This window comes from Vibrio sp. STUT-A11 (assembly GCF_026000435.1).
Classification (GTDB): domain Bacteria; phylum Pseudomonadota; class Gammaproteobacteria; order Enterobacterales; family Vibrionaceae; genus Vibrio.
The window spans coordinates 1,556,040-1,786,725 of record NZ_AP026764.1 but is presented as its reverse complement, the minus strand read 5'-3'; the positions used below and the strand labels follow the sequence as shown (position 1 = coordinate 1,786,725).

The 230,686-nt window shown below is 44.7% G+C and carries 189 protein-coding genes, 1 tRNA gene and 1 pseudogene (2 of these 191 only partly in view); 112 read left to right on the top strand and 79 right to left on the bottom strand.

Annotation, left to right across the window (positions count from 1 at the left end):
• The 3 genes from OO774_RS23585 to gabT form a co-directional block, all read left to right on the top strand.
• A protein-coding gene (locus tag OO774_RS23585; RefSeq protein ID WP_264907209.1) for a TRAP transporter large permease subunit crosses the window boundary here: on the top strand, positions 1–754 show its 3' portion. It extends 569 nt beyond the left edge of the window; only the last 754 of its 1,323 coding nucleotides appear in the window; its start codon lies beyond the left edge, outside the window; its stop codon occupies positions 752–754.
• Between the two features lies 1 nt (position 755).
• The gene (locus OO774_RS23580) at positions 756–1,193 is read left to right on the top strand and encodes a universal stress protein (RefSeq protein ID WP_264907208.1); all 438 of its coding nucleotides are present in this window, start codon (positions 756–758) and stop codon (positions 1,191–1,193) included.
• A gap of 105 nt (positions 1,194–1,298) precedes the next feature.
• Positions 1,299–2,570 carry a 4-aminobutyrate--2-oxoglutarate transaminase gene (gene gabT, locus OO774_RS23575; RefSeq protein ID WP_264907206.1) on the top strand — a complete coding sequence of 424 codons (1,272 nt, stop codon included), beginning with the start codon at positions 1,299–1,301 and terminating at the stop codon, positions 2,568–2,570.
• 276 nt (positions 2,571–2,846) lie between these two features.
• Here gabT and OO774_RS23570 read toward each other — a convergent pair whose 3' ends face one another.
• Entirely contained in the window at positions 2,847–4,106 is a 1,260-nt protein-coding gene (locus tag OO774_RS23570) for an aromatic ring-hydroxylating dioxygenase subunit alpha (RefSeq protein ID WP_269469175.1), read from the bottom strand.
• A gap of 314 nt (positions 4,107–4,420) precedes the next feature.
• On the opposite strand from OO774_RS23570, the gene OO774_RS23565 reads away from it, so the two are divergent.
• The 8 genes from OO774_RS23565 to OO774_RS23530 all read left to right on the top strand — a co-directional run bounded on the left by OO774_RS23565 (position 4,421) and on the right by OO774_RS23530 (position 14,854).
• Positions 4,421–5,548 (top strand): hybrid-cluster NAD(P)-dependent oxidoreductase, encoded by a 1,128-nt coding sequence (locus OO774_RS23565; RefSeq protein WP_269469174.1) that lies wholly within the window; start codon positions 4,421–4,423, stop codon positions 5,546–5,548.
• Positions 5,549–5,979: 431 nt separating this feature from the next.
• Positions 5,980–7,242 carry a serine hydroxymethyltransferase gene (gene glyA / locus OO774_RS23560; protein ID WP_014234563.1) on the top strand — a complete coding sequence of 421 codons (1,263 nt, stop codon included), beginning with the start codon at positions 5,980–5,982 and terminating at the stop codon, positions 7,240–7,242.
• Positions 7,243–7,283: 41 nt separating this feature from the next.
• Positions 7,284–8,537 (top strand): sarcosine oxidase subunit beta family protein, encoded by a 1,254-nt coding sequence (locus OO774_RS23555; RefSeq protein WP_264907204.1) that lies wholly within the window; start codon positions 7,284–7,286, stop codon positions 8,535–8,537.
• Positions 8,538–8,550: 13 nt separating this feature from the next.
• Positions 8,551–8,835, top strand: a complete 285-nt coding sequence (locus OO774_RS23550) for a sarcosine oxidase subunit delta (protein ID WP_014234561.1) — start codon at positions 8,551–8,553, stop codon at positions 8,833–8,835.
• A gap of 12 nt (positions 8,836–8,847) precedes the next feature.
• Complete coding sequence (locus OO774_RS23545; RefSeq protein ID WP_264907200.1) at positions 8,848–11,865, top strand: sarcosine oxidase subunit alpha; 3,018 nt, start codon at positions 8,848–8,850, stop codon at positions 11,863–11,865.
• Complete coding sequence (locus tag OO774_RS23540) at positions 11,858–12,526, top strand: sarcosine oxidase subunit gamma family protein (RefSeq protein ID WP_264907198.1); 669 nt, start codon at positions 11,858–11,860, stop codon at positions 12,524–12,526. Before OO774_RS23545 ends, OO774_RS23540 begins: the two co-directional genes overlap by 8 nt.
• 66 nt (positions 12,527–12,592) lie before the next feature.
• On the top strand, positions 12,593–13,459 hold the full coding sequence (purU, locus tag OO774_RS23535; protein ID WP_014234558.1) for a formyltetrahydrofolate deformylase: 867 nt from the start codon (positions 12,593–12,595) through the stop codon (positions 13,457–13,459).
• A 15-nt stretch (positions 13,460–13,474) separates the two neighbouring features.
• Positions 13,475–14,854: an L-serine ammonia-lyase gene (locus tag OO774_RS23530; protein WP_264907195.1), complete on the top strand. Its 1,380-nt coding sequence runs from the start codon at positions 13,475–13,477 to the stop codon at positions 14,852–14,854.
• A gap of 114 nt (positions 14,855–14,968) precedes the next feature.
• Here OO774_RS23530 and OO774_RS23525 read toward each other — a convergent pair whose 3' ends face one another.
• Entirely contained in the window at positions 14,969–16,015 is a 1,047-nt protein-coding gene (locus OO774_RS23525; protein ID WP_264907194.1) for a helix-turn-helix domain-containing protein, read from the bottom strand.
• A 408-nt stretch (positions 16,016–16,423) separates the two neighbouring features.
• Here OO774_RS23525 and OO774_RS23520 point away from each other — a divergent pair, with 408 nt between their 5' ends.
• Positions 16,424–17,467, top strand: a complete 1,044-nt coding sequence (locus OO774_RS23520; protein ID WP_264907192.1) for an NAD(P)-dependent alcohol dehydrogenase — start codon at positions 16,424–16,426, stop codon at positions 17,465–17,467.
• A gap of 83 nt (positions 17,468–17,550) precedes the next feature.
• Here the strand turns inward: OO774_RS23520 and OO774_RS23515 are convergent, their stop codons facing one another.
• Positions 17,551–18,720, bottom strand: coding sequence for an iron-containing alcohol dehydrogenase (locus OO774_RS23515; RefSeq protein WP_264907190.1), 1,170 nt, complete (start codon positions 18,718–18,720; stop codon positions 17,551–17,553).
• A gap of 816 nt (positions 18,721–19,536) precedes the next feature.
• Between OO774_RS23515 and galE the strand changes: the two genes are divergently transcribed.
• The 3 genes from galE to galK all read left to right on the top strand — a co-directional run bounded on the left by galE (position 19,537) and on the right by galK (position 23,179).
• Positions 19,537–20,547, top strand: a complete 1,011-nt coding sequence (gene galE / locus OO774_RS23510) for a UDP-glucose 4-epimerase GalE (protein WP_264907188.1) — start codon at positions 19,537–19,539, stop codon at positions 20,545–20,547.
• A 54-nt stretch (positions 20,548–20,601) separates the two neighbouring features.
• Entirely contained in the window at positions 20,602–21,660 is a 1,059-nt protein-coding gene (locus OO774_RS23505) for a UDP-glucose--hexose-1-phosphate uridylyltransferase (RefSeq protein WP_264907186.1), read from the top strand.
• 358 nt (positions 21,661–22,018) lie between these two features.
• Complete coding sequence (galK, locus tag OO774_RS23500) at positions 22,019–23,179, top strand: galactokinase (RefSeq protein WP_264907185.1); 1,161 nt, start codon at positions 22,019–22,021, stop codon at positions 23,177–23,179.
• A gap of 298 nt (positions 23,180–23,477) precedes the next feature.
• Here galK and OO774_RS23495 read toward each other — a convergent pair whose 3' ends face one another.
• Positions 23,478–24,377 (bottom strand): helix-turn-helix domain-containing protein, encoded by a 900-nt coding sequence (locus OO774_RS23495; RefSeq protein ID WP_264907183.1) that lies wholly within the window; start codon positions 24,375–24,377, stop codon positions 23,478–23,480.
• Positions 24,378–24,670: 293 nt separating this feature from the next.
• On the opposite strand from OO774_RS23495, the gene OO774_RS23490 reads away from it, so the two are divergent.
• The 8 genes from OO774_RS23490 (at position 24,671) to OO774_RS23455 (ending at position 37,889) form a co-directional block, all read left to right on the top strand.
• Complete coding sequence (locus tag OO774_RS23490; protein WP_264907182.1) at positions 24,671–26,788, top strand: alpha-galactosidase; 2,118 nt, start codon at positions 24,671–24,673, stop codon at positions 26,786–26,788.
• A gap of 90 nt (positions 26,789–26,878) precedes the next feature.
• On the top strand, positions 26,879–28,258 hold the full coding sequence (gene melB, locus OO774_RS23485; RefSeq protein WP_264907181.1) for a melibiose:sodium transporter MelB: 1,380 nt from the start codon (positions 26,879–26,881) through the stop codon (positions 28,256–28,258).
• A gap of 300 nt (positions 28,259–28,558) precedes the next feature.
• A complete protein-coding gene (locus OO774_RS23480; RefSeq protein WP_264907180.1) occupies positions 28,559–29,677 on the top strand; it encodes a carbohydrate porin in 1,119 nt (372 codons plus the stop codon).
• A 705-nt stretch (positions 29,678–30,382) separates the two neighbouring features.
• A complete protein-coding gene (locus OO774_RS23475) occupies positions 30,383–32,443 on the top strand; it encodes an ABC transporter substrate-binding protein (RefSeq protein WP_264907178.1) in 2,061 nt (686 codons plus the stop codon).
• Positions 32,444–32,492: 49 nt separating this feature from the next.
• Entirely contained in the window at positions 32,493–33,491 is a 999-nt protein-coding gene (locus OO774_RS23470; RefSeq protein ID WP_264907176.1) for an ABC transporter permease, read from the top strand.
• Positions 33,492–33,500: 9 nt separating this feature from the next.
• Positions 33,501–34,580 (top strand): ABC transporter permease, encoded by a 1,080-nt coding sequence (locus OO774_RS23465; RefSeq protein WP_264907175.1) that lies wholly within the window; start codon positions 33,501–33,503, stop codon positions 34,578–34,580.
• Between the two features lie 22 nt (positions 34,581–34,602).
• The gene (locus tag OO774_RS23460; RefSeq protein ID WP_264908700.1) at positions 34,603–36,258 is read left to right on the top strand and encodes an ABC transporter ATP-binding protein; all 1,656 of its coding nucleotides are present in this window, start codon (positions 34,603–34,605) and stop codon (positions 36,256–36,258) included.
• Between the two features lie 179 nt (positions 36,259–36,437).
• Entirely contained in the window at positions 36,438–37,889 is a 1,452-nt protein-coding gene (locus tag OO774_RS23455) for a glycoside hydrolase family 32 protein (RefSeq protein WP_264907173.1), read from the top strand.
• Between the two features lie 174 nt (positions 37,890–38,063).
• On the opposite strand, the gene OO774_RS23450 is transcribed toward OO774_RS23455, so the two are convergent.
• A complete protein-coding gene (locus tag OO774_RS23450; protein ID WP_264907172.1) occupies positions 38,064–38,975 on the bottom strand; it encodes an AraC family transcriptional regulator in 912 nt (303 codons plus the stop codon).
• Positions 38,976–39,397: 422 nt separating this feature from the next.
• On the opposite strand from OO774_RS23450, the gene OO774_RS23445 reads away from it, so the two are divergent.
• The 7 genes from OO774_RS23445 to OO774_RS23415 all read left to right on the top strand — a co-directional run bounded on the left by OO774_RS23445 (position 39,398) and on the right by OO774_RS23415 (position 45,580).
• Positions 39,398–40,027, top strand: coding sequence for a carboxymuconolactone decarboxylase family protein (locus OO774_RS23445; RefSeq protein ID WP_264907171.1), 630 nt, complete (start codon positions 39,398–39,400; stop codon positions 40,025–40,027).
• Positions 40,028–40,676: 649 nt separating this feature from the next.
• Positions 40,677–41,570, top strand: coding sequence for a DUF3737 family protein (locus OO774_RS23440; protein WP_264907169.1), 894 nt, complete (start codon positions 40,677–40,679; stop codon positions 41,568–41,570).
• A complete protein-coding gene (locus OO774_RS23435) occupies positions 41,570–42,736 on the top strand; it encodes a MalY/PatB family protein (protein ID WP_264907168.1) in 1,167 nt (388 codons plus the stop codon). The genes OO774_RS23440 and OO774_RS23435 overlap by 1 nt, the downstream gene beginning before the upstream one ends.
• Positions 42,737–42,897: 161 nt before the next feature.
• Entirely contained in the window at positions 42,898–43,248 is a 351-nt protein-coding gene (locus OO774_RS23430; protein ID WP_264907166.1) for a cyclophilin-like fold protein, read from the top strand.
• A gap of 391 nt (positions 43,249–43,639) precedes the next feature.
• Positions 43,640–44,356 (top strand): carboxymuconolactone decarboxylase family protein, encoded by a 717-nt coding sequence (locus OO774_RS23425; RefSeq protein WP_264907165.1) that lies wholly within the window; start codon positions 43,640–43,642, stop codon positions 44,354–44,356.
• 14 nt (positions 44,357–44,370) lie between these two features.
• Positions 44,371–44,868, top strand: a complete 498-nt coding sequence (locus tag OO774_RS23420; RefSeq protein WP_264908699.1) for a cupin domain-containing protein — start codon at positions 44,371–44,373, stop codon at positions 44,866–44,868.
• A 100-nt stretch (positions 44,869–44,968) separates the two neighbouring features.
• On the top strand, positions 44,969–45,580 hold the full coding sequence (locus OO774_RS23415) for an NAD(P)H-dependent oxidoreductase (RefSeq protein WP_264907163.1): 612 nt from the start codon (positions 44,969–44,971) through the stop codon (positions 45,578–45,580).
• 192 nt (positions 45,581–45,772) lie between these two features.
• Here OO774_RS23415 and OO774_RS23410 read toward each other — a convergent pair whose 3' ends face one another.
• A complete protein-coding gene (locus tag OO774_RS23410; RefSeq protein ID WP_264907161.1) occupies positions 45,773–46,714 on the bottom strand; it encodes a sugar-binding transcriptional regulator in 942 nt (313 codons plus the stop codon).
• 234 nt (positions 46,715–46,948) lie between these two features.
• Between OO774_RS23410 and dalD the strand changes: the two genes are divergently transcribed.
• The 4 genes from dalD to hxpB all read left to right on the top strand — a co-directional run bounded on the left by dalD (position 46,949) and on the right by hxpB (position 51,917).
• Positions 46,949–48,316, top strand: coding sequence for a D-arabinitol 4-dehydrogenase (dalD, locus tag OO774_RS23405; protein ID WP_264907159.1), 1,368 nt, complete (start codon positions 46,949–46,951; stop codon positions 48,314–48,316).
• A 9-nt stretch (positions 48,317–48,325) separates the two neighbouring features.
• Positions 48,326–49,786: a xylulokinase gene (gene xylB / locus OO774_RS23400; RefSeq protein WP_264907158.1), complete on the top strand. Its 1,461-nt coding sequence runs from the start codon at positions 48,326–48,328 to the stop codon at positions 49,784–49,786.
• A 116-nt stretch (positions 49,787–49,902) separates the two neighbouring features.
• The gene (locus tag OO774_RS23395; protein WP_264907157.1) at positions 49,903–51,177 is read left to right on the top strand and encodes an MFS transporter; all 1,275 of its coding nucleotides are present in this window, start codon (positions 49,903–49,905) and stop codon (positions 51,175–51,177) included.
• Positions 51,178–51,236: 59 nt separating this feature from the next.
• Entirely contained in the window at positions 51,237–51,917 is a 681-nt protein-coding gene (hxpB, locus tag OO774_RS23390; protein WP_264907155.1) for a hexitol phosphatase HxpB, read from the top strand.
• A 184-nt stretch (positions 51,918–52,101) separates the two neighbouring features.
• Here hxpB and OO774_RS23385 read toward each other — a convergent pair whose 3' ends face one another.
• Positions 52,102–53,223, bottom strand: a complete 1,122-nt coding sequence (locus OO774_RS23385) for a Gfo/Idh/MocA family oxidoreductase (RefSeq protein ID WP_264907153.1) — start codon at positions 53,221–53,223, stop codon at positions 52,102–52,104.
• 116 nt (positions 53,224–53,339) lie between these two features.
• On the opposite strand from OO774_RS23385, the gene OO774_RS23380 reads away from it, so the two are divergent.
• Complete coding sequence (locus OO774_RS23380) at positions 53,340–54,152, top strand: AraC family transcriptional regulator (RefSeq protein ID WP_264907151.1); 813 nt, start codon at positions 53,340–53,342, stop codon at positions 54,150–54,152.
• Between the two features lie 27 nt (positions 54,153–54,179).
• Here the strand turns inward: OO774_RS23380 and OO774_RS23375 are convergent, their stop codons facing one another.
• Positions 54,180–55,010: an AraC family transcriptional regulator gene (locus OO774_RS23375; RefSeq protein ID WP_264907150.1), complete on the bottom strand. Its 831-nt coding sequence runs from the start codon at positions 55,008–55,010 to the stop codon at positions 54,180–54,182.
• 569 nt (positions 55,011–55,579) lie between these two features.
• Between OO774_RS23375 and iolE the strand changes: the two genes are divergently transcribed.
• From iolE to OO774_RS23345, 6 genes are all read left to right on the top strand, one after another.
• The gene (gene iolE, locus OO774_RS23370) at positions 55,580–56,476 is read left to right on the top strand and encodes a myo-inosose-2 dehydratase (RefSeq protein WP_264907148.1); all 897 of its coding nucleotides are present in this window, start codon (positions 55,580–55,582) and stop codon (positions 56,474–56,476) included.
• Positions 56,477–56,760: 284 nt separating this feature from the next.
• Positions 56,761–57,747, top strand: coding sequence for an inositol 2-dehydrogenase (iolG, locus tag OO774_RS23365; RefSeq protein ID WP_264907147.1), 987 nt, complete (start codon positions 56,761–56,763; stop codon positions 57,745–57,747).
• 92 nt (positions 57,748–57,839) lie between these two features.
• Complete coding sequence (locus OO774_RS23360) at positions 57,840–59,540, top strand: solute:sodium symporter family transporter (RefSeq protein WP_264907146.1); 1,701 nt, start codon at positions 57,840–57,842, stop codon at positions 59,538–59,540.
• Between the two features lie 204 nt (positions 59,541–59,744).
• Positions 59,745–61,607 carry a DUF294 nucleotidyltransferase-like domain-containing protein gene (locus OO774_RS23355; protein ID WP_264907144.1) on the top strand — a complete coding sequence of 621 codons (1,863 nt, stop codon included), beginning with the start codon at positions 59,745–59,747 and terminating at the stop codon, positions 61,605–61,607.
• Positions 61,604–62,329, top strand: coding sequence for an exonuclease domain-containing protein (locus OO774_RS23350; RefSeq protein ID WP_264907143.1), 726 nt, complete (start codon positions 61,604–61,606; stop codon positions 62,327–62,329). Before OO774_RS23355 ends, OO774_RS23350 begins: the two co-directional genes overlap by 4 nt.
• Before the next feature lie 147 nt (positions 62,330–62,476).
• Positions 62,477–63,178 (top strand): recombinase family protein, encoded by a 702-nt coding sequence (locus tag OO774_RS23345; RefSeq protein WP_346015264.1) that lies wholly within the window; start codon positions 62,477–62,479, stop codon positions 63,176–63,178.
• 708 nt (positions 63,179–63,886) lie between these two features.
• On the opposite strand, the gene OO774_RS23340 is transcribed toward OO774_RS23345, so the two are convergent.
• Positions 63,887–63,977 (bottom strand) — tRNA-Ser (locus OO774_RS23340).
• Positions 63,978–64,303: 326 nt separating this feature from the next.
• Between OO774_RS23340 and OO774_RS23335 the strand changes: the two genes are divergently transcribed.
• A complete protein-coding gene (locus tag OO774_RS23335; protein ID WP_264907142.1) occupies positions 64,304–64,984 on the top strand; it encodes a MaoC family dehydratase in 681 nt (226 codons plus the stop codon).
• Between the two features lie 50 nt (positions 64,985–65,034).
• On the opposite strand, the gene OO774_RS23330 is transcribed toward OO774_RS23335, so the two are convergent.
• The gene (locus tag OO774_RS23330; RefSeq protein ID WP_264907140.1) at positions 65,035–65,862 is read right to left on the bottom strand and encodes a phosphate ABC transporter substrate-binding protein; all 828 of its coding nucleotides are present in this window, start codon (positions 65,860–65,862) and stop codon (positions 65,035–65,037) included.
• A gap of 227 nt (positions 65,863–66,089) precedes the next feature.
• Here OO774_RS23330 and OO774_RS23325 point away from each other — a divergent pair, with 227 nt between their 5' ends.
• The gene (locus OO774_RS23325; RefSeq protein ID WP_264907138.1) at positions 66,090–66,443 is read left to right on the top strand and encodes a DUF3024 domain-containing protein; all 354 of its coding nucleotides are present in this window, start codon (positions 66,090–66,092) and stop codon (positions 66,441–66,443) included.
• Positions 66,444–66,514: 71 nt separating this feature from the next.
• On the opposite strand, the gene rnb is transcribed toward OO774_RS23325, so the two are convergent.
• Positions 66,515–68,518 (bottom strand): exoribonuclease II, encoded by a 2,004-nt coding sequence (gene rnb / locus OO774_RS23320; protein ID WP_264907136.1) that lies wholly within the window; start codon positions 68,516–68,518, stop codon positions 66,515–66,517.
• A gap of 357 nt (positions 68,519–68,875) precedes the next feature.
• On the opposite strand from rnb, the gene OO774_RS23315 reads away from it, so the two are divergent.
• The 8 genes from OO774_RS23315 (at position 68,876) to mnhG (ending at position 75,899) form a co-directional block, all read left to right on the top strand.
• Complete coding sequence (locus OO774_RS23315; RefSeq protein ID WP_264907134.1) at positions 68,876–69,811, top strand: universal stress protein; 936 nt, start codon at positions 68,876–68,878, stop codon at positions 69,809–69,811.
• A 100-nt stretch (positions 69,812–69,911) separates the two neighbouring features.
• The gene (locus OO774_RS24050; RefSeq protein ID WP_321274375.1) at positions 69,912–70,103 is read left to right on the top strand and encodes a hypothetical protein; all 192 of its coding nucleotides are present in this window, start codon (positions 69,912–69,914) and stop codon (positions 70,101–70,103) included.
• A gap of 285 nt (positions 70,104–70,388) precedes the next feature.
• Positions 70,389–72,995, top strand: a complete 2,607-nt coding sequence (mbhE, locus tag OO774_RS23310) for a hydrogen gas-evolving membrane-bound hydrogenase subunit E (protein WP_264908696.1) — start codon at positions 70,389–70,391, stop codon at positions 72,993–72,995.
• Positions 72,995–73,357, top strand: coding sequence for a Na+/H+ antiporter subunit C (locus tag OO774_RS23305; protein WP_264907132.1), 363 nt, complete (start codon positions 72,995–72,997; stop codon positions 73,355–73,357). The genes mbhE and OO774_RS23305 overlap by 1 nt, the downstream gene beginning before the upstream one ends.
• Positions 73,354–74,850 carry a proton-conducting transporter membrane subunit gene (locus tag OO774_RS23300; RefSeq protein ID WP_264907130.1) on the top strand — a complete coding sequence of 499 codons (1,497 nt, stop codon included), beginning with the start codon at positions 73,354–73,356 and terminating at the stop codon, positions 74,848–74,850. The genes OO774_RS23305 and OO774_RS23300 overlap by 4 nt, the downstream gene beginning before the upstream one ends.
• Positions 74,847–75,323, top strand: coding sequence for a Na+/H+ antiporter subunit E (locus tag OO774_RS23295; protein ID WP_264907128.1), 477 nt, complete (start codon positions 74,847–74,849; stop codon positions 75,321–75,323). Before OO774_RS23300 ends, OO774_RS23295 begins: the two co-directional genes overlap by 4 nt.
• Positions 75,316–75,594: a cation:proton antiporter gene (locus tag OO774_RS23290; RefSeq protein ID WP_264907126.1), complete on the top strand. Its 279-nt coding sequence runs from the start codon at positions 75,316–75,318 to the stop codon at positions 75,592–75,594. Before OO774_RS23295 ends, OO774_RS23290 begins: the two co-directional genes overlap by 8 nt.
• Positions 75,594–75,899, top strand: a complete 306-nt coding sequence (mnhG, locus tag OO774_RS23285; protein WP_264907124.1) for a monovalent cation/H(+) antiporter subunit G — start codon at positions 75,594–75,596, stop codon at positions 75,897–75,899. The genes OO774_RS23290 and mnhG overlap by 1 nt, the downstream gene beginning before the upstream one ends.
• A gap of 71 nt (positions 75,900–75,970) precedes the next feature.
• Here the strand turns inward: mnhG and OO774_RS23280 are convergent, their stop codons facing one another.
• A complete protein-coding gene (locus OO774_RS23280) occupies positions 75,971–76,840 on the bottom strand; it encodes an AraC family transcriptional regulator (RefSeq protein WP_264907122.1) in 870 nt (289 codons plus the stop codon).
• A 167-nt stretch (positions 76,841–77,007) separates the two neighbouring features.
• On the opposite strand from OO774_RS23280, the gene OO774_RS23275 reads away from it, so the two are divergent.
• The 3 genes from OO774_RS23275 (at position 77,008) to OO774_RS23265 (ending at position 82,100) form a co-directional block, all read left to right on the top strand.
• Positions 77,008–77,973, top strand: coding sequence for a phytanoyl-CoA dioxygenase family protein (locus tag OO774_RS23275; protein WP_264907120.1), 966 nt, complete (start codon positions 77,008–77,010; stop codon positions 77,971–77,973).
• 490 nt (positions 77,974–78,463) lie between these two features.
• Positions 78,464–80,371, top strand: coding sequence for a DEAD/DEAH box helicase (locus OO774_RS23270; protein ID WP_264907119.1), 1,908 nt, complete (start codon positions 78,464–78,466; stop codon positions 80,369–80,371).
• A gap of 535 nt (positions 80,372–80,906) precedes the next feature.
• A complete protein-coding gene (locus tag OO774_RS23265) occupies positions 80,907–82,100 on the top strand; it encodes an acetate/propionate family kinase (RefSeq protein WP_264908694.1) in 1,194 nt (397 codons plus the stop codon).
• Positions 82,101–82,500: 400 nt separating this feature from the next.
• Here the strand turns inward: OO774_RS23265 and OO774_RS23260 are convergent, their stop codons facing one another.
• From OO774_RS23260 to OO774_RS23235, 6 genes are all read right to left on the bottom strand, one after another.
• Positions 82,501–82,974 carry a low molecular weight phosphatase family protein gene (locus OO774_RS23260; RefSeq protein ID WP_264907118.1) on the bottom strand — a complete coding sequence of 158 codons (474 nt, stop codon included), beginning with the start codon at positions 82,972–82,974 and terminating at the stop codon, positions 82,501–82,503.
• Between the two features lie 40 nt (positions 82,975–83,014).
• The gene (pstB, locus tag OO774_RS23255; RefSeq protein ID WP_264907116.1) at positions 83,015–83,878 is read right to left on the bottom strand and encodes a phosphate ABC transporter ATP-binding protein PstB; all 864 of its coding nucleotides are present in this window, start codon (positions 83,876–83,878) and stop codon (positions 83,015–83,017) included.
• Positions 83,878–85,128 carry a phosphate ABC transporter permease PstA gene (gene pstA, locus OO774_RS23250; RefSeq protein ID WP_264907114.1) on the bottom strand — a complete coding sequence of 417 codons (1,251 nt, stop codon included), beginning with the start codon at positions 85,126–85,128 and terminating at the stop codon, positions 83,878–83,880. The genes pstB and pstA overlap by 1 nt, the downstream gene beginning before the upstream one ends.
• Entirely contained in the window at positions 85,121–86,506 is a 1,386-nt protein-coding gene (gene pstC / locus OO774_RS23245) for a phosphate ABC transporter permease subunit PstC (protein WP_264907112.1), read from the bottom strand. Before pstC ends, pstA begins: the two co-directional genes overlap by 8 nt.
• Before the next feature lie 4 nt (positions 86,507–86,510).
• The gene (locus OO774_RS23240) at positions 86,511–87,542 is read right to left on the bottom strand and encodes a PstS family phosphate ABC transporter substrate-binding protein (protein WP_264907111.1); all 1,032 of its coding nucleotides are present in this window, start codon (positions 87,540–87,542) and stop codon (positions 86,511–86,513) included.
• Positions 87,543–87,775: 233 nt separating this feature from the next.
• Positions 87,776–88,246, bottom strand: a complete 471-nt coding sequence (locus OO774_RS23235; RefSeq protein ID WP_264907109.1) for an arsenate reductase ArsC — start codon at positions 88,244–88,246, stop codon at positions 87,776–87,778.
• A gap of 940 nt (positions 88,247–89,186) precedes the next feature.
• On the opposite strand from OO774_RS23235, the gene OO774_RS23230 reads away from it, so the two are divergent.
• Together OO774_RS23230 and OO774_RS23225 are read left to right on the top strand one after the other, a co-directional pair.
• Positions 89,187–90,500, top strand: a complete 1,314-nt coding sequence (locus tag OO774_RS23230) for a PAS domain-containing methyl-accepting chemotaxis protein (protein WP_264907107.1) — start codon at positions 89,187–89,189, stop codon at positions 90,498–90,500.
• A gap of 246 nt (positions 90,501–90,746) precedes the next feature.
• Positions 90,747–91,625, top strand: a complete 879-nt coding sequence (locus OO774_RS23225; RefSeq protein ID WP_264907106.1) for a DMT family transporter — start codon at positions 90,747–90,749, stop codon at positions 91,623–91,625.
• Positions 91,626–91,746: 121 nt separating this feature from the next.
• Here the strand turns inward: OO774_RS23225 and OO774_RS23220 are convergent, their stop codons facing one another.
• Genes OO774_RS23220 through OO774_RS23200 form a run of 5 tightly spaced genes read right to left on the bottom strand, consistent with a single transcriptional unit; the run spans position 91,747 to position 96,764 of the window.
• Positions 91,747–92,649, bottom strand: coding sequence for a hydroxymethylglutaryl-CoA lyase (locus tag OO774_RS23220; RefSeq protein WP_264907104.1), 903 nt, complete (start codon positions 92,647–92,649; stop codon positions 91,747–91,749).
• A complete protein-coding gene (locus OO774_RS23215; RefSeq protein WP_264907102.1) occupies positions 92,646–93,491 on the bottom strand; it encodes an enoyl-CoA hydratase-related protein in 846 nt (281 codons plus the stop codon). The genes OO774_RS23220 and OO774_RS23215 overlap by 4 nt, the downstream gene beginning before the upstream one ends.
• Positions 93,492–93,547: 56 nt before the next feature.
• Entirely contained in the window at positions 93,548–95,152 is a 1,605-nt protein-coding gene (locus OO774_RS23210; protein WP_264907101.1) for a carboxyl transferase domain-containing protein, read from the bottom strand.
• A gap of 25 nt (positions 95,153–95,177) precedes the next feature.
• Complete coding sequence (locus tag OO774_RS23205; protein WP_264907100.1) at positions 95,178–96,347, bottom strand: isovaleryl-CoA dehydrogenase; 1,170 nt, start codon at positions 96,345–96,347, stop codon at positions 95,178–95,180.
• Positions 96,348–96,374: 27 nt separating this feature from the next.
• Positions 96,375–96,764, bottom strand: coding sequence for a MerR family DNA-binding transcriptional regulator (locus OO774_RS23200; protein WP_014234385.1), 390 nt, complete (start codon positions 96,762–96,764; stop codon positions 96,375–96,377).
• 270 nt (positions 96,765–97,034) lie between these two features.
• Between OO774_RS23200 and OO774_RS23195 the strand changes: the two genes are divergently transcribed.
• The 12 genes from OO774_RS23195 to cyoE all read left to right on the top strand — a co-directional run bounded on the left by OO774_RS23195 (position 97,035) and on the right by cyoE (position 110,073).
• Positions 97,035–98,246: a thiolase family protein gene (locus tag OO774_RS23195; RefSeq protein ID WP_264907098.1), complete on the top strand. Its 1,212-nt coding sequence runs from the start codon at positions 97,035–97,037 to the stop codon at positions 98,244–98,246.
• Positions 98,247–98,278: 32 nt separating this feature from the next.
• The gene (locus tag OO774_RS23190) at positions 98,279–99,772 is read left to right on the top strand and encodes a CoA-acylating methylmalonate-semialdehyde dehydrogenase (protein ID WP_264908692.1); all 1,494 of its coding nucleotides are present in this window, start codon (positions 98,279–98,281) and stop codon (positions 99,770–99,772) included.
• 20 nt (positions 99,773–99,792) lie between these two features.
• Positions 99,793–100,947, top strand: a complete 1,155-nt coding sequence (locus OO774_RS23185) for an acyl-CoA dehydrogenase family protein (RefSeq protein ID WP_264907097.1) — start codon at positions 99,793–99,795, stop codon at positions 100,945–100,947.
• A 40-nt stretch (positions 100,948–100,987) separates the two neighbouring features.
• A complete protein-coding gene (locus OO774_RS23180) occupies positions 100,988–101,773 on the top strand; it encodes an enoyl-CoA hydratase (RefSeq protein ID WP_264907095.1) in 786 nt (261 codons plus the stop codon).
• Positions 101,774–101,781: 8 nt separating this feature from the next.
• The gene (locus OO774_RS23175; RefSeq protein WP_264907093.1) at positions 101,782–102,921 is read left to right on the top strand and encodes an enoyl-CoA hydratase/isomerase family protein; all 1,140 of its coding nucleotides are present in this window, start codon (positions 101,782–101,784) and stop codon (positions 102,919–102,921) included.
• The gene (gene mmsB / locus OO774_RS23170; protein WP_264907091.1) at positions 102,918–103,820 is read left to right on the top strand and encodes a 3-hydroxyisobutyrate dehydrogenase; all 903 of its coding nucleotides are present in this window, start codon (positions 102,918–102,920) and stop codon (positions 103,818–103,820) included. The genes OO774_RS23175 and mmsB overlap by 4 nt, the downstream gene beginning before the upstream one ends.
• 198 nt (positions 103,821–104,018) lie before the next feature.
• Positions 104,019–104,777, top strand: a complete 759-nt coding sequence (locus tag OO774_RS23165; protein WP_264907089.1) for an SDR family oxidoreductase — start codon at positions 104,019–104,021, stop codon at positions 104,775–104,777.
• Between the two features lie 585 nt (positions 104,778–105,362).
• Positions 105,363–106,244: a ubiquinol oxidase subunit II gene (gene cyoA, locus OO774_RS23160; protein ID WP_264907088.1), complete on the top strand. Its 882-nt coding sequence runs from the start codon at positions 105,363–105,365 to the stop codon at positions 106,242–106,244.
• 5 nt (positions 106,245–106,249) lie between these two features.
• Positions 106,250–108,286: a cytochrome o ubiquinol oxidase subunit I gene (cyoB, locus tag OO774_RS23155; protein ID WP_264907087.1), complete on the top strand. Its 2,037-nt coding sequence runs from the start codon at positions 106,250–106,252 to the stop codon at positions 108,284–108,286.
• On the top strand, positions 108,276–108,890 hold the full coding sequence (cyoC, locus tag OO774_RS23150; RefSeq protein ID WP_264907085.1) for a cytochrome o ubiquinol oxidase subunit III: 615 nt from the start codon (positions 108,276–108,278) through the stop codon (positions 108,888–108,890). The genes cyoB and cyoC overlap by 11 nt, the downstream gene beginning before the upstream one ends.
• Entirely contained in the window at positions 108,890–109,201 is a 312-nt protein-coding gene (gene cyoD / locus OO774_RS23145; RefSeq protein WP_264907083.1) for a cytochrome o ubiquinol oxidase subunit IV, read from the top strand. Before cyoC ends, cyoD begins: the two co-directional genes overlap by 1 nt.
• Positions 109,162–110,073, top strand: coding sequence for a heme o synthase (gene cyoE / locus OO774_RS23140; protein WP_264908691.1), 912 nt, complete (start codon positions 109,162–109,164; stop codon positions 110,071–110,073). Before cyoD ends, cyoE begins: the two co-directional genes overlap by 40 nt.
• 266 nt (positions 110,074–110,339) lie before the next feature.
• Here the strand turns inward: cyoE and OO774_RS23135 are convergent, their stop codons facing one another.
• The gene (locus OO774_RS23135; RefSeq protein WP_264907081.1) at positions 110,340–111,383 is read right to left on the bottom strand and encodes an alkene reductase; all 1,044 of its coding nucleotides are present in this window, start codon (positions 111,381–111,383) and stop codon (positions 110,340–110,342) included.
• A gap of 164 nt (positions 111,384–111,547) precedes the next feature.
• Here OO774_RS23135 and OO774_RS23130 point away from each other — a divergent pair, with 164 nt between their 5' ends.
• Complete coding sequence (locus OO774_RS23130) at positions 111,548–112,153, top strand: TetR/AcrR family transcriptional regulator (RefSeq protein WP_264907079.1); 606 nt, start codon at positions 111,548–111,550, stop codon at positions 112,151–112,153.
• Positions 112,154–112,215: 62 nt separating this feature from the next.
• Here the strand turns inward: OO774_RS23130 and OO774_RS23125 are convergent, their stop codons facing one another.
• Positions 112,216–113,547 carry a basic amino acid/polyamine antiporter gene (locus OO774_RS23125; protein ID WP_264907077.1) on the bottom strand — a complete coding sequence of 444 codons (1,332 nt, stop codon included), beginning with the start codon at positions 113,545–113,547 and terminating at the stop codon, positions 112,216–112,218.
• A gap of 7 nt (positions 113,548–113,554) precedes the next feature.
• Positions 113,555–114,463: a homocysteine S-methyltransferase family protein gene (locus OO774_RS23120; RefSeq protein ID WP_264907075.1), complete on the bottom strand. Its 909-nt coding sequence runs from the start codon at positions 114,461–114,463 to the stop codon at positions 113,555–113,557.
• Between the two features lie 322 nt (positions 114,464–114,785).
• On the opposite strand from OO774_RS23120, the gene OO774_RS23115 reads away from it, so the two are divergent.
• The 4 genes from OO774_RS23115 to OO774_RS23100 all read left to right on the top strand — a co-directional run bounded on the left by OO774_RS23115 (position 114,786) and on the right by OO774_RS23100 (position 118,556).
• On the top strand, positions 114,786–115,610 hold the full coding sequence (locus OO774_RS23115; RefSeq protein ID WP_264907073.1) for a hypothetical protein: 825 nt from the start codon (positions 114,786–114,788) through the stop codon (positions 115,608–115,610).
• Positions 115,610–116,728, top strand: coding sequence for a hypothetical protein (locus OO774_RS23110; RefSeq protein WP_264907072.1), 1,119 nt, complete (start codon positions 115,610–115,612; stop codon positions 116,726–116,728). The genes OO774_RS23115 and OO774_RS23110 overlap by 1 nt, the downstream gene beginning before the upstream one ends.
• 167 nt (positions 116,729–116,895) lie before the next feature.
• Positions 116,896–117,900 (top strand): 5'/3'-nucleotidase SurE, encoded by a 1,005-nt coding sequence (locus tag OO774_RS23105; protein WP_264907070.1) that lies wholly within the window; start codon positions 116,896–116,898, stop codon positions 117,898–117,900.
• 11 nt (positions 117,901–117,911) lie between these two features.
• Positions 117,912–118,556 (top strand): hypothetical protein, encoded by a 645-nt coding sequence (locus tag OO774_RS23100; protein WP_264907069.1) that lies wholly within the window; start codon positions 117,912–117,914, stop codon positions 118,554–118,556.
• Between the two features lie 88 nt (positions 118,557–118,644).
• On the opposite strand, the gene katG is transcribed toward OO774_RS23100, so the two are convergent.
• Entirely contained in the window at positions 118,645–120,819 is a 2,175-nt protein-coding gene (gene katG / locus OO774_RS23095) for a catalase/peroxidase HPI (RefSeq protein ID WP_264907067.1), read from the bottom strand.
• A gap of 385 nt (positions 120,820–121,204) precedes the next feature.
• Here katG and artP point away from each other — a divergent pair, with 385 nt between their 5' ends.
• From artP to OO774_RS23070, 5 genes are all read left to right on the top strand, one after another.
• A complete protein-coding gene (gene artP, locus OO774_RS23090) occupies positions 121,205–121,933 on the top strand; it encodes an arginine ABC transporter ATP-binding protein ArtP (RefSeq protein ID WP_319552663.1) in 729 nt (242 codons plus the stop codon).
• A gap of 102 nt (positions 121,934–122,035) precedes the next feature.
• A complete protein-coding gene (locus tag OO774_RS23085; RefSeq protein ID WP_264907063.1) occupies positions 122,036–122,767 on the top strand; it encodes a lysine/arginine/ornithine ABC transporter substrate-binding protein in 732 nt (243 codons plus the stop codon).
• 1 nt (position 122,768) lies between these two features.
• On the top strand, positions 122,769–123,458 hold the full coding sequence (artQ, locus tag OO774_RS23080) for an arginine ABC transporter permease ArtQ (protein WP_264907061.1): 690 nt from the start codon (positions 122,769–122,771) through the stop codon (positions 123,456–123,458).
• Complete coding sequence (gene artM / locus OO774_RS23075) at positions 123,455–124,123, top strand: arginine ABC transporter permease ArtM (RefSeq protein ID WP_264907059.1); 669 nt, start codon at positions 123,455–123,457, stop codon at positions 124,121–124,123. Before artQ ends, artM begins: the two co-directional genes overlap by 4 nt.
• 309 nt (positions 124,124–124,432) lie before the next feature.
• Positions 124,433–125,863 carry an alanine/glycine:cation symporter family protein gene (locus OO774_RS23070; RefSeq protein ID WP_264907057.1) on the top strand — a complete coding sequence of 477 codons (1,431 nt, stop codon included), beginning with the start codon at positions 124,433–124,435 and terminating at the stop codon, positions 125,861–125,863.
• Between the two features lie 24 nt (positions 125,864–125,887).
• Here the strand turns inward: OO774_RS23070 and thpR are convergent, their stop codons facing one another.
• A complete protein-coding gene (gene thpR / locus OO774_RS23065) occupies positions 125,888–126,427 on the bottom strand; it encodes an RNA 2',3'-cyclic phosphodiesterase (protein ID WP_264907055.1) in 540 nt (179 codons plus the stop codon).
• Between the two features lie 279 nt (positions 126,428–126,706).
• Between thpR and OO774_RS23060 the strand changes: the two genes are divergently transcribed.
• Positions 126,707–127,300: a cysteine dioxygenase gene (locus OO774_RS23060; protein WP_264907053.1), complete on the top strand. Its 594-nt coding sequence runs from the start codon at positions 126,707–126,709 to the stop codon at positions 127,298–127,300.
• Positions 127,301–127,451: 151 nt separating this feature from the next.
• Here OO774_RS23060 and OO774_RS23055 read toward each other — a convergent pair whose 3' ends face one another.
• Both OO774_RS23055 and OO774_RS23050 read right to left on the bottom strand, forming a co-directional pair.
• Positions 127,452–127,769, bottom strand: coding sequence for a chaperone modulator CbpM (locus tag OO774_RS23055; RefSeq protein WP_264907051.1), 318 nt, complete (start codon positions 127,767–127,769; stop codon positions 127,452–127,454).
• A 2-nt stretch (positions 127,770–127,771) separates the two neighbouring features.
• A complete protein-coding gene (locus OO774_RS23050; protein ID WP_264907049.1) occupies positions 127,772–128,719 on the bottom strand; it encodes a DnaJ C-terminal domain-containing protein in 948 nt (315 codons plus the stop codon).
• 325 nt (positions 128,720–129,044) lie between these two features.
• On the opposite strand from OO774_RS23050, the gene OO774_RS23045 reads away from it, so the two are divergent.
• Positions 129,045–131,489 (top strand): ATP-binding protein, encoded by a 2,445-nt coding sequence (locus tag OO774_RS23045; RefSeq protein ID WP_264907047.1) that lies wholly within the window; start codon positions 129,045–129,047, stop codon positions 131,487–131,489.
• A gap of 435 nt (positions 131,490–131,924) precedes the next feature.
• Here the strand turns inward: OO774_RS23045 and OO774_RS23040 are convergent, their stop codons facing one another.
• From OO774_RS23040 to OO774_RS23030, 3 genes are all read right to left on the bottom strand, one after another.
• The gene (locus tag OO774_RS23040) at positions 131,925–133,724 is read right to left on the bottom strand and encodes an amidohydrolase (protein ID WP_264907045.1); all 1,800 of its coding nucleotides are present in this window, start codon (positions 133,722–133,724) and stop codon (positions 131,925–131,927) included.
• 692 nt (positions 133,725–134,416) lie between these two features.
• Positions 134,417–134,878, bottom strand: coding sequence for a hypothetical protein (locus OO774_RS23035; protein WP_264907043.1), 462 nt, complete (start codon positions 134,876–134,878; stop codon positions 134,417–134,419).
• A 9-nt stretch (positions 134,879–134,887) separates the two neighbouring features.
• Positions 134,888–136,843, bottom strand: a complete 1,956-nt coding sequence (locus OO774_RS23030; RefSeq protein ID WP_264907041.1) for an alkyl sulfatase dimerization domain-containing protein — start codon at positions 136,841–136,843, stop codon at positions 134,888–134,890.
• Between the two features lie 198 nt (positions 136,844–137,041).
• On the opposite strand from OO774_RS23030, the pseudogene OO774_RS23025 reads away from it, so the two are divergent.
• A pseudogene (locus OO774_RS23025) lies at positions 137,042–137,167 on the top strand (LysR family transcriptional regulator); the annotation flags it as partial.
• A 166-nt stretch (positions 137,168–137,333) separates the two neighbouring features.
• On the opposite strand, the gene OO774_RS23020 reads toward OO774_RS23025, so the two are convergent.
• Complete coding sequence (locus tag OO774_RS23020) at positions 137,334–138,323, bottom strand: zinc-dependent alcohol dehydrogenase family protein (RefSeq protein WP_264907039.1); 990 nt, start codon at positions 138,321–138,323, stop codon at positions 137,334–137,336.
• Between the two features lie 261 nt (positions 138,324–138,584).
• Here OO774_RS23020 and OO774_RS23015 point away from each other — a divergent pair, with 261 nt between their 5' ends.
• The 4 genes from OO774_RS23015 to OO774_RS23000 all read left to right on the top strand — a co-directional run bounded on the left by OO774_RS23015 (position 138,585) and on the right by OO774_RS23000 (position 141,560).
• A complete protein-coding gene (locus OO774_RS23015; protein WP_264907037.1) occupies positions 138,585–139,424 on the top strand; it encodes an AraC family transcriptional regulator in 840 nt (279 codons plus the stop codon).
• Positions 139,425–139,473: 49 nt separating this feature from the next.
• Positions 139,474–140,106: a LysE family transporter gene (locus tag OO774_RS23010; RefSeq protein ID WP_264907035.1), complete on the top strand. Its 633-nt coding sequence runs from the start codon at positions 139,474–139,476 to the stop codon at positions 140,104–140,106.
• A 94-nt stretch (positions 140,107–140,200) separates the two neighbouring features.
• Entirely contained in the window at positions 140,201–140,752 is a 552-nt protein-coding gene (cyaB, locus tag OO774_RS23005) for a class IV adenylate cyclase (RefSeq protein WP_264907033.1), read from the top strand.
• Between the two features lie 235 nt (positions 140,753–140,987).
• Complete coding sequence (locus tag OO774_RS23000; RefSeq protein WP_264907031.1) at positions 140,988–141,560, top strand: protocatechuate 3,4-dioxygenase; 573 nt, start codon at positions 140,988–140,990, stop codon at positions 141,558–141,560.
• A gap of 14 nt (positions 141,561–141,574) precedes the next feature.
• On the opposite strand, the gene OO774_RS22995 is transcribed toward OO774_RS23000, so the two are convergent.
• Positions 141,575–144,295 carry a cation-transporting P-type ATPase gene (locus OO774_RS22995; protein WP_264907029.1) on the bottom strand — a complete coding sequence of 907 codons (2,721 nt, stop codon included), beginning with the start codon at positions 144,293–144,295 and terminating at the stop codon, positions 141,575–141,577.
• 103 nt (positions 144,296–144,398) lie between these two features.
• Here OO774_RS22995 and OO774_RS22990 point away from each other — a divergent pair, with 103 nt between their 5' ends.
• From OO774_RS22990 to OO774_RS22975, 4 genes are all read left to right on the top strand, one after another.
• Positions 144,399–145,217: a formate/nitrite transporter family protein gene (locus OO774_RS22990; RefSeq protein WP_264907028.1), complete on the top strand. Its 819-nt coding sequence runs from the start codon at positions 144,399–144,401 to the stop codon at positions 145,215–145,217.
• Between the two features lie 84 nt (positions 145,218–145,301).
• A complete protein-coding gene (gene fdhF / locus OO774_RS22985; protein WP_264907026.1) occupies positions 145,302–147,494 on the top strand; it encodes a formate dehydrogenase subunit alpha in 2,193 nt (730 codons plus the stop codon).
• A complete protein-coding gene (locus tag OO774_RS22980) occupies positions 147,491–148,579 on the top strand; it encodes a 4Fe-4S dicluster domain-containing protein (protein ID WP_264907024.1) in 1,089 nt (362 codons plus the stop codon). Before fdhF ends, OO774_RS22980 begins: the two co-directional genes overlap by 4 nt.
• Positions 148,569–149,393, top strand: a complete 825-nt coding sequence (locus tag OO774_RS22975) for an FAD-binding oxidoreductase (RefSeq protein WP_264907022.1) — start codon at positions 148,569–148,571, stop codon at positions 149,391–149,393. The genes OO774_RS22980 and OO774_RS22975 overlap by 11 nt, the downstream gene beginning before the upstream one ends.
• A gap of 17 nt (positions 149,394–149,410) precedes the next feature.
• Here the strand turns inward: OO774_RS22975 and ppsA are convergent, their stop codons facing one another.
• The 7 genes from ppsA to OO774_RS22940 form a co-directional block, all read right to left on the bottom strand.
• Positions 149,411–151,825, bottom strand: a complete 2,415-nt coding sequence (gene ppsA, locus OO774_RS22970; protein WP_264907020.1) for a phosphoenolpyruvate synthase — start codon at positions 151,823–151,825, stop codon at positions 149,411–149,413.
• 58 nt (positions 151,826–151,883) lie between these two features.
• Positions 151,884–152,129: an acyl carrier protein gene (locus OO774_RS22965; RefSeq protein WP_264907019.1), complete on the bottom strand. Its 246-nt coding sequence runs from the start codon at positions 152,127–152,129 to the stop codon at positions 151,884–151,886.
• Entirely contained in the window at positions 152,126–153,436 is a 1,311-nt protein-coding gene (locus OO774_RS22960; protein WP_264907017.1) for a dihydrolipoamide acetyltransferase family protein, read from the bottom strand. The genes OO774_RS22965 and OO774_RS22960 overlap by 4 nt, the downstream gene beginning before the upstream one ends.
• A 13-nt stretch (positions 153,437–153,449) precedes the next feature.
• Positions 153,450–155,456 carry a pyruvate dehydrogenase (acetyl-transferring) E1 component subunit alpha gene (pdhA, locus tag OO774_RS22955; protein ID WP_264907015.1) on the bottom strand — a complete coding sequence of 669 codons (2,007 nt, stop codon included), beginning with the start codon at positions 155,454–155,456 and terminating at the stop codon, positions 153,450–153,452.
• Positions 155,453–157,189 (bottom strand): acetate--CoA ligase, encoded by a 1,737-nt coding sequence (gene acsA, locus OO774_RS22950; protein ID WP_264907013.1) that lies wholly within the window; start codon positions 157,187–157,189, stop codon positions 155,453–155,455. The genes pdhA (OO774_RS22955) and acsA overlap by 4 nt, the downstream gene beginning before the upstream one ends.
• 249 nt (positions 157,190–157,438) lie before the next feature.
• The gene (locus OO774_RS22945) at positions 157,439–157,912 is read right to left on the bottom strand and encodes a heme-degrading domain-containing protein (RefSeq protein ID WP_264907012.1); all 474 of its coding nucleotides are present in this window, start codon (positions 157,910–157,912) and stop codon (positions 157,439–157,441) included.
• Positions 157,913–157,922: 10 nt separating this feature from the next.
• Positions 157,923–158,966 carry an oxidoreductase gene (locus tag OO774_RS22940; protein ID WP_264907010.1) on the bottom strand — a complete coding sequence of 348 codons (1,044 nt, stop codon included), beginning with the start codon at positions 158,964–158,966 and terminating at the stop codon, positions 157,923–157,925.
• Between the two features lie 326 nt (positions 158,967–159,292).
• On the opposite strand from OO774_RS22940, the gene OO774_RS22935 reads away from it, so the two are divergent.
• Positions 159,293–160,042, top strand: a complete 750-nt coding sequence (locus OO774_RS22935) for a DeoR/GlpR family DNA-binding transcription regulator (RefSeq protein WP_264907008.1) — start codon at positions 159,293–159,295, stop codon at positions 160,040–160,042.
• Between the two features lie 138 nt (positions 160,043–160,180).
• Here OO774_RS22935 and OO774_RS22930 read toward each other — a convergent pair whose 3' ends face one another.
• Complete coding sequence (locus OO774_RS22930) at positions 160,181–160,855, bottom strand: fructose-6-phosphate aldolase (protein ID WP_264907007.1); 675 nt, start codon at positions 160,853–160,855, stop codon at positions 160,181–160,183.
• A 192-nt stretch (positions 160,856–161,047) separates the two neighbouring features.
• Between OO774_RS22930 and OO774_RS22925 the strand changes: the two genes are divergently transcribed.
• Complete coding sequence (locus tag OO774_RS22925) at positions 161,048–161,962, top strand: glycyl-radical enzyme activating protein (RefSeq protein ID WP_264908689.1); 915 nt, start codon at positions 161,048–161,050, stop codon at positions 161,960–161,962.
• Positions 161,963–161,964: 2 nt separating this feature from the next.
• Positions 161,965–164,388, top strand: coding sequence for a formate C-acetyltransferase/glycerol dehydratase family glycyl radical enzyme (locus OO774_RS22920; protein WP_264907005.1), 2,424 nt, complete (start codon positions 161,965–161,967; stop codon positions 164,386–164,388).
• Between the two features lie 112 nt (positions 164,389–164,500).
• On the opposite strand, the gene OO774_RS22915 is transcribed toward OO774_RS22920, so the two are convergent.
• Positions 164,501–165,094, bottom strand: coding sequence for an NAD(P)H-dependent oxidoreductase (locus OO774_RS22915; protein ID WP_264907003.1), 594 nt, complete (start codon positions 165,092–165,094; stop codon positions 164,501–164,503).
• Positions 165,091–165,996 carry an EamA family transporter gene (locus tag OO774_RS22910; protein WP_264908687.1) on the bottom strand — a complete coding sequence of 302 codons (906 nt, stop codon included), beginning with the start codon at positions 165,994–165,996 and terminating at the stop codon, positions 165,091–165,093. Before OO774_RS22910 ends, OO774_RS22915 begins: the two co-directional genes overlap by 4 nt.
• 130 nt (positions 165,997–166,126) lie before the next feature.
• Between OO774_RS22910 and OO774_RS22905 the strand changes: the two genes are divergently transcribed.
• Both OO774_RS22905 and OO774_RS22900 read left to right on the top strand, forming a co-directional pair.
• Positions 166,127–166,606: a MarR family transcriptional regulator gene (locus OO774_RS22905; protein ID WP_264907002.1), complete on the top strand. Its 480-nt coding sequence runs from the start codon at positions 166,127–166,129 to the stop codon at positions 166,604–166,606.
• 133 nt (positions 166,607–166,739) lie between these two features.
• Positions 166,740–167,480 (top strand): DNA-binding transcriptional regulator YciT, encoded by a 741-nt coding sequence (locus OO774_RS22900; protein WP_264907001.1) that lies wholly within the window; start codon positions 166,740–166,742, stop codon positions 167,478–167,480.
• Here the strand turns inward: OO774_RS22900 and OO774_RS22895 are convergent.
• From OO774_RS22895 to pdhA (OO774_RS22860), 8 genes are all read right to left on the bottom strand, one after another.
• On the bottom strand, positions 167,477–170,305 hold the full coding sequence (locus OO774_RS22895; RefSeq protein WP_264906999.1) for an AMP-binding protein: 2,829 nt from the start codon (positions 170,303–170,305) through the stop codon (positions 167,477–167,479). The two genes, OO774_RS22900 and OO774_RS22895, sit on opposite strands and share 4 nt — an antisense overlap.
• 90 nt (positions 170,306–170,395) lie before the next feature.
• Positions 170,396–172,057, bottom strand: a complete 1,662-nt coding sequence (locus OO774_RS22890; protein WP_264906998.1) for an electron transfer flavoprotein-ubiquinone oxidoreductase — start codon at positions 172,055–172,057, stop codon at positions 170,396–170,398.
• A gap of 303 nt (positions 172,058–172,360) precedes the next feature.
• Positions 172,361–173,833 carry a group II intron reverse transcriptase/maturase gene (gene ltrA, locus OO774_RS22885; protein ID WP_264906997.1) on the bottom strand — a complete coding sequence of 491 codons (1,473 nt, stop codon included), beginning with the start codon at positions 173,831–173,833 and terminating at the stop codon, positions 172,361–172,363.
• A gap of 630 nt (positions 173,834–174,463) precedes the next feature.
• Positions 174,464–175,258 (bottom strand): hypothetical protein, encoded by a 795-nt coding sequence (locus OO774_RS22880; protein ID WP_264906995.1) that lies wholly within the window; start codon positions 175,256–175,258, stop codon positions 174,464–174,466.
• 385 nt (positions 175,259–175,643) lie between these two features.
• Entirely contained in the window at positions 175,644–177,467 is a 1,824-nt protein-coding gene (locus OO774_RS22875) for a hypothetical protein (protein ID WP_264906993.1), read from the bottom strand.
• 547 nt (positions 177,468–178,014) lie between these two features.
• A complete protein-coding gene (locus tag OO774_RS22870; protein WP_264906992.1) occupies positions 178,015–179,163 on the bottom strand; it encodes a dihydrolipoamide acetyltransferase family protein in 1,149 nt (382 codons plus the stop codon).
• On the bottom strand, positions 179,160–180,143 hold the full coding sequence (locus OO774_RS22865) for an alpha-ketoacid dehydrogenase subunit beta (RefSeq protein ID WP_264906990.1): 984 nt from the start codon (positions 180,141–180,143) through the stop codon (positions 179,160–179,162). The genes OO774_RS22870 and OO774_RS22865 overlap by 4 nt, the downstream gene beginning before the upstream one ends.
• Positions 180,136–181,230 (bottom strand): pyruvate dehydrogenase (acetyl-transferring) E1 component subunit alpha, encoded by a 1,095-nt coding sequence (gene pdhA / locus OO774_RS22860; protein WP_264908686.1) that lies wholly within the window; start codon positions 181,228–181,230, stop codon positions 180,136–180,138. Before pdhA (OO774_RS22860) ends, OO774_RS22865 begins: the two co-directional genes overlap by 8 nt.
• A gap of 638 nt (positions 181,231–181,868) precedes the next feature.
• Here pdhA (OO774_RS22860) and OO774_RS22855 point away from each other — a divergent pair.
• The 3 genes from OO774_RS22855 to yegD all read left to right on the top strand — a co-directional run bounded on the left by OO774_RS22855 (position 181,869) and on the right by yegD (position 184,352).
• The gene (locus tag OO774_RS22855) at positions 181,869–182,186 is read left to right on the top strand and encodes a DOPA 4,5-dioxygenase family protein (RefSeq protein WP_264906989.1); all 318 of its coding nucleotides are present in this window, start codon (positions 181,869–181,871) and stop codon (positions 182,184–182,186) included.
• Positions 182,187–182,301: 115 nt separating this feature from the next.
• Positions 182,302–182,928, top strand: coding sequence for a hypothetical protein (locus OO774_RS22850; protein ID WP_264906988.1), 627 nt, complete (start codon positions 182,302–182,304; stop codon positions 182,926–182,928).
• A 71-nt stretch (positions 182,929–182,999) separates the two neighbouring features.
• Positions 183,000–184,352: a molecular chaperone gene (gene yegD / locus OO774_RS22845; RefSeq protein WP_264906986.1), complete on the top strand. Its 1,353-nt coding sequence runs from the start codon at positions 183,000–183,002 to the stop codon at positions 184,350–184,352.
• A gap of 283 nt (positions 184,353–184,635) precedes the next feature.
• On the opposite strand, the gene OO774_RS22840 is transcribed toward yegD, so the two are convergent.
• Positions 184,636–185,109, bottom strand: coding sequence for a copper chaperone PCu(A)C (locus tag OO774_RS22840; protein ID WP_264906984.1), 474 nt, complete (start codon positions 185,107–185,109; stop codon positions 184,636–184,638).
• A gap of 87 nt (positions 185,110–185,196) precedes the next feature.
• A complete protein-coding gene (locus OO774_RS22835; RefSeq protein ID WP_264906982.1) occupies positions 185,197–185,658 on the bottom strand; it encodes a hypothetical protein in 462 nt (153 codons plus the stop codon).
• A 379-nt stretch (positions 185,659–186,037) separates the two neighbouring features.
• On the opposite strand from OO774_RS22835, the gene OO774_RS22830 reads away from it, so the two are divergent.
• Positions 186,038–187,093 carry a Preprotein translocase subunit SecY gene (locus tag OO774_RS22830; RefSeq protein WP_264906981.1) on the top strand — a complete coding sequence of 352 codons (1,056 nt, stop codon included), beginning with the start codon at positions 186,038–186,040 and terminating at the stop codon, positions 187,091–187,093.
• 304 nt (positions 187,094–187,397) lie between these two features.
• Complete coding sequence (locus tag OO774_RS22825; RefSeq protein WP_264906980.1) at positions 187,398–188,327, top strand: SRPBCC family protein; 930 nt, start codon at positions 187,398–187,400, stop codon at positions 188,325–188,327.
• 474 nt (positions 188,328–188,801) lie between these two features.
• On the opposite strand, the gene OO774_RS22820 is transcribed toward OO774_RS22825, so the two are convergent.
• Positions 188,802–190,046: an aromatic amino acid transport family protein gene (locus OO774_RS22820; protein ID WP_264906978.1), complete on the bottom strand. Its 1,245-nt coding sequence runs from the start codon at positions 190,044–190,046 to the stop codon at positions 188,802–188,804.
• A gap of 819 nt (positions 190,047–190,865) precedes the next feature.
• Here OO774_RS22820 and OO774_RS22815 point away from each other — a divergent pair.
• A complete protein-coding gene (locus OO774_RS22815) occupies positions 190,866–191,819 on the top strand; it encodes a glycosyl transferase family protein (protein ID WP_264906976.1) in 954 nt (317 codons plus the stop codon).
• A 99-nt stretch (positions 191,820–191,918) separates the two neighbouring features.
• Here OO774_RS22815 and OO774_RS22810 read toward each other — a convergent pair whose 3' ends face one another.
• Positions 191,919–192,917, bottom strand: a complete 999-nt coding sequence (locus OO774_RS22810; protein ID WP_264906974.1) for a branched-chain amino acid aminotransferase — start codon at positions 192,915–192,917, stop codon at positions 191,919–191,921.
• A 457-nt stretch (positions 192,918–193,374) separates the two neighbouring features.
• On the opposite strand from OO774_RS22810, the gene OO774_RS22805 reads away from it, so the two are divergent.
• Complete coding sequence (locus OO774_RS22805) at positions 193,375–194,946, top strand: DUF2235 domain-containing protein (RefSeq protein WP_264906972.1); 1,572 nt, start codon at positions 193,375–193,377, stop codon at positions 194,944–194,946.
• 118 nt (positions 194,947–195,064) lie between these two features.
• On the opposite strand, the gene OO774_RS22800 is transcribed toward OO774_RS22805, so the two are convergent.
• Entirely contained in the window at positions 195,065–195,460 is a 396-nt protein-coding gene (locus tag OO774_RS22800; RefSeq protein ID WP_264906971.1) for a PPC domain-containing DNA-binding protein, read from the bottom strand.
• A gap of 1 nt (position 195,461) precedes the next feature.
• Complete coding sequence (locus tag OO774_RS22795) at positions 195,462–196,037, bottom strand: TetR/AcrR family transcriptional regulator (protein WP_264906970.1); 576 nt, start codon at positions 196,035–196,037, stop codon at positions 195,462–195,464.
• 142 nt (positions 196,038–196,179) lie between these two features.
• Between OO774_RS22795 and OO774_RS22790 the strand changes: the two genes are divergently transcribed.
• Both OO774_RS22790 and OO774_RS22785 read left to right on the top strand, forming a co-directional pair.
• Positions 196,180–196,794: a glutathione S-transferase gene (locus OO774_RS22790; protein WP_264906968.1), complete on the top strand. Its 615-nt coding sequence runs from the start codon at positions 196,180–196,182 to the stop codon at positions 196,792–196,794.
• A 251-nt stretch (positions 196,795–197,045) separates the two neighbouring features.
• Positions 197,046–197,309 carry a hypothetical protein gene (locus OO774_RS22785; RefSeq protein WP_264906966.1) on the top strand — a complete coding sequence of 88 codons (264 nt, stop codon included), beginning with the start codon at positions 197,046–197,048 and terminating at the stop codon, positions 197,307–197,309.
• Between the two features lie 163 nt (positions 197,310–197,472).
• Here OO774_RS22785 and OO774_RS22780 read toward each other — a convergent pair whose 3' ends face one another.
• The 4 genes from OO774_RS22780 to OO774_RS22765 all read right to left on the bottom strand — a co-directional run bounded on the left by OO774_RS22780 (position 197,473) and on the right by OO774_RS22765 (position 199,413).
• Entirely contained in the window at positions 197,473–197,664 is a 192-nt protein-coding gene (locus OO774_RS22780) for a hypothetical protein (RefSeq protein ID WP_264908685.1), read from the bottom strand.
• 25 nt (positions 197,665–197,689) lie between these two features.
• A complete protein-coding gene (locus tag OO774_RS22775; protein WP_264906964.1) occupies positions 197,690–198,037 on the bottom strand; it encodes an Hpt domain-containing protein in 348 nt (115 codons plus the stop codon).
• Positions 198,038–198,442 (bottom strand): hypothetical protein, encoded by a 405-nt coding sequence (locus tag OO774_RS22770; protein ID WP_264906962.1) that lies wholly within the window; start codon positions 198,440–198,442, stop codon positions 198,038–198,040.
• 173 nt (positions 198,443–198,615) lie between these two features.
• The gene (locus tag OO774_RS22765; RefSeq protein ID WP_264906960.1) at positions 198,616–199,413 is read right to left on the bottom strand and encodes a helix-turn-helix transcriptional regulator; all 798 of its coding nucleotides are present in this window, start codon (positions 199,411–199,413) and stop codon (positions 198,616–198,618) included.
• Positions 199,414–199,519: 106 nt separating this feature from the next.
• Here OO774_RS22765 and OO774_RS22760 point away from each other — a divergent pair, with 106 nt between their 5' ends.
• Positions 199,520–200,917, top strand: coding sequence for an SLC13 family permease (locus OO774_RS22760; protein WP_264906958.1), 1,398 nt, complete (start codon positions 199,520–199,522; stop codon positions 200,915–200,917).
• Between the two features lie 129 nt (positions 200,918–201,046).
• Here the strand turns inward: OO774_RS22760 and gcvP are convergent, their stop codons facing one another.
• From gcvP to OO774_RS22745, 3 genes are all read right to left on the bottom strand, one after another.
• Positions 201,047–203,926 (bottom strand): aminomethyl-transferring glycine dehydrogenase, encoded by a 2,880-nt coding sequence (gcvP, locus tag OO774_RS22755; protein ID WP_264906956.1) that lies wholly within the window; start codon positions 203,924–203,926, stop codon positions 201,047–201,049.
• Positions 203,927–204,039: 113 nt separating this feature from the next.
• Positions 204,040–204,420: a glycine cleavage system protein GcvH gene (gene gcvH, locus OO774_RS22750; protein WP_264906955.1), complete on the bottom strand. Its 381-nt coding sequence runs from the start codon at positions 204,418–204,420 to the stop codon at positions 204,040–204,042.
• 36 nt (positions 204,421–204,456) lie between these two features.
• Positions 204,457–205,752, bottom strand: coding sequence for a serine hydroxymethyltransferase (locus OO774_RS22745; protein ID WP_020334946.1), 1,296 nt, complete (start codon positions 205,750–205,752; stop codon positions 204,457–204,459).
• 390 nt (positions 205,753–206,142) lie between these two features.
• Between OO774_RS22745 and OO774_RS22740 the strand changes: the two genes are divergently transcribed.
• Together OO774_RS22740 and gcvT are read left to right on the top strand one after the other, a co-directional pair.
• Positions 206,143–206,766, top strand: coding sequence for an XRE family transcriptional regulator (locus OO774_RS22740; RefSeq protein WP_014234301.1), 624 nt, complete (start codon positions 206,143–206,145; stop codon positions 206,764–206,766).
• A 263-nt stretch (positions 206,767–207,029) separates the two neighbouring features.
• A complete protein-coding gene (gene gcvT / locus OO774_RS22735) occupies positions 207,030–208,148 on the top strand; it encodes a glycine cleavage system aminomethyltransferase GcvT (protein ID WP_264906950.1) in 1,119 nt (372 codons plus the stop codon).
• A gap of 60 nt (positions 208,149–208,208) precedes the next feature.
• On the opposite strand, the gene OO774_RS22730 is transcribed toward gcvT, so the two are convergent.
• Positions 208,209–208,943 carry a TetR/AcrR family transcriptional regulator gene (locus OO774_RS22730; protein ID WP_264906949.1) on the bottom strand — a complete coding sequence of 245 codons (735 nt, stop codon included), beginning with the start codon at positions 208,941–208,943 and terminating at the stop codon, positions 208,209–208,211.
• Positions 208,944–209,102: 159 nt separating this feature from the next.
• On the opposite strand from OO774_RS22730, the gene OO774_RS22725 reads away from it, so the two are divergent.
• The 3 genes from OO774_RS22725 to OO774_RS22715 are packed head-to-tail and all read left to right on the top strand — an operon-like array spanning position 209,103 to position 214,299.
• Complete coding sequence (locus OO774_RS22725; RefSeq protein ID WP_269469173.1) at positions 209,103–210,176, top strand: efflux RND transporter periplasmic adaptor subunit; 1,074 nt, start codon at positions 209,103–209,105, stop codon at positions 210,174–210,176.
• The gene (locus OO774_RS22720; protein ID WP_264906948.1) at positions 210,176–211,237 is read left to right on the top strand and encodes an efflux RND transporter periplasmic adaptor subunit; all 1,062 of its coding nucleotides are present in this window, start codon (positions 210,176–210,178) and stop codon (positions 211,235–211,237) included. Before OO774_RS22725 ends, OO774_RS22720 begins: the two co-directional genes overlap by 1 nt.
• The gene (locus OO774_RS22715; protein WP_264906947.1) at positions 211,237–214,299 is read left to right on the top strand and encodes an efflux RND transporter permease subunit; all 3,063 of its coding nucleotides are present in this window, start codon (positions 211,237–211,239) and stop codon (positions 214,297–214,299) included. Before OO774_RS22720 ends, OO774_RS22715 begins: the two co-directional genes overlap by 1 nt.
• Positions 214,300–214,620: 321 nt before the next feature.
• Here OO774_RS22715 and fruA read toward each other — a convergent pair whose 3' ends face one another.
• From fruA to fruB, 3 genes are read right to left on the bottom strand one after another with little or no spacing between them, the layout of a single operon-like run.
• Entirely contained in the window at positions 214,621–216,360 is a 1,740-nt protein-coding gene (gene fruA / locus OO774_RS22710) for a PTS fructose transporter subunit IIBC (RefSeq protein ID WP_264906946.1), read from the bottom strand.
• A gap of 19 nt (positions 216,361–216,379) precedes the next feature.
• Complete coding sequence (pfkB, locus tag OO774_RS22705; RefSeq protein WP_264906945.1) at positions 216,380–217,354, bottom strand: 1-phosphofructokinase; 975 nt, start codon at positions 217,352–217,354, stop codon at positions 216,380–216,382.
• A gap of 9 nt (positions 217,355–217,363) precedes the next feature.
• Positions 217,364–218,497 carry a fused PTS fructose transporter subunit IIA/HPr protein gene (gene fruB, locus OO774_RS22700; RefSeq protein WP_264906944.1) on the bottom strand — a complete coding sequence of 378 codons (1,134 nt, stop codon included), beginning with the start codon at positions 218,495–218,497 and terminating at the stop codon, positions 217,364–217,366.
• A gap of 377 nt (positions 218,498–218,874) precedes the next feature.
• Here fruB and cra point away from each other — a divergent pair, with 377 nt between their 5' ends.
• Positions 218,875–219,855, top strand: coding sequence for a catabolite repressor/activator (gene cra, locus OO774_RS22695; RefSeq protein WP_264906943.1), 981 nt, complete (start codon positions 218,875–218,877; stop codon positions 219,853–219,855).
• 17 nt (positions 219,856–219,872) lie between these two features.
• Here cra and OO774_RS22690 read toward each other — a convergent pair whose 3' ends face one another.
• Positions 219,873–220,826: an endonuclease/exonuclease/phosphatase family protein gene (locus OO774_RS22690; protein WP_264906942.1), complete on the bottom strand. Its 954-nt coding sequence runs from the start codon at positions 220,824–220,826 to the stop codon at positions 219,873–219,875.
• A gap of 192 nt (positions 220,827–221,018) precedes the next feature.
• On the opposite strand from OO774_RS22690, the gene OO774_RS22685 reads away from it, so the two are divergent.
• Entirely contained in the window at positions 221,019–221,525 is a 507-nt protein-coding gene (locus OO774_RS22685) for an RNA-binding S4 domain-containing protein (protein ID WP_264906941.1), read from the top strand.
• A 315-nt stretch (positions 221,526–221,840) separates the two neighbouring features.
• Here the strand turns inward: OO774_RS22685 and OO774_RS22680 are convergent, their stop codons facing one another.
• The 6 genes from OO774_RS22680 to OO774_RS22655 form a co-directional block, all read right to left on the bottom strand.
• Positions 221,841–222,761 (bottom strand): amino acid ABC transporter permease, encoded by a 921-nt coding sequence (locus OO774_RS22680; protein WP_264906940.1) that lies wholly within the window; start codon positions 222,759–222,761, stop codon positions 221,841–221,843.
• Positions 222,762–222,841: 80 nt separating this feature from the next.
• Complete coding sequence (locus OO774_RS22675; protein WP_264906939.1) at positions 222,842–223,660, bottom strand: transporter substrate-binding domain-containing protein; 819 nt, start codon at positions 223,658–223,660, stop codon at positions 222,842–222,844.
• A gap of 9 nt (positions 223,661–223,669) precedes the next feature.
• On the bottom strand, positions 223,670–224,467 hold the full coding sequence (locus OO774_RS22670; RefSeq protein ID WP_264906938.1) for an amino acid ABC transporter permease: 798 nt from the start codon (positions 224,465–224,467) through the stop codon (positions 223,670–223,672).
• Positions 224,467–225,201: an amino acid ABC transporter ATP-binding protein gene (locus OO774_RS22665; protein ID WP_264906937.1), complete on the bottom strand. Its 735-nt coding sequence runs from the start codon at positions 225,199–225,201 to the stop codon at positions 224,467–224,469. Before OO774_RS22665 ends, OO774_RS22670 begins: the two co-directional genes overlap by 1 nt.
• Before the next feature lie 146 nt (positions 225,202–225,347).
• The gene (locus tag OO774_RS22660) at positions 225,348–226,007 is read right to left on the bottom strand and encodes a lysoplasmalogenase (RefSeq protein WP_264906936.1); all 660 of its coding nucleotides are present in this window, start codon (positions 226,005–226,007) and stop codon (positions 225,348–225,350) included.
• 294 nt (positions 226,008–226,301) lie between these two features.
• Positions 226,302–227,450 (bottom strand): iron-containing alcohol dehydrogenase, encoded by a 1,149-nt coding sequence (locus tag OO774_RS22655; protein WP_264906935.1) that lies wholly within the window; start codon positions 227,448–227,450, stop codon positions 226,302–226,304.
• Between the two features lie 205 nt (positions 227,451–227,655).
• On the opposite strand from OO774_RS22655, the gene OO774_RS22650 reads away from it, so the two are divergent.
• Complete coding sequence (locus OO774_RS22650; protein ID WP_264906934.1) at positions 227,656–228,537, top strand: AraC family transcriptional regulator; 882 nt, start codon at positions 227,656–227,658, stop codon at positions 228,535–228,537.
• Between the two features lie 134 nt (positions 228,538–228,671).
• Here the strand turns inward: OO774_RS22650 and glgC are convergent, their stop codons facing one another.
• Positions 228,672–229,886 (bottom strand): glucose-1-phosphate adenylyltransferase, encoded by a 1,215-nt coding sequence (glgC, locus tag OO774_RS22645; RefSeq protein WP_264906933.1) that lies wholly within the window; start codon positions 229,884–229,886, stop codon positions 228,672–228,674.
• A 361-nt stretch (positions 229,887–230,247) separates the two neighbouring features.
• On the bottom strand, positions 230,248–230,686 hold the 3' portion of the coding sequence (locus OO774_RS22640) for a formate--tetrahydrofolate ligase (RefSeq protein ID WP_264906932.1). It continues 1,310 nt past the right edge of the window; 439 of the gene's 1,749 nt are visible here — the last part of the coding sequence; its start codon lies beyond the right edge, outside the window; it ends in the stop codon at positions 230,248–230,250.

The window sequence follows — 230,686 nt, the reverse complement described above, 5'->3', positions numbered from 1 at the left end:
GATGGCTTACGTGATCATTAGCTGTAAGCTTAATCCGAAAAAAGCCCCGCTAGGCACGGGTAGTGAAAGCAAAATGACGGGTAAAGAGAAGTTCACCACAGCACGTGATGGCCTGTTTTCTCTATTACTGATTGTGGCTGTGTTGGGCAGCATCATTACTGGTATTGCTACGCCAACCGAGTCGGGTGCTATCGGGGTCGTTGGCGCGATAATACTTGCGATTGTCTTTAAGCGATTCCGTTTCGAAATGTTCAAATCATCGGGGTTTGAAACGGCGATGCTGGTCAGCGTGTCGATGTGGATCATCTTAGGCGCGTCGCTATTTAGTAACTTTCACATGTTAAGTGGCGTGCAAAATATGGTGGCGCAGATCACTGAGGATCTCGGCTTACCGCCTTGGGGTGTGATCCTCTTGATGCAAGCGATCATGCTACTGCTTGGTTTCATTATTGATGAATTAATCATCGTTTTGATGTGCGCTCCGTTGTTTACACCTATTGTCGTGTCTTTGGGTTATGACCCAATCTGGTTCGGTATCTTAATGATCCTAAACATCGAAATCGCCGTGCAAACGCCACCTTATGGTTTCGCGCTGTTTTATCTGAAAGGAATTTCACCTCCTGGCGTCAGTATGATGGACATCTATCGCTCGATTCTTCCGTTTATCGCTCTAAAGCTGTGCGTATTGATTCTGTGCATGATGTTCCCTGAAGTGGTGATGTGGTTACCAAACACAGTGATGGGAGTAAATTAATATGAGCCTCAAGCGAATTCTAATGCCCGTTGACCTTTCACATACCGATGTCGTGAAAAAAGAGGTCGACATGGCGCTTAAGCTGATAGACGAACAAGGTGTCATAGACATGTTGTATGTCGATGAGGCACGGGTGCATCACAGTATGGTACCGACAGCATCAGGCAGTGCTTTTTCAGCTCAACATCAAAGTGCCTTTGATTGTGTACAGACGATGTTAGAAACCTATGTGCCAAAACAACATCGTGGCAAAGCGATGGTTCGTAATGGAGTTGTGTTTGATGAAGTGTTGCAGCAAGCCAAATACTCTCAAGTGGACGCCATTGTTATGGCATCCGCAAATCCGAATTTTCGCTCATATTGCTTAGGTTCTAATGCCGCAAAGATAGTTCGCCATTCTCACTGCTCGGTGTTTGTGGTGAAAGGCGAGCCAACTTAACGATTCTTCGCGTTTAGCTAACGCATACAACAATAAATAGAAACTAAAGTCGCCAAAGGGAATCATTCCTGGCGGAGGTATATGTACAACTCAAGGAATACAAAAATGACTAACCAACAACTACACGAGAGAAGAAATCAGGTATTTTCTAACGGTATGGGTGCACTTTACCCACTGTATGTTGCCAAAGCAGAAAACGCCCTAATCTGGGATGTGGAAGGCAATAGATATATCGATTTTGCGGCGGGTATTGCGGTAAACAATACGGGTCACGCCAACAAGCGTATTACTCAGGCAGTAAAAGCACAGTTAGATAACTTTTCTCATACCTGCGCTTTGGTGACACCTTATGAATCGTTTGTTGAGTTGGCAGAGAAGTTAACTCAAATCGCACCGGGCGACTCAGAAAAGAAAGCGATTTTCCTGACTACAGGCGCAGAAGCCGTGGAAAACGCGGTAAAAGTGGCTCGTGCACACACTGGTCGTAGCGGCGTGATTGCATTTAAAGGTGCTTTCCATGGTCGTACTAACCTGACGATGGCTCTGACGGGGAAAGTTGCGCCGTACAAAGCGAGTTTTGGTCCGTTCCCTGGCGAAGTCTTCCATGCGCCGTACCCAAACGAGTTCCACGGTGTATCTGTAGAACAGAGCTTGCAAGCACTTGAGGACCTATTCGCTTGTGATATCGAAGCAGCACGTGTTGCGGCGATCATTTTCGAACCAGTGCAAGGTGAAGGCGGATTCTACCAAGCGCCAGTTTCCTTCGCACAAGGCTTACGTGATATTTGTGATAAATATGGAATTATGTTGATTGCTGATGAAATCCAGGCGGGCTTTGCTCGTACGGGGAAAATGTTTGCAACTGAGTACTTAGGTATCGAACCAGACATGGTGACCATGGCAAAAGGCATTGCTGGCGGCTTCCCAATTTCTGCCGTGGTTGGCAAAGCTGACGTTATGGACTCAGCACCAGCAGGTGGCCTTGGTGGTACCTATGCGGGTTCTCCGATGGGCTGTGTTGCTGGTCTGGAAGTGTTAAAGATCATTGAAGAAGAGCAACTGTGTGCAAAAGCGATTGGTATTGGTGAAGTTGTTAATGCTCGTATGACCAAGCTACAAGAAACAGTTCCACAAATCGGTCAGGTACGTACGATTGGCGCGATGATGGCAATCGAGTTCACTGATCCGGAATCTGGTCAGCCACTACAAGATCTTACTAAAGCGATTATTAGCAAGGCGCAAGAAAATGGTGTGATATTACTTTCTTGTGGCGTAAAAGCGAACGTAATTCGTCTACTTCCAGCACTGACCATTGAATCTGAAATACTAAGCGAAGGTTTGGATAAACTAGAGAAAATTATCAAAGAACTGGTTTAAGTCGCTCGAACTCCTGAGCGCTTTTTATACCATTAATCTGGAAAATTAACTGTTCAGGGAACAGGGTTCGATAAACAAACTCTATTTGCCATGGATGGCAAATCGAAGCCCCATGGATGGGTTGATGCGTGTTTGTGTTCGATGCCTGTTTTCTGGTTCTCTATCATTAAGTATGACCACTTTCTTGCTTAGGTTAGTACTATACCGTTAAGGGCAGATAATAGTATTAAAAAAGCCCCATCGAGTGATGGGGCTTGGGTTATGGAGCAAAGCTAATTACAACTTTTCCTGGATTCGTTCTGCGTACCAGTTGATGAAATCAATCACACCGAACTCAAAGGTTTCAGAGTAAGGTCCTGGTTCGTAGCTTAGCGAGTTGATACCACGTTGGTTCTCTTCCCCAAGTCGACGGTCTTGCTCATTTGTAGCATCCCAAACACGACGTAGGTTTTCTGGATCGTAGTCCACACCTTCAATCGCGTCTTTGTGCACAAACCATTTAGTGGTTACCATCGATTCTTGCGCTGAGATAGGCAATACGCGGAATACGATGAAGTGATCACTTTGCATGTGGTTCCACGAGTTAGGTAGATGCAAAATACGCAAAGAACCTAACTTGTCATTCTTAATGCGACCTAGCATTTTTTTCGAACCAGCTGAACCATCGATGGTCATTACAGACGTACCTTCTTTCAAAGGCATACGCACTAGACGGTTTCTGCTACCATATTTTTTATGCTCGTGCGGGATCGATTCTGCATCCCACTCCGCAGCCATACGCTCGTAATACTTTAAGAATTCTTCAGTCGCACGTGGATCGTTTGTGTCATCCCACTCCAGAAGCGTGTTTAGTAGCTCTGGGTGGCTACCGCTGCAGTGATAACATTCGCGGTTGTTTTCCAGTACAAGTTTCCAGTTCGCTTTTTCATACATGTTCGACTCAACAGCGAGTTTGGTGTTCTCGACATCGTACGGTTCCATGTATTCTTCTAGCGTGGCTAGGAACTCATCAAAATCTGACTCTGGTGGCTGTTCGCCAAGGCAGATAAAAATAAAGCCACCGGCAGTTTTACAATGAACTGGTTTGAGTTTGTGTTTTTGCATATCAAACTCATCGCCCATTTCAGTACCGGCGAATAACAAATTCCCTTTCGTGTCGTATGTCCACTGGTGGTAAGGACAAACCAAATTGGCCACTTTTCCTCTGTGCTCTAGACAGATTCGAGAACCGCGGTGGCGACATGTATTGTGGAACGCGTTAACTTGTCCGTCTGCGTCACGCACGATAAGCACAGGGCTTTGTGCGATTTCTACTGTAAAGTAGTCACCTTTTGACGGTATTTCACTCGTCATGCCAGCAAATAACCACTCCTTCTGAAAGATCTCTTCTACATCAATTTTGAATAGAAGTGGATCGTTATACAACGGACGCGGTAGTGAATAATTAATACGACGCTCTTCGAGCGTTTTTTTCATTTCTGCTCGAGCTACTTCTAGGCTCGAGTAGCTGATGTTGAGAATATCGTTTTGTGTCATTGTCTATCTTCTTCTAGAAAATGTGGACGATACGCCCTACTAGGGGGCTTCCATGCGTTTTCGGCCAACAGCCTTACTAATAGTGGGTAAATGTTTGGCTCGGAGATATCCTGCCATTATTGGCATGTTAAGAAGTGGTCTAAATGCGACATTGAGTGAGCCTATTTAAGACACGTAATAAACTATTTTTCCTTACGTGACCGTTTTGGATAACTCCGTGTCGCTAATGGATAACTCGAATAGTCAATAATACCCAAAATAAGCACAACCCATGGAGGGAATCCACTAAATACACCGTTGCGGAGAAGCCGGATATGAATACCCCAATGAACTCTCTAGCCACCAGTGGCTCTTTTATACCTGTTGAAACTCAAATTTGGGATAACGGTCGTCACGCAGTTCGTTGCGTAAAAACCATTCAAGAAACTTGGGACACCAAAACTTTTTGTTTTATGGCTGAACAGCCGACCATGTTTTTCTTTAAGCCAGGCCAATTTGTCACGCTTGAGCTTGAAATCGAAGGTGAGCAAGTTTTCCGCTCATATACGATTTCGAGTTCGCCTTCAGTCCCTTATAGCTTTTCGATCACGGTTAAGCGTGTTCCGGGTGGATTTGTATCTAACTGGATCCACGACAATCTGGAAGAAGGTTCAGAACTGGCGGTCCATGGACCGGTTGGGGCATTCAATAGCATTGACTTCCCGGCAGAGAAAGTTCTTCTGTTGTCTGGCGGGGTAGGTGTAACGCCGCTGATGTCTATGGCTCGCTGGATTTATGATACTAATAGCGATGTTGATGTTACTTTCGTTCACAGCGCTCGAACGCCACGCGACATCATCTTCCACCGTGAGCTTGAATTTATGTCATCTCGCATTTCCAACTTCCACTTGCATCTGATTTGTGAACGTTTGGAGTCGGGGCAAAACTGGTCTGGATATCGTGGTTACTTAGACGACATCAAACTGCTGATGATTACGCCAGATTTACATGAGCGTGAGATTTTCTGTTGTGGTCCGACACCATATATGCGAGCAGTAAAATCTATCCTTGTCCGACTGGGCTTCAACATGGAGCGCTATCATGAAGAAGCATTCGGTGAGGCTCCAGCAGGTGTAGAAGAACAAGCAGTTCAAGATGCTGAAATTGCAGCGGAAGAAGCAGAACAACTGACTGAAAGCGATCTAATTGAAGTCATGTTCATGGAAAGCGATAAACAAGTCCAGGTGGCGCCGGGTGAAACGGTTCATGCTGCGGCGGCTAAAGCAGGACTGACCATTCCAAAAGCTTGTGGTATGGGTATTTGCGGTACATGTAAGGTCAAGAAAGTCAGTGGTGATGTAGAAATGAGCCACAACGGCGGTATTACTGATGAAGATGTCGCAGATGGTTACATTCTTTCGTGCTGTAGTGTGCCAAATGGCAACGTGGTTATCGACTGCTAAACAAATAGTAAAAACTCACAACCTTAACTTCAGTACTTAATTCAAACAATAAGTGTCAATAAATTTAATTTGGTGAATTTATAGCACTCATATATTTGAATTAAGAACTGAAAAATCTTGCGCTAAAATCACTATTAGTAAATATATTAATAATGATTTTTGGGATTGTAGACAAGGAGGTGTACATAACAAGACTTATTGATTTTTATCGGGATTTTGGCAGAGCGTAAGCTCTGCTTTTTTTATTTAAAAATAAATTAAATGATGTCGCAAATCCGCAGATTTTGTCGTATTTACGCAAGCGCAATATTACGAATTAATTACTATTGAGTTGTCGATTAGGTTTTCATTGTAACGATTTTGAATTCAATGTCGTGCGGCAAACCTGATGCCTAAACAGGGAAGCGAGATTCCAGTATCAAGGAGAAGATATGTTTAACACTACTCAAAACATCGAAGCGTACGACAGTGAACTATGGTCGGCGATTGTAAAAGAAGAACAGAGACAAGAAGACCACATTGAGCTGATTGCTTCTGAAAACTACACCAGTCCACGAGTGATGCAAGCTCAAGGTAGTAAACTAACCAATAAATACGCTGAGGGTTACCCGGCAAAAAGATACTACGGTGGCTGTAAATTCGTTGATGAAGTAGAAGTATTGGCGATTGAACGTGCAAAACAACTGTTCGGTGCGGAATACGCGAACGTACAACCACACTCAGGGTCACAAGCAAACGCTGCCGTGTACATGGCTCTTTGTGAACCAGGTGACACAGTACTAGGCATGAGCCTTGCTCACGGTGGTCACTTGACTCACGGTTCGCACGTTAACTTTTCAGGCAAAATTTACAACGCTGTTCAATACGGTCTAAACGCTGAAACGGGCGAAATCGACTACGAACAAGTTGAACAACTTGCTCTTGAGCACAAGCCTAAAATGATCGTTGCTGGTTTCTCAGCATACTCACGTGTCGTTGACTGGCAACGTTTCCGCGATATCGCGGACAAAGTTGGCGCTTACCTATTCGTTGATATGGCGCACGTGGCGGGTCTGGTTGCAGCTGGTGTTTATCCAAACCCAGTACCTTTCGCGGATGTTGTAGCGACGACAACACACAAAACGCTACGCGGTCCACGCGGTGGTTTGATTGTTTCTCGCGACGCTGAACTAGAGAAAAAGATCAACTCTGCTGTTTTCCCTGGTGGTCAGGGTGGCCCTCTAATGCACGTGATTGCGGCAAAAGCAGTAGCGTTTAAAGAGGCGTTAGAGCCAGAATTCGCTGAATACCAGAAACAAGTTGTGGCTAATGCTCAGGTAATGGCGAAAGTATTTATCGAGCGCGGTTTCGACGTTGTATCAGGTGGTACAGACAACCACTTATTCCTATTGAGCTTAATCCGTCAAAAACTGACAGGTAAAGCGGCAGACGCAGCACTTGGCATGGCGGGTATCACCGTAAACAAAAATGCTGTACCGGACGATCCACAATCTCCATTCGTTACTTCAGGCCTGCGTATTGGTACACCAGTGATCACAACACGTGGTTTCGGTGAAGCAGAATGTGAAATGTTGGCAGGTTGGATCTCAGACATTCTTGATGTCCTTGATGACCCGCAAGCGCTGGCAAGCACGATTGAAGTCGTAGGAAGCAAAGTGCAGTCACTATGCCGTGATTTCCCTGCATACCAATAGAAAACGGTATTTGACTTTAGCTGAAATGAAGGAATAGACAAATGCAGCATTATTCAGGTTTTGGTCTACTTAAACACTCTCTTTCCCATCACGAAAATTGGCAAAGTGTCTGGCGCAATCCTACGCCAAAGAAAAAGTATGACGTCATTATTATTGGTGGCGGTGGTCATGGTCTAGCGACCGCTTACTACTTGGCAAAGCAACATGGTATTACCAACGTTGCTGTCATTGAAAAAGGTTATCTAGGTGGTGGTAATACCGCACGTAATACAACCATCGTTCGTTCTAACTACTTGTGGGATGAAGCTGCATTTCTATATGAACACTCGCTGAAATTATGGGATGGCTTATCACAAGACCTGAACTACAACGTGATGTTCTCTCGTCGTGGCTGTCTCAACCTCGGACACACGCTGCAAGACATGCGCGACATTGAACGCCGTGTTGCAGCTAACCGTCTGAACGGTATCCAGGGTGAAGTACTGGATACACAACAGGTTAAAGAGCTTGTGCCGCATATGGATTGTTCTGCGAACACTCGTTACCCAATCCTTGGTGCGTCATGGCAGGCAAACGCTGGTGTAGCACGTCACGATGCCGTTGCATGGGGCTTTGCTCGCGGTGCAGATAGCATGGGTGTCGATCTGATTCAGCAGACTGAAGTCGTTGATATGATCATTGAAGATGGTGCTATCACTGGTGTGAAAACCAACCGTTATGGCGACATCATGGCTGATAAAGTGGGTTGTGTAGTAGCTGGTAACTCAGGCGTGCTAGCGAAAATGGCTGGCTTCGAAATGCCTTTAGAGTCTCACCCACTGCAAGCGTTGGTATCTGAACCGATCAAACCAATTCTAGATACGGTTGTAATGTCTAACCACGTACACGGTTACGTCAGCCAATCAGATAAAGGCGACTTGGTTATCGGCGCAGGTATCGATGGCTACAACGGTTACGGTCAGCGCGGTTCTTACTCAACTATCGAACACACTGTTCAGGCGATTGTTGAAATGTTCCCAATCTTCTCCCGAGTGCGCATGAATCGTCAGTGGGGCGGTATTGTTGATACCACAGCGGACGCGTGTCCAATCATCACCAAAACACCGGTTGAAAACCTATTCTTCAACTGTGGTTGGGGTACGGGTGGATTTAAAGCAACACCTGGATCAGGCAATGTATTTGCAGCCAGCTTGGCGAAAGGCGAAATGCATGAACTGGCTGAACCTTTCTCAATGTTCCGCTTCAACAATGGTGCATTGATCGACGAACACGGTGCTGCGGGCGTAGCGCACTAACAGGAGAAGAATTATGTTTCTGATTTATTGCCCTCACTGCTGTGAGTATCGCGAAGAAGAAGAGTTCCACCCAAAAGGTCAGGCTCACATTACACGACCAGTTGATGCTGATAGCTGCACAGATGAAGAATGGGGCCAATACCTGTTCTTCCGTAAGAACCCAAGAGGCCTTCACCACGAAATGTGGGTGCATTCAGCGGGCTGTCGCAAGTTTTTCAACATGACACGCGACACGCAGACTTATGAAATTAAAGAAGTCTACAAGATTGGTGAGCAACCTTCACTGGCTGCAGAGTAAGGAGTGTTAAGGATGACACAAGTAAATCGTATTTCATCACAAAGTCGAGTTGACCAGTCTAAGTCAGTGACTTTTGAATTCAATGGTAAGTCATACCCAGGTTATGCTGGTGACACATTGGCTTCAGCGCTATTAGCAAATGGTGTTGATGTTGTAGGTCGTAGTTTTAAATACAGTCGTCCTCGCGGCATCATTGCAGCAGGTGCAGAAGAGCCAAATGCAATCTTCCAACTTGGTGCGACAGAAGCAACGCAGGTTCCTAATATTCGTGCGACTCAGCAAGAGCTTTACGATGGCCTCGTTTGTCAGTCGACCAATGGCTGGCCTAATGTAGACAAAGATGTAATGGGAGTTTTAGGTAAAGTTGGTGGTGGCATGATGCCTCCAGGCTTTTACTACAAAACGTTCATGTACCCAAAATCCATGTGGGAAACCTACGAAAAATACATTCGTAGTGCTGCGGGACTAGGTCGCTCACCACTAGAGAACGACCCTGACCGTTACGAAAACATCAATCAACATTGTGACGTTTTAGTTGTTGGTGCTGGCCCGGCAGGTTTAATGGCTGCATTAACGGCAGCACGCAGCGGTGCTCGCGTAATTCTGGCTGATGAGCAAAGTGAGATGGGCGGCAACCTACTTAACACTAAAGAACAAGTAGATAACCGTCCAGCGACTCAGTGGGTTCAAGAGGTTCTGGCTGAGCTGGAAGCATGTCCGGAAGTGAAGTTGCTACCACGCTCAACCGTGAATGGCTACCATGACCATAACTTCTTAACTATCCACGAGCGCTGTACTGATCACCTAACGGATCTTGCGCCTAAGCATACTGCTCGTCAGCGTTTGCATCGTGTTCGCGCGAAATGGGTAGTGTTGGCATCAGGTTCGCACGAGCGCCCACTTGTTTTTGGTAACAACGACTTACCAGGCAGCATGCTTTGTAGTGCCGTATCAACATACATTAACCGCTACTCAGTGGTACCGGGTCAAAGCCTTGTGGTTATGACGACGAACGACAGTGGTTATCAGACAGCATTGGATTGGCATAGCGCAGGTCGTAAAGTTGCAGCAGTTGTTGATACCCGTACGCATGCGGACAGCGCAGTTATTCAGAGCGTGATTAAAGCAGGTATCCGTGTCATCAAAGGCTCTGCGGTTGTTGAAGCACTAGGAAGCAAGCGCGTAACTGGAGTTCGTATTAACAAACTCGACGCGAGCGGTAAGAAAGTTGACGCTTCGAGCGAGACGCTACAAGTTGATACAGTTGCGACATCTGGCGGTTACAGCCCAGCAGTACACCTTTCTTGTCACACAGGCAGCCGTCCTGTGTGGAACGAAGAGGTTATCGGTTTTGTTCCTGGTGAAACTAAGCAGAAGCAGCTTATTGCAGGTGCGATCAACGGTAACTTTACTACTAAAGGTGCAATGCAAGAAGGTATTGACGCTGGTAATAAAGCAATCCAAGAGTTAGGCCTGAGTGCAGTGGATGTTGCGCTACCAAAAACCAATGAGTTACCAGTCGCGAAACCAATGGCATTGTTCCATATCCCGCACCCTAAAAAGACATCGAAAGCGCCTAAACAGTTTGTCGACTTCCAAAATGACGTAACAGCGGCTGGTATTGAACTGGCATGTCGCGAAGGTTTTGAGTCTATCGAACACGTTAAACGTTACACAGCAATGGGCTTCGGTACAGACCAAGGTAAGCTGGGTAACATTAATGGTATGGCGATCGCCGCCAACGCGCTGAACAAGTCAATTCCGGAAACAGGTACCACGATTTTCCGTCCAAACTACACGCCGGTTACCTTTGGCGCGATTGCGGGACGTAACTGTAAAGAGCTGTTTGATCCTAAGCGTTACACCGCAATGCATCAGTGGCACTTAGACAATGGCGCATTGTTTGAAGATGTTGGTCAATGGAAACGTCCATGGTACTTCCCTAAAGCGGCAGAGACCATGCAACAAGCGCTTGACCGTGAGTGTCTGGCAGTACGTAACTCAGTTGGTATTCTGGACGCATCAACACTGGGTAAGATCGACATTCAAGGTAAAGACGCGCGTGAATTCTTAGGCCGTATTTACAGTAACGCTTGGGCAAAACTGCCAGTTGGTAAGTGTCGTTACGGCTTGATGTGTGGCGAAGACGGTATGGTGTTTGACGATGGTGTTACGTCATGTCTTGGTGAAAACCACTTCTTGATGACAACGACAACTGGTGGTGCGGCGCACGTACTCGAGTGGCTAGAGCTATACCATCAAACAGAATGGCCAGAACTTGAAGTGTACTTTACTTCGGTTACTGACCACTGGGCGACAGCGACGATTTCTGGACCAAACAGCCGCAAACTGCTTCAAGAACTGACAGATTGCGACCTGAGCAAAGAAAACTTTGCCTTTATGGACTGGAAACAAGCGACGGTTGCTGGTGTACCAGCTCGTATCTTCCGTATCTCTTTCACTGGCGAACTGTCATTCGAAATCAACGTACAGGCGAACTACGGCCTTCACGTTTGGAAGAAGCTGATGGAACACGGTGCTAAATACGACATCACGCCTTACGGTACTGAAACGATGCACATCCTACGTGCAGAGAAAGGTTTCATTATCGCGGGTCAGGATACAGACGGAAGTGTTCACCCTTACGATTTAGGTATGGGATGGTGTGTCGCGAACAGCAAACCATTCAGCTTTATCGGTAAACGAGGCATGGCACGTGAAGACTGTGTGCGAGAAAACCGTAAGCAACTGGTTGGCTTGAAAACCATCGACCCTAACGTGGTTATTCCTGAAGGTTCACAAGGTGTTCTCGATCCAAATGCGCCGATTCCTGTTCCAATGGTTGGACATATTACGTCTAGCTACTGGAGTGCAAATCTGAATCGCAGTATCGCGATGGGCTTTGTAAAAGGTGGTCTGGACCGCATGGGCGAAAAGGTTTACTACCCACAAGTAGACGGTAGCGTGATTGAAGCTGAAATCTGCAGCACTGTATTTTTGGATCCAAAGGGAGAGCGCCAAAATGTCTGATACAACATTGATTGAACAAGAAAACAAACAACCATTGGTTGATCTAATGAACCAGGTTCCTGGTGGGGAAATTTTCGGTGAATCTCCTTTGCATCACGCTGAGTTCGACAAATTGGCAAGCATGCCTCCAGATCGTCAAGGTGTGGTTCTTAAAGAAGTGAAGTTAATGGGGCATCTAACGTTACGATGCAACCCAGAAAACGAAGAGATGCTCAAAACAGTGTCTTCAATTCTTGGTTTCTCACTGCCACTTGAACCGTTGACATCAACGTCGAAAGGCGATTTTGCCGCTCGTTGGTTAGCACCGGATGAATGGTTGATTACGGTTCCTGGACTGGCAGCATTTGATGTGGAATCAGCGTTTCGTGAGCAAATGAAGGGTCATTACTCTCTGGTTAACGGTAGCGGCGGTTCAACGATTCTAGAGCTCTCTGGTACTCATGCTATTGATGTTCTGAAAAAGTCGACGCCAATTGATGTTCACTTGAAGGAATTCCCAGTTGGCAAAGTTGTGTCAACCGTATTTGCGAAAAGTGGCGCGATCATTCGTCGCCTTGAAGAAGATAAGTTCGAGTTGGTTGTTCGCCGTAGCTTCTCTGACTACCTATGGTTGTGGATTCAAGATGCAAGCCTAGAGTTTGGTCTATCGATCGCTAAGTAAAGAGCTAGCTAAGTTGTAATCGAGCCGGTACGGGATGTACCGGCTATACCATGAGTAGAGGGAACTATGGAAAATTCAACACAAACTTGGATTCTTACCGCACATTGTCCGAGTGTAAGCGGCACTGTTGACGTCGTTACGCGTTATTTGGCGAGCGTTGGTCATTACATCAATGAAATCCAGTCTTTTGATGACAGAGCAACAGGGCAGTTTTTTATTCGTATTGAGTTTATTCCTGCTGAACCAGATTTTGATCCGCAGCAATTTGACTCAGAGTTTGGTGTAAGAGCGAAAGATTTCTCAATGGAGTGGAATCTGACCGCCTCTGGTCAACGCATGCGTATGGCAATCCTGGTTTCAAAATATGATCACTGTCTGAACGATTTGCTTTATCGCTATCGTACTGGTCAGCTAAATGTTGAAGTGCCGGTTATCATCTCAAACCATCCAGATTTGGAAGACTTGGCGAAGTGGCACGGTATTCCTTACCACCATCTGCCGATTACTCCTGAGACCAAGCCAGAACAGGAAGCGGAAATTGTTCGCTTGTTAGATGAATACGACATCGAATTGGTCGTACTGGCGCGCTACATGCAGATTCTTTCTCCTTGGCTTTGCGAACGCTTAAGTGGACGCGCAATCAATATCCATCACTCTCTCTTACCAGGCTTTAAAGGTGCACGTCCGTACCACCAAGCATGGGAAAAAGGCGTGAAGATGGTGGGTGCAACGGCTCACTACGTAAACAACGATTTGGACGAAGGTCCGATCATCTCTCAAGGCCTCCAGGAAGTCGGGCATGCTCACTATCCAGAAGACTTGATTGCTAAAGGCCAGGATGTAGAACGAATCACGTTGTTTAATGCCGTAAAACATCATGTTGAGAGACGGGTATTTTTATCCGGTACTCGCACAATTATTCTAAGCCATTGATAGGAGTAGCAAGGGATGTCTATCAGTGTTTTCGATTTGTTTAAAATTGGCGTTGGGCCATCAAGTTCCCATACTGTTGGACCAATGGTCGCCGCCAATCGATTTGCCAATGAGTTAGATGAGTTAAAGTTCTTAGAATCGACTCAGCGAATCGTGGTTAAGTTAATGGGCTCCTTGAGTGCGACTGGCGTTGGCCATGGCACGGATGCTGCCATCGTCGTTGGCCTAATGGGAGAGCTACCGGACACCGTTGACACGGCAACGATCCCTGTTATCACACAGGAATTAAAGCAAGGTGGTGACTTATGGCTAAAGCGTAAAAAATTAGTCGCGTTTGACTGGCCAAACGACATGAAGTTCTTGCGTGAAGTGCATCCTTATCATCCTAACGCAATGGAAATTATCGCCATTGATGAATCCGGTCATACGTTATACCGAAACGTATACTTTTCTGTGGGTGGTGGTTTCATCCTAGATAAGAAGGAAGCTCAGTCTGAGTCGTCTGCAACCGATACTGTTACTCTGCCATATGACTTTCATAGCGGTGAAGAACTTCTCCAGCTATGCCAGAAAAACCAAATGAGTATCAGTGAACTGATGCTGGAAAATGAAAAGGTTTGGCGTTCAGAACAAGAGATCCGAGACGGTTTACTGAATATCTGGTACGCGATGAAGTCTAGTATTTCTAATGGCCTCAATGCTGAGGGCGTATTACCAGGTGGACTAAATGTTAAACGCCGTGCAAAGAAACTATTCGACTCGCTCGTTTATTGTGCCAACCCGAATGTCATTAGCTCCACACTTAGCGGCATGGATTGGGTCAATTTATACGCGCTAGCCGTTAACGAAGAAAACGCGGCTGGTGGTCGAATGGTAACGGCACCGACAAACGGTGCTGCGGGTATCATTCCAGCGGTATTGATGTATTTCAAAGAGTTCACGCCGAATTGTTCTGACGAGCAGGTGGTTGACTTTCTTCTAACGGCCGCTGCGATAGGTATTCTCTGTAAGAAGAATGCGTCTATCTCTGGCGCGGAAGTGGGCTGTCAGGGTGAAGTGGGCTCCGCTTGTGCCATGGCTGCTGCGGGTGTTTGTGCCGTTCTAGGGGGAACGCCACTACAAATTGAAAACGCCGCAGAAATCGGCTTGGAGCATAACTTGGGATTGACCTGTGATCCGGTTGGCGGGCTTGTTCAGGTTCCTTGCATCGAACGTAATGCGATTGCTGCAATGAAGGCTATCAACGCCGCTCAAATGGCACTACGTGGTGATGGAGAGCACTTTGTGTCTCTGGATAAAGTCATCAAAACAATGCGCGATACTGGCCTGGATATGCAGGATAAATACAAAGAAACATCAACAGGTGGCTTAGCTGTTAATGTGATTGAGTGTTGATATTTTCTATCTCTCGTCCTTGGTGTTGACACTCACTTACTAAGCCAAAGAAGACACAGCGGGCTCTGTGTCTTCTTTTTTTATTAGCCCCTATTTTTATTGGGACTTGGCTTTTTAACGTGTTGAATGAGTCGAGTTTTTCATCTTCATATTTTGACGCAGCTGAGTTGGCGTGTAGCCAAAAAAGTCTTTGAAACAGTTACTAAAGTGACTACTGCTAACAAATCCACAGCTTAAGCCAATTTGAATAATAGGTTCTTTATTCTTTTCCAGCTCTTTATGAGCAGCTAACAAACGTAGCTTCAGATAATACCTCGATGGCGAGATATCGAGATGGGTTTGAAATAGCCGCTCTAGCTGTCTGCGAGACATCGATAAAAATCGCGCGAGTTCGTCGGGCGTCAACGGTTCCTCGATGTTTGATTCCATCAGGCTAATTGCATCTTGCAAGGCCTCGGGGCGGGCCAGGGTATCTACTGACGGCTTGTTCGGTTGGCTGTGTAAAATTGTCTGTCTTCCTTCTGACGCTTGATCACAGCTTAAGATCTCGCGTACTGCCCGCACTAGCTTTTGATTAAACTTCGCCTCAATAATACTCAGCATCATCTCCATTGTACTATTCGGCCCCGCGCAGCTAGCACGATTGGCCGACACTTCATACGTGTGGGAGGACAATTCCAGAGCAGGGAAAGAGGTATGAATAAACTGATGACTGTTAGGGTGCACAGCGGAAGCGGTATTTTCTTCAATGGCGTTCGCATGGGCTAATGCAACGGTCCCATTCCAAATGCTGCCTAGATTGATCTTTTGATTGTTGGCAGATGTCAGGCATTCCGTAAGCGGCTGGGATGCTTGCGTGCTGCAACGATAACCACCACAAACAAACAGCCAATCCAGTGAGCCTCTTTTGTGTAGATTTAGCGACTCAACCGTTGCATCTGTTGCGATATCGATGCCTATATCACTCAATACTTTACGCGAATCGATACCAAAGGTTTGAATCTGAAATAAGCTGGTTTCATGGACTAGGTTTGCCGTAATAAGCGCATCCATGGCAGCAGTAAATGCCATAAGAGAAAAATGTGGTTGGAGAATAAAACCGATTCTGATTGGCTCAGGACAAGGGTTACGCTCAATAGATTGCGACTTTTTTTCCTGCATTTACTTCTCACTTTCTCTTAGGTTGGAGCATATGTTTAGATACGGATATGATTCCTATATTTAGGCATAAATATCTCCCGACGGCTAATCACTTTGACTGAGATTGTGAAGGTGTGTGAATGGGAGAGGGACGGGTGGTTTCTTTTCTGATTTACCTAGTGACTTTAGGTGTTATACCACGGCTAAGTGAATAGCTACCAATCCTAAGTATTTGCCTGGCAGACTACACTATATCAATGATTATCGTTAAGCCTCGCTTAATCTGAAGCCCCGTGACTACTATCGAGCAAAGATAAGAGATTATCGGGCAAGAACTGTGATCACTAAGGGTATAAGGTGACAGTGATGACATCTATTTGATAGTCATCCTATTTTATTAAGCAATAGAGAATAAAAGGATATTGTGACATGAAAACAGTTGGGTACGCGGCACAATCAGAAAATACGGATCTTGTACCATATCATTTCGAACGCAGAGAGTTACGTCCAAATGATGTCGCGATTGAAATAACCTATTGTGGTGTATGCCACTCAGATTTACACACAGTGAACGGTGATTGGGGTCCTCAGCCTTACCCGCTTGTTCCTGGCCACGAAATTGTTGGTATCGTTACTTCGGTAGGCGCTGAAGCGTCAAAATATAAAGTGGGTGACCGAGTTGCCGTTGGTTGTATGGTCGACAGTTGTCAGGAATGTGACCACTGCCACGACAGCGAAGAGCAGTACTGCCGCAATGGCATGACGCCGACTTACGGTGCACCGGATCGTCATACTGGTGAAATCACACAAGGCGGCTACTCTAAACACATCGTGGTTCGTGAAGAGTTTGTATTAAGCGTACCAGACTCTTTGGATATGTCTCGTACTGCGCCTATTCTGTGCGCTGGTATCACAACATACTCTCCACTACGTACCTGGAATGTCACTGAGGGTTCGCGAGTAGGGGTCATTGGTTTGGGCGGTCTAGGCCATATGGCAGTTAAACTTGCTGTGGCGATGGGCGCTGAAGTAACGGTAATCAGCCGCACAACCAGTAAGGAAGAGCAAGCAAAAGCATTAGGTGCCAAGGCTATTCTGGCGTCAACTGACGAGCAGTCTATGCAAGATGCTGCTTCTTCGTTCGACCTTATCATCGATACAGTTCCAACCAAACATGACGTTAACCTTTACACTCCACTGCTGGATCTAGACGGTTCACTTGTGATTGTTGGCCAGGTAGGTCCTTTAGACGAGCTAATGAGCGTACCGCTAGTGTTCGGTCGCCGTCGTGTTGCTGGTTCTCTGATCGGCGGTATTGCTGAAACGCAAGAGCTATTGGAGTTCTGTGCAGAGCATGACATCTACCCAGAATGCGAAATGATCAAAATGGATGAAATTAACGATGCATTTAAACAGTTAGCTGCTGGTGACTTGGCGCATCGTTTTGTTATCGATATGGCTTCAATAGGTTAATTCAGTTAACTTGGCAAAAGCATAAAATAAAAAAAGCGAGCTATGATGCTCGCTTTTTAATTTCACTTAGTGAGAGCAGAGAGTTAGAAGCAATCTTCCAGAATGCTCAGGACTTCTTCAGTGGTCAGTTTTTTGTAACCGTTGCCAATGATGATGGTCGATTCCGCAATTTTAGGTAGCATCTCTTGAGTCGCACCAAGTTCTTGCAAAGAAGTGACAATACCGCACTCTTTAGTAAACGCTTCTAGTGCATCAATACCTGCAAGTGCAATTTCTTCTTTGGTTTTGCCTTCAGCTGATACGCCCCAAACTTGTGTTGCGTAACGTACGAATTTGTCTAAACCAAATTTGTAGATTAGGCGGTAGTAAGGCAGAGATACTGCAGCCAGACCCATACCGTGAGCACAGTCTGTGTAAGCGCCAAGCTGGTGCTCGATCATATGTACTTGCCAATCCTGAGTTTTAGACAAGCCAGTAATTGTGTTCAGCGCTAAAGTCGCGTTCCACATGATGTTGCTGCGAGCTTCGTAATCTTCTGGATCTTTCAGAGCTGCACGTAGGTTATCGATTGAAGATTTAAGCAAGCTTTCAATAACGTAGTCAGTTGTGTTTGCACCTTGATCAGAGAAGTATTGTTCCATAAGGTGAGACATCGTATCAAATACACCGCTTACCATTTGGTACTGAGATACGGTAAATGTGTACTCAGGGTTCAGGATAGAAAACTTAGGGTAAGCTACTGGCGGGAATACGCGACCCGCTTTGTTTTTCGTTTCTTCATGAGTGATCACTGAGCCACCGTTCATTTCTGAACCAGTACCTACCATTGTAAGAATAGAAGCAACAGGCACGACTTCGTTTGAGATGTCTTGCCATTCTACCCAGTATTTTTGGAATGGGTCAGTATCGGTACAGTGTGCTGACACTGAGATACCTTTCGCACAGTCAACAACTGAACCACCACCAACAGCAAGAATCAGGTCTACGTTGTGCTTACGAACAAGCTCAACACCTTCCATCATTTTCGCATAAGTAGGGTTAGGCATAACACCAGACAGCTCAATGACTTTTTTACCTGCAGCTGTCAGGCTAGCAATGACTTTATCGTAAAGACCGTTTGATTTAATCGCGTTACGTCCGTAGACCAACATGACCGTTTCGCCGTAGTTTGGCAGTTCGCTGTCTAGTTTTGCTAAAGAATCTTTACCAAAGTGAATGGTTGTTGGGTTGTAGTATGAGAAGTCTAATTGCATGGTCACATCCTTCTAAGGTGTTAGCACTTATGATTTATGGTCTCAAAACCAGGCAGTCACAAGCCGTTTGTTTTTCGCTCACAACTTGAATCGCAAACGTGTTTAATATAGGGCGTATTTTAGAAGAGGAAAGGGTTTTCGTGAATGTCGGATCGTCTCCGAACATTGCCTATTATTCCAATCATTGATCTCAAAAAAATAAACCCACAACTCAATCCTTCCTATTTTAATTTTAAATGATTGATATGTATAGATTATATTTCAATCGCATACATACCTATTGTTTGGTAATTAGCTTTGCATTGCCTAATTGTAAGTGACTCTGAACAAATAAACCTTGATTTAATTGTGTGAAATGGCAGGCGAGGAGGAGGATTTACGGAGCTTGAGAGAGGATTCCACCAGTTTGTTGTCAGCGGAGGAGTATGCCTTTTTCTGCTTCTCTTGGCTGATCTATTGCTTGTTCAAAGCAACTGCAATTCAATGGTAACGATTACACTTCTTCCTTGGTTTTTGAATTATTTATCTAAGTTGAATTTTTGATTCATTCAGATGGAGACTGGATAAATCCTAATGAATATCAAAATATCTGAAGATTAGGCGTAAATTGCCTCTGTGATGGCAAAGTATTTTCTTTTTTGAAATTAGTGAAAACGTTTACACTAATTTGAGTTTGATCACGGATCTAAATCGGTATTGGTTGATAAACTTTTAGCCAGTTAAGACATGGGTGTATCGGCCTGATGTAATTAAAACTGAATCAGTGAGCATCAGGTCCGGTATCGAGCACGAAGCACCAATAGCGGAGAAGCAAAAGTGAGAGTACTTGTCACAGGTGGTATGGGTTACATCGGCAGTCACACATGCGTTCAGATGATTGAGGCGGGCATGGAGCCCATCATTGTCGATAACCTGTGTAACGCCAAAACAGAAGTATTGAGCCGTATTAAAGCGCTAACTGGCAAACAGCCAACGTTTTATCAAGGCGATATTCGTGATGAAGCGTTTTTGGATTCGGTATTCGCTGAGCATGATATCCAAGCGGTCATTCACTTTGCAGGTCTGAAAGCGGTCGGTGAGTCAGTCGTCAAGCCGTTGGAATATTACGATAACAATGTCAATGGCTCATTGGTGCTGGCGCGCAGTATGCGTAAAGCGGGTGTCAAGAGCATCGTATTCAGTTCATCTGCAACCGTCTATGGCGATCCAGAAATCGTTCCGATCACAGAAGATTCACCAACAGGTGCAACCACTAACCCATACGGTCGTAGTAAATACATGGTGGAAGCGTGTTTGAGTGATTTGTTCAATGCTGAAAGCGATTGGAGCATCACTTTGCTGCGCTACTTTAATCCTGTTGGTGCGCATCCATCAGGCACAATGGGAGAAGACCCACAAGGCATTCCAAACAACTTGATGCCGTTCATTGCACAAGTCGCGGTTGGTCGTCGTGCCAAGCTCTCCGTATTTGGTAACGACTACCCAACGCCAGACGGTACCGGCGTGCGTGATTACGTCCACGTAATGGACCTGGCTGATGGCCACATTGCTGCACTGAAAGCCGTGGGGCAGAAAGCGGGATTGCACATTTACAACCTAGGTACAGGTAAAGGTTCGAGCGTACTTGAAATGGTCGATGCTTTCGCTGCCGCCTGCGGTAAACCTGTGCCTTACGAGCTGTGCCCACGTCGTCCGGGTGATATCGCTGAATGTTGGGCGAGCACAGACAAGGCAGAGCGCGAGCTTGGCTGGAAAGCAACACGCAGCGTTGCTGAAATGACGGGCGATACCTGGAAATGGCAATCTGACAACCCACAAGGTTACTAATTTTAATCCGGTGCAGTGCGCCGGAGTCGCAGAATATTAAGTTGAGTAAGTAAAATGTCGAACGTTGAATTTAACCCAGTGGATCACCCACACCGTCGTTACAACCCACTAACGGGTCAATGGATTTTAGTGTCACCACACCGTGCAAAACGTCCTTGGAGTGGGGCGGATGAGAAAGCTGCGATTGATGAGCTACCAAGCTACGATGAGAAGTGTTTCCTGTGTCCGACAAATGAGCGTATCTCTGGAGATGTTAATCCAGATTATCAGGGCACGTATGTTTTTAATAACGATTTTGCCGCACTGATGGTGGATTCTCCAGATGCGCCAGAATCAGACAACCCACTATTCAAAACCCAAGGTGTACGCGGTTTGAGCCGAGTGATTTGTTTCTCTCCTGACCACAGCAAAACCTTACCTGAACTACCGGTAGACAAAATCCGTGGCGTGATTGATACGTGGAACGAGCAAATTGAAGAGCTAGGTAAAGAGTACGTTTGGGTTCAGGCGTTTGAGAATAAGGGTGAAACCATGGGTTGTTCTCAGCCTCACCCACATGGTCAAATCTGGGCGAACAGTTTCTTACCAAATGAGATTGAACGCAAAGAGCAAAACCTAAAAGCGTACTACCAGGAACACGGTAGCAATCTGCTGGTGGATTACGTACAAGCTGAGCTAAAAGATGGCTCCCGAATCGTCGTTGAAACCGAGCATTGGTTGGCGGTTGTCCCTTACTGGGCGGCGTGGCCATTCGAAACCATGCTGTTACCGAAAACACACATCCGCCGTATGAGTGAGTTAAACAATGAGCAGCGTGACGACTTGGCGGTAGCAATTAAAAAGCTGACCAGCCGTTATGACAATTTATTCCAATGTTCTTTCCCTTACTCAATGGGTTGGCACTACGCGCCGTTCTTTGAACCAGGCACAGATATCGACCACTGGCAGCTTCACGCACTGTTCTACCCGCCACTATTACGTAGTGCAACAGTACGTAAGTTTATGGTGGGTTACGAAATGCTGGCCGAAAGCCAACGCGACTTAACCGCAGAGCAAGCGGCACAACGTCTGCGTGATGTCAGTGACGTTCATTATAAGGAAGCTAGGTTCTAGATCCCAGGGTCCTAGGTGTGATGGCTGTGAGTCTTGTTATAGACGTTGCCTTTGAAAATTGCTGTTTGGGAATACGGAATACCGTTTACGTAATCCTATTGGTCAATACGTCATCCTGAACAGCGACGAAGGAGCGTGATTCAGGATCTACTATCCGAGAACATTGGGTTTTAAGGCGCTGGTTTCGGCTGCCCCCTTGCTGTAAGTAGATTCCTAGTCTCGCTTTGGCTCGCTGGAATGACCGAGCTAATTAGTAAAAATAATCAGCCAATCAACCCAGACCCTTTCTATTACGTTATTACTGAATAGGACCCAAAAAATCAGGTCCTAAATTGAAAAATTCAACCGAGATTTAACTATGTCTGATTTAATCCAAAATGTGAAAGCGTCTTTTGAGAAAGTGTTGGGCTATGCACCAAGCCACATTATCCAAGCGCCTGGTCGCGTCAACCTGATTGGTGAACATACCGACTACAACGATGGTTTTGTACTGCCATGTGCGATCAACTACCAAACGGTTGTTGCTGCAGCAACGCGTGAAGACAACCTAGTACGGGTGGTATCGGTTGACTATGGTAACGCGGTAGATGAATTCGATATCTCTCAAGAAATAATATTCCAAGAAGACAAAATGTGGGCAAACTACATTCGCGGTGTCGTGAAGTGTCTTCTTGCTCGTGGTTACCAGTTTACCGGTGCTGATATCTCGGTGAGCGGCAATGTTCCTCAAGGTGCAGGGTTAAGCTCATCAGCGGCACTGGAAGTCGTCATTGGACAAACCTTTAAAGTGTTATTCAACTTAGAAATCAGCCAGTCGGAAGTTGCACTAAATGGTCAGCAAGCCGAGAACGAATTTGTTGGTTGTAACTGCGGTATCATGGATCAAATGATTTCGGCAGAAGGTCGTGAAAACCACGCCATGCTATTGGATTGTCGTAGTCTGGAAACAGAAGCGGTTTCTATGCCTGAGGACATGGCAGTCGTGATCATCAACTCGAATAAAAAACGTGGCTTGGTAGACAGCGAATACAACACTCGTCGTGAACAGTGTGAAGAAGCGGCACGAATCTTTGGTGTTAAAGCTCTACGCGATGTAACCATTGAACAGTTCAACGACAAAGTCTCTGAGTTGGATGAATTGGTAGCAAAACGTGCGCGTCACGTGATCACGGAAAACGACCGCACAGTCGAAGCGGCAAAAGCACTGCGTTCGCATGATATTAAACGTATGAGTGAACTGATGGCCCAGTCGCACGCATCAATGCGTGATGATTTCGAAATTACCGTCAAAGAAATCGACGTCCTGGTTGATATGGTGAAAGAGGTGATTGGCGAAGAAGGTGGCGTACGCATGACTGGCGGTGGCTTCGGTGGCTGTATTGTCGCTCTCGTTCCACCTTCATTGGTGGATAAGGTGAAAACGACGGTGGAAGCTAAATACCAAGCAGCAACAGGTTTAAAAGCGTCGATTTATGTGTGCAAAGCCAAAGATGGTGCAGGTCTGGTTGAAGCGTTGTAAGCAGCTAGAGAAAGTGATGACGCAAACACATCGATTAACGAGTGTTTTCTAGCTGTTTGCGTTTTAGAGAGCATTTGGGGTGGGCGATATGCCCACCTTTTTTGTTTTTGTTGAAAGGTCTGGAGGTGTCCAAAGTACCCACCGTATTCACTCTTGGAATTATCAGTACGCGTCGGTGGAACTTGGCTTGTCGTTCATCAATTTAGTCTCTATAACGTGATACAAAGCCTTTGATGGCTTAACGAGAGCACTCTCATCGACAAACGATATAAATGTTAGAGCAAAAGATCTGAGCTGCTTAGATTATTTGAGTTTCTGACCTAAATTGTTGGGGAGTTAAGCCCGTATGACTCTTAAATGCAGCAAAAAAGGAGCCTGGATGCTTAAAGCCACTATCATTCGCGATATTCTTTATTGGATTTCGAGTGTTACTCAATAAGACTTTGGCGTGGTTGATGCGCATAATAATCAAATACTGCTTTATCGAGACACTCAGCATATTCTTAAATAACCCCATCGCGTATTTTGGATGCAATTTTACATGGGCCGCGATGTCATCGACTTTGATGTCTTTGTTGTGGTTTTTAGCAATATAATCGAGCATAAGCTGGACGTTTTTATAACCCGTATCATTTGGGTGGCGAGAGGAGCCGTTACGCAGGAAGCTGAACATTTCCACATTATAGTCGAATGAGCAGAGGCGGCGTAACATTAACCAGACCTCGTCACTGACGATTCCACTTCTCACATTATTGTCACTGTGATAGCAGTTTAGCCAACGGTTACTTTCGGCAAGGCTGACAACCCCATCTATTTGAGAAGTAATAACCCCGCCATGCATGACTTGCTGGACAAACTCTTGGGGTAACACCCAACCAAGAAATGCACTTAAAGGTATATTGATGATGCCAAGCAGAGCGTCGTCACTGACTTTACTCACTCGATGTGGCGTCACCGCCCAAAATACCGCCATTTCTCCGGCCGATATTTGCACGTTGGCATTATTAATTGCGTATTCGAGCGTTCCTTTATGCAATACATTGATTTCTACTTGCTGGTGCCAATGATAGTCCGCCATGTAAAAAGGTTTGCGCTGCTCAAAACTCAACTCGGTGTCGACATCAATTAGAGGTGCTGAGCGCATATCATTGACTAAATAGCTGATGTTTTCAGACTGAAATACTTCTAATTTATGCATGTAAATTTGTCCAAATAGCGTTTGATTGGGTGCCATAAAGTAAGTTTTCGAGATAAGACTATCAGATGGTGCTTATTTGAAATGTGATCTGCATTGGCTTTGTGGTCTTGTTTATAGGGGAGTGTGAGGCTTTATGCTTGGTGTGGAATATGCCTTTTGGTTTTGCTTTTTATCTAAAGACTCTTAAAAAGTAAGGTTTGGTGATGTGGGTGTTTATTTCGATTTGATGACAAAAGAAGAGTCGTTTAATTTGACAGCAAGTTAATCGTTTGCCACATGTCGAGTAAGATGTAATGAAAGAGAAAAAACTAATTGAGTTAAGCGGAACGAAGTCCCAACTGATTATTGAGGTTGGCGACTTTGCAGAAATTCTACACTGGGGTAAGCAAGTCAGTGGCGGCTTAAACAATTTTCGCACAGCTTTGCATCGTCCGGTACCGCATGGACGCTTAGATAAAGATGTCGCAATGACTACGCTGCCTGAGCTTGGCCGTGGTGTATTCAGCAGCCCTGGCTTAGAAGGTCACCGTGATGGTCTGGATTGGGCGCCAGTATTCTTCCTAAAAAATATTCAACAAACTGATACCCAAATCAGTCTTACAAGTGAAGATGAACAAGCTGGTTTACAGCTGTTGACGGAAATTTGTTTAGACGAATTTGATGTTGTTAAAACACGCCACACATTAACCAACCTCAAGGTAGGGAAATACTTTGTCAATCGCTTTGCGAACTCAATGCCGTTACCTGTAAGAGTCAATGAACTCATGACGTTCCATGGCCGCTGGGCACGAGAGTTTCAAACGCAACGTCAGCCACTTCTTCACAACGGCTATCAGCAAGAAAACAGACGCGGAAGAACGTCTCATGAACACTATCCGGCAATGGTTGCTGGAACGTCCAGCTTTACGGAGACTCAAGGTGATGTTTGGGGCTTCCATTTTGCTTGGAGTGGTAACCATCGATTACGTGCCGATGTAAAAACCGATGGTCGTCGTACGATGCAAGCAGAAGTGATTTATTTCCCTGGAGAAGTCGCGTTGCAAAAAGGGGAAAGTATCTCTACGCCATGGTTGTATGCGAGTTACAGTGAGAACGGACTCAACGAGATGAGCCATCACTTCCATGCGCATGTAAGACAGTCGATCATCGCTGAAGATTTTAAGAAGAAGTTACGTCCGGTGCATTTGAATACATGGGAAGGGATCTATTTTGATCACGATCCTGAATACATCATGGAAATGGCTTCTCAAGCAGCAGAGATGGGAGTAGAGCGTTTTATCATCGATGACGGATGGTTCAGAGGTCGTGACGATGACACTGCGGCATTGGGGGACTGGTTCCTGGATGAGCGCAAATACCCGAATGGTCTAGAGCCGGTTGTCGATCACGTTAACGCGTTGGGCATGGAATTTGGGTTGTGGTTTGAACCAGAAATGATCAACAAAGACTCAGATTTATTCCGTGAACATCCTGATTGGCTACTGGCTGTCGATGGTTATGATCAACCGACAGGCAGACACCAACATGTTATTGATTTACAAAACGATGATGCATTCAACTTCTTATATGAACGACTGGAGCATTTCTTAAGCACCTACAATATTCGTTACATCAAGTGGGATATGAACCGTGAAATCGTCCAGCCGGCGCATGATGGCGTGGCATCTGGACGCAAACAAACGGAGCGTTACTACCAGTTAGTCGATAAGGTCAGAGCGAAATTCCCTCTCGTCAGTATAGAGTCTTGCGCAGGTGGCGGTGGTCGTATTGACTACGAAATTTTAAAACGCACTGATCGCTTCTGGCCTTCGGATAATAACGATGCTTTAGAAAGACAAGGTATCCAACGTGGTATGAGTTACTTCTTCCCGCCAGAAGTGATGGGCAGCCATATTGGGTCTGATAACTGTCATTGTACTCGCCGCCGTCATAGCATTGAGTTCCGTGGATTGACGGCACTGTTTGGTCATATGGGAATAGAGCTTGATCCGGTGAAAGAAGATAGCAATGAAAAAGCAAACTTTGCTCATTATGTTGCTTTACACAAGCAATTAAGGTCGTTACTACACACGGGCAAAATGTGGCGAACACCAACGGATGACAGTTCACATCAAGTGTTATCAGTGGTATCGGAAGATCAATCTGAAGCAGTGGTTATGGTCGCACAGTTGGATATGCCAACGCACTCATTGAGCGGCAACCTGCGAATACTTGGTCTGGATGATAAAGCAACTTACCGTATCTATGTTTTAGACAAGCCTGCGAACTACAACGACATTGTCGTGTTCCAACCACCTTGGACTGAAGCTGGGTGTGAACTTAGTGGTGAGTGGTGCAAAGAGGTGGGCTTAAGTATGCCGCTACTCGACCCAGAAACTGCGATGTTAATCAAAGTTGAAAAGGTAAATTGATTCAGTACTTCGAATAATTAAAAACGGTTTTGGCTATCAATGAATAGTTATTGGTAGCCAACTATTCCGATGACAGAACAGGGTAGTAAAATGTCTAATCAAATAACGCTAAAAACCAAAGCATCCTACGGACTTGCTGCATTAGGTAAAGATTTCGCCTGTGCACCTATTTATATCTTTTTAATGTTTTACTTTACCGATGTGGCGGGTCTCTCGGCAGGCTTTATCGGCACTATTTTTTTGGCGGCGAGAATCATTGATGCAGTCACTGACCCAATGATGGGAATGATCGTTGATAACACACGGTCAAGATTTGGCAAGTTTCGCCCTTGGATTGTCATTGGTACACTTATAAATGCAGTTGTTCTAATCGCTTTATTCCGTACACATACTTTTGAAGGTACACCACTTTATATATATGCAGCAGCTGCTTATATTTTGTGGGGATTGACCTATACGATTATGGATATTCCGTACTGGTCTATGATACCTGCACTCTCCAGTTCTCGTCAGGAAAGAGAGAAACTCGTCATTTGGCCACGTATGTTTGCCAGTCTTGCATGGTTTTTAACTGGTACTTATGGCCTGACTATCATTGGCAAGTTAGGTAATGGAGATCAGGGAGAAGGCTTCTCCAACCTCGCGATATTAATTGCTGTACTGTTTATTATGAGTGCATTCTTAGTGGCAAGAAATGTTAAAGAGAGTGTGACCATTGATAAAACAACCGAAAAATTTAACTTAAAAGATGTGGGTGATATTTTAAAGTCTAATGACCAACTCAAAGTATTAATCAGTTCAGTATTGACATTCCAAATTGCCAATATGATATTTGGTGGCTTTGCAATCTACTACTTCACTTATGCTTTGAATAAGGCTGAATTGTTTTCTACTTATATGATGGTGTCAGGGATTGCTGAATTCATTGGTGTCATTACTTTTCCTTATATAGCAAAGTTATTCCCTCGTAAAAACCTTTGGCTAATTGCTTGTGGTCTTGCGATTTTATCTTGCGTTCTATTGTATGTAATGCGTGCCTTTGTTCCTGGTAGCGTACTTCTGATAGCCATGGGAGCTGCCGCGAAATCCTATGGTGTGGGTATTGTAAATGCACTTCAGACCGTAATGTTGGCTGATGTTGTCGATTATGGAGAATATAAGACAGGTCACCGAAGCGAGAGTGTGATCTTCTCGGTACAAACCATGTTGGTTAAGTTTGCAGGTGCAGCTGGTGGGTTTGTTGTAGGTGTTGGCTTGTCATTCGTTGGCTACATCCCCAATGAAGTTCAAAGTAGCGAAACCATTGCAGGTTTGGAGTTCATGATGATTTGGGTACCGACGTTATTAATGATAGCCAGTTTGGTTGTTTACCGTAAATTCTATCGTCTTCATGATGGCTTCGATAAAAATAAAATTGAAACAGCGATGGAGCGATATGGATTTAAACGACCAATATTGCTTAGTAACTAAGTTAACTATCTTTAATTGTAATTCTATTTAATATATAGAGGAGAAATATAACAATATTATAATGTAGCTAATACCTTATCTAAATTAATAGTGAAGTTTTTACTGTAATAATGCTGTGTGTAATTTATTAGTAATTAACTCTATATTGGTAATTAACCCTACTAAATGATTTAATTAAAAGTAAATTAAGAACAGTAAGAAAAAATAATTCAGTAACGGAATGATTGTCTTTTTACGAAAGGGCTGGGATTTATATTTCTTAAATTCCAACATTTAATAAAAACAAATATAGGTAAATTTATGAACAGAACATTTAAACTATCTCTGGGTGCTGTCTGTGTTTCTTTTGCATTGTCTGCAAATGCTGGTGTAAAGATCATTGATAATGAACTAGGCAACTTTTCTATTGCTGGCAATGTTGAATTAAACTTTAACTTCCGTGATCGTGAGTCAAACCCATCTGGTGATCAGGAATTTAACCAAGATGGTCGTGTGCTGATAGAATTTGCAGGAGAAAAGTACACAGATAAAGATTATTTTGTCGGTGTTAAGGCACAACCACTATTTGAAAGTACGGGCAATGTGGTATTAGATGATGCGTACTTTGAGTTTGGCAAAAAGGATGGCTGGGCGATCAAAGCCGGTCGTTTTGAGGGGGCAGATATGTTCCCTGTAGGTTTGGACGTATTCCTCGAATATTCGGGTGATACCTCTAATGACCTTTATACCGATGGCTGGGCATACACATACCAAATGAAAGAAGCGCGTGGTCGTGGTTCTGATGGTCAGTTGATGTATCACCAGACGTTTGGCAACCTCTATGTTGAACTGGGTTCGATGATGGGTGATCGCTCTAACCTGTTTAGGGATGGTGTTGATGGCACATATCATGGTCACGAAATCGATAAAAGCAAAGACTCTTTTTTAGTTCGTCCTCTTGTTGCTTACGAATTGGGCCAATTCCGCCTTGCCGCCGCTATGGAAACAAATTTAGTTTCTAATGCTGTTGTCGCAAATGGTGTTGATATCTCTGACCGTACGGGCTACGGCGTCACTGGTAATTGGTCTAACGATGGTTGGTCGGTTAACGTCAATGTCGCTTACCTAGACGCTGTTGATGAAACCAACTTTAGTACTGGTATAAACGCGCTTTGGAATAACGTCGGTATAGGCTATGTGTACGCAGAGAATAAATACGACAACAAAGAGCTCTCTGGCTGGGTGGATGGCAATGTTGAAGTGGCGACAGTTTACGCATCTTACGCATTGAGAGATGTACTGGAAGTTAAAGACTTTGATATTTTATTTGGCTCCTATTACACGTGCATCACCAACGAACTCACTCAGCTGCAACCTGATACCAACTTTACTGAAGATGAAGATATGGGAGCAAGAATTCGTTTGTTCTACGCGTTCTAGCCGTTGTAGATAAGATAACTTCCGCCATAGTTGGTTAACCAATACATTCTTTATTGAAATCAACTATGGCTTGTTCATCACCAAACCACCTTCTTAGACGTCAGTTATGCCTTAATTACTTCCCATCACGTCTACAACGTTAACAATAGTGTTTAAGTATCCATTAAGTTGCTTGTTTCTAATCAGTCTGCGTGCCGGTGTTTCTTATTCCCTTCTGTTTTCTTCTCAAACTTCTCTGTAGCGGAAAAGTTAACTTTCGATATCTCCATATCCATAAGATTACTGCACGTAATTTTACCCATCAGTCTATTATTTTTATAACAGCTATCAGTTGTGCGGCTGCTGAAGGAGAGTCGGCTCTCTTGATAAATAGTGATGTTGAATCTGACTATTCAAGAGAACTATTAATGTGATCTACGTAATGTTTTTATGGTTCATTGTGTAAAATAGTAAGAATTAAATTGTGATGATGAAGGTTATTTTATGTTGAGCCTAACTAATGATGTGAATTGAGATATATGTGTAACCGCTTATGCACTGATGGAGTGGGCTGATGCAAAGAATTAGTTCATTTACTCTTGAAAAGTAAGAATTGGTGATGTGAGGGCAGAACTGGATTTGATGATAATTCAAGAGTCGGATAATTTGAATAAACAAAAGAAAGAACACGTACTCTACCACCTAATTATTAAAGGACCGTGCATAATGAATTATAAGAAGCATCTATTAGGAATCTCAATTGTATGCATATGCTTTCCAGCATTATCGGAAACGCTGCCAGACGGTGCGACAACAATTCCAAAAGCCTCGGAAATACCAAATCGCCTATCTATTGAATATTTTTCGCCTGACCAAATTGTCGAGTTTAAAAAACTTGATCATTATTCTGAACCTCAATGGGTTACCGAGAATTACGTAAATACGGGGAAATTACCGCCAGTTGAACAACGTTTACCTGATGTCCCAATGGTATTAAAAACGGCATCTATGCCTGATGGCGTCGGTGTTTACGGCGGCGTTCTTCGTCATGTTATTGGTGGCCGACCTCAGGGTTGGAACTGGTCTGCTGCTCACTCTCAAGGGTGGGGTGGTATCAATTATACCGTGCAGCAATGTTTAACACGCACTGGTCCGATGTATCAGATCAAACCTGATGAGCTGGAAGTGCTGCCGAATCTGGCGCAAAGCTGGGAATGGTCTGATGATGGTAAGGCATTAACCATGCATCTTATTAAAGGTGCTAAATGGTCAGACGGTGAACCATTTACCTCGGAAGATGTGCGCTTTTACTGGGAGGATACGGTTTTAGAGCCAAGAATTCCGTCTTTCTCTTCTCAGAATGCATTGGGTGAAGGGGCGACTCTAGAAATCGTTGACGAATACACCATTCGCTGGCATTTCGAGAAAGCATTTCAAAATCAGGCACTTTATAACATGGCCTTTATGACATTCTGTCCAGGCCCTGCACATATTCTCAAACCACTTCATCCAAAATACAACGATAAAGTCACGTTTGAAGATTTTAGTAACGCGTTACCGGCTAGCGAAGTACCTACTGTAACGATGGGACCATGGGTTCCGGTAAGCTATAAAGACGATCAGATTATTGTTCTGCGCCGTAACCCTTACTACTGGAAAGTGGATGAAGCTGGTCACCAACTGCCGTATATCGACGAAATGCGCTACAAGCTTTCCACCTGGGAGTCACGAACTCTAGAAACCATGTCTGGCAGTGCGGATTTTTCTAATATGGAAAACCCACCGATATACATTGAAACGTTGCGCAAACTCGCTGCACCTAATTCACCAACTCGAGCCATGTTTGGGCCGCGTAATCTGGCGTTCCAAATTCAGATGAACATGAACCCGACGTTATCTGTGAGCGATGATCGAGAAGGGGCCATTCGACAACTCAATCGAGACCTAAAATTCCGTAAAGCGATTTCTCATGCAATTGATAGAAAAAGCTTAGGGCAAGCACTGGTTAAAGGTCCGTTTACGGCTGAATATGCGGGTGGTCTGCACCCAGAAACCGCATTTTACCGAGAAGATGATGTCGTTTATTACCCATACAACCCAAGCTTGTCCAAACAATACTTAGCAGACTTAGGCCTGATTGATTCCGATGGTAATGGTGTTGTGAACTTCCCTAAAGATGTTAATAACGGCGATGACGTTGAGATTGTTTTTAACAGTGGTAACGGAACGGCCGATAGTGTTTTCAATGAAAACTTAGTGTCGATGATGGCTGATATTGGCATCAAGCTTATCCCAAGAATACTTGATAGCGTTCAGGGAGACTCTTCGCGTGACGCAGGTGATTTTGACTGGCGTTTAAATCGTAGTGACAAAGAATTAATCGTTCCTATGCAACGTATGGAATGGTTAGCGCCAATTGCGGAGAGCGGTCCGGTATGGCACCGAGGTACCGAGAATAAACCGCAAGTACTTCAGCCGTTTGAAGAGAAGATGGTGGCCTTAGCTCATGAGATATTCGCTGAGCGTGATTCAGCGAAACAAGCGGATCTTATTGGTCAGTTAAACCATGAAATGACCAAGAATGTCTATCACGTCGGCTTAGTCGCCTATCCAGGGGCACTACTTGTCAATAAGCGCATCAAGAACGTGCCTAACGCACCAATTACCGCGTATCAGTGGGCGGAAGATGCCGTCATGCGTGAGCGTTTTTGGGTACCTCAGGATCAGCAGCTAAAAGAACTGCAGCCACACACGGTTCCTGAGTACAAGCTTGATACTAAGAAGTAATACAAGGATAAGGCGGGAAGCAATCTCCCGCCTGAATATGGGATGTAACATGATTGAATTTATTACTAAACGGATACTTAGCACTATCGGTTTACTGCTTGTGCTGAGCGCCATCACTTTCGTCATCATCCAACTGCCAGATGGAGATTACGGCGATTTAATTAAAAACCAAGCGATTTCAATGGGTGGGGCTTCTCCGGAGCAGGCTCAGCAGTTAGCGGATGCGGCTCGTGAGCGTTACGGCTTAAACGAACCGGTTCTAACTCAGTACGCAAATTGGTTAAAAAATATCGTTTTTCATTTTGATTTTGGTTATTCGTTTGCTTACAACAAACCGGTTATGGATGTGGTTGGAGAACGTTTACCAAGAACGATTTTTATCGCCCTTGGGTGTCATATAGGAGCGACTTTATTAGGGGTGTTTGCGGGGATATTTGCTGCGAGGAACCAAAATAGAATTGGGGACCGAGTTGCAACGTTGTTGTCCTTTATAGCGATGACGGTACCTCGATTTGTTATGGCGATTATTATTGTTTATTTCATGATTTTCGCTTGGGACATAGGCTCGATAGGCGCAATGAACTCTCCCGAATATCTGTTTGAGCCGATGTCGTGGAATAAGTTCTTCGATACCTTGGTTCACATCTGGCCAGTCATCTTTATTGCCGCCTTCGGTGGTATGGCATTTAACCTTCGACTGATGCGCGGTAACTTGCTCGATATTTTAAAAATGCAATATATCGAAACAGCTCGTGCAAAAGGGTTACGCGAAAGCAAAGTGATTTATAAACACGCAGTACCGAATGCCTTACATAGTTTGATTTCTTATCAGGGTGTTGCATTGCCTTACATGATTACCGGTGAAATGGAAGCTGCGATGGTACTTGGGATTCCAACCATTGGCCCTCTGATCATTTCGGCGATGGCAGAGCAGGATACGTACGTTATCGGCACCATCATGTTACTAGTGGCTGCTTTGCTCATCATCGGTAATTTAATCTCCGATTTATTGTTAGCCATCTTAGACCCTAGAATTCGTTTATCGTAGGTAGTACTCATGAAACAATCACAAAGTTACTCGAGTTTAGTTTGGATACGTTTCAAACGAAATAAAATGGCATTGATGAGTTTGGTTCTGCTTACTCTTCTTGGCCTGACGTCCATATTCGCCCCGTTCTTTTCCTCTAACGATCCGACGGTTCGTTTTAGTGAAAATATTTATGACGCACCTGCGAATATTAACTTCTTCGATACGGATGGTAATTTTCACTTACGACCATTTGTTTATGAAAAAGTCGTTGATCTTGATCCTGTTACGTTTTTACCCGTCGTCACAGAAAATAAGGACAGCCGTGTTGATTTAGTATTCTTTAATCAGGGCTGGGAGTATGAGTTTTTGGGTATGAGCTTCAATACTCATTTCGTTGGGTTAGAAGACGGATCACCACTGTTTTTGCTTGGTTCAGACAACTTGGGACGTGACTTGCTCGCTCGTTGTTTCTTCGGTAGTCGAATCACGTTGATCTTTGCGATTACGGTCGTATTTGTTGTGGTCTCTGTTGGTACGGTTGTCGGTATTCTATCTGGTTATTATGGTGGCCGATTTGATTTCGTCGTACAGCGAATTGCAGAGCTGGCGTTAGCCTTTCCAGCGGTTCCACTTTATTTAGCGTTGATTGCCGTGCTGCCAAAAACAGCCGACTCATTGAGCGTCTTTATCATGCTCATCGTTATTCTGTCTTCACTGCAGTGGGCGTTCGTGGCCCGTCAGGTCCGCGCGCAAGCCCTGTCGATGCGAAACCTGGACTACATACGTGCTGCGAAAGCGGTGGGTGCAAAAGATATGCGTATTGTACTCCGTCATATTTTGCCAAACGTCACCAGTAACGTGGTGGTGCTTGCGACAATTATGTTGCCAACCATCGTACTCACCGAAAGTTTCTTCAGCTTTTTAGCGGTGGGAGTAAAAGCACCTATGTTTAGCTGGGGCTCACTGCTTAATGCTGCCGGACAATTCCAAACCATCGGCTCTTACCCATGGTTGCTGTACCCCGTTGGTTTCATCTTAGTTGCCGTATTAGGTTTTAACGCACTTGGTGACGGCCTACGAGACGCCGTTGATCCGTACTCTAATTAACCGCTGATGTTGAGGAAATATGATGCAAGATAGAAATACACCTGATAGTCAAGCGGCTAACAGACCAACAATTGCGAGAGTGGCTGGCCTAAATGTGGGCTTCAAAACCGAAGATGGTTTAGTGCAGGCACTCAAAGGCGTTAGTTACAATATTAAAGCTGGTGAAATGGTTGCGCTGGTTGGTGAGAGTGGTTCCGGTAAATCGGTCTCAGCTCGCTCTCTAATGGGGTTGTTACCTAAGCATGCTCAAATTGGAGAGGAAAGTAAGGTCACTTACCGCGATGTCGATATCACCACTGCGAGCGAGCGTCAGTTGTTGAAGTTACGAGGCAACAAGATTTCCATGATTTTTCAGGAGCCCATGACTTCTTTAAACCCGCTTTACACGCTTGGTGAACAAGTCAGTGAAGCGATATTAATTCACCAAAAAATCTCTAAAGCTGAAGCGAAAAAGCGAACCATTGAGCTTTTTGAAGCGGTGCAGCTCCCTCATCCGGAAGAGCGCTTCGACCAATACCCTCATCAGCTTTCTGGTGGTCAGCGTCAGAGGGTAATGATCGCGATGGCACTGACCAATAACCCAGACTTACTGATCGCTGATGAACCTACGACAGCACTGGATGTGACGGTTCAGGCGAATATTTTGCGCCTAATTAAGAACTTGCAAGAAAAAGCAGGCATGAGTGTGTTGTTGATTACTCATGATTTAACCATTGTTCGCCAGTTTGCAGACTACATCTACGTGATGAAGCGTGGTGAGGTGGTAGAGCATGGCTTAACCGAGAATATTTTCACCAAAGCGGAGCATCCTTACACCAAAATGCTGATCGACTCGGAGCCAAAAGGTGTTGCGTCACCTGTTCCACAGGCTTCACCGGTCATTTTGCATGCTGAAAAGATGAGAGTGGAGTTTAAATTAGGTAAGAAGGGTTGGTTTAGTCGTGAGCCAGAAAAAAAACTGGTCGCTGTTGATGATATTTCTGTTTCACTCAAACGCGGTGAGACATTGGGTATTGTTGGCGAAAGTGGGTCGGGTAAAACGACACTCGCAATGGCGATGTTTCAGTTACTCAATTCTGGCGATATCAACGGTAAAGTTACTTATGATGGGCAGTGCCTGAATAGCATAACGAATGAACAACTTCGCATTTTGCGCAAAGAGCTTCAAGTTGTATTTCAGGACCCATTCTCGTCGCTTAACCCGCGCCTTTCGGTGAAACAAATCCTTGAAGAGGGGTTAATCGTCAATGGCTTATGTCAGGATCCAAGTGAACGCTTGCTTAAGTTGGAGAAGGCGCTATTGGATGCAGGATTACCCGCTAATATTCTCAATCGCTACCCACATGAATTCTCTGGTGGGCAGCGTCAAAGGATTGCCATTGCCAGAGCACTTGTTCTCGACCCGAAAGTAATTTTGTTGGATGAGCCAACGTCGGCTCTGGATTTAACCATTCAGAACCAGATCGTCCAGCTACTTAAGCAGCTTCAAGAAAAGCGTGGTATCTCTTACTTATTCATCAGCCATGATTTACGAGTCGTAAAATCACTTTGTCATCGTGTATTAGTGATGAGACATGGTGAAGTTGTAGAAGAAGGCTTAACGATTGATGTGCTGGAAAACTCACAAATGGAATACACACAAAAATTGATAAAAGCTGCCTTTGAAATCGCGGCTTAAAGATAATTTAAATTAATTTTTATCCTTTTTTATATTCAAGATGAACGTTATTAAGCACGTTAAATTTATTTAAAATTAAATTTAACGTGCATTTTATTCCTTAAATAAACAGCAAAATAATTTTAAAGGTTATGCTGCCTTATTTAAAAAGAAAAAGAGAAAACTTGGAACTCAATAGAATGCAACAATTAGCAAAAGACCCTTTTCGTCCAACACTGCACTTTACGCCTCCATTCGGTTGGATGAATGACCCTAATGGTTTGGTATACGTAAATAATGAATACCACTTGTTTTATCAGTATTTTCCTTACGCAAATAAGTGGGGACCGATGCATTGGGGACATGCCGTCAGTGCCGACTTACGTAATTGGCAGCACTTACCGCCAGCACTGGTCCCAGACGATAAAGGAATGTGTTTTTCAGGCAGTGCCGTAGTGGATTGGCGTAATACCAGTGGTTTGTTTGACAATGAATCTCAGCCAGGTGTATTGGCGTTTTATACTGCGTGTATTGCCTATGATGACGGCAGAGACAGCGATCAAATGCAGAGCCTTGCATACAGTAAAGATGGTGGCTTTAGTTGGAGTAAACTTGCAGACAATCCGGTTCTGCCCAACCCAGGATTAAAAGACTTCCGCGATCCAAAAGTCATTTGGCACGAGCAAAGCCAGCACTGGGTGATGGTCGTAACAGAAGGCCAGGAGGTTGGTTTTTATCGTTCTAAGGACCTCAAGCAGTGGGAGAAAACCGCTAACTTCGGTTTGAATGAAGGTAAACATGATGAAATGCCATGGGAGTGTCCGGATCTTTTTCCTATCATATTGGATGGGTCTGAGATTTGTTATTGGGTACTTATTGTGGGTGTGCAACGTTGCAGCCACGCAGGGGGATCAGGTACTCAATATTTTATCGGCCAGTTTGATGGTGAACGTTTTATCAATCATCATGATGCTGATACCGTACTTTGGCTAGATTATGGTAAGGATTATTATGCAGCACAAACTTGGTCTGATGTGACAAATGGTCGCCGCACGTCAATCGCGTGGATGAGCAACTGGCTGTATGCTAACGACGTTCCAACACAGGCATGGCGCAGCGCAATGAGTGCGCCACGAGATTTAAAATTATCGCAAACTCAATCGGGTTTACGCCTTTTATCTTCTTTACCTAACCTATGGCTCAATGAAAGTAATACCATGATTGCTAAAGATAAAACGTTAGAGTCGGGAGATAGCCTTGTTATATCTGAGAATTATCAGGCAGGAATATTAGATGGTACGTTGCATTTGTCTAGAGGAAGTTCAATCGCTATTTCTCCTCTAGGAAGTGAGTGTTTAACATATAATATTGAACGTAACGAACAAAATATTGTTGTTACTACGAGTAGAAAGGTCGGTGCTGAGGGTGAAGAAAACTATAATAACCTGTTCAGTCACGAAACTAGTTTAACTATTCCTTATAGTGAAAGCTTACAATTTACATTAATCGTTGATCGTTGCTCTAGTGAACTTCTTCTACAAGATGGTGAGTATTGTTTTACAGAACTCTGCTTCCCGATCGAGGCTAGATCGATAGACTTTTACTGTTCTACGGGTAAAGGAGTAGTTAAAAGCTTGAAGTTCTGCGAATAATTCTAACTTCGAGTACAGAGATAAATCTTATAGAAAATTATTACTGGGCGAAAAATCTAGAATAAATTAAACACAGCTTAAAATCAGGTGACAGGTTTACTCTTGTTACCTGATTTTTTATTTTCTAGTCGATGAAGAGTGACGCTAGTTTTTTGATATTGGAAGAGACTAAATTTAAGATATGTTGGCTTCTTTCAGCGCTTTAATGTCTTTTGAAGGTGGCGCACCAAATAAGCGGCTGTATTCGCGGCTAAATTGGGAAGGGCTTTCATAACCAACTTTAAATGTCGTTGCCATCGCATCTAAGTTTTCTGTCAGCATTAGGCGTCGAGCTTCACTCAAGCGCAACTTCTTCTGGAACTGTAATGGCGTCATTGAGGTCATTGAGCGGAAATGCGTGTAAAAAGCAGACTTACTCATACCACTGTACGCTGCAAGGTCGCCTACGCTTAATGGTTTGACAAAGTTATTCTTTAACCAGTCAATGGCTTTGGCGATTTGATGGCTGTGGCTACCTGTCGTCACGATTTGGTTTAATCGTACGCCTTGTTCAGTCATTAGTAATCGGTAAAAAATTTCTCGCTTGATTACCGGAGCAAGGATCTTAATGTTATCCGGCTCATCTAATAGCGTCATAAGGCGAATAAATGCATCTTGCAGCGAATTAGAAAGCTCACCTACCGCGATGCCTTTTTGTGCTTCTTTGCCGCTGTTTAAAGAAAGCTCACTATCAACAATAAGTTGAGAGATCTCTTGTAAATCCAGCTCCATTATTATTCCAAGGTAAGGCGCTTCTTCACTTGCTTCCAGAATGTTGGCTGTAATTGGCAGGTTAACTGATGAGATCAGGAAATGGTTGGCATCATAGATATAGCTATCTTCACCAAGTAAAACTCGTTTCTTGCCTTGTGCAATCAGGCAGATACTCGGGTTATGGGTATAACTGGTTGGTGGGGTAGGCGTTGTCCATCGACTTAATCTAAGCCCAGGAATTTCGGTATCAACTTGTGTGGCGTCACCGGTCCACTTTTGGATTTTTTCAGCAAGGATTGATGCTGATACATTCATGTTGTGTGAGTCGTTCATAGCTACTCCATGGGCACCGAAGGGTTGGACTACATCTGGTTTTGACTATTTAGTTATAACAGCTATTTTTTTTATGTAAAGAATATTAGGCAACTTGTTATTGACGAATTTATCACATTCTTTCTCACTTATCTCTCACGGTTTGACTTGTTAAGTTAACCTTTAAATGACTAAAAGATTATGTATAACAATTGCTTAAATATTATTTTTCATGAGGTGATTTTAAGGTGAATCTCCATTCGGTTTTCTGTATCAAAACGCATATTTGGATAATTAGGCAAATATTGGCAACCATTAGGCTAACGGTTATTTCAATTTAGGCGTAAATTTAAACGTGTCGTCACAGTATACAAAGTCCACTTTCTAGGGCACTTGTCGATACTAGGCAACTATTTCACCTTTGACTCAAACTTGGGGGAACCATGCAAGAACATTTTTCTGGTAAAGAACAAGCCATCATTCCAATAGCTGCATTTACTGCAAGTGGTGAGCTTGAAAAGCTGAAGATGAGTTTGGTCGAAGGGTTGAATGCAGGCCTCACCATCAGCGAAACCAAAGAAATACTGGTACAGATGTACGCATACACTGGCTTTCCAAGAAGCCTCAACGCCTTGGGGACGTTTATGGCGATAGTAGGAGAGCGGAAGCAACATGGTATCGTTGACCCTGAAGGGGAACCGTCAAGTCCTCTGCCAACAGACGAAAGCAGCTTAAGTTTTGGTACTAAGAACCAAACACAGTTAGTCGGACAACCTGTCTCTGGTGCTCTGTTTGATTTTGCGCCTGAAATCGATTTGTATCTTAAAGCACATCTGTTTGGTGATATTTTCCAACGTGATGTACTGACATGGAAAGAACGAGAACTCGCGACAATTGCAGCCTTGGCAAATATGCAAGGTGTGAATGGTCAACTTCAGGCACATTTTGGTATTAGTCTGAATAATGGTATCACACCAAACTTGTTAAAAGAGTTTGTTGGTGAAATAGAGCAGCACTGTGGAAAGGCAGTCGCGGAAAATGCCAGCCAAGTTCTGGCGGATGTTTTAGGCTAATTTAATGAAATGATTATTTCTTAAAGCGTTATACCCAAATAACCTCGAGATGCTTGGTTCAGCGAGAATGACTTGGCTCTCAGACGCGGCAACGATTTGAAGATCTAGTGGTTCTAAATCAAAAATCGTTAACAAAGACTGTGAGTCAAGACAACTCGCCCTTCGGGAGCTTGTCACTGACACAATTTCTGCGTCAAATAATTTGGAAAGAGCTTGCTATTCCGCTGCATTATTTTCCTTGAACTAGCATCAGTGACAACGCTCTGAATCCGGCATCTTGAAGTCATTTGGGTATATTAATTAAAAAGATATGAAAGCCTGAAATACTCACTCAGCAGATGTGAAAAATTTCATAACTAATATAGATGAGAAATAAATTCACCGAAGAGGTTATTACTCAAGTTTTAATCTCATTCTAGTTTTTTGTGTAAGGTTTACTAATCCACTGTCTTTTTGTATTCCTTACCTTTTTATTAAATATTAGCATGGTTAGCTAATTTATTAGCCATGCTAAATATAAAAATGACAAAAATGATCATTAGGGTACCTGTATGGCACCCGGGGCGATTATTGCTCAAATTTAAGTAAATAATTTAATGCGTTGGTATACGTCAACGACTATCCCAAATTCGCTAAGTTCAGGTACACCATGACTCTATCAAAGACAATTCAAGAAAATCTCTGTAATCAAGAAAAAATCTGCGACACCTTTTTTGAAGGTGAAAGACCGCTATACGCAGCAGAAAACAAGTTTCTGCATAAAGTGCGATTTTACCCAGGCGAGTCCGCACTCAAGCATAGCCAGAATATTATGGTTAAACATAGTGAGTTTATGGGTAAATACCCATTCTGGCACAGTAATGACGTCCTAATTGAGCAGAGTCTGTTTACGGTGTATGCACGAGCGGCGATTTGGTATTCAGAGAACCTAACTATGAATAATTGTGTTGTCGAAGCGCCCAAAATGTTTCGCCGAGTCTCGAATCTTACTATCGAAAACTCACGATTTCCTAATGCTGGTGAGACATTGTGGATGTGTGACAATGTCAGCCTTAATAATGTTGAAATGCGCGGCGCCGACTATGTTTTTATGAACTGTGAAAATGTCGAAATTGACGGCTTCAAGCTGCAAGGAAACTACTCGTTCCAAGACGCTAAAAATGTCACGATTCGCAATGCGTATTTGGACTCTAAAGATGCACTTTGGGGCACGGAAAATGTGACTGTGTACGACAGTGTTTTAGATGGCGAATATTTAGGTTGGCATTCTAAAAATTTACGCTTAGTGAACTGTACAATACGCGGTGAGCAACCGTTGTGTTACGCGCAGGATCTAGTTATGGAAAACTGCGTAATGGAGGAGACGGATCTGTGTTTTGAATACGCGACATTGAACGCAGAAATTGTTTCCGACATTATCAGTGTCAAGAACCCGTTGTCTGGTTCTATCAAGGCACGCTCTATCGGCGAAATTATCCTTGATAAACATTGTAAGAACCCAGGAGGGTGCACAATTGAAACGGAATTTGAGGTAAGAACGTAATGTCATCTTTCGACTTTGATCAAATTGTTGAACGGCAGGGAACAGGCAGTGTTAAATGGGATAGTATGGCTAACAGCTCTATTCTTCCGATGTGGGTTGCGGATATGGATTTCCGCACTGCCGAACCTATCGTTAACGCATTGAAGAAACGTGTTGAACACGGTGTTTTTGGTTACACGAAAGTGTCAGAAGGCTACTATAACTCGGTGATTAACTGGTTTAGTACAAGGCATAATTTTCATATTGAACGAGACTGGATACAGTACACATCTGGTGTGGTACCCGCGTTATCAGCAATACTAAAAGCGCTGACCAATCCGGGGGATGGCGTTATTGTTCAAACTCCCGCGTATAACTGCTTTTTCAGTTCGATTCGTAATATGGACTGCCACCTTATTGAAAATCCGCTGGTGAATCGTGATGGTTATTACGAGATGGATTTTGACGATCTTGAACGAAAAGCTTCTCGATCTGATGTGAAGGTTCTGATTCTATGCAACCCTCACAATCCGGTTGGCCGTGCGTGGACACAAGAAGAGTTGACCAGATTGGGTGAGATCTGCTTTAGACATGGTGTCAAAGTGATTAGCGACGAAATCCATTGTGATCTTACGTTTCCGGGAGTTCAACATCAGCCTTTTGCTGCCTTGGGGGATGAGTTTCTTGCTAACACAGTGACGACAAATTCTCCGAGTAAGTCGTTCAATATCGCAGGGCTGCAAATCGCCAATATCATCACTGCTGATAAACAGCTACGTGACAAAATCGATCGCGCATTAAATATTCATGAAGTTTGTGATGTGAATCCCTTTGGCGTATCAGCATTAATCGCGGCATACAACGAAAGTGAAGCTTGGCTAGATGCTTTGAGAGAGTATCTTCATCAGAACTATTTGGTTGTCGTTGAATTTATCAATCAACAATTGCCACATTTAAGTGTCATTCAGCAGGAGGCCACGTATCTGGCATGGATCGATTGTCGTCAGCTAGATTTGCCTTCCGCAGAAATCGGCGAAAAACTGATAACTGAAGGCGCTCTTATGCTCAATCAGGGCGCGGTTTACGGCACCCAAGGCGAGGGTTACATTCGTCTCAATATGGCTTGCCCGAAAGCTCAACTACTCGACGGGCTGCAGAGAATGGCACGCGTATTAGGTAACCTCTAAAACTGTCACTTAACTAAAAGGGAATCACTACTATGTTGTTAAAGAAGTGGCACAAATCCATTTTATCCACGCTTACAGTGTTGCCCGCATTAATGATTAGCCAAATTTGTTTCGCTTCCGGCAACGTGACCGAGAGCGGAGTTATTACCGGGGAGAGTACAATGAAGATTCGTTTTGTATTTGATGATCGCACCGTCACTGCGACGTTAAATGACAGTCCGAGCACACAAGATTTTGTTGCGCAACTACCATTAACGGTAGAGTTGGAAGATTACGCCAGTACTGAAAAAATAGCCTACCTACCATCGAAGTTAACCAAGGAAGGGGCGCCAGCTGGCGTGAGTTCCAAAGCGGGAGACATTTCTTACTACGCGCCTTGGGGGAACTTAGTCGTGTTTTATAAAAACTTTGGCTATGCATCTGGATTGATTAACCTCGGTAAAGTTGACGGCGATTTATCGCGCTTTACTTCTGGTGGCTCAATGAAAGTCACTATCGAGGTTATTGAATAATACATTGGATTTTGTAAATAAAGGCCTGTTAATCAAACAGATTAACAGGCCTTTCTACGTTAACCCACGGCTTCATCTAAGTCCCGCACATACCAAGTAACTATTAATCATTATTAATGTTAATTAACAAACGAGCATTAATTACCATTTAATTTTTAATCGTTCGAGCTTAAATATAAAAATAGTCAAGTTCATGATCTTATTTAATTTGTTTCTGAATGTAAAATCTTGTTTTTATTTTTGTCTTTAATCTTGGTGAAATTGTTTAATAGAGGATTAGGCAATAATTAGACTCTTCTAGGCAAAGTACTATGCGTATTTTGCGATAAGTTTGTATTTAGATAGTACGGATTAAGTACTTATCAATATAAACAGGGTTAGGGAGAATAAAATGTTTCGTATAAACAAATATGTCAGCAACTTATCCATTTTGGTGGCTAGCTTGTTAGCTGTATTTACAATGAATACGGCCACGGCTGCAGAAGGTTTTGGTAGTAAAGAGAAGGCGATTATCCCAATTGCTGCGTTTGCTGCCAGTGGCGAAATTGATAAGTTGAAAGTAAGCCTGAACGAAGGCTTAGAAGCTGGTTTAACCATTAACGAAACCAAGGAAGTGTTGGGTCAGCTATACGCATATGCTGGTTTCCCTCGTAGCCTGAATGCATTGGCTGCATTTATGCAGGTTCTTGAAGAAAGAAAGAGTAATGGAATCGAAGATGTTGCTGGTCCAGAGTCATCGCCACTACCGACAGACAAAACCAGCCTTGAATTTGGTGCTGAAAACCAAACTAAGCTCATTGGCGTGGAAGTAAAAGGGCCGTTATTTGATTTCTCTCCTCAAATTGATGAGTACCTGAAATCTCATTTGTTCGGCGACATTTTTGCCCGTGATGTGTTGACCTGGAAACAGCGTGAAGTTGCGACTATTGCGACCTTATCCAATATACCGGGCGTTAACAGCCAGTTGGCGGCGCATTACAACATCAGTATGAATAACGATGTGACGGTTGATGAGCTACAAGAATTCATCACCATTATCGAAAAGCAAGTTGGTGAAGACGTAGCTAACAACGCACAACAAGTTCTTGATTCGGTTATAAACAAATAACAGGGAAGATTATGATGAAAAATAAACTCGTTTTAACGTTACTCGCAGGGATCGTGTCATCGACAGCAATGGTTTCTACCGCGAATGCTTCTGAGGAAGCAACCGATGGTCAGCAAGTGTATCGTGGCAAAGACCTGAAGTCGTTTAATGGACCGGAAGATTTGTTCACAGGCAATGTTAAAGTAGACATGCTATTCCCAGAAAATGATGTCGCGAATTACAGTGCTGCTTATGTGACATTCGAAAAAGGCGCTCGTACAGCGTGGCACATGCACCCAGCAGGTCAGCATATGATTGTCACTTCTGGTGTGGCTCTTACTGGCACCCGAGATGGTAAAGTAATTCGCTTTAGTGAAAACGAGAGCGTTTGGTGTCCACCAGGTATTGATCACTGGCACGGCGCAACTCCAGATGCACCAATGACACACCTTGTCGTTACAGCATCGAAAGATGGCAAAAATGTTATCTGGAAAGAGAAAGTAACTGACGAGCAATACGCCGCTGGTCAATAAAATCTAGCCATCAATAAAAAGTAGCCAATCAAGCCCGGTTCGCCGGGCTTCATTTTATGTAAGAAAACAGTCTAAAGAAAGAATGATAGGAACAGTGCAAATGAAAAAATATAGCGTACTTAAGCGAGCTGGTTTCTTAGTTGCTTGTCAGATGCTATGGCTCGCGTGTGTCAATGTTGTCTCTGCTGCAGAGCAGGTTTATAAAACGGATATAAAAACGCTGGTTATTGTCTCACATCCCTATCCAGAAAGGTCAGTGATGACCAAGGGGATGCAGCAAGCTGCTGAAAGTGTTGAAGGAGTTACAGTCCGAAACCTCGAGACTATTTATGGTTTTGATACTCGCGCAATAGATGCGCAAAGAGAGCGCGAGCTAACGAGAGAACACGATCGCATTGTATTTATGTTTCCAACCCATTGGTTCAATATTACCCCGATGATGAAAGCTTACATGAATGATGTTTGGGGGAGTGTAGGACCTGGATTATGGCAGGGAAAAGAAATGCTGCTGGTGACGACTGCGGCTGGTGGTGCAAGTACCTATGGCGAGTCTGGTCGAATCGGCGTTAAACTAGAAGATGTGTTCTTACCAATGAAAGCGAGTGCGCTACATGCCGGTATGACTTACTTAACGCCATTAGCATTTCAATCCGTCTCTCGTTCGAAATTACCTGAATATCAACAAGCGTTGATAGAAAGGCTAACACACTAATTTGGCTAAACGTTTCTACCGTATTAATTAAACACATTAACTTCTCGTGTTTCTACTGAGAAATCGTTGTTGTCTTGATGCAGACTTTCAATTGAGCCGCGAATGGATAGCGTTATGCGGACAATTGAAAGTCTGGTTTAACGGGTCGCGGGCGACACCTGAAGAGATCTACGGCTTAAACTGAAAATTCGTTTATTGCGTTAATAACCATCTCGCTGTTGCTTCGTCGGTAACTAAACCATTCACCCAGTGTCCTCTCAGTGCGGCGAGAATAGCCGGGCGTTTATCTTCCCCACAAGCTGCACCAATTCGAGGACAGTCATTGTTACGTATATCGTAACTGGTGATGAAAGTGTTGATGGTGCAGTCAATCACCTCACCTTCAGCATTGATAAAACGGCCAAGGATTTCGCCTACCGCTCCTTGCTGATTGAGCTCATCTGCCTTATCTGCAGAGATGAAACCGTCTTTGATGATTGGGCTGGCTTTACTCAATGAACCGATACCGAGAAAAATCACGTTTGCACTGTCGGCAACGCTGGATACCTCTTTGAAAACGCGCATACTTGCCCAAGTTTTGAACTCGTCGTTAGAAGTCGCGTAACGTGGGGCGGGCAATTGGAAGTAGTTTGCCTGAATTTTTCGCGCCAGAATCAGTGGCACATCATCATAGTAATTACATTGGCCATCTATGCCCATCGCACTTATTAATGCGACACATTTACTGTTCGGTGCTTCAAAATCAATTCGGTTAATGGCTTTCTTAAGTGTCAGACCAGAACCAATACCAATGATCTGATTTTGCAGGTCTTTCATGTATTTCGACATGAGCTGGAAGCAGCCAAAAGATACGTTATCAAGCGTCTCATCATCGCTGATGGTTGGCACGATATTACACTCTACCAATTGATACTTCTCTTTAAGCAGTTCTGCGTAGTCCAAACAAGTGGAGATCGGATGGTGAAGGCCGACAGAGACAATCCCTTCTTCTTTCGCTGCTGCTATCAGGCGCTGGACAACTGGACGTGATAGGCCAAGTTCAGATGCTATATCGCGCTGATTTCGACCAGATATGTAATACATCCAGGCTGCGCGAACCATCTGATCGGTTTTAAAACTATCGTCTCTCGCCACGTTTTATCCTTATTATTCAGCTTATTGCGTTTCTCTTGATGACAATATTTAGTTCGTCATCGTATCTAGAACACCTATCTTCTCTCTAACTTCGCGTGAGTGCAATAGCAATCAATTACCCACAAATGAACAAAAAACCAATTAACGGTCTTTTGTTCATTTGTGATCTATAGCTCTTTATTTGGTAATTTGATCAATTAGAGTTAAGCCATCAAACAAAAACGAGGAAATATAATGAAAAACCAATATACGTGGCTTCACATCGGTCTGGGTTCATTTCACCGTGCGCACCAAGCCTGGTACCTACACAAGTTGCTAGAAACGGGTGACCAAAGCTGGCATATCGCGGCAGGTAACATTCGCAATGATTCAGAATCAACCGTTGAAACTCTGCGTGAACAGAATGGTGAGTATGTGTTAGAGACGGTTAGTCCAGCAGGGGAGCGTGAGTATGAGGTAATCAAGTCTATTCAGACATTGCTTCCGTGGCAGGAAGATTTGGCACCGCTGATTGAAGAAGGTGCAAAATCTCAGACAAAAGTGATCGCGTTTACCGTCACGGAAGGTGGGTACTACTTAAAAACCGATCACTCGTTGGATGTCGATAACGCAGTCCTAAAAGCCGATCTGAGCGGTGGCCACCAAACGATTTACGGTACGGTGACGAAGATTCTTGAGCGCCGTATGGCGGATAATGCTGGAGCAGTGACACTACTGAACTGTGACAACGTGCGTCACAATGGTGAGCGATTCCGAGATGGTCTGATGGAGTTCCTGACTTTGACTGGTAAGACTGACGTGTTGCAATGGGTGAAGGAAAATACGACGAGCCCGAATACCATGGTGGATCGCATTACACCTCGTCCAGCTGAAGACCTGCCATATCGGATTAAAGAACAAACAGGTATTGAAGATAACGCACCAGTGATGGGGGAAGCCTTTATTCAGTGGGTCATTGAAGACAGTTTCAAAGACGTTCGACCTGCACTAGAAAGTGTGGGCGTGGAAATGGTGGAGTCGGTTATTCCTTACGAAGAGGCGAAAATCCGCATTTTGAATGCTTCGCACAGCTGTATCGCTTGGGCTGGAACATTGGTTGGCCAGTCGTTCATTCACGAAAGTACTTTAACGGATTATATCTACAAGATTGCGCACGATTACGTAAGTCAGGATGTGATTCCTTGCCTTGGTGACAATGGCATCGACCTGCAGACCTATCTTGAGGTGGTGTTAGAGCGCTTTACCAACCCATACATCAAAGACACCAACCAGCGTGTCGCTGCGGATGGATTTTCTAAAATCCCGGCCATGATTACGCCAACGATGATTGAATGTTATCAGCGTGGTGTTACACCAGATGCGACTGCGATGCTTCCTGCGCTGTTCTTTGTGTTTATGCACCAGTGGCACAAAGGTTTACTGCCTTATGAGTATCAGGATGGGATTCTTGATGAAAATGCCGTGCACAGCATGTTTGATTCTGAAGACCCAGTCGCCGTTTACGCGCAGGATGTTGCTTTATTTGGTGAACTAGCCGGTCGTGCGGATTTTGAAACACTGCTGCGAGATAAAATTGCAGCAGCTTACTCAATGATTCAATAAGGAGTGGGCATGTATCTAGGTATAGATCTCGGCACCTCAGAAGTGAAAGCGCTGGTGATTGATGAACACGGAGAAACGGTCGCTTCACACAGCACACCACTGACGATTCAACGCCCGCATCTTCATTGGTCGGAACAGGCACCGCAAGAGTGGTGGGAAGCAACGAACTATTTGATCGGGGCGCTGCGTGAGAAATGCACAGAGTACTGGGGGGCAATTAAAGCGATTGGATTGTCTGGACAGATGCATGGTGCAGTGCTTTTGGATGAGGCAGATGATGTGATTCGTCCAGCTATTTTGTGGAACGACACACGTTGTCACGAAGAGTGCATCGAACTTGAAGCGGCAGCTCCGGATCTGCATGAAATTGCGGGCAACCTTGCGATGCCAGGATTTACGGCGCCCAAGTTAATCTGGGTTCGCAAGCATGAACCGGAAAACTTTTCCCGCATTAGCACTGTTCTTCTGCCGAAAGATTATCTTCGCTTCAAAATGACTGGCAAAAAAGTTTCCGACATGTCGGATTCAGCAGGCACTTTGTGGTTGGATGTCGCTAAGCGTGACTGGTCAGATTCTCTGCTGGATAAATGCCAGTTAACACGTCAGCAAATGCCCGAACTGGTCGAGGGCTGTGAGGTATCGGCTTCTTTATCCGCTGAAATGGCCCACAAATGGGGATTAAGCCCTTCGGTAATCGTCGCTGGTGGCGGTGGTGATAATGCCGTAAGCGCAATCGGTGTTGGTGCGGTAAGTCCGGGTGATGCGTTCATTTCTCTCGGCACTTCCGGTGTGTTGTTTGTGGTCAATGAGAAGTATCGCCCCGCACCTGAGTCTGCCGTACACGCCTTCTGTCATGTTTTGCCACAACGGTGGCATCAGATGAGTGTCATGCTTAGCGCCGCCAGCTGCCTTCAATGGTTCTGCCGCATAGTAGGCACAACGGAAGTGGAGTTGTTGGCTGAAATTGAACAGCTTAGTGAAGAAGAGAAAGCAAAATCGCCAATTTTCTTACCATATCTGTCCGGTGAGCGCACGCCACATAATGATCCTCAAGCAACGGGTATGTTCCACAGCATGACCCATTCCACCAACCGCGCGTTACTTGGCTATGCGGTGATCGAAGGGGTGAGCTTTGGTATTGCTGATGGTTTGCGAGTGTTGCAAGAAAGCGGTACGCACATCGAACAGTGTTCATTGGTGGGTGGTGGTGCCCGTAGTTCGTTGTGGGCTCAGTTGCTCGCCGATATTCTTCACTTGCCAACGATTACTCACAAAGGTGGTGAAACGGGTGGGGCGTTAGGGGCGGCTCGACTCGCTTGCCTAGCGTCAGGAAAATCGGTGGATGAAGTATGTAAGAAGCCGGAAATTCATCGCGTTTATCAACCGAATGTCGAGCGTGAAGCAGGACTGTCTGAGCGTTATTCACGTTTTCGCTCTCTTTACAAAAACGACTTGGCCCTTCGGTCGTAACACTGGCCGTTAAGAGCCTCCTTAGAAAGAACATCACAACTAAAAATGGACTACGCCCCCCAAAAAAGAAAAAGGAGGGGGCGTGGGATTCCTTTACCCTACGAAACGAGGAATATATGGAACACGTAAGCAAACAGTGGCTTGGATTGCCGCTCAATCTGATATGGGGATACGTCGCTATCGCAATCTTTATGACTGGTGATGGCTTTGAACTGGCGTTTCTGTCGCACTACATTACCGAGCTAGGCTTTAGTCCGGCTCAGTCATCTTTTGCATTTACACTGTACGGTTTGGCTGCGGCGTTGGCCGCTTGGGTATCCGGTGTGGTAGCGGAGATCATTACTCCACAGAAAACGATGAAAATTGGTTTTCTACTCTGGTGTGTATTCCACGTACTGTTCTTAACCCTTGGGTTGAGTCAGTCAAACTACGGACTCATTTTACTGTTTTACGGTATTCGTGGCTTGGCTTATCCACTGTTCCTCTATTCATTTATCGTGGTGATTGTACACAACGTTCGCAGTGATGGCGTAAGCTCGGCACTTGGCTGGTTCTGGACGGTATATTCCATCGGTATTGGTGTTGCGGGTAGCTACATACCTAGCTTTACTATTCCTTGGATTGGTGAGTTTGGTACCTTGTGGTTATCGCTGGCATTTTGTGCCGCGGGTGGTCTGATTGCAATGGTCGCTTTGCGTAATGTTAAAACGCCGACGCACATGCATAACCTGACTAACAAGCAGAAACTGACCGAATTAAGCCGAGCAGTAACGCTTCTTTACACCAACAAGAACATACTTTTCTCTAGCTTTGTACGTATTATCAACACGCTGTCGCTTTTCGGTTTTGCGGTCATCATGCCGATGATGTTTGTCGATGATCTTGGCTTTACTACGTCAGAGTGGCTTCAGGTGTGGGCAGTGTTCTTCTTTACCACCATTTTTTCTAATGTCTTCTGGGGGATCTTGGGCGAAAAACTGGGCTGGATGAAAGTAGTGCGTTGGTTTGGTTGTGTGGGAATGGCACTCTCTAGCCTTGCGTTCTATTACATTCCTCAGCATTTCGGTAACAACTTTTACATGGCGTTGATCCCGGCCATTTCTCTGGGGATATTTGTAGCAGCCTTTGTACCAATGGCGGCAGTGTTTCCGGCACTGGAACCAAACCACAAAGGCGCGGCGATTTCGGTTTATAACTTATCTGCCGGATTGTCTAACTTCCTTGCGCCAGCCATTGCGGTGGTATTACTACCGTACTTCAGCACAATCGGTGTGGTCATTGCCTACACTACGTTGTACGTGCTGGCCTTTTTCTTTACCTACTTGATTAATGTTGAACAGCCAAGGTTTGAAACGACATTTGTTGAGTCAGATAAAGTGTCTGTCGTTTAAAAGACTTAGGGTATGGCAATGGTTTTGGTTGTCATACCTTTTCTAATTTTGAGGTAAGCATGAATATAAAAGCGGTTATTTTTGATATGGATGGTGTACTCATTGATTCTGAGCCTCTGTGGCAAGAAGCGCAGATGGAATCACTCGACAGTTTTGGTGTGTGTATTACACGTCACGACTGCGAAAAGATGACAATGGGGAAGCGTGTTGATGAAATAGCGCAAATTTGGTGTGAGGCATATTCATTGACCGTTCCAACGAAAGAGCTGGAAGTGATGATTCTGTCGAAGTTGTGTCATCGTATTTCTACTTCTGGTGAGGCGATGACTGGCGTTTACGAGGCATTAGACTACTTTGCCAAGCAAGGGTTACAGGTTGCATTGGCAACATCTTCCAATCATGTCGTGATTAACGCAGTCTTCGAGCGTCTTCAGCTGTGGGACAAGTTCAGTGTTGTCTGCAGCGCTGAAGATGAAGAATATGGTAAACCCCATCCAGATGTTTATTTAACCGCTGCCCGCAAACTCCACATGGCCGTTGCAGAATGTTTAGTTATTGAAGATAGCTTTACAGGCCTGACGGCGGCGAAAAGAGCGAACATGACGACTTACTTAGTTTCGCCAAATTATGAACAACATAAATTTTCTATCGCAGATGGATGTTATTCCGATTTAGAGTCCATGATGAAAAACCATGACAAGTTCGTGTCTAAATTGCATCTTAAAATATTGACTTGTTAATGTAGCCCTACAGTAGGATTTAGCTGGTCTTTATATTGATTAAAGTAGGTTCCAGCTGAATGACCTGCTCGCTTTTATCTAATCCAGTTTAAACATATTAGCGATCATCTAGCCAATGACGTGAATAACATGAAAAAGCAAGTCAACATACAGCACATGCTAACATGTGCTGTATGCGGTTTACTTAGTCTACCGTAACCCATGTTCCATCTTTAAAAGAAACTTCTGCTGCATCGATAACTTTAGTTACCTCCCAAGCTGCTCTGAAATCGGGATACATCGGTGAATTACTTGTAATGCCCTCAATAAGGTCACGTATCTCAACTGATTTCATGTCGTTATATCCGAGACCATGACCTGCTGAGACACAGAAGTTTTCATAATCAGGATGCTCTGGCCCTGTTAAAATGGTTCTGAACCCTTGTCTAGATTTTTTGTCTTCGGCAGTAAATAACTGTAGTTCAGATAATCTCTCCTGATCATATATTATGGTTCCTTTAGTTCCGGTTACTTCAAACCAAAGGCCATTTTTTCGTCCCCAAGCAATTCTTGAAGATTCTATTGTTCCGATAGCCCCACTCTTAAAACGTACCATCATATGGACTTGATCATCATTTTCTACGTTTTTTGGGATAGGATCGTTTGGCTCATATCTAGTTGTGTAGATTGTACTCATGTCTGCACAAAGCGAAGAGATAGGAGATACTAAGAACTGCGCCATATTAATAATATGTGATCCCATATCACCTAAAGCTCCTGTACCGGAAAATTCGCGTTGTAAACGCCAACTAAAGGGAGTCTTTTCATCTGCTAGATAATCTTCGTTAAATGTACCTCTGAAATGCACAACATCACCAATTTCTCCATTTTCTATGATTTGTTTTGCCAGTTGGATGGTTGGGTTTTTAATATAGTTAAACCCAACTAATGTTTTCACACCAGCTGCTTCTGCTGCTAGTGTCATTATTTTTGCGTCTTCGGAGTTAAGGGCTAAGGGCTTTTCTGAATAAACGTGCTTTCCATTTTTAATTGCTAGAAGAGCAATGTCTTTATGTAAAAAATTCGGGGCACAGATATCTACGATATCGATCTTGGGATCACTCACCAACACTTGCCAATCATCTGTATAACGTTTGAAACCAAATTCTTCCGCTTTTACTTTCGCTTGAGTAAGGTTGATATCGGCGAGAAATTCACATTTAATGGATGCACTTAGAGGGAACACTGCCCCTGCATTTCGATACGCAATAGCATGAGCTTTACCCATGTACCCAGTACCAATCATACCGATACTTAGACTTTTCATAGTTTAATCCTTTTTAAAAATTATGTTATTTTTGTGGGAAAGAACTACATATTAGTGTTTCACATAGTTCTTTGTTCTCGGGAAACAATGATAAAATCAGCGGAGGTTGCTAGTACATGTCTGAAATATTCGACAATTTGTCTGAAATTAATTTCGATGGTTTGAAAGAAGTCTACTTTGGCAGCGTAAAGTATCCGCCTGGTGGTTATCACGGTCCCAGGGTTCAACGTGGATTACAGCTTTTTCATTTGTTATCCGGTGAGGTGACTTTTTATGTTGAAGATACTGAAGTCAATATAAAACCAGGTGAATTTTGTCTTTTACTTCCTGGTAACAAGGAAACCCATCACTTTAGTAAGCATCAAGAAAGCCACCATACTTGGTGTCAGTTAGACTTTTATGAACGGCCTGATTACTACAACAATATTATTCCCAATGCCCCGTTAGTTACGGAACAGAATATGGACTTACTGCGTTTTATGGAGTTGGGGTTATCTTTAACAAGAAATCCGGTTACTCCTACTGTTCAATCGTTAATGTTGTTGGGGCCTGCATTAATTCGTTACTACATTAATTATGCGCATGGGTTTACGTCAGAATCTTCTGAGACAAAAGTACCTAGGTCTATTACAAAAGCCTGCGATTATATGAGTGAGCACCTTGCAGAACCTATTACGTTAACTCAAATTGCTGAAAATTCGAATATAACAGCTAATCATCTGGTGGTTATTTTCAATAAGTACCTATCTATCACGCCGATGAAATATTTATGGCGATTACGCTGTCAGCAGGCTGCACTGCTTCTCAAAGGAACAAGTATTCCTATTGGCAATATTTCGGATCAATTTGGTTTTAGTACGCAGTACCATTTCTCAAGATTGTTTAAGCAGTATTATGGCGTTGCCCCCTCTATTTACAGGAAAAATTAAGATATTTGGGAGTTTCAAGTTAGTTATTCAAACTTTCTTCGCGTGACTGTGTTTTTGCTTCCTGAATTGTAAAGGAGATATGCCAAAATTCTGTTTGAATACCCGGGAAAAGTGATATGGGGAACTAAATCCCGTCTGCTCTGCTATGTGGGCGATAGGTATATTATTTGTATTGTTCAAGATAACACTTGCCCGCTCACACCGGAGTCGCCAAAGATAACGCATTGGAGTGACTGATAAATGAGTTCTAAATAGGTGTATCAAGTGATTAACGGATACGTGTGCGGCTTCTGCTATTTGAGGTAGAGTCAAAGGCCGTGCTATGTGTTGGCTTATATAATCACATGCTAGCAATACACTTCTGGGCAATGGGGGTTGATCATGGTCAGTAGAAGATAATCTATGAGAATAATTAATAAAATAGCGCAGTAGCGATTTTCCTAGCTCCAAAAGTGCATCGTAGGTATCAAGTTCAGGAGACTGAGTAAGTGCTAAACCCAAGTCCATATAACGGATGATTTCACTATTTGCTTCAACAACGGGTGGAATTGGCTCGAGCTGTAGCCGGAGATGATCTGTATTTCCAATAAAGTCTAACTGGCACCAGGTATGGTAACTTTCTTGTGTTTGGCTGAATTGATGAAATTCATGACGCCCAGGTAAGAGAATACAAAAATCTCCTGCATTGAGTGTTAATGTAAATTCCTCTATTTCAAAGGTGACCTGCCCACTATGTAGGTGAAAAAACTGTATACCCCTTTGAATACGTGGTCCTTGGGTACCATTTATAGGGTATTTTATACTCCCAAAGTAAACTTCCTTTAACTCTTCTATAGTGATTTCAGACAATTTTTTCATAGTTTCAGATATGTACCTTTATGTTATTTAGGCATTATATTATCAGGGCTGGTGAAGATAAATACTTTGTGATTGATTGAAAAAATTTATTAGCGATCACAATTATGGATAAAATGTGACATAACGCAAGTTAAGCGTATTTTTGTGACAAAAGCCAATGTGGCCCAGGATAATAGGTAGCATGTCTAATCTGTTGTCTGGGGTATTAATCTGGCTAATGGTGTAATTACTGGCGTAAGAAAATAGGATCAGTAGTCAGGTTGAAATTATTTATAGATATGTTGGGAACAATTTTTTACTCCTGTTAGATTATTTTCAACAACATGAAATGCAGATATTACATCTTTAATAACTTTGAGGTGCATCATGTATAACATTGCTTTATTTTAACGCTGAAGTATATGAGTCGTTAAAACCAGTAAATAATTCGAACTATAACTATATAACTGCTGACCGTTTGTGCAGGCTGGAATTTAATGATCATGTGAAAATATTAAACAGTAAGTCGAAATTAAATTCCAGAGAGAATGGCTCTCACTGGAGGAAAAACAATAACTTGGAGAACATCAATGGATAAGAATAAAGTAAAATTAGGTATTGCTCCTATAGCCTGGACAAACGATGATTTACCTAGTTTAGGTGGTGATAATACCTTTGAACAATGTGTGAGTGAAATGGCTCTTGCAGGATTTACTGGAAGTGAAGTAGGTAATAAATATCCGAAAGATACTGCTGTATTAAAAGAGAAATTAGATTTGCGAGGTATTCAAATTTGTAACGCTTGGTTCAGTACTTTTTTCGCAGATGGAAAAGAAGATGAGACTATTACGGGTTTCCTATCGCATATGAACTTTCTACATGAAATGGGAGCAAAGGTTATCGGATGCTCTGAGCAAAGTGGCAGTATTCAGGGTACAGATAAAGCAGTGTTCGATGAAAAGCCTACATTTAATGAAGAGCAATGGAAAAAAGTTGCATCTGGTTATAATCAGTTATCTGAACTTGCTGCCGAAAAAGGAATGAAAGTTTGTCTTCATCATCATATGGGGACAGCTATCCAAACGCCTGAAGAAATTGATAAGTTTATGGGAATCACTGACCAATCGGTAGGGTTGTTGCTAGATACCGGACATATTTATTATTCAGAGGGAAGTCAGCAGGCAATCATTGATGTATTAACAAAATATGTCGATCGTATTCCTCATGTTCACCTTAAAGATATTCGGGATGAGAAGCGACATCAAGTTATTGATGAGCATCGTAGTTTTCTTGATGGTGTGAGATTAGGCGCATTTACTGTACCTGGTGATGGTGTAATAGATTTCGCACCTGTATTCGAAATCTTGGATAAAAGTAGTTATGAAGGTTGGATGGTTGTAGAAGCAGAGCAAGATCCTGCTACAGCGGATCCGTTAGAGTATGCACTAAAAGCACGTCAATATATTAAAGATATTGCAAATATTTGATTTCCTCGTTAGGAATAAATTTTTGTTCTAGTAGTTACTAAAAAGTAACTATTAGAATGTCAGAAATATTATTGATGCTACTTTATCCCGTTTAATGGGCCTTTTTGTAGGTAATATCTCTGATTTATAGTTTAATTTTGTGAAATATATATCTGTAATAAAGTGATAGTTAATATTATGTCATTTGATATTGGATATAAAAATAATTTTGAAACTGATGCATAAATTAAGAATTGATAATTAAGAAAATTTTCTATTACTGATTTATGAAATAGGAGACGACAATGTATAATATTGCACTTTTCGGCGCTGGACGAATTGGACAAGTCCATTCTGTAAATGTAGATGCACATAAAGATACCAACCTTTATTCAGTTATTGACCCGTTCGCAGAAAATGCAGAGAACTTAGCAACTAAATATGGCGCTAAAGTTCAGTCTATTGAAGAAGCGCTCGCAGACGCTAATGTTGATGGTGTGCTGATTGCTTCTGCTACAGATACGCATGCTGAGTTAATTGAATTGGCAGCAAATGCAGGCAAAGCAATCTTCTGTGAAAAGCCGGTCCATCTTGATATTGATCGTGTACGTGCGTGTCTGAAGACGGTGAACGACAATCAGGTGCCGCTTTTTGTGGCTTTTAACCGCCGCTATGACCCACAGTTTCGCAAGATTCGTGAAATGCTAAGTTCTGGCAGCATAGGTAAAGCTGAATCTCTGATCATTACTTCACGTGATCCATCACCACCACCAGCGGAGTACGTAAAAGTATCTGGTGGCATGTTCCGTGATATGACTATCCATGACTTTGATATGGCGCGTTTTATCATGGGTGAAGATCCTGTGTCTATCTATGCACAGGGGAGTAACCTGGTTGATCCGGCTATCGGTGAAGCTGGTGATATAGATACCGCATTCGTTGTTATGAAGTTCCCATCAGGCGCCTTGGCGACTATCTCAAACACACGCCGTTCTGGCTATGGTTATGATCAGCGTATCGAACTGCATGGTGAAAAAGGTCTGCTGACTGCCAACAACATCAAAGAAGATGCAGTTGAGCAGTGGAACGACGCTGGTTGCACTGCAGCAAAACCAGAGCACTTCTTTCTGCAGCGCTACGATGCGGCTTACAAAGCTGAATGGGAACATTTTGTTGATGTGCTCGCAGGCCGCACTAAACCGGAATGTAGCGGTTATGACGGTGAGCAGGCTTTAGTGATGGCTGATAAAGCCCTAGAGTCTCTGCAGACTGGCAAAGAAGTCAAATTATAATAACTCTATAAATTTTTTAACATTCCAATAGTAGTCTGGCGCCAATTCTGTGTTGGCGTCATGGCAACGTGCAAACACAATTTGGAGGCTACATGTTAGCTCTATTATCCTTTCTTGCATTCACCCTGTTCGTAGCAGGGTTCGCATACTACAAAACACGTGCGGCTCATCTGGAAGAGTCATCGGAAGGTTACTTTCTTGGGGGGCGTTCTCTGACCGGTGTTTATATCGGTGGCTCCATGTTGTTAATGAATATGTCAACAGAACACTTGGTGGGTCTAAATGGCCTATCTTTCCGAACTGGTTTTATCGTTATGGCCTGGGAGGTTATGGCGGCAATCACTATCGTATTGTTTGCGATGTACTTCCTGCCTCGTTATCTCAAACTCGGCATCTCCACGATTCCTGAGTATCTAGAAAAGCGCTTCGACAAGCAGACACTGACGATCACATCGATCCTTTTCCTCAGCATGTATGTCATTTCTTTACTGCCGATCGTGCTTTATACGGGTGCGCTCGCTCTCGAGAGTTTATTTGATGTATCCAATGTTTTTGCAATCGATAAATCAGCGGCGATGTGGCTCATGGTCTGGGGAGTGGGTGGCTTAGGTGCTATCTATGCTGTATTCGGTGGCATTAAAGCTATCGCTGCCGCGGATACAATTAACGGTGTCGGCCTTATTACTGGAGGACTGATGGTAACTGGATTCGCACTAGCCTATGTTGGTGATGGTAATATGTGGAGCGGTTTGGTGGAGGTTTACCAAAGCCACCCTGATAAGTTCAACTCCATCGGTGACAGTGATTCTTTAGTCCCATTTTCTACACTGTTTACTGGTCTAATTGTCTCTAACATGTTCTTCTGGTGTACCAACCAGTCGATTGTTCAGAAAGCACTGGGTGCCAAAAACTTGGCTGAAGGTCAGAAAGGTGTGCTGCTGTGTGCATTCTTTAAGCTAATGATTCCAATGATCATTATCTTGCCGGGTATCATTGCTTTCCATGTGTTCAATGGCCAAATAGACAACCCAGACAATGCCTATCCGAACTTGGTTCACCTTGTGCTACCAGAAGTACTGGTTGGCTTCTTCGCCGCAGTTGTAGTTGGAGCGGTATTCTCGACCTTTAGTGGCGGACTTAGCTCTTCGGTGACTCTGTTTACGGTAAACATCTACAAGAAAACTCTGCGTCCGGATGCTACTGAAGCACAATCCGTTCGTGTAGGAAAACTATTGGGAATGGGGCTTGCGGTAACTTCTATGCTGGTTGCACCACTGGTCGCAAATGCACCGGATGGCCTATTTTACCTGATTCAGCAGTTGCAGGGGATCTTTAACTCGCCAATCCTGAGTGTAGTGTTGGTTGGTCTACTGACTAAGAGAGTACCGGCTATCGCAGCTAAGCTTGGCTTGGTGTTTGGTATGGCGGCATACATTCTGTTTAACTTTGTGATTAAAGTCGATATCCACTTCTTCCACCTTGTCGGCCTTCTGTTTGTAGCAAACGTTGTATTCATGCTAATTGTTGGACACTTCTATCCACAAGATGCGTACGAAGAAGAATACACAGAACAGGTAGATATAACTCCTTGGGCCTTTGGTAAGGCTGCCGCATCACTTATTTGTTTGGCGTCTATCTCTATGTACATCTTCTTAGCTCACAATGTACCGGGCTGGGTGATGAATGGATATTACGTGTTGGCTATTGCTATCTTGGGTTTTGTTTTTTGGTCAATCGCCAAAGAACTGATGCGTGTATCGCAGTCTAAAAAAGTGGCGCCAGTATCTGAATAACTATTGTGGAATATTAAACGTTGTTTAATTTTTTAACCTTAAACCACCTACTGAAGTAGGTGGTTAACATTAAGCAGGTTGAGTTAGTCTAAAGACTAGGTTCCCTTCTCGGGACTCAAGAAAAACCAACTTTTTAAGGTGATAGTTTACCTTCAAATTCCTCTCAGGTGATGACCGAGAGAATTGTTTTGGAAACGTGACGACATGGAACAATCATTACTTCCTAATATCTTTGGTTTTCTGTCTAAACTGCCACCTTTTGAGCAGCTACCTTACGAGGAAGCCAACGTCATGGCTTCTAAGGTAGATATCCTATATCTCCATAAAGGCCAGGCGTTGGAGGAGGAGCAACTGGTTGGCAAAGGGCTTTACATTGTAAGGGTAGGGGCTGTAGAGCAGTATCATCTTGATCAAACACTCAGAGCTCGCTTGGGCAGTGGTGACCTATTTGGTTTCAGCCATCTGTATCGAAAACAGGTATGCTCATATACGGTAAAGGCGATAGAAAATACCTTGTTATACCGTATCCCCAAAGCGGTTCTCTCTGAGCTTATCCGTTGTACACCGTCACTTGGTGATTACTTTTCCGATCTTGAATCGGTGAGGTTGGCCAAGTCAACCACGGTTATGACCAGCGGTGATGAAGCTGTTTACCTGCGCCCGGTAGACTCTGTGATGAATAAAGAGATGGCCATTGTTTCGGCTGACACCTCGATAGATGAAACGGCCAGGGTAATGGTTAGAGAGCACAGGTCAAGCGCCCTAGTAATGCAGGGGCACGAGCTGTTAGGCATTGTGACCGAACGCGATATGACAAAACGTGTCATCGCGAAATGCATGGATTATAGCCAACCTATCTCCACTATTATGACCAGTAACCCGCTAACGATCACCAATGGCACCTCGATGTTAGAGGCTATTGAAACCATGATGCAGCATAATGTGAGGAGTCTTCCTGTTGTAAATGCTGGGAGGGTTCAGGGCGTTGTAACGGCAACAAGTATGGTTGAGCGCAGCCAAGTACAGGCCGTGTTTTTAATTAGTCGTATCTATCGTAAAGAGTCTCTGGAAGAACTGGTGGCGCTTACAAGTCAGCGTACTGCCGTCTTCAGAACCTTAGTTGAGAACCGTACGCATCCTAGAACTATCCAGCATATGATGACCCTTATAGCCGATGCTTATAATAAACGCCTGCTACAACTGGCTGAGAAGTTGTTGGGACCTGCGCCTGTTGACTACGTTTGGTTTGTGGCTGGGTCGCAGGCTCGGTACGAGATCCATAACCTGTCGGATCAGGATAACGGTATCATCCTTAAACGTAAGGTTGATGTTAAAGAGCGGGAGTATTTTGCCAAATTGTCGAATTATGTATGCCAAGGCCTAGATCAATGCGGCTACTCCTTGTGTAAAGGAGACATGATGGCATCTAACCTGAGCTGGTGTACCGACCTGGCGACCTGGACTGGCTATTTTGGCCGTTGGATCAAATACCCCGAAGCAGAAGCGCTGTTAAACTCCAGCGTTTTTTTTGATATTCGGCCACTATATGGGGATTTTGGCTTGGCGGAAGAGCTAAAGGGTAACATTAACCGGTATCTCAATGGAAATAGGCGCTTTATATCCATCATGTTGGCGAACTCACTCAGAGTGTGCCCGCCGCTTGGTATGTTCAGGCAGTTTGTCTTTGAACGGAATGGCACCAATACTAAGTCTTTTAATATTAAGCGTCATGCTGTGAATCTGTTGGTTGAGTTAGCTCGGATCTATGCATTAACGGCCAAGAGTAAAGAGACCAGCATGGAGGAGCGGCTACGCGCTGCAATTAATGCTTCTCTGTTGAGTGAAGAAGGCGGGAGAGAGCTCCTAGAGGCGTTTGATTTTATTAATCAAGTTCGTTTTAACCATCAGTGCAATACCTCCGAGCGTAACCTCGCTTTAAGTAATAACATAACTCCCGAGGTGTTAACTCAATTTGAGAAAAATCATTTAAAGGACGCATTTCGGATAATATCCAGGTATCAAGAAGCAGCAGAGCAGAACTTTAAAACTCTGGAGATCAGAAGGTGATCAGGTTTGGGAAACATAAGAAGAGTCCTCTCGAGAGATTGGAGCTGCAACGCCAGCAGTTTATACAACGCAGTGATATACCTAACGCAGTAAGACGCTGGTTCGCATCGCCTGTCGCATCCGCAGGCAGTGTATTTGCTGCGTTACCCTTGGTGGTTATGGATTTTGAAACCACAGGGTTGGACCCAGAGAGCGATAAGATACTGTCGGTCGGCTTGGTTGAGATCAATGAAAGTGTTTTATCACTGTCTAGTGCCGAGCACTATTACCAGTTATCGCTGGACGGAGTTAAGGCTGAGACTGCTGTAATCAACCATATAGTGCCTGAGACGTTGCATGGCGGTTTGGAAACACAGGCATTTGCGGAAAAAATCCTGAGAGCAATCTGCGGAAAGGTGGTAGTGGTTCACTGTGCCACTATCGAAAAACGTTTTTTGGCGAAGTTGTTACAGTTGCCACAAGATGTTGAGCTCCCAGTTCTCTGGATAGATACCTTAGTTCTGGAAAGTTCGCTATATGTCAACAAGCTCAATTTTCTCAACGATTATCGTCTGTGTAAGATCCGAGAAAAGCGGCAGTTGCCGGCTTATCTGGCACATAACGCTCTTGCAGATGCCGTGGCAACCGGAGAGTTATTGCTAGTGTTAATACAGGAGATTTTTGCCTCAGCCAGCGAGCCGACGTTGGCGGAAATCTATGCAAGATCTTGCGGTTATCGCTAGATCATGTGCTTATTTAACGACTAGTTGCTTGAGCTAGGGTTAGGCGCAGCAGTTAAGCAAAAAGTATAGAACCTAGGCTGACACGAAACATTCTACGGTCGTTCAAAGCATCAGTATTAACTGTAAAGAGATTACTTCAATAGCCGTATACAAGCTTTTTCAACATACAAAAGCGACATTGAACTGTTTAAAGAGACTCAGGTTCGTGGCGGTGTTCCACTAGCGGAAAGACCAGTATTTACTGAATTAGATAAAAAGCTTAATCAAGGTGATGAGCTAACGATTTGGTGGATTGACGAACTTGGTAAAGAGTTTTCAGTATGCTTAAACAACATAAAATCACTCATTGGTCGTGGCGTCATAATTAAAACCATTGTTCAGGATCTGGAGTTCAAACAGGATGACCAAATCACAGGTGCCTTGGTAAAAATGATGGAAGGCTTCGCAGAGTCTGAAAAACACAAACGTCTTTTTGCAGCAGAGCTGGGTCGACGTTCGATCAAAAAAGATTGTGAAGGCTGGAAAGCGAAATTCCGCGGGCGTCAGGTTAACGAAGAAATGCATCAGCAAATTGCACAAGCCCTATTTGAAGGAAAAACGCTGCAGGCTGTTGCTGATGAAACCGGCGCAAGTATTTCTACAGTTAAACGAGTGAAAGCAAAAATTAAAGAAAACGATGAACTAGGTCATCTCAGAGGCCGTGGTTACGGGCGCGGTGGTAAACATGGTGAAAGACGGCATGGAGAGCGAAAACATGGTGGAAGACGCCACGCTAATGAGGAGTCTCACGGTCATAAAAAAGGTCATGAAAGAAGACGACTTCGTGGAGAAGGTAGTAACAGCGAGTAACAAGCTATGAGCTATTTAGATGAAAAACATCTTGTCAATATCGGGGCGGGGGATAGAGCTGGTACTGGATTACAGTTCAGCACATCGCAATGGATAGCGACATAATACTGAAGTCATATATACGATACGTCCTAAACTTCTCCATGGCCGAGAAAATGAATTGTGAAAATTTAACCCGATTCTTCTCTTTCTCAGATTTATTGATGAACTGAAAAAGATTAGAAATCTAACTTACCTGTAGGCATTAATTCACCGTGTACACAAGCATATTAGCCTTGCGCAAAGTTATTTGTTATCGTTGTTGATTCGCTAGTTCCAGTTTCACTTTGAAAAAGAGAGGGAGGAGTAGTGCGTTCCCTCATAAGTAAACGAAGCTCGCAAGGCATTAACGGTAGAAACAATCTCTGAGCGCACTTTCTTGTGGCAATCCCTATCTGGATCAACCTTATTTAGGGATTCAAGAACTTTTATGATGATTGGTTGGCTTCGCCTAATCGCAATGGCGCGAATTTTGGTCTTGAGGCTGAACTTAAAATCGAATGGATAGCCGAGTTTGACTAAGGTTTTTGGGGTACAAAGTCTGACAAAGTAAACAGAGTAGTGGTTTTTGAATAGATACATTAACTCACCTAATTGACTCACCGTAGCCAACCTAGGTACTCTGAAACGAAAAAACCGCTGTAAAAACAGCGGTTTAATCTTTAATAGTGGCGGAGAGATAGGGATTTGAACCCTAGATACGCTATTAACGTATGCCGGTTTTCAAGACCGGTGCTTTCAACCACTCAGCCATCTCTCCGTTGTGGGTCGTATGATAGTGAGAGCGCTGAAGCTTGTAAAGCCTTGAACTAACAAAAAAGAACTGTTTGGTCGTTTTGCACTCATAGGTCTATGCTGTGATAGGTAGCGATAAAGAAGTATCAATTAAAATAGGGCATTTTATAGAGCTTTTACTTTATCTTGATGTTACTCAATAAAATGGTGTTTTATTGCTATCTTTATGAAAATAAAGAGATAATACGCTTTGAGGATACAGGTGTTCGCCCGAAAGTGTTTGCATCAGTTTGTGAACTAATTCAAAATTAACTGGTATAGCCAGTTGTGCTTAAATTTTTAAGGGTGTTTATGAAGGTCACAAATCTATTTAAAGACAAAGTTGATGCGATATCTGCACATCAATCCGAGTTTATGAATTGGATGTCTCCAACGCTACGCGACTATTGGAGTGACTTTTTAGATAGAGCTCAGCACAGTTTCCTGTTCTCTAAAGTAGGCGATCACCATCAACCTGCGATTAATGAAGAAGTTGCGCCACAACCCGCGCCTATCATCATGGCACCAGAAGCTCAAAAGTTGTATCAAGAGCTTGGTGATAAAATTGGTGAAGTTATTCACGTGGGTGAGTGGGTACATGTATCTCAAGAGCGCATTAATCACTTTGCTGCGGTAACTGAAGATATGCAATGGATTCATACCGATCCTGAGCGTGCATCTGCAGAGTCACCGTTTAAGACGACGATTGCTCATGGTTTTTTAACTTTAGCGTTGTTGCCAAAGCTGACAGATTCGGTCGATCCTGACAATCCACTGTTCCCGACAGCGAAGCTCGTTGTAAACTTAGGGCTTAACCAAGTTCGTTTCCCATACCCAGTAAAAGCAGGGAATAACGTTCGTGCAGTGAGCACGCTAACTAAGGTTACGCCAATTAAGAAAGGTCTTGAGATTGAGCGTGAAATCAAAGTGGAAATTGAAGGTGTACGCCGTCCAGGAGCCGTGGTCGTTTCTGTTATCCAACTGCATTTCTAAACGACGGGATGAATGAAAAAAGAGAGCATCGATATGCTCTCTTTTTCTATTTATTGGTCAAATTTTTTCACTGGTGTGTAGCCATATTCCTCCACGGCTTTTTGGCCTTCTTCTGATTTCAGAAATGCCACAAAGTCTTTACCAGCCTGGTCCAGTGAGTCTACTTTATACAGAACTAAGAAAGGTCGCGCTAAGGTGTATTTGTGGTTTGCGATGTTTTCAGTGCTAGGTTCAATACCCTCAAACTGGATAGGTTTCACAGAGCGATCGACTGAGCCCACAGAGATAAAGCCAATAGCTCGTGTGTTATGGTTTACGATCGTTTTCACCATACTGTTACTGTTTACTACCAGGTTGTTAGGGCTGATATCAGAGACTAGACGGTTGTTTACGATTTTGGTGAGACCTAGTAGGCTTTCAAAACTGTAACGAGATCCAGATGAGGCTTCACGTGTCACAACCGCGATTGGTTGATCGTCACCCCCCACTTCTTTCCAGTTTTTAACTTTGCCTTGGTATATGTCAAATAGCTGCTGCTGGGATAGGTTATCTATTGAGTTTGCACGGTTTACGACAATAGCTAATCCATCATAAGCGATAGGGATAACGTTTAGGTCTTCGCCTTTTTCGTTTTCTGTCAGGTATCGGGAGCTCATCCCAATTTTAACCACACCTTTGTTCACCATGGTGATGCCAGCACTCGAACCAATGCCTTGAACAGCAATATAATTGTCTGGGTGCATTTTATTGTACTTCTCGGCTAGAACGTCCATAACACGTGCAACGGAGGTTGAGCCAGAGATATTTACCTCTTTCGCCATAGCGGAAGGAAGAGCGATGGCCATGGCTAGCAGAGTCGCCACAGTAAAACGTAACATATTAAACTCCAAAAAATGGTATCAAGCAGCGCATATGATATTTCGCTGAGGTTACACTTTTGTGAATTGACCTGCGCAGAAGCAGGGAAATTCCTTGTTTTAAAGAAACTTTATATTTGGGATTATAATGTGTTATTCAGCGTAAAGCTTATAAACACAAATGTCGTGAGTACCGCTTTTAATGGTGGTAGGGTGTATACTAAGAACTACCTATCAGGAGATCTTTCATGTCTGTGTCTCAATTGGCAACTAGTCGTTTATACAAATTAGTTCACTCACTCTGTACTGATCGTAATGCTAATTTACCTGTAGAACAGGGCAAGTGTCTTTATGAGCCTGTAGAAAACGGCGTGGAGCTTCATCGTGCACATTTCTTGCTGGATTCCCAGCATAGCGAATATACATCTCCAGTGGCAAAGATTTTATTTGATGAAAAAACGCAACTTTGGCGTTTTTATGTGCCGAGTTATCGTACAGGTGATTTGAATTGGGTACCTTATGAAACCCTACCACAAAGCCAGTCTCTCGAAGCGTTACTGGACGAGTTAGAAAGCGACCCTCTAGCGTGTTTCTGGGAGTGAGTCTTTATAATCATTTTACGTAAACAATAAAAAAGGCGCTTTGAGAGCGCCTTCTTCGTTTTCATTGCTATTTATTCACTAACAGTCTGTTCTGTTTGTGCTTTTGGCGGCTCAGCAAACACCTGGGTTGGCTTAGCGACTAAACTACGGTTTTCTTGGTTTACATCCGCTAAGACGACTTCCAAAGTATCCCCCAGTTTGTATACGGCTTCTTTATCGATAGAGATTGTGCCGTTGTCAGCGTTACACTCAATGCGCTCTTTATTATCAACAATCAGTGAGCCAGGAATAAAGGCTGCTGCGCCATTTTCAAGCAGGCGAACACGTGCACCAGCACGATTGATATCGAAAATCTCGCCTGTGTAACGAGTTTGTTTGCTTGGCTCTTCTGCAAGAGTACGAGCATATAACCAATCAGACACATTGCGCTCAGCGATTTTGTGGTGCTTACGGTGTAGTGCCAGTTCTTCACCAACCTGATCATCAGGTTTTTGAACTGGCTCTTTGTTCAGAATAACCGCTTTTAGCATACGGTGGTTGATCATATCGCCGTATTTACGAATTGGTGATGTCCAAGTCGCGTAAATGTCTAAGCCCATTGCGTAGTGAGGAAGCGGTTCATTACCGACTTCACTGTACGCCTGGAATTTGCGAATGCGGTTATCCAGGTAAGAAGTCTCTTGAACAGACAACCAGCGGCGCAATGCTGCAAAGCCTTCCAGCGTTGAAATTGAGTCAGCCGTGAAGCCATGTGTGCCTTCAGGGTCAACCAACTGAACCACTTCTTCAACTTTTTCTGCTTTAAGGCCTGAGTGAGTATTAAATACACCCATTTCAAACTTTTCGCGTAGAGTACGGCCAGCACAGATATTCGCCGTGATCATCGACTCTTCTACAAGGCGGTTCGCGCTACGACGCATGTCTGCATGAATAGCGATAACGTCATTGTCTTCGCTTAGTTCAAAACGGTAATCTGGACGATCTGGGAATACGACAGCATTCTTTTCACGCCAGTCCGCACGAGCAAGAGAAAATTCGTAAAGATCGCGTACGATTGTGGCGATATCTTCTGATGGTTGCCATTTATCTGAGATACCATTTTCCAGCCAGTCAGACACGTGGTCATAAGCAAGACGAGCGTGAGATTTAATGTTAGCGGCAAAGAAGTTGATGTCTTCACCAACCACTCCTTCTTGGCTTACGGTTACGGTACAGCAAAGTGCAGGGCGTGTTTCACCTTCAATCAGAGAGCATAAATCATCGGCAAGATCGCGCGGTAGCATTGGGATATTGCGACCAGGCAAGTAGATGGTGTAACCGCGTTCGCGAGCCACTTTGTCCATTTCATCTTCTGGCGTAATGTACGCGGTAGGATCGGCAATCGCGATGGTCAGTTCAAAATCACCAGACGCTGTTTTCTTCGCGTGGAGCGCATCGTCCATATCTTTGGTGGATTCACCATCGATAGTTACGAATGGTATGTGCGTTAAATCGACGCGCTCTAAGTCGGCGTCGTCTTTTAATGCCCAGTTCTCAATACCAGCAGGTTCAGAGTTTGGAAGATCGTTTTGTGCCAAGGTGACCCACCATGGTGCGATTTTGTCGTCGGCATCCGTGATTTTCTCGGAGATTTCTACAAAGAAAGTATTGTCCCCTTTTAGAGGGTGGCGAATAAGATGGGCGACAACCCAATCACCTTCATTGAAGCTATCTGGTTTCAGACCTTTCTTCAGTTTTGCTTTCAGAGAAAGCTTTTTCAGTTGAGGGTGGTCAGGGACAACATTCAGCTTACCTTTGAACATTTTCACACGGCCAATAAAGCGAGTAAGTGACTGTTCTAGCAGCTCTTGTGGTTCTGCGACTTCGCGTTCATTCTCTGTGCGAATAATAGCGACAACTTTGTCGCCGTGAATGCACTTTTTCATGTACGCTGGTGGAATGAAGAAGCTGGTTTTGCTATCCACTTCAAGGAAACCAAAGCCTTTATCTGTTGCTTTGATTGAACCTTCTTTTTTAGGAAGGTTTTCTTGCATTTGCTGCTTAAGTTGGGCTAATAGCGGGTTATCTTGAAACATCTTGATTTTCTATCTGATTGTTTTTAGTAAATTTACAGGATGATTTAGCCCTTTTTTAAAACACTTCCCTTTAAGGGGGGTGAGCATAAAAAGGCGCTCGGTTATCGCAATAAATTTACCGAAATAGTGACTGAGACACATGTTACTTGGCATAGGAATGATTGTATAGTGATCATTGTATTCATCAAGGTATTGTCTAGCGCTTTTAGGCACACAAATCGAAGTAGAAGCATAGTATCTAAACCCCGCCTCCCTGTCTGTCCTTCTATCTAAAAACCTAAATTCACTCGTCGTTACAATCGATGACTAGAAAAGTCCCTTTTAGCGACTAAGATTTAATCAATCAAGGGGGTGTATATGAAACGGTTTGAGAACATACTTTTTGCCACTCAAGGTCTTCCTGGGCATAGTGACGCGTTGGGGCAAGCGATTAGAATCGCCTCCTATGATCACGTTCGAGTGTCTGGTCTTATTGCTTGTCCAGATTTTCCTAGCGACTTGGTTCAATATCAACAAGGGTATGAGAAGTCCTTACATGATTCTCTGCTTGAGCGTGTCGAAGCCTTGCGTGTTGAATATGAAGTCTCAAAAGAGCAAGTTCCGTTTCCTCTTTCAGTCAAAAGCAGCGTTCAGCCGGCTGTTTGTATTATTAAGGAAGCAATCACTCACGAGAACGATTTGATCATCAAAGAAGCCGAGCCTATTGATGAAGGATCTGAAGGCTTTAAAGCACTCGATATGACACTGCTGCGAAAATGTCCGTGTGCGGTTTGGTTACATCGCCCAATCAACAAGCCGAGGGATAAGCGACGCATTGCGGTGGCGATTGATCCGATGAAGACGAGTGACGAGCAGCACGCGATGTCGCTACGATTATTAGAACTCTCGCGTTCAATCGCTGACACGTGTGACAGTCGTCTGCATATTATTTCTTGCTGGGAATACTACTTGGAAAACTATTTAGTTGATAATGCTTGGTTCCAAGTTGATGAAGCCCAACTTGCTGATGAAGTTTCTCATGCCAAAGTGAAACATGAGCAAGCGTTGCAAAGCCTGATCAAGGAGTCTGGTATTTCTGGTGAAATGGTGATCCACCTTCTCCACGGCAAGCCAGATGAGCAGATTCCTAATAGTGTTGATGAACTTGAAGTCGATGTACTTGTCATGGGCACGCTCGCCCGAACCGGCATATCTGGGTTCGTTATTGGTAATACCGCAGAAAACATCCTGCAATCGATTAGTTGCTCGTTAGTCGCGATGAAACCCGAAGGATTTGTTTCACCGATTGAGTAACTCAATACTCATTGTCAGAATCACTAACGTCTACGTTTCAAGGGAATCACTAACGTCTACGTTGTTACCACGAAGCTTTAAGTGCTTAAAGGAGGATGATATGAAAGCTCTTTGCCCCATTTGCCGAACCGAAATGGTTGAACGTGCCCACATTCTATTATGTCCGAGAAATGATATTGGGGATTGTTGTTATGATCCGCTCAACATACCGCAGGATGACTCAACAACAACGCTCAACCAGACAAACACATTCAGCGACGTGCGCAGTTACGTTGTCCCTGATACTAAGTAGTTCGAATTAATAGCAATCTCAGTCTATTTTTTAAGTAGATAGTCGTAGCTTGGTGCTCATGAGTTTTGTTCATTGCTTAGTTCCCGACAGTTCGTTCACTGGCATTGCTCGGACTGTGTTCTATCCTCAACCCGTTTATTTTTTTAGAGGTCGATAAAGCTTTTATGTCGTGAGTAGTCAAGCAACTTGATTGTGTTGAACACATTTAAAGTATGGATGGCGGCATTGAATAACGTTAACGATAAAAATCAGGTTGATAACTCAAGAAAGTGCACACTGCTTTTGATGATCTTTCCGTTGATACCGATCATCATCTTGTTGTTTGTTGTGAGCTGGTATCGCCCAGAAGGGGGAAGTTGGAGCGGGAACTGGGTTCCGGGTCTTGATGTCAACTTAAGCTTTCGTCTCGATGCTTTGTCATTTCTGTTTGTGTGTTTGATTTGCGGTATCGGCGCACTAATACAATTCTATTCTCTTGCGTATATGCGCAACCATGCGGCGCGCTTTTCCTTTCATGTCTACCTTACGTTGTTCATGCTTTCTATGCTCGGCGTTGTCACGAGCGACAATGTTCTGCTGCTGTTTGTTTTTTGGGAACTGACGACCATCACCTCGTATTTGCTGATTGGCTTTAACCACGAAAAAGAGCAGTCACGTGAAAAGGCGTTACAGTCGCTTTTAGTTACTGGGGCTGGAGGGTTGGCGTTGTTGGCGGGGTTAATTTTATTGGGACAACTTGCCGGAAGTTATGAGCTTGGTGTCATTGTTCAACAATCGACGCAAATTGCCTCCCATAAATGGTTTATTCCTTCGCTCATATTGATCTTCCTTGGTGTGTTCACTAAGTCCGCACAGTTCCCATTTCACTTCTGGTTGCCCAATGCGATGGCGGCACCGACGCCGGTGAGCGCTTATCTGCATTCTGCGACTATGGTAAAAGCGGGTGTGTATCTTCTCGCAAGGTTGTCTCCGGTTTATTCACACAGCGACATTTGGTTTTACACATTAAGTACCTTTGGTGGTTTTACGGCTATCTGGTGTGGTTTGTTGGCATTAAAGCAGACCGATTTAAAGTTAATGCTTGCCTACAGTACCAATGTCGCGCTGGGTAAGCTGGTCCTGTTAATTGGCATGGGAACGGAGCTCGCTCTGACCGCCGCACTTTTGTTCATCCTGGCGCATTCATTTTATAAAGCGGCCCTGTTTATGGTGGTTGGAAACATTGATAAAGCCACAGGTACGCGAGAAATCACCAAGCTGAATGGATTGAAAACCGTGCTTTCTTTAAGTTTGGTAGCAGCAATGCTAGCGGCGCTGTCTAAAGCGGGAGTACCTCCATTATTCGGCTTTTTGAGCAAAGAATATATGTATAAATCGGGCCTTGAAGTGAGCAGTGTAGTGATTGGTTTGTTGCTCGTTGTCAATGTCATCATGGTGGCCGTGACGATAGCGCTAATCTACAAACCGTTCTTTTCTTATTCTCAACGTGAGCCAACCCCTGCGAAAGGCATCGAATCGGACAGAGGTTTATGGATACCACCGATGCTGCTGTCAGTTGGGGGATTGATTGTTCCAGTGTTGGGGCTTGGTTGGGTTAATCATAATGTCATTATTCCTGGGGTTTTATCGAGCCTTCCTGCATCTGCTCCACAGGCCACAAAGTTATGGCATGGCGTTAACCTTCCATTGTTATTGAGCGCGGTCACCTTAGGGATGGGGTGGGCGCTTTACGCGATGTATACGCAGCGATTTGCCAAGTGGTACAAAAGCGCGTTTGTATTCCCTACTGCGGAGCTAGTATTTGATAAAATTATCAATGGCGTCATGCGATTTGCCACGTGGCAGACACAACGGCTGCAGCAAAAACGGTTGAGCAAATATGTACTTATGTTTAGCATCGTTCTGGCCATCGTGTTGCTCAGTCGCCCGGTAGATTTTTCAACTGCGCCTTTTACCGAACTGTTCGCTATTAACTTCTACGAAATAACCGTTGCTTTGTTACTTGTGGCAGCGGTGTCGGTATGTACGTTCTCTAAGTCTCGATTGTTATCGGTGTCAGCCCTTAGTGTGGTGGGCTTTCTGACAACACTCGTGTTTATGTTATATAGCGCGCCCGATGTCGCACAGACCTTGTTGCTAGTAGAAACCCTTATGGTGGTCTTTTTAGTTTTGCTGATGCGCCATATGCCGAAACTGACAACTGTGCGTGGTCACTCTAAACGGCGTCGCTTATTGCACGCGGTTATCGCCGGGATAGTCGGATTGTCTGTCAGCACTGTGCTAATTAATATCACCTCGCAACCGTTCGATCCCATGTTGTCCAATTACTTTATGCAAAATAGTCTGCCAGAAGGACACGGACGAAATATTGTCAATGTCATCTTGGTCGACTTTCGTGCTATTGATACGTTAGGTGAGGTGATTGTGGTCGTAATCGCGGGCATTGCTGCGACAAATTTACTTACCACTCCAAATTACAAGCATCCTCCTGTCCATTCTCTGATCTTTTCCACCACGGCTCATATTGTCTTTACATTAATGTTGCTGTTTTCTCTGTACTTACTGCTGCGCGGGCATAACGAACCGGGTGGTGGGTTTATCGGCGCACTTATTGCGGTGATAGGGTTTGCGCTAATGATGTATGCAGAATCGCCTAAGTATGTCAGAGACCGTTTGTACTATTCGCCATTAACTATTGCGATGTTCGGTATCTTGCTCAGTTTTATCGCTGGGCTATTAGGCTTGGCACTCAATCTCCCTTTCCTGACCGGATTGTGGTGGAAGGATATTCTGCCACTTGGCACGCCACTGTTATTCGATGTGGGCATTTATTTAGCAATCATTGGTGGCGTCATGGGTGTACTGTTACACGTGAATGAGGTGCTCGACTGATGGAAGTACTGTGGAGTTTAGTCGTCGGTGTGTTTGTTACTGCTGGTATTTATCTGCTACTTGAACGGCACATATTGAGAATATTATTTGGGCTGATTTTATTAAGCAGTGCTGTGAATCTGGCCATATTAACGGCCGGGCGATTAACCATTGGTTTACCCGCTTTGATCGAGTCAAATGCACAACTCCCACCTGATGGTGCAGCCAACCCGTTACCTCAGGCGTTGATCTTGACCGCAATCGTGATTGGTTTTGGTTTGCTCGTTTTTGCACTGTTGTTGTTCTATCGGGCTTATTCAGAAACCGGCTCGGCAGATGTTGATGATATGCGACGGTCAGAATCAGAAGAGGAGGAGGAATGACGACGATTTGGCTAACTCTACCTATCGTGACTTCACTCCTGACTGCTGTCGTTGTGTTTATCACTAAGCGTAAGCTCTGTCTTGCTGAACGTATTAGTGGCGCGAGTGCACTATTGACGCTGTGTGTCGCCGCTTTTCTTACCAGTGATGTGATACAGGGTGGGCCAGTTGCGGTGGCTTTTGGTCAATGGCTCGCACCTTTCGGTGTTGTGTTTGTTGCAGATTTACTTACGATAGCCATGGTTCTGGTAACGGCGGTGATTGGCTTAATCTGTGTCGTTTATGCGGCTGGGGATCTCCGCAACAAACCATCATACGCGATGTATCACGCGTTGATACATGTCTTGCTAGCGGGCGTTTACGGGGCATTTTTAACTGGTGATATCTTCAATCTCTATGTCTGGTTTGAAGTGATGCTGATTGCCTCCTTTGGTCTGATGGTTTTGGATGCCAATAAGTCTCAGATTGATGGCGCAGTGAAATACGTGATACTCAACCTGATCTCGACGTTGTTTTTCCTGCTAGCGATAGGCCTGTTGTACGGTGTAACCGGGACGCTAAACCTGGCGGACCTTCACGCCAAAGCGGCTTTGATACCATCTGACACGAAAACCTTGCTCGCTGGTCTATTCTTATTCGCTTTTTCTATAAAAGCAGCACTGTTTCCCTTGTTTGTTTGGCTTCCAGCCTCTTACCACACCTTACCGAGCGGTGTGGTTGCACTGTTTGCTGCTCTGCTGACTAAAGTCGGGGTATACACATTAATACGTGTGTTTACGCTGGTTTTTCCGTTGGCAGATAGTGGTTGGCAATCGACGTTGATGTGGATTGCAGGTTTGACGATGCTGACGGGCGTATTAGGTGCGGCGAGTCATTACGACATTAAAAAAATCCTGTCATTTCATATCATCAGCCAGATTGGCTACATGATCATGGGACTGGCCATCTATACGCCATTGGCGATGGCTGGGGCTATCTTCTATATCGTTCATCATATTTTGGTGAAGGCGAACCTGTTCCTAATAGGAGGCTTCGTCGAGCGTAAATACGGCACCAGTCAGCTTAAGCAGTTGGGGGGAGTATATAAAGCAATGCCTTGGTTGGCCTTGTTATTTTTTATTACAGCATTCTCTTTAGCTGGATTTCCGCCACTATCCGGCTTTTGGGGCAAGTTCTTAGTGATTAAAGCAAGTTTACAAACAGAGGGCTATTGGCTTGCAGGGACCGCTTTACTGGTGGGATTACTAACGGTTTTTTCCATGAGCAAAATCTGGAATGCCGTGTTTTGGAACAAGCAGACAAGTGAGGTTGACGTTCAAATGATGACCAAGTCGACCACGTACTTATATTGCATTCCTATTGTCACCTTGACGGCGATGAGTTTGGTCATCGGCCTGGTTGCAGAGCCATTTTATCAATTTGCTATGCAGGCTGCGGTTCAGCTGTTAGAGCCCACTGAGTATATTCAGGCCGTATTGAGAGGTGGACAATGATCTACTTTTTTCTCAATCTCTTTCTCGCATTGGCATGGATGCTTTTAAACGGCACCTATACCAGCCTCAACTTTATATTTGGCTTTATTGCCGGATTTTTTGTATTAAGGCTAACTCAGCCATTCGGTACGAAAAGCCGTTACTTTCAAGTTTTCGTCTCACTTGTAAAGTTGGTGAGCTATTTCTGTTTTGAGTTGATCATGTCTGCCGCTCAAGTGATGTGGGACGTGTTAACGCCAACCCATTTAAGTGAACCAGATATCATTTACGTACCACTTGATGCTAAATCAGATATAGAAATCACACTACTTGCTAATATGGTTTCGTTAACGCCAGGTACGTTAAGTTTAGATGTCACACCTGACAAAAAGCATCTGATCGTGCATGCTATGTTTGCGCCAGAACACGACAAAGTGATTCAAGACATCAAAAGTGGATTAGAGAGCCGGATATTGGAGGTGACGCGTGGATAACTGGCTGCAGTTTAGTATTTACTTTGCTTACAGTGGGTTGTTGCTCAGTGTTGTGATGGCAATGGTACGCTTGGTGTTAGGGCCGACCTTGGCGGACAGGGTCGTCTCACTTGATCTTATCTCGTTTGTCACGATTGGGTTCATTGCTGTTTATACCCTGGATAGTGGTCAAGAGACGTTGTTAGATATTGCTATCACACTTGGTTTAGTGGCGTTTCTCGGCACAATCGCGTTTGCTCGAATGATAGCGAAGAGGAAAGGAGGGGAGTAATGGAATTGGTCATTGGTATATTGTTGTGCATTGGCACCTTATTTTTTCTGATCGCCAGTTTGGGAGTGATTCGAATGCCAGATCTCTACACCCGCATGCACGCGGCAACAAAAGCGGGCACGGTTGGTGTGGCATCATTGCTTCTGTCTGTCGCTATAGCCATTCCTGATGCCACGGTGATTTCTCGATCTTTGGGGACGATGTTGTTTATTTTCCTCACTGCACCTGTGGGTGCGCACTTATTAGGCAAAGCTATGAGGAAAAGTGGTTATCGAATGTGGCGCAACCCAAAAATAAACAAGTAAACCAAACCGCTCTCCCTGATTGAATCGTCTCCATGTTGTCGATAAAGGCGTTGCTCCAAATCCAGGATTTTTTACGGTGTTTTTCTGAACTTGTCGCGAAAAGCTTTCGGCGTCAATTGTTTGTACTTTAAGAACAACCGGTTGAAGTTAGAAAGGTTATCGAAACCAGAGAGCTCTGCGATGAGCGAGACAGGTTTGTCGGTTTGAACTAATAACGAGCAGCCTTTACCCAGTCTCACTTGCGTAATGTAGTTATTTACGCTGTGCCCCATCATTTTCTTGAAAAAACGACCTAGTGTGCTCTCACTCATACCGACCAACGAGGCCAACTCTGTGATGGTTAATGTTTGAGTATAATTTTCATGTATCGCTTCGAGAAGCTGACTTAATAAACGTTGCTGCCGTTTATCAGAGTCCTGCCTGTCCAGCATTTGGTGAACAGAAATACACTGATAATCTTGTGTACTGCTCAACCCATCGAGAATATTCAGTATGCTTGTAAGTCTGTGCATGGGGCTTGCCTCATCCAATGCTTCAAACAAGGGCAGTAATTTCTGAGCAACCTCCTTCGAGAAGTTCACGCCGCGATGAGCATCTTGCAGTAAAGGGGCAAAAGCCCGGCATTCTGGAAATAACCGTGTCACCTCACTGATCCACTCGGTGTCGAACCACAATACATAGACTTTCTGTTCCTGTGTGGCGTTCATACTTGCGCGAGAATGCCAAGAATGCGGAATATTGGGCCCAAGCAGTATTAAATCGAAATCCCCGTACTCTAAAACGGTATCGCCAATATAGCGTTCGCCAGTACTGTTAAGTGTCAGCGTCAGCTCATATTCAGGGTGAAAGTGCCATTCAAATGGAATCGCATCCAATCGACGAATAAGTAGTTGCCAGGAGTTGTCCTGGTTGTATTTAACTTTTTCATACTGGGCTTTCATGAGTAATACAAACCTGCGCATATCGCTAACTATTAATGACTATAAAGTATCAGTATATGCTGTTTTTGTATCACTTTGTTAGGTCAATTGTTGTCAGAATGTAATCAAACGGACGAGCTCAACGTCTGTTAAAACCACAATAATCAGCCCTACAGGAAACCACCATTATGAAAAACAAATACGGATTCGGAGACAACGCGCCTGGCAATAATAGTGTCTCCAACATCAATTCAGCACAGTTGAAAGACATACAAAAAACACTGCCTTTGAAGAAGCTAACACAAGAACAGTTCGAGTTTTGGCAGCACAATGGTTACCTGGTCATCCCGCAAATTATCTCGCCCGAGGCGGTAAAGCGTTCACAAGATTTTTTATGGGAGTTTCAGGAAATGGACCCGACTGACTCACAAACTTGGTATCAGGCACAGCGCCGTGATCACGCCATGGTGGAGCTCAACAACTCAGGGATGGTTGAATGTTATAACAACCAAGTTCTGTGGGATAACCGTCAAAACCCAGATGTTTACAATGCGTTTGTCGATATCTGGGATCAGGAAAACTTATGGGTCACCATTGACCGAGCGAACTTAAACCCGCCAAACAAATCAGGACGCGAGTTTAGTGGTTTTATTCATTGGGACGCCGACACCTCACTCGATCCGCTTCCAGTTAATGTACAAGGCGTGCTAGCGCTATCAGATACCAGTGAAGAGACTGGTGGTTTCCAATGTGTTCCCGAGCTCTACCGTCAACTTGAGGAGTGGCGTAAAACACAGCCGAATGATCGAGACCCTTATGTACCGGATCTCACCGGGTTTGATGTGGATTTTATTTCAATGAAAGCGGGGGACTTACTGATATTTAACAGCTTGCTTCCACACGGTATCCGTCCTAATCAATCGAACCAGGTGCGTATGGCACAATACATCTCAATGGTTCCGGCGGAAGAAGACAACCAGGCGATCAGAGATTGGCGAGTAAACTCTTGGCGTGAGAGAACACCACCGCAAGGTTTTGCTTTCCCGGGTGACCCACGTGACTGGGAGCAAACAAAGTACCCGCAGGCGACGCTTACAACCTTGGGTCAGAAACTATTGGGTTTGACCAATTGGAAAGAATCTCAAACGGCATAAACTGTTAGTCTGACTGGCTGTGATTTTTGATGTATTCAAGATAGACTTTAATCTGTTTATCTTGAAACCATTTCACTTACCCTTAGAGGTGAGTGAAGTGTATTATCCTTATTGCGAGCTATTATTATCGGTAGAGCGCAATTTGGTTGTGAGTTGTCCCTAGGGATTGATATAAGAAAGGCCAACGTCATGCTTTGGGTTGGTCAAAAACCATTCGCTTTCATTAAGCGCTTTTTTGTGGAGAATGGTGGGGTGGTGGGAATTTATGCGAAAATGCCATTATTGAGAATAAATTGTGATGTAATTCAATTTTTTCTGGCTTTTTTTATGCTTTTAAGGAATAATCCGCCTCCCTTAGTCGTCCCTAATGGCTTATCGCGGTTGTGTACTGTGCTAATTCCTATCTGAATGGATTTAGTATCTGGATAATTCAGTATTGAATTGGAAGAGCATATGGGACTGTTTTTTTGTTTAATTAAGTAGGATCCCAATGCAAGATTCTGTTATTCAATTCAGTGATTTATCTCTGAATGATTCTATCCTTTCTGCTCTAGACGGAATGGGTTTCGTGTCACCAACTCCAATTCAGGCTGCGGCAATCCCACACCTGTTGGAAGGTGCTGACGCGCTGGGCAAGGCACAAACGGGTACAGGTAAAACGGCAGCATTCTCTCTGCCTCTTCTCAACAAACTAGATCTAAACCAACGCAAACCACAAGCAATTGTACTTGCTCCGACTCGTGAGCTAGCGATTCAGGTTGCAGCGGAAATGAAAAACCTTGGTAAAAACATCAAGGGCTTGAAAGTTCTAGAAATCTACGGTGGTGCTTCTATCGTTGATCAAATGCGTGCACTTAAAAATGGTGCGCACGTTGTTGTTGGTACTCCTGGCCGTGTTCAAGACCTGATCAACCGTGAACGTCTACATCTAGACGAAGTGAATACTTTCGTACTTGATGAAGCGGACGAAATGCTAAACATGGGTTTCGTAGACGACGTAACTGCAATCATGGAGCACGCTCCTGAATCAGCACAACGCGTTCTGTTCTCTGCGACTATGCCTCCAATGCTGAAAAAGATTGTCGAGCGCTTCCTTCGTGACCCTGTAACGGTAGACGTTGCTGGTAAGAACCACACTGTAGACAAAGTTCAACAACAGTTCTGGGTAGTGAAGGGCGTAGAGAAAGATGAAGCGATGTCTCGTCTTCTTGAAACTGAAGAAACGGATGCGTCAATCGTATTCGTACGTACTCGTCAAGATACTGAGCGTTTAGCTGACTGGCTTTCAGCTCGTGGCTTCAAAGCTGCGGCACTGCACGGTGATATCCCTCAGTCTCTACGTGAGCGTACTGTTGACCACATCAAACAGGGTGTTATCGACATCCTAGTTGCAACTGACGTTGTTGCACGTGGCCTTGACGTTCCGCGTATTACGCACGTATTTAACTACGACATCCCATTTGATGTTGAGTCTTACATCCACCGTATCGGCCGTACAGGTCGTGCTGGACGTAAAGGTAAAGCGATCCTTCTTGTTCGCACTAACCAAATCCGCATGTTGCGTACTATCGAGCGTGTCACTAAGTCATCAATGGAAGAAATCCAACTTCCTCTACGTGACCAGGTTGCTGAAGCTCGTCTGGCTCAACTAGGTGCAGAGCTAGAAGCTGAGAAAAAGCACAAATCACTAGATAAGTTTGCTGAGTTGGTTGAGAAACTACAAACTTCTCTGGAAATCGACCCTGCAATGCTTGCTGCGATGCTTCTTAAGCGTCAGCAAGGCAAACGCCCACTATTCTACATTGGTGAAGACCCAATGGTAGAAGCGATTGAGCGTGATAAGCAACGTCGTAAAGAGCGTCGTGAAGGTGGCCGCGAAGGTGGTCGTAACTTCAACAACCAAGATTGGGATACTTACCAGCTACAAGTTGGCCGCGAGCAAGGTGTTCAAGTTAAAGACATCGTTGGTGCTTTGGCAAACGAACTTGGCCTGGGTAAAGGTTCTATCGGTGCGATCAAGCTAGCGCAAGGTCACACGTTCGTACAGCTACCAAAAGCAATGACTTCTGAAGCGGCGAACAAGCTAAGCAAACTGCGTATCCGTCAACAAGATGTTGGTGCGGTAGTCTGTGACTTCGATGATTTCCGTGAATCTCGTGGTGGTCGTCGTGACGGCGGTCGTCGCGATGGTGGACGTCGTGATGGTGGCTACCGTGGTAACCGTGACGGTGGTGCTCGTCGTGAAGGTGGCCGTCGTGATGGTGGTTTCCGTGGCAACCGCGATGGCAACCGAGAAGGTGGTGAGCGTCGTTTCGACCGTAACCGTGGTGGTGACCACCGTGGTAACTACCGTGGCGAACGTGGTCACGGCCGTGGTCGTAGTACACAAGACGCATAATCGACGAGGTTATTTAGATAACCTAAGTTAGATAAAAGCTGATTTAGAAAGCCGAGCTTAACATGCTCGGCTTTTTTCATGCTGAAAGGAAATTTTCACATTGTTCTCAAATATTTTTCTGCGCTATTTCTGAGCACTTATTTACTGTGATTGGTTTAACAACGAAGCGCAGCCAGTACCAAAGTCATCTAAATTCATCTTGATAGCGTCTTTTCATTTCATGTATCCGCCAAGTTAAATTCTCTTAACCTGACAATAGCTATGTTCGTTTTTGTTTGTCTAATAAATAAGTTAGCTCAACATTCCTACAATATATAAGCAGGCGAACTCATAAGTTCTGCATATAATAAGATATATTTTTTGCGTCAAATAAAATCAAAAAATGCCCTAGATCAATAAAAATTGTCCAATCAGAACATTAATCCTAAAAGATAGTTGAAAGATTAAAAAATTATTGAATAATAGAAACTAAATGAGTCGTACGCAGCGTGAAAGCGCAATGACAACCTCTGCTCCACAACAGGATAACTATTTCATGTCTAATTCGTTTGTACTAGTGATCAACTCAGGAAGCTCGTCACTAAAGTTCGCAGTCATCGATTCAAATTCAGGTGATGCTGTTCTAAGTGGTTTGGGTGAATGCTTTGGTCTTCCAGAATCTCGTATGAGCTGGAAATTCAACGGTGAAAAAAAGGAAGTTTCTATCGAAGGTGACGATAGCCATCATAAAATCGCTATCGGAAAACTAGTAGGGTTAACCGACGAATTAGGTTTAGCTAAAGACATCGTTGCGGTAGGCCATCGTATTGTTCATGGTGGTGAAAAATTCACAACGACGGTTCGTATTACCGATGAAGTGACACAAGAAATCGAACAGCTTGCTGATCTTGCTCCATTACATAACCCGGCAGGTGCTATCGGCATTCGAGCTGCAATTGAAGCGTTTCCGACTCTTCCTCAGTTCGCTGTTTTCGACACTGCCTTCCACCAAACGATGCCACAAAAGGCGTTTACCGGTGCTATTTCGCATGAGCTTTACGAGCAGTATGGTATCCGACGTTACGGTTTTCACGGCACAAGCCATTACTTTGTAAGTCGTGAAGCGGCGAAAATGCTGAACAAGCCTGTGGAGCAGTCTAGCTTCATTACGGTACATCTTGGTAATGGCGCTTCTGTATGTGCGATCAAAGATGGGCTATCGGTTGATACCTCGATGGGCTTTACTCCACTAGCTGGCTTGATGATGGGTACACGTTCTGGTGACCTAGACCCAGGCATCATTGAATTCCTAATGAAGAAAGGCTGGACTCAGGAGCAAGTATTTGAAACGCTCAACAAAAAGTCTGGCTTCTTGGGTGTTTCTGGCGTGACATCTGATGCCCGAGGCATTCTGCAAGCGATGGAAGAAGGTCATGAAGGTGCGAAACTAGCGTTTGAGGTGTTTACCTACCGTGTTGCGAAATACATCGGCTCTTACTTAATCCCTCTTGATAGCTTGGATGCAATTATCTTTACAGGTGGTATTGGTGAAAACTCTCTGGATATTCGCCGTGAAGTGCTGAAAAACCTAAGCCTACTTGGCTTCGTTGAAGATGAGAAAGGCAATGAAGAGGCTCGATTCGGTAATTCGGGTGAGATTGGTAAATCTGAACTGCTGGATGCGAAAGTATTGGTTATTCCTACCAACGAAGAGTGGGTGATAGCTCAGCAATCGGTAGAACTGCTGTAATTGCATTTAAAATCATATAGATAAAGGCGAGTTTAGTGCTCGCTTTTTTTGTTTTCATGTGTTGGATAGACCATCACTAAGCAACGCATGACGGCACACCCATTACTAGCTCTATTGACTTCTGAAATTCATTTTGTGCCCTTAAGTCAGCAAGGTTAATGTTGACTTGTTTATACCCGATTCGGTGTTAACGAACGTAGTTGAACAATAGTACTGAAGGGCTAAGTCCCCTTAAATTTCGGCTCTTATCCGCTTTGTTGAGTCTAACTGCATTAAGTGACTAAGCAAAAGTGGTGGATTGCATACTTGATAGTTGTTGGTGGTATGAACAACGTATTTCAAGTTCTGCCGATAGCTGAGAAATCAAGGTATCGCGTCGGAGAGCATGAATCTCGTATCATCACATGTCTTTTAGCTCATTAAGCTTTTGTTCAATCGAATCTTTAGACAAGTTTTTTTCAATGAGGATCTGCCCCATAGTTGCGATTCTACGTTCCAGTGAATCTCCAATCACGCCACAGTGATAGTATTTTTCTTCATCTGAGCAGTCTGCCGGAAAGGCATCTACTTGCCAGTTGACACGTAAGCCACCGGACAACCAAACCGGCGCAGGTTCGTGGTGTAAGGAATCGCAAAGGATCACAATGACATCTGGATGGAAAGATGTTCTTTCTTCCCAGGAATGCGAATAATTGTGCGGAACTGGTAATTGATTGTCTTCTAGATAACGTTTGACCACGGGGTCGATAGAGCCAATAGGGTGGGAGCCACCGCTTGCGACTTTAAATACATCTGGCCACATGTGAGTTGCCAAAGACTCGGCAATAACGCTTCTACCTGCATTGTGCTTACAAATAAATAGAACTTTTTTCATCTCTATTTCCTCTTATTGTCAATTATTTAAAGACGAACTATTAGCCAAAATTGCCATGAAGGTAACCCTTGGTTAACTCATGTTCTGGTTCAGAAAATATCTGTTTTGTGGGATTTACTTCAATCAGTTTGCCTAAGTGAAAGTATGCCGTTCTTTGGGAGATACGTTTCGCTTGCTGCATTGAGTGAGTGACTATACCGATAGAGTAATTCTCTCTCAGATCTAAAATAAGCTTTTCTATGATGGATGTAGCGATGGGATCGAGTGCGGAGCACGGCTCGTCCATTAAGATGACTTCAGGACTGATCGAAATGGCTCGAGCAATACAAAGTCGTTGCTGCTGACCACCAGATAAACCAGTGGCCGGAGCATCGAGCCTTGAGGATACTTCGCTCCATAAGCCTGCTTTTTGCAGCGATGCTTTAACTACATCATCAAGTTCTGATTTGGTTTCAACTAAGCCGTGAAGCCTAGGTCCATAAGCTATGTTTTCGTAGATGGATTTTGGAAATGGGTTTGGTTTCTGGAATACCATTCCCACTCTCGCTCTCAGTTCTTCTGGTTCCAGATAAAAAATATCTTCACCATCCAGCGTCATATCACCAGTGACCTGACAATGTTGTATTGAGTCATTCATACGATTAAGGCAACGTAAAAAGGTCGACTTGCCGCAACCAGATGGCCCCACCATAGCCAGTACTTCACAACGTCCCAGATCAAGGCTGACATTAAACAGCGCCTGTGTACCTGAATAATAAACATCAAGATTTTTGGTTGTGATGCTAGGGTTAGCCGCTTGATAAGCGCCAATAGTTTGGTGATCTTTAAGCGAGCCACTAAAAGTATCTTTGATGGCATTAGTGCCAGATAAAGGCATTAAATCAAACGTGTTTTCGTTACTCATCACCATCTCCTTTCTAACTTTCTCCGCAAATACAGCGCGGCACCGTTCATAAGGAACAAGAAGAACAGTAAAACCATGATTGCTGCGGAGGTTAGCTCTGCAAACCCTCTTTCAGGGTTTTCTGACCAGAGAAAAATCTGTACAGGAAGGGCGGTGGCCGCATCAAGAAATCCTTTAGGGATATCCACAATGAAAGCCACCATACCTATCATTAAAAGGGGGGCAGTCTCGCCAAGCGCTTGTGCCATACCAATAATAGAGCCAGTAAACATTCCTGGTAATGCCAGTGGAACGACATGGTGAAACACCACCTGAGTTTTTGAGGCTCCCATAGCCATTGCGCCGTCTCGTATTGAAGGTGGCACCGATTTTAATGACGCCCGGCTGGAAATAATGATCGTCGGTAAGGTCATTAACGTCAGAACCAAGCCTCCAACCAGAGGCGTCGAACGAGGCAGACCGAGTACGTTTAAGAAAATCGCCAAGCCCAATAGACCAAATACGATGGATGGAACGGCAGCTAAGTTGTTGATATTAATTTCGATAATCTCAGTAAACTTGTTTTTTGGGGCGAATTCCTCAAGATATATCGCCGCTCCGACACCAATCGGAAAGCTAAGGGCTAAAGCGGTAATGATGGTAAATGCTGACCCCATAAACGCACCAGCTATACCAGCGACTTCAGGGTTTCGACTGTCTCCCTGGCTAAAGAAATACCAGTTGAAGCGAGTTCTGACTCGGTCTTGAATTTCTAGCTGGCGAAACCATGTTTTCTCCTTAGCAGAGAAATTAGCCTCTGAGACACTTGTCTGGTTCTTATTGTATTGATTAGCCGCGTCCCCGGCAGGAAGCCATAACGTCAGTGTCGATGCCGTGGCACCTTGTTCTTCAAGGGCTTGCTTGAGAATGTATTCAGATTCCGGTGACAGAAGTTGATAGAGCTTCCTACGCTCTGAGCGACTTTGTACCGTTCGAAACTTGTCGCGCAAGGCGTCTCGAATCATTTGGCGAGGAGAATGTTGGCTTGTCTCTTTATTAAGGTGGAAAGTCATCTCAATTTCAGTGACTTTGAGTGCACTTACGCCAGTCGATAGAATCGCCCCAAAGAGAACGACTAAAAAACACAGTGCAGACAGCACGGATAGAGCACCGTAAAGTCTGAAGCGATTTTCGGCTCTTCGGCGTCCTTTCAGGGACCGGCGGACTTTTCCGATTTTGTCGTCTGCCAGTTTTCGTAGAGGATCATTCATACTGTTCTCGATACTTCTTCACAATACGCAACGCAACGACATTGAGGCACAGCGTGACCAAAAATAGCGTTAAACCGAGAGCAAATGCTGCCAATGTTTTCACACTATCAAACTCTTGGTCTCCCACAAGCAAGGTTACGATTTGTACCGTAATTGTCGTCACGGATTCGAGAGGGTTGGCGGTTAAGTTCGCTGCCAGTCCAGCAGCCATTACTACAATCATGGTTTCACCAATCGCTCGGGACACCGCGAGTAATAAACCACCGACGATTCCTGGCAAAGCGGCGGGTAATACGATTTTCTTAATGGTTTCTGAACGCGTCGCCCCCATTGCCAATGAAGCATCTCGAATGCTTTGAGGTACTGCTCTGATCACATCATCGGATAATGAGGAGACAAACGGTATTATCATCACGCCCATGACGACTCCTGCCGCCAGCGCACTTTCAGACGATGCAGACTGACTGCCCAGAGATTCTGCAATGCTGCGAATGTTTGGTGCTAAAAAGAGAGCCGCGAAAAAGCCATAAACCACCGTTGGTATACCAGCGAGGATTTCCATCATCGGCTTTATAATTCCGCGGGCACGCTCAGGCGCATATTCAGCGAGATAGATAGCGCTGAATAGACCAATTGGTGCGGCGACCATCATTGCGATAAAAGTGATCAAAAGAGTGCCAACAAAAAGTGGGATCGCCCCAAAAGATCCGCTTGCGCCTTGTTGGTCTGCGCGAATCGCGATTTGAGGAGACCAGTGAGTGCCAAACAGAAACTCACTTATAGAGACTTGTGAGAAGAACAAAATTGATTCGTACAACACAGACAATACGATCCCAACCGTCGTGAGAATAGCAATCATAGAGCTTGCTGCTAGTAATGTTGTAACGGTTTTCTCAACGTAGTGACGCGCTTTAAAAGAGGCGTTTATTTGATAGAAGGCAATCCCTGCGGACATTGTCGTGAGCAGAATGATGAGCCAGGTTTCTAGAGATGAGCTATAGGACTTGAGTTCCGTGTAGTAGCTTTGGGTTTGGGTTATCTGCTCTTGATAACTAATATGAGAACTTACTGGTAAATCGACCGCTTGGATTCTGGCATAGAGAAGATCTTGGGTTGTGCCTGTGTCTGATATTGGCATAAGGGAGGCGAAGTGTTCTAGGACAAGTTGCCGGATAATCCAAGGCTCGCATGCCGTCCAGAAAAGAACGAAAAACATCACAGGAAGCACCGTCATCCACATTGCATACCAACCGTAGTAGTTGGGTAAAGAATGCAGATGACGTATGCCGCCACACTGTTGCGCTACATTGACGGCTTTAAAACGAGCGATTAAAAAGCTCAATACAGCACATAGTAAAATGGCTAGAAAAAAATGCATAACATCATAAATTCGGTGTTAAATTTTCAGCACTACTTCTTACTGTTTTCCATTCGTTCATTGGCAGTGGAATTAAGCCACGGTCGGTAAGGTAACCTTCTTCACCGATTGCGTCTTCTTGAGTGAACGCGTTCACGTATTCTGCTATTCCCGGGATCACGCCAACGTGTGCTTTTTTGACGTAGAAGAACAGCGAACGGGATACGGGGTACGAACCATCACCAATGGCTTCAAACGTTGGCTCGATGCCGTTTATTTTTGCACCCTGTACTTTGTCACGATTTTGATCGAGGAAACTGAACCCAAAAATACCGAAAGCTGCTGGATTGCTCGATAGCTTTTGAACAATCAAATTGTCATTTTCACCAGCTTCTATAAAAGCACCATCTTCACGGATACCTTGGCATGCCGCTTTATGTTGTTCAGCGTTTGATTTACTCATTTCTTTCATCACTGGATTGCTATCACATCCTGCTTCCATCACTAGCTCAACAAACGCATCACGAGTCCCTGAAGTTGGAGGTGGACCAAGCACTTCAATTTTCACATCCGGCAAATCACTATTGATTTGTTTCCACGTCGTGTATGGGTTGGGTATCAAGTTGCCGTTTTCATTTGGAAGTACCTTCGCTAACGCCATGTAGAGTTCTTGGATAGATACATCCATTTGCGGAGAATTAATCGAGTTCGCAAAGGCGATGCCATCGTAACCAATTTTGATTTCTACAATTTCGCTGACACCATTTTGTTTGCAAAGGTCAATTTCAGATGCTTTGATTTTGCGTGACGCATTGGTGATATCCGGCGAGTTTTCACCAACTCCAGCACAAAACAATTTTAAACCACCACCTGACCCAGTAGATTCTATTTTAGGCACAGAGAAGCTGGTTGATTTACCAAATCGCTCCGCGACGACGGTAGCAAAAGGGTAGACGGTAGATGAGCCGACGATGCTTATCTGATCTCTGGCAAAGGTATACGGCGAAGCCAATATGACACTGGTTGCCAAGATTGATCCAAGTACAAACTTACGCATGATAGTCTCCTTACTTTGCGTGCTGCTATTAAAGTAGCCAAGGTAGGAGCTATGAGCCACAAGCTGTCCAGGATGGTAACCAAATATTCATAAAGAGAGATGAGTGAGGGAGTAGATCTCTGACAGTTTAGTTGTGGTGAAGTGAAATGAAGGGTTACATCAAAAAGATGGCCCTTCATTTTGTTTGTGCTTTTTGCTCAGTATCTTAAGAGTACTTTAGCTGAATGGATAAGCTAAATGGATGCCAGCTCGGAAACGCAGTGTTTAATTTCTTCATCATTCAGTGACTCAAAATTTATTGAGCCTAGTGCTTTGATACGTTTTTCAAGCGACGCGAATATTTTATCGCAATGAGAATTAAATGCAGTCTCTGAAGCTTCGGCGTCTGGTAAGGATTCAAGATCCCAAGCAACACGTATTCCTGATGACAACCAATTGGGGCACGTTTCGTTGTGAATTTTATCGCAAACGGTGATGATGAGGTCTGGATGGAAGCTAAGTCGCTCTTCCCAAGATGTACTCTGAAACTGCGATGGATCGATATCATGCGTTCGTAAATAATTGGCAATACGCGGATTAATCTCACCTTTAGGATGGCTACCACCACTCGCAATTTGGAAGTGACTTGGCAGATGTTGTTTTGCAATGGCTTCGGCCAAAATACTTCTGCTCGCATTGTGTTTACAAACGAATAATATCTTCATGCCCGTTCTCTAAATCAATTAACTGGTTTCGTATCCACGGAAGCATAAAAGGCAATTGTTACAACACTGTGATTTTTTCTGAAAGTAACAAGCTTTCATTCAAAATGTGATTTGGGCATAAACACCGAGCTTCGGTAGAAAAAGTAGCGCAAATGTTTGACGTATTGCACTTACCCAAGAAAAACAGGTGTCTCTGCCTATAACGTAAAGAGCCGCCAGAGTATGGCGGCTTCTTTACCAAGATTATTCAAGCTTAAAATTAAACTTTCTTAATCGCTTTTTTAATTTTCTTTACTTTCGCTTTTGCTTTTTTCAGTGATTTTTTAAGCTCTTTCTTTGTTGTTTTTGCCATTATTTACTCCGTTAGTTTATGTTGATGCGAGTTTCTGCCCTAAACCACATTTTTCAAGGCTATTCAGTACGTACGCTTTTGTGAGTAGCAATAAACTGCTTAATAAATTTCCGGACTTCTCTAGCGGCAGACGTATCTATATCTTCACAGATAGAGATGAAGTCGTCACGTTCCTCCCGATTGATACGCACAACTAGTTGGCAATCCTTTTTATTTGATGATTTCTTTTTACTCATATCATCACTCAACAAAAGTGTATATACATTGTATATCTTTAGTATAGGCACTTTATGTGCGCAAGTTGGTTAGCCAAATTTGAGGAAAAGTCGTGTCTTTTACTGTTGAAGTGTGACCATTTTCACATAATGAACCGCACCACCAGTTTTAGAAACCGAGTTAAGCGAGTAGAACCCGATGGCACCTCAAAGATAAGTAAGTCACATACTAATTGTATGGTTGCATTTTTTTGTGATGTACATGTGATGAATGTATAATTTCGTGACTTGTTTGTAATCAATCACGAACACTACTTAACGTCATTAAATTACTGAGCTTTTGACAATCAAAATAGGCCTTATAAGGGAAGTCATGTTTTTTAGTAAGTCGCTTCAAAAAGAAAATCAGCAATTAAAACAAGAGCTCTACAGTCTTACCCAAGTGCATCAAAGTCTTGATCAGGACATGTTAATGCTCTCCCTTGACCCAGAGGGTAATATTACGTCTGTTAACCAGAACTTTGTGCAGCAGATGAACCTAACTGAGCACGAGGTATTGGCAAAGCACATCACTGAACTCGTTCCATTTAAAGCGAGAAATACAGCGCACTTTCAACGGATGAAGCAGGCCGTGTTAACCCAAATCTTTTGGAATGGCGCTATGCAGGTTTCTAAAGGGGATGGTGAAGAAGCGTGGCTACGCTCAATGGTGCAACCGATCTTTGATGTCAGTGGTAAAGTTACCCGTTTTGTTGTGTGCGCGTCAGAATTGACTAGAACAATCAAAGCCTCTCGTGAGCAAGAAGATATGCTCAACGCATTGAATCGCTCTATGGCGGTCATTGAGTTTAGTTTGGATGGTGTCGTTCTCAAAGCGAATGATAACTTCCTCAAAACAATGGGCTATACGTCGGAACAAGTCACGGGGAAACATCACCGAATTTTCTGTGATCAGGAAGAAGCAAACTCTCAGGCCTATCAGGAGTTTTGGCATAAATTATCTAGTGGGCAGTTTGTCTCTGAGCGTTTTAAAAGGTTAAATCGTTTTGGTGAATTCGTATGGTTAGAGGCTTCTTATAATCCAATCCATAACGATAGGGGAGAATTGTATAAGGTAGTGAAGTTTGCTACGGATATTACCGAACAAGTTCTTCAAGAGCAGTCGATGGCGCAAGCTGCTCATTTAGCGAATGAAGTGTCGAAAGAGACCGGAACTCAAACGATTCAAGGTCAGCAAGTGACTGGTGAAACGGTTGAGAATATGCAAATGCTCTCAAGACAAATGGAGCAAGCCAATGCCGCGATTGAGGAGCTCAAAGGTCACTCAGCGAAAATTAGCGAGTTGGTAAGGAATATCAGTGGTATTGCCGATCAAACCAATCTGCTTGCGTTGAACGCTGCGATCGAGGCGGCTCGAGCAGGAGAGAATGGACGAGGTTTTGCGGTTGTTGCGGATGAAGTAAGACAACTTGCACTTCGTACCAATACGACGACTGACGATATTGTCACGATGGTGAAAGAAAATCTCGAGCGCACCAATAACGCTGTCGATTTGATTTCACAATGCCAAAAAGATGCGCTGAATACCCTTGAGTTGTCTGAGAAAGCAGGCAAAGTCATGAATGATATTCAAGATGGCGCAAGCCGTGTTGTTGAGGCGGTTGCTCAGTTCAATCGCACGCTCTAATAACGTCTTACTTGCAATTGTGAGTGATGTTTCCTCGCCAGATACGTAATGTGATCTGGCGCGGATTAACGCTTTTGAAATTGTTAGTTTCATGTATAGTAATTGTGTCTCGCAAACGTCAGCATGTTCCATTCTTTATTCATTTCTTGCCTGTATTTGTGACTCTTAAACAATAACTTTCATCGATTTTCTCGACGTCAAGAGCTCGTCTATCGAACTCGTTACCGAGTATTTTTGTGGGTAATTATGCTTAACTCAGAACATAAAGCGACCATCATTCTTATTGCAACTACCATGATTGCGGCACTTGGCTGGATTTTCTCTAAAGAGACCATACAAGGCTTGCCACCTTTTGGCTTTATCGGTTCGCGATTTACTATCGCAGCGCTTTGTTTGCTGCCTCTGTGTTACCGCCCCCTTTTATCAGCGAAGATGAGTGATGTGTTGTCAGCAAGTGGCGTCGGCTTACTGTTAGGTAGCGCGGTAATGACATGGATCTACGCGGTTTCGATCAGTGATACGTTAGGCGAGGGCGCATTCATCATGAGCCTGTCGATGTTGTTTGTTCCTATTGTCGCCTGGGTAATGTTTCGTCAACGGCCGCAGCGTATATTTTGGTTCTCATTACCAATAGCTGTTATTGGTTTAGCCTTTCTTTCCTTGGCAGACGGGTGGAAGCAGTCTGCAAGTCAATTTTGGTTTCTTGGTGCGGCTCTTCTCTTGGCATTACACTTTAATGTAAACAGTAAGTACTCACAGAAGTTACCTGTTTTATTGTTAACTTGTTTGCAGTTATTCTCTGCGGGTTGTCTTGGTTTAGTGGTCTCCTATTTTATGGAGTCACTTCCTGGCGAAGTTGATGCACCAATTTGGTGGTGGTTTGCACTCAGTACCTTGCTTGCGACCAGCTTACGCTATGTAATGCAAACGATGGGGCAGAAGTTTGTGCAAGCGGGGAATGCCGCTCTGATTATGATTTTAGAGCCAGTATGGACAGTAGTATTGAGTATCCTTTGGTATGGTGAAGTACTGACGACCAACAAACTTATTGGTTGTCTGCTCATTTTGTTTTCTCTCGTTATTTATCGCACTGGTGGTAGATTCCGTTTTCCGAAGCGTATTTAGTGACTGCCAAGCTTGGCTTAAATAGATTACTGATGTCGCTCTGGCTCCTCGGAATGACTGTGAAGATAAATTGGTAAGTGATGGATTTTGTTGTGAAACAAACGAGTTTACATCGTTTCTGTTACTCATAGCGATGACGCAATGCCAGTGACACTTTAGATGTCGGTTGACGCTGTAACTCGTCGCTAATCATCCAACCTGCTTTGGCTAGCAGTTCTAAATCAACACCTGTTTCTATTCCCAGTCCTCGGCAAAGGTATAGAACATCCTCGGTGGCTACATTCCCTGACGCACCGTGCGCGTAAGGGCAACCACCCATACCTGCAACACTGCTATCAACGGTATCGATGCCCATCATTAATGCCTGATAAATATTGGCAAGTGCCTGGCCCCAGGTATCGTGAAAGTGAACGGCTAATTTCTGGCTCGGTATATTCTTTAAAACAGCTTCCAGCATTGCTTCCACACGATTTGGCGTGCCAGTGCCTATTGTGTCTCCGAGCGATACTTCATAGCAGCCCATATCAATGAGATTGGTGGCAACATTCATCACTTGCTTGGGGGTTGTCGCTCCGTCATAAGGGCAGTCGATGACGCACGATAAATAGCCGCGTACCGGAATACCAAGTTTAGCGGCTTGTTTCATCATTGGTTCGAATCGAGACAGGCTTTCTGCGATCGAGCAGTTAATGTTGTGCTCGCAGAATCCTTCTGAGCAAGAGGTAAAAATGGCAATTTGATTTGCTCCAGCCTCCAGCGCTTGCTCAAAGCCTGTCAAGTTAGGCACGAGCACAGAGTAACTGATGTCGCCGCGTCGGGAGATAGCCTGCATCACTGCTTTGGAATCGGACATTTGCGGAACCCATTTAGGCGAAACGAAAGAGCCAGCTTCTATATGAGTTAAGCCGGTGTCCGACAACAAGTTGATCAGTCTGACTTTGGCGCTTGTAGAGACGGGTGACTCATTTTGCAATCCATCTCGTGCACCTACTTCGACTATTTTTACCTCTGAAGGGAGTGTCATGTTTCCTCCGGATCCGCTTTATGTATCCAGCGCGGAAGACGTTTTTCGAGAAACGCTTGTAAGCCATCTTGTCCCTGCGGCGACACGCGGATATCGGCAATTAATCTGCTCGTGTACTGGATAAGATGAGAGTCAATCGGGTTTTGATGACATTGGTGACACAAGGTTTTTGCCTGGCGCATCGCATCAGGGCTGTTTACCAGCAGTGTCTTAATCAACTCATTAAGCGTGCTGTCAATTTCGCTCTGTTCCCTGACTTCATGAACGATCCCAAATCGTTCAGCGTCATCTGAAGAAATCACTTCGCCACTTAATATGAAGCGGCGAGCCTGTCTATTTCCCATTGCCCGCATGACATAGGGAGAGATCGTCGCTGGAACGAGTCCCAGTCTGACTTCACTTAAACAAAAATTGGCGCTTTTGCTCGCGATGGCAATGTCGCTACAACAAATTAACCCCAAAGCACCGCCAAATGCTGATCCTTGCACAACGGCGATGGTTGGTTGCGGGAATGTGTCCAGCGTCTCCATTAAACGGGCGAGGTTTTGCGCATCAATGACATTCTCCTTGCGTGTACTGTTGGCCATGGATTTCATCCAATTTAAATCAGCACCAGAAGAAAAATGCTCGCCGTTACTCCGCAGAACCAGACACCGAACGTCGTTTCTCAATGCCAGATAATCGAGCCTGTGTATTAGCAAATCGATCATACAGGCGTCGAACGCGTTGTGTTTCTTTGTCCTGTTAAGCGTGATGGTTGCCACACCATACCGGTCAACTTGCCAAAGCACGTCATCTTGCCTTTTAGCGTTTGGAATAATGCTCGGTTGAAGTTCGTGCATATAGGTGTCCTTTCGATCTTTCCCAAATTTATGTTCTGTATTTCACATTCTGCTTTTTACATACGAAAAATGCCAAACTCACTGTCTTGAATCGGTGCGTTGAGTGCGGCATTAAGCGCTTGTGCCAAAACCTGGCGAGTATCTTTCGGGTCAATAATTCCGTCATCCCACAACCTTGCGCTGGCGTAGTACGGGTGTCCCTGTGTCTCATATAAGTCTATGATCGATTTTCGAAATGTGTGCTCTTCTTGTTCTGACCAGTTTTCACCCCGGCGTTCTTTTATGTCTTTACGAACCTGAGTTAGCACGCCAGCGGCTTGTTCACCGCCCATTACAGAAATGCGCGCATTTGGCCACATCCACATCATAGTCGGATCATAAGCTCTGCCGCACATGCCGTAATTCCCTGCGCCATAAGAGCCCCCAATGATGATGGTAAATTTAGGCACTTCAGCACAAGCTACCGCCATCACTAGCTTAGCACCGTGTTTGGCGATGCCTTCTTCCTCTACTTTTTTGCCGACCATAAAGCCAGTGATATTTTGTAAAAAGAGTAGGGGGGTTTTGCGTTTGGCGCACAGCTCGATAAAGTGCGCGCCTTTTTGTGAAGAGTCAGAAAACAGAATGCCGTTGTTGGCGACAATGCCAATTAAATGTCTCTCTATTCGTGCAAATCCACAAACCAGAGTTTTGCCATACAACGCCTTAAACTCGTCAAAGTCAGAGTCATCAACAATACGCGCGATGACTTCGCGAACGTCAAATGACAAGCGAAGGTTAGCATTGACGATGCCATACAATTCTTCTGCGTTGTAACGGGGCGGTAAGATGGAGTACTCGGTTTTTCGTACTTTGGATTGATTCGCGTTGGCAATCGCCTCGCGCGCGAGCATTAACGCATGTTCATCATTTTCTGCGTAGTAATCTGCCACTCCTGATTTTCGGCAGTGGACATCGGCACCACCGAGCTCTTCCCCTGTGACGACCTCTCCAGTCGCGGCTTTTACCAAAGGTGGTCCGGCGAGAAATATTGTGCCTTGCTCTTTAACCATGATGGAAACGTCTGCCATCGCGGGCACGTACGCGCCCCCCGCAGTACACAGCCCCATCACCACGGCGATTTGAGGTATGCCTTTGGCTGACATTTTTGCTTGGTTAAAGAAAATCCGTCCGAAGTGGTCTCTATCAGGAAAGACTTCAGCCTGATGAGGCAGGTTGGCACCGCCAGAGTCGACTAAGTACACGCAGGGAAGCCGACAACGCTGAGCGATTTCTTGCGCTCGCAGATGCTTTTTTACTGTCAGAGGGTAGTAGGTGCCACCTTTTACCGAAGGATCATTCGCGACCACCATGCATTGAACGCCATTGATCGTTCCAATACCTGCGACGACACCCGCGCAGGGAATGGGTTCATCATATACTTCCCAAGCGGCAAACTGGCCGATTTCAAGAAACTCACTCTCATCGTCGAGTAGTCTGGTTATGCGCGCTCGTACAGGAAGCTTTCCTTTGTTTTGTTGATGTAATATCGCTTTTTCACCACCACCTTGCTTGATGATTTCGGAATCAGCGTGAAGCTTGTCCACCAACTTTTCCATTGCGGCTTTGTTTGAAAGAAACAACTCTTCAGTTGGCTTGGTTTTACTTTTTATGATGGCCATAGAGATTCCTTTTCAAGGCTCGTGATTAACGTGATTCCTCGAACAACTCTCGTCCTATTAACATTCGACGAATTTCAGAGGTACCCGCACCAATCTCATACAGTTTGGCATCGCGTAGTAGCCGTCCGGTTGCGTATTCATTAACGTAGCCATTCCCACCAAGCAGTTGGATGGCATCAAGTGCAATTTGCGTCGCGAGCTCAGCGCTGTATAAGATGACACCTGCTGCGTCTTTACGGGTGCATTCGCCGCGGTCACAGGCCGACGCGACGGTGTATACATAGGATTTGGCGGCACTCATACGCGAGTACATGTCGGCAAGCTTGCCCTGAACCAACTGGAACTCACCGATGGATTTACCGAACTGTTTACGCTCATGAACGTAGGGCACCACGATATCCATACAAGCTTGCATGATCCCGAGCGGCCCTCCAGCAAGGACCACACGTTCGTAATCAAGGCCACTCATGAGTACCTCGACACCTCGGTTTATTTCGCCGAGAACGTTTGTTTTAGGTACCACACAATCGGTAAAAACAAGTTCACAAGTGTTGGATCCGCGCATTCCCAACTTATCAAGCTTCTGCGCGTCACCAAAACCTTCAAACGTTCGCTCGATAATAAATGCGGTGATTCCTCTCGAACCTGCACTAGGGTCGGTTTTCGCGTACACCACCAAGACGTCGGCATCTGGTCCATTCGTCACCCACATTTTGTTGCCGTTAAGCAAAAAATAGTCACTTTTGTCTTCTGCTTTGAGCTGCATGCTGACCACATCCGAACCGGAGTTTGGCTCACTCATTGCGAGTGCACCGATATGAGAACCGTCGATGAGTTTAGGGAGATATTTTTTTCGTTGTTCTGCAGTGCCATTGCGGAAAACTTGATTAACACAGAGGTTGGAATGTGCGCCGTAGCTTAGCCCGACAGAGGCAGAAGCTCGACTGACTTCTTCCATGGCGATAACGTGTGCAAGATAGCCCATTCCCGCTCCGCCATATTCTTCGTCTACCGTAACACCCAGTAATCCCATCTCGCCAAACAGCGGCCATAAATAGTCGGGGAACTGGTTATTATGATCGATATGGGCAGCGACCGGAGCGATGTGTTCGCTAGCAAAGGCATTCACATGATCCCGGAGCATATCAATGGTTTCGCCGAGACCAAAATTGAGTGGGGTGTAAGCGGATTTCATAACATTTCCCCTGTAGTAGGATTAAAGTCAGGGATGCGTGGATATTTTATTGTGTTTCTGTAACGTCTGTAAGCAACGTTCTTTCGCCGCGTTTAGCTCTCCCATCACAACGCCGATGTCATTCATCTGTTGTTGGAGTAACGCTTGTTTTTCTTCAATGATATTGAGCATTTTTAGGAGTTGCTCATCGGTTTGTTGAAGATCATAAAGTTCAAACAGCTCACGAATTTCGGCGAGTGAAAAGCCTAACCGCTTACCTCTTAATATCAACTTGAGACGTATTTTGTCTCTGCGCTGATAAACACGCATATTCCCTTTCCGCTCTGGCTCTATCAGGCCGACATCTTCATAAAACCGGATGCTTCGAGTCGTAATATCGAACTCTTTTGCAAGCTCACTAATTTTATATTTTTCCATCACACACTTACCTCAAATTACTTACCTCGAATAAAAACTAGCTTCTCGAAGTCGGACCCTGTGGTGAAAGGTCGGAGGAAATTTATTCTTTTATCAACTTGTTTCTTTACCTCACTGTAAAGGCTAGTGCTATGCTTACGTAAACGTCAAGAAATCACAGTGCGAAAGATTCGTCGTTTGATTTAAAACTTAAGCTGGTTTGAAAGTTTGTGATAGCGACTGTGATGGGTAAATTCGTATGCTGTGATACATCGTAAAGGGTGTAGAATCATGGGAAATGACATCTGGATTGTCAGTGCGAAAAGAACTCCAATCGGACGCTTTCAGGGGCAACTGCAAACATTTTCTGCTCCATCATTAGGGGCAATCGCAATAAAAAGTGCGCTCCAGCAAGCGGGACTCGCAGCCGTCGATGAAGTGTTTATGGGCTGTGTGTTACCAGCAGGTTGCGGTCAGGCACCTGCTCGGCAAGCGGCTCTCGAAGCCGAACTGCCAATTTCTACTGGTTGCACCACCATCAACAAGGTGTGTGGTTCCGGCATGAAGAGTGTGATGTTAGCGCACGACCTGATTAAAGCGGGCACCATACGTTCGGCTGTCGCTGGTGGCATGGAAAGTATGACTAATGCACCTTACCTGATGAAAGACGCGAGAAGTGGCATGAGAATGGGGCATCAGTCCGTTTATGATCATATGTTTCTCGACGGATTAGAGGACGCCTACGAAGGGCTTTTGATGGGGGTGTACGCTCAGCAAATCGCCGACAGACTCCACTTCAGTCGTGAAAAAATGGACGAGTGGGCAGCCATGTCAGCCACGCGTGCCCTAGAAGCACAAGAGCAAGGATTGTTTGAAGAAGAAATCTCGCCGATAGACATTCGCACTAAATCGACCTCTGCTCTTCTGGGTTACGACGAACACCCGCGTTCGATTAACTTCGAAAAAATTGCCCAGCTGAAACCAGCTTTTGATATTCATGGTTCTGTGACAGCCGCTAATTCGAGTGCAATTTCAGATGGTGCCGCCGCACTCGTCTTGATGGATGAAGAAACCGCGCAGCACCATCATCTCTCACCACTGGCCATTATAAGAGGCCACACCACGCACGCCAGAGAACCTGCAGAATTTACTCTCGCTCCAGTTTATGCGATCGAGCAATTGTTATCAGAGCTCGATTGGACGATAGATGAAATTGATCTTTGGGAGATCAACGAAGCGTTTGCGGTTGTCACGCAAATCGCTATCGCTGAATTGGGGCTCGATCCTGACAAAGTCAACATTAAAGGCGGGGCGTGTGCACTTGGTCATCCTATCGGTGCCAGTGGAGCACGAATACTGGTGACGTTGATCCACAGTTTGCGTCAGCTACAGGCGCTAGGTGTGGATGGCGATTCAGGCAATAAAAAAGTTATGCGAGGGATTGCCGCGATTTGTATCGGTGGTGGAGAAGCAACAGCGATTGGTATCGAGATACCACTTTAATTCCAGCAATATCAGTAAAGGAGTAGTCAATGATGACTCGTTTGGTCCCCTCATTTATTGGTGGTGAGTTTCGTGAATCTCAAACAGCAGATTGGATAGAAGTCACCAACCCTGCCACAAACGATGTGATTGCGTACGTTCCGTGCTCAACGAATGACGAGTTGCATGCTGCGATCGACAGTGCCAAGGCGACATTCCAAACCTGGAAAGAAGTGGCTGTCTCCGAGCGCGCACGACTCATGCTTCGCTACCAGCATTTGTTAAAAGAGCATCACGAAGAAATCGCGGTATTGCTTTCTCATGAAACGGGCAAGATTTTAGCTGATGCCAAAGGAGACGTTTGGCGCGGAATTGAAGTGGTTGAACAAGCGGCGAATATTGCCAGCAACCTAATGGGTGAAACGGTAGAAAACGTTGCGACTGATATCGACAGTTACTCGCTGATTCAACCCTTGGGCGTGTGTTGCGGTATCACGCCGTTTAACTTCCCGGCGATGATTCCGTTATGGATGTTTCCAATTGCGATTGCCAGTGGTAACACCTTTGTTCTTAAGCCTTCAGAGCAGGTGCCTTTAACGTCGATTCGTCTTGCTGAATTGTTTGAAGAAGCAGGCGCTCCAAAGGGGGTATTGCAGATCGTTCACGGACGTAAAGAGCAAGTGGACTTTCTACTCACACATAACGATATTCGCGCGATCTCTTTTGTCGGCTCAGTCCCGGTGGCGCAAGATATTTACACGACAGGTACACAGCACTTTAAGCGGGTTCAGGCCTTTGCTGGTGCCAAAAACCATATGGTGATTATGCCAGATGCTAACAAAGAACATGTGCTAAACAATCTAGTCGGTTCGTCCGTTGGTGCAGCAGGGCAACGCTGCATGGCGATCTCAGTTGCCGTGTTTGTTGGCGACTCGAAGGCGTGGATTGCCGATTTAAAAAACGAAATGGCAAAAGTACACCCAGGCGCCTGGGATGATGAAGAGGCTCACTATGGACCACTGATCAGCGAGCAGGCGAAACAGCGCGTTTTAGGCTTGATTGAGTTAGGTAAACAGCAAGGTGCGGTGTGTGAACTGGATGGAAGCCAGTGCGAAGTGGATGGATTCCCTGATGGTAATTGGGTTGGACCGACTTTGTTTAGCGGAGTAAGCACGGATATGTCGATTTACACTCAAGAGATTTTTGGTCCGGTACTGGTTTGTATAGAAGTGAACACCCTGCAAGAGGCCATTGATCTCGTAAACCGTAACCCTTACGGAAATGGCACATCGATTTTTACCGCCAACGGTGCGGCTGCGCGAAAATACCAACACGAGATACAAGTAGGTCAGGTGGGGATCAATGTCCCAATCCCAGTGCCTTTGCCGTTTTTCTCCTTTACCGGCTGGCGAGGGAGTTTTTATGGCGATCTCCATGCCTATGGTAAGCAAGCCGTGCGTTTCTACACCGAAACCAAAACCGTCACGTCGCGTTGGTTCGATGACGATATTCCTAGCGGGCCAAACCTCACGATCCACCTGCGCTAAGCCGATAACAAGGAGCTTTTATGGACTTTGAACTCAACGAAGATCAACGTGCATTTTCCGATACAGCGCAGCAGTTTGCCGCTGAGCGTTTGGCTCCCATGGCAGCGGAATGGGATGAAAAACAGGTCTTCCCGAAAGAGGTGTTGCGAGAAGCGGGCGAGTTAGGATTTTTGAGCCTTTACACACCGGAAGAGCAAGGCGGATTAGGGCTTAGCCGTTTAGACTCGTCGATCATTTTTGAACAATTATCCATGGGCTGTACTTCGACAACGGCGTTTATGACCATCCATAATATGGTGAGTTGGATGATAGCCAGTTTTGCCAGTGACGTGGTTAAAGCGCAGTTTTGTCCCAAATTAGTGACGGGTAAGTGGCTAGGATCTTATTGTTTAACAGAGCCAAATGCGGGGTCTGATGCGGCTTCACTGATCACTTCCGCCACGAAAAAAGGCAATCAATACATTCTCAATGGCAGCAAAACGTTTATTTCTGGAGCTGGAGATACCGATATTTTGATTGTAATGGCGAGGACCGGAGGACCAGGTGCGAAAGGTGTTTCCGCCTTTGTGGTTGAGGCAAATGCGAAAGGCATCAGCTACGGGCGTAAAGAGCCGAAAATGGGGTGGAACAGTCAACCGACTCGTGCCGTCACATTCGAAAACGTCACCGTTCCAGCAAATCAGCTATTGGGTGAAGAAGGACAAGGCTTCGTCTTTGCGATGAAAGGATTAGATGGCGGGCGAATTAATATCGCAACCTGCTCAGTCGGGACGGCGCAACAGGCTCTTAACCACGCGACTCAGTATATGCAGGAACGTAAACAGTTCGGCAAAGCGTTAGCGCAATTTCAGGCGCTGCAGTTTAAATTAGCAGACATGGCAACAGAGCTGGTTGCAGCAAGACAACTGGTGCGCTACGCCGCGAGTAAACTTGATAATGGTGATCCAAACACCACCACTTATTGTGCCATGGCAAAACGTTTTGCAACGGATGTCGGGTTTCAAGTCTGCGACCAGGCCTTACAACTTTATGGTGGTTATGGCTACATCAAAGAATACCCGATGGAGCGTTATCTCCGCGACGTTCGTGTGCATCAGATCCTTGAAGGTACCAACGAGATCATGCGTTTGATCATCGCACGCCGTTTGTTGTCGGCAGAATCATCATTACTGTAGATCTGCATTCGAACAATTTCATCAGGAAAGGATTCGAACTATGTCATCACCTCAAGACGCTATTCAACACACTATTAATGATCATATCGCTGTGATTACGATGAATAACCCGCCTGCAAATACTTGGACGGCGGACAGTCTCAACGCGTTAAAAACACTCGTCCTTGAGCTGAACCAAAATAAAGAGGTGTATGCGCTCGTCATAACAGGGAATGGAGAGAAGTTTTTTTCAGCAGGCGCAGACCTCAAACTCTTTGCTGATGGAGACAAAGCGGTGGCACTCGATATGGCTCGAGCGTTTGGGGAGGCGTTTGAAACATTGTCAGATTTTCGTGGGGTTTCCATTGCCGCAATAAACGGCTACGCCATGGGCGGAGGGTTAGAAGTCGCGTTGGCGTGTGATCTCCGAGTAGTGGAAGAACAAGCGGTGCTGGCATTACCAGAAGCAAAAGTGGGTCTGCTGCCATGTGCGGGTGGGACGCAGAACCTTACGGCTTTAGTTGGTGAAGGCTGGGCTAAGCGTATGATTCTTTGTGGTGAACAACTCAGCGCAACTCAAGCAAACGAACTAGGATTAGCAGAGGAGCTTGTGGCGAAAGGGCAATCGTTGATTAAAGCGATGGAAATGGCAGAGTCAGTATCAAACCAGTCTCCATCTTCTGTGGCGGCGTGCAAAATCCTTATTCAAAACATGCGTTCAGCTCCGAGGAAACATGGCTTAATCAAAGAGCGAGAGCTGTTCTTGAACCTTTTTGATACCGAAGATCAGGCGGAAGGTGTTCGTGCTTTTCTTGAGAAACGTCAACCGAAATGGAAAAACCAATAGGAGGCCAAATGGCAGGGATGGTAACGATCACCGAGATGGATTGTGCAGATGGTATTCACCGAATTGGCGTGGCGACGTTAGACAATGTTTCGTCTTTAAATGCGCTTACCTACGACATGTTAGTTCAGCTCCATGATCAGTTGCTGAAATGGAAGGATGACCCCCATTTGGTGTGTGTAGTACTCACCGGTGCCGGAGAAAAAGCCTTTTGCGCAGGTGGTGATGTGAGGGCTATTTATCATGTCATGGATGACGAAGGGAAAGACACCACTGCCGAGTTTTGTACCCGCTACTTTACGTTGGAGTATGAGTGTGACTATCTCATCCACACCTATAACAAGCCTATTATTGCTTGGGGTGAAGGCATTGTGATGGGCGGTGGAATGGGGCTCTTCATGGGGGCGAGCCATAGAGTGGTGACACCCAAGTCGCGTCTGGCAATGCCGGAAATTAGTATCGGCCTTTATCCTGATGTTGGTGGGACTTGGTTTTTAAGCCAGATTGACCCTGACTTGGGGTTGTTTCTGGGTTTGACTGGTGCATTAGTCAACTCGAGTGACGCTGTCACAATTGGTTTTGCGGATTGGTTGCTGCTGGAAGAGCATTACCCAACATTATTGCAGGAGCTACAAACCTTGCCCTGGGGAAGCAGCAATGCGAAAGAGCTGGTGAATGCACTGTTAGCTCTGATGGAAGAAGGCGTGATTGATAGCAAACCAACTACTCAAATTCGTCCATGCTTAGAGCAAATTAAACAAGCGTGTAGAGGTAGCGATCTCAACCTTATTGCCCAGAAAATCATGGCAATGGATAACATTAATCCGTGGCTGGAAAATGCCAAGCAGACATTTGCTGCCGGCAGCCCAATCACAGCACATATTTGTTTTAGACAAGTCAAAGAATTTCATAGCCTACCACTGGCGGACTGCTTCCGGATGGAACTGACACTTTCTGTTCGTTGCGCCTTACTAGGCGAGTTTAAAGAAGGCGTGCGCGCGAGACTGATCGATCGCGATGGTGAACCAAACTGGATGTTTAAGAATGTGACTGAAGTCGATGAAGATCTTATTGATACCCTATTCACTTCGCTTTGGTCAATAAATGAACATCCACTTGCGGAATTAGAAAACGAAGGAGAATTATCATGAGTACCATTGCATTTATAGGCTTAGGCAATATGGGGAGTCCGATGGCACAGAATTTATTGGCATCCGGATTCAATGTACAAGTTTTTGATTTGGATACTAAAGCGGCAAAAGCGTTAGAACCGTTTGGCGCTATCGTTGCCAGTTCATTACAAGAAGTGGTTGATGGAGCGGGCACCGTTATTACTATGTTACCAGCCGCATCACAGATTAGGAGTGCTTATCTGGGAGACCTACATGGTGGTGTGGGCGTACTTAATCTTGTCGCTCCCAATACGTTGCTCATAGATTGTTCCACCATCGATCCGGATTCAGCACGACTCGTCGCGAATGAAGCGGCAAATAAGCAATTGTTGTTTGTTGATTCTCCCGTATCAGGAGGCGTAACGGGAGCGAAAGCTGCAACCTTGACATTCATCGTTGGTGGTTCGGATGAGGCATTTTCAAAAGCAAATGCTATTTTGCGATACATGGGGAGAAACGTGTTCCATGCTGGAAAAGCGGGCGATGGTCAGATGGCGAAAATCTGTAACAACTTGATGCTCGGTATTTTGATGTCAGGAACGTGTGAAGCGTTGAATCTTGGTATTGATCATGGCCTCGATCCTAAGGTGTTGTCGAACATCATGCTGCAAAGCTCTGGTCGAAATTGGGCATTAGAGCTTTATAACCCTTGTCCTGGCGTGATGGAAAGTGCGCCGGCAAGTCACCAGTATCAACCGGGGTTTATGAGTAAATTAATGTTGAAAGATTTGGGCCTGGGATTGGATGCCGCTTTACAAACGCATTCTTCTGTTCCTATGGGGGCGCTTGCTCGCAATCTGTATGCATTTCATAACTCTAGCGGCAATGGCGAACTCGATTTCTCAAGCTTGTTTGAGTTTTATAAAAACCAAAAATAAGTGGGATTAGCCATTGGGAGAGGTTCCCGACCATGCTCGCAAATTTCCTTCAGGAATGACGATGTTTGCTACTGAATATCGTCGTTCCTACAGGCCTTAGTGAGTTATACGGAATTTAATGAACGCGAGAGTGACATTTGCCGTTGTGATAAAATTGCAATGTTGTCAAAAGTCCTCACAAAATGTTGGAGCACAGCCATGGATTTAAGAAACAGTGTTATCGCTATTACTGGCGCGGGGCAGGGGCTCGGACAGATGACAGCGATTGTTCTTGCTCGTGCAGGAGCCGATTTAGCGCTGCTCGATATTAATGAAAATGGATTGCGTGAGACCCAACAGCAATGCCAAATGTTAAGTGGTAAGGCCTTCATTTACCAACTAGACATTACCAATGAGCGGCAAGTAGAAGGTGCATTTGACGAGATTCTGCAAGACTTCGGGCAATTGAACGGGCTTATCAATAACGCCGGTATAATCAGCGATGGTTTGCTGGTCAAAGCAAAGGATGACGTTATCAGCAAGATGTCTCTGGAGCAGTTCACTATGGTGATGAATGTCAACGTAACTGGCACTTTCCTTTGTGGTCGAGAGGCGGCAGTGAAAATGATAGAAACTGAATCCAGTGGTGTGATCATCAACATTTCAAGTGTTGCGCGTGCGGGAAACATCGGTCAAACCAATTATTCTGCTTCCAAAGCGGCGGTTGCAACCATGGCGACCACCTGGTCACGCGAGTTAGCCAAATATGGTATCCGCGCGGCGGCAATTGCACCGGGTGTCGTACACACCCCAATGGCTGGGAATATGAAACCGGAAGTAATAGAACGTCTGGAAAAAATGATTCCAGTAGGAAGAATGGCAAAGGCGGAAGAAATCGCACAGTCAGTCAAATACATCCTTGAAAATGAGTACATTACAGGGAGAGTGTTAGAAATCGATGGCGGTCTGCGGATGTAACCCAACTAATAGAGTTTAGGGTTATAACTGACTTATTCTAAAAGACATTTGCTTTCAGTTTTGAGTGTGGCTGGGCATGTGTTTAATCATTCATAAATTAACTAAATGTTATGTTTGTTAGATAACTTATAAGTAAATACCTTGTAAAAAATACGTGAAATCATTATGTTGATCTATGTCACATTTTTTGGCCTGGGGTTTTAGTGATTATGATGTCAGTTTCGAGTGACTAACTCGTCAACAACCAACGTTTATTATTTCCATTTAAGCTACACCCTTTCAGGCATAAAGGCTTCTAATTCTTAGTTAAGCTGCTTCGCTGAGAATCCCCTCTCTTTACTTTCTGTTGATAAATGAAATGTTAGTTTCCAGATATGGCTCGTGAGCTTTAACTGCTAAGTCCTCATAATGCGGCCGAATGTAACATTGTATTTCAAAGTGTAACAATATACTCACACTGCTTGTGGGGTTTTAATTGCGTTTTGACGTTTAATGTCGCATACGCTCAACACATAAACATTCTAATGACTATAACAACTGGTTCTAAGCGTTTGCTTTGAAACCAGACAACCATCGAGAAAGTTAATGGAAGCCTCAAGATACAAACGCATCTTATCGAGAGGGAGTCTGGCATCCGTCATACTTTTGCTCTCAGGATGTAATTCTGCTTTGCTTGACCCCAAAGGTGCTATTGGTGTCCAGGAAAAAGAGCTGATCATCACTGCTCTTTTACTGATGTTGATCGTCGTGATCCCCGTGATTCTAATGACGATTTACTTCGCCTACCGATACCGAGCAAGTAACACCGAAGAAGAGTACGCACCTGAATGGTCGCACTCGACCAAAATCGAAGTGGTGGTATGGACTATTCCAATCATCATTATTGCGATTCTAGCCGCTATCACATGGCGTTCTACCCACGAACTGGAGCCATCTAAGCCTCTGGAAAGTGACGTAAAACCGATAACGATAGAAGTCGTGGCGCTAGATTGGAAATGGCTGTTCATCTACCCGGAAGAAAATATCGCGACGGTTAACTACGTAGCGTTCCCAAAAGATGTGCCAGTTCAGTTCAAATTGACGTCCGACAACATCATGAACGCGTTCTTCATTCCTCGTTTAGGTAGTCAGATTTACGCCATGCCAGGCATGGTAACCAAGCTAAACCTGATTGCTAACCATGAAGGTGACTTCAAGGGCTTTGCGTCGAACTTTAGTGGGGAAGGTTTCTCACAGATGAAGTTCACTGCGTCAGCTATGCCTGATCGCGCTGCATTCCTGAATTGGGTGCAGAAAGTTAAAGCGAGTCCAGACCGTATTGAAGACTGGGTACAGTACAGCACGCTAGCTGAACCTAGTATTGCTGAGCCGGTGACCTTGTTCTCAAGCGTACCTCCGTTCTTGTTCAGTAATGTCGTGACTCAGCATCCTGGTTCTATGAACTGTTTGCCTGAAAACCAAGGATAATCGCAATGTTTGGAAGATTAACTCTGGATTCATTCCCATTCCATGAACCCATCATCGTTATTACCTTAGCGATAGTGGCTTTGGTTGGCTTAGGCGTAGCTTACGCAGTCACTAAAGCGGGTAAATGGCAGTATTTGTGGAATGAATGGTTTACTTCGGTAGACCACAAAAAACTTGGCTTTATGTACATCGCGGTAGCGATGGTAATGCTAATTCGTGGTTTCGCTGACGCAGTCATGATGCGTAGTCAGCAGCTACTTTCCTCAGCGGGTGAAGCAGGCTACTTGCCACCACACCACTATGACCAAATCTTTACCGCCCACGGCGTGATCATGATTTTCTTCGTTGCCATGCCGTTGGTTATTGGCCTGATGAACATCATCGTGCCACTGCAAATTGGTGCGCGTGACGTGGCTTTCCCGTACCTGAACAACCTGAGTTTCTGGTTGTTTGTTGTTGGCGTGATCCTAACCAACATGTCACTAGGTTTGGGTGAGTTTGGTCGTACTGGCTGGTTGGCGTATCCGCCACTGTCAGGTATCGAAGCAAGTCCGGGAGTCGGGGTCGACTATTGGATTTGGGCACTGCAAATATCGGGTGTTGGTACGACGCTAACAGGTGTGAACTTCTTCGCAACTATCCTGCGCATGCGCACGCCTTCAATGCCAATGATGAAAATGCCTGTTTTCACTTGGGCATCGCTGTGTGCAAACATCCTTATCATCATTTCATTCCCAATCCTGACGGTCACTATCGCGTTACTAACGCTGGATAGATATCTGGGGATGCACTTCTTTACCAATGATCTTGGCGGCAACGTAATGATGTACGTCAACCTGATTTGGGCATGGGGTCACCCAGAAGTGTACATTCTGATCCTGCCGATTTTCGGTGTGTTCTCAGAAGTCACCGCCACATTCTCGCGCAAGAAGCTATTTGGTTACACCTCACTGGTATGGGCAACAGTTGTAATTACGGTACTGGCGTTTGTTGTTTGGCTACACCACTTCTTCACCATGGGTTCTGGTGCGAACGTCAATGCGTTCTTTGGTATTGCCACGATGATCATTTCTATCCCAACCGGGGTTAAGATCTTCAACTGGCTATTCACCATGTACAAAGGTCGCATTCGCTTTACGACACCAATGATGTGGACCGTAGGCTTTTTGATCACCTTTACTGTTGGTGGTATGACAGGTGTATTGATGGCGGTACCGGGTGCGGACTTTGTTCTACATAACTCTGTATTCCTGATTGCACACTTCCACAACGTAATTATCGGTGGTGTGGTATTTGGTTGTTTCGCAGCCATCACTTACTGGTTCCCGAAAGCAACAGGTTTCACCATGAATGAAACTTGGGGCAAACGTGCGTTCTACCTTTGGATTATTGGTTTCTTGATGGCGTTCCTACCGTTATACGCGTTGGGCTTTATGGGCATGACCCGTCGTCTGAGCCAAAACATCAACCCGGAATTCTTCCCGCTACTGGCGGTTGCAGCGGCTGGTACGGTAGTGATTGCTCTGGGTGTACTATCTCAGTTCATCCAGATCTACGTAAGTATTCGTGACCGTGAGCAAAACCGCGATCTTACTGGTGACCCGTGGGGCGGTCGTACCCTTGAGTGGGCAACGTCTTCACCTCCGCCATTCTACAACTTCGCACACCTTCCTAAAGGTGATGTTCTGGATGCTTTCTGGTACCAAAAACAAAGTGGTGAGTTTGATCCAACCAAGGAAGTGGAATACGAGCGTATTCACATGCCTAAGAACACGCCAACCGGGATCTACGTGTCTGCTTGGTCACTGTTATTCGGTATTGGCATGATTTGGTACATCTGGTGGCTGGCTGGTTTGAGCCTGGTTGCCATCATCGTGACGAGTATCAAACACAGTTATAACGATGACGTGGATTACTACGTTGAAGTTGAAGAAATCAAAGCGATTGAAGCGGCACGACGTGCGCAGCTTGAAGAAGCGAAGAAAGGTTCAGTGAAAGACAACGAAAACAAAGATGATCTGGAGGTGACGTATGCAAACTAATGTCGCTGCCCATCATGACCATGATCACCACCACGATGCTCACCATGACACGAATGGCAACAAGCTGTTTGGATTCTGGGTTTACCTGATGAGCGACTGTGTATTGTTCGCAACTTTGTTTGCTACGTACGCCGTACTATCTAGCAACTCGATTGCAGGCCCAACAGGTAAAGACATTTTCGAATTGCCTTTCGTGTTCGTTGAAACCATGTTGCTGCTATTCAGTAGTATCACGTTTGGTTTTGGCATGATTGCGATGAAACGTAATGATGTTGCTGGCCTTAAACGCTGGCTGCAAATTACTTTTGTGCTGGGTCTTGGCTTCATCTGCATGGAAGTCTACGAGTTCCATCACTTGATTGCTGAAGGTTACGGCCCTCAGGAAAGTGCGTTTCTCTCTGCGTTCTTTACATTGGTAGGTACGCACGGTTTGCACGTGTCATTTGGTCTTATTTGGTTGGCTGTGGCTTATCACCAACTCTCAACCAAAGGCCTGAACGATAACATGGCAATGCGTTTTAACTGCTTGAGCCTGTTCTGGCACTTCCTGGATATTGTTTGGATCTGTGTCTTTACCATCGTTTACTTACTGGGGGTAATGTAATGGGACAACATATTGATACAAGTGCGTCTGATTACGTTAAAGGTTTCGTTGCGTCACTTATCCTAACGGTGATTCCGTTCTACTTTGTTTGGGCGCAATCACTACCAGAGACCACGACATACGCGATTTTGTTTGGCTGTGCATTGGTTCAGATCTTTGTGCACTTCAAATACTTCCTGCATATGGAAGTGAAGACAGATGATGGTCGCTGGAATCTGGTTTCACTGATGTTTACCGCCATTGTTGTGCTTATTCTGATCGCAGGTTCGATCTGGATTATCTACAACATGAACGTCAACATGAAGTTGTAGGCCAAGGTATGCTGAAAAGTTATTTGTCTATCACCAAACCGGGCATTATTTTCGGCAACCTGATTTCTGTTGCGGCGGGGTTTTTCCTCGCCGCAAAAACAGAACCTGCTAGCCTGACGTTGTTTCTGACAACGCTGGCTGGTGTGGGGCTTGTCATTGCTTCAGGTTGCGTGGTGAACAATATTTTTGATCGCGATATCGATCAAAAGATGTCGCGTACTCAGAACCGTGAGCTAGCGAAAGGTAACATCAATATTGATGTCGCGTTTGTCTATGCTTTGGTTCTGCTTTTGGTTGGAACGGGCTTACTGTTTCAGCTTGCTAATCCGCTTTCTGCCGTTGTTGTTCTTCTCGGTTACGTCTACTACGTGTTCTTTTACACCATGTGGTACAAGCGTAACTCGGTTTACGGCACTTTAGTCGGCAGTATTTCAGGTGCTGTTCCGCCATTAGTTGGCTATCTGGCAGTGACAAACTTCATTAGCTTAGAAGCCATTTTGCTGTTCACTATGTTCTGCTTGTGGCAAATGCCGCACTCGTACGCGATTGCCATGTTCCGTATGCAAGACTACCGAGAAGCGGGCATTCCCGTACTGCCTGTTAAAGAAGGCATCCATAAAGCTCATCGTCATATGAAAGCGTACGTGGTGGCCTTTGGTGCTGTTTCATTGGGACTCTTTTTGCTCGGTGAAGCTGGGTATGAATACCTGGCTGTTGCAGCTGTTGTTTGCTTTATGTGGACAAAAGTGACTTTCCGCAGCATTGATGATGAAAGCTACGTTGCGTGGTCGAAGTCGGTGTTTAAAGTCTCTTTGCTGGTAGTTATGGGAATCAGCGGTGTGCTGGGAGTAGAGTTACTTACGTTGGTGTAATAAGTGCGATAAAACAGCGACTAACGATAAATGTTAATCGCTGACTGACCACATAAATTTGTTACTGCGCACGATGTTTATTCTGCAGCGTCATTCCGAGGAGCCTTAGCGACATCAGGAATCTAATCACCGCAGACTCGTTGTTACAGTCACCCCCTTTAACGCAGACACTCTTGGTTATTAGATCCTGAATCGTACGGTTGTTCTGAGTATGCCGCTCGCTGTTATACGAGCGGCACTACTCAATTAAACGAGCAAAGGGGGGATTAGACCAGTGTCTCTAGCATCGCTGCATCGTACTCGACAAGTTGTTTATTTTCTTGAACTCGACTGATGTAATCTGGATTGGCAATAAATGGACGACCAATCGCAATCAAATCGAATTTATTCGCCTCAATCGCTTCCGCGCCTGTTTCTGCGGTATAACCACCCACACCCATCAGTGTCTTTGAGTATGTCTCACGCATGTATTGCGATACGCGGCCACCAAGGAAATCGAACTCCATGCTGTCATCAAACATACCTTCATGCAGGTAAGCTAAGTTACGCTTTTCAACTTCTGGTAGGAAGTAATCGAACACCTGACGGTCACGAGGATCGGTTTCCATGTGTGCGTAACCAGCAGGGGATACGCGTAAGCCAGTAAGTTCTGCGCCGATACACTCAACTACCGCGTCGATAACTGCGAGTGGGAAGCGAGACATATTTTCTACTGTTTCACCGTATTCGTCTGTACGGCGGTTGGTATCAAAATGCAGGAACTGATCGATCAGGTAACCATTTGCTGCATGGATCTCAACGCCATCAAATCCGGCGTCGATAGCGTTTTGAGCTGCCTGTGCATAGTCTGCTACTAACTGAGCAATCTCTTCGTGAGTTGCCGCTTTAGGGACGGTGTAAACGAGTTCGCGCATTCGAGGAACAGTGCCATCAAATGCTATCGCAGACGGAGCTAATACGTACTCGCCTCCAAAGAAGTGCGGATGAGCCACTCGTCCAGTATGCCAAAGCTGGGCAAAGATCTTACCGCCGCTCGCGTGCACGGCATCAGTTACTTTCTTCCAACCTTCAATCTGTGCTTGGGTAAAAAGCCCCGGAGTATTCGGGTAACCCTGACCATCAGGACGAATAATCGTTGCTTCCGAGATAATCAAACCTGCGTCAGCACGTTTCGCATAGTATTCCACCATTGCATCAGTAGGCACTAGATCATCGTCTGCCATACAGCGCGTGAGTGGCGCCATTGCAATTTTGTTTTTTAGTGTGATTTTGTCGTTGAGTTTATATGCTTCGAATAATGTTGTTGTCATGAGCATGCTCCTAATGAACGCTAGAGTAATATGCTAACTCTTTTTTGAATGATCATTCAAGAGATTCTTGAACGTTCATTCAAATTGCTTGTGAAACCATGTTAACCTCAGTAAACTTAAGGTGTTTGTAAGGTCATAGAGCCCAGTTAGTTGAGAAATACCAGATGAGAAATGCCGAATTCGACCGAAAGTATGTTTTAAGTTCAGCGATGAATGAGTTCATCGCTAAGGGCTACAATAAAACCAGCATGCAGGACTTAAAACGTGTGACCGGGCTGCATCCAGGTTCTATTTACTGTGCCTTTGAGAACAAAAGAGGCCTATTGCTTGCCGCTCTTGATCACTATGCGACAACAAAGTCTCAGTCTTTTGAGCAATTCTTTGACGACCCTAAACAGATCTTATCTGGCTTCGAGCGTTATCTTCTCGATATTATTGATTCTAGAGAGTGTGATAACGGTAACGGTTGTTTGTTACAAAGATCGTTAAGTGAGCTTGATCAACAAGATGAAGAGGTTGAGCAAATCATTTGTAACATGCTCGATCAGTGGAAGTGCAATATCCAATCTAAGTTAGAGCTAGCAAAAGCGAACAATGAAATCGACTCAGGTACGGATTGTGAGTTGTTGAGCGATTTTCTGGTGATGAACATTTACGGTTTGCGATCGATTTCTAGCACTAAACCATCCGAAGCCCGTCTGACTGAACTGGTAAACCAAATCATGTTGAGTTTAAAGAGCAGTTGTGTGGATGAAAAAGTAATCGGGTAGGTGTATTTATATTGATGAAAGGATGGCTATCAGGCCATCCTTTTTCGTTGAATAGATTCGTTTTATGCTGTGGTTGGTTTTAATCGATGTTGGCGACGACTGTAGATGTATAACGCAATTCCTGGAATATACAGAATCGCTGAAAGCAATAGCGTATCGACACCAGCCGCATAAACCAGCCAGAGGCCGTAGATAGTCGCTCCAAAACCAATGAGCTTTAATTTGAAACTCGCTCTAGTTTGAATGGAAAGCTTCAGCAGGTACGCGGCCACCAAGAAGTACGGTATCAAAATCATCGAGGTCGAAACCAGTACCAAGGTGTTGTAGCCTTCACCAGTAAACATCACAAGAACCAGGCAGAATTGTACGGTTAAACTGGTCAATAGCAGCGAGTTTTTCGGTGTGCCGTTATCGTTTGATTTAGCGAAATATTTCGGAAACGCACCATACTTAGCTGCGGTATAAGGCACTTCTGCAGAATACAAAATCCAGCTTAAGTAAGAAGCCAAAACTGAGACGATTAAACCGATACTTATCACCGCTTTACCCCAAGTGCCAGTCATCATGGCCATCAGACCTGCCATTGATGGATTCGGGATCGCAGTGATCTCCGCACGTGAAGCGATTCCAAGCGACATAAGAGAAATCATTACGTATAAGATTAATGCTGCGATGACACCAAGGTAGGTTGCGCGGCCGATATCTTTCCGATTTTTGGCTCGGCTTGATAAAATCACAGCGCCTTCAATGCCCGTAAATACCCAAAGCGTGATCAACATTGTCCCTTTCACTTGTTCTATAAAAGGTTGTTGAAGGGTTTCTCCTTGCGTATCAATATGAAAAGTATCGGCATCAAAGAAGTAGTAAGCTGCGCAGACAAAGAGGATTAACGGTACACTCTTAGCCAACGTCGCCAGCAAATTGATAAAGGCGGCTTGCGTGACTCCTCTTAGAATCAAACTATGAACTGCCCACAGCACCATAGACTCGCCAATGAAAGCATAGATGGTGGTACCGTCACCAAATAACGTGAAGTCTGGAATATCTACAAAAGCGCCGAGCGCAGCAAAGGCGACGACAAGGTAGCCAACAACACCGATGGTCGCACACAACCAATAGCCCCATGCAGAAAGGAAGCCAGCGAGATCACCAAACCCTTCTCTTGCGTACGCATAAATACCACCATCTAACTCTGGTTTAAGACGCGATAGATATAGAAAGCAACCAGCGAGAAGTAGAATACCGACACCAGTAATCGTCCAGCCGACGATCATCGCATTGAGTCCGGCTACCTCTGCCATGTTTTGCGGCAGGCTGAATATTCCTGCGCCAACCATTGAACTAAAGACTAACGCTGTTAAAGCGGTCAAACCAATTCGATTTCCTTGCGACATATCTAACCTAACCTTTGAAATGCTGACTTAGCTTAGCAATGTGTTCGGGCCCGATACCACAGCAACCACCGATGATAGACGCGCCAGATTGACGCCATTTTTCTGCCCAAATCAGGTAGGCATCGGGGCTTAAGTCGTCACGGATTTCATCGAGACCATCATTCGCGGTTGCGTCTTTTGGTTGCGGAGGAAAAGCATTCGCGTAAACACCAAGGCGGATGTGAGATAAACCAAGTTCCTCTAGTGTACGCACTGAGACTTGTAATGCTTCTTCTACGATTTCTGGTTGGCAACAGTTAAACAAAATGGCGCTTACCCCGGCTTGTGCCATGGTTTTCACCGCCTGTTGTACCGTCTCACCGGAGCGCAGACATGGCTCGTCAGTAGGCTCTGAATCTTCAAGTGTAAACGAGACCCAAAACGGCTTTTCTTCAGAGGTTAATTCATCGACCAGTACTTTTACTGCCACAGATTCGGCAATTAAGCTTTGCGTTTCGGCGAGCCAGAAATCGATAGAGTCTGACAAGCCGAGAATTAATGGAGTCGCTAAGTCACGTACGTGTTCCTGATCGTACAGGTCTGGTCGGTATGAACCGAATAGAGGAGGAAGTGAACCCGCGACTTTAGCCTCAGTCCCTTGCGCCGCTTCCTTTGCCACTTGGCCAGAAAGCGCAGCGAGTGATTGTCCTGCCTCTTTGAAGCGCGCTTCTCCGATATGGAAAGGCACCAATGCGTAGCTGTTAGTTGTGATTACCTGAGCACCACTTTGAATGTAGTCATTGTGGACATCTTTAACGATTTCTGGCGTTTCGATCATAGCAAGTGCTGACCACTCCGGCTGACGAAAAGGCGCACCACGACGATTTAATTCTCGTCCCATACCACCATCAAGAATCAACATCGTATTTGTTTTCATTTTTCTTACACCTTTAAATGGAGATCTAGCCGTTTGGATGGCTAAAATTAAATGAGAACGTTACCAATTTCAACCGTTAATTGTCAGTTTGTTCATATTCGCTATTAAGTGATTAGGTTTTGAACAGATCAGCTTGTACATAATTTATAAAGACGATGCTTGTCAGTGAGTAGTTGCGTTGAGTGACTTCTTGTACGTTCGCATGCATTAGATGAATCGAATATTGCGTGAATAGCGATTCAATAGAGTCGTGCCCATTGTCATATCGGCGTAATAACAATTAAGTAAATTCTTCACAAAAATGAAGGAACGAACCATTGTTATGAACGACGTACTAACACGGATGTGGAACCACAAATATGCGCCATGGATTTTTAAACTAGGTTGTCTGTTATTGATAACTTTAATTCTATTAGTTATTCAATTCCCCCGCGCGGAACTGCCACAGGTCAACTCATTTAACCAGTTATCCTGTTCGGAGATCGACCAAAACTATCGAGCCGCTTCTGGTCAAGAGCGGTTGGATATACTCATTCCTGCTCATGCTTTAGCGATTCCTTTGCTATCAAAATTGTGCAAGGACGCTGTTTTCAGTCGCGCATATTCAGATATCGTGGCGCATTGGCTTCCTCGTCGTCAAGTAACGCCACAGACCATTTACAGCCAAAATTTTGATGTTATGTGGGCAAGGGAATACCAACTAGCAGGCTTGAGTCCAGACTATGCGAATTACTACGACAAACTGCTCAGCCTGTCTGGGTATGATGTGTTGTGGTATGCCAACCAGGCGATCAATGAGTCGTTCTTAAAGACCCATCGAATCGGTTTATTGAACGATACCTTCAGCCGTTCTGGCTATCAGCTCCCAGTTAAACAGTTAACGTCGCTCTCGATTGATGTCAGCTCTTCGCAGGTGACCTTATACCCAACGCGTAAAGCGATGATTGAGGCTTTCGTACAAGGGAAAGTGGATGTGATTGCGGGTACAAATTACAGCCCACTTAACCAATCCGAAACGAAGCTACATAAAGCAATCATTGCAAGTGGTGTTTCTGCTGGTGGATGGTTTGTATCCCGTTCGGTGGTTAGTTTTTCTGATAAGACTTTCCGTGAGCGATTAACTCAGGCGTTAGGAGAAATAGGATAATGCGCTTGAAAGCTTTAGTGCAAGGTACCTGGAAGAGGTTGGCGGGACTGACATTACTCTATTTGCTGGTTTCGCTAATTAGTGGGTTTTACTTTACTCAATCCCATTATTTGCAATTTGTAGATCAACAATTAATGACGGCACGAAGTCAGATATGGTTTGATGGGGCGGAAATGGGCGAGCGTCCAGAAACGCAAAGCATTTTTAAATTGAAAAGCCAGATATTGCTGGATCAGGTTAGCTGGAAAAATCCGTTACAAATCTTTAGTCAGTGCCATACCGTCTCGTTGTTAGTGCCATCTTCCAACGAAAATGAGTTAGGGTTACCTTTTACATTCTCACTTGATCTTTCTCCAGAGCAAACCAGTGACTTGATTACAATAAGGTGTCAATTACAGGGTGAGGACTGGCTTTTTACTTCTGTTGTACTCGCTGTTTTGTCGATATTGCTGATTTCATTTCATCCACGCCCGTTAAAAAGCGATGATTTGACATTGCTTAAGCGGTTGCGGCTTTTGGTTGGTGAAAGTGTTGATCAAAAACACTGGAAAAAAGCCATTGAGAAGTTTCGTGAAGCAAACCCGAACAAGGACATCAATGAGGACTATCTTAGCCAATTACTCAAATCCAACTCGGAGCAGTTTCTATCCATAGAAGACAAAGTCACCTTACTTGAACAAGCATCGCGGCCACTTACTTTGTCGTTTTTAATGAATAATGGCAATGTCGAAGTACGTATAAATGAAGTTGCGATCCCAATGTCCATCACTCCAGCGATTTACTGGTTATGGTATGCGAAAAAGCGGATAAGTGAACAAAATGATGGGTGGGTACTAAACCCGCCAAGTAATCGACCTTCTCAAACCTTGGCTTCCGAATTGATTACGTTAATGGAAAGCCATGGTGGTCATGGCAGAGCGATCAGCGAACTAAAACAACACGGATTAAAAGCGAAAACGCTCGATCAAAATCGCAATAAAATTAAAGACGCGTTGGTCAATGTCCTGGGAGAAAGCTTTGTCGATCAATTGGGCTTTGAAAGCGATAAGCAAGCTGATACCGCTCAGTCGATTTACCGTGTGAAGATATCTCCAAATGCAATTTTAATAAATGGATAGAAATTTAACTTAATGATTTAAAATATAAAAAACTTAGAGATATCTCTAATTACTGTAGAGTGGGATCTGTAACGAAAGCGTCATCTTATTTCGCCAAAGTAGCTGCCAACACGTTAAGACAAGGCGTCTGAGCGGAATCTAAAAGCAGTGAAATAAACGGAAATATTATGAACAAATTATCTAAACTTTGTCTTGCTATGGCAGCGGGCTCTGCATGTGCAATGTCGGCAAATGCGTTTGCGTTAAATATCGTCCTAACCAATGACGATAGCTGGGATACAACCAACATTAACGTGATGAAGTCGGCACTGGAAGCCGCGGGTCACGATGTCATTATGTCTGCACCCTGCACAGGGCAAAGTGGTAAAGGTGGCGCGATGAGTCACTTTAAGCCTGTGTCGATCGATGAATCTAAAGCGGTATCACAGGAGTACTGCGTTGGCGATACCGATACTAGCGTTGCTTTTAAAGATTATGTCGAAGGTACGCCAGTGATGGCTGCGATTTATGGTATCGACATTGCCGCTCAGCAAGTGTGGGGTCAAAATCCAGATTTGGTTATCTCTGGACCGAATGAAGGGAATAACCTGGGCTTTATGAATAACAACTCTGGTACTTTGGGTGCAACAATGGCGTCGTTAAGTCGTGGTATTCCAGCAATTGCTATCAGTGCGAACCACAATACAGCCAGTGATGCAGAGCAATCTCAACTAGTTGCAGATGTTATTGTGGATGTTGTCGCTCAACTTGTTGGGAATCAACCTTCAGGCCAGCCTCTGTTACCTGCGTACACTGGTTTAAATGTGAACACGCCAGAAGATATGAATAATCACCTTGGATATAAGTTTACTGATGTTGGCTGGAATAGTGGTGGTGCGGAGTTTGCGTTTAGTACGGATCTTTCTCAAGACAGTACGGCTATCTATTACATGATGAGCAGCCTTATGGCTGAAGGAATGGACTCGGCGGAAGCACAAACAGAAGCGGTTGCTTTATTGAAGGATAAAAAAGGACTCTCATTTAATATGGGCGATGCAGGCGATACCAATGAAAACTCGGAAGGTGTAGCGGTAAATCAAGGCTATATCACCATCAGTACTCTCGACGGTAATGTCCAGGCAGCGCGTGGTAAAGTGGCTCTAATAGAACAACGTCTTGTTGGCTTGGAATAGGAGCAACAAGAATGAAACAACAGAATATCCTGCTGGTTACTTTACTATCAGTTTTAGCTCTATGGGGGTGTGACAGCGATAGCGATGAGATCAAGCAAGCACAAAGCGGTGTTTATGAAGGCGTTATATGGGCGGGCAATGCGTCTCCTAGTGGTGCTCAGCTAGTCGTACAAGAAAGTGTTGAGCCTCAATTAACGCTTTGGGATGAAAGGGAGCATCAAGTTTCGTACTTAGGCACTCAAAGTGGTGAGCAAATTACTTTTTCCTCAGCATCAGTAAGCTGTGAAATGAATGGTACAGGCTTTACATGTAGTAGCGCCAACGGTTCATCGGATTTACTACCAGTGAACTTGGAAAATACTGAGCTTAGCAATTACGCGGGCACTTATCAGGCTAGATACTCTGATGGACTGTATCAAATGTCGATTGATCAATCGGGGGCATTGTCGTTAACTGGTGTTGCCTGTAGCAGCGAAGGTTCGCTTACTATTTCTGCCGCGTTAGAAAGCGTAGTAACGATGGAATTACTGGATGAGCAGTGTATTCAGGCCGGAAGCGTTAACATCGCAACTATTGAAGTGGATAACGATTCGTTGGTTAGTATCAATGTCCAGACAGATAGCGATCAGTTCCCGCAGGTCTGGATCAAGTTGTAAAAAATTTACAGTGTAAACAAAAAGCCGCTAAAATAGCGGCTTTAAATTAATATGCACCTAGGTGCGCCCCAGTGAAATTGGCTTGTACTTAAACCAAATCAAATCGGTCTGCGTTCATTACTTTTGTCCAAACCGAGATAAAGTCTTTTACGAACTTCTCTTGGTTGTCGTCTTGAGCGTACACTTCAGCGTAAGAGCGCAAGATGGAGTTTGAACCAAAGACTAGGTCAACGCGCGTTGCTGTCCATTTCGCTTCACCTGTTTTACGGTCACAAATATCGTAAGAATTGCGGCCAGTTGGTTTCCAGGTGTATGACATGTCCGTTAGGTTAACGAAGAAGTCATTTGTTAGCGCGCCTACTCGGTCTGTGAATACGCCATGTTGAGTACCACCGTGGTTAGTGCCTAGTACACGCATACCACCTAGTAAGACCGTCATTTCTGGAGCAGTTAAGCCAAGAAGCTGTGCACGGTCTAGCAGCATTTCTTCTGGCTTCACAACGTAATGCTTTTTCTGCCAGTTGCGGAACCCGTCAGCAAGAGGTTCAAGCACGTCGAATGATTCAACGTCAGTTTGCTCCGCTGTTGCATCCCCTCGTCCTGGAGAAAATGGCACTGTGAAATCATAGCCTGCTGCTTTAATTGCTTTTTCAAGGCCAACGTTACCAGCCAGTACGATAGTATCCGCGACGCTAACACCAGAATCATCTGCAATTTTAGTTAGCACATCAAGCACGCGATCTAAGCGCTGTGGTTCATTGCCTTCCCAAGCGTTCTGTGGAGCTAAGCGAATACGTGCGCCGTTTGCACCACCGCGAAGATCCGAGTTACGGAACGTGCGTGCACTATCCCAGGCAGTTGCCACCAACTCCGAGACACTTAAATCCGTGGCAGCAATTTTTGCTTTTACAGTGTCTACGTCGTAGTTGTTCACGCCCGCTGGGATTGGGTCTTGCCAGATGAGATCTTCTGCTGGAACATCGGGGCCAACATAACGAGCCTTTGGACCTAAATCACGGTGCGTCAGCTTAAACCAAGCGCGAGCAAAGACTTCGTTAAAGTATTCTTGATCTTGGTAGAAGCGCTCAGAAATCTTGCGATACTCAGGGTCAACTTTTAGTGCCATATCAGCATCTGTCATCATTGGGTTGTAGCGAATTGATGGGTTTTCAACATCTACAGGTTTGTCTTCTTCTGCGATATCTACTGGCTCATATTGCCATGCACCTGCAGGACTCTTCGTCAACTGCCATTCATGCTCTAGCAACATTTTGAAGAAACCGTTGTCCCATTGAGTAGGGTGACTTGTCCAAGCACCTTCAATGCCACTAGTTACGGTGTCACGACCGATGCCGCGAGATTTGTGGTTGACCCAACCAAGGCCTTGCTCTTCAACGTCAGCACCTTCAGGATCTGGACCTAAATTTGCTGCATCGCCATTACCGTGTGCTTTACCAACCGTGTGCCCACCTGCTGTGAGAGCGACCGTTTCTTCATCATTCATTGCCATACGTGCGAAGGTGACACGCATGTCAGCCGCGGTTTTTAAAGGATCTGGATTACCATCCACACCTTCTGGATTAACGTAGATCAAGCCCATCATTACTGCCGCGAGTGGGTTTTCAAGGTCACGCTCACCCGAGTAACGGCTACCTTCGCCTCCACTCGGCGCTAACCATTCTTTCTCCGAACCCCAGTAAGTATCTTTTTCTGGATGCCAGATATCTTCACGACCAAACGCAAAACCAAAGGTTTTAAAGCCCATAGATTCATAAGCCATGTTACCAGCAAGAATCATCAAATCTGCCCAGCTGATTTTGTTGCCGTATTTTCTCTTAATTGGCCATAGTAAGCGGCGAGCTTTGTCCAAGTTACCGTTATCTGGCCAAGAGTTAAGTGGAGCGAAACGTTGGTTACCTGTTGAACCGCCCCCGCGACCATCCGCAGTTCGGTAACTACCCGCAGAGTGCCATGCCATTCGGATCATTAAGCCGCCGTAGTGTCCCCAGTCTGCAGGCCACCATTCCTGACTGTCTGTCATCAATGCATTCAAATCATTTTTTAACGCTTCGACATCAAGCGTTTTCAGTGCTTCACGGTAATTGAAGTCTTCACCAAGTGGGTTGGTCTTTTTGTCGTGCTGATGAAGAATGTCTAAGTTAAGGGCGTTCGGCCACCATTCCATCACGCTCGAACCTGTGGAAGTCATGCCACCATGCATTACCGGGCATTTTCCTGCTGAGTTATTATCGCTGTTATTCATAGGGTGTCCTTTATAGCAGTGAAATTTGATATTTCTCCAAATAGAAAATCTTAATGTGTTATCACTGTTGATTATCTGTTTAGAAGTTAATGTTTATACATCTCAGTAACTTGTAATTGATAATAGTAAGGATCTTCGGAGTTATCATATCACTTAGGCCGATTAATTTAATAAGCAAACCCTATCAATCTAAAACCGAGTTTTAGGTCAATCAATGGTTAAGATTGACGGTATATCGTCACTCATCAAACCAGTCATATGCTCTGTGGTGCTGTAATTTGTAGAAACAATAAATTAACAAGTCATATTTTTATACATTTATATTGCATAAAATGCACTTATTGGTAATATTAACGCCCGATGACAATTAATGCGGTATGACAGCATGAGTATTCAGGTTTGCGGGATCAACAAATCCTACGGTGATACACAAGTTCTTCACGATGTCAGTTTTAATTGTGAAAGCGGTGAAACATTGGTGTTATTAGGCCCAAGCGGTGCAGGGAAAAGCTCTCTGCTGCGCGTTCTCAATCTTTTAGAAGATGCGGATAATGGCCAGTTAAACATCGCAAATGACGCTTTCGACTTTTCAACTGAAATTAAAGAAAAGCATGGTTTAGCGCTTCGCCGTAAAGTCGGTATGGTGTTCCAGCAATACAACCTTTGGCCTCATATGACGGTGATGGAAAACTTGATTGAAGCACCAGTCAAAGTCTCTGGCATGGCAAAAGATGAAGCCAAACAGCAAGCGATGCAGATTCTAGCAACCTTACATTTGGCCGATAAAGCGGATGCTTGGCCAATGCAGCTATCCGGTGGTCAACAGCAGCGAGTTGCTATAGCACGTGCTTTGATGATGAAACCAGAAGTTCTTTTGTTTGATGAACCTACGGCTGCGCTTGATCCTGAGATTACTAACCAAGTGGTTAAGATCATTAAAGATTTAAGTGGCACGGGCATTACTCAGGTTGTGGTGACACACGAAGTGGATTTTGCCAAAAAGATTGCCAGCCATGTTTTGTACCTTGAAAAAGGGCATATTGTTGAGCATGGCACAAACGACGCATTTACCAATCCGCAGACGACTCAGTTTGCTGATTATTTAAAACACTAAAGCAACTAATACCCATAAAAAGGGTTTAGCGATAACCATCAATCACAGATGATCGGCTGTCATTGCGAGTGTCAGCCCAAGACGTACACACGGAGTATTGCAATGAAAAAGATTTTACTAGCTTCACTAATCGGCCTTATTTCTGCAAACGCAGCAGCACAAGAAGAAATCAAATTCGCGATGGAAGCGACGTACGCACCATTCGAATACATGGATGAAAATAACCAAATCCAAGGCTTCGATGTGGATCTTGCGAACGCACTTTGTAAAGAAATGGAAACAAAATGTAGCTTCTACAACCAAGCTTTTGACAGCTTGATTCCTGCATTAAAATTCAAACGTTACGATGCGGCGATCTCAGCGATGGATATCACTGATGCGCGTTTAGAGCAAGTAAACTTTTCTAATTCGTACTACGACAACTCAGCAGCATTTGTTTCTGTAAAAGGCAAAGTTGCCGATAAAACTCAGCTAGAAGGCAAGCGTGTCGGTGTACAAAATGGTACTACACACCAGACTTACCTTCTTGAACAGCTTCCTGGTGTGACTGCGGTTCCTTATGCAAGCTACCAAGACGCGTTCATTGATATGAAAAATGGTCGTATCGACTCTGTTTTCGGTGATACAGCCGTGGTTGCTGAGTGGTTCAAGAAAGAAGACAACCTAACTTACGTTGGCGAACGTGTAACGAATGCGAAATACTTCGGCAACGGTTTTGGTATCGCGGTAAACAAAGACAACGAAGAACTTGTAAACAAGCTAAATACTGCGCTTAAAACCGTAAAAGCAAACGGTCAATATGACGTGATCTTCAACAAGTACTTCGGTAACTAATATGGCGTTAACGGGTTACTCTTTATCGCTTGTGCAAGCAAGCTGGATGACCGTCCAGCTAGCTTTCACGAGTTTATTAGTCGGTTTGATTCTGGCAGTAGTATTCGCCAGCGGTGAAATGTCTCGTCGTGTATTAGTGAAATGGCCAACAACAGCTTTTGTCACGGTGATTCGCGGATTGCCAGAGCTTCTTGTCGTGTTGTTCATCTATTTTGGCTCAACACAGGTTCTGTTTTTAATCACCGGTGACTTTATTGAAGTTAGCCCGTTTTTGTCTGGTGTGATTGCGCTGTCATTGATCTTCGCCTCTTATGCTTCTCAGACGCTACGGGGCGCTCTCAAAGCGGTCGGGAAAGGGCAAAGAGAAGCAGCAAGCGCGCTGGGGATCGGCCCGATTCACGCCTTTGTACGCGTTGTTTTGCCACAAGCGGTAAGGCACGCCCTGCCTGGCCTCTCTAACCAATGGTTGGTGTTGCTCAAAGATACCGCGTTGGTTTCTCTGATTGGTGTGACTGACCTTCTCAAGCAGGCTCAGCTTACGTCTGCTGCGACACACGAGGCGTTTACTTGGTACGCGACAGCGGCTGCCGTTTATTTGGTGATTACTTTAATAACACAACGAGCGGTGAAGCTAATCGATAGGAAGTTTTCGGTTAAAGGAATCAGCATGGGTCAGGAGGCAACCGCATGAACGAACAACACGTTTGGCAATTGCTTGAAGGTCTCGGAACCAGCATCCAACTGACTGCAGCGTCGTTGGTTGTCGGCTGTATACTTGCTTTATTGATGACTCTGACGTTGATTCTGCGTACACCAGGCTTGCATTGGTTGAGTCGAGGCATCATTACCTTGTTCACGGGAACACCACTGTTGGTACAGATTTTTCTGGTCTACTACGGTCCTGGTCAGTTTGATGCAATCAGGGAGAGTTTCTTGTGGTCATGGTTAAGCCAGCCATGGTTCTGCGCCATGGTCGCTTTGGCGCTGAATACCGCGTCTTACAGTACTCAGCTGTTTAAAGGTGCTTTTAACGCCATACCATCCGGTCAGTGGCAAGCTTGTCGCGCACTCGGAATGAACAAGTCGACTACGTTAAAAGTATTGCTTCCCTATGCGATTCGCCGCGCGGTTCCGGCATACTCCAATGAAGTGATCTTGGTCTTCAAGGGGACTTCTCTGGCGAGTACCATCACCATCATGGATCTTATGGGCTACGCGCAGCGTATCAACGCTCAAACTTACGATACGCTTACCGTATTTGGTGTTGCGGGTGCATTCTACTTAACGGTCAACGGCATTCTAACGCTAATTTTCCGTCACGTTGAGAAGAAAGCGTTGGCTTTCGAAGCGGCATAACCCTCAATCAGAACATTCCATTCAATTTTAAATGCCTCTATTCACGGACTCTCGAATAGGGGCATTTTTTATTTATAATCCTGTAGAAAAGCAAATGCTACTTGCCATTCAAAGTGAGCGCCTTCCACTGATCTTTAGCCTCAGAATCTTTATTCCTATCCCCACATTCCCTGACTATCATAATAGTTACATGATGTTTATCGAAAAAACAAAACTGACGCGCCGATTATCATGGACTGTAAAGAATTAAACCTATTTATTAGTTGTTTAGATAATAAATCAGGAAGCCTACAATTTATTTAAGGAATAATGATGCAATTACTTGAATCCTTTTTTAGTATTATCGGAGACCTCACATGGGGTTGGGCTCTCGTCCCGTTCCTCGTGATATTTGGTCTGTTCTTCACAATCGTAACTGACTTCGTTCAATTCCGGTTCTTCAAGCGAATGTTTCGCGTTTTACTGACTAAAAACCAGACTTCCGATGCAAAAGCTATCTCTGGCCGTGAAGCCCTTTTACTCTCTATTGGTGGACGCGTTGGGGGTGGTAACATTGCTGGTGTGGCCGTCGCAATTACACTCGGTGGGCCAGGAGCTGTCTTCTGGATGTGGGCTGTGGCATTGGTTGGTATGGCGACCAGTTTGGTCGAGTGTTCGCTGGCTCAGTTATATAAACGAAAAGAAGGCGATGATTTCCGTGGTGGTGCTGCTCGTACGATTATCCATGGCCTAGGTGAAGATTATCGCTGGCTCGCCTATATATATGCAGTTTGTCTGATCGCCTCTTTTGCTATCGGGTTTAATGCATTTCAGGGCAATACCGTTGCAGGTGCCGCTTCAGACAGTTTGGGTATTGACCGTTTGTATACGGGGGTATTTCTTTCCATCGCTGTTGGTTTCATCATTTATGGTGGTATTCATCGTATCGCAAAAGCAGCGGATGTTATCGTACCGATCATGGCGGTTGCCTATGTTGCTCTAGCGCTTCTTGTCATCATTATCAACATTGCGGAGCTCCCGGGCGTTATTATGACTATCGTTAAAAATGCTTTCGGTATTGAGGAAGTCGTAGGCGGTGGTATGGGTGCTGCATTGGCGAACGGTCTACGACGAGGTTTGTTCTCTAATGAAGCCGGTTTGGGCTCTGCACCTAATGTCGCGGCAACGGCAGATGTATCTCACCCGATAAGTCAGGGTATTACTCAGTCACTATCGGTATTTATTGATACGATTGTTGTATGTAGCTGTACCGCCTTTGTGATTCTACTCGGTGATGTCTATGTGCCGGGAGCGGAAGGGGTGGATGGCGTCGTCCTTACCCAGCAGTCTTTGGTATCTCACCTTGGGCTGTGGGCGCAGTATTATCTGACTGGTGCGATACTGTTGTTCTCATTTAGTTCAGTGATTTACAACTACTACCTTGGGGAAAACGCACTCACCTTTATGTCTCACCGCAAGTCCTCTGTGCATATCCTGCGTATCGCTGTTATTGCTATCGTGTTTGTTGGTGCGGTTGCCCCTGGTGCGACTTCAGTATTCTTCTTCTCAGATCCAATGATGGGCATTCTCGCGATTGTGAATTTACTGGCGTTGATTATGTTGTTTCCAACGGCAATGCGTTTGTTGAAAGATTACCGGAAGAAATTGGCAGCAGGTGCTGAGCATCCGGAATTCAATCCCGATGAGTTCCCTGATTTGGATATCGACCGTACAGCGTGGGTACCTAAAAACAAAAAATAATAAACGTGAGACAAGATTAACGAGTCAGGGAGTTTTTCCCTGACTCTGAACGACCTCATCGACAACCCGATACACCAACTTATTGTCGACGTACACACTTTCCATTAAAGCAATCGAGTAAACATCAATGTGTTGCGGCTTAACGTAGACGTCTTTTAGATGCGCATCACTAGTTACATGACGGAAAAGTGTAATATGGGGCGTATACTTTTTTGCCTCAGTAGAAAAGCCTTGTGTTTTCAAAGCAGAACTAAGTTCCCTTTGCAGTCGCATTAAGACGCGATTATTAGCGATGCCCATCCAAATTAGTCGGCTTCGTTTTTGATGGAATGAACCCAAATGATCAATTCGTAAAGCGTCACATCCCGATTTCAACTGACGCAAGATACGGATTAATTTTTGCTTCTGCTCTTGCGTCGCTTCACCGACAAAAGCCAACGTGAGATGGAGATTCGCTGTACGAGTATGTCGGCCATTTATACCGCGTGAACGTAACAAAGTTTGGTACGTCATTAATTCGCGTTTTGCCTCATCACCAAATGTCAGTGCGAAAAATAACCTCATAGGAACTCCCTCCGAACGAAAGTTGCTCTTTTGTCGCGATACTTATTGGTCCCGATAGAGAAGTTTTTATTCGTTCGGGAAACACTTATCAATAAGATAGGAGGACTGCAGCGCAGAGTCCAATGTTCTAGAACTGTTTCAAAGCACAGTTCTTCACCACATCATTTGACTTACTTTTTCTCATACCACTAAAGTAACCAGTATATAAGTTCGCATTACACTGCGGGTTTAAAGTTACAGTGTGACAATTTGCAATAGCCTGAAGACGGAACGTCAATAATGAGAAACATATCTAGGTTAAGGGATTTCATTCACTCTTTCACACAGTTGATCGAACAAGTTGGCCAAGATGAAGATCGCATCTTGGCGGATGGTAAGGTACTCCTAACAGAGCTGATCAACCACGACGATTGGTTACCTGATGAATTCGCTCGACCAAATCCGGAAACGTATCAGCAGTACTTATTGTATTGTGACCCATTTGAACGTTTTTCCATGGTGAGTTTTGTTTGGGGGCCCGGTCAGGAGACACCAGTGCATGATCACTCAGTGTGGGGCATGGTAGGGGTAATGCGAGGTACCGAGTTTTGCGAGGAATTTTATCTGGATCCAAAATCGAATAGGCTACAGCCGAATGGAAAACATCAACTCCACTGTGGTGAGATTGATCTCGTATCACCTCGTATCGGAGATATCCATAAGGTAACAAACGCCCACTCAGATCGGACGTCGATCAGCATCCACATCTACGGTGCCAACATCGGGTCTGTGAGTCGACATGTCTATGAGCCGTATACTGGCGAGAAAAAGCGTTTTATTTCTGGATATTCAAACAAAGTGCTTCCAAATATTTGGGACCGGACAAAGGAATAACCAACCTTCAGCTGCTGAAACTGCCCAAAGAGGGGCTAAATCAGTTACTCGCAATATTTTTAATCGGTACTTGCTGGCTTAGCTTATCTAAATACTTCCAGTATGAAATAGACAATCTATTCAGTGTCGGTGAGCCTTCATTGCAATTAGCTTAACGCTGGTTGTGGAGCTTGCGTTCGAGTCGATCTATCTCATCAAGTAGATCAAGGGCAACAGCAATGCCGGGCATATTCAAGCCTAAATCTTGTTGCATTCGCTGAGCACGAAGGGCTCGACGCAAGTTGGAGGTTGTAAATAGCCAATGTATTGGTCGATCGCCTTGCGGATCGAGCACGCCTTCTTCAACTAAAGCGATCACCCATTCAACCGGTTTATCACAAGCTCGACAAATCTCTGTTAGTGTCAGAGTCGGCTCATATTCTCCAGAAATAGATATGATCAACTGATTTGTCGTTACTTTCTTGGCCATAATTAAACACCTAATTGGCTGCGGGGATTAAAGGGCATCAGTGCTTGCATCTGGCGGAAAAAATCTTTTTCCTGTTCAGTATTCACTGTTGGTAAGACAATATTCAGCTTCACCAGCATATCACCAGGTTGACTACCAGGCAGGCCACGTTCACGTAGTCGTAATGTTTTCCCGGAAACTGAATTGGCCTGTATCGTGACTTCGATTGGCCCCATAGGAGTGGGGAGTTTTACTTTTGCTCCCAATGCGGCTTCCCATGGTGTTATAGGAAGTGTCAGACAAAGATTTTTTTGCTCCATACGATAAAAAGGATGGTGGCGGAAGGTGACCTCAAGATACAAGTCCCCCGGAGTGTCACCTGAATAGCCCGGTAGTCCTTTTCCCACAATACGAATTTGTTGTCCTTCTCTTATTCCTTTAGGAATACGTAAGTTAATTGTTTCAGCATCTTCTTTGTTGGCTGAAGAATTTGGTAAGGTTAGGGTTTTTACCGCGCCATGAAAACTATCTTCAATATCTATCTGTATTTTGGCATGTAAATCTTCGCCCTTCACTGTGAAGGTGTGATCACCCGAAGTATAACGGGAGTGAAAAGGGTTTCTTTTAAAAGAACCCCCAAACAGTGACTCGAAAAAATCAGAAAATGCGCTGGGATCGCCTTGGCCGGAACCGTCGCTGTAAAACTTAAAATTACGTTTCCAGTTAGGTGGCGCTGTAAATTCCTCTCCAGATGTCCACTCCTCACCAAGCTCATCATAAGCCGCTCGTTTTTTCGGGTCTTTCAATACTTCGTACGCTTCTTTAGCCTGGATAAATTGTTGCTTGGCATCGGCTTCTTTTGATACGTCCGGGTGGTATTTACGCGCACACTTTTTATAGGCACGTTTAATATCCGCAAGCGTTGCATCACGGGGAACACCAAGAATTGCATAATAATCACGATATTCCATAACACTCACTGATAGGCAAAGTTATTTAACGGTAATTTATTCCAGCTTTACTCTTATTCATAGTATATGGGTAATCCAGGTCAATCGGAAAGGTCATGGATTTCGTATTCACGTCGTTTTATTGAAGTCTGTTAAATACGCATCAGAAATAAGTTCCAGTCTCGTATCCGGTATTTGCCATCAAAGGCGCGACCAGGCTTAGCTGTGTCACTGCAACACAATTCTTTTTCAGGCCTCGGTGATGCTGTGCATTTGTCTTGCTCAGTTGTACTACACTGGAATACAAACTCCCGATTAAATTCAAGGCTTCGGAGTGATCCAATCAATGCAAAAGCAATCGAAAATAAAATGCCTATCCCTGACTGAGGCCCAGCTTTACCATGTCTGCGATCTCGATCTGTTGAATTTTGAAACCACCGATGAACTAGAACCCCTGGCTGAACCACTGGGGCAGGGCCGGGCGATGGAAGCCCTGAATTTTGGGCTCGATATGCCTCATGCCGGATACAACATCTTTGTTACCGGCTCTACTGGTTTAGGTAAACATACCCTTATCGACCAGCTGCTGATGCACCGCTCCCAGGATTATCCACCAGCTGATGACTGGTGTTACGTCAATAATTTCGACCATCCGCAGCAACCATTGACATTGCAGCTTCGGGCTGGGGACGGACGACGGCTGCGACAGAACGTGCAACAATTGGTGGAATATCTGGTTCAGGCGATTCCAGAAACTCTGCAGAGTGAGGAACTTCAGGCCCGAATACAAGCGATCCAGGCGGACTACACGGAGCGTTGTCGGCGGGCTTTTGCAACGGCTGAATCCCATGCAGAAGAGCATCATATTATCTTGAAGAAAACCCCGACGGGTTACACTTTTTTGCCTGAACTTGACGGGGAAGTCTTGAATCAGGAGGCGTTCCGTAAACTGCCAGAGGCACAGCAGGATAAGATTGATGCCGAGCTCAAGGCATTGCGTCAGGAACTGCATCAGATATCCCGGGACATGCCGGTCTGGCATCGTCAAAGTCAACAGGCAATCAAAGAGTTACAGCGAGATACTGTCGCTATCACCATCAGCCAGTTGTTTCTTGAGTTGGAACAAAAGTTTGGTGCATACCAGTCGGTGATTGATTATCTGCATAGCCTCAAACAAGACCTCATAGACAGTATTGATCGTTTGCAACAAATCCTTAGCAGCCTGCCAGAAGAGCATAAAAGTGAGAAAGTGGCGGAGTATTTCACTGAATATCAAGTGAATTTGCTGGTCGATAACAGTGATCTCGACGGGGTACCCGTGATTTACGAGGACAACCCGACAGTGTCTAATCTGCTGGGACGGGTGGAGCACCTCAGCCATGCTGGTACTTTGTATACCAATTTTATGTTGATTAAACCTGGTGCGCTTCATCGTGCTAATGGTGGTTACCTAGTGCTGGATGCAGATCGATTGGTTGATCGTCCCATGCTGTGGGATTCGCTTAAGCGTGCATTGCGCTCCGGTCAAATCCGGACCCAATCTCTTGAACAAATGCTGAGCCTGGCCACCACCACCATGATAGAGCCGCAGGTGGTGCCGCTTGATTTGAAAGTGGTGCTTTGTGGTAATCGGCTGCTGTACTATCTATTCAAACATTATGATCCGGAATTTAGCTTATTATTTAAGGTCCAGGCCGATTTTTCTGAGGAACTCCCGCGGGATGAAGCCTCAATGAAACTTTATGCCCGACTGATTAAGACGGTACAGAGCCGGGAAAAGTTGCTTCCTTTGTCACGGGAAGCGGTTGCGCGGGTGATCGAATACAGCAGCCGGATGATGGCCGATCAGGAAAAGCTGTCCTTACATATGAACTCGTTGATGGATTTGTTGCGTGATGTGGATTATTGGTCGAGACAGCGTGAAGAGAAAGTCATCAACGCGGAGGCAGTCGAAGCAGCAGTGGCGGCGCGGCGCCGTCGGGTGAGCTATCTCAAGGAGCGTAGCCAGGAAAGTGTGTTACGGGGGATCCGTACGATCGATACCGAGGGCTTCGCGGTAGGCCAGATCAACGCGCTGTCGGTGGTGGCGGTTGGTGACCATCCTTTTGGGCTACCGTCACGGATCACAGCGACCACTCGTCTGGGCGACGGGAAGATCCTCGATATTGAGCGGGAAGTGGATCTGGGTGGCTCGATTCACTCCAAAGGTGTGATGATTCTAAGCGGATTTCTTGGCGAGCGTTATGGCCAGAGCCAGCCGCTGTCACTAAGTGCCTCACTGGCCTTTGAGCAATCCTATGGCGGCGTGGAAGGAGATAGTGCTTCTGCCGCGGAATTGTGCACTTTATTATCGGCAATTGGCCAGGTCCCACTCAAACAAGCGGTGGCGATTACCGGGGCTATCAATCAACATGGTCTGATTGAGGCGGTTGGCGGTATTAACGAGAAAATTGAAGGCTTTTTCGAGATTTGTCAGGCGCGCAAGCTCAAGGGAGATCATGGAGTGATCATTCCCGCAGCGAATATTCCCCACCTGATGTTGCGGGAAGATGTCCGCGCAGCGGTGCGGGAGCATCTGTTCCATATCTGGGCGATTGAGCATGTTGATCAGGCTATGACGTTGCTTACTGATTTACCCATCGGGGAGCTGGTGGATGGACAGTATCCGGCGATAAGTATCAATGGCAAAGTGAGTGAACGTTTGAGTGAATTGAACCGGCTACGCCAGCAGTTTGGAGGGCAATCAATGAATTCTCATCCGGGAAATTCTTCCGAAGATCGCAAGCCGTGAGTGTTGCTCCACCTGTCACGAGTACCAGAACAAAAGCTATTTATGAATACACAGAAAACTCTCAATTATGGCCGATGTATTTTGTCGAACTGAGACTAAGATACTTTTTGTCATTTGATACGGATGGTTCAGGGGGACTTCTCTGAAAAGGTTTTGCCCCAATATATGTTTTAGATTAATTACTCTTTGATACTTCGAGGAAGAGTTTTTTCATACTAAAAGTTATCCTTTCTTATAGCGTGCCGTTCGTTTTGAGGTACCGTAATTTATCGAGGAAGTGAATTTCTCGTTAACTCAATAAATGTTTGGACTCAATAAGTACTCTAAATAAATATGCAACAATACCCCTCAGTTTTAGTTGCGGGCTAGCAAAAAATAGGAAGATCAAATGACTTCCTATTTTTATGTTGACGACTAAATGTATGAAAAAATAAATCAATGTGAGTGGTGCAACAGTCCTGCAGAAATCATTGTCGCAGTGGCAATTTCCTGACATCGCTTAGTATTAACGCAACTACCAGAAGCGACTTGTTGATCACTTGAATAAACTGTTTCACCTTCTTTGATCGTTTCTAACACTTTGATATCAGACAATGTTTCAGGTTTTGCCGTTAGTGGATTTTCAGACAAAATAACTAGGTCAGCGAGTTTTCCTACTTCCAATGATCCTTTGCTTTTCTCTTCTTTGTATTGAGTCGCCGCCCACAGTGTTTGCGATTTTAATCCGTCCAATGCAGACACACGTTGTTTCGGCCCTAAAACATGACCAGTACGGCTCACACGGTTCACTGTCGCGGAATATACGCGCATGGAGTTTGGCAGAGCCACAGGTGAATCATGATGTGAGGTATAGATCATTCCCAAATCTCGCGCCCATCCTGTAGGAGAGATATTCTCTGCACGAGCTTTGCCCAAAACAGAGTTCATGTGCCAATCCCCCCAATAGAAGGTATGCATTGGAAAAAACGAAGGGAATACACCCAATTGCTTAAACCTCTCAACTTGATCTTTACGAGCGGTCTGAGCATGTATCGCAATAAAACCTCGGTCTGAAATACCATGGATTTTTTCACTTGCTTCAATACCGTCAAGCAACTGATCAATAGCAGCATCGCCGTTAACGTGGGTTAACAATTGCCATCCATTACGTTGCGCCAACTCGATATATTCAGCTGCTTTTTCATCACTCATACTTGGGTAACCTTTGTACCCTTTCTCTTGACCAACTGGAGGAACAAGATATGGTTTTGTCAGCCATGCTGTTTTTCCCTGAGGCGACCCATCGAGGTTAAGCTTAGCGCCTGCAACTCGGAACCCATTAGAATATTCGCTTGAGTAGTACGGTGGAGCAATAACCTCTTTAGCAACTTGAATATCCGGATATGCGGCCACATCAATTGGCAGTTTATCTTGTTGAGCTAAGTCATACATGGTTTTCACGGCCGATGTCGAAGCTCGGCCTTCTTGCGCCGTGGTGTAACCAAAGCTTGCGTACAGTTCCATGCCCGCTTTAAATATGACTTTATTTTCTTCTGCGTTGAGTTTGGTCATTAACGGCAATAACGTGCCAAAGAATGCCGTTTCCTCTAACACTCCATTCGGTGTTTTACCATCACTCTCTCGACGAATTTTACCCCCATTCGGATCAGTACTCTCTGCTGTCAAACCAGCGAGCTCCAATGCTTTGGTGTTCAAAGTCGCTAAGTGTCCTGACTGATGTATAATCAGTATCGGTAGTTCTTTAGACACCTCATCCAGTTCTTGACGAGTAGGATGCCTTTGCTCTTTTAGCTGTGAGTCATCATAACCAAACCCCAGGATGATTCCATGCTTGCCGTTTTCTGGCTTCGCCACCCAAGATCTTAGTTCTTCTTGCAGCGACGCAATACTATTTACATTACCATCAGGATCGGCAAGTAAGTTTGCAGATAAAGCTTGAATGCCCGTGTTAAAAACATGTCCATGGCCATCAATGAAGCCCGGGATCATGGTTTTTCCATCTAAATCAAAAATTTCCGTCTTATCATCTCGTAACTTCATCAGTTCCGATTCTTTTCCGACAGATAAAATACGACCATTCTTAATGGCTAGAGCCTCAGCGGTAAGGTCAGAGTCGTTGACCGTAATAATATCTCCGCCAACATAGATTCTATCCGCAAAAGGTTTTGTTGGGCTTGCAGCCAAAGTGGAACAACTGACAGATAGTAAAGCGAATGCCACAGGTGAGAGCCTCATTATGTTTCCCCTCCAAGGAATTATGAAAAATGACTTGTAATAAGTAGAAAGTGTAGATTAATCAGGTAGATTTTACCCACTTGATATTAATAAAGTGTCATACTGGGGTGAAAAGTAAGGCTAGTGCTTTAAATAAAAGTATTAAACTTGCGTCTAAACGATAAACTATCCGACTAATAAGGAGCTCATTCTCGGCATAAATAAAAACAGACGTTCTAGTCTTCGCCAGTAGGACAGGGCTCCTTACTAAGCGTCTTTTCTATACCTGAAATTATTCATGAATTGCTAATATTCGATTCTTCGAAACTCATTATTGTCCAGGACCGTTTCACTTGGCACTTTCTAGAACGAAAGTGCCCCATTCGTTGCTAGAGTAAAATAGCAGTAACTAGTTACTCATACGAGTTTGCCTTACCAAACATTATCCGAATCAGGATGTAAATTTGTATTGCTCACTCTATGTGATACTTCAAAGTCAATAAGATGTAAGCAATGAATGACCGAAACGCTAAAGGTTTTAATTGGACATGAAAGGTTTGAGAGTAGCAATCATATTCTTAGATTGAGTTAAAAGGTGTATTAGGCTTGCTCGGAACAAGTAGATGGCTAAAAATATAAAGGCTTTCCAGTAAGATAGGAAAACCTTTATATCACATTCAATTGAACAAACACCAAAGATTAGTTATCGGTGTTTAGGTCTCACTCAATACCCCAAGCTCGCGAGCTTGATCGATCGTTATCTGGTTTGATATTAGATTGTGCAGAGCGGCTTCGGATATTTGCAGCACTTTGACGTTATCGGTAGGAGGTGAGACGTGAACTTCAATTGAATTGTCTGTCTCACTAATGCGTGACCACAGCTGGCGATCAACAACGTAGACATAAGAACCTTTAGGTAAATCTGGGTGTGCTTTGGTCATCAAGTTTAGCCACCAACTTGCTCTTCGTAGCCCTGCTTCACCATCAATGACTTCTAGAGGCAGCATGGATTGAGATCTAACGGCTAGCTGAGTGGCAATGGATACATCCAATGCTCCGGGGTAGCTCTCGCTAAATGGGTTGGTAAACAACCCATCATAAGAGCAAGCCCAACCAGTTGGGCTTGCTAATGCGATAACACCAGAAGCGATGCAGGTTATTACACGCTTCGTCATAATTACTCCCTACGGTGTTACGATATTGAACCAGAAGTTGAAGTTATCCAACATTCCTACAAAGTCTTTCAATACTTGTGGGTCACCATCCAGTTTGATAGAGCCGTCTGCAATCGCCTTCTCTAAGGTGATGTTACCAAGCTGAACGTCATCTAACGTAGCTTTAGTCAGTTCCAGTGAAACGTCAGGCTTTTCAGCGAGCTTCTTCGTATGGTTAAGGACTGAGTTTTCAACATACAAAGAGTATTTCTCGTCGAGATCGGTGAAATTCATATTCATTACAAATGCTTTACCAGCCGCTTTTTCTGGCAAGATTCGAACGGCTAAATAATCGAATAGCATTTCTGGTGGCATGTTTTTAATAATGTCTGGTGACGCAGTTGTCAGTCCACCACTATCAGGAACCCCGTTTCTCAACTCATAAGCCCCTTGTAAGTAGACCGAACGCCAAGGACCTGACTCGGCTTGATAACCCATTTGTTCATAGGCATCCGCTAATAGTGCTTTCCCTTTTTCACTTTCGGGGTTAGCGAACACAACATGTTTAAGCACTTCGGCTACCCAGCGATAATTACCTTTATCAAAGTCAGCTTGCGCCTTTTTGATGGTAGCTTCCTCACCTCCCATATACTCAACATACTTATCCGCAGCATCTGTTGGTGGTAGGTTATTTAGATCGGAAGGGTTACCGTTGTACCAACCCATATAGCGCTGATACACTGCTCGACTATTGTGGCGTAAGGTGCCGTAATAGCCTCTTGAACTCCAAGTGTTATTAATCTCGTTTGGAAACTCAATCATCTCTGAAATTTCTGAGCCAATGTAGCCTTGGTTCATCAAACGAACGGTTTGGTCGTGAGTGTATTTATACATATCACGTTGTGTCTTAAAGTACTTAACGATGTCTTCCTGCCCCCACATTGGCCAGTGGTGACTTTGGAATTTCACTTCGACATCATCACCCCACATATCAATGGTTTCTTGTAAGTAGCTTGACCACTTCAACGCATCTCGAACCTGTGCTCCACGGAGAGTAAGGATATTGTGCATCGTATTAGTGGTATTTTCCGCCATCCAAAGGGCTTTTTTATCTGGGAACCAGATGTTCATTTCGGTTGGTGCTTCGGTACCTGGCGTATATTGGAAAACCATTTTTACACCATCAATGGTACGCTCTTCACCGGTTTTCTCGATGATGTCAGTTGGCTTAATCATCGTAGCCATACCAGTAGAGGTTGTTTGACCCAAACCACCATTGACACCGCCTTTTTCATTTCTTGGTAGCATTGAGCCATACATATAAACGGCTCTACGCCCCATTGCGTTACCCGCAATCACGTTCTCAGACACAGCATGTTCGGTAAAACCGAGAGAGGCAACAATAGGAACTTTACCTGAAATCACGTCTTTCTCATCAACAACACCTCGCACTCCGCCAAAGTGGTCAAGGTGACTGTGGCTGTAGAAAACGCCAGTAACCGGTCTTTCACCTAATTCGCTGTTGATAAAATCCAGTGCTGCTTTCGCTGTTTCCTGTGAAATAAGCGGGTCAAATACAATCCACCCCGTATCGCCTTTAATAAATGTGATGTTGGATAAGTCGTAGCCACGAACCTGATAGATACCATCGGTAACTTCAAACAGGCCATTAATCATGTTTAATTGGGCGTTACGCCATAAGCTTGGGTTAACAGTGTCAGGAGAAGGTTTGTCTAAGCCTATGTACTTTTTATACGCTTCAAGGTCCCAAACAACGTCGCCTTTTTCGTTTTTGATTGTGACCACATCTTGCTTGGCGATAAAGCCTTTTTGAGCGTTCTCAAAGTCCTTCTTATCACTAAACGGTAAGTCTTGTTTGACTTGGTTGTTTACATCTATTGTGGATTGAGTTGCGTCTTTGGGGTCGGATGCGTTAGCACTTAGCGCCACTAACATAGCCAATCCCAACGTTCCAAGTTGTCGCATGCAATTTCTCCTTATATGAAAGCTGCTTACTAAGGATAGGCTATGTAAAGATGTTATGTTTTGAAAAGTAAATGAGTAAGAATAGTTGAAGACCATAAATATCGTTCTCATGATCGAAATCACAGTCTTTATTAAACATAGAACTGTATGTAGAGATGTTGAGTCGATTCCCAGAAATCATGAAGTTGTTTTGGTGCAGTGCATAGTTTGGACGGGACATTTTTAGGTTACTTTGAATTTGTTCCTTTTGTTCAAAAAGGCGGAGCACTGGCTTCTTTAGCGCCAGATCAAGTGTTAACTGCGTTGAGGAATAACAAACACTTTGGTAAGCACGCTCAACCAAGGCGCAATTTGAGTTTTGTATATTGTGGTCAGGGAATCACTAACCCAGAAAAGTGTTCCATAGTGTTTTAACGTAAATACTATGGGACACGCCTCAGAATTTAAGATACTTTTTTATGATAACTAGCCGTATATGGTCATATCTTAACTACATTGGTAGCAAAATGATTTTTCCATGTAAGTTCGTAGATTTAGACTCGATTAGCTTGATAGCATCCTGAACTTGTTCCAATGGAATACAACGATCTACATCTAGTTGTATTCCATTGGTGATGAAATGGTCTAGCATCATTGAAAATTTTTCACGCCGACTATCTTTACCAACAGCATTCTCCCAGTAACGTAAGAAAAATGTACTGAAGTCAATGTTTAGGTTCTTCGCATACTCAAAGAAGCGAGGCTCATAGAACTCCAGAGAAAGAGTTCCATAGTTGATATACCGTCCATTATCGCCGATGGTATGAATCAGCTCCGTTCCTTCTTTGCCTCCAATAGCGTCGAATGCAATATTAGGGCGAGGCAAATCAAGTTGCTGTATTTGAGTGACTAGGTCTACTTTTGCATCTATTACATGGTTTGAATCATATGGATAATTTTCAGGCTTCGACGTTACGACAATAAGAGTGAACCCTAGCGATGAAGATAGCTGTGCAAAAATTTTACCTATTGCAGAACTACCAGCGTTGATAATCAGTACATCTTCTTTCTTCAACTGAGCGACTTCGGTGGTTAAAACCCACGCTGTTAGCGCATTTATATACAACTGGCACGCATAGCCGTTGTCCAGATGCGGCGGAATGACGAAGAGGTTATCTGGTGAGACATCTATATATTTCTGCCAAGTACCGCTGGTAGCCACGACAACATTTTGCCCTACCATAAATTCTGCATAGTTGGAGTCGATGATTTGCCCAACAGCTTCAAATCCGGGTACTCTGGGCGGCTGATGACTATGCCTGTATTGACCTACACCATGAATAGACAACAAGTCGCTTGGATTAATATTCGTTGCTTCGATTTTTACTCTGATTTTATCTTCTTCAAGCGAATCCAAAGATACATGTTCAATCGTCAATGAATCTTTCGGTTGACCGAAGCAGAGCTGGTGAATTCTTGTGTTTGTAGTGGTGTTAGACATTTTGTGGTTTTTGGTCGATAAATTCTTCAAGTATCATACGATAGGCTGGCATTTTTATCATAAATGTCCAGCTTTATGATGATTCTTCTTTGCCCCTTTCCGAGTTTGCGCAACAAAAATGGTAGTCTTGCTTGTTGATATTTTTCCCGATTTTTTCTAATGACAAAGCATGTATTGATATGACGATTTCTGCATCGATTGTTGCGCAAAACTATTCAGTGCAATACGATTACCAGATAGTTAGATTTGGAGATTAGTTCTGTGACAGATACTGTTCGTGACGTGAACCAGCACTTTTGGAGTAGCAAAATTATTCCATATCTGACGATCAGAACGACCCACAATAGTGCACAGAGTTATAAAGCTCATAGCCATTCCGAGCTGTCACTCGGAATCATTGAATCTGGAATAACCCAGTTATCGATGCCAGATGGAGAGGTCGTCCTTAAAAAAGGGGACATTATTCTCATTGAACCTAATATGGTGCACGCCTGTAATCCAGTAGGAGGGATGTCTCGCAGCTATCACATGCTATATATCGACAATGCATGGTGTTGTAATGTGTTATCGAATCTATATGGATGTGAGATAACAAAATACAGTTGCGACCTAAATTTATTTTTTGCTACGGAAAGTGATACCAATTTATCAGATCTAATTCTTTTACTGTTAAATGAAGGGTCTCGTGACGTTGCCATAGATGTTGAGAGTTATTTATTCAATTTAGTAAGCCGTTTCTGCTTCCCCAAAAGTGAACATGAAGATGAAAGTGAGTTGGTCTATAAGCTAAGGAATCGCCTTTTGCAAGACATAGCTTGTGCACCTTCTCTTGAGGCTGTCTCAAGAGAATTAGGAAGACCAAAAGAGACATTAATCCGTATTTTTAAAAGGCACCTTGGAATAACGCCAAAGTCATTTTTAAACAATAGCCGTGTTGAAAAAGCGAAGATTTTACTAAAACGCGGAATGAGTATCGTTGATGTAGCGGTTGAAGTGGGTTTTTCTGATCAAAGCCAATTTCATCGTACGTTTGTTAACTATACAGCTTCAACGCCACGACAATACCAGCAGATTACGTCAATTTTCGACAATAAATCCTAAGTCGGAAAACCTATAGTTTGAAAATAATTTTGGCTATAGGTACCTGTTTATGTCGCTTTCTATCCTTTTCCCCGCAGCTTTCCCTGCATTGGCATTAGCTCATTTCGTCGCTCTGTTGAGTCCGGGACAGGATTTATTCTTAATCATTGCTCATTCAATCCGTCATAGTTTGCTCGGGAGTCGGTTTATCTGTCTAGGGATTGCACTGGGAAATGCTATTTATATAGCATTGGTGATATTTGGCTGGGTAAATATTCGTGAGAATCAAATTGTATTTGCAACGGTTGAAGTATTAGGTGCTATTTACCTTTTTTGGATCGGTCAGAAGTTATTAAGAAGCAAACAAACTGATTCGTTATTAGAAGAAAAACATGTAAAAATCCCATCAGCATGGAACCAACTGCTACTTGGATTAAATTCCGCGCTACTCAACCCTAAGAATGCGCTGTTCTATATGAGTTTAATGACCGTGATTCTAGGAAATGAAGTTACGCTGATTCAGCAGGTTTCTTGTGGGGTGTGGATGTTTCTTGCCGTTTTGCTTTGGGACTTATTCATTGCAACTGCAATCGGTCGTCCTAGAGTTCAGAAACACTTAAAAGCGGGCATACACATCGTGGAAAGAGTGGCTGGTATAGTTCTCATTTTCTTTGGCGTAACTCTGTTTACAGGATATTTGTAGTGATAGACATTCGCTAAGATACTTATGCCCATTTTCGTGCTGAGTTTACCACTTTCACTTATGTTAGAATTCTATTTTTATGTTGAAGTAGATTATGAATCACAATCATTTCCAAGGTAAATACGAAGTTGAGCTCAAGTATCGAATCGACTCGAAATCGGTTTTCCTCGAAGTCTTAAGGTTATTACCACACGAAGTTATGCTCGAAGATAATATTGAATGTGACTGGTATTTTGATTTACCAGCCAAAGCCTTACATATCGAGAATAAAAGCGTTTGCATTCGAACGATGGAGCCTTCGGGTATCAAGTTGTGGATAGTTAAGGGACCTGAACCTGATCGGTGTCAGGCGACAAATATTACTGATGCGTCAAGTGCTCGTAGCATGTTGGAAACTATGGGGTTTGAATTGGTGCTAAAAGCGGAGAAAACGCGGAGTATCTACTTTATTGGTGATTTTCATATTACCGTTGATTCCTTGGCGGGTATCGGAGATTTTGCCGAGTTCGCAATAATGACAGATGATGAATCTATGTTATCGGCTTACAAAGTTGAGTTGGAAACTTTGGCTAATAAATTTGGCTTAACACGGACAGCATTGCAAACGAAGTCTTACAAGCAAATGTTTGTGGAAAAAGACGCATAACAAACATTTAAGGTTTCAAGATGCTTTTTCTAATCTGAACGAAGCGGTTTAGGGTGGCACACCTAAATCGCTTCTGTCCAATAACAGCCTAGACGCTATAAGTGAAGCTTGTGATCACCATCGACTTTGTTGTTTGACTAACTACCGAGGAACATACCGCTAGTCCGTTTACCCTTAAGTGGAAAATTGCTCTGTGTACACCACAATTAAAGTAGTCAAAAATTGGGGTGGCATCATGGAACGAAGGCATTTTCTAGCTTTATGGACACTACTTTTTGCTCCATCGCTCAAAGCGGTGAGTCCAATGAAACCTACACCAGCGCAAACAGAGGGGCCGTTTTATCCGGTTAAGCGAATACCGCTTCGTGAAAACTTGATTTTGCAGCCAGATGGATTAGTGGGTGAGCCCATTGTGTTACAGGGCAGGGTCGTCGATACGTCTGGTAATCCAGTCTTTGGTATTAAGGTTGAGATCTGGCAGTGCGACGGTCAGGGCATTTATGACCATCCCAATCAATTGAGCAATGAGAAGTTTGATCCTCAGTTTGCTGGCTTTGGTGCCGCTATTACGGACAAACACGGGCATTACCTCTTCCAAACCTTATATCCCGTTGCATACGGTTCGCGTCCTCCTCATATACATGTAAAACTGTGGCGTGGAGATAAAGAACTGTTAACAACACAACTCTATTTGAAAGGCAATACTGGTAACGAGTGGTGGGGCGGAAAAGCGCGTGACTATTTGCAGTTTGAGCCATTGAAAGTCGACGGGCGCTTAACTGGAGACTTTACCTTTGTGATTGCTTAGACCTTTGGGATTACCTAGCTTGTAGAGTGTGTCTTCGTCATTGATTTGTTTAAGTAGTACTTTTCCAGCTCGACTAAAAACAGTACCGACGATGCGACAAGGATTATTCGTAGCCATACATCGACTTCAATCCCGGCGGTTCCAAACAGCACCTGCATGAACGGAAGATAGGTGAAACAGGCTTGAAAGACGATCAGCACCGCGATCGCAATTAACACGTAGAAATTACCAATCAATCCTTGGCGGCAAAAAACAGAATCGAGGATAAACCGGGTATTGAATAAATAAAATATCTCGAACATCACCAGTGTGTTTACCGCAATGGTACGGGCTCTGGCAATATCCTCTTGTTGACTCATTTCCCATACAAACATGCCCAGAGTGCCAAACATCAAAATGACAGAAACAAATATCACTCGCCAAATAAGGTGAGAAGTCAGAAGCGGCGTATCCGGGTCGCGCGGAGCACGTTGCATCAGGTTTGGTTCTTTAGGTTCAAAGGCCAATGCTAAAGCAAGCGTGACCGCGGTGATCATATTAACCCACAGAATTTGAATGGGCGTGAGGGGCAGGTCTTTGAATCCCCAAACTACCGTTGCCAGTATGACCAGCGCTTCACCTCCGTTGGTCGGCAGAATAAACAGAATCGCCTTTTTCAGGTTATCGTAAACGGCTCTGCCTTCTTCCACTGCAGCAGTAATCGACGCAAAGTTATCGTCGGTAAGCACCATTTCGGCGGCTTCTTTAGCAGAGTCGGTACCCGTGATCCCCATTGCAGTGCCAATGTCAGAACGTTTTAGTGCGGGCGCGTCGTTAACGCCATCGCCAGTCATCGCCACAATTTGTTGATGCTGTTGCAGTGTGTTAACCAGTCGCATTTTATGTTCGGGACTGACGCGTGCATAGACATCAACCTCTCTGGCAACTGCGAACAGTTCTTCGTCGGTCAGAGCATCGATTTGTTGACCTGTAAGCGTATCGTTGGGGTTGATAAGGCCTATTTGCCCGGAGATGGCTTGTGCCGTCAGGGCATGGTCGCCCGTCATCATTTTTACCCGTATTCCCGCGTTCTTACACACGTCAATCGCCTTGATTGCTTCTTGTCTCGGCGGGTCGATCAAGCCAAATAGTCCGAGCATGATGAGGTCGTCTTTAACGTCATCAAAAGAGAGTTCTAGCTGGGTGTATTTGGTTGGCCGATAAGCAATCGCTAAAACCCGCATCCCTTGCTTGGCCATGGTTTCAATTTGTTCATGCCAGTAAGTATGATCGATTTCGGTGGTTGTATTGACGGCATCTTGATCGACTAGCTGTTGGTTACAGATGTCGAGTACCTTTTCGGGGGCACCTTTGATGAAAATATACGCTTCTCCGATATGGTTGTGATGGAGCGTTGCCATAAAGCGGTGTTCTGATTCGAATGGGATAAGATCGGTTCGAGGAAAACTTTTTGTCTCCGTTTCGATGTCTATGCCTGCTTTCATACCTGCGATAAGCAGTGCCCCCTCCATTGGATCGCCCTGTATTTGCCATTTGTCATCATGCAGTTTGATGCTAGCATCATTGCACAGTACCGATGCCCGAGTCGCCTGAATAAGGAAGGGGTATTGCTCTGGATAAATGGATTTCTGATTAACAGTTACGCCACCATGAGGATCATATCCCGTTCCGCCTATCTCAAACTGGTAATTCGAGGTGATGATTTTTTGTACCGTCATTTCATTGCGAGTCAGAGTACCCGTTTTATCTGTGCAAATGACCGTTACCGCCCCCAGTGTTTCTACAGCAGGTAGGCGGCGAATGATCGCATTGCGTTTGGCCATTCTTTCCACACCAATGGCAAGTGTAATGGTCATAATTGCGGGTAACCCTTCTGGAATCGCTGCCACAGCTAAGCTGATTGCCGCAAGAAACATGTCTGTGATGGGGTAACCCTGAATCAGCAAGCCATAACTGAAAGTTGCGACGGCGACAATTAAGATGCCAGCGGTTAACCAGCGACTGAACTGAGCAATCTGTTTGAGCAGTGGGGTAGTCGCAGGTTTTACCCGTGAAACCAAGGAGCTTATTTTACCCAGCTCAGTGTTTATACCAGTCGCAACGACGACACCTGAACCCTGCCCATGAGTCACCATGGTTCCCGAATAAACCATGCAATAACGGTCGGCTAATTCGCTGTCTGAACTGACTGGTAGAGTGGTCTTTTCGATGGTCATCGACTCGCCTGTCAGTACCGCTTCGGCAACTTGAAGCCCTTTACTGCGAAACAAACGCAGGTCTGCGGGAACCCGGTCACCAGATTGCAGGATAACAACGTCGCCAACGACCAGCTCATCCGCGTTGATTTTGATTTGATGACCATCGCGTAGAACCAACGCGGTTGGGGCGAGCATCGCTTGGATCGCATTGAGTGCGTTTTCCGCTTTGCCTTCCTGAATAAAACCAATGATGGCGTTGATGATTACCACGCCCGCAACAACGGCGGCATCCACCCAGTGACCCAGGGCGGCGGTGACTATCATGACGACCAATAAAACATGGATCAGGACATTGTGAAACTGGCTAAGTAAACGCTGAAAAACCGATCGCTTATGAGAGACCGGAAGCTTATTTGCTCCGAACTGAGAGAGGCGCTGAGCGGATTCTTGTGGAGCTAGACCATCTGGCTGGCTTGAGAGCTTAGAAAATGTGTCGTCGATGGATTTACTGTGCCAAAGGTCTCCGGTCTGTTCCATGTACAAGGCTCCTAATAGTGGTACGTTGGAGTATGCTCATCGTTTGATAATTATAGAATATCGACTAGGTTTTGGATATGAAGCGGGAAAGCAGGAGACGCTTGTGGCGGACATCTATGGTTTTGACTCATTTTCACCAAAGCAAATTGCTGAGAAAGTGGATTCTATTGGTGTAACAAAAGCACGCTTGCCTCTGTTGTCTATGGTTATGCTGGGTATCTTAGCGGGCGCTTTTATTGGTCTTGGCGGCCTGTATTTTACTATCGTTAAATCGGATCCAGCGTTAAGTTTCGCTACTCAGCAAGTGTTAGGTGGGCTGACCTTTTCGCTAGGGTTGATACTTGTCATTATTGCCGGTGCCGAATTATTTACTGGCAACAATTTACTGGCGATGGCGTGGGCAGATAACAAAATCACCACGGCTGAACTGTTAAAAAACTGGGTTGTGGTCTGCTTGTCAAACTTTGTTGGCGCGGTTAGCGTCGCTGCAATGGTGTTTTTGTCGGGTCATCCGGAAATGAATCAAGGTGCCATCGCAACGACGTATGCAAACATAGCAGCAGCAAAATGCGAGATGCCTTTCTGGACGGCATTTTTCCGTGGAATCTTATGTAATGTATTTGTGTGTATGGCAGTTTGGATGGCGTTAGCTGGGCGTACTGTGGTAGACAAAGCGGTCGTCATCGTTTTTCCTATTTCCGCTTTTGTCGCAGCTGGATTTGAACACAGTATTGCGAATATGTATTTTATTTCTTTAGCGATGATGCTTCAAAGTGCGGGTACGGTTGAGGCTGTTAGTTCGGTTGGGTTATTGGGCTTCTTCAGTAATTTGTTTCCAGTTATTTTAGGCAATCTCGTCGGAGGAAGTGTGTTTGTTGGTTTGGTCTATCACATTATCTATCAGCGTGGTCACTCAGAATAAGATCACGGCTTCTAATGCGAATAGCCTAACGAACAACGAGAGACTGCTATAATTTAGCTAGGTTCACGTAGCAAGGTTAAGGCTATGAGCTCTCAGCAGAAAAACGCATCAAAAGCCCCCGATCTTCCTTTTCCCATAGGCGAAGACGCGACGCCTTCGGTGCCACGACTCAACCATAGCACGGTTCGAGAACATCCAACTCAAACGGTGTGTCCTTTCTGTGGCGTGGGTTGTGGATTACTTCTGACGTGTGATTCACATGGTCAGGTTTGTGGAATTAGCCCATTAAATGCGCACCCGATTAGCCAGGGAAAATTGTGTGAGAAAGGGTGGAGTAGTCTTTACGCCATTTCAGCCGAAAATCGAATCACTCAACCTTTGAAACGCGAGAAAGATAAATTCGTCCCCATAAGTTGGGATGAGGCGCTTGAGGCTATCAGTTCGTCTCTACTTAGTATTATCGATGAGTTTGGTTCTGATGCGACTGGGGTGATAAGCAGCGCCCGTGCGACTAATGAAGATAACTACGCGGCTCAGAAATTTGCTCGTGCGGTATTAGGCACCAATAACATCGACCATTGTGCCCGTATTTGCCATAGCCCGACCGTTGCAGGCTTAAAGCAGGTGTTAGGCTCGGGGGCGATGACCAACAGCACCAAAGATCTGCTTGAAGCAGAAGTGATCGTGGTAATTGGGGCGGATCCCACAGAGAACCACAGTGTTCTCGGCGGGCAGATCATGAGTGCCAAACTGGCCGGCGCGAAGTTAATCGTCATAGACCCCAGAGTCACACGTTTGGCCAAGTTAGCAGATTTACATTTGAAATTAACTCCAGGAACGAACATCGCACTCATTAATGCCATGATTCATGTGATTCTAACTAATCACTGGCATGACGAGGACTTTATTGCCAATCGTTGTCAGGGCTTTGAAGCACTGTTAGATCATGTAGAACGCATCACACCGGAATCGGTGGAGAGTACGACCGGGGTTGAGGCGAATCTGATCCGGCAGGCCGCTCAATATTATAGCCAGGCAGACAAAGCCATGATCATGTATGGCATGGGGATTACTCAGTTTGTTAGTGGCACGTCCAATGTGATTGCGTTAGCAGATTTAGCTCTGGTGTGTGGCCACATAGGTAAACCGGGTACCGGCATCAATCCATTACGTGGGCAAAACAATGTTCAGGGCGCTTGTGATATGGGATGTTTACCTAATGTCTACCCGGGATACCAAGCCGTGGAAGATAGCGTTATGCAGTTGCGTTTCTCGGATTACTGGGATTGCGATGTGGCGTCGAGGCCGGGTTTAACCTCATTGGGTATGACCAAAGCGGCGTTAGCAGGACACTTTCGGGCGCAGATTCTTTTTGGTGAAGATCCCGTGGTAACCGACCCGGATCAAAACCACGTTCGACAAGCTTACAAGTCTTTGGATTTGCTGGTGGTTGCCGAACTGACCATGACAGAGACAGCAAAACTGGCTGACTATATTCTCCCCGCCGCCTCGTTTGCGGAGAAGTCGGGCACCTTTACCAATTGCGAACGTCGTGTTCAGCATATTAACCCAGCGATGCCACCCATTGGTGAGGCAATGGCTGACTGGCAATGGTTACAAGCATTGGCAAAAAAAATGGGGAGTGATGCACTAAATTGGCGTAACAGTGAAGAAGTATTCGATGAGATGGCTGCGATTACCCCGTCGTATCAAGGAATGAGCTACGCGAAGCTGGATAAAAATTACGGACTACAGTGGCCATGCAACCATGATGCACCTGAAGGAACGGCAGTTCTGCACGAAAAAGAGTTTCCTATCGGTCGAGCGCGTTTGACACCCGTTAAGTACGTACCGATTGATGAGCCAGCTGACTCTGATTTTCCACTAGTGTTAACCACCAATCGGCTACATTTCCACTATGGCTGTGGCTCCATGACACGTAAATCGCCCTTGTTGGAACGAGAGATCCCACCGGGTATTTTGTTCATTAATCCTAAGGACGCCGACTTGCTGGGGATTTCTTTGTATAGCCCGGTCAGCGTACGATCAAGACGCGGCTACATCGAAACAAGAGCGATGATCACTGATGATGTCCCTCCTGGCGTGGTGAGTATGCCTTATCATTTTAAAGAGGCACCATCGAATCAGCTGACCAATACGGCGCAAGATCCCGTGACAAAAATGCCAGAATTAAAAGCCTGCGCCGTTGAGGTTGAGCTGCTACCTGTCGGGCACAAGCCACTCGCACCTTGGGAAAAACCGGGGGAAGGAAAATGACAAAGACTTACCTGTTAGATTCTTTAGATGAACTCCGAATGCATTTGCTACAGAGTCGAGCGCTTTATCAGGTCGTAGCCAATAGTGAGCAGGGGACGGACGATTACTATTGGCAGCAAGTCATCGCGCAAGACCTGCCGCCTTTAATTAATCAATTACCGACTCATTCGGCCAAGGGTTTCTTCTTCACTGAAAACGAACCAATGTACGTGTTTGACGGGGAGTTCTTTAAAGAGACACTGCCAAATGTGGAACCGTTTGTGTTGTTTGGTGTACAAAGCTGTGATTTGGTCGCAATTCGTTATCAAGACGAGTTCTTCGAGCAAGACCCATACTATCAGGCTCGCCGCAAACAAGCACTGTTGGTCGGTGTGGATTGCACTCAACCTTGTAAGCAAGGCTTTTGTCCTACCGTTAATGCGGGCCCAAGTGTACGCGATGAAACGGCGGATTTAGTGATTCATCCTGTGGATGAGGAGTCATGGCTGTTGTTGGTGTTGTCGAAGTTGGGAGAAGAGTCATTACAAGGACTCGATCTTAAAGTGGCCTTAACTCACCACCAGAGCAAGCGCTGGGAAAATATCGCCCATTGTGAACAGGCTTTCCCTGATGACCGTTATCTTATCGAAGGTATCGAAAAAGTCAGTCAAGGCAAGGTGACAGACGAGTTTTGGCAACAAGTGGGCATCCAATGTTTGGGCTGCTCTGGGTGTACGACACTTTGCCCAACCTGCTCGTGTTTTGGTACTCGTTCTATTGCAGAAAATACTGGTTCTGAAAACGTCTACGCTTCTCAAGACGACTATGTTTCTCAAGGCCACAATGCTTCTCAAGGTAACAATGTTTCTCAAGTCCGATTTTGGGACTCCTGCTTATATGAGGGTTTCCAACGTGAAGCCAGTTTTCATAACCCGTCTAAGGAAGCCGCAAAAAGGGTAGAGCGGTTCTGGTATCACAAATTCAGCATTGATTTTGTACCTGAGTTTGGGCGCTATGGCTGCGTGGGCTGCGGACGGTGCGAGCAGACGTGCCCTGGAGTTATAGGTGTACATTCATTAATGAAAAGGATAGCCGATGATGTTTAACCTTACTCCGGACAGTATCGAAGTTATTGACTTTTATGATGATGGCGAAGACACCCGTCATTACCATTTTCGCTTACTACAGTTGGACCCCAAATGGATGAAAACCCAAAGTGGTCAGTTTTTCATGCTTTGCGTACCGGGGATTGGCGAAGCGCCGTTTACCTTTACTCAGCTACCTGATGAGTCCGGAAACTTTAGAGCGCTAGTGCGTAAAATGGGCGCTGTCACACAGGCACTATTTACCAAAGAACGTGGCGCAATATTAGGCGCTCGCGGTCCTTTTGGCTATGGCTGGAAGGCGAGTGAACTGGTGGACAAAAAGATTTTAGTCATAGGTGGAGGGTGTGGGCTTGCACCTTTGGTTAGCGTTATTGACCAACTTATCGATCAACAAAGTTACGCTCAGTTGGAAGTGGTTTATGCTGCACGGAACAAGCAAACCTTGTTACTCAAACCAGAGCGAGAGCGTTGGAAACATTGCATTCCTATTTTCAATGTCGTTGAAGATCTTACCGGGCTGGATGCGGAAGATTACTATCCCGGTACGGCAATAGGCGTTTTACCCACAGTGCTCCATTCATTCGGTGAGCAGCCAGATTGCGTATTGGTTGCTGGCCCTGAGGCGATGATGAGCGTCGTGAGCGAATATTTGGTTTCTTACGGTATTGATCCCCAAGACATCTATCTTTCTGTTGAGAGAAGAATGCACTGTGCGGTCGGGTTATGCGGACATTGTTACATGAATAATCATTATGTCTGCACTCATGGCCCAACATTGCGCTGGGCCGAGGTGGGTGAGTTTTTAACTGTATAATACTGGTTAAACTAGCGTTATGGTTTGTTGGATTGCGAAATTTCTTTCTCTGCTTTTGCTACTACAGTGCAGCCTTTGGCGAAGGAGTCTGGGTTGAGTGAAATTGAATCGATTCCGCAAGCGACAAGAAACTCAGCAAATTCCGGGTGATCTGATGGCGCTTGCCCACAGATACCGACTTTGCATCCTTTACTGTGTGCGACACGTATTACTTGCTCAATCAGGCTTTTTACGGCGTCGTCTCGTGCATCAAACATCGGTTTTAGCTCTGCTGAGTCGCGGTCAATCCCTAGCACTAATTGAGTTAAGTCGTTACTGCCGATAGAGAAACCATCAAAGCGCTCTGCAAATCGATCGGCAAGAATGACATTGGATGGAATTTCACACATCACATAGACTTGCAGTCCGTTTTCTCCTCGTTTAAGTCCAGCTTCTGCCATCACTTCCAGCACTTTGTCGGCTTCACTGACGGTACGGCAGAACGGGATCATCACGATGATATTATCGAATCCTATCTCTTCTCTGGCTTTTAAAATCGCCTTACATTCAAGCTGAAACGCTTCTTTGTAACGAGGATGGTAATAACGAGAAGCGCCGCGTAAACCCAGCATCGGGTTCTCTTCATGAAGCTCAAAGAAATCCCCGCCGAGTAGGCCACGATATTCATTTGATTTGAAATCAGACATGCGCACAATCACTGGTTTAGGGTACTGGCTTGCGGCTATTTTGCTGACGCCAAGCGCGAGGTTATCGACAAAATAGTCCGCCAGTGTGTTGAATCCTGCACATCGGGTACGAATTTCGCTTTCGATCTCGGGATCGGTGATTTGCTCTGGATGTAATAGTGCCATCGGATGCAGCCCAATATGGCTGGAGATAATAAATTCGATACGGGTTAACCCAATCCCGGCGGTCGGCAGTTGCCACCAGTGGAAAATACCATCCGGCATGGCGGCATTAATCATAATTTTCGTTTCAGTCGACGGTAGAGATTTGAGATCGATCTCTTGCGTGGTGTAGCTGACTTCACCCTCATAAACCTGTCCAACCGCACCCTGGGCACAATTCAGAGTCACCAGTTGTCCTGATTTGAGTTTCTCAGTCGCGTGTTCGGTACCGACAATCGCAGGAACTTTAAGCTCGCGACTGACTATCGCTGCGTGGCTGGTTGGCCCGCCTGAGTCTGTGATGATACCAACCGCTTTGCGCATTAATGGCACCCAATCCGGGTCGGTGCGTTCTGTTACCAGAATTGCGCCTTCAGGAAATGAGTCGATATCATCAGGAGCCAGCACTGTGTAGGTTTGACCGACAGCGACTGCGCCCCCAACACTAGCACCTTCAAGCAGCACAGGAGCATTGGTTTTTTCTAGTTTGTAGTTAACCAACAGAGCGGCATCTCTGTGAGATTCGACTGTTTCTGGCCTAGCCTGAACCATATACAATTGCTGGCTTTGGGTATCTTTCGCCCATTCCATATCCATAGGGCAGCCGTAATGGCTCTCTATGAGCACCGCCCATTTACTCAGTTGCAGTATTTCATCATCATTCAGTACCAACTTGCTACGCTCTTCGTTGCTGGTGGTTAGGGTAATGGTTGGCTGAGCGACGTTTCCCGGCTCATTGAACTGCATTTTTTCCAGTTTGTTACCGAGCTGTTTTTCAATGATAGGGCACTTGTCTGATTGCTCAAGTAGCGGTTTATAGACCATAAAGCGATCCGGTGTGACCGAGCCTTTAACAATGGTTTCCCCTAACCCCCAGCTACCATTAATCATGACCACATCCGGGAAGCCGTTTTCGGTATCCAGACTGAACATTACCCCTGCGCATTGTGACTCGATCATCTGTTGCACACCGACGGATAAAGCAACTTGTTGGTGTTCGAAGCCTTGTTCTTGACGATACACAATGGCTCGGTCGGTATAAAGGGAGGCAAAACACTGCTTACAAGCCTCGAGAACTTGTTGATCACCACGAATATTCAAATAGCTTTCTTGCTGACCAGCAAAACTGGCTTCAGGGAGATCTTCTGCGGTGGCGGAGCTACGTACTGCGACCGAAGCCGAAGACACGCCAATTTGTTCGCATAAAGCATGGTATGCACCTAAGATGGCGCTTTCTTGCTCTGGGGTAAAGTTTGCCTGGCTTATCAATGCACGTATGTTCTTGCCGGCCTCTGCTAGACTGATTTCTTCGCGATTCATTCGGTTAAGAAATCCGGCAATCGGATCGTTCAGTTCATTTTGCGCTAGAAAGTCGCGGAAGAATTGCGCGCTGGTGGCAAAGCCGTCTGGTACCCGAATACCACTGTCACTAAGCTGGCTGAGCATTTCACCTAAGCTGGCATTTTTGCCTCCGACGAGGCTGACATCTGTTTTATGAAGCTGTTGATAGCGATAGATCAACGGTTGCGCGTTTTGTGTAGACATAGTCAGCGTCCTTTTTTCTGTTTTAAGGTTCTGTCTGCCGTCATTGGCGCTACAGCGCTTACTGACACCTTTGTTGCAAATAGCTTTTTAACTGGTTGTAACTGCGTACCTTGGTGTAGTCTCCTTCCGGGATACTAACGCCGGTACTCTTTTTCAGAGACGCAAGGAGATTAAGAAAGTCCATCGAATCGAGATCGCACTCTTCGCGCAGATCTTCATCAAGGTCTATTTCGTCCATTTCAATTTCCGGGGCGATGTGTTTTATCGCGTCGGCAATCGTGGTTGGTATGTTGATATCGCTCATAAAGCCTCCGGATGTTGAAGTTGTTTTGCCAGTGCTTGCAAAAATCGAGCACCAGTGACGCCGTCACTTACACGATGATCAGCGGCAAGTGTGACGGTCATGATTTCACCGATTTCTATTTGATTCTCTCTTATTACTGGAGCCTGACGCTGGCGGCCAAGTCCAATGATCGCCACCTGAGGTGGGTAAATGACACCGGTAATACTGTCGGCTCCTCGTTCCCCAATACTGGTTACCGTTATGGTGGTCTGGCTAATCTCGGAGCTGCGAAGTCGCCCGCGTCGGCTACGTTCGGCTAAATCGCGTAGTGCATCCATGGTTTGATCCACGGATAACTGGTCCGCATTGAGAATACCCGGAATAACCAAACCGCCTTCTCGCAGGCTGATGGTATTACCGATATTCACCGCTGTAGAAGGGGTGAAGTGACCGTCTTGATAAAAGCCATTGAGATCAGGGAATTTTACCAACTGACGAGCGATGGCGTTGAGAATGACTGCGGGTAACAAAAGTCGTTGTTCTGGTTCACGCTGTTGATTCTGTTCCGCCAGCCAGGTTTGTACTTTAGTCAGGTCAATATCCAACGCGAGATAATAGTGCGGGATCTCTTTTTTCGAGCGAGTCATGGCGTCACTGATCGCTTGTCGCATCGGTGAAACATCTGGTCGTTCTATTGTTGTTTTATCAGTCGGCGGCGGAGCAGGCGAATCGCCATCTTTAGGTAAGTCTCGCAGGAGAACGGCACTATATGGGCCACTGCCCGTTAATGTCGAAAGTTCAATTCCTGATAGATGCGCAGTTTTTCTTGCGACTGGCGATGCGTATTGTCGTTGTTGGCTTTCAGAAGGAGAGGACTTTGAAATGTGTTTTGATAGCTCGGATTCAGTTACGGTGTCACGTGTTGGTCTAGGCTCATTGACTGAAGTTCGGGCAGTTTTAGGCGCTATGTACGGTGGCAGTTCTTCATCCAATGTGTCAAGAAGAGGCTCCGTTGCGTTCTGCGAACTTGTGGACGATTTGATATCAGCTACTGGTGTAACTGGCGTATCACTTTCCATTCGAGCCATAACGCTGCCAACAGGCAGTTTAATGTCCGGCTCTATCAGAAGCTCGCTAATAGTGCCCGTATGGTAAGACTCCATGTCTATCGCACCTTTGCTGGTCTCAATGACCGCAATGATGTCACCTTTTTCTACGTGATCGCCCGGCTTTATCTGCCATTCCATCAGTGTACCATCGCGCATGTCGGCACCAAGAGCAGGCATGGTGATATCAATTAAGGAGCCATCGTGCTGATTGTTTCCCATGAGCGGATTCTCCTCATTTTTCCTGCCAATCGGGCGTCATTAAGGTCGCCTTCGCTGCTCGCACGATTTGGTCTACTTGAGGGATGGCGGCTTGTTCTAAATGGTGAGGGTAAGGTATTGGCACTTCTTCGGTACAAACCCTACCGACAGGCGCATCCAGTTGCCAAAAGGCGTTTTCCATGATGACTGCACTGACTTCACCCGCCAGACTTCCGGTATACCAACCTTCGTCAATGATGACGGCTCGATGCGTCTTCGACACACTGGCAATGATAGTGTCGGTATCCAACGGTCGGAGTGAGCGCAGATCAATGACTTCAGCGTCTATGCCTTCTGTCTCAAGTTCATAAGCCGCCTGTAGGGCTTTACCAAGGCTGCCGCCATAGGTAATGAGTGTGACGTCTTTACCATCCCGACGAACCAACGCTTGGTTCATCGGTGCATCAGGCGTTTCCGTAATCTGACCTTCTTCATTAAGCAACATGACATGTTCAAAAATGATCACCGGATCGGGGTCCACAATTGCCTGACTGAGCATATAGCAAGCATCATTGTGGGTTGCCGGGCTTAATACTTTTAGTCCGGGAACATGAGCGTAGAAGTTCTCCCAACTATGAGAGTGCTGGGCGGCGAGTTGTTTCCCCGCGCCGCAAGCCATACGAATAACAACAGGGACGTTGAACTGACCTCCTGACATATGCAGCAGAGTCGCAGCGGTATTAATGATCTGATCCATCGCCAGCAAGCTAAAGTTGACGGTCATGACCTCGATGATAGGGCGCATGCCGCCTAGTGCCGTACCAACCCCTACACCGACAAATCCCGACTCACAAAGAGGGGTATCAATGATTCGATCTGGGCCAAATTGTTCAAGCAATCCTTTACTGACGGCGTAGCAACCACCATAACGTCCGACGTCTTCACCCATTAAGAAGGAGCGAGGCTCATTGAGCAGTACATCACTGATCCCTGCGCGCAGTGCTTCGCGATAGGTCACTTTACTGGGGGCCTGGCTGCAAGGTGACGGTTCTGGTGTTTGTTGGTTTCCGGGACTATGAACAAAACGAGTCAGTTGTTCTTCTGGCTCTAATTCACCATTTTCTGAGAAAGCGATGGCTTCACTGATTTCTTCGGCAATTTTCGCTTCAATATCAGACAGCTCTTGATCCTGAAAGTGGCTGTTTTTTTGCAGCCATTGGATGAGTTGTTTAACGGGACCCTTCTCTTCCCACAGGGCGACCTCACTCTTATCCCGGTACAATTGTGTATCGAAACTTGAGTGACCACGGAAGCGGTAGGTCTGACATTCGATAAGATAAGGTTTTTTCTGCTCACGGACATAATCAACGGCTTCACCGGCGGCTGCTTCCACGTCAACCACGTTCATGCCATCAACTTGAGTGGATTCAATACCATAACTTCTGGCTTTCTGAGAGATATTGGTGTTTGACTCAGACAGTGCAAGCGCGGTCCCCATGGCGTAACGATTGTTTTCACAGATGAACAAAACCGGAAGTTCCCAAAGTGCCGCGAGGTTAAGGCTCTCATGAAACTCACCTTCGGCAACGGCACCCTCACCAAAAAAACATACAGCTATGGCTTCGCGCTGCATCTTTTTATTCGCAAGCGCGAGACCCGTCGCAAGAGGCAGACCACCTCCGACAATGGCATTACCACCGTAGAATTGCAGATTTTTATCGAACAGGTGCATAGATCCGCCACGACCGCGGCTGCAACCGTTAGTTCGACCATACATTTCAGCGAGTACGCTACCCATGCTCATACCTCTGGCAAGGGCGTGGCCGTGTTCGCGATAGGTCGCAACGACCTGGTCATCGTTATTGAGTGCTGACATCACTCCGGTTGCAATGGCCTCTTCGCCAATATAAAGATGGAGAAAACCACGAATTTTTTCCAGTGCGTAAAGCTCTGCACACTTTTCTTCAAAACGACGAATACGGAGCATCTGTTCTAACTGCTTGAGCAAATGTTCACGATTAATATGGAGTCTTTTGTTCATTTTTCATCACTCTCCAAAGTCGAAATGTCCCCTTCAGGTAAGCCTAGCTCACGTGCTTTAAGTAATCGGCGCATGATTTTTCCACTGCGTGTTTTTGGCAGGTTATTACGAAAGACGATTTCTTTCGGTGCCACTGCTGCACCAAGACGTTTACGAGCTAAACCAAGCAGCGATTGCTGAAGTTCCTCGTCTGCGGTCACATTTGGTTTTAGCGCGACAAAGGCTTTGACGATTTGGCCTGCAACGGGGTCGGGGACGCCGATAACCCCAGCTTCTGCTACAGCAGGATGCTCCATTAAGGCACTCTCAACCTCGAAAGGACCAATCAAGTGGCCAGAAGATTTAATCAGGTCATCTTTACGACCAACGAACCAGAAGTAGCCGTCTTCATCTTTCATCGCTAAATCGCCGCTGAGATACCAGTCACCCTTGAAGCAGGACTGGTATTTTTCTTCTTGATTTAAATAGCCGCGAAACATTGAAGGCCAGCCGGATTTAAGCGCCAGCTCTCCAACTTGCATCGGCTCAGTTTCCAGACGTAAAGAACCGTCGTCGTTTGGATTGACAATAGCCGCTTCAATACCGGGCAGGGGCTTACCCATCGAGCCGGGTTTGACTGGCATTGACGGGACATTCGCAATCATGATGCCGCCAGTTTCTGTTTGCCACCAGTTGTCATGAAATGGCATGCCAAAGACTTTTTCACCCCATTCAACCGCCTCAGGATTAAGTGGCTCGCCGACACTGGCCATAAAGCGTAAATGTGACAAATCGAATTGCTTAGGCAGCGCTTCACCAATTTTCATCAGCATTCGTATCGCAGTCGGCGCGGTATACCAGACGGTGACTTTTTGATCCTGTAAGATCTGATACCAACGCTCGGCATCAAATTCTGCTTCATCAATAATCATGGTGACGCCAAGACAAAGTGGGGCGATGATGCCGTAAGTTGTCCCTGTTACCCAGCCTGGATCGGCAGTACACCAATAGATATCATCAGGCTTAAGATCTAACGCATAAAAGGCCGAGTGAATATGATGCTGTACGGCTTGATGGACATGGATAACACCTTTCGGTTTACCCGTCGTGCCACTGGTAAAGTGAAGCAGCGCCATGTCTTCTGGCTGTGTCGGCTCACAGTGGCGTTCAGGGTTAATGTCAGCCATTAACTGGTGATAGTCATAGCATCCGGGCTCGTCATCTAAGCCGCCATCAATCAGTAATACAGCTGTAAGATGCGGTAATTCGTGCCACCAACTTTTGAGTTTTTTCCGATATAAGCTGCGAGTGGTAATGACGACATTCGCCACGCCGATTTCCATTCGGGAACGAATAGGCTCGGGTCCAAACGCCGAAAAGAGTGGGGTAAACACACAACCTGCTTTAAGGGTGCCCATTGCTGCTATGTAAAGTTCTGGTCTGCGGCCTGCGAGGCTGAACACTCGACTACCTCGTGGTAAGCCGAGCTTTGCTAACAGGTCAGCGAAGCGGTTGGTTTGCTCGCTTAGATCGAGGTAACTGAAATCAAAAATTTCATTGTCTTTACTGATCCAACGAATAGCCAGTTTATCTTGTTCCGATTGGTTAACGTGGCGATCCAGCGCTTCAAAACCTATGTTCAGCCCACCAGAGCGCAGCCCTTTAAGCGAAGGAGGAGAGAGTGTTGCTTTGTGTGGTGCTATTTGCAGATTGGCATTGTCCGCCAGCGTTTGGTGAAAAATTGTTTTAACCATAATTTGGCATCCCGCACAAAAGTGAACGTATTCCAGAATAGGAAAAAGACCTGCTCAAAGTATGGTTTATCCCGCTAGGTTTGCCACCGGGTAATTAAGATTTTGCTAATGTCCAACGTTAAGCCCGACACCAGAGTTGCTCGAGCAATAGAAACAGAGAAGAGAGATGTTTACTTTACGGAGATTAAAACAAAAAGAGTCGGCGACTTTAGCCACCGACAATTCCGCCTATAGATCGTTAAGTCATCTTTATGGTTGCGAAGGCTGTATATGTGCTCTCAGCACCTCAATCACCATGTTATGGTCTTCTTCTGACGGTAATCCAGACACAGTGATCACACCAACAAGTCCACTTCCTTTGATACGGATTGGAAAGGCACCTCCATGGGCACAGTATTCTCTCGCATCGATATGAGGCTGACTGTCAAAGTCACGTTGCTTAGATGCATTGTAATGACCAAGATAATGAGAGCTGTGACCAAAGCGCAGAACAGATTGGCGCTTGCGCTTTGCCCAGTCTTGTTTGTCTTTAGTGCTGCCTTCCATTGCGTAGCTAAACAGCACTTGCTCGAACGCGTACACTTCGATAAAAATGGTAGCAGATCGTTCGTCCGCCGCCGATTTCAATGCGCAGCCGAGTTCCCATGCAGTGCCATGATTAAAATGATCTAACTGTAAGTCCGCTTCTTGATCTAATAGCTCTGATAAAATGTCTTTGCTCATTTCCTTGTTCTCACACATTCTTTATTGGTAATTTTTGACCCAAGCGACTGCTTTCCATTGCCAGTTCAATCAGCTTGATGTTCCACAAAGCATCTTCAGCGCTAACCGGTGGAGCGGTGTTATTGCGAATTGCGTCCGCCATTTTAAGGAAATAATGCTGATAACCACCGGTTTCTGTGTCAATCGTTTCAATATGATCTGTGGAGTATAGTCGACCATTGTTGTCAGGATCTTCATCTGCCCAACTTGGATCGGTCGGAAGAGTACCTTCAATTAAACGTGGCTCCTGAGGGTCCAGACCTAGCTTCTCGTAGCTGCCCTTTGTACCTTTAAGAGTAAAACGTTTATTCGGCCCGGCACTGAATAGATCGCCGTGAACGATGGCCAAATGGTTAGGGTAGTGCATAACAACATCAAAATAATCAACGTTGGTCGAGCCTTCACGCATCATCTTACATTCAGCGCTGATCGCATCAGGAAGACCGAAAAGCTCAAGTGCTTGATCAATTAAATGCGAGCCAAGGTCAAACAAAATGCCACCACCATCTGTCGCCTGTTCACGCCAGCGCTGACGAACCTCTGGTCGGAAACGGTCAAAGTGAGATTCAAAATGTCTGAGCTCGCCAATGCGTTTTTCTTCTATTAATTTTTTAACGGTTAAGAAGTCACCATCCCAACGACGGTTATGATAAACACTTAGAATGAGGCCTTTTTCTTTCGCCAGCGCAATAAGTGCTTCACCATCCGACACATTGGTGACAAAAGGCTTTTCGATGATCACGTGTTTGCCATTTTTAAGGGCTTGCTTGGCGAGATAAAAGTGGACATCGTTTGGTGCTGTAATGATGACCAGTTCTGCATCCGAACTTGAGAGTAAATCCGACGCCGAAGCATAATGCTGTGCAGTTGGCCAGTCTGTGGCTACCGCTTCTCCATTACTGGTGCTGATCGCGACAAGATCAAATTCATCTAATGCGCTAACGAATGGGATATGGAAGGTTTTTGCTGAAAATCCATATCCGATTACAGCGGTTTTTATTGGTGAAAAAGTCATAATATCTAATTCTCTGTTAGTGGGTACAGAAGGCTCTACACCTCTGATTTTGCGTCATCGTGATTGGATGAATAGTATCTGACTATCATCATTTCACTTTAAAACACTTATAAACCGTGCGCTAATGCTTACAATCTTGCGCATTAATACGTATTTAAGTTCAAATATCTCACGTTTACTTACGGGAATTCAAGTTTTAAGCTGAGTGTTCTGCATGAATATAGGTAATAAATCGATGTAAGCGTAAGTGTTTATACGTGTATTCAAGTGTTTAATGGCTAAGAATCGGTTACACTAAACCCAATGAAAGCAAGGTGTGACTATTAATGACGCAAGAAGAACGTTTGATTGAGATAGAAGATCATATAAAAAGCCATGGTAAAATCACCATAGATGAGATTTGCCACCAGTATGACATTTCTTACGATTCTGCGCGGCGAGATCTGGTGAAACTCGCCAACCATCCAGGCATATTACGCATTCGGGGCGGCGCAATTCTAGACGATAAAAAGGTTACCGTTTCGTATAATCAGAGATCCAAATCGAATCCGATCAAACAAAAGCTTGCTGCATTTGGGGCATCACTTGTCAAAGAGCACGACATCGTATTTTTAGACGCTGGCACCACTTGCGCCGCACTTGCTCATTATCTCGAAGAACCTTGCAGCATGATAACAAACTCACTTGAGGCTCTAGGCGAGCTGCGTGATAAGTCTGGTATTAAAAAGTGTGTGCTTGGTGGGACGTTTGATGACTTTTCTCACGCCATACTTGGCGATATGACCACTCAACAGATCAGAAAATATCAGGCAAACAAAGCTTTTATTGGTGTGAGTGCTTTATCTGAGTCGGGTATAACGACGGATTTAGAAACCGATGCCAATCTAAAGCTGGCCATGGCGAGCCAATCAACTCAGGTTATCTGTATCGCTGAAGATAGTAAGTTTAATTCCCAACTGATGTTCCAATCCTGTTCATGGTCAGACATCGATTTTGTCGTTACCAACCGTCGTCCTCCTGAGAATATTGCCAGGAAAATGGAAGATCATGGTGTCGAGCTTATTGTCGTTGATTGAGAATCGGACCATAAGTCCGGTAAAAATCCAGAATAAAAACAAACGATTAAAAGTATAGTGCAATTAAGAATGCGCCCCAAAGAGTGACATTGTCACAAGGGCGCACTGAAAATTTTCAAACGATCAGCTTTCAAATAATCAGCTTTCAAATGAAAGTTTATCACCAAACGCCGATTTCCAGTCTTTATCAAACTGATCGACCGCGGGCTGAACGGCAGGGTGAGCAAACATCTGCGCCGCCACATCCACTGGCAGTGTGATCGCCTCGATACCTAGCATCATCACTTCCATTGCTTGTTGTGTGTTTTTGAAGCTTGCCGCTAAAATTTTTGCCGGAAGTTGGTTGTGATCGAGCAATAATTGCAGGTCGGCAACGACTTCCACACCATTACCATTCATTGCATCAATACGGTTCACGTATGGGGCTAAGTAATCTGCACCGCAAAGTGCGGCGAGAAAACCTTGCTGTGCGGAGTAAATAGCCGTCGCCAGTACCTGAATTCCCTCTTGCTTCATTAATCTAATCGCCGCTAGTCCTGTCTCTGTCGCTGGTACTTTAACAACCATGTCGTAAGGCAATTCATTAATTTGACGAGCTTCCTCAACCATTCCTTCCACCGTTGTACTAACGACTTGCGCATGGAAGCGAGGAGACCCACCCAGAGCTTGTTGCATGCTTTTTAGGGTTTCATTTAGCCCCTGTTGTGATTTCGCCAGAATACTTGGGTTTGTGGTCACGCCTTTTAACGGCAGGCATTGGTTAAAGCGTGTTACTTCTGCCACGTCAGCTGTATCTAAATAGAGTTCAATCATGAGGTTTCCCTTAAACAAATTCTTCGTTTTGTTGATGGAGTCACTATATAACCGTCTATCGGCAAAGATCTTGATTTCGATCAATTGTAATTTCAAGTGAAAGAATAATAATTTCATTAAACGAAAGTTAAGTAAGAAAGTGCAGATATCAAATCAAGCACAACAATGATGAAAACAAAGAGGCTAACAGAGATGTATTTCAATATTCAGCGGTTCTCGACCCACGATGGTGATGGTATTCGTACTATCCTGTTTTTGAAGGGGTGCAGTCTGTCTTGTCCTTGGTGTCAGAACCCTGAGAGCCGCAGTGAGAAACGTTCGCTTCTGTTTGATGATCGTAGCTGTCTGCAAGATTGCGATCTTTGCGTCGCTGCGAGTCATGCAATGGGGTGTGATGGGATTCAGCGCGTTGATAACCAAATTGCCATCAATCGTAAGGCGATCAATCAACAGCAACTCATCGCATTGCAGAATGTGTGCCCAACTCAAGCGTTGACGGTATGTGGAGAAGAAGCGTCTGCAGATACGCTGTTCGACACGTTAATGAAGGACAAACCGTTTTACGACCAAAGCCAGGGTGGTGTCACCTTTTCTGGTGGTGAGCCGTTGATGCAAGCGGATCTGGTTGCGGAACTGTCGCGAAGATTGCATGAAAACCAAGTGCCGACAGCGATTGAATCTTGCATGCATGTGCCGTGGAAAAGCGTAGAAAAAGTCGCACCACATATCGACTGCTGGCTGGCTGATCTCAAACACACAGATGAAGACAAGTTTCTTCACTGGGCGAAAGGCTCGCTAAAACGCATCAAAGACAACTTTCGTAAACTCGCTCCGATAGCAAAACGTATTGTGATTCGTGTGCCTGTGGTCCCGGGTTTCAACGACACCATCGAAGAGCTGAAAGAGATTATTGATTTTGCTGCTTCATTAGAAAGCTGCCAAGAACTTCACTTATTGCCGTATCACACCCTCGGCACGAACAAATACCGCTTGCTCGATATGCCTTACGAGTGTTCTGACAAGCCATTAAATAGGCCAGAACTGTTAGAAAGCGCAATGCTATATGCAAGCGAACATACCCAACTTAACGTGATTGTAAGAGGTTAATCATGAACCTACACACCCTTCCTGAGCGTATAAAAGCGCATAAATCGGCACTGGTAAACATTGTCACTCCACCAGTTTGCACCGAACGTGCAGAAGCATACACTCGCGCCTATCAGGCAAATGAAGATAAACCTGTGATTGTACAACGCGCGTTGGCACTACAAGAGCATTTACGCACTCGTACCATTTGGATCAAGCACGATGAATTAATCATTGGTAATCAGGCAAGCAAGGTACGCGCGGCGCCAATCTTTCCTGAATACACGGTCCGCTGGATAGAAGCCGAAATTGACGATCTGGCAGATCGCCCAGGCGCTGGGTTTGCGGTTAGCGAAGCAGATAAAGAAAGTATCCACGCACTAACGCCATACTGGCGCGGTAAAACCGTTCAAGATCGCTGTTATGGTTTATTCACAGACGAGCAGCAAGAGATTCTGGCCAGTACCATCATTAAGGCCGAAGGCAATATGACGTCTGGCGATGCTCACCTCGCGGTCGACAATGAAAAAATACTTAAGATCGGTATGAATGGTTTGTTGGACGAGGTTCGTCAACATCGCTCCAACAACGATGTCTCTACTTATGAAGGTTTGAAAAAAGAACAGTTCTATAAGTCAGTTGAAATCGTATTATTGGCGATTCAAGAGCATATAGTGAGTTACGCGGATCTCGCCAAAGAAATGGCACAGGCTGAAACACGCCCAGAGCGAAAAGCCGAACTCGAAACCATTGCTGAAAACTGCCGTCATGTCGCTTATCACGCTCCGACGAATTTCTGGCAAGCACTCCAACTGAGCTATTTTGTTCAGTTAATGTTGCAAATCGAATCGAACGGTCATTCGGTCTCTTTTGGTCGCATGGACCAGTTCCTCAACGAATACTATGAGCGCGACATCGAAAATGCTGAGATGAACAAAGAGTTCGCGCTAGAATTGCTACAAAGCCTCTGGTTGAAACTGTTAGAAGTAAACAAGATTCGTTCCGGTGCGCACTCAAAAGCGTCAGCAGGTTCTCCGCTGTATCAAAACGTCTGTATCGGTGGACAAAAACTGAATGAAAACGGCGAGCCTGAAGATGCGGTGAATCCATTGTCGTGGGCAATTTTGGAATCTTGCGGACAGCTTCGTTCTACTCAGCCAAACCTAAGCGTTCGTTACCACGAAGGTTTGAATCAAGAGTTCTTGATGGGCTGTATTGAGGTTATTAAATGTGGTTTTGGTATGCCCGCATTCAACAACGATGAAATTGTTATCCCTGAGTTCATTAAGTTGGGTGTCGAGAAAGAAGACGCATACAACTATGCGTCTATCGGCTGTATTGAAACGGCGGTTCCTGGTAAGTGGGGCTATCGTTGTACTGGTATGAGCTTTATTAACTTTGCTCGGATCTTACTTGCTGCGTTAAACGAAGGTGTCGATGCGACTACAGGTAAAGCCTTCTTACCGCATACTAAATCATTAGCGAAAGGTAACTTTACCAATTTCGAAGAAGTGACGGCCTCTTGGGCAGATCAAATTCGCTACTACACGCGTAAATCGATTGAGATTGATACCGTTGTAGACAGCGTACTCGAACAACAAGCACAAGATGTTTTCTGTTCTGCACTTGTGGATGACTGTTTACCTCGCGGTAAAACAGTCAAAGAGGGCGGTGCAAAATACGACTGGGTATCCGGCCTGCAAGTGGGTATTGCTAACTTGGGCAACAGCCTGGCTGCTATCAAACATCTGGTCTTTGAGGATGCGCAGATTAGTCAGCCGGAATTGGCAAAAGCGCTGGCTGAAGACTTTGATGGGATTGAGAACGAGCAGCTTCGTCAGCGATTAATCAATTTCGCGCCAAAATACGGCAACGATGATGATTATGTTGACCAACTTCTGGCTGATGCGTACCAGGTGTACATTACTGAGATAAGCCAGTTTGTTAACACCCGCTACGGACGAGGCCCAATCGGTGGTGGTTACTACGCAGGGACATCCAGTATCTCGGCTAATGTGCCATTTGGTGCTTCTACCATGGCAACGCCTGATGGCCGTAAAGCTGAAACACCACTGGCGGAAGGCGCAAGCCCGGCATCTGGCTCAGACCGCTTGGGACCAACCGCCGTGTATAACTCAGTCGGTAAGGTCCAAGCCAATAAAATCTTGGGCGGTGTGCTGCTTAATCAGAAGTTAAGCCCGGCAGCAGTGGCTTCAGAAGGGGATAAGTTGAAACTCTCTAAGTTGATTCGTACCTTCTTTAACCACCATAAAGGTTGGCACGTACAGTACAACATTGTTTCCCGAGAAACCTTGCTGGCAGCTAAGAAGAACCCTGAGCAATATCGCGATCTTGTAGTACGCGTTGCGGGTTACTCTGCGTTCTTCACCGCGCTGTCGCCAGATGCACAGGACGACATCATCGCTCGTACTGAGCACGAATTGTGAGTTCTTAAAGCAATAAACTCACGTCAGACAAAAGGCACCGTTTGGTGGCCTTTTGTTTCAAATTTTTTCGAGGTTGCCAAGCGAAGAGTGTCTTCCTAAGACCAATACCTGCTTACATACCATAGCGAAAAGGCTTTCCTGCGTTCAACATATCTCGGTGAACAGGCTTCAGAGCATGAGCGTAAGCGGCCAATAAGCTCATCGTGTATATACTTCTTTCCTGCATGAACTCCCCAGCATCGGTCAACTCTGGATTAAGAGACGAGTCGATGTCGCGAAAGATCAAATGGTCAGGTAGAAAGCAAACATGATTGTTTTTGCTGCCTGTCATCCGAAGTTCACTGATCGGATACACGCCATTTACACTGGCCGAAACACTGACCGCCAGAGCTGGTTTGTGTGCCAGTTCGTCATCGGTAGTCAACAGGAGAAAGTTCTTCAGTATTGGGGTTGCCATACCGTGCCACTCAGGGGTAATAAAGACGAAGGCATCGGACGCTTTGAGGGTTGCTGCAATATCGTACCATGGTGCCCACTCTTCACTGCCATTCCATACCCCTTCATTCCATAACGGAAGGTTGAGTTCATGTAGATCAAGGATTTGGATCTGATCAAAATGTGGTGTTGCAATATGGCTGAGATACTTTGCAACATTGAGGCTTTGTGATTGAGAGCGTTGACTCCCAGCGATAATAGTCAGTTTCATGCGAATTCCTTTTTAGTATCAGTCAAAGTAGTTGTTTGAGATGAATTGGTTTTTGGTGCTGCCAGCAATATGGACAGTAGAATCGCGGCTGCGCCGAAAAGTTGTAACCAGGTAAGGGATTGATCGAGAATCACGTAGCCGAGTATCACCGCAGAAACACTGCTTAGGAAGCCCAGAAATGAGACCGTTGTGGTGGGCAGTTTTTCAATACCTCGGAACCAAAGTGAGTAGGCGATCATGGCACCTACAATGGTCAGGTATCCATAACCAAGGTAGTTTTTCATGCTAAGGTGAGCTGGAAAACCTTCCATCCATAACGCCACTGGTAACAGCATTAACCCACCGAAGAGCAATTGCCAGCCAGTGAAGCTCAATAGCGTCATATCCTTTGGACGTCCCCAGCGTTTAGTCATGACCACACCTGATGCCATGCTGACGGTACCAAGCAGCCCGATCAGAATGCCATTGGTGCTCAGTTCTGCCTGATTGTTGAGGACCAAAAAAGCAATGCCGCTCATTCCGAGCATACTGGCGACACCTTGCTTCAGACTTAACGTGTTATTAAGCAAAACATAACTTAACCCCATCACGAGAACAGGTTGAATCGCCATCACTAGCGCCGCCATCCCTCCGGGAAGGTACGTTGCCGCAAAAAAGAGGCAGTAAAAGAAAAAGCCGATGTTAAGAAAGCCGAGTACTGCCATGCGTGCCCACCATCTACCTTTAGGAAGAGTCTGGCTAAACAGTACCAGCACAATGCCTGCCGGAAGCGCTCTCAACATAGAGGCGATAAGAGGAGTGTTGGCTGGTAATAACTCGGTCGTAACAATATAGGTACTGCCCCATACAATAGGGGCGATTGCGGTCAGAGCTAGTGTAGTAAGGAGTTGAATCCGTTTCATCATAGTATTCCTGTGAATAATAGTGGCTCTATAAAAAGTATCTTTCTAAAAAGATACTTTTTATAAAGTAATGGAACTTTCACTTTTGATCAAGTATCTTTTTGAAAAGATATTTTTGAGGAAGGGATTTATGCAGGATTCGGTAGACCACATTCTTCGTCAGTGGGGCGAAGCCAGACCAGATCTGGACTGTTCTTCGATGGGTGTCATAGGACGTTTGCGCCGAGTAAACCAGAGTTGGCAAAAACAGCTTGAGACCGTGTTTGAAGACCATCAATTGAGCAGTATTGAGTTCGATATTTTAGCAACGCTAAGACGCAGCCAAAAACCGTTAACACCGACAGAGTTGTATCAAACTCTGATGCTGTCATCCGGCGCGATGAGTACCCGAATTGAAAAACTGGTTCAGCGTGGCCTGATAGAGCGTATTGCCAGCGAAAAAGATCGTCGTAGTTGTAAAGTACGCTTGTCTGAGCAAGGACAGCACGTTCTTGATGCTGCCCTAGAGGCGCACGTTGAGAATATGAACACCATGTTGAATATGCTCGAAGGTGATGAGAAGAGTCAGTTGGCCATGTTGTTAAAAAAAGTACTAGTCGCCAGCTTATAATCATCTGAACCGACACTGGCGTAGTTTAATATTTAAAAACGCCTTTTATTAAATGAAAGCGAGAGGATAGAAATATTTCAAATGAAACTTATGTGCGTTAATATATGAAAGTCGCAACGCAACGGAGATAACTGTGAACCCTAGACAAAATGAAATCCTACAACTCGTTAATGACCGAAAGCGAGTTCAGGTTACTGAGTTATCGGACGTCATTGGCGTTTCTGGGGTGACAATCCGACAAGATCTCAATTTCCTCGAAAAAGAAGGGTACTTAAAGCGGGTGCACGGCGCAGCAATGGCTCTGCAAAGTGATGATATCGATAACCGCTTGGAAGTACGTTTCGATATAAAACAAGCACTGGCGAAGAAAGCCGCAGATTTAGTGGCTGCCAATGAGACGGTGCTAATTGAAGGTGGGAGTGCGAATGCGCTGCTGGCAAGAACATTAGCGGAGCGAGGTGACGTTACCATCATTACGCCTTCTGCCTATATTGCTCACCTCATACGTAATACGTCCGCCAATATCATTTTGCTTGGTGGTGTTTATCAGCATCAAGGTGAGAGCTTAGTTGGGCCTCTAACCAAGCTATGCATTGAAAATATCCATTTTAGTACCGCGTTTTTAGGTATCGATGGATTCCAGCCAGACACAGGTTTCACCAGTCGCGATATGATGCGTGCTGAGATTGCAACCACCATCTTGGATAAAAAGCGCCGAAATATTGTGCTGACTGACTCAAGTAAATTTGGGCAGATTTTCCCCTCAACGATAGGGCGAGTTGAGCAAATCTCGATTGTCCTGACTGATAACTCTGCGCCGAAAGACGCGATTAATTACCTCAAAGACAATGGCATTACTGTCTACTTTGGTTAACTACGCGCCATATCTGGCTCACCGCAGTGGCTGAGGATCTCTGCTCGGGCTTTGTCGCGCAGTTCAAGCGCCGCATTCCAGTCACTGCCGTTCGGGTAGAGTGGCTCACTAATGGTCACACTGATGTCGCCTCTGCGCGGAAAAAGAGAATTACCTCTGAGTTTAGAGCGAGTGCCACGCAAGGTAACTGGGATGACTGGGACCTGTGAGTTTGCAGCAGCAACAAATGCGCCCATATGAAACGGATGAAGGCCCGACATCCGATATAGTGTCCCTTCAGGAAAGACAACCATTGGCTGACAAGCATGATCTTCAAACGCCAGCCTTTTAGCATCCACGACACTTTTTTCTACATCGAAACGTTCTACAAACTCTGTGCCGAGTTTACTTAAGAAAATTCGGGTAAACGGATTATTGAGTAACTCACTCTTTGCCACAAATCGGCATGGTAATTCTGTGGCGGCGACAATCACCAGCCCATCGAGATAACTGCTATGATTCGCGACCAAAATGCATGGGTCATTCGCTGCAGGTAAGTTTGCCTTTCCGTCTATTATGCATTTTGTTCCTGTGAGTTTAATCAGTGCCTTGGCACCAAACTCAGTGATTTTCCAGCACATGGCTTTGTTGGGTAAAACAGCAACAAATAACCAGACGATAGGCGCGAGTATTGCCAGTACGAGCCACGAATAGGCTGCGTAACCAACGTCTAAGATTGTTCGTATGTATTTTAGAAGCTGAGGCCTGATGCCAGCAACGGCTAGATGGATGGTTTGCAGCCACAAAGCACGGTGCTGCTTAGCAAAAGAACCATGCTCATGCAGTTCTTTACACGCACTGCGGCGAATTTTTCCGCTGGAGGTTTTAGGAATAGAGTGGGGAGGGCCGATAATGACATCGTCTACGGGGTTACCAAGCAGTTTTAGAGAGAGTTTGTTTATTTTCTTTTTTAGTTGTTTTATTTTGTCTTTACTGGTTTCGCGACTTTCTGCCAACACTACCAGTTTCTCCGTACCGGAATGAGCGTCATGGCTACCAAACGCGGCCACACAACCTTTGCGAATACCAGTAATGCTGCCCACTGCTTGTTCCAGCTCATGAGGATAGATATTTCGTCCGGCTTTAATAATGATGTCTTTGCTGCGTCCGGTAATAAAAAGTTCGCCCCCTAATGTAAACGCACGATCGCCCGTCACCAGCCAATCATCATGGTAAAGTGCTTTAGTTTTTTCAGGGTTGCGATAGTAACCTTGAGTGGCGGACGGGCCTTGAAACTCAAGTGCGCCTTCTTCTCCATCCGGTAACTCTTTACCCAGGTCATCAACGATGCGGATTTGATGTTCAGGAAGCGGATAGCCCAATCCAATAAACGGAATGGTATCGTGATCGTCTTTTTGGGCAAGTACAGCACGACCAAACTGGCTTAACGCCTCTCTTTGGAAGTATTCAATACGTGGCTCTCTGACGGAGACAGGAAAAGTCAACCCAACTGAGGATTCAGCCAACCCATACACCGGTGACATGGTTTCTGGTTTAAATCCATACTTGGCGTATTTTGCGGAGAAATTCTGGATCGATTGTGGGCTAACGGGTTCAGCACCATTCCATGACAGTCTCCAACTGCTTAAGTCTAGCCCTTCGAGATCACTTTCCTTCACTCGGGCAACACAAAGCTCATAAGCAAAATTAGGTGCGGGAGAAAGGGTGCCTTTATGACGATGAATCGCCCACAACCACCGCTGAGGCTTGGTCAAAAAGAGCAGTGGGGACATGATCACTAACGGTATTGCATGGTAAAGACTACCAAGCCATGCTCCGATGAGTCCCATATCGTGATAGACAGGCAGCCAACTGACAAATACGTCATCAGACCTCGCACCAATAACTTTACCCATGGCTCGGATGTTTGCGAGTAAGTTCGAATGAGTCAGGGTGACACCTTTGGGTACGCCAGTGCTGCCGGACGTATACTGAAGAAAGGCAATATCACTCGCTGCTGCATTGCCTATATCGGGGAAGGTGGTGTCTTTCTCCAAATCTTCTGCCGTGACGATCGCGTCGATAGAAGGCACTTGTAACTTAAGTAAATGAGCGACGGGCTTCGCTTCTTTGACCGTAATTAACAGTTTGGCTTGCGCGTTGTTGAGGATACTGGCATGGCGATTTAAGTGATCTTCCACATGTTCGATTCTGGCAGGTGGGTAAATGGGCACTGGCACGGCTCTGGCGTACAATATGCCAAAAAAACTATAGAAGTAGTCTGTACAGGTCGGCAGCATAATTGCCACACAATCGCCCGCTTCGACTCCTGCCTCTATCAGCCCTGCCGAGATCTTAAGTGCTTGTTGTTTTAGTTTGCGGTAGCTGACTTCCGCAACTTCATCAGCGTTCTGGTACACATAGAGATGGGGCCGTTCTGGATGAAGCGCCACATGCCAATCGAGCAGCGCTTGTAATGTGTCAACCTCGGTTGGTAATTGATTAACTGAATCGAGTTTGATCTCGTTACCAGACTCATTCAATAGGCTTACTTTACTCGATGGTGCTGCCTTTAGTACAGCGCTTATTATATCCTCTGGTGTGACGATGTTAGCGAGTGCGTGATCTGGAAGGGAAACGTTAAAGTGACTTTCTATACGTGTGAGCAGCTCGGCACGTGTCAGGCTATCTAAACAAAGATCTCGGTCAAGGTCACTTTTTAAGTGTACAGAAACCGACGACCCGCCTTCGGGGTCCAATTCAAGTGTAAGACCTCGAACGATCTCTAAAACAGCTTGTGCGATATTCTCAGAATCTCTACCTGTACTGTCATTATTGTCAGACATGCTGAAGCTTCCTGATAGAAGAAGAGTGCTGCTTGTTTACTCTGTTAAAACTTTTCCGTGTTTAAAGCGTAGACCACTAAGTACATGAGGTTACATATTCTGATAGCTCGGGCCGCCACCGCCTTCTGGTGTTTTCCAGGTAATGTTTTGCGAAGGATCTTTAATATCGCAGGTTTTACAATGCACGCAGTTTGATGCATTTATCTGGAATGTTGGCTTTCCTTCCACTTCAATCACTTCATAGACTCCGGCAGGGCAGTAACGTTGGCTGGGCTCACCGAATAGGGCAAGATTCACATCGATTGGTATATGTGGAAATGTCAGTACGAGATGGCACGGCTGATTTTCTTCATGTTGCGTGCCTGACAGAAACACTGACGAGGGCTTATCGAAACTTATTTCACCATCCGGTTTAGGGTATTCGATCGGATGAGATTCGCTGATTGGCTTGATTTGTTCATCATCATGCGAATTATCGGTAACTTTCCAGGGTAATGGTTTTTTAAACAGTGGACGCCATACATTGTGCTCAAAGGTAGAGAGTGCGCCTCCTAACAGGCTACCAAACCTATGGATATTTGCACCAAAGTTACGTGTTTCTATCAGCTCTTCATATAACCAGGACGCTTTAAAGAGAGATTGATAATCAGGTTCAGGTGTAGAGTTTTGCAGTGCCACGTTTATTGCTTCTGCAGCCAATAAACCAGATTTCATCGCGGTGTGACTGCCCTTGATTTTGGCCACGTTTAGCGTCCCCGCATCACAACCAATTAAAAGTCCACCGGGAAATTGTTGTTTAGGCAGTGAAGAAAACCCGCCTTTGGCGATGGCTCTGGCCCCATAGGCAACACGCTGTGCATTTTGGAGGTGCTTCTTGATGGCTGGGTGGTGTTTAAAGCGCTGGAACTCATCAAAGGGGCTTAAATAGGGGTTATCGTAATTAAGATCTATGATCAGACCAACGGCGAGTTGATTATCATCCATATGATACAGAAACCCGCCCCCGGTCGTGTCGGTTTCGCTCAATGGCCACCCCGCTGAGTGGATCACGTTACCGGCTAATTGCGCTGAATTATCTGGCGATTGCCAAATTTCCTTTATACCTAACGCGTAATGTTGTGGTTGTTTACCTGCATCCAAATCGAATCGACGGATAAGCTCTTTACCTAAGTGGCCACGGCACCCTTCAGAAAATACCGTGTATTTTGCTTTCAGCTCGATACCCGCTTCGAAATTCGGTTTTTTGTGCCCGTTTTTATCCAGCCCCATGTCACCCGTGGTGATCCCAGTGACCGCGCCGGATTGATCATAGTTAATGCTCGCTGCTGGAAAACCCGGAAAAATCTCAACCCCAAGCTCTTCAGCCTGTTTTTCCAGCCAACGGCACAGGTTAGCAAGGCTGATGACGTAGTTGCTTTCATCGTTATGCATTGGGTTTGGAGTGAGTGCGTGAGGAACCTGGACATGGTTAAGTGAGGTTGTCAGATAGAGAAAAGAATCGTTTGTCACGGAGCTGGATAGGGGAGCGCCCATGGTTTGCCACTCCGGAAACAGCTCTTCTAAGGCGCGAGTCTCAAATACGGCTCCAGAGAGAATATGTGCACCGACTTCGGAACCTTTCTCCACCACGCAGATGGATAGTGGCTCGTCCTGGCGCTGTTGATTGAGCTGAGCCAATCGACAAGCGGCACTTAAGCCTGCGGGACCAGCACCGACGATCACGACGTCAAACTCCATAATTTCTCGTTCCATTTCTCTGCTTCCTTTGTCTTTTGTTCACCTATCTTATTGTCATATATAGAACTATAGTTCAGTTAACGTAAACGTGAGTTGAACTTATTACCCCAAAACTAAATATTTTATTTTTATTGTGGGAGAGTAGTAAAGTCTCATACTAAAATGGCAGCGATCACATCGGTACGCTGCCATTTATAAAACGTTTTTGTCGGGTGGACGACACTTGTTACCAAGTGCCGTCTCCCTAAGAACCGTACGTGCAACTTTCACTGCATACGGCTCAAGCCTCCACAAAGGCATCGTATGATACCCAGCAACTTATAAAGCAGTTAGAGCAGGAACGTGCCAAGAGTTGCGAGCTTGCCTTTTGGACTTTCTCTTTGCCAAGTAATCTCGGTATTGAGGGTCAAATGGTGTTGCCGCACTTCGGATTTTCACGTGTCTCTCTATAGGCACTTTGGCTATTTGGAAGAGATTGAATTGGCAATCCATATCCATAATCTTCTGCCAACCGTGAAACTGCCACTGGCCTTTTCGGTTGATGAAGTATTTTAAGGCGATCCAAGTTTTAGACTTTGTTGGATGACGTCTTTTAGCCCAGTGCCATAATGTATGGAATAGCTTGTGACCTACGTATCCGAATACCTGTTTAGCCACGCAGTGTCGATAGTAATTCGACCATCCCCTGAGTTTTGGATTTATCAGTTTGATAAGATCATTCACAGGTAGGGTAACGTGCTTTTTGATGAGTTCACGCAGATTACTTAAGAACATTAACGTATTGGGTTTACTCGGTTTAATGAGCAATTTCCCTTTGTACTTCCTATGATTGAAACCTAGGAAATCAAAGCCTTCGTTGATGTGGGTAATATGCGTTTTCTCTTCGGATAGTGTTAAGCCTCTTTCTGCTAAGAACTCGGCAATCAACGGTTTGATATCGTTCTCCAGCACTTCCTTTGAAGCACAGGTGACGACGAAATCGTCGGCGTATCCAATAAAGTTGGCTCTTGCACCCTTTTTGAGTGCGGCAGACTTTATTTGCTGCTCAAGCCCTGCAAGAGTCACCAGCATCAAGGTTGGGGATATGACCCCGCCTTGAGGTGTCCCCTCGTCAGTGCGATAAAACAACCCTTTGTCCATAAAGCCAGATTTTAGCCATTGTTCTAACATACGTTTATCTACGGCAATGTTATTCATAAGCCATTGATGCCCGATCTTGTCGAAACAGGCTTTGATATCTCCCTCAAGTACCCACTGAGCTGACTTCTTTAGTGCCAGACACTTGAAGCACTGTGCGATTGCATCGGCAGTGCTGCGGTTTGGTCTGAATCCATAGCTGTTAGGGTCGGCAAGTGTTTCTGATACTGGCTCGAGTGCAAGGAGATGAAGCGCTTGCTGCGCTCTATCGACCATGCACGGGATACCCAGTGGTCTGAGTTTGCCGTTTTTCTTGGGGATGTAGATACGCTTGAGCGGTTTGGCTTGATAAGCTTTTCTGCTCAATTGATTGACAGCTTTCATACGGCGCGTATCTGTGTTCCAGATGACGCCGTCTATTCCAGGCGTTTTACTGCCTTTGTTTTGTGATACTCGCTTAACAGCAAGAAGTTTTGCCGAACGCGAGTGAGTCAGTATCCATTGCAACGCTTTCGCTTTGCTGTGTTTACCTTCTCTTGTTGCCTTTGCAATACGCATCTGAAGCTTTAATACACGCGCTTCCACAGTTTTCCAGTTTATGGATTGCCATTGAGCACTATCAGAAGATGCACTAATCTCGTTTGAAATCATCATTTGCTTTTCTTCTTTAATAAAGTTCTTCAAACTCTCTCGCAACGAGAGACCAGTTGGAAGTAGGCTCACTTTCGTGATCAGACATAGGTCTGTATCTGCATCATTACAATGCAACTTTCGCTTTTTCCAACATCCTCTACCTGCATCACTATCGGCCACATAGGCTTTCCCATAGGGAGTGATACAGGCTTACCATGTTCCGTATACAACGCAATGGTAGGTTAGGTGCCCGCTATGGTGCGAAGAGCGTACTGATCACGAAAGAACATGGGGCAATCTCTTTCCTACTCTTAGTGCCTTTTGGCTACAGCGTAAAAACCACTTCCGCTGTTTGCAAGGATAACGCACCTTATGCGGATTCACGTGTGTTCACCATACTACCTGCCTAGCACTCACCCGATTTATGTGGTTATCAGGAGGAGCGTTCTCTCACGATTTAGCTCCCGACAAGATAGATTCTCGTCTTTGTTACATTGTCAAAGCCGCTACTTTATTCAGGCTCCTAGGCTCACCTGGTGATACAGATGGTCCATTCTTTACGCGATGGACAGCGCTGCATACGACTTCATGTCGCACGCCCCAAGGCTTGTTAGAGCTGTTACTCGCAATATTTTACGTATATTAGATAAATTAATGTTCAACATGAAGAATGCATACATTCATAGTGTCTTCTTCAATCTTTGTGCAATCGTACCGAGAAATATAACGGGGTATGAACTCTCTGGAAAATGAATTTTTCTCGTAGCGAGTGGTAATAAAAGAGGTGACATCATGCAGAGTCTCAATATGAAATTCTTTAATGGGAAGTTCTGCTGAGGTTAGTAACACATTGCACCCAGCTCCTTGATAACAGTTGGCATATGTGGTTATTTTACCTTTAGAATCTACCCCTGATATAGCAGACATTTCCCAATCATCTGTAGACCAATCTAAATGAGCCTCTACTAATAATATTTCCTTCCTTTTTCTTATTGTCTTTTCTATACTCTCTATATTTTCTTTTGGGCTTATTTTCATTGACCATAATAGCTCCCAACCTTTATCTGTAGGTTCTGGGAATGCCCATATACCAGTAAAAGCTTTGTTTTCACCTGCGAAATTTTGTTCAAGGGTGTAGTTTATTAGACCTTTCTCCGTAAGAAGATCAATTGAGTCTTTTACATCAGGATCTTCGTATCGTACACCTCCTTTTTTTGAACTACCAATAAGATAATACATTTCATCAGCAGATAAGTTACCTTTGAATGAGGTGGTCGAATTTTCAAATGATATAATATTCCCATTTATATCTAAGCGAGTTATTTTACCTAAAATGGTACTAACATCATCCTTAAAGAATATTGTAAGGATGATTACACATATCAGAATTGAAAAATATTTCACCATGTTAATGATGATTGATTTTTTTAAATCCAAATCTTCCATAATCAACCTCTCACTACAATTTTATACTTCTAGTCTAGATCATGTGCAGTTTCACACATCTAAAGGGAATGCATTATTGATCCTGGTCAATAATGTATTCCCTTTGTATGTGAGTTACATGAGATGGGAAATAGAACTAATTTCTCAAACGGGGCTAAACATCAAACGGGGCTAAACTAAAACTCATTTTTGCCCCAAATTAAGTTTGCGCAATAAAACGATATCAACAAACAAAGTAGCTTTGCCTTAGAAATTTTAATGAAAGGAAAGCTCTCAGGAAGTAGTCATAGTTCATGTTGCTTAACTAGTTATTCGTTAAAGTATGAGAGATCAAAAGTGTCTAAAGTGGTAACTTTAAACACTTCCTAAAAACATGGTAGAAATCTTAGTAGACTTCTAGGCTGTGACTACCGACGACTTGATCTTTATAGTCTATCAGCATTTTATAAATAACTTTCGTGTCAGAATCATATTCAAACTCATCTGGGATTAGTTTTGTCGCTAATTTAGGGTTGTTTTCCCAAATACTAGAAAAGTTATTTTTATACCAAATGATTATGCTTTTACCAAGGGCGACAAAATTACCATTAAGTCCCGATAAATGATGTCTATCTTGACTTTGAAGACAGATATTTAGGAAAAATCTAGCAATCAGTATACCATCTCTATCATAGCCTTTAGTAAGCTGTCTTACCTTATAATATAGCTTTCTTTGAACGAGCCTTGATATTAAGTCGAAACTGTTTCTCACTTGGTTATTGTTAGGCGGTTGAAGCGTATCTAAAGTGATACAAGAGTGCTGTAAGTGAATAGCCCCCTCTTTTTTAGACTCTATGCTAAGTGCCACAAGTATATAATCATAGCAGACTTTTGACATAAAGTTGAATAGTTCATTGTTTTTTTCATTAAGTCGCTTAACGTCAATAATCCGTGGTTTTCTATCAAGTTGTGATAATGAGCATAATCCATTGACTAAATTAGCTGTAATTAGAAGGTGATTATAAAATTCACTTGATAAAATATCTTCAAAGGACTCTCCTTGTGACTTATTTGCTCTATTATATAGATGGTGCTTAATAGTGGTATGAGAATGAATAAGAAAAGATGGTATTTTAAAATCGAAGTCTTTATCGCTCTGTCTAGACAAAAACGAATATACAACTGATTCACAAAATTTTCTATACGACTCTACACTAAGATCTCTTCGAGTAAAAAGGTCTATATCAAAAGGACAGCTTCCTGCTAAGGTAAAACTCTCAATCATTTTATGATTACTGTACACCATAAAATGAACACTACTAGTATCTAACTCTATAGGTAGATAAATTGGGTGGTTTGAACTATGCAGGTGTGAATGGCTGTTCTCTATAAGAGCATTAGATAACTGCTTAAAAAATTTCGGTACGACATGTCTCTCATAAGTGTTTAAAGATGACAGAGCATTCATAATGTTATTTAATAAGGCGCTGCTTGACTCTGATAATAGTACGCTGCTTTCATTGTTGCTTAGTAGCCGAATTATTTCAAAAGAAGACTCTCTCTTTTCTTGATGCTTTTTAATGTACTTGTCCATTAAACTGTTGTTGATATTAAAAATTACATTGAAAGCTTTCCCCAAAAACCTTTTCATTCTAAGCGAATTAAGAGGTTTGAGCATTTTCTGTTGCCTTTTAAATGCTTTAGTTCGGATACTTTTATCATCAAGTATCACTCGACGATCAGTGGAGAGTATTATATCTTGGATAATATCTTCTAGTTCATTAATCGCAATGCTTTTTAAATTTACATCTCTTCCAGTGAGAATTGATTTATATTCTTTTAGAACTTTAATATGATTTCTTATTGTATAGGATGATTTTCCAATGAACGCTATCTTTACCCACCAAAAAACGATAGAAACAAAGTATAAGGATAGAGTCGCTTGCCAAAATTTATAACTTGGAAACCATTTAGGTACAGGTAAACTTGCACTTGCCCAAACTTCACCAATTAATAGCCCTAAGCCTACGAATATCATGGACAGATAGGCTATAAGCTGTAGGTTTACTTTGTATATATTTACTTTAATTTTGTATCTATAGTCTGTGATTGTATACATTACGAAAATTAGAGCTAATGCAGACATAAAATCTGAAAACCCAAAGAAAGGCTCTATATCTGAGTTAGCTGAAACCCAACAAATAGAGAGAAAATCAGAAGTACACTTCACTATCATTTCCTTTTAAATCATATTGTTACCAATCAAGATAGCGTCAGAACTAAACCGAAACAAGATATTTTCTTTTGTTTCTAGCCATAGTGTCGCTGAACGTATGAATTCAAGCGCCCATCAATACTCCGTTTAGTTGTAGTGGATAAGGGAATTTGGCTAGCCTCATGTGGGCTGGTCGTATGGTTGCAATACTAGAAGTAATTCGAAAAGCCAAAATGCTCTATGGGTTGTAACTCACAATTTGTCCAGAGACGTGTTTAAGCTGTGATGACAGCTGTAATGGTCAAAACAACCAGTATGATACGTTAATACTCAGTTGTAGCGCGATTCAGACTCGGTAGGAGCCATTGGTAGGAATCTTTATTTATGGTTTAGTATCATTTAGAACGGTGTGACCAGGGCTACTTGATCGTTTAGTATGAAATTTTATTCCTCTCTTACATTTATCGCTATGTATTTATCTGAAAATTAGATATTTCTCTGAAGATAAAAGTAAAAAGGCTTCAAGATTGAAGCCTTTTGGACACAAGTGTGCGAGTACCTGTTATTGGGTACTTGGTCTTTGTAAATGCTCCGCGAGCACTTTGGTAAACCTTGCTGCTTCGCCACCAGTACAAGCTCGGTGATCAAACGTGATCGATAATGGCATTGCTTTTACGGCGACTGCTTTGCCGTCTCTTATAACCACACGGTCTACAATGCGGCCAGCACCAACAATCGCGACTTGAGGCGGAGAAACAACTGGCGTCGCAAAGATGCCGCCTATTGCGCCAAAGTTAGACAACGTGATCGTTGCGTGTTGCAAATCTTCGCGATTTATTTTCCTATCGCGAATGCCTTCTACAGTTTGGTCTAGCCAGCGACGAAGGTCTTTTGATTCATACTCATCGGCATGGCGCAGTACCGGTACATAAAGCCCATGGCGACTGTCTACTGCGACACCAAGGTTGACAGTTGTATGCACACAACGTGTCATGGTTTCTTCGTCGAACCATGCATTTAGGGCGGGTTCTTCCTGACAAGCATGAACGATAGCCTGAACCAGTCGAATACTGATGTCTTCGTCCGGTTTCCAGTTTTCCAACAGTGCTTCTTCTGTGATGGTCACAGCCGCTACGTTTTTGTGTGACTCTGCCATCGCTGACACCATAGTTCGACGTGCCCCTTTTAGCACTTCGGTACCCGGGCGTTGTTTGCCTGCTTCATCGTAGATATCGGAGTCCATTATCAGACCATTTGGCCCGCTACCAGAAACCGCCTTCAAATCTACGCCAAGTTTTTTAGCTAACAAGCGAGCAGACGGAAGTGCAGTGATGAGCTTATCTTGTGAAGTGTTATGGCTGCCTCCAATCCAAAAATCATCTACATTAACATTGTGAGATTGATGAGATACGCTACCAACGACCGTGGCGGCGTCTGCTGTCTGTTTTTTATCCACGGATGCATTTTGCTCTGCACCTGTTTCGTCTATTTCTAGCAATAAAGCGCCAATGTTAATGATTTCGCCTTCTTCACCATGGCGGCTGACCACTCTACCGGAATATGGAGCAGGTACATCAACCGTTGCTTTGGCAGTTTCGACTGTTAGGATCACTTGATCCAATTCGACCATGTCGCCGACATTAACGTGCCATTTTACAATCTCCGACTCAGCGAGGCCTTCGCCGAGATCGGGTAAGTTAAACGTCTTCATTTCCAATCCTCCATGAGCCCGCGCGCTGCGTTCACAATGTCTTCTTCCTGAAGCATAAAATAGTCTTCGTTACGATAGTAAGGCATGATGGTATCCATTCCGGTCACTCGTTTCGGTGGCGCTTTTAATAAGCACATCGCGTGTTCAGCGGTACGAGCTAAAAGCTCAGAGCCGACACCGCACGTTTTACTCGCTTCGTGAACCACGAGCAGGCGTCCGGTTTTTTCTAACGAGCTGAAGATGGTCGCGATATCAATCGGTTTGATGCTGGCTAAATCCAGTACTTCTACTTCGATGCCCTGTTTTGACAAGGTTTGCGCCGCTTGTAATGACTCAACTACACAAGCGCCCCAGGTGACTAAGGTGATGTCTCGACCTTTGCGTAACGTAAAACAAGTGTCCAGAGGTAATGCTTCACCATTATCGACTACTTCAGATTTGACGGTACGGTAGATTCTTTTTGGTTCAAAGAACATAACCGGATCATTACTGCGAATCGCAGCAAGTAATAAGCCGTAGGCGCGTTGTGGGGATGATGGGACGACGACTTTTAGCCCTGGTGTATGGGCGAAAAGGGCTTCGACACTTTCTGAGTGATGTTCTGGCGCGTGGATACCGCCACCAAATGGGGCACGAAATACCGCCGGACAGGTGAGTCGACCACGAGTTCGGTTTCGCATGCGCGCGGCATGGCACATTAAATGTTCCATAGCCGGGAAAACAAATCCCTGGAATTGAAACTCTGCGACCGGGCGCAACCCTTGTGTTGCCATGCCGACTGCAACGCCACCAATCAAGGCTTCGGCTAATGGTGTGTCGATGACTCGCTTCAAACCGAATTTGTGTTTGAGATCGACCGTGGCTCGGAATACACCACCGTTTTCACCCACGTCCTCGCCAAGTACGACCACGTTTGGGTCTTGTTCCATTTCATGATGCAGCGCGAGGTTTACTGCTTCAACTAAAGTCAATTCAGCCATGTTTGCCTCCCTGCATTCGCATTGCTTTGTTGATCAGCTCATCTCTTTGTGTGTGGAGCTCTTGAGGAAGAGATTCATAAAGATAATCAAACCCAGATTCTGGTGCTTGATTAGGCATAGCAAGATAATGCTTAACGGCTAATTCGACTTGTTGTTTACACTCCTCGAGCCATTGTTGCTCCTGTTCATCATTCCAGGCCCCTTGATTGATCAAGAAGCTTTTGAGTCGACTGACTGGCTCAAATTGCCAGGCAGTCTGAACATCATCTTCATTGCGGTAGCGGGTGGCATCATCGGCGGTAGTGTGGTCACTCAAACGATAACTAACCGCTTCGATTAACGTCGCGCCTTTACCTTTACGTGCTCTTTCTAGTGCGGTTATAGTGGCGTCGAAGACTGCGACTACGTCATTACCATCGACCGTGATGCCCGGAATGCCAGCGCCTTTTGCTTTTTCAGATAAAAATTCAGCAGCACATTGTAGACTTCGGGGTACGGAAATCGCCCACTGGTTGTTGTTTACCACAAAGACCAACGGAATATTCCAGGCCCCCGCACAGTTAATCGATTCGAGGAAATCACCTTTGGAAGTACCACCATCGCCACACATAACTAATGCGGCCTCGTGGTTGCCTTGTATTTTCAATGCGGACGCAACACCAACCGCGTGGGTGCATTGTGTTGCGATCGGGACACAAAACGGTAGGTCCCGACTCGGTATTGGATTACCTTCTGGCGAGAAATCGCTACCGCGTTCATCACCGCCCCAATATTGCAGGTTCTTTTCCATACCAATGCCACGACACCACATCGCAGGCATGTCGCGATAGTAAGGTACAAACACATCGTCGGCTTTGAGCGCACGACCGACGGCAATCCCAATAGCTTCAGAGCCAAGATGAGAAGGGTAGGTTCCTAATTTCCCGGTGCGTTGCAATGCAACGGCTTTATTGTCATAAGTACGAGTTAATACCATATCGCGGTAAAACCCGACTAACGTTTCGATGTCAGCCCAGTTGGGTAGTTGGCCGACGAGGTTCCCATGATGGTCGATAAACCGATGCATGGGTAATGCCTGAACGTTCATCTCAAGCTCCTTTTGACGCTGCGGGTCTTTTGGACTGCAGCTGTTCATTATCAAACCAAAGTTTGTATGGGTACTCAAACTTTGATATCAGCGCAAAAGGCTATACCTCAGGTTGCATTTGTTAATGACCGTTATTGTCCTTTCAGTCATTGTTTTCCTTTAACAAAGCTGTGTTTGTATGAAACACCAAGCGTTATTCGTACTGCTATTGAACGCCTAACCCTTTGATTCAATCTTGGTATAACCAGACACAATAAGTGTAAACAAATTGTTAAAAAATGCTTTATTTTAACAATTATTCAACAGTAAAGTTTTGCTTACACCCCTGATATGCAGAGTAATGTGCTGGTTTTCTGGGCTACAGGTTTTATAAGTTGAATCTAATCACTAGTTATTAGGAACTATTTGCAACAAAATTAGGCTGTAAAATTTAACAAACTGAGCCATTATTATTGAATCTTATCGGTTGAGGTGATTGGCAAAGGAGAATCTCTTTCCAATGGAATGGAATCAAGGTAGTGTTGCAGCACATTGAAGTAGTTTCTATTCCAACCACTTACGTGAGTATGTGAAAGGATTACTTAGAGATTAGAGAACGGTATCTAAACTGATGGATAGAGTGAATTTTTGGAGAAGTTATGTATCGCGCCCACGTTTATTTTCCATTGCGACAGCAAGACAAAGCTCAAGCATTAAATGAGATCATTCGCCAAGAGCGACAGGATGTATTGCGAGTGTGTCCTTTGGTCGGACGATTACAAGGCCCTCATAAAATGCCGATGTTTGAGATACATCTGGAATCGCTAAGTGAAGAGTTTATCGCCTGGCTCGATGTTATTCGGGGGGATTTCTCGGTACTGATCCGTCCCGTAAGTGAGCGAGAATTACTCGATTATACGGAGAACGCGATTTGGCTTGGCCGAGAATTAGGTGTTTTTGAAGAAAAGTTGGACTAATAGTGGTCAAATAAAGCGGTTGTCCACGGTGAGTAAAAAATAATAACAGGGAAGTGCAGTTTACGACCCCAAAGCCATAAGCAGTGAAATCGACATAATGAAAGGGGGGGAGGGTATGCTGACAATACTCCTGGTCGCACTTGCACTGTATATTTTTTGGCTGCTATTTCGTAATGGCCCAGCGTTTGATGAGCCCGTACCTGCCAGAAAACGCAGTTGGGTTGGCCCGACAGACAACGACGAAGAGTGGCAAGGGTATCGAAACGACGTATTTCATCCATTCAGCTCCCAAACTTCCTTTTATGCTATTGCTTATTTCGCTAACTTTGTTGCAGCGGCCAACGCGATTTCGTGGTCAACGGTGTATGAGGGGGAATATCCCTTCATCATAAGCCGCTTTGGCAGCTACTTTGCAATCAGTACCTATGATTCCTTGCTGGTGGCTGGATTTGTTGCACTGGCCGTGTTTGTAATTAACTGGCAACTCGCGATGCATTGCGCTGGTATTCTCAGCCAATATTTGGTTCGTATTTTAATCATTAACCGAGTTCGCTTTGCCGCGGTGAGTTTGGTGTTCTGTAGCTACTTTTCTTATCTGCTCACCGTGGGTATTTTTTGGTTGTTTCACGATAGTTATACCATCTGGGATGGATTAAAGCTGACGCCGGTATTCTTACTTTTAGCTCTTATTGTCGTCGTCGCTTTGCCATCCAAGAAAACAGAACCTGAAGAAAAACAATAACACGCTGTACAGTAGCAATTCACTCTGTGTTGGGGTAGCATTGCCGACCTTTTTAGTCAGTGGGAGGATTTATGTTTATCGGCTTTGACTACGGCACTGCAAACTGTTCAGTTGCAAAAATGGAATCAGGCGAACCAGTATTGCTCAAGCTTGAAGAGAGTAACTACTTCATCCCTTCCACGCTTGCCGCTCCTACTCGAGAGTCGGTCTCTGAGCATCTATTTCGACATCGAGATATTAAACCGTTCGATCAGGTTGGAGAACAAGTACTCCGCCGCGCAATCAACTTAAATCGTGAAGAGAGCATTGATCTGGAACCGGAAGATATCGATTTTGGCCAAGCGGCACTGAATCGCTATTTAGAAGATCCTCGTGACATTTACTATGTTAAATCGCCAAAGTCATTCTTAGGTGCATCCGGTCTGCGTGACGTGCAACTTGCCTTCTTTGAAGATTTGGTTTGCGCCATGATGGATAACATTAAGTCACAGGCAGAAAATGACGCACAAGAATCCATTACCGATGCTGTTATCGGGCGTCCAATCAACTTCCACGGACGCGGCGGAGAAAAAGCCAATGTTCAGGCGGAAGGCATCCTATTAAAGGCTGCTAAGCGTGCTGGATTTAACAATGTGGAATTTCAGTTTGAGCCTGTCGCAGCTGGTTTAGAATACGAAGCCACACTTACCGAAGACAAGACGATCTTAGTTGTCGATATCGGTGGTGGTACCACTGACTGTTCACTGATTCAAATGGGGCCATCATGGTCAGGTAAAGCGGACAGAACCGCGAGTTTGCTTGCACACAGTGGTCAGCGTGTCGGCGGTAATGATTTGGATATTGCGATTGCGTTTAAGCAACTGATGTTCCCGTTTGGCATGGAAAGTAAAATGGAATCGGGTATCGTGATGCCAACAACCCAGTTCTGGAATCCAATCGCGATTAACAACGTGGAAGCGCAGAATGACTTCTATTCACGTGAAAATCTCGGCTCGTTAAAACTGCTCCATAAACAGGCTCAGGAACCCGAAAAGCTCAAGAGACTACTTGAGGTGTACCATGAATCTTTAGGCTATAACATTGTTCGTCGTGCCGAAGAGGCTAAAGTGGCGCTCTCTGATGCGGCTTCTTACCGTGCAGGCATTAACTTGTTATCTGAGCTTATTGAAGTGGATGTGAAGCGTGATGAAATGATCGAATCTATTCAATCCCCTAAAAACAAGATGACGGCGTTAGTCACAGAAGCGGTCGAGCAAGCAGGGGTGAAACCAGACGCGATCTTTATGACGGGTGGTTCAGCGCGTTCACCTATTTTACGCGACGCGGTGCAGTCAGTACTGCCTAATATTCCGGTTGTGAGTGGTAATTACTTTGGTTCGGTCACCGCTGGCTTGGCTCGTTGGGCTGACGTGTGCTTTAAGTAGTTGGTAAACGATTTAAAAAAGCCCGACCTATTGGTCAGTGCCAATCGCTTAATAATCTTATCCGAGTCATTCCAGCGAGCACTAGCGAGACTAGGAATCTAATAGCAGCGCGCTGAGCAGCTAGTGAATTAACGTTGGCCATAAAGTGCTCGGAAATTAGATCCTGAATCACGCTCCTTCGTCGCTGTTCAGGAAGACGGGAGACTTAAACATGCCATTCGCTGTTAAACGAATGGCATGAGGCTTATTGGTCGGGCTTTTTGTATTTAAAACCAGTTAGCGATTAATGGCTCATATGCTTTTCCATATGACTTTTACTTTCAACGGCTACCTCTACGTCCACTTTTCCTGCATGTTTAAACGTCAGTGTTACCGGAAAACGATCGCCTTCCTTCAGGACCTTAGTCGGGTTAAATATCATCAGGTGAAAACTTCCTGGCTCCAGTGACACACTCCCGTTTGCTGGTACGCTAATCTCACTAACCTTCACCATCTTCATGACACTATCTTGCATAATGTGATTATGCAGTTCAACGCGTCCTGCGATAGGAGTCTCTGCCGCAATCAATGAATCCTCAGTATCACCGTGGTTGTTGAGTTGTAAGAAGCCGCCAATCACAGGTGCATTTGGTGGTGCTTCACGGCTCCATGGGTGATCAATATGGATCTTACCCGCTTCATATTCATGAGCAAGGCTGATTGGGCTAGCCACCAAAGCGACAAGTGTAATAGCAAGGGTTTTAATTTGTTTAAGCATTTGTATTTTCCTTTTGATGGTAATGTCTTCCCCTTACCAAACATTGGCTAGGGAATTGTTGTTTTTACCTGATTGCTTGTTAAAGGCTCAGGCAGGAAAAATACAAGGTGGAGAATGCTTCGGTGCGACATGCTTGTAAACCAGCCTTCCGCACTGTGTAAATCGATATAGAGTCAGCGCGCGTCTTGCACGTCGTAACCAATCAATAGTGGTGAGATAGAGTCCAATCGCGCACAGCACGAAAAACTGCACAGCTTGAAGCAAAGGGCACTCAAAGTGAAAACCTTCATGCAAGTTGAGGTTGTGGAGGAAGGGAGAAGCAGCGTCGCTGTTCGCTGCAATCAGCGAGTTGATATTAACCCATTTAAAGCCGTCCGCAGTACACAGCAGCACCTTTTCGTTTTGAAATTCGCTTAGCCAGTTTTTGTTGTGAACTTGAGTTGGGTTCAGTACCGCAGTGGAAGCAAGATACAGCTGAAACAGAACGGCTAAGATAACCGCCAAAGCGGCTACGCGTTGCGTTTTCTGCGATCTCTGAGTCATTTCCATACGGTTTTTCAATTGTTGTCATTCGCGCAGGATACTAACAAATAACCCTGAAAATGTAACGATAAGATTGATAAAAGGTGATTTAACTGTGCGTTATTTGTGTCTTACTGGTGAGGTGCGTATGTTGATGGAGGTGATTAGTTACCAAAACCAGCCTTCAACCCGCAGTAAGGGCTCGGGTTGTCAAAATTGGCTGGTGGATTTGCGTGCTAGATTTGCAGGATATCAATGCAAAGTGAGCATCTATTCTGCACTTGTTTGCCATTAACGCAAATATGACAGTAATTTAATAAAGGATACGGTATTCTCTCCGACCTTTATACATGCCTGAGCGTGTGTTAGTTAATTATTGGCCGCGCAATCTTAAGAAATTTCTCCAATGAAATACGAACAACAGATCGAGTTTCGATACCCTAAAGGCCGGTTTGCCATGGTGAGTGTTTATGCATTTACCGGTGCGGCTATCTTGGCATCGACCATTTTTTCTCTTTTGCTGTTTTTGTCTATTGACGAAAACCCGATGATGCAGACCTTGTTTGGTGGTCTGGCAATCATTTTCGAAGCCGGTAAATTCTATGCCTGGTACGAGTATGGCGAGCGCCGAGCCCACAGAAACTATCCCGGTGCAATTACAGCCTTAGTTTTCTACTCAGTGCTTGCTGCGATCTCTATTGGCGGAAGTATTGGCGGGATAAATAGCGCTACCAATAGCGCACAAAGCCATATATCAGTTGAACAAGCAAAAGTAGACGCTTTCAACCGCCAGATTGAAGCTATCGACAAACAGATCGAGCTTAACAATATTGCTGCTCAGAAATATATCGAGATGGAACGTATTGCCACAGGTGTAACGAGAATCCAGGAGCAAAACAAAACACTGCGTGAAGAACAGCAGAAGTTGGCGATGGAGCGTGACAGCTTACCGCCAGTGACTCAAGGTTCAGTTATCGGGTTAATCGATAGTTTAGCGAAAGCGTTTGGTACCAGCTCTCAGCATGCACAACTTGGTTTGGTGGTGTTCTTATCTATTCTGCTCGACTTTTTTGCTGCGTTCTTTGTAGGCTTAATTGGTGAAGAACAACGTTTTCGTTACTTCTACCGTCGTTACGATGGGATTAGGCTAGAACGAATTCGAGATATCGCCCCCCAGCCTGCAGGTTATCTTCCTCATATTCAAGAAGAGCAAGAGCCAGTGGTGCAAGAAGAAAAATTTGAAGAACAAAAAGTACCAGAGGAGCCTAAACCTTTGATAGAGCAGGTGAGTGATGCGCTCCGATCGCATCAAATTACTTGTACTAAAAAAGCGGTGGCTAAGGAATTTAGGCTTTCTGCTGAAGAAGTAGACAAGGTATTTGAAACACTGGCAGAACAGGGGCTAGTAGGTAAGAAAGCGAATCACCATTACCATTGGATTGGTGAAAAAGAAGCGGCATAGCTCGTAACCTGAACTTGTAAAACAAAAGAGCGTCAACTGGCGCTCTTTTGCTATCTGCAGCTAAGCGATCTAATCCTTAGTTAGCTTTTTAGTACGTCTTTTACTGTTGTTTTTTTCACTGGTGTCAGCGCATCCACTGCTTTTCCTGCAATACTTCATCCAGGAGTTTATCAGCGGCTGTATCTTTCAATACTTCCTTAGGTGTACAGCGATGACCCCTTTGCTTCTAACATACAGTGAAACAAGTAAAAACCAGAATTTGAAGTAGACTGAATAGAGCGCAATATAAACTCAAGGAGTGGCTATGCTTTCATATTTGGTCAGCAGAAATATTGAAATCGAAAAGTCTCAAAAAGAAATTATTGACTACCTCAAGGATTTTAAGAACTGGCCTGAATGGTCACCTTGGGTCATTCTCGAGCCGAGCTGTGAACTTAATTTCCGTGGCGAGCAAGGACATGTCGGGGCGGCCTACGAATGGAATGGTCAGCGCATCGGTTCTGGCTCGATTGTGCTAGAGAGCACCCAGGAGCACCGTTTAGATATGGAATTGCACTTTTTCCGACCGATGCAAAGTCACGGCAAAGTAACACTTATAGTGACGCCGTCACAAGATGCTTGCTTGGTGGAGTGGGAGTTACATTCATCTACTCGGTGGAACCGATTTTTTCTCAAAAGTTTATTTAAATCGATGCTTGAGAAGGATTTCGATCGTGGCCTAAAAATGCTCAAAAGCCAATTAGAAACCGGGCAAGTACTGTCAGAACTCATCGAGATAGCCAACCGAAAACAGCCAACCATTTATTATGTTGGTATACCGGGTTCCGGAACGATCGCCGAGTTGGGAGCCACAATGAGCGAGCATAGTCACCGATTAAAAGAAATGACAACAGCTGAAAAGATACCTGTGAATGGTGCGATGTTTTGTTACTACCTCTCAATGGATATGAAACAAGGTCAGTTTGAATTTATCACCTGTCTGCCGGTCGATAATCCCATTACTGTGCCAGAAGGGTTTGTCGCCGGGACAATACCTGAATGTGAGACATTTGTAGTGGAACATCGAGGAGAATATCAATTACTTGGTAATGCCTGGGCAATGGCAATGAATTTAACCCGTCATAGTGGGATTAAGGTGAAGAGTAAACCGCTTGGAATCGAGCGTTATTTAAATAGCTCAACAGAGACGGAGCAAGCGGGCTTAAGAACAGAAGTGATTCTTTTCACAAGGTGAGTTTGTCTAGGGAATGGTTACCTATTAGTAGTTTCAATTTAACTCATTGAAAGGCTGTATGAAAAATCAACTTATTCAAATTTTAGATTAAGATTGCTAAGTGAAAATTCATAGATCTAAATCACAAAATTAATTTCATTATCAAAGATGACAACTTACTGTCATAAAAACTTAATCTATGTATGGGTTGTAAAAAAACTTTAACTTAGACATAGTGTTATTAAGCCGTTGATAAAAGGCTTAATACAGCAAACAGGAGATTGCCTATGCACAATGAAATGATTCAACCTTCACACTTCGGCATTATTGGCCGTACTTGCATCGCCTCAATAATCATGATGGCGGGAATTTTCACTCTTATCTAATAGAGTTGTAGAACAACCAGTTTCTACATAGAAAATGCTTCAAACTTCAGGGAATTACCTTAAATGTTAAATAAGGTATTCCCCTGAACCTCAAGTCAAGTAAACCTTGTTAGCTGAAAAGTAACGCACTCACCGCAATAACGCCCGTCATTAACACAAAGTAAGTGGATAGATTGCCACGATACTGCTGCAAAGACTTAACCTTATACACTGCGATCATCGGCATAATGAATAAGATCATAGCGATCACTGGACCTGAAAGCGCTTCCATCATACCCAGAATACTCGGGTTCATGATTGCTGCAATCCAGATCGAGATAAACAGCACGACAACACTCACTTTATCCGCACTGCGATAGGTAAGGCTTGAATTTTTCGTGATCAGTCCATTCAGGCTTTCTCTTGCGCCCAAAAAATGACCTAGGAAAGAGGAAGTGATGGCAACAAACGCGACTAAAGGTCCCAGCGTCGCGATAAATGGGTTATCAGTAGCATTGGCCAAATAAGACAACACGGATACGTTTTGTGCTTTGGCCTCAGCCAGTTGCTCTGGTGAGAGCGCTAACACGCACGAAAAGACAAACAGTAGTACGAATGCGATCAGCATGACACTGGTGCGACGCAAAATTGCTTCGGCTTTGAAATCCGCATTTTCACTGTAATGACGGCGTTGTACATTGGCGAAGCTTGATATGGCTGCTGCGTGGCTAAAAGAGAAAATGACCACAGGTACGGCTAACCACATGGTGTTTGCAAACGACCCCATTTCTGGCGCGTTTAACACTGGCATCGTCCAGTTGGGCATCAAATAGAATGATAGGAAAGCAAGGATAGCGACTAACGGGTAAACCATAACCGCAAATGCACGCAACATTACTTTCTCTCCAGCCATCATAATCGCAATCAAGCCAAATACGAGAACGCCTGAAAGCATAGGGCGAGGTAGCGATTCCATGCCTGCCTGGTTTAGCATAAAGCTATCAACGGTATTGGTAATGCCTACGCCATAGATCAGTAGAATTGGAAAAATAGACAGAAAATACAGCAATGAAATCGCACGTCCCGCTTTCGCGCCAAAGTGCTCTTCAACCACGTCTGTAAAGTCGGCGTTTTTAATCTTTGAAGATAAGACAAATCGCGCTAATCCTCGGTGTGCTATAAAAGTCATAGGAAAGGCGAGGATAGCCATACTTACTAGCGGCCAAAAGCCACCAATACCTAAGTTGATTGGAAGGAATAAAATACCAGCACCTACTGCAGTGCCAAAGAGGCTAAGCACCCAATGTGTATCATGTTTTGACCAAGTTGTTGTGTTTAACTCACTATAACCTAAGGTTTTTTGAGACTCTTTCACTGAGGAATTGCCTTCGTATAAATAATAATGTGGCAGATGGTACATTTTTTAGTGATTGTTATCACATTGGCGAGGTGGTGAATCATACTGTGAGAATGGCAGTATTATAAATTATCAAACCATGAATATTTTAAAAAAGCAGTTTTATGTATAGGTATTACGTTTTAATATTGGTTATAAATTCCGTTTTTGTTAATTTTTATGGCATTTGATTTTGTGATTTAATTTTGAACATCAAGGAATGATCTGTGGTAATGCCTCCGCTTAGAGGATGAACGTGACGGCTAACTTACAGCAGCAAATTCGGCTAAAGCCCGAGAAGAGGATGGGGTTATGAGCGCATGAGTAATTCTGCACGATAATGAATGCCATTTGCACTCTATCAGTGCGTAGTAATTTAAAGGATACTTATAAGAAAATGTTCAACGTGTTGTTATTTAAGGTTTTTAAAAGTTGGCACTTAGATTGCAATACTATAAATGTTCATCGTTAACTCGATGCGCCGCTCTCCTTAGCAGGCGGAGTAGCGGGATAGGGTATTACTTTTGTTAAATGTACTAACAGCGTTTAAGGCAGTGCAGCCTCTCTCGGTTCGGGAGAGGTTTTTTTTTGATTGTCGCATTGTTCGGTATCATTGCTGACATTGTTATCCGCATCTAATTTGTGAGTGAAACAATCATACATTTGGCGAACTTGCTGAATGAGCTCGAAAGGTCAACAAACCCTAAGGAATCCGTCTAGCATTGATTGAAATAGGAAACGTGGTACAACTACGTTTATTCTTTTGATAGAAATTAAAAGCCGATAATAAGAGGGAATATGAGCAGTATTTTGGAATGTATCCGCACGGTAGGACGCGGAGAGCGAGGCAGAAAACCTCTGAACTTTGATCAGGCCTTCCAAGTAATGGATGAATACTTAAATGGTGAGTTTGATGATGACCAGATGGCGATGCTTTTAATGCTCATTCGAGTGCAAAACGAAACTCAGCAAGAAATCGCAGGCTTTGTGAAAGCATTTCAGTCTCGTATGCCTGCAATAGGCGCAGATATTGATTGGCCTTGCTACGCAGGCAAACGTCAAGCAGCAGGGCAGCCATGGCATCTTCTATCAGCAAAAATCCTTTCACATAACGGCTATAAAGTTTTGCTGCATGGCTATCATGATCGCCAGTCTGGGCGTCGTCATGCAGAAGATTACCTAAACCAGCTTAACATTCAACAAGCCCAATCAGCGGAAGAGGCGAAACGAATCCTAGAGACAGAAAATATTGTCTACCTTCCTTTAAGCGCCTTCGCGCATCAAGCTGAAAAGATGATTGGCTGGAAAAATCGCTATGGATTGAGAACACCAATTAACACGGTTGTTCGGGCTCTGAACCCTGGGCAGGCGACCATAGGAATTCGCGGTAGTTTCCATCCAGGATTTCAGCAGCTTCATGCAGAAGTCGAGCATGAAATTGGCCAAACGCGTCACGCTGTCGTGTCATTCAAAGGTCAATCCGGTGAGTCAGAATATAATCCAAAAGTGAGTCAAACGATTTGGTTGAGCCAAACCAGTGGGGTCACTTCGCACTACTGGACTGAGCAAATGATTTCTGAAGTGCCTCTGCCTTCCTCTTGCCTGTTTGAGACACCAGAACAAGATTTAACACAAATGGCCAATACGGTAATTGCAACAATGGCAGTTGTACTGTTTGCTGAAATGCAAGACCGAGAAAAAGCTTATGAACGCGCGTTTTCGATGTGGGAGAGTTATCTTCAACAAGCGTAACGAATAACGTTTTGCGTGAGAGATTAATTTGATGGGAAGATGCGCTATTTTCATAGCACATCTTCGTTATTTATTTACTGGCTTACAGCAAACCTACCATCAGGCAATCTTAGTCAACCAGTTATGAGTGTCTGGCGCTTTACCCCATTGGATATCGTTGAGCGCTTGACGCAGTTTTTGCGCTGCTGGGCCAGCTTCGCCAGTGCCAACTTTAAAATCTTGACCATTGTGAATAAGCGTACCGACCGAAGTTAATACGGCTGCAGTGCCTGAAAGCATCGCTTCTACACCAGGTTTAGCGGCGCGCTCAAGTAACTCTTCAACAGAGACTTCACGTTCTGTAACGGTCATGCCAAGATCTTTTGCAATTGTTAGGATGCTAGAGCGTGTTACACCGTGTAAGAAGCTTGAGTCCAGGGCTTTAGTAATGATCTCGTTACCATCAACCAAAAGGAAGTTTGCAGCACCTGTTTCTGTAATGTAACCATTTGGACAGAATAGTACTTGGTCTGCTTGGTATTTTGATTTTGCTTCTAAAGTTGGCGCTAACGCGCTTGCGTAGTTACCACCGCTTTTGATCATCCCCATGTGCGGCGCACAACGTTGGCCAGTTTCATCTAGTAGTAGACGTAAGGCATGAGCACCACCTGAGAAATAGTCACCTACTGGAGAAAGTAGGATATACAACATAGATGTAACTGATGGGGCTGCTGCTTTGCCTACAGCTGCCTCTGTACCGATGTGAGTTGGACGAATGTACATTGAGCCTGGAGGCAACGGCACATCAGATGCGAACTCAGCCACAATATCAACAATCATTTTTGATACTTGTTCTTTATCAATCTCAGGTAGAGAGAGTAGTTGACTACTTTGAGCAAAACGCTCGACGTTTTGATCCATTCGAAAAATGTGTACGCTGCCATCTTCGTGACGGAATGCTTTCAGACCTTCAAAGCAAGTGCTTGAGTAATGCAATACGTGAGCGCCGGGATGAAGTGAAATACTGTCTGATGTAACGATCTGTGTGTCAGACCATTGATTATTTTCAAATGTTGCTAATGCCATCCTAGGCATAAACTCAGTACCAAAAGCCGCCATTATGACTCCTTTCTTATTCAAATTATCAAGCAGATAGCTCTGCCTTGTTCAATATGCGTGTTTGCATTTTATGTTTTTCAACTTTGTGCGTTAACAAACAAGTAACGATTGTATGCGTTCTGGAGTGCAAAGACTTAGAGCAGAGTGGCATAAATTAGCATAAAGATAGTTTCAATCAGAATGTTATCTGAATCGCACAAAGTTAGTTTGTAAAAGCATGATGAATGGAAAATGTGAGAACAGCAAGCAGAATGTCGCATGCGATACGGTCAGATATATGAATTAACACGATCTCGCGGTACTCAAAGCCAATTTGCTCGGAGATTAAATGTCTTGTGTTCGTTCTTTCTCAATCGTTCTGGTGATTTTTTAGTGATTGACTGGCTCGTCGCAAGGGAAATATTGATACAGAACTATAGTTAAGTCGGTTCCCCTATAAAAAGTAAGGAGAAGGCTTATGGGATCATTTCTGATTTTTAACTTCGACGGCACAGGCAATGAACCAGAAGATGCTCAACAAGAGGTAAAATATAAAGCAAAACAAGAAGACGACAACATTAGCAATGTTCTTAAGCTGCATTTGATGATGGGAGGTAATCTATTCCTGAATGGAGAGAAATATGGACAATCGGACCACAATACGGTTGACCACTGTTTTTACTACCAAGGTGTTGGCACAAATGGTAGTTGGGTAAAACGCGCGATAAATCAGGGTTTAGCCTTAGAGAGCTGCGATGTTGCTTCAATACTCAACAAAGCCAAAGCCGATTTTAATAAACACTATAAACAAGGCGATATTGTCTTAGCGACTGGTTTTTCTCGTGGGGCGGCATTAGCTCGACGTTTCGTTGGACTTATTGCCAAAGAGCACCCGAAAGTGACCTCGAATAGCAAACCATTCGTTTTTCTGTGCGTATTTGACACGGTTGCAAGTATTGGGCTACCGAACTTAAGCACTGCAAGTCGGCCTGACTATGATGTCGTATTTGAATATGGATGCACGCTCTCGCACATTGTCAAAAAAGCGATCCATATGGTTAGCCTCGACGATAAGCGTCGGGCATTCCAGCCGACTTTAATGAACTATGATCAGCAGAGGATCCATGAGATTTGGTTTGCTGGTGCGCATTCGGACGTTGGTGGCGGCTATTACCGCGACGGTCTGTCGGACATTACGCTCAGTCATGCGATGAAATGGCTTGAGTATATGACCCGCTATCATGCTCTACCTGCTATACAGTTTAAATTTCCTACTCAAACCGATATCGATAATGCCTGTCCAACGCGATTAAAAGGAATGATTGGTCTTGATGATTTACAACGTAATCCAAATTCATTGGGCAAAAACCATCAGCAGGATAGGTGGCCCATTGTTGATTGGGTTACGTTAGATGATCGACGTTGTTGTGTCATTGAGGAAGACAAAATCAATGAGGATTTGTTGCCTGTCATTCATTACGCTGTGGCGGAACGCTTACATCGGGATGATGACTACCGTCCTAAGTCTTTAATGAATAAGCGCCATTACCTTTGGTATGACTTCATTAATCCTCCTGTGGACTGTCCGAGCTACACTCAGCATATTCATTATGCTGCGGTAAATTGGGAAGAATTGGACGTTGCTCAATCGGTTGAGAGAATGATTGATGCTGACCGATTCTATAACTTTACTGGCATAGTCGTTAAGCAAGGAGAGGAGTACGAAATTTCAGTTCGAGAAGGAGATAGCTGGCATGATGGAAAAGAGATCAGTTGTGACGGAGATGGTTGGAACCTAAACCATGTACAACTAGGATTAGCTGAGCTGCCTATTCGAGCGATGAAAGGTTTACGCAGAGTGCCGAGTTCTGACTGGTTTACGCTCTGTGCTGTCGTTGATAGCGATGATGACAATGCTAGAGCGGTTGGGCAAAATGGGGTTTATCGAGTGACAAAAACTGGTGAGCTTCAGTTCTTTGCCAATGATTTGAAGTTTAAGTACGGTAACAACAGTGGCAGTCTACGAGTGAGGATAGAGCGAGTTAAATAAAATACACTCTTTACCACACAAAAGCGGGATTTAGGGCTTTGCTATGTATGTTTTATGGTAGTAGGCGAGCCCTATTTCTGAGTTGTAAGTTCAATGCGAGTGTGTGTTGAGCTAGGAATTAATTCACTTGTAGTTCGGTGTAGCCAGTGTTCTCATCCATTTCACGGCTGAAGGTGAGGTTTGGGTAGCTATGGATAATGAGCTCGGCAGTGGTATCAATAATAGTACCTTCCATTAAGTGCCCACCCCAAACGTGCCCTTGTTTGTCGGAAAGCGATATATGTACATGTTGATGCTCAGGAGTCAGCGTACCCATGACCGATACAAGCTCTAAAGGCTCTTGTTTAAGTAACGTATTTTGCGCCCCTGCGAGACGGATCTGGAGTTGAGAGACACACCCGACGCAAGAAGCGATTGAGCCCGCTTTGATGTTATGCTCTGTAACGATCTTCGCGAGACTTCGTTTAAGATCCATACCTTTGGTTAGTCTAACTACAATGACGTTCATTGACATATCATTTCCTTATCAAAGTCAGTAAACACGACAATGCAGTGTCTAAATCTTCATAACGCTTGGCTTTACCGAGCACCCGTATGCCTTGCATATTGTTGAGAATAAAACAGGCTAATTCTGCGGGTTTGAGGGTCTTAGGAATTAATGTTTCCCTTTGCGCGTTTTCTATTGCGTCACTCATGATCTCGATAAGGTGATCAAACAAAAAATGCCCCATACGTAACACATCTTTATCTTCACCAGCATGTTCAACCAACGCGTTTTGAACAAAACATCCGCAACTACTTTTTCGCTGAAGTGCGGAAAAGGAGGTCAAAAAGGTTTCAATTTCGCCTAGAGAAGCTTCTTTTTTGCGCAAATCAACCAGAGACGGTAACGATACTTTCTTAAGGTATGCGTCCAGTGCCTCATAGTAAAGCTGTTGTTTATCACCATAAGTATTGTAAAGGCTAAACCGATTGATGTTCAGCTCGGCTGTGAGATCGGAGATAGAGGTATTTGAAAAACCTTTGCGCCAGAACAGATTCATGGCGACCAAGAGCTTCTCATCTCGGTCGAAGTTAGCTTTTCTTGCCATATAGGTACCTGCTTAAAACTCGTTGCCCGAATAGATTTTCCAATCTTATCAAGAGACGAGTAATTATATTCTTGACTGATCGTTTATAAATTGGCTACAGTATAACCTAACCGAACAGTTAGATAAAGGAGTAGGGTGGTACATGAAGTTATATGAAACCGCAATGACGCCAAGTTGTAAGCGAGTTAACATTTTTCTTAAAGAAATTGGCGGCGATGTTGAGCGAGTCGCATTAAACGTACGTGATGGAGACAACCTTGCTGATACGTTCAAACAAAAAAGTGTGAATGGTAAAGTCCCGGTTTTAGAGTTGGATGACGGCACCACAATTTGCGAAAGCGTTGCGATTTGCCGCTATTTTGATGAGGAGTTTACTAACGACCTCCACTTATTTGGTAGCAACCAGCGTGAGCGTGCTCAAGTTGAAATGTGGCATCGTGTTGTTGAATTTCAGGGGCTTTATGCTGCTTTTCAGGCCTTCCGTAACATCAGTGCTATCTATGAGGATCGTGAAAACTGCGTAAAAGAGTGGGGCGAGGAATCAAAATCTCGCGTACTGATGTTTTTACCTGTTCTGGATAAACGATTAGGGGAGAGTGAGTTTATCGCTTCGGACCGATACACCATAGTGGATATCACAGGTTATATATTCGTTGGATTTGCAATTAATGCACTTCAGATTGATGTGTTTGCGACGTCTCCAAATATCGCTCGTTGGTTTGAGAAAGTCTCAGCTAGAGAAGCCTTGCAAAGTTAAAGTGCGTTAATTTTCACCTGACATTAAAGAGCGGCTAGGACGCATATTTCTTGCTGCTTTTTACTTCTGACTTTTGGTTGCTAACGTATCAAACATATTCAAATAACTGAGTATTTCTCTTTTTTTGTCGCCACTCACCTATAATTAAAGTTGTTAATGTTAAATCAGCTTCTGGATGTATAGAATCGCTTGTTCTGAGGCTTTGAGCATGGGTTTTAATAAGGAAGTGCAATAGAGACAAGGAGAGGTTTATGCGTATTCAATCTAAAACCATCAATCACGTCCTGATTGCAATGTTGATGGTGTCCATCTGCGGCTTGATTGCAATGTATCAAAGCAATACCCAACAGAGTACGGAAATCAAACAGTTGCGAGGCCAACTGATTGAAAAAGAAAATCAGATCGTTGTCTCCAACGAAGCTTTATCTTATACGCGTTACCAGCATCAGTTATTAGCAGAAGATTACAATCGCTTTAGAGATGAACAATCAATGAGTAATGTGCTAAGTCAGTAACCAGAGCTGCGGATAAAGGGGGAGGGAATTTGTTTTATCCAGGGCTCCTAAAGCACATATGTTAATTGATTGGTATAGACTCGGTGATGGAGACGATAAAACTCTCAAAACCAAGTAAAGCGTGATTGCTCTACCTGGCTCCTAGCTTGCTGACGAATTGTTATTATTTTGATTCGGTTGTGTTGGTTGGAGTAAGCAACGCTTCCAACTCTTCTTGCGTAAGTAGATCATCAGTTCTTAATATGCCGTTCTCATCATCCAATGACATTTTTGTTCGGCTAATAAGGTATCTTTTTTGAGTTGACGTTAAATCTTTGAGCGAATCAATGAGGTCTCTAAAGTTGCTGTTGTTCATTGCCATCTATCCCCCCGTTTTAAGCCTATAATGGTTTGCTATTTAAATTGTCTAAATAAGCAAAAATTTGCTGATTAATCGTTAATAGCTCCCTATTAACGATAGTGATATCTGACACATCTGGTGCAATATTTTTACGTGTATCTTCGTCGATCTCTTGCAACGCTATGACGGCGGTATCTTCGCCAAAACTTTCTAATACTCCTTTTAAACTGTGCGCTAACAATTGTAGTTCTGGCCAATCTTCTTTGGCATACAACTCATTAATACGCTCCAAACTGTCAACGTGTTCCTCCAAGTAGGTTGAAAGCACGGTGATAATGATGTCTACATCGTTATCCATATATCGATTTAATACGTCAAAATTGATCATTTATTCCTCCCTGAGAAAATTCCCATAATTCAAAGCTTCAGGCGATTGACTTGTGTAAAAGCCAGCAAGATAGTCTTTCAAACAGAGAGACCAATTAGGAGGTAATAGGTATTGTAATAAATGACTGATTTTATGATTGTTTGCAGTAAGGGTGTTATCAATCCCCATCAGTGAGGGTGTCTTAGCATCAACAGATTGAAATATCATGCGATGAAACGTCGTAAACAAAGTCAAGCTAAAGAAATTGGAGAAAGCCGAACTGCCTCGAGCTTTCTTTGCACAAGTTGTATCTGAAGCCTTAACAACTAAGGCTTTGAGTTGGCGCTTCACCATCATCGAAAGCGTCGCACATTCGTCAACAGCTAAGCTATTCATGCAACCAAGTATGACTTTACCCTCAGTCAATGTACGTCTTCCTTGCAGCGTATTACTTTTAAATTAGTAACCTGAATGCATAATATCAAGTTGAGAACGGTAAAAAGTGAAGAATCAGGTGATTTTATGGGGGGAGGGGTTTAGGAAACGAGAAACAACAACTGCGAAATTTATAATTCGCCAAGCGCAATAAAATAAAAGAATTACCTTTGAGCGTATTCCTGAGGTGTGCAACCAAACAGTTTTTTAAACGACGATATAAAGCTGCTCACACTGCTATACCCCAGCTGGTGTGCAACTAATGTTGTGTTTTGACCCTGAGCAATTTTCTCTAGTGAATTCATCAAACGAAAGCGACTACGCCATTGGCGGAATGTTAGCCCCGTCTCTGCTTTAAACAACCTTTCAATAGTACGAACACTTGCCCCTACCTGAGTTGCGAGCTCTTCAAGCAATAATGATTGCTCTGGGTGATTAACAATAATACTGATCAATCGTTGCAGGCGAGGATCATTGCCGGATGGAATAAAGAGCTCCAGTGCTTCCAACGACTCAAGTTCATCAAGAGCAACCAAGCCTAAGTGATGAACTCTTGCTTTGGTGAGAGGCTCCGGGCTTTCTGTGAGTTTGAGTATGATCTCACGCATTAACGAACTCATTTTCAACATGATGACTTTATCGGAGTTCTGGCGAACACAGAACGAAGGATCGATATATAGGTTTCTGGTTTGAGTGGCAGTTTCATTGCTCACCTGATGATAATGTCCCCCAGGAATCCAAACCGCATGCGTAGATGGGACAACCCAAACCCCTTTTTCACTGGTCACTCGCAATATGCCTTTGGCAGCCCAAAGAAGTTGCCCTCTAGGATGGGCATGCGGCTTAATCGATGACTCAGCAACCATACTGCGACTGTGGGTAAGAACTGGCTGAGTGGCGTCCAAAATGAAAGCGACATCACTGGGGGAAAACATTGTCGTGTTGGAAATATGTTTTGACATCTAGTCTTACTCACGCGCCATAAAAAAGAGTATTTTAAGAACAAATCAACAATATAGCTAGGGGCTGTTGACCTCAACTATAAATATAAGCCAAGGAGAAACATAAATGGTCAGCCGGCTAAATATAAAATCCGTCGTAATAATAATCGCGCTCACATTTGCACTTTTTATTAGTAACTATTCTTTTTCAGGTCAGTCTGAGCTATTTTCTCAAAGCGCCGCCGTTGTATTGGTAACGCTTGTTTTTTGGAGTTCAGGCTGTGTCCCTCCTTTTCTTGCTGGTTTGATCTTCTTTGCTTTGGTAACAACATTAGGATTGATTTCACCATCCATAGTATTTGCGGGTTTTGGTTCTACCGCTGTATGGTTAATCATTTCGGGATTTATCATTGGAGCGGCAATTTCCAAATCAGGATTAGGACAAAAGCTTGCAATACTCATTTCCCCTTATTTAACGGTCAGTTATTCTCGCCTTATCGCTGGCTTGGTATTGAGTGCCATGTTACTGGGTTTTATCATGCCTTCTTCTGTAGGTAGAGCTGTTGTATTAATACCTATCGGTATGGCATTGGCGGACACGGTAGGACTTAAGAAAGGCAGTAATGGCCGAATTGGCATTGCAACCGCTCTTGCCATCTCATGCAATATGCCCAGTTTTGCAATTTTGCCCGCTAATATTCCAAACATGATCTTAGCTGGTTCCAGCGAAACTCTTTTCAACCTTACCTTCGGCTACACTGAATACCTGCTTCTCCATTTCCCTGTGTTAGGAATCCTTAAATCACTAGTGGTCATTTGGTTGGTTCTGCGTATTTTTCCAGACGAAATTGCTGTGCCAGCTGAGAATGAAGAGACCAACAGCGAAAGCTTCGCTTCTAGCCAAAAGGATCAGAAGAAAGTCGGAATTTTGCTCGCATTCACACTGTTATTCTGGATAACAGATACGATTCACGGCATAAACCCAGCTTGGGTAGGTTTAGTCACCGCGATTATTCTTCTTTTACCTAAATGGGGCGTGGTCGAGCCAAAAGCGTTTAATAGTTCCGTTGATTTTGCCACCGTGATTTTTGTTGCCGGTGCATTGGGACTGGGAGCGTTGGTAAATGAGTCAGGAATTGCTTCAGCCATGGGTGAATTGTTCAGTCATCTGCTGCCAGCCGATCAAAGTAACGCATTCCTAAGCTTCATGGCACTGTCTGTTATTTCTACCCTGACAGGACTGGTTGCAACAATCCCAGGCGTTCCAACTGTATTGACACCGATGGCAGAAGGTTTCGCCCAAGTAACCGGCTTTTCTCTACCTGCAGTTTTAATGACTCAGGTTATCGGTTTTTCAACCGTGCTTTTCCCTTATCAGGTGGGGCCACTAGTCGTTGCTATGCAATTATCCAACGAACCTTTGTCTAAATTGTTAAAAATAACCCTGCCTTTAACCGCGATTACGGTTTTCTTTCTGATGCCTTTAGATTTTCTATGGTGGCAACTGCTAGGCTGGATCAACTAGTCAGACAGGTATAGATACAAATAGAGCCTGTCTACGTTGGCGTATTTACAGAAAAGGCGAACCAAACGGTTCGCCTTTTGTTACTCAAGTCAGTTTCCAACTTGGTTATCTGTGATCATCAATACGAAATTAGTCTTCGTAGTTATCAATGCTTGGGCACGAGCAGATTAGGTTACGGTCGCCGTAAACGTTATCTACACGGTTCACAGTTGGCCAGTATTTCCAAGACTTAGTCGCTTTCGATGGGAAGCAGCCTAGCTCACGAGAGTAAGGGCGATCCCATTCTGCCGCTGCAAGATCCACTTGAGTATGCGGTGCGTTAACCAGAGGATTGTTCTCTAGTGGCCATTCACCGTTTTTCACTTTTGTCATCTCTTCACGGATTGCGATCATTGCCTCACAGAAGCGGTCTAGCTCTTCCAAATCTTCTGATTCAGTTGGTTCAACCATCAGTGTACCAGCAACTGGGAATGACATTGTTGGCGCGTGGAAACCGTAGTCCATTAGACGCTTCGCGATGTCTTCTTCGCTGATGCCTGTTTCTTCTTTAAGCGGACGAATATCAACGATACATTCGTGCGCCACACGGCCATTTTTACCACGGTAAAGAATTGGGTAGTGTGGACGCAGACGCTCCATCACGTAGTTGGCGTTCAGAATCGCAACTTTAGTCGCTTCTTGTAGGCCAGCTTCACCCATCATTGCGATGTAAGCCCAAGAAATAGGTAGAATAGATGCGCTACCCATATCTGCTGCAGAAACCGCTAACTCTTTACCTTCTACACCATTTTCGATGTGACCTGGTAGGAAAGTCGCCAGGTGAGATTTAACACCGATAGGACCCATACCTGGACCGCCACCACCATGTGGGATACAGAAGGTTTTATGTAGGTTCAGGTGAGAAACGTCAGAGCCGATGAAACCTGGAGACGTTAGAGCAACCTGCGCGTTCATGTTTGCGCCGTCCAGGTAAACCTGACCACCTGCTGAATGAACCATTTCACATACTTCTTTCACGTGCTCTTCGTATACGCCGTGCGTAGAAGGGTAAGTGATCATGATGCTTGATAGGTTGTCTTTGTGTTTCTCGATTTTCGCTGCTAGGTCTGTCATGTCGATGTTGCCATCTTCATCACATTTAACCACAACCACTTTCATTGATACCATTGACGCTGTCGCTGGGTTAGTGCCGTGCGCAGAGCTTGGGATCAAACATACGTTACGGTGACCTTCGCCACGGCTGTCGTGGTAGCGTTGAATCGCGATAAGGCCTGCGTATTCACCAGACGCACCAGAGTTTGGCTGTAGAGAGAAATCATCGTAACCAGTGATTTCGCATAGCTTCTCTTTCAGATCTTTCGCTAGCGCAGAGTAACCTGCCGCTTGCTCTAGAGGAGCGAATGGGTGGATAGAACCAAACTCAGGCCAAGTAACAGGGATCATCTCTGCTGCTGCGTTCAGTTTCATTGTACAGCTGCCCAGTGGGATCATACCGTGAGTCAGAGAGAAGTCTTTGTTCTCTAGCTGTTTCAGGTAACGCATCATTTGCGTTTCGCTGTGGTGCGTGTTGAATACTGGGTGAGTCAGGAACTTAGACGTGCGGCGTAGCGCTTCAGGAATAGCAGCAAACTCGTTGCCAGAGATTTCAGAAGACAGAGCGTTAACATCTTGTTGTACACCAAACACCTCAAATAGAGCGTTGATGTCGTCAGTGGTTGTTGTTTCGTCTAAGCTGATACCTAGTTTGCCGCCTTGACCTTCACCTTGAAGGAGGCGTAGGTTGATGTCTGCCGCTTGTGCTTTCGCGTAAAGCTCTTCAGTTTTGCCATCAGTATTGAGTGTGATGGTATCGAAGAAGCTATTGTGAGCAAGCTCGTAGCCAGACTTAGTCAGACCAGCAGCCAGAATCGCAGTCATGTGGTGAGTGCGACGAGCGATCGTGCGTAGACCTTCTGCGCCGTGGAATACCGCGTAGAAAGATGCCATGTTCGCCAGTAGTGCTTGCGCAGTACAGATGTTTGATGTCGCTTTTTCACGGCGGATGTGCTGTTCACGTGTCTGCATTGCCATGCGCAGTGCCTGGTTGCCGTTTACATCGATAGAAACACCGATTACACGACCTGGCATTGTACGCTTATGCTTGTCACGAGTTGCCATGAATGCTGCGTGTGGACCGCCGTAACCCATTGGTACACCGAAACGCTGAGCAGAACCGATAACCACGTCTGCCCCCATTTCGCCTGCTGGTTTCAGCAGAGTAGAAGCAAGTAGGTCAGTAGCAACCGTTACCAACGTTTTGTTAGCTTGTGCTTTCGCGATGATGTCGGTTAGATCACGTACTTCACCCGTTGTGCCTGGGTATTGAACAAGTGCGCCAAATACGTCTTGTTCTGGTAGTGATTCAAGTGAATCAACGAGTACTTCAAAGCCAATATATTTCGCACGAGTTTTTACAACTTCTAGAGTTTGTGGGTGAACATCGTCAGCCACGAAGAATACGTTACTTTTGCTCTTACCCGCACGCTTACATAGCGTCATCGCTTCAGCTGCTGCCGTTGCTTCATCAAGAAGAGAAGCGTTCGCGATTTCCATACCAGTTAGATCCATGACCATTTGTTGGTAGTTCAGAAGTGCTTCCAGACGACCTTGAGATATCTCTGGTTGGTAAGGAGTGTAAGCTGTGTACCAGCCTGGGTTTTCTAGTACGTTACGTAGAATGACATTTGGCGTGAAGGTGTTGTAGTAACCTTGGCCGATGAACGTACGTTTAATTTGGTTTTGATCAGCGAATTTGCGCATCGCAACCAGCATGTCTGCTTCGCTTTTCGCCTCTGCTAGTGCTAGTGGCTTTTCTAGGCGAATTTGTGCTGGAACCGTTTCTTCGATAAGTGCGTCAAGGTTAGCAACATTGATCGCATCCAACATTTTTTGTTGGTCGGATTTGTTTGGGCCGTTGTGGCGAGCAACGAACTCATTTTGTGTGCTGAGGCTTTGAAGTAATTCAGTCATTGTCCTTTACCTACTCCATCGTTCGGGTAACGTATCGGGTCGTTACTAATAAGGTCCGAACATTGAAAAAAAAGCTGCCTTCCGGGCGGGGGCAGCTTTGCAAATCTTCCTAATTACTCTTCTTCGATAGAGTTTAGGTATTCTTCTGCGTCTTTTAGGTTGTCTAGTTCTGATGGGTCAGACATCTTAACTTTAACAATCCAGCCGCCTTCATATGGTTCTTCGTTGATTAGCTCTGGGCTATCTTCAAGCTCTTCGTTGATTTCTACAACTTCACCGCTGATAGGCGCGTAGATATCTGAAGCTGCTTTTACAGACTCAACAAGAGAGAAGCTTTCGCCAGCTTCAATTTCGTCTTCCACGTCTGGTAGGTCAACGAATACTACGTCGCCCAACATTTCTTGTGCGTGCTCAGAAATACCGATAGTTACTGTGCCATCGCCATTATCACGTACCCACTCGTGGCTATCTGCAAACTTCAATGTGTTGTCCATTGCTTAATCTCCAAAAAATAACTGCGTTTAAATTGTTTATTGGTAAAGAGGGAATCGGCCGCACAGTGCTTTCACTTCTTTGCGAACGCGCTGTTCTACTTCTGCGTTACCTTCAGGGCTTTCGACTAACCCATCCAATACATCGCCAATCCAATTACCGATGAGCTTGAATTCTTCTGCGCCAAAGCCGCGGCTTGTGCCAGCTGGTGTACCCAAACGGATACCCGATGTAATCATAGGCTTCTCTGAGTCAAATGGGATGCCATTTTTATTACATGTGATTCCCGCACGCTCGAGAGCTTCTTCTGCTTTGTTACCTTTCAAACCCTTAGGGCGAAGGTCAACCAGCATCAGGTGAGTATCGGTTCCGCCAGTCACAATGTCGCAACCGCGAGTCTGCAATACTTCAGCTAATACTTTTGCGTTATTGATCACTGAATTGATATAAGTTTTGAACTCAGGGCCAAGTGCTTCACCAAATGCGACGGCTTTTGCAGCAATAACGTGCATTAGTGGGCCTCCTTGAAGGCCAGGGAATACCGCTGAGTTGATTTTCTTAATGATGTCTTCGTGATTCGTTAAGATCATGCCTCCACGTGGACCACGTAATGTTTTGTGCGTTGTTGTTGTTACAACGTGTGCGTGTGGTAGTGGGCTTGGGTGAGCACCAGTCGCGATAAGACCTGCGATGTGCGCCATATCAACCATTAGAATGGCTTCAACTTCGTCTGCAATTTCGCGGAACTTAGCGAAGTCGATAGTACGTGGAATAGCGCTACCACCAGCAATGATCATTTTTGGTTTGTGCTCAAGAGCAAGAGCACGAACATCTTCGTAATTAATTTCTAGTGTTTCGCGGTCAACACCGTACTGAACGGCATTGAACCATTTACCTGATAGAGCAGGGCGTGCGCCGTGAGTAAGGTGGCCACCTGCGTCTAATGACATACCTAAAATGGTGTCGCCTGGCTGAAGAAGAGCCAGTTTTACTGCTCCGTTTGCCTGAGCGCCTGAGTGAGGTTGAACGTTTGCGTATTCACAACTAAAAAGCTTTTTCGCGCGTTCGATAGCGATTGCCTCAACCGTATCAACGTGTTCACAACCGCCGTAGTAACGACGACCAGGGTAACCTTCAGCGTATTTGTTTGTTAAGCAAGTGCCTTGAGCTTGCATTACCGCTTTAGAAACAATGTTCTCAGAAGCGATAAGTTCGATTTGTTCGTTTTGGCGAGCGAATTCCGCCTGAATTCCAGCAAAGACAGCATCATCTGTCGCAGAAAGGTTGGTAGAGAAAAAGTTTTCCAAGCTGTGGTTAGGGTAACTCTTGTTCATGGTAGTTGACCTTCCAAATCTGAAAATGAACCCGCATAGATTGAATTATTGGTTTGCGGTTAGGTTCATTTGTCCTCAAAACAGCTGAACTGCGTAGCAGAACAGAGCGAACATCCAGCCCTAAAAATGGGCAAAAATCCGTCGAATCGTGCGTGACTAATCCAATCTCTCACGCCTAATCGTTTACGGAAAAGTGCATCTCTACATCTAACAAGGCTGTAACATAACGCTTGGGGCGAGAACAATCAACAAAAAATTTCCTATAGGAAACACGCTTGCGATTTTTGTTAACGAGAGCACACTTTAATTAACCTGGTGGACTTTTATCCATTATACGGTTCATGCACAATGCATGTAGGGAGAGAGATAAGAACAATTACAGAGGGAATTATGGCAGGAAGTATTTATGATGAGTACCCATCGATGACGCTTGCGAAAGATAATCATGATGAGAGTATTGAGCCTTTAAAGCTTGGGCAGCGTATTAAAGATATTCGCTCAAAGCTGGGTATTACACTTGAAGAGGCGAGCCAAAGAACCGGCCTGGCGCGTTCTACACTAAGTAAAATAGAGAACGAGCAGATTTCTCCTACCTTTCAGGCGATGCAAAAATTGGCGCTGGGTTTGCAAATTGACATGCCTCAACTCTTTGAACCACCAAGAAAAAAAGTCGCAACTGGGCGTAGGGATGTTACTCGAAAGAATGAAGGTAAACCTCACCCGACTCAAACCTATGAGCACGAGCTACTTGCTACTCAACTTTCCAATAAGAAAATGATGCCCTTTAAGAGCCAGATCCGCGCCCGACACTTTGATGAGTACAAAGACTGGGTTCGTCATGACGGTGAAGAGTTCTTACTTATCTTATCTGGCGAAGTAAAGTTCTACTCTGAGTTCTATGAACCTGTGGTTCTGTGTGAAGGCGACAGTGTTTACTATGATGCGAACATGGGACACATGTTGACCAGTGTCAGTGAAGAAGATGCACAGATTCTTTGGGTCACAGCCAAGTAGTGATAAAAAGTTGTAAATTTCCTATAGTGAAAGCAAACGATTGCTATCAGTTGTGAATTCGTTAAAATGGCGCTCAGTTGATGATCTATCACTCAATTGAGCGCTTTTTTTAGCCTTTTGTTGTGATTAAAATGTTAAAAGTCACACTTTTGAAAGCCAACAGTCGTCTTGTTCGTGCAAAATTAGATCAAGCGTGTTTATTATTGGAAACATAGAAAGCGAATGCTGACAGCATTCTCGGGTCTATCTAAATGGAGACGAAAATGACTCAAGAACTTCTGAAAACACCACTGCATGCACTTCATATTGAAGTTGGCGCAAAAATGGTCCCGTTCGCGGGTTACGATATGCCTGTCCAGTACCCACTAGGCGTTAAGAAGGAACACTTACACACTCGTGATGCAGCGGGTCTGTTTGATGTTTCTCACATGGGTCAACTTCGTTTGATTGGTGAGGGTGCAGCAGCATTTCTGGAGACATTGGTTCCTGTAGACATTATTGACTTGCCGCAAGGTAACCAGCGCTATGCTTTCTTTACCAATGAGCAAGGCGGAATCATGGATGACCTAATGGTCGCAAACCAGGGTGATCATCTGTTCGTTGTGGTTAACGCTGCTTGTAAAGAGCAAGATATTGCTCACCTTAAAGCTCACCTTCCTGCTGACGTCGAACTTGAAATCATCGAAGATCGCGCTCTACTAGCACTTCAAGGTCCAAAAGCGGCTGAAGTACTTAAACGCTTTAATGCTGAAGTAGCGGATATGCTGTTTATGGACGTGAAGAAACTAGAAATCCTTGGCGCTGAATGTATCGTAAGCCGCAGTGGCTACACGGGTGAAGACGGCTATGAAATCTCAGTGCCAAATTCTCACGCTGAAGAGCTAGCTCGTAAACTTACAGCGGAAGCTGAAGTTGAGTGGATTGGTCTTGGCGCTCGCGATTCATTGCGTTTGGAATGTGGACTTTGTCTATATGGTCACGATCTAGATACAACGACAACGCCAGTTGAAGCAAGCTTACTTTGGGGCATTCAAAAAGTTCGTCGCACAGGTGGTGAACGTGAAGGCGGTTTCCCTGGAACAGACATCATTCTTAAGCAAATTGAGACCAAAGATGTCGTGCGTAAGCGCGTTGGCCTAGTTGGTCAAACTAAAGCGCCAGTTCGTGAAGGTGCGGAGCTGTTTGATGCTGACGGAAATCAAATCGGTGTAGTAACCAGCGGTACTGCTGGCCCTAACGCAGGTAAGCCAGTTTCAATGGGTTATGTGCGTGCAGATTTAGCTGCTATTGGTACGGAGTTGTTCGCTGAAGTACGCGGTAAAATGCTACCGATGACAGTAGAAAAAATGCCTTTCGTACCTCAACGCTACTACCGTGGCTAATTAGATTAGATGAAAAATGCCGGGCTATTTAGCCCGGCATTTTTATTTTTGTCTGGTCTATTAAAGTTCTTCGCCAACGGCTTCATCAATCGCACAGCTCACATTAATCACGAGATCTTCTAGCTTAGCAGGATGGATAACATCTTCTTTCGCAATGTTGAATTGAGTTGCAACAATTGTGTTGAACAGTTCCCAGTGTCTTAACAGCATTTTCTCTCTATCATCAGCAATATCTGGCCATGTTTGCTGCATCATTGGTGCTAGCGTGACCGCCCCATGAGCAAACAGAACCATTTGCCACTTGGATTCCCAATGATCAATTTGAGCATTGGGATATTCACGGTTGTATTCTTCAAAGATGCCAGAAAAAATCGCGGCAAATTCTTCTTTCGTTTTCAAGAAGTAATCAAATAGCGCGTTATCATCTTGACGTATAGAATCTGCAATCATTTGTATAGGGTGTGGGCAGACTAACGTAAATGCCAGCATACGCACCGTAAATAGATAAATCTTTTTGTTGGATGGGGTGTCTTCTGGCATTTGGTTGATCAACTCAGCCATGTAGTCTTGCATGTACACATCCATTGCATCGCTGACGGCTTGCCAAATCTTTTCTTTACTTCCGAAGTGATGCCTGATCAAACTATGTGAAACACCTGCTTTCTCGCTGATATTTCTTAGTGAGACACGCTCGAAACCAAGCTCACAAAACATATCTGCAGCAACCTTGAGGATGACACATTTTGTGTGTTCAGCTGCTTCAGCGCTACGTCTGCCTTGCTTTCTCTCATTCATAGTTCGACATTTCCCGAGTAATAATCAACGCGTTACTTTTACCAGAAACTTGCCTATTTGACTAATTTATTTATTACACAAATGGAAAATATGTTGATCTATATCTAAATGGGAATATACTGCACGACTGTGTAATAAATTTGAATTTGGAGAGAGCGGGTGCGTAAACAATATCTAAAACGCATTTTGGTTGGCGCAGTAATGACAGTAAGTCTTACTGGACTGCTGACTGGATGCAATAAAGCCATATCAGAGCCGTCAGAACCTTTGATTAAACCTGTGAAGTTGCTGGCGGTTAAGGATTTGTCTGTGGCTGATTCCGATGCTTTTCTCGCTCAAATAGATGCAACACATCGTGCACAGTTGTCGTTTCAGGTCGGTGGTGAAGTTGAACAGTTGCTTGTCAGAATGGGTCACGATGTCAAAAAAGGCGATGTGTTAGCAACGTTGGATCCGAAAGACCTTCAATTAGCGCTGAATTCCGCCCAAGCACAATTCTCACTTGCACAAACGCAGTGGCAAAGAGCTAAGAGTCTATACAAGAAAAAGCTGATCAGTACTGACGAGTACGACCAAAAAGAAACGCAATATAAAGCGGCTTTAGCGAACTTCGAACAGGCAAAAACAGATTTAAGCTACACAAAGATCCATGCACCGTTTGATGGTGTTGTCTCTTATACGTATGTAAAACCTTTTCAGGTTGTAGGTGAGAAACAGGAAATTCTAAACCTGATTGACAACAGCACCCTGGATGTCTCTTTTACATTACCAGTAACTTACGCAGAGTCTGTATCGCTTGCTTCTTTAAAGGAAGCACACATGTGGGTGACGATGGATAGCGAACCGAACAAACGCATTCCGGGTAAGTTCAAAGAAATTTCAACGCAACCTAATTCCGATACTAATAGCTATGAAGCGATTGTGACCATCACTCGTCCTTCTGAGCGCAACTTACTTACAGGTATGACAGGCCAAGTTCATATCGCGAAACAGAATGTCTCCGACTCAGTGATATTGCCTCAGTCAGCTTGGGTGAGTAAGGAAACCAACCGTGGTGAAGTATGGGTAATGGATGGTGAAACACAACAAGTAAGAAAGGTGACATTGTCACTTGGCGACAGTGGTAGCGTTGAATCCGGACTAAAAAGTGATGATTACGTTGTTATTGCTGGTGTTGAACACTTAGTCGAAGGTCAGGTAGTTAAAGCTTGGGTTCGAGAGGGAGGTATTTAATGAAAGGTAAGTTGTTTACGGTTTCTGCTATCGCGCTTGCGGTCCTAACTGGTTGCCAAGGCGATACCCAAATGGCTTCTGAACATTCACTGTATGTTTCATCCGTATCAGTCGGTGCGCCGGTGAAAAGCCAGTTCAGAGCTTTTAAAGGGATTGTGGTTCCGGCTGAGCAGACTCCAATCGCGTTCCGGCTCGCGGGTGAAATTCAGCATGTTCTCGTAAAAGCGGGTGATGTGGTTAAACAAGGCCAAATGCTCGCCAAGCTTGATGACAGTAAAGAAAAGCAAGCAATCAACGATGCAGAAGCTCAATACACGTTGGCCATTCGCCAATTGAAGCGTGGTACAGATTTATATGATCGCCAAATGATTTCAAAAGCGGAACTGGACGAACTGACCGCGAATAAAGAGTTAGCAGAAGCGAATTTCTATAGTGCGACCAACCAGTTGAACTACACGCGTCTTTTTGCGCCGTTTTCGGGCAAGGTATCTGACGTATATAAAGAACGTTTCGAGCAAGTTGGTGCGGGAGAAACGGTACTTAATCTTTATCAAAACAACATGGTGTATGTACGCATAGAACTCTCAGACAACGTTCTGGCGCTCGTAAATCCGAAAACTGAAAATGTAAACTATCAACCTAGTGCGACATTCTCTGGCGATACGAAATCTTACTTGTTGGATTACCTGGAGTACACGAGTGAGCCGAACACCAATACTCAGACTTATGAAATGTATCTCACGATGCCCCAACCTGAAAAAGAAATCTTACCAGGTACAAGCGTTAGCGTACTGGTTGATATGGTCGAAGCGGGTATCACGTCGATTGATGGTTACAGTATTCCCGTTACGGCGCTGCAAGCAGGCAGTCACAGCAATGAGTTTTTTGTATGGAAAATGAAGGATGGCAACGTCACTAAAGTGCCTGTCGCTGTTTCACAAGTAAACGGTGAAGGCGCCATTGTCTCATCTGGCGTCAGCAGAGGCGATGTATTAGTGAACTCAAACTTACGTAAATTACGTGAAGGCAAACAGGTGGAAGTGGTGGAGAAGGGACAATAATGAACATTGCTGAGTATTCCATAAAAAATAAAGTCATCAGTTGGCTGTTCATTGTTATTCTCGCCATTGGTGGTATCACTTCATTCCTTGAGCTGGGCCGGCTGGAAGATCCAGCGTTCACCATCAAAGAAGCGATGATCATCTCTACTTATCCAGGGGCAACATCTAAGGAAGTGGAAGAAGAACTCACTTATCCGCTGGAAAAAGAGATTCGTAAACTCCCATATATTGACTTTATTACCTCAACGTCGTCGGATGGCATGTCACAAATCATGGTCAGCATGAAGATGGACTATGGTCCAGACGAGCTGCCACAAATTTGGGACGAAATGCGCCGTAAGATTAATGACCTGCAACCAAATTTACCGCAAGGTGTGCAATCTCTTCAGATCATTGATGATTTCGGTGACGTGTACGGTGTGATGCTGATGTTAACGGGTGACGACTATGACTATGTCGAACTCAAACGCTATGCTGACCATCTAACCCGTGAATTAGAATTGATCGAAGGGGTCGGTAAAGTTGATATTAGTGGCGACCAACAGGAGATGTTGTTTGTCGAGATCTCATTAGATCGCCTTGCGTCTTTAAACATTGACATGAACGTGGTCGCGAGCTTGCTAAACCAACAAAACAGTGTGGTGTCAGCAGGTGAAGTGATGGTCAATGGCGAAAGTCTCATTATTCGTCCTAGCGGTACGCTCAATACTGTAGAAGAGCTAGGAAACCTGATCATTCACGGACGGGATACTGGGAACCTGATCCGCTTGAAGGATGTTGCGACGATTTCACGTGGCATTCAGGAAAAACCAAGCAACGTGATCTTGTTTAACGGCAAAAAAGCGATCAACATTGCGATCTCTTTTGCGTCCGGTGTCAATGTGGTCGAAGTCGGTGAACGTATTGATGCTGAGCTAAGTAATCTTGAGTCCATTAAGCCGGCTGGTCTTGATATGAACTACTTCTACAACCAGGCACAAGAGGTGGATCAGTCCGTAAAGGCTTTCGTCATTAGTCTGGCTGAAGCGGTTGCGATCGTAATCATCGTTCTGCTGTTTACCATGGGGTTACGTAGTGGTGTCATCATCGGTGCCGTACTTCTATTGACGGTGTTTGGTACGTTTATCCTAATGAATTACTACAACATCGAGCTTCATCGGATTTCTCTCGGTGCTTTGATCATTGCTTTAGGTATGCTGGTGGATAATGCAATTGTTGTTGTTGAAGGTATCCTCGTTGGTCTAAAGAAAGGGCGCTCAAAGGTTCAGTCCGCCGTAGATATTGTAAAGCAGACTCAGTGGCCGCTGCTAGGGGCGACCGTAATCGCCATTACGGCATTCGCACCAATCGGGCTTTCGCAAGATGCGACGGGTGAGTTCATGGGCTCGTTGTTTTGGGTGCTTTGCTTCTCGTTGTTCCTGAGCTGGGTAACGGCTATTACGCTGACTCCGTTTTTAGCCAACCTTTTGTTAAAAGAAGAAGATAAAGAAGTTGGTGATGAAGACCAAGACCCTTACAAAGGTTGGCTGTTTGTCGCATTCGGAGCGTTACTCAAGGTTGCTCTGCGTTTTAGATGGTTGACCGTAGCCGCTATGGTGGCATTACTCGTGGGTGCAGTTGTGGCGTTTGGCAATGTTAAACAGCAATTCTTCCCGCCATCTAACACGCCGATGTTTTACGTGGATATGTGGATGCCTGAAGGCACTGATATTCGCGAAACAACGAAAAAAGCAGAAATAGTTGAAAGTTTCATTAGAGAACAAGACGATATAGATTTTGTGTCGGTATCAATCGGTCAAGGTATGCAGCGTTTTGTTCTGACTTACCAGCCCGAGAGAAGCTACGAAGCTTATGCTCAGTTCCAGGTTAGGGCAACGGATCGCGAGAATATGTTCACGCTTCTGGATACGTTGGATGCCAACTTAGCCAAGAAATTTAACGAGCCGACATTTCAGTTTAAGTTGATGGAGTTTGGTCCGTCCCCAGCGTCTAAAATTGAGGCGAGAATTACTGGTCCAGATCCACAGGTACTTAGAGATTTGGCGGTAAAAGTAGAAGACATTTTACATACCGACTCTGGTGCGAGAAATATTCGTCATGACTGGCGTGAGCGCACTAAAGAGCTCGTTCCGGCATTTAATGAGTCGAAGGCGCGTCGATTAGGGATTTCGAAAGAAGATCTGTCAAGCACATTACAGATGGCATTTGGTGGTCGCGCATTAGGTTATTTACGCGACGGAACACACACTCTGCCTATTCTGACCCGACTTCCGGAAGAAGAGCGTGTGGATTTTGAATCTCTGCAAAATGTGAATATCTGGAGCCCATCGCTACAAACTTACATCCCTGTTGATCAAATCATCGATGGTGTGAAGTTAGATTGGAATGAGCCACTGATTCAACGTCGTGACCGTAAGCGTACTTTGACGGTATTGGCTGACCACGATGTGCTGAGTGAAGATACCGCGGCAAGTTTGTTTGCTCGTGTACAACCTAAAGTGATGGCATTACATCTGCCTGATGGTTACGAAATTACATGGGGTGGGGAATACGAGTCATCGAAAGATGCACAAGATGCCTTGTTCGGCTCATTGCCGATGGGTTATTTGCTGATGTTCATCATCACCATCTTACTGTTTAACTCGGTCAAAAAACCGTTAGTTATTTGGTTTACCGTGCCGTTGTCCATTATTGGTGTGTCGTTCGGTTTGTTGACGACAAACATGCCTTTCAGCTTCACCGCATTCTTAGGCTTATTGAGCTTGAGCGGAATGATACTGAAAAACGGTATTGTGTTACTCGATCAAATTAACCTTGAATTGGCATCAGGAAAAGATCCTTATCTCGCTATTGTAGATAGTGCGATAAGCCGTGTTCGCCCAGTAAGTATGGCGGCTGTGACGACCATTTTAGGTATGATTCCCCTCGTTTTTGACGCCTTTTTTGGCTCAATGGCGATAACGATTATGGCAGGACTTGGTTTTGCTACAGTACTGACACTGATAGTAGTGCCAGTGATGTTTGCGATTCTGTTTAGGATAAGTCCCAATCGTAGTAAATAAATGGTCATTCTAGCTTGTTAAAATACTCGATAACGGCGTTGGATTTTTCGTTTATAAAGAAAGTTGATTGTAGAATAACTACTTATCGAAAATTTCCGCCTTGTTCTCAAGCATTTTTCCTGCGCTATCTTTAACCACTTATCTACTGTGATTGGAATACGACCACTGCATAAGGACTCCTGACTTGTATTGAGTCAGATTCCTGCCTAGCCCTGAGAGATTTTCTCAGGGCTTTTTTCGTATTGAGCGCTGAATAAAAAAACGCCTCTCTCAACCGGAATATGAGAGAGGCGTAATATGCCAGGGGGCTTTAAAAGAATATTAAGCAGTAACTTCTTGCTTTGCTTCTGCTTTGTTTTTAAGGAATGCGTAAGTGAAACCTGTTACCGCAGTACCTGCAGCAATTGCTACCAAGTACATCAATACTGGCGTGATTGCGTTAGGGATAAGTAGTACAAACAGACCACCGTGTGGTGCCATAAGTTTTGCACCGAACAGCATAGAAAGTGCACCTGTTAACGCACCACCTGCCATACAAGATGGGATAACGCGCATTGGATCTTTCGCTGCGAACGGGATTGCACCTTCAGAGATGAAGCATAAGCCCAGCACAAATGATGCTTTACCCGCTTCACGCTCACTTTCTTCAAATTTCTTCTTCGCAAGGAATGTAGCCAGACCCATACCCAGAGCCGGAACCATACCAGCAGCCATAATTGCCGCCATTGGTGCGTAAGTTTGAGAAGCCAGTAGACCAACACCGAACGCATAAGCTGCTTTGTTTACCGGACCACCCAAGTCGAAACACATCATTGCGCCAAGGATAATACCCAGTAGCACTGCACGGTCTGAGCCCATGTTGTTTAGGAATTCAGTCAGACCATTCATGATACCTGCAACCGGACCACCAACAATGTAGATCATCACTAAACCGGTAAACAGGGTCGCAACGAAAGGAATAATCAGAATCGGTTTGAGTGCTTCCATAGATTGTGGCAGTGATACTTTATCTGCCAAGAACTTCGCCGCGTAACCCGCAATAAAACCTGCAGCAATGCCACCTAAGAAACCAGATCCGATAGAGCTAGCCAACATACCGCCAACCAAACCCGGAGCAAGACCCGGACGGTCAGCAATCGAGAAGGCAATGAAACCTGCAAGAACCGGAATCATCAGCGCGAACGCAGAACCACCACCGATATTCATCAGTGCAGCGGCCATAGTACCTTCTTCTTTAAAGGCTTCGATACCGAACACGAAGGATAGGGCGATGATCAAACCACCAGCAACGACCACTGGAAGCATGTGCGATACACCCGTCATCAGGTGTTTGTACACACCTTTCTTCTCTTCTGTTGCGCCTTCACTTGATGCAGCGCCAGAGTGCTGGTAAACGGTAGCCTGCTCAAAGGCTTTATCCATCTCTTCCGCTGTTTTCTTAAGCGCAGGACCTGTTTTGGTGCGGTACATTTTCTTACCGTTAAAGCGGTCAAGTGGCACTTCGATATCTGCAGCGATGATAACTAAGTCCGCGTCTGCGATTTCTTGCTCAGTCAGTTGGTTTTTCGCACCGACAGAGCCGCGAGTTTCCACTTTGATTTGGTGGCCTCGACGTTTACCTTCTTCATCCAGCGCTTCCGCTGCCATAAAGGTATGTGCTACGCCCGTAGGACACGCTGTAATTGCGACAATTTTCTTAACTGAAGAGCTAGAAGAAGCTTCTGCAGGTGCTGTAGTTACTGTTGCTTGCTCAAGTAAAGTCGCACTCTCTACAGCTGTTTGCAGAAATGCCTCTGCATCTTTTGCTACAGCGCTGATATCTGATTGATAGACTTTTTTGCCAACGAAACGAGAGGTATCAACTGGAGTATTCGCAGCAATAACGATCGCTTCAGCTTGTTCAATGTCAGCGTCTGTAAGCAAATTAGGTTCAATGATGCTCGATTGACATTCAATCTTCGCATTCCAACCTAGTTTAGTTACCGCTTGATCGAGTAGTCCTGCTGCCAGGATGCTGTTTGCAACACCACTTGGACAGGCTGTAATAATGGCAATATTCATACTGATAACCTTCTGTTCCTTAGTTATTGTCTAAGTTTGTATTAGAGTTAAGCTCGCTCACTTGAGTTTGTAGCTTAATGTTCTCCAGTTCTTCCTGACTGGTAAGTCCAACGCCGACCTGACTGACTGCTAACGCAGAAAGTGCAGTGGCGAAGCGTAATAATTCGTTTTTTGGCATGACTTGCATGTGGCCCCAACATAAGCCTGCGACAAGTGTGTCACCAGCACCTACGGTGCTCACTACGTTCATTCTAGGTGGTTGTGCGCGTAGCCACTCACCTTGATTGAGCCACATCACACCGTCGGCTCCCATAGAAACCACGATGTTTTCGATGCCTTTATCGCTTAGTGTTTGCGCCGCTTCTTGGCATTGCTCTGGCGTTTCTAGGTGCGCACCAACGAAGTCACTCAGCTCTTCATCATTTGGTTTGATAAGCCAAGGGTGGGCATCGATACCTGCAGTTAGTGCCGCTTTACTGCTATCAAACAGAACTTTCTTGCCAAGTTGGTGAAGCTTCTCAATCCAAGCGGCGCACAGTTCTGGCGTTACGCCACCAGGTAGGCTACCTGCAAGCACAAAGTAGTTGTGTGTATCTGCCAGGCGGAAAAGTGTCTCTTCGAAACGGGAAATGTCTTGAGAAGAAACCTGAACGCCCGGGAAGTTGATGTCACTGACTTCGCCGTTTGATTCAACGAGTTTTACGTTGATTCGGGTAGAGCCTTCAACTTCGATAAACTCGTCTTTAACACCAATCTCTTCAAATAGCTGATGGAAAAGTTCTGGGTTATCTTTGCCCAAGAATCCAGTCACGGTCACGTCTGCACCCAAGTCACTGAGCACTTTCGCCACGTTCACACCTTTACCGGCAGCATGGAGGTTGCTTTGTTTTACTAGGCTTACTGAGCCCACTTTTAACGCATCGACCGAGCCTGTAAGGTCCAGCGCTGGATTGAGCGTGATCGTGACGACTTTGTTGGTTTTTGTGCTAGTCATAACCATCCCTTAACCTTCACCAAGGCCAGATGCGATTGCGTTACCGATTGATTCTAGTGCTTGAGCGGCATCTGGGCCTTCAGCAGAGAACTGAAGCTGGTGGCCGTGTTTCACACCCAAGGCGATAACTTTCATTAAGCTTTTCGCGTTTACTGTTTTACCGTCACCGTCTAGGTTAGACACCTGAATTTTTGATTCGAATTTTTTAGCTTCTGCAACCAGCATTGCACCTGGACGAGCGTGCAGACCATGCGAATTTTTGATTTTGAACACGGCTGTGTTTCCATCTCCGGAAGCAGCTGGCGCCATTTCCTCGCCTTTAAACAGAGCAAGGACTTGTTCAGCAGATGCGTCTAGTAACTTGCCGTGTTCTTTGTTAAACACAAGCTGAGAAAGCGTATTTAACATAGGCTGGTGAGCATTGTTGCAAGCGGCAAAAGCAACCAATGCTCGTACTGGCTGACCTTCGTAGTTACAGTCATTCGCGGTTGAGACAAAAGAAACACCTGTACGGGTTACTTGCTTGTTACTACCAACCAGCCATAGACCATTGCCAAGGTTAGTTGGCGCTTTAGTTACAAGATCCGCAACAAACTCTTTGTCCGCACATCCGGTATTTTTAAGTAGTCCGCCAGCGACTGCGCTCATTTGAACCATATCGCTAGCAGGGAAATTGAGCTGAATAAGTGACGCATCGAAGTCAGCTTCAAGCTGAACATCACCATGAAGTAGGGCGATAATGTCATCTTCGCTTTTTGCTGTGCGCAGACGTTCTTCGACTCCATCAGCACCCAGAACTTTCGTTAGTTGTTTAAGGATGCCCAAGTGTTCATCAGATTTAGCAGCGATACCAATAGCAACAAATACTTTATTGCCATCGCCCCATTCAACGCCGTCAGGGAAGTGATGCACTGCCACACCAGTGGTTTTTACCATTGAGCGAGTGTCGGTTGTTCCGTGAGGTATCGCAATACCATTGCCTAAAAAGGTAGAGTTTTGGTTTTCGCGATTAAGCATGCCTTCTACATAACCTTGCTCAACCAAACCTTTTTCAGTCAGGCTCTGGGCAATGCTTTTAATTGCTTCAAACTTATCTGTCGCAGATTGTGATAGGGTAATGTCGTTCTTACTTAGCTTAAGCATGGTGCTCTCCAGCATTAAGGTGTCAATTTAAAATTTATTTCGGTTGTGCTTCTTTACGTCGTCTTAAAGATGATGGCGTTAGCGCCCAACATTTCTTGTCTAATTTATTTGTTTTTATGTTTTGCTGAAACGATTCAGCAGTGCGTTAAATTTTTTAAGAACTTCAGCAAAACTATTTAAATCAATCGTTAATTCTCGTTCTTATTATCCTAGACCATGTCACTGACTATTGCCGTGTTTTGGTGATTTAGGTCTATTTTTAGGTTTTTGCTGAATCCTTTCAGCTTTTATACTGAATCGGTTCAGCATATAATTCAACTTATCGTCGGATCATTGATGTATTATTATGATCACGCGCACAGATTAAGGTGAATAATATGACACTGGATGAAATAGCTAAATTGGCAGGTGTTTCGAAGACAACTGCGAGCTATGTAATCAACGGGAAAGCGCAGAAATACCGAATAAGCGAGAAAACGCAAAAGAGAGTGATGGCGGTTGTCGATGAACACAACTACAAGCCAGATCATGCGGCTTCCGCTTTACGGGCAGGTAACTCACGTTCGTTCGGGCTTATCATTCCAGATTTGGAAAACACCAGTTACGCTCGTTTAGCAAAACTTATCGAACAAAACTCGCGTAAAGCGGGGTACCAAATTTTAATCGGCTGTTCTGATGATGATCCGGAAACCGAGCAAAAGGTTGCTGAAGCGTTGATCAGTCGTCGTATTGATGCACTGTTTGTTGCGAGCGGCATGCCAAACGCCAACGAGTTTTATCTCAAATTGCAAAACTCAGGGACGCCGGTTATTGCACTCGACCGTCCAATGGATGACGAGCATTTTTGCTGCGTGCTTAGTGAGGATTTTGACGCGGCCCTGGAACTGACCGAATCGGTACTGTCAAACGAGATAAACTCTGTCGGATTGATCGGTGCATTGCCTGATTTGCAGATATCTAAGGAGCGTGAATTGGGCTTTCGATCTGCATGCCAGCAAGGAAATAAAACGGTTCAGGTCGGCTATGGCCAGCAGTTCTCTCGAGAAGAAGGTAAAAAGGTGTTGGAGAAATGGTTGGCTGACGATCATCTTCCTGATGCTATGGTCACCACGTCTTACACCTTACTTGAAGGTGTTTTAGACATGATGTTGGAACAGCCAGATTTAATGAGCAAAGTGCGTTTAGCAACGTTTGGTGATAATCGTCTACTGGACTTTCTCTCTGTAAAAATTAACTCCTTGCCTCAGCAATTCGAAGTCATTGCGGACAGTGCAATGGAACTCGCATTGAATGCTTCTGCAAAACGTTATAAGCCTGGAGTGGAGCTCATTCCTCGTAAGATAGTGAAGCGCCAGTAATAATTGATTTGCTAACACTACAATTTAACCTCTACCGTCAGTGCGACAAATGCATGGTCGCTGGCGTACTTATCCCTCTCATATGAGGGATTAATCAAATGCTGATCTAACACTTGATAGTCAACGACGTCGGCGACTGAGACATCGGAATGTTCATCGAACTCTTGTGACAGCAAGATGTAGTCGAGCGCATTGCCTTTAGAGAAATGATAGTGCGTCGCAGGACGATCGTTGAGCGTCGGTGACACTTGTAAATCCCAACCATCTTTGAGTTGCAACTCAGTGACACTGTCACTAAAGATTTCAGTTAATACGCTGTTTACGCCGTTGTTTGTGATGGGTTGATTCATATCACCCATTAAAACCGTTGGCATCGGCGAGTTTTTGTATTGATTCTGCATTGAATCTCGAAGCATGGCGGCTTCCCATCCACGTTGCTGCGTTGATATCCAGCGCGCCAATACGCGGCTTGCGTCTTCAGCGTTATTTGAATCTGCGGGACGTTGCGACTTCAAATGCACAACGTAGACGGCTATATGACCAAGTGTTGGATGCACAATCTGCGCGTAAATTGGCTTACGACTGAACTCTGGTGAAGCACTAATCTCAAATGGGATGAGCGAGCCTCGATCAAACGTGACGGGTTGAACTTGTTCTATCGGAAAGCGAGATGCGATCGCGACTACCGGATGGGTGTAAATGTACTCGTCTTCTACATGAGGTGTATCGACAGTGGCAAAGTGAGGGTAGCCAATGCTTTTAAAAAATGATTTTGTTTCTTCGATACTGAACACTTCCTGCAAGCCAATGATGTCAGGTTCAAGCTTTTCGATTTGATTTTGCGTCCAGGCAAGCTTTCCTTGCCATTGTTCTCGAGAATAAATGTTCTCAAAGTCGTAATAAGCATCAGGTGGGGCAACAAAATTAAATAGGTTCGCCGTAACAAAAGTTATCTGGCTTGGTCTGGACAAAATGCGTTCTCGTTTTAGAAATTATCTGGACAGTATATACATAAGCCTTTGTCAGTTGCAGGTTTAATCCGAGAACTTAGCACAAACAGCACGTTGAAATTTAGCCTGAGGAACATGCAAAATTACTCTGAGGTATCTATTTTTTGGCAATCAGTTTAAACTCCCGATCAATAGCATAAATGAGTAAATGACATGACCCAAGATTACGACCACGAAGCTTATTTAGATAATGAAGAGTTTGAAGGCGAAGAGATAGAAATCGAAGCGATAGGTATCGAAGTGGATGCCCACCCAATCGAGTTGTATAAGCTTTTCAAAATCGCAAACTTGGTAAGTGGTGGTGGTGAAGCCAAGCACATCATCGATGAAGGTTATGTCGCAGTCAACGGTGAGCTTGAAACAAGAAAGCGTCGCAAAATGTACGATGGCGATTTTTTCGAGTTCAATCAAGAGTACTACGTTGTTGTTTGTGACGCGCCAGTCACAGAAGCTGAAGCGAAAGAAGCAAAACCTAAGCAAGTCGCGCAAAAGCAGCAGAATAAATCTAAGCCTTCGTCTAAGCAGAAAAAACCTGCAAGCAAACTGAATAAAAATAATAAAGCGGCTAAGCCGAAGAGCAATAAGAAGATCGCTGCGGAGAACAAACCAAAGCCAAGTCGCGATCCGAAAAGCGGACGTAACTCTATCGATTTCTTCTGATACTGATGTGCGAACGTGTTTATCAACTAAAAGCGCCGATATTAGGTTCAATCTTACTAGTTAAGATCCTATAGTCTGAAATTGAACTGTGTTCTCTCAACTGGGTCATTCCAGCGAGCCATGGCGAGACTAGGAATCTAGTATCAGCGTGCTGAGATGTTTTCGTCACCACTTTAATAACAAAGTACTCGGGTATTAGATTCTGAATCACACTCCTTCGTCGCTGTTCAGAATGACCGGGTGCTTTAACATGCACTGCTATAAAGTGATTGGCGTTAACCAATACTTTATGTCTTATCGCCTTTTAGTCCGAATTCAATCAGAATAAGACTTCGATTTCTTTTCTACATAGCGAAAAAACAGCGAAAGCCCAAAGCAGACGATGAAGTAGGTGAAACCTACGAACAACCAAATCTCAAATATATAACCTGACGAATTCGCCATTTCCGTTCCAACAAACGTCATCTCCTGGATAGAAATAAGAGAGACAATCGAGGTGTCTTTGACTAGCGAAATGGTTTGACCGGCGAGTGCAGGGGTGATCGCTTTAAGCACTTGCGGGGCGATGACAAAGCGATACTTCACCCAAGGTGACAGGCCCAAAGAGTCTGCCGCCTCCCATTGACCTTGTTCGATACTCTGCAAGCCAGCCCGAACGACTTCCGCGATGTATGCCGATGAGAGTAATCCAACACAAAGTACGCCAGATGCGAGGTTCTCCCAAAGCTGTGCAGGACCAAATAAAAAGTGTTGGAGTGAATTAGGCTCACCTTGATAATTTCGTAAAAGTGACTCTAATCCAAGCAGGGGTATCAATTGATTAGAAATAAAAAAGTAGAAGATAAACACGAACACCAAAGGTGGAATATTTCTTACCAATTGAACAAATGCATTAGCAGGTGTCCGTAGCCAAACGGAAGGTGAGAAACGAGCTAATCCAAGTGCTGTACCTAATACCAGTGCCAAGGTGAGCCCCCAAAGGCTCAACCTAAGCGTAGAGAGTAAGCCTTGGAAAAAATAAGGGAGACTGCCGTCAGCTCTAGGAGTAAACAGCAAGGTTAATGCTTCCGACCAGTGCCAAATGTAATTAATGCCAACGGTTGAGCGATAGTAGAACCAGTATCCTACAGTTGCGCAGACAACCACCAATACTGCGTCGAGCAGAGTAAACCGTGTCCGTATCGAACCTGGTCTTGCTCTACTTGGAGCGAGTCGAGTGCTGGTTTGTCCGCCCAAATTTGTTGTCTCCAATCATTCATGAATATTGAGCTGAGGCTCGCTTGTTAAGTAACCCTCGCTCTATCAGTTGAGTAAGGTTATTGACCTTGAGCGACTTGATCCTGCCAATCTAGAGTTGAGAACCAATACTCATAACGTTCTTTTAACCAACCATCTTGAGTTCGGGCTTCAATCCACTTATTGAAGAATTCTTTCTTATCTTCTTCACCCAAACGTACTGCAAAAGCTTCGTTTCCTTTGGAAAGACGCTCAGAAAATGGTAGGAACAACTTGTCGCTGTGTTTAACCGTCTCGTGTTCGGGTTTAGGACTTGAAGCAATGACGGCGTGAGCATTGCCGTTTAGCACTTCCTGAAATGCCTGAGCATCATCATCAAACTGTAATAGTTTTGCTTTTGGGAAGGTTTCTCGGGCAATTTGAACCGTAAATGCGCCGCGACGCACCGCAATATTGACTCGGCGAGAGTCAAAGTCAGAAAACTCCGTCAAGCCAGATGCAAGCTCTTTATTCGCCGCTACCTGAACGCCTGAGTGGGAATACGGCTGGGTGAATAACACGCTTTTTGAACGCTCTGGCGTGATAGACATACCACCGATAATGACATCAAATTTCTTAGCAAGAAGTGCAGGGATGATGCCGTCCCAAGCGGTAGGCACGAATTCAACCTTCAAATCAGAATCTGCGGCCAGTCGTTTTGCTACGTCAATTTCAAAGCCGATGAGTTCCCCTTGTTTGTTGCGCATAGCCCACGGTACGAAAGTAGACATGCCAACGCGTAGCGTTCCTCTTTCTTTTATTTGATCTAAATTTGCTGTTGTCGATTCTTCATTTGCTAACGAGGGTAAAGAGAGAGCAAGCCCCAGTATCGCAGTGATGGTCGCTTTGAATAACGTCATGTTATCTCCTTATAATTTGCGCCAACTGGCTCCTAATTTGTGCTCTAGCAACGCTGAGAAGCCGGACAATGAAAGTGTGAGAGCAAGGTAGATCGCTGCCACTGTAAACCAAATTTCAAACGGCATTGCCGTCTCTGAAACAATATTTCTCGCTTCAGTTGTCAGGTCAAAGATGGCCATTACGCTGACAATGGAAGAGTTCTTTATTAGTGACACCACTTCGTTAGTTAACGGCGGCAAGGTACGCTGCAATACCTGAGGTAAGATGATGTCTTTATAACTATAGAACGATGAGAGACCGAGCGTCTTAGCTGCCTCAAATTGGCCTTTGGGAATACTGTTTAAGCCCGCACGGAATATCTCCGCGGTGTAAGCGCCTTGAAACAGTGATAGCGCTAACACCGCGGTACTGAACCTATCTAGTCCTATGACCGGTCCAAACACGAAGTAAAGCAAATAGATCTGCACCAATAAAGGTGTGTTACGGATCAGCTCAACGTATGCGCTACCAATGGTATTACCAATTATAGAATCGCTTAGCCGCAGTAGTGCGGTGGTTAAACCAAATACTAACGTGAACAACAGGCTGATGGCTGAAATTTTAAGCGTGATCATTAAACCGCTTATCAGCTCTGCAGACCACCACTCTCCATCTTCATAAAACGCCACGTAATCCGGCACACGTTCCCATTGCCACTGATAACCCATGGTTTGTGCACCAGAATCAAGTACCCAAACAATAGCGGCAAATAGAATCACCATTTGCACTAGAGCTTGTAACGCAGGTTTAAATACTTGTCTTATCATCAATAACTTAAAATTTGGTTTAGAAATGCACGTGTTCTCGGGTGCTGAGGAGCATTGAATAGGGCGGCTGGCGAATTTATTTCCAGGATTTCCCCTTCATCTATAAATACGACTCGGTGTGCGACTTTTTTCGCGAACCCCATCTCGTGAGTCACACAAATCATGGTCATGCCGGTTTGTGCTAGCTCGACCATGACATCGAGAACCTCGTTGATCATCTCAGGATCAAGTGCTGAGGTTGGCTCATCAAATAATAGCAGGTCTGGCTCCATACATAGAGATCGGGCAATTGCGACTCGCTGTTGTTGCCCTCCTGAGAGTTGAATGGGGTATTTCTCCGCTTGTTCTTCTATATCGACGCGCTTGAGATAATGACGTGCTCGCTCTTCAGCTTCTGGCTTTGATAGTTTCAGTGTTCGCATTGGCGCGAGCATCAGATTGCCGAGCACTGTCAAATGAGGGAAAAGATGAAAGTGCTGAAACACCATACCGATTTTGCCCGGCTTAAGTCTTTTTCTGTTTGCTGGCTGACCAAAGACGTTAAGCTGTCCTTCTTGTATTGATTCCAAGTCGTTAATGCAGCGGATAAGCGTTGATTTTCCAGAACCTGACGGGCCACATACAACAACGATTTCACCTGAGTGAATAGAGAAGTTGATGTCTTTGAGAGCGTGGTAATCACCATACCACTTGTTTACGTTGCTAAATTCAACGACGGGAGTGTTGTCTTTCAAACGTTCACGCTTTTTAGGATAACGATAGTTCAAACATAGCAATTAATGAGCCTGATTTCAGTTAGTGCGAACACATATTCGAAAAAGACTCGGAGAATAAAAACTATCTGCAAATGATTGATGAAAAGCGTTGATAACATAATCTGTTATGCATTGATAAAGGCTAGATATGGAGTACGAATCACGATGGCTATGACTGACATGGTGATGAGGGTTTGCGCAGAGTAGTACGTCACCATGATCACTTGCCGGGAAAAGACGGATTGCCCATCCACACGCCCGAAGCCTAACACCATACCGGAAATGACAAAGAGCAAGCATCCCAATATGGCAAAGGATGAGGACTGTGTTTGTCCACTGAAATAGTATTCCAGAGCCATCCAACTCATTGCCATAACAACCACTATATAGATTGCAACGGCAAGCTTTTGGTTACCCAACCCAGGTTTCAAAAACAAATAAATACAACCACCTAATCCAAAGACGGCAACGGGTAACCAGGGCGTTATGTGCCAAGCGGAGATGAGAGCAAAACTAAAACAATAGGACAGGTGGGCCAAACAAAATGCACTGAATCCTAGTAGTGATTTGTTTCTGGGTAACAGTAGCAAAACGTCACCAATCAATGAGAGGGACAGACCTGATAAAATCCATCGTGTGTAAGCTAGGTGTGTCGCTTCCGATGTGAGCAAAATAGCAATCATTAACAGAAGTGGTAACGGTTTAGATATGTAAAACAGCCACTTCGGGCCGTAACGAATACTAATGATATGCAAGGATGCCAATACGGCAACGACTAGCCACATAGATTGTTCTCTTGAATAGACAAACTAAGCAGCATGGTGCTATTGCTCTGAGCAAGATATCCACGTAGGACACTAACTCCGTCATATTTTTATTTACGCTAAGCTGCCGCTTTAAAATTAAATTATTTTTAGTATTTTCGAACTCTTAGGGAGTATTGCTTTTATTAACGTTACATTTAGCCCTACAAGCTTAGATATCAAAACTTATATTTTTAAAGCGTAGCATAAAAAACGGTATTGTGACTTTATATGCACAATACCGTAACGTTATATCAGTCGGTCTGAAAACCGCTCTTACGCGATGGCTAGATCAAGAATTTCGCGGCTAGTAGCAAGGTCAATGGCCTGGTTTTCACCAAGGACAGTCATGCCGTGCTTTTCTAATTGCTCGATGACCGTATCAATTGCCTGTTGGCGGTCATCACCGTAATTTTCAAGTTTGGTTGCAACACCTAGTTGGTGATAAAAATCTTCAATCAACTGAACAGTGCGCTCAGCAAGATCATCACACGCTTCTAAAGCAAATACATTTCGGCCCATTTGTTCCAGCTTCGCTCGCTTGAACTGCATTTGATTGCGAAGTAGAGATGGTTGAATAATCGCCAGTGAACGCGCGTGATCAACGCCCCAAATTGCGGTCAATTCGTGGCCGATCATGTGTGTTGCCCAGTCGTGAGGAACACCGCTGCCAATAAGGCCGTTTAGTGCCTGATTCGCTGACCACATAAGGTTTGCACGCCATTTGTCGCCATCACGCTCGGCAAATTGTTCACCAAGTGTTTTCAGGGTTTTTAGCAAGGTCTCTGCGTACCCATCTTGAACCATCGCACCTGTCGGTTGTGTCAAGTACTGCTCACAAACATGCACCCATGCATCGACAATACCGTTGATCAACTGGCGTTCTGGCAACGTTTTCATAACGTCTGGGTCAAGAACGGCAAACTTTGGTTGTACCGCTGGCGCCATAAACGGAAGTTTATCTTGAGTTTCTGCTTTGGTGATCACTGCACCCATATTGGATTCAGAGCCCGTCGCCGGTAGTGTCAAAATCGCTGCTAATGGCACGGCTTCTTTGACTTGATGTTGGCCAATCAAGATATCCCAACCGTCACCATCATACTTCGACGCTGCTGCCACGTACTTAGAACCGTCGATGACAGAGCCACCACCCACGGCAAGAATAAAGTCGACGTGTTGGTTTTTTACAATCTCAACGGCTTTGTCTAACGTCTCTTTGGTCGGATTTGGCTCTACGCCAGAGAATTCTAACCATTCATGACCCTGTAAAGCGTCTGCTACTTGATCATAAACACCGTTCTTTTTAATAGAGCCACCACCATAAATTATCAGGACTTTTTGATCTGCAGGAATGGCTTCTTTGATTGAATCGATTTGGTTCTGACCAAAGTAAATTTTGGTTGGATTGACGTAAGAAAAGTTCATTACAGGCCTCTTGTTTCTTTGTTGAGGAGATTGAATATGTGCATATTAGTACTAGCCGGATGGATGTAGTAGGCTTATTTGTGTAAATAACTTGCCTATTTCTACAAATCTTATCGTGAATATATAGAATGTATTGTTTTGATGGGTATATAGTGTGCATGTTCACTGCGTAGAACAAAGTCGTTAGCTAGTTGTTGGGGGAAAAATGAGTTCACTAGCAGAAATTATGAAGCGGTATGTTGAGCTGCATGACTTACAGGATTTAGAAGGGATTAAACAAACGGCGATTGAAGGGGTGTGGTTTTATCGTAGTAGTAAGGGTAACGCCCGGCAGCCTTTTGTTTATCAATCTGGGATCATTGTATTAGGGCAAGGACATAAAAATATTCATATTGGCGCTAGTCCGGTGCAGTACGGTCCAGATGATTACCTTGTTGTTGGTGTACCAATGCCACTGGAGTGCGAAGCGTTCGCATCCAGCGATGAGCCATTACTGGGGATCTCGATTGATATCGCACCGGCGTTGCTGAATAAACTCGTCAAAAAACTAGAAGCTCAGAATTACAGTAATACGTGTTCAGATAGCTCTCTATGTGGGCTTAAATCCGTCAAAATGAACTCGAGTATGTTGGATGCGTGTAAAAGATTGATGATTGCACTTTGCAGTGATCTTGATGTTGCAATGCTAGGCGAACTACTACTAGAGGAAATCGTTTATCGAACCTTAGTTAGTAAGGAAGGGTACGTATTATTTGAGCTCGCTCAACAGGAGGGTTCTTATGCAAGAGTGGCAAAAGCATTGACGCGTGTTCATCAGGCATATAATGAGCAACTGAACGTGCAGACTCTCGCGGAAGAAGCCAACATGAGTATTTCTGCATTTCATCAGGCATTTCGTAGTGTCACACTCGAATCTCCTCTGCAATACATCAAAAAAGTACGACTGAATAAAGCTCGAGATTTGATCCAACTAGAAGGCCGGCGAGTGAATGATGCAGCGCGATTGGTTGGTTACAGTAGCCCGTCCCAGTTTAGTCGTGAGTACAAACGCCACTTTAATGAAACACCAAGGTCTACAAAGGCTTAGTTAACTTAAGTCACAAGTTGTGATTTTTTGGCTTACTACTATCAATAGTTGCTGAGTTAGAGTATGTAAAAACTACCCAAAAGCGCACGAGGTAAATCGTGCGCTTTTGGGTTTAGAGAGGGAGTTGAGAAGCATCAAAACGTATAACTTTCAGGAACGACGACAATGCCTTTCTCTGAAATTCGGAACCTTTTAGCGTCTTCTACTTTATTGAGTCCAATCTGAGTATTCGGAGGGATGCGAACGTGTTTATCGATAATGCAATTGACGAGCTGGCATCCTTCACCGACCTCAACATCATCAAAAAGAATGCTGTCGACGACGGTGGCACTGTCTTTTATACGAACGTTAGAGGAAATAATTGAATGTTGAACTGAACCACCTGAATTAATGACACCGTTGGCAATGATAGAGTTGATGAAAATGCCTTCGTTACCTGTCGCTGATGATACGGTACGCGCTGGTGGAAATTGAGGCTCATAAGTACGAATCGCCCAGTTTGATTGGTACAAATTCATCGGTGGTACGGGCTCTAACAAATCCATATTCGCTTCAAAGAACGAGTCAATTGTACCTACATCTCTCCAGTAACAGTCCGCATCAACACGTCCTTTGCTACCGCAGAATTTATAAGCGTACACAGATTCTGTATCGATTAATTTCGGTATGATGTCTTTACCAAAGTCGTGGCTGGAATTTTCGTTGTTTGCATCATCTCGCAGCGCATCTTTCAGGACGTCCATATCAAAAATATAAATACCCATCGAAACCAGGCTTTTTGATGGATCGTCAGGCAGAGTTGGAGGGGTCTCGGGTTTCTCGATAAATGATTTAACTAACCCATTTTCCTCGGTGCCCATCACACCAAACGCAGAAGCTTCTTCTACCGGGACATCCATACACGCGACGGTAAGTTTGGCGCCTTTCTCTTTATGTTCTTCCAACATGGCTGCGTAATCCATTCGGTAGATATGGTCACCGGACAATACCACTACGTAATTTGCATCATTACGGGACAATAGCCATAAGTTGTGGTAAATCGCGTCGGCAGTACCTTCATACCATGCACCACCTTTGCGCATTTGAGGCGGAATAGCGGTAATGTATTCACCAAGCTCGGGATTAAAGATCGACCAACCATCACGAAGGTGCTTTTGTAGCGAATGAGACTTGTATTGTGTCAGGACTAATATTTTTCTTAAACCTGAGTTGAGGCAGTTAGTTAGCGTGAAATCGATGATACGATACTTGCCACCGAATGGTACAGCCGGTTTGGCGCGGTCATCAGTAAGTGGGCTAAGTCTGGAGCCCACACCTCCAGCTAAAATTACGGCGAGTGCGTCTTGCATAGTGTTCCCTTTCCCTTGTATTACATGACCCAAAATAGTGCTGAACCGGGGAGAGATGGTTTAAAGCAAACGATATTTTGGATGACATGTACTGGTGTGTTTATGTTCTACTGCAACTTTAGTACAAGAATCGAGCCATAGAATAACTTTTTAAAAATCAAAGGGATTAATTTAAACACTTACAAGTAACGCACCACTTTAGGGAAGGGTGATAATGGTATGCACTGTGTTGATGCAAGCGGATAGTTGGCTAAAATAGCGCAAGATTTACAATGTAAAGCACCGCCAAAACAATAAGATATAGAGAGCGGTGTACGCTCCCTATAATCAAGATTTACTCGTATGTTGATCCGAGATGTCGTTATGACAAACCGAGGATGTTGCCTTCATCATCTAAATCTAAGTTCATAAATGCGGGCTTATCCGGTAGCCCAGGCATTGTCATCACACTGCCGGATAGTGCGTAAATAAATCCTGCGCCAGCACATAAACGTAACTCACGTATTGGAACCGTGAATCCACGTGGTGCCCCTTTTACGCCAGAGTCGGTGGTAATAGAAAGCGGTGTCTTAGCTATGCACACTGCAAGATCATTAAAGCCTAACTTTTCGAACCGGTTGAGCTGCTCGAGACTCAACGCACTCAGTTCCACATTTGATGCGCCATACCCAGCCTCACAAACTGACATCAATTTCTCTTTCAGTGTTTGTTCTTTGGTATAGAGCGGTCGGAAATTAGTTTGCGTATTACAGGCGTCTACCACAAACTGAGCAAGTTCTACTGTACCTTCACCACCCTTT

Bases quoted from the DNA above. Each gene is read 5' to 3' on its own strand.
- OO774_RS23020 (WP_264907039.1), bottom strand. From the start codon at position 138,323: ATGTCTAACACCACTACAAACACAAGAATTCACCAGCTCTGCTTCGGT.
- OO774_RS23260 (WP_264907118.1), bottom strand. From the start codon at position 82,974: ATGAAAAAAGTTCTATTTATTTGTAAGCACAATGCAGGTAGAAGCGTT.
- dalD (WP_264907159.1), top strand. From the start codon at position 46,949: ATGAAAAACCAATATACGTGGCTTCACATCGGTCTGGGTTCATTTCAC.
- gcvT (WP_264906950.1), top strand. From the start codon at position 207,030: ATGACTCAAGAACTTCTGAAAACACCACTGCATGCACTTCATATTGAA.
- OO774_RS23505 (WP_264907186.1), top strand. From the start codon at position 20,602: ATGTCGAACGTTGAATTTAACCCAGTGGATCACCCACACCGTCGTTAC.
- OO774_RS22805 (WP_264906972.1), top strand. From the start codon at position 193,375: ATGGGATCATTTCTGATTTTTAACTTCGACGGCACAGGCAATGAACCA.
- OO774_RS22915 (WP_264907003.1), bottom strand. From the start codon at position 165,094: ATGAAACTGACTATTATCGCTGGGAGTCAACGCTCTCAATCACAAAGC.
- OO774_RS23265 (WP_264908694.1), top strand. From the start codon at position 80,907: ATGTCTAATTCGTTTGTACTAGTGATCAACTCAGGAAGCTCGTCACTA.
- OO774_RS23385 (WP_264907153.1), bottom strand. From the start codon at position 53,223: ATGAAAAGTCTAAGTATCGGTATGATTGGTACTGGGTACATGGGTAAA.
- fruA (WP_264906946.1), bottom strand. From the start codon at position 216,360: ATGAATATTGCCATTATTACAGCCTGTCCAAGTGGTGTTGCAAACAGC.
- OO774_RS22940 (WP_264907010.1), bottom strand. From the start codon at position 158,966: ATGACTTTTTCACCAATAAAAACCGCTGTAATCGGATATGGATTTTCA.
- ppsA (WP_264907020.1), bottom strand. From the start codon at position 151,825: ATGTCTACACAAAACGCGCAACCGTTGATCTATCGCTATCAACAGCTT.
- OO774_RS22835 (WP_264906982.1), bottom strand. From the start codon at position 185,658: ATGGAAATGACTCAGAGATCGCAGAAAACGCAACGCGTAGCCGCTTTG.
- OO774_RS23460 (WP_264908700.1), top strand. From the start codon at position 34,603: ATGCAAGATAGAAATACACCTGATAGTCAAGCGGCTAACAGACCAACA.
- OO774_RS22685 (WP_264906941.1), top strand. From the start codon at position 221,019: ATGACCCAAGATTACGACCACGAAGCTTATTTAGATAATGAAGAGTTT.
- OO774_RS23105 (WP_264907070.1), top strand. From the start codon at position 116,896: ATGAACAAATTATCTAAACTTTGTCTTGCTATGGCAGCGGGCTCTGCA.
- OO774_RS22930 (WP_264907007.1), bottom strand. From the start codon at position 160,855: ATGATTGAACTCTATTTAGATACAGCTGACGTGGCAGAAGTAACACGC.
- OO774_RS23055 (WP_264907051.1), bottom strand. From the start codon at position 127,769: ATGGCCAAGAAAGTAACGACAAATCAGTTGATCATATCTATTTCTGGA.
- OO774_RS22660 (WP_264906936.1), bottom strand. From the start codon at position 226,007: ATGTGGCTAGTCGTTGCCGTATTGGCATCCTTGCATATCATTAGTATT.
- OO774_RS23165 (WP_264907089.1), top strand. From the start codon at position 104,019: ATGGATTTAAGAAACAGTGTTATCGCTATTACTGGCGCGGGGCAGGGG.
- OO774_RS23135 (WP_264907081.1), bottom strand. From the start codon at position 111,383: ATGACAACAACATTATTCGAAGCATATAAACTCAACGACAAAATCACA.
- OO774_RS22790 (WP_264906968.1), top strand. From the start codon at position 196,180: ATGAAGTTATATGAAACCGCAATGACGCCAAGTTGTAAGCGAGTTAAC.
- OO774_RS22675 (WP_264906939.1), bottom strand. From the start codon at position 223,660: ATGACGTTATTCAAAGCGACCATCACTGCGATACTGGGGCTTGCTCTC.
- OO774_RS23465 (WP_264907175.1), top strand. From the start codon at position 33,501: ATGAAACAATCACAAAGTTACTCGAGTTTAGTTTGGATACGTTTCAAA.
- OO774_RS22745 (WP_020334946.1), bottom strand. From the start codon at position 205,752: ATGAACAAGAGTTACCCTAACCACAGCTTGGAAAACTTTTTCTCTACC.
- OO774_RS22715 (WP_264906947.1), top strand. From the start codon at position 211,237: ATGAACATTGCTGAGTATTCCATAAAAAATAAAGTCATCAGTTGGCTG.
- OO774_RS23195 (WP_264907098.1), top strand. From the start codon at position 97,035: ATGGGAAATGACATCTGGATTGTCAGTGCGAAAAGAACTCCAATCGGA.
- OO774_RS23120 (WP_264907075.1), bottom strand. From the start codon at position 114,463: ATGAAAACAAATACGATGTTGATTCTTGATGGTGGTATGGGACGAGAA.
- pdhA (WP_264908686.1), bottom strand. From the start codon at position 181,230: ATGAACGTTCAGGCATTACCCATGCATCGGTTTATCGACCATCATGGG.
- OO774_RS22670 (WP_264906938.1), bottom strand. From the start codon at position 224,467: ATGATAAGACAAGTATTTAAACCTGCGTTACAAGCTCTAGTGCAAATG.
- gcvH (WP_264906955.1), bottom strand. From the start codon at position 204,420: ATGGACAACACATTGAAGTTTGCAGATAGCCACGAGTGGGTACGTGAT.
- OO774_RS23480 (WP_264907180.1), top strand. From the start codon at position 28,559: ATGAACAGAACATTTAAACTATCTCTGGGTGCTGTCTGTGTTTCTTTT.
- OO774_RS23205 (WP_264907100.1), bottom strand. From the start codon at position 96,347: ATGAAATCCGCTTACACCCCACTCAATTTTGGTCTCGGCGAAACCATT.
- OO774_RS22935 (WP_264907008.1), top strand. From the start codon at position 159,293: ATGACGCAAGAAGAACGTTTGATTGAGATAGAAGATCATATAAAAAGC.
- OO774_RS23555 (WP_264907204.1), top strand. From the start codon at position 7,284: ATGCAGCATTATTCAGGTTTTGGTCTACTTAAACACTCTCTTTCCCAT.
- OO774_RS23315 (WP_264907134.1), top strand. From the start codon at position 68,876: ATGAAACGGTTTGAGAACATACTTTTTGCCACTCAAGGTCTTCCTGGG.
- OO774_RS23110 (WP_264907072.1), top strand. From the start codon at position 115,610: ATGCGCTTGAAAGCTTTAGTGCAAGGTACCTGGAAGAGGTTGGCGGGA.
- OO774_RS22765 (WP_264906960.1), bottom strand. From the start codon at position 199,413: ATGTCAAAACATATTTCCAACACGACAATGTTTTCCCCCAGTGATGTC.
- OO774_RS23515 (WP_264907190.1), bottom strand. From the start codon at position 18,720: ATGCAATTAGACTTCTCATACTACAACCCAACAACCATTCACTTTGGT.
- yegD (WP_264906986.1), top strand. From the start codon at position 183,000: ATGTTTATCGGCTTTGACTACGGCACTGCAAACTGTTCAGTTGCAAAA.
- OO774_RS23440 (WP_264907169.1), top strand. From the start codon at position 40,677: ATGACTCTATCAAAGACAATTCAAGAAAATCTCTGTAATCAAGAAAAA.
- melB (WP_264907181.1), top strand. From the start codon at position 26,879: ATGTCTAATCAAATAACGCTAAAAACCAAAGCATCCTACGGACTTGCT.
- OO774_RS23435 (WP_264907168.1), top strand. From the start codon at position 41,570: ATGTCATCTTTCGACTTTGATCAAATTGTTGAACGGCAGGGAACAGGC.
- OO774_RS22825 (WP_264906980.1), top strand. From the start codon at position 187,398: ATGCTTTCATATTTGGTCAGCAGAAATATTGAAATCGAAAAGTCTCAA.
- OO774_RS22850 (WP_264906988.1), top strand. From the start codon at position 182,302: ATGCTGACAATACTCCTGGTCGCACTTGCACTGTATATTTTTTGGCTG.
- cra (WP_264906943.1), top strand. From the start codon at position 218,875: ATGACACTGGATGAAATAGCTAAATTGGCAGGTGTTTCGAAGACAACT.
- OO774_RS23545 (WP_264907200.1), top strand. From the start codon at position 8,848: ATGACACAAGTAAATCGTATTTCATCACAAAGTCGAGTTGACCAGTCT.
- OO774_RS22760 (WP_264906958.1), top strand. From the start codon at position 199,520: ATGGTCAGCCGGCTAAATATAAAATCCGTCGTAATAATAATCGCGCTC.
- OO774_RS22895 (WP_264906999.1), bottom strand. From the start codon at position 170,305: ATGTCTGACAATAATGACAGTACAGGTAGAGATTCTGAGAATATCGCA.
- OO774_RS22730 (WP_264906949.1), bottom strand. From the start codon at position 208,943: ATGAATGAGAGAAAGCAAGGCAGACGTAGCGCTGAAGCAGCTGAACAC.
- OO774_RS23000 (WP_264907031.1), top strand. From the start codon at position 140,988: ATGGAACGAAGGCATTTTCTAGCTTTATGGACACTACTTTTTGCTCCA.
- OO774_RS23335 (WP_264907142.1), top strand. From the start codon at position 64,304: ATGAAGGTCACAAATCTATTTAAAGACAAAGTTGATGCGATATCTGCA.
- xylB (WP_264907158.1), top strand. From the start codon at position 48,326: ATGTATCTAGGTATAGATCTCGGCACCTCAGAAGTGAAAGCGCTGGTG.
- mnhG (WP_264907124.1), top strand. From the start codon at position 75,594: ATGGAATTGGTCATTGGTATATTGTTGTGCATTGGCACCTTATTTTTT.
- OO774_RS22855 (WP_264906989.1), top strand. From the start codon at position 181,869: ATGTATCGCGCCCACGTTTATTTTCCATTGCGACAGCAAGACAAAGCT.
- OO774_RS23430 (WP_264907166.1), top strand. From the start codon at position 42,898: ATGAAGATTCGTTTTGTATTTGATGATCGCACCGTCACTGCGACGTTA.
- purU (WP_014234558.1), top strand. From the start codon at position 12,593: ATGGAAAATTCAACACAAACTTGGATTCTTACCGCACATTGTCCGAGT.
- OO774_RS22740 (WP_014234301.1), top strand. From the start codon at position 206,143: ATGGCAGGAAGTATTTATGATGAGTACCCATCGATGACGCTTGCGAAA.
- OO774_RS22910 (WP_264908687.1), bottom strand. From the start codon at position 165,996: ATGAAACGGATTCAACTCCTTACTACACTAGCTCTGACCGCAATCGCC.
- OO774_RS23190 (WP_264908692.1), top strand. From the start codon at position 98,279: ATGACTCGTTTGGTCCCCTCATTTATTGGTGGTGAGTTTCGTGAATCT.
- glyA (WP_014234563.1), top strand. From the start codon at position 5,980: ATGTTTAACACTACTCAAAACATCGAAGCGTACGACAGTGAACTATGG.
- pstA (WP_264907114.1), bottom strand. From the start codon at position 85,128: ATGAATGATCCTCTACGAAAACTGGCAGACGACAAAATCGGAAAAGTC.
- pstB (WP_264907116.1), bottom strand. From the start codon at position 83,878: ATGAGTAACGAAAACACGTTTGATTTAATGCCTTTATCTGGCACTAAT.
- OO774_RS23565 (WP_269469174.1), top strand. From the start codon at position 4,421: ATGAATACCCCAATGAACTCTCTAGCCACCAGTGGCTCTTTTATACCT.
- OO774_RS22800 (WP_264906971.1), bottom strand. From the start codon at position 195,460: ATGTCAATGAACGTCATTGTAGTTAGACTAACCAAAGGTATGGATCTT.
- OO774_RS22960 (WP_264907017.1), bottom strand. From the start codon at position 153,436: ATGGGAAACAATCAGCACGATGGCTCCTTAATTGATATCACCATGCCT.
- OO774_RS23360 (WP_264907146.1), top strand. From the start codon at position 57,840: ATGTTAGCTCTATTATCCTTTCTTGCATTCACCCTGTTCGTAGCAGGG.
- gcvP (WP_264906956.1), bottom strand. From the start codon at position 203,926: ATGACTGAATTACTTCAAAGCCTCAGCACACAAAATGAGTTCGTTGCT.
- OO774_RS23115 (WP_264907073.1), top strand. From the start codon at position 114,786: ATGAACGACGTACTAACACGGATGTGGAACCACAAATATGCGCCATGG.
- OO774_RS23045 (WP_264907047.1), top strand. From the start codon at position 129,045: ATGCAAAAGCAATCGAAAATAAAATGCCTATCCCTGACTGAGGCCCAG.
- cyoD (WP_264907083.1), top strand. From the start codon at position 108,890: ATGGGACAACATATTGATACAAGTGCGTCTGATTACGTTAAAGGTTTC.
- OO774_RS22840 (WP_264906984.1), bottom strand. From the start codon at position 185,109: ATGCTTAAACAAATTAAAACCCTTGCTATTACACTTGTCGCTTTGGTG.
- iolE (WP_264907148.1), top strand. From the start codon at position 55,580: ATGGATAAGAATAAAGTAAAATTAGGTATTGCTCCTATAGCCTGGACA.
- OO774_RS23215 (WP_264907102.1), bottom strand. From the start codon at position 93,491: ATGCACGAACTTCAACCGAGCATTATTCCAAACGCTAAAAGGCAAGAT.
- katG (WP_264907067.1), bottom strand. From the start codon at position 120,819: ATGAATAACAGCGATAATAACTCAGCAGGAAAATGCCCGGTAATGCAT.
- cyoC (WP_264907085.1), top strand. From the start codon at position 108,276: ATGCAAACTAATGTCGCTGCCCATCATGACCATGATCACCACCACGAT.
- artM (WP_264907059.1), top strand. From the start codon at position 123,455: ATGAACGAACAACACGTTTGGCAATTGCTTGAAGGTCTCGGAACCAGC.
- OO774_RS23180 (WP_264907095.1), top strand. From the start codon at position 100,988: ATGTCATCACCTCAAGACGCTATTCAACACACTATTAATGATCATATC.
- OO774_RS23235 (WP_264907109.1), bottom strand. From the start codon at position 88,246: ATGAAGATATTATTCGTTTGTAAACACAATGCGAGCAGAAGTATTTTG.
- OO774_RS23580 (WP_264907208.1), top strand. From the start codon at position 756: ATGAGCCTCAAGCGAATTCTAATGCCCGTTGACCTTTCACATACCGAT.
- OO774_RS23455 (WP_264907173.1), top strand. From the start codon at position 36,438: ATGCAACAATTAGCAAAAGACCCTTTTCGTCCAACACTGCACTTTACG.
- OO774_RS23175 (WP_264907093.1), top strand. From the start codon at position 101,782: ATGGCAGGGATGGTAACGATCACCGAGATGGATTGTGCAGATGGTATT.
- glgC (WP_264906933.1), bottom strand. From the start codon at position 229,886: ATGCAAGACGCACTCGCCGTAATTTTAGCTGGAGGTGTGGGCTCCAGA.
- OO774_RS23035 (WP_264907043.1), bottom strand. From the start codon at position 134,878: ATGACGAAGCGTGTAATAACCTGCATCGCTTCTGGTGTTATCGCATTA.
- artP (WP_319552663.1), top strand. From the start codon at position 121,205: ATGAGTATTCAGGTTTGCGGGATCAACAAATCCTACGGTGATACACAA.
- OO774_RS23070 (WP_264907057.1), top strand. From the start codon at position 124,433: ATGATGCAATTACTTGAATCCTTTTTTAGTATTATCGGAGACCTCACA.
- OO774_RS22780 (WP_264908685.1), bottom strand. From the start codon at position 197,664: ATGAACAACAGCAACTTTAGAGACCTCATTGATTCGCTCAAAGATTTA.
- OO774_RS23240 (WP_264907111.1), bottom strand. From the start codon at position 87,542: ATGCGTAAGTTTGTACTTGGATCAATCTTGGCAACCAGTGTCATATTG.
- rnb (WP_264907136.1), bottom strand. From the start codon at position 68,518: ATGTTTCAAGATAACCCGCTATTAGCCCAACTTAAGCAGCAAATGCAA.
- OO774_RS23380 (WP_264907151.1), top strand. From the start codon at position 53,340: ATGTCTGAAATATTCGACAATTTGTCTGAAATTAATTTCGATGGTTTG.
- OO774_RS22785 (WP_264906966.1), top strand. From the start codon at position 197,046: ATGCGTATTCAATCTAAAACCATCAATCACGTCCTGATTGCAATGTTG.
- OO774_RS23270 (WP_264907119.1), top strand. From the start codon at position 78,464: ATGCAAGATTCTGTTATTCAATTCAGTGATTTATCTCTGAATGATTCT.
- OO774_RS22945 (WP_264907012.1), bottom strand. From the start codon at position 157,912: ATGAGCAAAGACATTTTATCAGAGCTATTAGATCAAGAAGCGGACTTA.
- OO774_RS22975 (WP_264907022.1), top strand. From the start codon at position 148,569: ATGATGTTTAACCTTACTCCGGACAGTATCGAAGTTATTGACTTTTAT.
- cyoA (WP_264907088.1), top strand. From the start codon at position 105,363: ATGGAAGCCTCAAGATACAAACGCATCTTATCGAGAGGGAGTCTGGCA.
- pfkB (WP_264906945.1), bottom strand. From the start codon at position 217,354: ATGACTAGCACAAAAACCAACAAAGTCGTCACGATCACGCTCAATCCA.
- OO774_RS23210 (WP_264907101.1), bottom strand. From the start codon at position 95,152: ATGGCCATCATAAAAAGTAAAACCAAGCCAACTGAAGAGTTGTTTCTT.
- OO774_RS22965 (WP_264907019.1), bottom strand. From the start codon at position 152,129: ATGAGCGATATCAACATACCAACCACGATTGCCGACGCGATAAAACAC.
- OO774_RS24050 (WP_321274375.1), top strand. From the start codon at position 69,912: ATGAAAGCTCTTTGCCCCATTTGCCGAACCGAAATGGTTGAACGTGCC.
- OO774_RS22890 (WP_264906998.1), bottom strand. From the start codon at position 172,057: ATGGAACGAGAAATTATGGAGTTTGACGTCGTGATCGTCGGTGCTGGT.
- OO774_RS22650 (WP_264906934.1), top strand. From the start codon at position 227,656: ATGAGTTCACTAGCAGAAATTATGAAGCGGTATGTTGAGCTGCATGAC.
- OO774_RS22925 (WP_264908689.1), top strand. From the start codon at position 161,048: ATGTATTTCAATATTCAGCGGTTCTCGACCCACGATGGTGATGGTATT.
- OO774_RS23375 (WP_264907150.1), bottom strand. From the start codon at position 55,010: ATGAAAAAATTGTCTGAAATCACTATAGAAGAGTTAAAGGAAGTTTAC.
- OO774_RS23220 (WP_264907104.1), bottom strand. From the start codon at position 92,649: ATGACACTCCCTTCAGAGGTAAAAATAGTCGAAGTAGGTGCACGAGAT.
- OO774_RS23570 (WP_269469175.1), bottom strand. From the start codon at position 4,106: ATGACACAAAACGATATTCTCAACATCAGCTACTCGAGCCTAGAAGTA.
- artQ (WP_264907061.1), top strand. From the start codon at position 122,769: ATGGCGTTAACGGGTTACTCTTTATCGCTTGTGCAAGCAAGCTGGATG.
- OO774_RS23050 (WP_264907049.1), bottom strand. From the start codon at position 128,719: ATGGAATATCGTGATTATTATGCAATTCTTGGTGTTCCCCGTGATGCA.
- OO774_RS23030 (WP_264907041.1), bottom strand. From the start codon at position 136,843: ATGCGACAACTTGGAACGTTGGGATTGGCTATGTTAGTGGCGCTAAGT.
- OO774_RS23450 (WP_264907172.1), bottom strand. From the start codon at position 38,975: ATGAACGACTCACACAACATGAATGTATCAGCATCAATCCTTGCTGAA.
- OO774_RS23185 (WP_264907097.1), top strand. From the start codon at position 99,793: ATGGACTTTGAACTCAACGAAGATCAACGTGCATTTTCCGATACAGCG.
- OO774_RS22775 (WP_264906964.1), bottom strand. From the start codon at position 198,037: ATGATCAATTTTGACGTATTAAATCGATATATGGATAACGATGTAGAC.
- OO774_RS23230 (WP_264907107.1), top strand. From the start codon at position 89,187: ATGTTTTTTAGTAAGTCGCTTCAAAAAGAAAATCAGCAATTAAAACAA.
- OO774_RS22720 (WP_264906948.1), top strand. From the start codon at position 210,176: ATGAAAGGTAAGTTGTTTACGGTTTCTGCTATCGCGCTTGCGGTCCTA.
- OO774_RS22810 (WP_264906974.1), bottom strand. From the start codon at position 192,917: ATGGCGGCTTTTGGTACTGAGTTTATGCCTAGGATGGCATTAGCAACA.
- fruB (WP_264906944.1), bottom strand. From the start codon at position 218,497: ATGCTTAAGCTAAGTAAGAACGACATTACCCTATCACAATCTGCGACA.
- gabT (WP_264907206.1), top strand. From the start codon at position 1,299: ATGACTAACCAACAACTACACGAGAGAAGAAATCAGGTATTTTCTAAC.
- ltrA (WP_264906997.1), bottom strand. From the start codon at position 173,833: ATGATGATTTCAAACGAGATTAGTGCATCTTCTGATAGTGCTCAATGG.
- OO774_RS23305 (WP_264907132.1), top strand. From the start codon at position 72,995: ATGGAAGTACTGTGGAGTTTAGTCGTCGGTGTGTTTGTTACTGCTGGT.
- OO774_RS22880 (WP_264906995.1), bottom strand. From the start codon at position 175,258: ATGGAAGATTTGGATTTAAAAAAATCAATCATCATTAACATGGTGAAA.
- mbhE (WP_264908696.1), top strand. From the start codon at position 70,389: ATGATCTTTCCGTTGATACCGATCATCATCTTGTTGTTTGTTGTGAGC.
- OO774_RS22870 (WP_264906992.1), bottom strand. From the start codon at position 179,163: ATGAAGACGTTTAACTTACCCGATCTCGGCGAAGGCCTCGCTGAGTCG.
- OO774_RS23200 (WP_014234385.1), bottom strand. From the start codon at position 96,764: ATGGAAAAATATAAAATTAGTGAGCTTGCAAAAGAGTTCGATATTACG.
- OO774_RS23525 (WP_264907194.1), bottom strand. From the start codon at position 16,015: ATGCAGGAAAAAAAGTCGCAATCTATTGAGCGTAACCCTTGTCCTGAG.
- OO774_RS23425 (WP_264907165.1), top strand. From the start codon at position 43,640: ATGTTTCGTATAAACAAATATGTCAGCAACTTATCCATTTTGGTGGCT.
- OO774_RS22995 (WP_264907029.1), bottom strand. From the start codon at position 144,295: ATGGAACAGACCGGAGACCTTTGGCACAGTAAATCCATCGACGACACA.
- OO774_RS23550 (WP_014234561.1), top strand. From the start codon at position 8,551: ATGTTTCTGATTTATTGCCCTCACTGCTGTGAGTATCGCGAAGAAGAA.
- OO774_RS23540 (WP_264907198.1), top strand. From the start codon at position 11,858: ATGTCTGATACAACATTGATTGAACAAGAAAACAAACAACCATTGGTT.
- OO774_RS22815 (WP_264906976.1), top strand. From the start codon at position 190,866: ATGAGCAGTATTTTGGAATGTATCCGCACGGTAGGACGCGGAGAGCGA.
- fdhF (WP_264907026.1), top strand. From the start codon at position 145,302: ATGAGCTCTCAGCAGAAAAACGCATCAAAAGCCCCCGATCTTCCTTTT.
- OO774_RS23355 (WP_264907144.1), top strand. From the start codon at position 59,745: ATGGAACAATCATTACTTCCTAATATCTTTGGTTTTCTGTCTAAACTG.
- OO774_RS23060 (WP_264907053.1), top strand. From the start codon at position 126,707: ATGAGAAACATATCTAGGTTAAGGGATTTCATTCACTCTTTCACACAG.
- OO774_RS23130 (WP_264907079.1), top strand. From the start codon at position 111,548: ATGAGAAATGCCGAATTCGACCGAAAGTATGTTTTAAGTTCAGCGATG.
- OO774_RS23300 (WP_264907130.1), top strand. From the start codon at position 73,354: ATGACGACGATTTGGCTAACTCTACCTATCGTGACTTCACTCCTGACT.
- mmsB (WP_264907091.1), top strand. From the start codon at position 102,918: ATGAGTACCATTGCATTTATAGGCTTAGGCAATATGGGGAGTCCGATG.
- OO774_RS23225 (WP_264907106.1), top strand. From the start codon at position 90,747: ATGCTTAACTCAGAACATAAAGCGACCATCATTCTTATTGCAACTACC.
- OO774_RS23295 (WP_264907128.1), top strand. From the start codon at position 74,847: ATGATCTACTTTTTTCTCAATCTCTTTCTCGCATTGGCATGGATGCTT.
- OO774_RS23445 (WP_264907171.1), top strand. From the start codon at position 39,398: ATGCAAGAACATTTTTCTGGTAAAGAACAAGCCATCATTCCAATAGCT.
- OO774_RS22795 (WP_264906970.1), bottom strand. From the start codon at position 196,037: ATGGCAAGAAAAGCTAACTTCGACCGAGATGAGAAGCTCTTGGTCGCC.
- OO774_RS22655 (WP_264906935.1), bottom strand. From the start codon at position 227,450: ATGAACTTTTCTTACGTCAATCCAACCAAAATTTACTTTGGTCAGAAC.
- cyaB (WP_264907033.1), top strand. From the start codon at position 140,201: ATGAATCACAATCATTTCCAAGGTAAATACGAAGTTGAGCTCAAGTAT.
- OO774_RS22830 (WP_264906981.1), top strand. From the start codon at position 186,038: ATGAAATACGAACAACAGATCGAGTTTCGATACCCTAAAGGCCGGTTT.
- OO774_RS23280 (WP_264907122.1), bottom strand. From the start codon at position 76,840: ATGAAAGCCCAGTATGAAAAAGTTAAATACAACCAGGACAACTCCTGG.
- OO774_RS23010 (WP_264907035.1), top strand. From the start codon at position 139,474: ATGTCGCTTTCTATCCTTTTCCCCGCAGCTTTCCCTGCATTGGCATTA.
- OO774_RS23330 (WP_264907140.1), bottom strand. From the start codon at position 65,862: ATGTTACGTTTTACTGTGGCGACTCTGCTAGCCATGGCCATCGCTCTT.
- OO774_RS23100 (WP_264907069.1), top strand. From the start codon at position 117,912: ATGAAACAACAGAATATCCTGCTGGTTACTTTACTATCAGTTTTAGCT.
- OO774_RS22865 (WP_264906990.1), bottom strand. From the start codon at position 180,143: ATGGCTGAATTGACTTTAGTTGAAGCAGTAAACCTCGCGCTGCATCAT.
- OO774_RS23475 (WP_264907178.1), top strand. From the start codon at position 30,383: ATGAATTATAAGAAGCATCTATTAGGAATCTCAATTGTATGCATATGC.
- OO774_RS23470 (WP_264907176.1), top strand. From the start codon at position 32,493: ATGATTGAATTTATTACTAAACGGATACTTAGCACTATCGGTTTACTG.
- OO774_RS22920 (WP_264907005.1), top strand. From the start codon at position 161,965: ATGAACCTACACACCCTTCCTGAGCGTATAAAAGCGCATAAATCGGCA.
- OO774_RS23125 (WP_264907077.1), bottom strand. From the start codon at position 113,547: ATGTCGCAAGGAAATCGAATTGGTTTGACCGCTTTAACAGCGTTAGTC.
- OO774_RS23325 (WP_264907138.1), top strand. From the start codon at position 66,090: ATGTCTGTGTCTCAATTGGCAACTAGTCGTTTATACAAATTAGTTCAC.
- OO774_RS22905 (WP_264907002.1), top strand. From the start codon at position 166,127: ATGCAGGATTCGGTAGACCACATTCTTCGTCAGTGGGGCGAAGCCAGA.
- hxpB (WP_264907155.1), top strand. From the start codon at position 51,237: ATGAATATAAAAGCGGTTATTTTTGATATGGATGGTGTACTCATTGAT.
- OO774_RS23520 (WP_264907192.1), top strand. From the start codon at position 16,424: ATGAAAACAGTTGGGTACGCGGCACAATCAGAAAATACGGATCTTGTA.
- OO774_RS23490 (WP_264907182.1), top strand. From the start codon at position 24,671: ATGAAAGAGAAAAAACTAATTGAGTTAAGCGGAACGAAGTCCCAACTG.
- OO774_RS23040 (WP_264907045.1), bottom strand. From the start codon at position 133,724: ATGAGGCTCTCACCTGTGGCATTCGCTTTACTATCTGTCAGTTGTTCC.
- galK (WP_264907185.1), top strand. From the start codon at position 22,019: ATGTCTGATTTAATCCAAAATGTGAAAGCGTCTTTTGAGAAAGTGTTG.
- OO774_RS23530 (WP_264907195.1), top strand. From the start codon at position 13,475: ATGTCTATCAGTGTTTTCGATTTGTTTAAAATTGGCGTTGGGCCATCA.
- OO774_RS23085 (WP_264907063.1), top strand. From the start codon at position 122,036: ATGAAAAAGATTTTACTAGCTTCACTAATCGGCCTTATTTCTGCAAAC.
- OO774_RS23395 (WP_264907157.1), top strand. From the start codon at position 49,903: ATGGAACACGTAAGCAAACAGTGGCTTGGATTGCCGCTCAATCTGATA.
- acsA (WP_264907013.1), bottom strand. From the start codon at position 157,189: ATGGTTAAAACAATTTTTCACCAAACGCTGGCGGACAATGCCAATCTG.
- OO774_RS22980 (WP_264907024.1), top strand. From the start codon at position 147,491: ATGACAAAGACTTACCTGTTAGATTCTTTAGATGAACTCCGAATGCAT.
- pdhA (WP_264907015.1), bottom strand. From the start codon at position 155,456: ATGAACAAAAGACTCCATATTAATCGTGAACATTTGCTCAAGCAGTTA.
- OO774_RS23275 (WP_264907120.1), top strand. From the start codon at position 77,008: ATGAAAAACAAATACGGATTCGGAGACAACGCGCCTGGCAATAATAGT.
- cyoB (WP_264907087.1), top strand. From the start codon at position 106,250: ATGTTTGGAAGATTAACTCTGGATTCATTCCCATTCCATGAACCCATC.
- iolG (WP_264907147.1), top strand. From the start codon at position 56,761: ATGTATAATATTGCACTTTTCGGCGCTGGACGAATTGGACAAGTCCAT.
- OO774_RS23420 (WP_264908699.1), top strand. From the start codon at position 44,371: ATGAAAAATAAACTCGTTTTAACGTTACTCGCAGGGATCGTGTCATCG.
- OO774_RS23415 (WP_264907163.1), top strand. From the start codon at position 44,969: ATGAAAAAATATAGCGTACTTAAGCGAGCTGGTTTCTTAGTTGCTTGT.
- thpR (WP_264907055.1), bottom strand. From the start codon at position 126,427: ATGAGGTTATTTTTCGCACTGACATTTGGTGATGAGGCAAAACGCGAA.
- OO774_RS23495 (WP_264907183.1), bottom strand. From the start codon at position 24,377: ATGCATAAATTAGAAGTATTTCAGTCTGAAAACATCAGCTATTTAGTC.
- pstC (WP_264907112.1), bottom strand. From the start codon at position 86,506: ATGCATTTTTTTCTAGCCATTTTACTATGTGCTGTATTGAGCTTTTTA.